This is a genomic window from Streptomyces sp. NPDC032822 (genome assembly GCF_055578825.1).
The window spans coordinates 1-202,345 of record NZ_JBVIOL010000016.1 but is presented as its reverse complement, the minus strand read 5'-3'; the positions used below and the strand labels follow the sequence as shown (position 1 = coordinate 202,345).

Genomic DNA, 202,345 nt, shown 5'->3' with positions numbered 1-202,345 from the left:
GTGCGGGCCTGGCCCTCCTCGTCGATGGTCAGGGCGATCAGTGCGGCGCCGTGCTCACGGGCCAGCCCGGTGACCTGCGCGAAACGCGACTGAGGGCCGTCGCCGTCCTCGTAGTTGACGGAGTTGATGACCGCGCGTCCGCCGAGTTTTTCCAGGCCGGCCCGCAGGACATCGACCTCGGTGGAGTCCAGGACCACCGGCAGGGTCGAGGCGGTCGCGAAACGCCCGGCGAGTTCGGCCATGTCGGCCACACCGTCACGGCCCACATAGTCGACACAGAGATCGAGCATGTGGGCGCCCTCACGGATCTGGTCACGGGCCATCTCCACACAGTCGTCCCAGCGGGCCTCCAGCATCGCCTCCCGGAACTTCCTCGACCCGTTCGCGTTCGTCCGCTCACCGATCGCCATATACGCCGTGTCCTGACGGAACGACACCGTCTGATACAACGACGCCGCACCCGGCTCAGGGTGGGCCGTGCGCTCGGGAGGCGTGACGCCCCGGACCCGCTCGACGACCTGACGCAGATGCTCCGGAGTGGAGCCGCAGCAGCCGCCGACCAGGGACAGGCCGTAATCACGGACGAACGTCTCCTGCGCGTCGGCCATCTCCGGCGCCGTCAGCGGGAAGTACGCGCCGTCCTTGGTCAGCACGGGCAGACCCGCGTTCGGCATACACATCAGCGGAATGCGGGAGTGGCGGGCCAGATAGCGCAGGTGCTCGCTCATCTCGGCCGGGCCCGTCGAGCAGTTGAGGCCGATCATGTCGATGCCCAGCGGCTCCAGCGCGGTCAGCGCCGCACCGATCTCCGAGCCCAGCAGCATGACGCCCGTGGTCTCGAAGGCCAGGGAACAGATCAACGGCACGTCCAGGCCCACGGCTTCCATCGCCCGGCGCGCCCCGATCAGGCTCGCCTTGGTCTGGAGCAGGTCCTGGGTCGTCTCCACGATCAGCGCGTCCGCACCGCCGGCCAGCAGCCCCTCGGCGTTCTGCTGGTAACCGTCGCGCAGGACGTCGTAGGCGATGTGACCGAGGGAGGGCAGCTTGGTGCCCGGGCCGATCGAGCCCAGCACCCAGCGCTGGCGGCCGTCCCCGGCACCGAACTCGTCGGCGACCTCACGGGCGATCCGGGCGCCCGACTCGGACAGTTCGAAGATCCGGTCGGCGATGTCGTACTCGGTCGCCGCCGAGTGGTTGGACCCGAAGGTGTTGGTCTCGACGCAGTCCACACCGACCTCGAAATAGGCCTCGTGGACGGAACGGACGATGTCCGGACGCGTCAGGTTCAGGATCTCGTTGCAGCCCTCAAGATTCTCGAAGTCCTCCAACGTCGGGTCCTGAGCCTGCAGCATGGTCCCCATCGCTCCGTCGGCCACCACCACACGAGTGGCGAGCGCGTCCCGGAGCGCGGACACACGGGTCCCGCTGTCGGCGGAAGGGGTCAGCGGCACAGAGGCCATGAAAAAGCTCCCTCGGATGCGACGGCTGTCGGCTTAGCGCCGTCCGTGGAACTCTCCCCCGGAGGCGCCGCCGCCAGGGTAACCGGGGCGGGGGTCCGCGGGTCGGGGCGTCCACGGGACGGACGAGGATGGCGGCGGGGTCACCTACGGGATACGAGTGACCCAACAGATGCGGACCGACCATTAGCGAGAGGTCGGCATGGACCGGTAGTGTTCGACATTGCCGAACGGCGGCAGCGGGCGTCGGCGGATCGGCGGTCGAAGGGGACGGAGGCAGAACGGCGATGGCACGGAACATCCAGTCGCTCGAACGCGCGGCCGCGATGCTGCGGCTCCTCGCGGGCGGCGAGCGGCGGCTCGGCCTGTCGGACATCGCCTCGTCTCTGGGCCTCGCCAAGGGCACCGCGCACGGCATCCTGCGCACCCTCCAGCACGAGGGTTTCGTGGAGCAGGACGACGCCTCCGGCCGCTATCAACTGGGCGCCGAACTGCTGCGCCTGGGCACCACCTACCTGGACGTGCACGAACTGCGGGCCCGCGCCCTGGTTTGGACGGACGACCTGGCACGCTCCAGCGGGGAGAGCGTCCATCTGGGCGTGCTGCACCAGCAGGGCGTGCTGATCGTGCACCACGTCTTCCGGCCGGACGACAGCCGGCAGGTGCTGGAGATCGGGGCCATGCAGCCCCTGCACTGCACCGCCCTGGGCAAGGTCCTGTCGGCCTTCGACCCGGTCGCGCACAGCGAGGCGCTGGAGTCGGACCGCAAGGCGTTCACCGAGCGGACCGTCTGCGACCTGGGTGAGTTCGAGGAGATCCTCGACATCACGCGCGCGCGTGGCTACGCGGCCGACGTCGAGGAGACCTGGGAGGGCGTCGCCTCCGTCGCCGCGCCCATCCACGACCGTCGGCGCATGCCGGTGGGCGCGGTCGGCATCACCGGCGCGGTGGAGCGGCTGGGCCGGGACGGCGAGCTGCGCCCCGAGCTGATCGCCGCGGTACGGGACTGCGCCCGCGCGGTGTCGCGGGACCTGGGCGCCGGGCGGTTCTGAGCGCCGTACGCCTGCGCGAGACCGAGGGCCGGAACGCCATTGACGTTCCGGCCCTCGGCCGTACTCTGACATAACGCCAAAAAGCGGCTGATCGGCACAGACCGTGCCCGCTTCGCAGCCGTGCGTACCGAAGTCAAGATCGACAGCTCACAGCAATCAATAACGATCGTGCTTTCGATAACAGAGCCCTTGACGTGCACGTAACGCCGGAGCGAGACTCCCGTCCATCGGTCGGCATTGTCGAACACCTACCGGCAATACGCGCTAGAGTGTGACAACGCCAAGGGCCGGCATCGCTCTCACCCCCGAGGGCAGCTCGAACTCCCGGAGGGACCCGGGGTTCGGTCCCCTGGACGAAGGACAAAGGAGTCGCGGGTGTCCAGCTCCGACATCTTCATCGGCGAGACCATCGGTACCGCCATACTCATCCTGCTCGGCGCCGGCGTCTGCGCCGCCGTCACGCTGAAGGCCTCCAAGGCGCGCAACGCCGGCTGGCTCGCCATCACCTTCGGGTGGGGTTTCGCCGTTCTGACGGCCGTGTACACCTCGGCTCCGCTCTCCGGCGCGCACCTCAACCCGGCCGTGACCCTCGCGCTCGCGATCAAGAAGGACGGCATCCCCTGGAGCGACGTCCCGATCTACTGGGGCGGGCAGCTGCTCGGCGCCATGATCGGCGCGGCTCTGGTCTGGGTCGCCTACTACGGCCAGTTCCACGCGCACCTCACCGACCGCGAGATCGTCGGCGGTCCGGGCGCGCAGGACACCAAGGCCAAGGCCGTCGAGGCGCAGGAGCAGGGTGCGGGCCCGGTGCTCGGCATCTTCTCCACCGGTCCCGAGATCCGCGTCGCGTGGCAGAACATCGCCACGGAGGTCATCGGCACCATCGTGCTGGTGCTCGCGGTCCTCACCCAGGGCCTCAACGGCGACGGCAAGGGTCTCGGCACCCTCGGCGCCCTGATCACCGCCCTCGTGGTGGTCTCCATCGGTCTGTCCCTCGGTGGCCCGACCGGCTACGCGATCAACCCGGCCCGTGACCTCGGTCCGCGCATCGTGCACGCGCTCCTGCCCCTGCCCAACAAGGGCGGCTCCGACTGGAGCTACGCCTGGATCCCGGTCGCCGGTCCGCTGATCGGCGGCGCGATCGCTGCAGGCATCTACAACATCGCGTTCGCTTAGAACCAGCAGTCGTAGACCGTCCCTTACTCACGGAACCCAGGAGCACACAGTGACCGACGCCCACACCGCCGGGCCCTTCATCGCCGCGATCGACCAGGGCACCACCTCCAGCCGCTGCATCGTCTTCGACCGGGACGGCCGGATCGTCTCCGTCGACCAGAAGGAGCACGAGCAGATCTTCCCGAAGCCGGGCTGGGTCGAGCACAACGCCACCGAGATCTGGACGAACGTCGAGGAGGTCGTCGCCTCCGCCATCGCGAAGGCCGGCATCACCCGCGACGACATCAAGGCCATCGGCATCACCAACCAGCGCGAGACCACTCTCCTCTGGGACAAGAACACCGGTGAGCCCGTCCACAACGCCATCGTCTGGCAGGACACCCGCACCGACGCCCTCTGTCGCGAGCTCGGCCGCAACGTCGGCCAGGACCGCTTCCGCCGCGAGACCGGCCTGCCGCTGGCGAGCTACTTCGCCGGACCCAAGGCCCGCTGGCTGCTCGACAACGTCGAGGGCCTGCGCGAGCGCGCCGAGGCGGGGGACATCCTCTTCGGCACCATGGACAGCTGGGTCATCTGGAACCTGACGGGCGGTGTCAACGGCGGCAAGCACTACACCGACGTCACCAACGCCTCCCGCACCATGCTGATGAACCTGCACACCCTGGCGTGGGACGAGAAGATCGCCGAGTCCATCGGCGTCCCGCTGTCGATGCTCCCCGAGATCCGCTCCTCCGCCGAGGTCTACGGCGAGGTCACCGGCGGCAAGCTGGGCGACCTGCTCGGCGGTATCCCGGTCGCCTCCGCGCTCGGCGACCAGCAGGCGGCCCTGTTCGGCCAGACCTGTTTCGCCGAGGGCGAGGCCAAGTCCACCTACGGCACCGGCACGTTCATGCTGATGAACACCGGCGAGAAGATCATCAACTCCTACTCGGGCCTGCTGACCACGGTCGGCTACCGGATCGGCGACGAGGCTCCGGTCTACGCCCTGGAGGGCTCGATCGCCGTCACCGGTTCGCTGGTGCAGTGGATGCGCGACCAGATGGGTCTGATCTCCACCGCCGCCGAGATCGAGACGCTCGCGCTCACGGTCGAGGACAACGGCGGCGCCTACTTCGTGCCGGCCTTCTCCGGTCTGTTCGCCCCGTACTGGCGCTCCGACGCCCGCGGTGTGATCGCCGGCCTCACCCGGTACGTCACCAAGGCGCACCTCGCGCGCGCCGTCCTGGAGGCCACGGCCTGGCAGACCCGTGAGATCACCGACGCCATGACGAAGGACTCCGGCGTCGAGCTCGCGGCCCTCAAGGTCGACGGCGGCATGACCTCCAACAACCTGCTGATGCAGACGCTCTCGGACTTCGTCGACGCCCCCGTGGTGCGCCCGATGGTCGCCGAGACCACCTGCCTCGGTGCCGCCTACGCCGCCGGCCTCGCCGTCGGCTTCTGGACCAGCACCGACGACCTGCGCGCCAACTGGCGCCGGGCCGCCGAGTGGACCCCCAACATGGACGCGGAGAAGCGCGACCGTGAGTACAAGAGCTGGCTCAAGGCCGTGGAGCGGACCATGGGCTGGCTCGACGACGAGGAGTAAGAACCCCACATGACCAGTCAGTCCACCCTGCAGTCCGTGCCTGCCCTCGGTACGCGCCCGGCCTCCGGCTCGAACCCGAGCCGCGCCGAGACCCGGGAGCAGCTCTCCAAGGCGTCGTACGACCTTCTCGTGATCGGCGGCGGCATCCTGGGCATCTCCACCGCCTGGCACGCCGCGCAGTCCGGGCTCAGGGTGGCCCTGGTCGACGCCGGCGACTTCGCCGGCGCCACCTCCTCCGCCTCCTCCAAGCTGCTCCACGGCGGTCTGCGCTACCTGCAGACCGGCGCGGTGAAGCTGGTGGCGGAGAACCACTTCGAGCGCCGTGCGGTGTCCCGCCAGGTGGCCCCCCACCTGGCGAACCCGCTCACGTTCTACCTCCCCGTGTACAAGGGCGGGCCGCACGGCGCGGCGAAGCTCGGAGCGGGCGTCTTCGCCTACTCCGCGCTGTCGGCCTTCGGTGACGGCGTGGGGCACCTGCTCTCGCCGTCGAAGGCCGCGCAGGACGTGCCCGAGCTGCGTACGGCGGGCCTCAAGGCCGTGGCCGTGTACGGCGACGACCAGATGAACGACGCGCGCATGGCGCTGATGACGGTCCGCGGTGCCGTCGAGGCGGGTGCCGTGGTGCTGAACCACGCCGAGGTGACGGGCCTGCGCTTCACCAAGGGCCGGGTCACGGGCGCCGATCTGCGCGACCGGCAGTCCGGTGACGAGTTCGGCGTGAACGCCCGGCTCGTGCTGAACGCGACCGGCCCGTGGGTCGACCACCTGCGCAAGATGGAGGACCCGAACGCGGCGCCGTCCATCCGCCTGTCGAAGGGCGCGCACCTGGTCCTGAAGCGCACCGCCCCCTGGAAGGCGGCGCTCGCCACCCCGATCGACAAGTACCGCATCACCTTCGCCCTCCCCTGGGAGGACATGCTGCTGCTCGGTACCACCGACGAGGAGTTCGAGGGCGACCCGGCGGACGTCTCGGTCACCGAGAAGGACACCGCCCAGATACTCGACGAGGCCGCGTTCTCCATCCGCGACCAGCAGCTCGACCGTGATCTGATCACGTACTCCTTCGCAGGTCTGCGGGTGCTGCCCGGCGGGCCCGGCAGCACCGCGAAGGCCAAGCGCGAGACGGTCGTGACCGAGGGCAGGGGCGGGATGCTGTCCGTGGCGGGCGGCAAGTGGACGACTTTCCGGCACATCGGCCGTACGGTCATGCGGCAGCTGGAGACGCTGCCCGGCGCTCCGCTGGGCGACGGCTTCGAGCCCATTTCGTCGCTGCCGAAGAAGCTGCCGCTGCCGGGGGTCGCGAACCCGCGTGCGGTCGCGCACCGGCTGCTGGTCGACAACCCGGCCCCCGGGCCGCGGATGGCCGCCGACACGGCGAAGCACCTTGCCACGCACTACGGTTCGCTCGCGTTCGACATCGCCCGGCTGGCGAACGAGAACCCGGAGCTGAGCGAGCGGGTGCACCCGGACGCGCCCGAGATCTGGGCGCAGGTCGTGTACGCCCGGGACAACGAGTGGGCCGAGACCCAGGACGACGTGCTGCGGCGGCGTACGACGCTGACGATCCGGGGGCTGGCCACGGACGAGGTCCGGGGCAAGGTGCAGGACCTGCTCGACAAGAAGTAGGCGGTACGACCTGAAAGGGGCGGCTCCTCTCTGTGGGAGCCGCCCCTTTCACGTGCCGTGTGGGCTGTTTGTCGTCCGCGGGGCGGTGGCGGCCGGTCGCGCCCACGCGGCGGAGCCGCATATCGGCACGGCCCCGCTCCCCTAGAGGGTCCGCGCCAGCGCCCTTACCTCGTTCGGGTTCTTCAGCTCGTCGCGGCGGACGATCAGTTCGCGCCCCAGCAGCAGCGCCCTGCGCGACGCCGGGACCGGGTTCTCCAGCGTGGTCAGGTCCGTCAGGTGGGCGAAGCCGATGATTCTGCGGATGATCTCCGTGCCGGCGAAGCCGAGAGACTCGGTCCAGACGCGGTGGAGGAAGCGGTCGAGGTAGGCCTCGTCGAAGAAGGTGTCGACGCGGGTCGGCCACAGGCGGCGGAACTCGGTCTCGAACGCCTCCCAGGACAGGCGGAGTTGGTCGGCGTGGTCGGACAGGGTGCCGAGGGCGCGGGCCCGTTCCTCCGAGACCAGCGCGTTGGCCCAGTACAGGCCGAGGTCGAAGCCGATCGGGCCGACGAAGGAGAACTCGGGGTCGAAGACCCGGGCGACCGGGGCGCCTTCGCGGGTGCCGACCATGATGCTGCCGGTGTGGAGGTCGCCGTGGAGCAGGGCCTGGGCGCTGGTCATGAAGGTGTGGCGGAGGTCGGCGACCTCGGTGCGGAGCCTCGCGTCCGCGCGGAACCCGGCCGCCAGGTCGTCCAACCCCGGGTGCCAGTGGTTGTGTTCGTGCTCGATGTACGGCTCGGACAGGACCATATCCTCGGTGATCTTGCAGAGCTCGGGGCTGACCGAGGCCGCGACCAGTGCCTTGCGTTCGGCGGACGGCATACCGAAGTCGCTCGTGGCGAAGGAGAGTTGGGCGACCAGTTCGCCGATCCTCGCCGAGGTGTCCGGCCCGTAGGCCGCGCCCTCGTTGAGGAGCGTGCGCAGGACCTCCAGGTCGGACATGTCCTCCATGACGAGGGCGTAGTTCTCGGGGTCGTAGCCGTGGACCACCGGGATGGTGTCGGGAGCGACCTTGGCGAGCTGCTCGTAGGCGCGGGCCTCGGCGTCGGCGCGGTCGGGGTTCATCGGCCAGGACGGGCCGGCCACCCGGACCCAGGGCAGGGCCTGCTTGACGGCGAGGCTGCGGGTGCCGTCGGCCGAGGAGGCGAGGAAGACCCGGTTCATGTTGCCGTCGGAGACCTCGCGGACCTCGATGTCCGCCGGGTCCGGCCAGTGGCCCCGTTCACGCAGGTAGCCGGGGATGTCGTCGGTCTCCAGGATGCGGTAGCCCATGGTCGGTGAACTCCCTTATGCGGTGCGGCGCTTGGACAGGGTGAAGCTGAAGACCAGGGCGAGGATGAGGACCGCGCCCTCGACGACGTCCTGGGTGTAGTACGGCAGTCCCTTGATGGTCAGGCCGGTGGTGATGATGCCGATGAGGACGGCGCCGAGGGCGGTGCCCCAGACGTTCGGGCGCCCGCGGCCCAGGACCGACGTGCCGACCAGGGCCACGGCGACGGCCTCCAGGAGCTGGGAGGTTCCGGCCGAGACGTCGCCCTGCCCGATGCGTGAGGCGAGGATCAGGCCGCCGACGGAGGCGAGGACGCCGGAGAGGACGTAGGCCAGGGCCCGGTAGGCGCCGACGCGGATGCCGGCCAGCCGGGCGGCCTCGGGGTTGGCGCCGATCGCGTACAGGACGCGGCCCCAGCGGGTGCGGGCGAGGAAGACCCAGGCGACGACCGTGAGACCGCCGAAGATCAGCACCGAGACGGGGATGCCGAGGACCGTGCCGCGGTCGATGCGCAGGAAGCCCGCGGTGAACCTGCCGGGGGCGGTCGATCCGTCGGACATGGTCATGCCCGGGGTGATCGACTGGCCGTCGACGAGGATCAGTTTGCTGCCCTGGATGACGAACATGGTGCCGAGGGTGGCGAGCATGTCGGGGATCTTGAGGACGACGATGAGGAGGGCGTTGAGCAGGCCCGCGAGGGCGCCCGCCGCCAGCACCGCGAGGATGGCGACCGTGCCGACCTGGTTGAAGACGACCATCGTCTGGGCGGCGACCGAGACGCCGAGGCCGGCCACCGCGCCCACCGACATGTCCATGCCGCCCACCGCCATGGTGAGGGTGACGCCGAGGCCGAGGATCGCGGCGACGGAGACATAGCGCAGGGTGTCGAGGAGGGTCGCCGACTCGCGGAAGGAGCCCTCGCTCAGCGCGAAGTACGCGAAGAGCGCGACCGTGACGAAGATGAAGCCGTACTTGATGACGGCGTTCTGGACACGCACGGCGGTGGAGGTCGCGGGCGGGAGCGCCGCCTTGGTGGGGACCTCGGTGCTCTGGGTGGTGGTCATGGGGTGCTGCTTCCTTCGGCGGCCGGCGTCAGAGGCACTGGGACAGAACGTTCGGACGGAGTCGGAGGGAACGTCGGAGGGGCCTCAGACGGACACGGCGATGGTCTGGATCACGCGGTCACGTTCCGCGTCCTGTCCGTAGGCGTCGAGGTGGATCTCCCCGGCGGCCAGGACGACGACCCGGTCGGCGACCTCCAGGACCTCGTCGACGTCCGCGGACAGGACGAGCACGGCGGCGCCCTCGGCGGCCAGGGCACGGGCGCGGCGGCCGATGTCCCGGCGGGCCCCGATGTCCACGCCTCGGAACGGTTCGTCCAGGATGAGGACGCGTGGGGTCTCGGCGAGCCAGCGTCCGACGACGACCTTCTGCTGGTTGCCGCCGGACAGCTCCTCCACGGTGCTGTGCTCGTCCCGGGTGACGACCCCGAGGGCGTCGATGGCCTCGCGGCCGAGGGCGTCCTCGCGGGAACGGCTCACGAGTCCGCCCCGGGACAGGGACCTGAGGAACGGGAGCGAGATGTTCTGGGCCACCGACCAGCCGGGGACCAGGGCGTCCGCGTGCCGGTCCTCGGGGACCAGGTGGACCCCGCCGCGGATGGCGTCGGAGGGGCGGCGGGGCGCGTAGGGCCTGCCGTCGAGTTCCACCGTGCCCGCCGGGAACGGCTCGGCGCCGAACAGGCCGCGGGCCAGTTCGGTCTTGCCTGCGCCCAGCAGACCGACCACGCCGGTCACCTCGCCGGCCCGGACGTCCAGGTCGAGCGGGGTCCGGCCCTCGAAGAGCCGGACGCCGCGCAGCGCGAGGACGACCTCGCCCTGGTCGCCGGCCCGGACCGGGCGGGCGGTCGTCGTCTCCTGGGCCTGGGCAAGCATCGCGCGCAGGGCGGAGTCCCAGTCGAAGGGCTTGACCTGGTCCTCGGTGAGACGGCCGTCCCGCAGGACGACCAGCCGGTCGGCCAGGGCGTCGATCTCGCCGAGGCGGTGGGAGACGTAGAGGACCGCGATGCCGTCGTCGCGCATCCGCTCCACCAGGGCGAACAGCCGCTCCGCCTCGGCCGCGGACAGGGCCGAGGTCGGCTCGTCGAGGATCAGCAGCCGGGGGCGGGTGGCCAGCGCGCGGGCGAGGATCAGCAACTGGCGGTCGGAGACGCCGAGTTCGGTGACGTCCTTGCGGAGCAGCGAGTCGCTCCAGTCGAGGCCGAGGGACGCCTGGATCTCCCGGGCGCGGGCGAGCAGCCGGCCACCGTTGAGGAAGGGGTTGCCCCGGCGCTGTGCCAGTTCCTCGAAGACCAGGTTCTCGGCGACCGTGAGGCCGGGCACGATGCCCTCGCCGATGCGCTGGTGCACGGTCTGGATGCCCAACTGCCGGGCGGCCAGCGGTGAGCGGAGAGCCGCGGGCTCCCCGGCGACCCGCACCTGACCGCCGTGGTCCGTGTGCACGCCGGACAGGATCTTGATCAGGGTGGACTTGCCGGCGCCGTTCGCGCCGAGCAGCGCGACCACGCTGCCCGGGGCGATGTCGAGCGAGACGGAGGCGAGCACCGTCTTGCCGGCGAAGGCCATGCTGACGTCCCGCAGGCTCACCGCGGGAGCCACGTCAGTGGGCGACATTCGCGATCCAGTCCGCGGTCGAGACCTGGGACAGGTTCAGCGCGGGCAGCGCCTCCCGGAGCTGGTCCATGTTCTCGATCTTGTTCTTCTTCAGGAAGTCCTGGGTGATGGCGACGGCCGGGAAGGAGACCGTCGTCTTCCCGAGCTCTCCGGCCAGCTCCAGCGCCGTCGTCCGGACGACGGCGGCGCCGACGGCGGACGGGTCGGTGCCGGCGGTGGCGACCCACGGGCTGTCCGCGGCGGTCATGTTCTGGATGTCGGCGTTGGAGACGTCGGCGCCGAAGACCTTCACCTTGTCCTGGAGCTTCTTGTTCTGCACGGCGAGCACGGTGCCCTTGGCCAGCTCGTCGTAGGGGGCGAAGACGCCGGTCACATCGGAGTGCTGGGTCAGCGCGGCGGAGACCAGGGGAACGTTGTCGGTGGCCGTGGAGTCGGTGACCTTGCCGACCTTGAACTGCTGCTTCCAGGCGTGGGAGTCGACCGCCGTCTTCCAGACCGAGTCCCGCTTGTCGAGTGCGGCGTAGCCGGCGACGTTGACGTAGCCGACCTTCGCGTTCTCGCCGAGGTCCTTGGCCATCACGTCGAGCACGGCCTTGGCCATGCTGGCGTCGTCCTGCTCGGTGCTGACCACGCCCTTGGTGGAGGTCTCCACGTCGTAGACGACGACCTTGATGCCCTTCTTGACGGCCTTGTCGATCTCCGGCTGGATGGTCGCCGGGAAGCCGTGGTCGATGATGATCGCCTTGGCGCCGGAGTTGATGGCCGAGGACAGGTCGGTGGCCTGCTTGGCGTTGTCGGCCTGGGCGTCGTACACCGTCAGGTCGATGCCGAGGGCCTTGGCCTGGGCCTTGGCGCCGTTGCCCCACTGCTCGAAGTAGTCGCCCGCGCCGCTCTGCCGGACGAGGGCCACCTTGACCGCGCCCTCGCTGAAGGGAGCCGGCTTCTTGCCGGTGGCGGCCGAGGCCGAGGCGGAGCTGTCACCGCCGGCCTTGGAGGCGTCCGTGGACTGCGCGCAGCCCGCGAGCAGCAGGGCGGAGGCGGAGGCCAGCGAGAGTGCAGCGAGGGGGACGCGGGTGCGGGACATGAGGGGCTCCAGGTGCGGGGTGGTGCGGAGGGGACGAAGACGGGGGCGTGCGTGACCCGGAGCGAGGGAAAGGAACGCGCCACCGGCACAGGGGTGGCGGGCCCGCGGCGTCAGGCCGCGCGGAGGCTCCGGGGGAGGTCAGCGACAGCGGGCTGTGGTCGACCGGAGCAAGTCCACGTACAGCCGCCGCACGAGCAGCAGCGTCTTCATACGCAGATCATGAGAATGATTTCAGCCACCCGTCAAAGGAATGGAAGCGGTTTCTCAGGGAGTGAGACAACGACTTCGTCACACTGGGTTGCCGTCACGGCGGGAGTTACCATCACAGGACCGGCACCCGACCCGGCACAGTGAGGCCCCGATGACGACTCCACGCGCGACAGCCCAGCTCATGCCCTGCATGCGGTGCTGTACCGGCGCGAAGTGTCGCGGCTGACCCGCTGTCCGCCGCCGCCCTCCTCCGCTCTCCCCCCTCCCGGATACTCGTCTCGGTATCCGGACTTTCCCTCCCGCCTTCTGGAGTTGTCCCATGACCCTGTTGACCACCTGGTCCGAGTCCGGCCCCGAGACCCTGGTCCGCCGCACCTCGTCCCCCGCCGAGATCGCCGAGGCGCTCAAGCCGCTGGGCGTGCGCTACGAGCAGTGGCCGATCCGTGAGGACGTGCCGTTCGACGCCGACAGCGCGACGGTGTTCGCCGCGTACGGGCCGGAGATCGACAAGCTGAACGCCGAGGAGGGCTTCACCACCGTCGACGTGCTGGGTCTGCACCCCAGTGACGACCCGGAGTTCCCGGCGAAGGCGAAGGCCGCCCGGGCGAAGTTCCTCCAGGAGCACACGCACGACGACGATGACGAGGTCCGCTTCTTCGTCTCCGGCTCCGGCATCTTCTATCTGCACGCGAACGGCGAGGTGCACGCGGTCTTCTGTGAGAAGGGCGATCTGCTGGGCGTGCCGCGCGGCACCACCCACTGGTTCGACATGGGCACGAAGCCGTCCTTCACCGCGATCCGCTTCTTCCACGAGGAGGACGGCTGGATCGGCAGCTTCACCGGCTCGACCATCGCCTCCCGTTTCCCGGACTACGACACGATCGCGGCCGGTTACGAGGCCGACCGGGCCGTCGCGTGAGCGTGCGCGACCCCGGGGGCCTCCGTTTCGGCGTGAACGGCGTGACCGGTGTGCACACCGTGGACGCCGTGGTGCTCGACATCGAGGGCACCACGAGCGCCACGGGGTTCGTCGTGGACGTCCTGTACCCGTACTCCCGGGCCCGTTTCGCCGACCTGCTCACCGAGCGGGCCGACGAGCCGGCGGTGGCACGGGCCCTCGCGCAGGTGCGGGAGCTGACGGGCGAGGCGGACGCCGACGCGGCCTCGATCGAGAAGACGCTGAACACCTGGCTCGACGAGGACCGCAAGGCGACCCCGCTCAAGACCCTCCAGGGCATCGTCTGGTCGGAGGGCTTCACCCGCGGCGACCTCGTCTCGCACTTCTACGACGACGTCGTCCCGGCGCTGCGCGCCTGGCACGCGGCGGGCCTCGCGCTGTACGTCTACTCGTCCGGGTCGGTGTCGGCGCAGCGGGCCTGGTTCACCAACAGCCCGGAGGGCGACCTCACCTCGCTCGTCTCCGGCCTGTACGACACCGAGAACGCGGGCGCCAAGCAGGAGCCGGAGTCGTACCGCCGGATCGCGGAGGCGACCGGCGTCGAGGCCTCCCGTCTCCTCTTCCTCTCCGACCGGCCCGGCGAGCTGGACGCGGCCCGTGCGGCCGGCTGGCTCACCGTCGGGATCCGGCGGCCCGGGGAGCCGTACTACGAGCAAGGCGTCGGCGACCACCCACAGGCGGGGACGTTCGACGAGATCGGCATCACCACTTCCGGGAGCACCGCATGACCGCCGAGATCACCGCACTCGACCTGGAGGAGGCCGGCGCCGTCCTCGCCGCCGAGTCCGCCCGCTTCGCCGGCTTCGGCTGGATGCGGGGCACCTCCGGGAACCTGTCCGTGGTCCTCTCCCGCGACCCACTGCGGCTCGCGGTGACCGCCAGCGGCCACGACAAGGGTGAACTGACCCCCGCGGACGTGGTGTTGGTCGACGGCCAGGGTGCCGCCGTCCGGGGCGGCAAGCCGTCCGCGGAGGCCGAGCTGCACGCGCGGGTGGCCGCGCTGACCGGAGCCGGTGCCGTGGTGCACGTGCACACGGTGGCGTCGGTGGCGATGGGCCGCCGTGAGCCGGGCGGGATCGTCTTCAGGGACGTCGAGATGCTGAAGGGCGTCGGCCAGCCCGCGCACGACGTCGAGGTGACGCTGCCGGTCATCGCCAACAGCCAGGACATGAAGGTTCTCGGGGACCGCCTGGAGGCGGCCCGTGAGCCGCGGATGCCGGCCGTGGTGGTCGCGGGGCACGGGCTGTACGTGTGGGGGAACGACCCGCGGCAGGCCCGGCACCACACCGAAGTCGTGGAGTGGCTGCTGGAGTTGGAGCTGTCGCAGCGCTGAGGAAGAGAAAGGGAAGGGGACCCCCGCACCCGGGGGTCCCCTTCCCTATGTCCTCTTCTCTGTGTCCTCTTCTCTGTGTCCTCTACTTCAGGTGCTCGCCGGGCAGTTGACCGGAAGCCACTTCCAGCACGCCCCGCTCCGTCACCAACCCCGTGACCAACCGCCCCGGCGTCACATCGAAAGCGGGATTGTGCCCCCGGGACTCCACGGGAGCGGTCCGTACGCCGCCCCACTCCAACACCTCGGCCTCCCCGCGGAGTTCGATGTGGATGTCGTCGCCGGTCTTGGTGGCGAGGTCGACCGTGGTGGTGGGGGCCGCGACCAGGAAGGGGATCCCCGCGTCCGCGCACGCCAGCGCCACGCCCACCGTGCCGACCTTGTTGGCGGTGTCGCCGTTGGCGGCGATCCGGTCGGCGCCGACGATCGCCGCGTCGACCTCGCCGCGCAGGATGGTGCCGGCGGCGGCCCCGTCGGCCTGGACGTAGTGCGGGATGCCCTCCTGGACCAGCTCCCAGGCGGTCAGCCGGGAGCCCTGGAGCAGGGGGCGGGTCTCGTCGGCGTAGACGACCTCCAGCAGTCCGCGCGCGTGGAGTTCGCGGATGACGCCGAGCGCGGTGCCCCAGCCCGCGGTCGCCAGCGCCCCGGTGTTGCAGTGGGTCAGGATGCGCAACGGGCGGTCCGCGCCGACCCGTTGGAGCAGCCAGTCGGCGCCGTGCGCGCCCATCGCGCGGTTGGCCTCGACGTCCTCGCGCTGGACGGCGGCGGCCTCTTCGAGGACGGCGGTGAGGCCCTCGTCGAAGCGGGTCATGACCCGGTCCACGCACACCATGAGGTTGACGGCGGTGGGCCGGGCCTCGCGGACGCGGGCGACCGCCGCACGGGTCTCGTCGGCCGTCCAGCCCTCCCGCTCGCCCTGCACCATCGCGAGTGCCACCCCGTACGCCCCGGCCGCCCCGATCGCGGGCGCGCCCCGCACCACGAGGCGCTGGATCGCGTCGACCAGAGTGTCCACATCCTGGACATCCACCGTCTCGGCGCGATGCGGAAGGAGGGTCTGGTCGATCAGCGCGAGACCGGTTCCGGTCCACTCGACAGCGCGCAGTTCCTGGGGCATATCGGGACACTCCTGATGTTCCGGTGGGTGACCGCCACGCTACATGACCTGGGGGAACCACAGTTCGAGACAATCGGGCAAGTGTCCGGAAACCGGTGTTAGAGTCCAGCCCCCAGTCCACTGACCGAGACGAACGGAAGTCGCATGCTGCTGACCAAGCGCCGCTTCCTGGACTTCGGCCGGTGCTGCGGCGACGGCTGTCGACGCTGAACCTTCCCCCACCGCCCGTCGATCCCCTCCCCGCACCCGCTCACCGTCGAGCGGGTCTCGCCGTACCCCGGAAGGTCCTTCCCATGCAGCGCAGATCCCGCCGTTCCCTGCAAGCCGCCGTCGCCACCACGCTTCTGGTCACCGCCGCCACCGCGTGCAACGCGGCCGCGAAGAGCGACGCCTCCGACAGCGCGAGCGGTGGCAGCGGGAAGTCCTTCACGCTCGTCACGCCGGACGCGGTCGGTCAGAACGAGTTCCTGAAGCTGGCCGTCACCGGGATCAAGGAAGCGGCGAACCAGTACGACGGGACACAGAAGGTCTACGAGTCCACCGACACCGCGTCCCAGCAGCAGAACGTGCAGGCCGCGGTGGACGCGAAGCCGGACGTCATCGTGCTGGTCGGCTTCGAGTTCGCCGACCTGGTCGCCCAGCAGGCCCAGAAGAACCCCGAGCAGCAGTTCCTGATCATCGACGCCTGCACCACCAAGACCTTCAAGAACGTCGGCTGCGCGGTCTTCCGTGAGCACGAGGGCGTCTACCTCGCGGGCGCCGAGGCCGGTCTGCTGAGCAGGAGCGGCAAGGTCGGAGCGGTGGACGTGCTCGACACGCCCCAGTTCCGCCGCTACAGCGACCCGTTCGCGGCCGGCGCCAAGGCGGTCGCGCCGAAGACCTCCACGAGCACCCGCTTCGTCGGCGGCCAGTCCCCCTTCGACGACTCGGCGCGCGCCAAGGAGCAGGCGGACACCCTGCTCTCCAAGGGCTACGACCAGATCATGGCGGCGGCCGCGGCCGGCAACTACGGCGTCTTCGAGGCCGCGAAGGCCAAGGGCGCGTACGCGTACGGCGTCGACGTCAACCAGTGCGTCTCCGCGCCCGGCACGGTCGTCGACAACGTGATCAAGCGCACCGACGTGGCCGTGCACCAGGGCATCGAGGCGGTCCTCGGCGGCAAGGCGGGCACGACGGTGTCGTACGGCCTGAAGGAGGGCGGCATCAGCCTCACCGGCCTGGAGGCCGGCGTCGACTCGTCGAAGTGCGTGATCGCCGACCACAAGGACGTCCTGAAGAAGGTCGAGGCGCTGCGCGACCGGATCGTCTCCGGAAAGCTCAAGGTCGATGACCCCGCCGCCGGCTGACGCGGACGTCGCGGTCGAGCTCCGGGGCATCACCAAGCGGTTTCCCGGCACGCTCGCCAACGACGCCGTCGACCTGACCGTCCGGCACGGCGAGATCCACGCCCTCATGGGCGAGAACGGCGCCGGGAAGTCCACCCTCATGTCGGTCCTCTACGGCATGGAGCGCGCCGACGCCGGCTCGGTCCTGATCGGCGGGCGGGAGGCGCGCTTCGCCAGCCCGTCCGACGCGATGGCCGCCGGGCTCGGGATGGTCCACCAGAGCTTCAAGCTGTTCGACTCGCTGACGGTCGCCGAGAACGTCGTCTACGCCGCCGAGCCGCGCCGCTTCGGCCTGGTGGACCGCGCCGCGGCCCGCCGCCGGGTGCGCGAGCTGGCCGAGGAGCACGGCCTCGCGGTGGACCCGGACGCCCGGGTCGGCGCGCTGCCGGTCGGGCTGCGGCAGCGCGTGGAGATCCTGAAGCTGCTGCACCGGGGCGCCCGTACCCTCATCCTCGACGAGCCGACGGCGGTGCTCACACCCGCCGAGGCGGACGCCCTGTTCGCGGTGCTCAAGTCGCTGGCCGCCGAGGGCCGCACGGTGATCCTGGTCACCCACAAACTCCGCGAGGTGCTGGAGGGCAGCGACCGGGTGACGGTCCTGCGGGACGGCAGGGTGGTGGCCCGCCTGGTCACCTCCGAGACGTCCGCCGACGAGATCGCCGCCGCGATGACCGGCCGCGCGGTCGAACTGGACCGTGTGCACGCGCCGGGGACACCGACGGACGTCGTCCTGGACGTGTCCGGTCTCACCACCGACTCCGTGCACGACGTCGGCCTCACCGTCCGCGCCGGGGAGATCGTCGGCATCGCGGGCGTCGCCGGCAACGGCCAGAGCGAGCTGGTGGAGGCGCTGGCCGGGCTGCGGCACACCACCGCGGGCCGGGTCGCGCTCCAGGGCGAGGACATCACCCACGCCTCGGCCGCCGAGCGCCGCGCCAAGGGCCTGGCGTACGTCCCCGAGGACCGGCACGCGGTCGGTACGGCGACGGCGGCGTCCGTCGCGGACAACCTGGCGATGGGCCACCACCGCACGAGCCTGTCCTTTCGCGGTCTGCTGCCGCCCGCCGCCGTACGCGACCACGCGCGGCGCCTGGTCGAGCGGTTCGACATCAAGGCGTCCACCCCCGAGGTGGCCGCCTCCGCACTGTCCGGCGGCAATCTGCAGAAGCTGCTCATCGGTCGTGAACTCGCCCACGAGGCCCCCCTGTTGCTGGTCGAACAGCCGACCCGCGGGGTCGACATCGGCGCGATCCAGAACATTCACGACCAGCTGATCGCCTACCGCGACGCCGGTCACGCCGTCCTGCTGGTCTCGGCCGAACTGAGCGAGATCCGCGGCCTGGCCGACCGGGTGCTGGTGATGTACGAGGGCCGGATCACGGCGACCTACCCGAAGGACGAGGCGGACGAGCGGACGCTGGGGCTCGCGATGGCGGGCGCGGGCGTGCGCGTGGAGGCCGTCGACTGACATGAAGAACCGGATATCGGGCGCCCTGCGCTCCCCCATCACCTTCTCCGTCCTCGCGGGCGTCCTGATCGGCGCGCTCTTCCTCGTCGGCACCGGCGCCAACCCGGTGGCGGCCTACGAGGCGGTCCTCACGGGCTCACTCGGCGCGGACGGCATCGGCTCCACGCTGACGACCGGCACCAGCGTGCTCGGCCTGGCGCTCGCGCTGGCCATCCCGCTGCGGGCCGGGCTCATCAACCTCGGCGGCGACGGACAGCTGGTCCTCGGCGGCATCACCGCGGCCGTGACCGGCCTGTACTCACCGCTGCCCGCCCTGCTCACCGTCGTCCTGGCCCTCTTCGCGGGGATGGCGGCCGGTGCCGCGTACGCCGCCCTGGCCGCCCTCTGCGAGAACCAGCTCGGCGTCCCGCTGCTGGTCAGCAGCCTGTTGCTGAGCTACCCGGCGGTCTCGCTGGCCTCCTACCTGGCCCGCTATCCGTTGAAGGAGCCCGGCTCCAGCCTCCCGCAGACCCGCACCCTGCCGGACGGCGTGGCACTGCCCTCCTTCGGCGACTCGACCGTGACGGTCGGTCTGGTGCTGGTGGCCCTCGCCGCGGCCGCGTACTGGTTCACCGACCGGCGCACCGCCGTCGGCTACGAGATCCGCATGACCGGCCTCAACCCGCGCTTCGCCGCCTACGCGGGCGTCGAACGCCGGGGCCTGACCCTCAGGTTGATGTCGGTCTCGGGCGCCCTGGCCGGACTGGTGGGCGCCATCGGGGTGTTGAGCTTCCCGTACCGCTTCGTGGACGGCTCACTGACCGCCCCCGGCTACACCTGGACGGGCCTCACCGCCGCGCTGTTGGCGACCGCCGCCCCGCTCGGTACGGTCCTCGCGTCCTTCTTCTTCGCGGTCCTCCAGGTGGGCGGACTGGCGATGGAGCGGACGACCGAGGTGCCGCGCGAGCTGACGCAGGTGCTCCAGGCCGTCGTCATCGTGTTCCTCGCGGCCCGGCTCCACTTCCCGAGCCGGTGGTTCAACCGTCGCAAGGAGGCGGTGTGATGTTCTTCGACTCCGATCTGCTGACGTCGGCGCTGCGCGCGCTGACCCCCATCCTGCTCGCCGCGCTCGGCGGCGCCCTGTGCGAGCGCGCGGGCGTCTTCAACATCGGCCTCGAAGGCATGATGCTGATGGGCTGCTTCACCGCCGTGGCCACCAGCTGGTTCACCGGCAGCCCCTGGCTGGGCGTGCTGGCGGCGGCCCTCGCGGCGGCCGGGTACTCGCTGATCCTGGCGGTGGGGACGGTAACCCTGCGCGGGGACGCGGTCGTGCTGGGGGTCGCGATGAACCTGCTGGCCGTCGGCCTCACCAGCTTCCTGTTGCGGACGGTCTTCGGTGTGCAGGGCACCTTCGACGACCCGGCTCTGGCCGGCCTGCCGTTGGTCGGCGGCTTCACCCCGCTCGCGTACCTGTCGTGGGTGGCGGTCGGCCTGGCCGCGCTGCTGCTCTCCCGGCATGTGTGGGGGCTCAGGCTGCGCGGGGTCGGCGAGGCACCGGAAGCGGCGGCGACGCTCGGGGTGAGCCCGGCGAAGTACAAGTACGCGGCCATCCTCGTCTCGGGGGTGCTGTGCGGGCTCGCGGGCGCCCAACTCGCCCTGGGCAACGTCACCTTGTTCTCCGAGAACATGACGGCGGGCCGAGGCTGGATCGCGGTCGTCGCGGTCATGCTCGGCCGGGCCGCGCCGATCGGCGTCCTGCTCGCCGCGCTGCTGTTCGGCCTCGCCGAGGCGGCCGGCTTCCGCCTCCAGGGCCTCGGCCTGCCGCAACAGGCCACCGACGCCGCGCCGTACGTCGTCACCCTCGGCGCCCTCTTCCTCACGACGGCCCGCCGCCGTCGCCGTACCACCCGTACCAGTCCTTCCGGAGCCGCGTCATGACCCACCAGGACCTGCCCGACCTGCTGCCCGTCACCCGCATCCCCCGCACCGGCCTCCCGGCGCACGCCGTCGTCGTCGGCGACCCGGCGCGCGCGGCGGCCGTCGCCGCGCTGCTCGACGGCGCCGAGGAGGTGTCGTACCACCGCGAATACCGTGTGTTCAGCGGCAGTTGGAAGGGCCTCCCGGTCGTCGTCGCCTCGCACGGGGTGGGCGCCCCGGGTGCGATCCTCCTGTTCCAGGAGCTGGCGGACGCGGGCGTCCGCACCTTCATCCGGTTCGGTACGGCGGGTGCGATGAGGCCCGGGATCGGCGACGGCGACCTGGTCGTCGCCGAGGCGGCCGTCCGGGACGACGGTGTCACCCAGCAGTTGCTGCCGCCGGAGTACCCGGCCGTGTCGGCGCCGGAGGCGGTGCTCGCGCTCCAGCGCGCGGCCCGCGCGGCGGGCGCCCCGCACCACCGCGGCATCGTCTGGACCCGGGCGGCCTTCCAGCCGGGCCTCATTCCGTTGTTCTCCTACGACGGTGCCGGGCTCGCGGCGATCGAGATGGAGCTGTCGGCGCTGCTGGTGACCGCCTCGCTGCGCGGACTGGTCGCGGGCGGTGTCCTCGTCGTCGACGGGGCGAACGCCGACGAACTCGTCGACGAGGAGAGCACCGGCGGCTACAACCCGCACCGGGACGTCGTCGCGGCGGGCGTGGAGAAGGGCGCGGTGGTCGCGCTGGAGGCGCTGCGGCTGCTGGCGGAGACCGCCGCGGAGAGCACCGCCGAGGGCACCGCGTGACCATCGACCTGCTGGTGCACGGCGGTGACGTCCTGACGGTCGACGAGGCCGGGACCGTCGTACGGGACGGGGCGGTCGCCGTCCACGAGGGCGAGATCCTCGCCGTCGGACCGGCCGCGGAGCTGAGAACCCGGTTCACAGCCGCGGAGTCCCTCGACGCCGCGGGCTGCCTGATCCTGCCGGGGCTCGTCAACACGCACACCCATCTGGCGATGACCCTGCTGCGGGGCCGCGCCGACGACGTCACCCTCCAGGGTTTCCTGGAGCGGGTGCTGAGGTGGGAGGCCGAACTGCTGGCGCCGGAGAACGTGGCGGCGGCGGTACGGCTCGCGGTCGCCGAGAGCCTCCGCGCCGGGGTGACCTCGGCGCTCGACATGTACTGGTTCCACGAGGCGGCCCGGCGGGCGGCCCGCGAGACCGGCTGGCGGCTGCACACCGGCCCCACCTTCATGGACGTGCCCGACCCGGCCGACGGCATCGCCTACCCGGACCGGCTGGAGTGGGCCCGCCGCGACCTCCTGGCCCGCGGCACCGCCCGCCCCGGCACCCGCCCGGTCCTCTTCGCCCACTCCACCTACACCCTCTCCCCCGAGCAGCTCACCGACATCGCCGCCCTGGCACGGGAGTTCGGTGCCCTGTTGCACCTGCACGCGGCCGAGAACGCCACCGAGGTGGCCACCGTCGAGGTGCGGTACGGCAAGCGGCCCGTCGAGCTGCTCGACTCGCTCGGGCTTCTGGGACCCGACGTGTTGCTCGCGCATGCCGTGGACCTCACCGGGCCCGAGATCGCGGCGCTGGCCCGCACCGGCACCGCGGTCGCGCACTGTCCGGTCTCCAACCTGAAACTGGGCTGCGGGATCGCGCCCGTGCCGCGGCTGCTGAGCGCCGGCGTGACCGTCGGGCTGGGCACCGACGGGGCCGTCAGCTCCAACACGCTGGACGTGCTGGGAGCCGTACGGCAGGCCGCGCTGGTGCACAAGGCGGCCGGTGACCCGACCGCGGTCGGCGCCGAACAGGCCGTACGGATGGCGACGATCGAGGGCGCGCGGGCGCTGGGGCTCGGGGAGCACCTGGGGTCGCTGGAGGCGGGCAAGCGGGCCGACCTGGTCGTACTCGGCCTAGACGCGCCGCATCTGCGGCCGCTGCACGACCCGTGGTCCACGCTCGCCTACGCCGCCCACGCGGCCGACGTCCGGGACACGGTGGTCGACGGGCGGGTGCTGATGCGGAACCGGGCGCTGACCACGCTCGACGAGGCGGCGGTGATCGCCGACCTGGAGGCGCTCGTCTGAACAGGCCGCATACTGTGCTGAGACATCCGATGTCTGAACGACAGGGAGACCGGCCATGGCAGTCACCGACGAGGCGATCGAGAAGATCAAGGGCATGATCGTCACCGGCGCGCTGCGCCCCGGGGACCGTCTCCCCAAGGAGAGCGAACTCGCCGCCGAGCTGGGCCTGTCCCGCAACTCCCTGCGGGAGGCGGTGCGCGCCCTGTCGCTGATCCGGATCCTGGACGTACGGCAGGGCGACGGCACCTATGTCACCAGCCTCGACCCGCAACTCCTCCTGGAGGCGCTCAGCTTCGTCGTCGACTTCCACCGCGACGACACCGTGCTGGAGTTCCTGGCCGTGCGCCGCATCCTGGAACCGGCCGCCACCGCGATGGCCGCGCTACGGGTGAGCGAACAGCAACTGGACGCCCTCTCGGCTCAGTTGGACAAGCTCGGCGACAATCCGTCGGTGGAGGAACTGGTCGCCTGCGACCTGGACTTCCACCGCGGCATCGTGCAGAGCTCCGGGAACTCCGTGCTGTGCTCACTGCTGGACGGCCTGTCCGGGCCCACCACCCGGGCCCGGATCTGGCGCGGGCTGACCCAGGAGGATGCCGTCAGCCGCACCCTGCACGAGCACCGGGCGATCCTGGCGGCGCTGCGCGACCGGGACGCGGAGGCGGCGCGTTCCTGGGCGACCGTGCACATCGCGAGCGTCGAGCAGTGGCTCAGGTCCAGCCTGTGAGGAGCGCGCCCCGAGGGGTGTCCCGGGGGGACGATCGGGGCAGTGATCCGTTCACTCCCCCGTGCAAGGGGGCTGCGGGCGCCCCCGCCGCACGCCGTAAGGTTGGGTCGTTAAGCGAGGGCACGTCGGAAGGAGGCGCTGGGTGATCGAGCTGGAGGGAGTTCCCGAGCTGATCGACCCAGTCATGGTGGCCGCGTTCGAGGGCTGGAACGACGCCGGTGACGCCGCCTCCACCGCGGTCGCGCACCTGGACCGGGAGTGGAAGGGCGAGGTCTTCGCGGCGCTCGACGCCGAGGACTACTACGACTTCCAGGTGAACCGCCCCACGGTGTGGCTGGACGGCGGGGTACGCAAGGTCACCTGGCCCACGACCCGGCTCTCGGTGGTCCGGGTCGGCGGTGAGAAGCCGCGCGACCTGGTGCTCGTCCGGGGGATCGAACCGTCGATGCGATGGCGGTCGTTCTGCAACGAGATCCTCGGCTTCGCCCATGAACTGGGAGTGGAGCTGGTGGTCGTGCTGGGCGCCCTGCTCGGTGACACCCCGCACACCCGTCCGGTTCCGGTCAGCGGGGTCACGTCCGACCCGGACCTGGCGCAGCGGATGGATCTGGAGGAGACCAAGTACGAGGGGCCCACCGGCATCGTCGGCATCCTCCAGGAGGCGTGCACCCACGCGGGCGTTCCGGCGGTGTCGCTGTGGGCGGCCGTCCCGCACTACGTGTCGCAGCCGCCCAACCCGAAGGCGACGCTGGCCCTCCTGAACCGCCTGGAGGACCTGATCGACGTACGCATCCCGCTGGGCGAGCTGCCCGAGGACGCGCGCGCCTGGCAGGTGGGCGTGGACCAACTGGCCGCCGAGGACAGCGAGGTCGCGGAGTACGTGCAGTCGCTTGAGGAGGCCCGGGACACCGCCGAGCTGCCGGAGGCGTCGGGCGACGCCATCGCCCGCGAGTTCGAACGCTATCTGCGCCGCCGGGACGGGTCGGGACCGGGCGGTGCCGGCGGACACGCCACGGCCGACGGCGGCGACGGCCCGCCGACGGCCCCGTATCTGCGGGACAACCCCGGCGGCCGTACGAAACCGCCGAAGCCGCCCAAGCCGGGTGCGGACGACGAGGACTCGTCATCGGAGGACTGAACCGCTGAGGGCGGTGCGCCGGTCGGCGCACCGCCCTCACCGTGTTCGCCGTCGGCTCCCTACAACGCCACGCCCAGCAGCGCGTCCACGGCCCGTGAGACCACGCCGGGGGCGCCCTCGTCCGTTCCGTCCCGCTCGTCCTGCAGCGCCGCCCAGCGGTCCACGGCGGCCAGCGCGGCCGGTGCGTCCAGGTCGGCGGCGAGGGCCGTACGGATCTCCTCGACGAGCGCCTCTGCGGGCGTGCCGTCGGGCCGGGAAACGGCGGCACGCCAGCGGCCGAGCCGGTCCACGGCGTCCTGGAGGACCTGGTCGGTCCACTCCCAGTCGGCCCGGTAGTGGTGGGCGAGGAGCGCGAGCCGGATCGCGGCGGGGTCGACGCCGTCGCGCCGCAGCCGCGAGACGAAGACCAGGTTGCCCTTGGACTTGGACATCTTCGCGCCGTTCAGGGCGACCATGCCGGCGTGGACGTACGCCTTGGCCATGGGGAACTCGCCGGTCAGCACCTGGGCGTGCGAGGCGCCCATCTCGTGGTGCGGGAAGGCGAGGTCGGAGCCGCCGCCCTGGACGTCGAAGCCCATGCCGAGGTGGTCGAGGGCGATGGCGACACACTCGATGTGCCAGCCGGGCCGGCCCTGCCCGAGCGAACCGCCGTCCCAGCTGGGCTCGCCCTCCCGGGCGGCCATCCACAGCATCGGGTCGAGCGGGTTCTTCTTGCCCGGCCGGTCCGGGTCGCCGCCGCGCTCGGCGGACAGCAGTCGCATCGCGGCCACGTCGAGGTTCGACACCTTGCCGAAGTCGGGGTCGGACTCGACGGAGAAGTAGACGTCGCCTTCGAGTTCGTAGGCGGCGCCGAGGTCCCTGAGACGCTCGACGAGCGGCACGATGCCGGGTATCGCCTCGACCGCGCCGATGTACTGCCGCGGGGGCAGCATCCGCAGGGCGGTCATGTCCTCGCGGAACAGGGCCGTTTCCTTCTCGGCGAGGGCGGCCCAGTCGATGTCGTCCCGCGCGGCCCGCTCCAGCAGCGGGTCGTCGATGTCCGTCACGTTCTGGACGTAGTGAACCTGCCGCTTGGTGTCGAGCCACACGCGCTGCACGAGGTCGAACGCGTTGTAGGTCGCCGCGTGCCCCATGTGGGTCGCGTCGTACGGCGTGATGCCGCACACGTAGATACGGGCGACGGGACCGGGGTCGAGGGTGACGAGGCCACCGGTCGCGGTGTCGTGGATCCTCAGGTCGCGGCCCTGACCAGGCAGGGCGGGGACCTCGGAAGCGGGCCAGGCATGCATGTCATGAGCCTAACCGGACGGATGTTCCGTATACGAACCGGACCGGTCCGGATGGCCGGTAAGGCGTTCTTGCGCACGGTCGCGCGGTGTGCGGTGAACCCTCGCCGGTGCGGCTACACCGGCGGCCACGGGATGGCCGGCCACTCCCCGCTCGGCTCCGGATGCCTCCCGGTGGTCAGCAGGGCGTCCACCCGCGCGCGCGTGGCGTCGAGTTCGGCCGCGGTGATCAGTGCGGCCAGCCGGGCGGTCAGCGGCCCTGCCGGGCCGAGCGCCTCCCTGAGGCCCTTCAGCACGTCGACCGCCTCTCCCGTCAGCGGCTCCCCCGCCCAGCCCCACAGCAGCGTCCGCAGCTTGTTCTCGGCGTTGAAGGTGACCCCGTGGTCGATGCCGTACAGCAGGCCGTCCGGGGCGGGCAGGAGGTGGCCGCCCTTGCGGTCGGCGTTGTTGATCACCGCGTCGAGCACCGCGAGGCGGCGCAGCCGCTCGTCGTCGGCGTGCACGAGCAGCGCGGTCCGGCCCTCCCCGACCTCGGCGAAGCCGACGGCCTTCCAGCCGGGCTCCGGCTCCTCCGCGTCGACGAGCGCGAGCAGCTCGCTCCCCGGCGTCGCCTCGATCCACAGCTGGCACATGCCCTCGCCGTACGGCCCGTCGCGCAGCACCGTGTGCGGTACGAGCCCCCAGCCGGTCGCCTCGGAGACCTCGTAGGCGGCGACCTCGCGCCGGGCGAGGTTCCCGTCGGGGAAGTCCCACAGGGGCCGCTCGCCGGCGACGGGCTTGTAGATGCAGTGCGCCTCACGGCCCTCGTGGGTCACCGCGCAGTACAGGGCCGCGTTGGACGCCTCCCGGATGCCGCCCCGCACGGTCAGCTCGCCCCGGGCGAGCAGCTCGGTGGTCCTCACGCTCCCCGGCGGTATCCGTTCTGGCGCGGACATACGTGTCCTTCCGGGTCGAGCGGGAGGCTGCACAGCGGACACGGCGGCCGCCCCGCGTTGACGACGTCCAGGGCACGCTTGGCGAAGGCCCTGGCCTGCGCGCCGGTGAGCCGGACCCGCAGCATCGGGGGGCCGTTCTCCTCGTCCTGGAGGAGGCGCTCCTCGGCCTCGGCGAGATCCTCGTCGGTGTCGGCGTCGAGTTCCACCAGGGCCTGCGCCTCGACGATCATGCGCTGCTCGTCGCCGTCCCAGGCCAGGGCCATGGTGCCGACCCGGAACTCCTCCTCGACGGGGCTGTCCAGGGGCCGGGTGTCGGCGACTTCGGTGGGCGCGACGGCGGGAACGGAGGCACTGCCTCCGGTACGGCGTACGACCTCGTCCAGCAGCTCGTCCATGCGCTCGGCGAGCGCGGCGACCTGGGTCTTCTCCAGAGCCACGCTGGTCACCCGGGGGCCGGCCGTGGCCTGGAGGAAGAACGTACGGCGTCCGGGGAGTCCGACCGTACCGGCCACGAAGCGGTCCGGGGGATCGTAGAGGAACACCTGACGGGACACGTCCTGTCTCCATGGGAATCGTGAGTACGTGATCGTGTGTGCGGAACGTCCATGCGTGAACGCGTGCGTGTGAACCGCTTCACCCTACTGCGCCCGACGATCACGGTGCGCCCGCACCACCCCCCACCGGGGCGTCACCGGCCGCGGGCTCCTCGCGCGGCGCGAGGGACGTGAAATCGCCGGTGTCGCCGAGGCGGACGAGAAACGGCCGCAGACGGGTGTAACGGATCGCGGTGATGGAACACGGTTCTACGGAGATCCGCTGGAAGAGGTCGAGATGAAGTCCGAGCGCGTCCGCCACCAGAGACTTGATGATGTCGCCGTGGGAGCACATGAGGTACACGGCGTCGGGGCCGTGGTCGCGCTCCACGCGCGCGTTCCACTCGCGCACCGCCTCGGCGGCGCGGGTCTGCATCGCCCGCATCGACTCGCCGCCGGGGAACGCCGCCGCCGAGGGGTGCGCCTGCACGACCTCCATCAGCGGCTCGCCCGTCAGTTCGGCGAGTTTGCGGCCGGACCAGTCGCCGTAGTGGCACTCCCCGATCCGCTCCTCGGAGTGGGCGGTGAGACCGGGCCGGGCCTCCAGCAGCGGCCGGAGCGTCTCCTGGCAGCGCTGCAGCGGGCTGCTGACGACCTCGGAGATCGGCAGCTCGGCGAGCCGGCCGGGCAGCGCGGCGGCCTGCGCGGCGCCGCGCTCGTCCAGGGCGACTCCGGGCGTCCACCCGGCGAGCAGTCCCTCGGTGTTGGCGGTGGAACGTCCGTGCCGGACAAGGATCAACGTGGGCATGCGGCCCAGCGTAGGCGCCCTCCGGAGTGCGGGGGCGAGAGGGCGGAAGGAGAATACGCTCCGTGATCGTCGACTGCGCCGTCTACCGTGACGGACACCGGTCGGAGGGTCCCGAGGACCTGTCCGACGCCCTCGCCGCGGCCCGGGCGGCACACGGGTTCGTCTGGATCGGGCTGCACGAGCCGTCGGAGAAGGAGTTCGACCTCGTCGCCCGGGAGTTCGGGCTGCACCCGCTGGCGGTCGAGGACGCCCTCAAAGCCCACCAGCGGCCCAAGCTGGAGGTCTACGACGACTCGCTGTTCCTGGTCCTCAAGCCGGTCGTGTACGAGCCGGAGAGCGACGCCGTGTCCACCGGCGAGGTCATGCTCTTCCTCGGCGACTCGTTCGTGGTGACCGTCCGGCACGGCGAGGGCTCCCCGCTGAGCGCCGTGCGGGCCCGTCTGGAGGAGGAGCCGGAGCTGCTCGGCAAGGGCCCCACCGCCGTGCTGTACGCGGTCGCCGACGCGAGCGTGGACCACTACCTGGACGTGGCGACCGAACTCCAGACGGACCTGGAGGAGCTGGAGGCGGAGGTGTTCTCGCCGGACGGCGGCGGATCACGCCACACCGCGTCCCGGATCTACACCTTCAAGCGGCAGATCCTGGAGTTCCGCCGGGCGACCGGCCCGCTCGCGCTGCCGATGACCCGGCTGGCGGGCGCGGAGGAGTTCGGCGCGGTGGTGCCCTTCGTGAACGACCGGGCGCGGCCCTTCTTCCGTGACGTCAACGACCACCTCATCCGGGTGAACGAGTCCGTGGAGGGCCTGGACCGGCTGGTCTCGGACGTCCTGTCCGCGCATCTGGCGCAGATGAGCGTCCGGCAGAACGACGACATGCGGAAGATCTCCGCGTGGGCGGCCATGGCCGCGATCCCCACGATGATCGCGGGGATCTACGGCATGAACTTCGACCACATGCCGGAGCTGCACTGGGTGTGGGGCTATCCGGCGGTGGTCGCGGTCATGGCCGCCCTGGAGGTGCTGCTGTACCGGACGTTCAAGAGGCGGGGGTGGCTGTAGGGGCCTCGCCCGGCGTCAGGCGAACTCGGGGGCGGAGGCGGCCGGGCCGCCCAGGGCGTCGCGCCGCTCCGGCATCCTCAGGGACACCATGCGCCGCCAGCCGGCGAGGCGTTCGTACGCGTACACCGCGTGGATGCCGGCCACGAGCACCGCCGACCTGGCCCTCGACCAGCCCAGCAGGCGGCCCATGTGGGCCATGACGGCGAGGCTGACGTCCCGGTAGACCCGGATCTCCGCGAGCGCGCACTCCCGCAGGGTCCGCCGGATGGCGTGGCCGTGCCCGGCGTGTGCGAAGCGCAGCAGTTCCTCGTGGCAGTAGGCGAGGTGGTTGTCCTCGTCGTTGGAGATCATCCTGACCGCGCGGCCGAGGTCGGGGTGGTCGGCGAAGTTCCTGCGCAGCAGGTCCATCTGCTCGGAGGCCCGCTGTTCGGTGACCCGGCTGTGGGCGAGGTAGGTGACGATGTCCGGCACGGTCAGCGGCTCGTCGCTCTTCAGCTTCTCGTGGGCCAGCCCGATGCCGTGCTTCTCCAGGAGCATCGTGTAGTCGGTCTCGGGCGGGACGGGGACCGGCTCCAGACCACGCTTCTTCATCAGGGCGTTGAAGATCCGCCCGTGCTTGTCCTCGTCCGCGCCGTGCCGAACGATCTTGGGGGCCAGTTGGCGTTCGCCCGGGGGCACGAGCGCGGCGATGCGGGCGTTCTCCCAGCCGCCCTGCGACTCCCCGCTGGCCGCGATGGAGCAGAACAGCCGGAAGGACTCGTCGTTGTCGAGGATCTCCTGGAACAGACTCTTGGCCGAAAGCATCGTGAGCACCTCTCTGCAGGATTCTCCGCAGGATCCGCAAAGAACGAGTCAAATGCGGCGAGAGGGGTGCTGCAACAGCTGTGTCGGACAACTCCGCCAAAAGGAGGACCTCACGCGTCGCTCCGAGGGCGTAACCACACAGGGCCCGGGCGCGTTGTTCCCCGTGACGGCCGTGGCGGGGTAGACCCCCGAGCCCCCACCACGGCCGCTGAAAACCTCTGGTTCCCCCGGTTGTGGAACCCTCCTGTCACGCCAGGCCCGCGCGCTCCAGTGCCTCGGTGCCGGCGCGCAGCGAGGCGATCCGCTCGTCGAGCGTGAAGCCCGCGGGGGCGAGGGTCAGCGTGGTGACACCGGCCGCGGCGTACGCCTTCATCCGGTCCGCGATCCGGTCGACCGAGCCCAGCAGGGTCGTCTGGTCGATCAGGTCGTGCGGAACGGCTGCCGCGGCGCCCTGCTTGTCGCCGGACAGGTACTTGTCCTGGATCTCGGTGGCCTCCTGCTCGTACCCCATGCGCCGGGCGAGCTGGTTGTAGAAGTTCTGCTTGCGGCTGCCCATGCCTCCGACGTAGAGCGCGGTGTACGGGCGGAAGGTGTCGGCGAGGGTCGCCACGTCCTTGTCCTCGCCGACGGCCAGCGGCAGGGTCGGGCAGACGTCGAAGCCGTCGAGGGTCTTGCCGGCCTTCTCGCGTCCCGCGCGCAGGTACTTGACGGCCGTGTCCTCCAGGTGGTCGGCGGAGGGGAAGATCAGCAGGGCACCGTCCGCGATCTCACCGGTCTGTTCGAGGTTCTTCGGGCCGATGGCGGCGATGTACAGCGGGATGTGCTCGCGCTCCGGGTGCACGGTCAGCTTGATCGGCTTGCCCGGGCCGCCGGGCAGCGGCAGCGTCCAGTGCTCGCCCTCGAAGGAGAGCCGCTCGCGGGTCATCGCCTTGCGGACGATCTCGACGTACTCGCGGGTGCGGGAGAGCGGCTTGTCGAACTTGACGCCGTACCAGCCCTCGGAGACCTGGGGGCCCGAGACACCGAGGCCGAGGCGGAAGCGGCCACCGGAGAGCGAGTCGAGGGTGGCCGCGGTCATCGCGGTCATGGCCGGCTGGCGGGCCGGGATCTGGAAGATGGCCGAGCCGACGTCGATGCGCTCGGTCTGCGCGGCCACCCAGGTGAGCACGGTGGCCGCGTCGGAGCCGTAGGCCTCGGCCGCCCAGCAGACGGCGTATCCGAGCCGGTCGGCCTCCTGGGCGACGGCCAGATTGTCCCCGTCCATGCCGGCACCCCAGTAGCCGAGGTTGATACCGAGCTGCATGCCGAATCCCCTTACCGATCAGTAACGTCCCTTGTCCGCAGACCTTAGCGCGGGGGTCGGGGTTCGGGTATGGCGGCCGACACCCGCCCCCGGGGCCAACGCCCCGGTCACTGGCGGAAACTGGTTATCCACAGGCCCCCACGCGACAGGTTCTGGCCAGTAATCTCGGCGTTCATGGAGCAGAGGCATCTCGGCCGCACCGGCCTGCGTGTGTCCCGTATCGGACTCGGCACCCTCACCTGGGGGCGGGACACCGACGAGCACGACGCCGCGGACCTCTTGAAGACGTTCTGGGAAGCCGGCGGGAGCCTCGTCGACACCGCGGACGTGTACGGCGACGGGGAGGCCGAATACCTGCTCGGACGTCTCATAGAGGGCCTGGTGCCGCGCCGGGACCTGGTGATCTCCACGAAGGCCGGCAGCGTCCCGGACCCCGACCGCCGGTTCGACGGCTCCCGCGGGCATCTGCTCGCCGCGCTGGACGCCTCCCTGGCCCGGCTCGGCACGGACTATGTCGACGTGTGGCACATCCACGCCTACGACCCCGACACCCCGCTGGAGGAGACCCTCCAGGCCCTGGACCTGGCGGTCGGCAGCGGGCGGGCCCGCTATGCCGGGATCTCCAACTTCTGCGGCTGGCAGCTCGCCAAGGCCGCGACCTGGCAGCTCGCCGCGCCGGGCACCCGGACCCGGCTGGCCGGCACCCAGCTGGAGTACTCGCTGCTCCAGCGCGGCGTCGAGCGCGAGGTGCTGCCGGCCGCCCTGGACCTGGGCATCGGCCTGCTCCCCTCCTCGCCGCTCGGCCGCGGCGTGCTCACCGGCAAGTACCGCCACGCGACGCCGGCCGACTCACGGGGCGCCTCGGAGCACATGGCGCCGTTCGTCGCGCCCTACCTCGACGAGACGGCGACGCGCATCGTGGACGCCGTGACGACGGCGGCGGACGGGCTCGCGGTGACCCCGCTCCAGGTGGCCCTGGCGTGGGTGCGCGACCGACCGGGCGTGGCCGCGCCGATCGTCGGCGCGCGCAACGCGCAGCAGCTCACGGCCGCATTGTCAGTGGAGGCCCTTAGTCTTCCTGACGAGATCTGCCGGGCGCTCGACGACGTGTCGGCGCCCGTGCACCGCTATCCCGATCACGACTGGAGCACGCTGTGAGCACGGAGCCGGAGCCCGCTGAGGCCGCGGAGGACACCGCCCCCGAGGAGGGTGTCCCGGAGGACGGCGACACCTCCGAGGACACCACGTCCGAGGACGTGACCGCCGGGGACGCCGCGACCGGCGAGGGCGACACCGAGGCCGAGGCGGCGGCGAAGGTGTCCGAGGCCGCGGCCGAGCTGGCCGCACAGCGGCTGGAGCGGGAGCGGATCGCACGGCGCAAGGCCGAGAAGAAGGCACCCATCGCCGCCGGGGCCAAGCTCAGCGGGAAGGCCGCCGACCTGCTCGCGGCCGTACGGGCGGTGGAGAGCGGCGACCAGCCGGTGGGCGCCGTCTTCAGCGAGCCGGAGCCCGCGCGCCGGCCCGCCCCGGAAGCGCGGCCCCGGCCGGTCCCGGCGCCCCCGGTGGGCGCGCCGGCGGCTCCCGCTGCGGAGACCGTGGAGTCCGTGCGGGAGGTGCTGGCCGAGGGCGGTGCGCCGGACACACTCGCGCCGCAGGTCTCCGCCGCACTCGGTGAGGGTGCCGGCGAGCGGCTGCGGACGGATCCCTGGCAGTTGCTGGCGGTCCCCGGCGTGCGGCCGGAGCAGGCCGACGGATTCGCCCGGGCGCTGCTCGGCGCGGAGTGCGCCCCGGATGACGAGCGGCGCGGCCGGGCGGTCACCGGCTGGCTGCTGGAGCAGGCCGCCCTCGCCGGGCACACCGCCCTGGAGATGCCGGCGCTGACCGCCGCGCTGGCCCAGCGGGGCGTACCGGATCCGGACACGGCCGTCCAGGACACGATCGCCGAGGGCGAGGCCCTGGCCTTCCAGGACGCCCTGGACGAGCCCGGAGTGCCGGCCCAGCGCAGCGACGAGGCGGAAGGCGACGACGAGAGCGAGGAGCGGCCGGTCCGGGTCCTCGTCGGTCTGGAGCGGTACGCCCTCGCGGAGGAGAGCCTCGCCGACGGCCTGGCCCGCCTGATCAACTCCGTGCCGAAGGCGGACGGTTCGGGCACGGACTGGGAACAGGCCGCCACCTCGGCCGGGGGCTCCGCCGCCGAGCTGATCCGGGCGGTCGCGGGCCACGGCCTGGTGCTCCACACCGGCGGCGAGGCCGCTCTGGCCGAACCGGCCGCACTGGTGAGCGCGGCCCGCGGGCTGGGACTGCGCGCCTGGGCCGCCGCGCACGGCCCGATCGGCCGCGACCGCTTCGGCGCGCGGATCACGGGCGGCGAGGGGCCGGAGACCGCAGAGGCCGGTGTCGTCGCCACCGTCGCCGGGCTCCTGTCCGGTGCCGAGGGGCCCGGCCGGGACGCCGAAGGGGCACTGGACCTCGACCTGCTCGTGGTGCTCGACGCGCCGCAGCTGGACGTCGAGACGGCGGCGCTGCTCACCGAGTCGCTGCCGGACGGCGCCCGGCTGGTGCTGACCGGGGATCCGGCGGTGCTGTGGTCCGTGGGCCCCGGTCGGGTGTTCGCGGATCTGCTGGCCGCGCGGATCTGCCCGCAGGTGGCCTCCCGGCGCCCGGATCCGGGCCCGCTGGGCGAGCTGGTCTCCGGTATCGGCATCGGGGAGCTCAACCAGGTCGAGGCCCCCGGCAAGGAGGTCGTGATCGTGCCGGTGCGGGACGCGGGCGAGGCCGTGCACCGGACGGTGCAGCTCGTCGCGGACTCGGTGCCGCGGGCGATCGGGGTTCCCACCGAGGACACCCAGGTGATCACTCCGGGACACGGCGGCGCGGCCGGCACGCGCGCGCTGAACGCGGCCCTCAAGGAGCGGCTCAACCCCGGCCCCGGCCGTTTCGGCGGCTTCGACCCCGGCGACCGGATCGCCTACTCCCCCGCGCCGGGACGTTCGCTGCCGGGCCGCGTGGTCAAGGCCGACGCCGACGGGCTGCATCTGTCGTGTGCGGGCGAGGCCGTCGTCGTACCGAAGGAGCGGGTCGAGCAGTCCGTGCGGCTCGGGTGGGCGCTGACCGCGCACCAGGCGGCGGGCGCCCGGTGGCCCGCGGTGGTCGTGGTGCTGCCCGGCGACGCCGCGCAGGCGCTCAGCCGGCCCTGGGTCTACACGGCGTTCGGCCGGGCCGACCGCCATCTGTCCGTGGTCCACGGCGCGGACGAGGCGCTGCCCCGTGCCGTGGCCGAGATCGCGGCGAAGCCGCGCACGACCCGGCTGCCCGCGCTGCTCGCTCCGCAGGTCCCGACGACGACCGGCTGACCGCACCGCCCGGTCCCGTCCCGACGCGGAACGGCACAGCACAACACAGGCAACGGCGGCGGTCCCGGAGGCCGATTTCGGTCTCCAGGACCGCCGCCGCGGTCACCGCCGTCGTCGTGGCGCGGGTCCGCTCAGCGATCCGCCTCCAGCCGCTCCGGTTCCTCGTCCTCGGCGTCGCCCGGATCCACGTCCAGGTCGCCTTCGAGTTCCTCGGCGTCGTCGCCTTCGGCGTCGTCCTCGTCATCGAGGTCGTCGAGGTCGTCGGTGTCCTCGTCGAAGACCGCGCTGACGTCGAAGCGGCACACCACCCGCTGCGGGTCGATCTGCTCGAAGGGCGCTTCCAGCCACTCGCCGGGCTCGGCCGTCTCGTCCGCCGCCGTCACCCAGAGCGTGGAGTCGCCCTCCTCCAGGCCGAACTCCTTGTGCCGGGAGGCGATCTCGTCCGCCTCGAACTCGCCGAACAGGATGCCGAGCGCCCCGTGCACCGTGCCGGACGCCTCCGTGCCACCGTCGTAGTCCGCCGCCTCGACGCGCTGAGCCTGCGCCAGCAGCCGCTGGGGTTCCACCACGGCGTAGTCGCGGCGGATCAGCACACTGAGGGCGTTCGGCTCCTCGGGGCCGGTGTACGGCGGCAGCGAGTCGTCCGCGCCGGGGATCTCGAAGGGCGTGACCTCGTCGTATCGGTCGTACAGCAGCTCGTCGTAGACCTCCGCGGCCGCGGCCAGCTCGTTGAACGCCTCGTAGACGGCCGGGTCGTCCTCCCCGGACCGGCGTTCGACCGCCGCCAGGTGGCGGTCGAGCGCGGTCTTGACCGCCTCGGCGGCGGCGCGTACCTCGGCAGCGGTGGGCTGCGCAGCATCAGACATAGTGCAGACGCTATCCGTACCGAGCCCCAGCCCGCACAATAGATGCGATGCCGGAATACGAATTTGTCGACGTGTACGTACCGCGCGGGGTCACCCGCAAAGACGCCACACGCCTGCTGACGGACCATGCCGAGTACGGACACTGGGAGTTGGACCGCCTGAGCCTGATGCGCGACGGCAGCCGGAGGGTACGGCTGCGCCGGCGGATCATCCGCCAGGTTCGCGCCACATGGTGAGCTGAGCAGTGAGCTGAGGCGACGGAAACGGAGCGGGCCCGCCGAGGCAGGGCCCGCTCCGTTGTGCGCACGGCGAAGGAAGTTCGCGGCGCTTTCGTCCCGCACATCCCGGTTTCAGACGGACGTGCGTGCCTTGCGGTAGAGCAGCGCGCCCGCGAGCAGGGCCCCCGCGCCCACCGGGAGCGTCAGGCCCAACGGCAGGTCACTGCCGGTGTGCGCGAGCTGCGCGACGGCACCGGGCTGGCTGACGGACTGGGCACCGGGCCGGTTGGGGTGCGAACCGTCCGGCGTCCCGGCGCCCGGTCCGTGGGGCGTGTTCGGGGCACCGGGGCGACCGCGCTCCACCGGGTTGCCGGGGTCTCCGGGGTTGCCCGGCTGTCCGGGGCCGCCGGGCGGCGTCTGCGGACCGCCCCCGGGAGGCACGGCCCGGTCGGAACCGCCCCCGGCCCCGTCTCCGCAGCCGTTGCCCGTGGTGGAGTTGCCGATCCCGATGATGTCGACGCTGTTGCCGCAGACGTTCACCGGCGCGTCGATAGGTACCTCGACGTGGTTGCCCGAGCCGACGCCCGGCGAGCCGCCGGTGTGCCCACCCGCGCCCGAGCCCTCTGCATCGCCGTAGCCGCCGTGCCCACCGTGACCGCCATGACCACCGTGCCCGCCGGAGTGGCCGTGACCGCCGGACGAGCCGCCACCGCCGCCCTTGTGGACGCCGGTGTTGACGCACTTGTTGCCCATAGCCGGGTTGAGGATCCCGACGACGTTGACCGTGTTGCCGCAGACGTTCACCGGCGCGTGCACCGGCGCCTGCACCGAGTTGCCCGACAGTACGCCGGGTGAGTTCGTGCTCGATCCGTTCGCGCCGGAGTCGGCGTGCGCCGCTCCGCCGGTGGCGGCGATCACGCCGGTGGCGGCGGCCACGGTCATCAGGCCTTTGCGGGTGACCTGTCGCATTGCTGAATCCCTGCCTTCGACCTTGTCCCGAATTCCCGAGGTTCGCATTCTCGACGGTCGAGTTCCCGATGATCAAGTTCTCGAAGTCCGGTTCCGGCATTCGAGTTGCGACGTCCGGGATCCCGACGGTCGGAAGAATCGTTGAGAAAAGGCCCGTCGGCCCCGGAGCGCATGGCGTGCGCTCCGGGGCCGACGGGCTCAGCCCTTCACGGGGCGAGGCACAACGTCACTTGTTGATGCACGTGTTGCCGAAGGCGGGGTTCAGCAGCCCGATCACGGAGACCGTGTTGCCGCAGACGTTCACGGGGACGTGAACGGGAACCTGGACCACGTTGCCGGACAGGACACCCGGGGAGTGCACAGCGGCACCCTGGGCACCCGAGTCGGCCACGGCCATGCCCGCACCCGCGAGAACCAGACCGCCAGTGGCAGCCGCAGCGGCGACGACCTTCTTGATCATTATTCCTCCTTGTTGGCAAATGCGATCCCCATCAGCGGATCACGTCACCAGTAACGAGGAGGGAGTAATGGAGCTACGAGCTTATCGTCGCATTCACTCTTCCCAGTCACTTCCGTACGTTCGAGCGAATACTGAAGTGTCGTTTCAGTGAGGCAATTCAGGACGCGTCGATGAACCGGTCGAGCACCTGTACCCCGAACCGCAGCCCGTCCACCGGCACCCGCTCGTCGACCCCGTGGAACATCCCGGCGAAGTCCAGCTCCGGCGGCAGCTTCAGCGGCGCGAAACCGAAGCCCCGGATGCCCAGGTCGTCGAAGGACTTGGCGTCGGTGCCGCCGGAGAGCATGTAGGGGATGGCCTTCGCGGCCGGGTCCTCGGCGACCAGGGCGGACTGCATCGCCGCCACCAGCGCCCCGTCGAAGGTGGTCTCGACGGCCTTGTCGGCGTGCACGTCCTCGCGCCGCACCTTCGGGCCGAGGATCCGGTCGAGGTCGGCGAGGAACTCCTCCTCGTGGCCCGGCAGGAACCGCCCGTCGACGTGCGCGGTGGCCTCCCCGGGGATGACGTTGACCTTGTAGCCGGCGCCCAGCTGGGTGGGGTTGGCCGTGTTGCTCAGGGTCGCGCCGATGAGCTTGGCGATGCCGCCGAGCCGGGCGAGGGTCGGCTCCATGTCGTCCGCGTCGAGCTCGACGCCGAGCGCGTCGCCGAGTTCGTCGAGGAAGGCCCGGGTCGTCTTGGTCACCCGGACCGGGAACCTGTGCCGGCCGAGCCGCGCGACGGCCTCGGACAGCTCGGTGATGGCGTTGTCCCGGTGGATCATCGATCCGTGGCCCGCCGTGCCGGCCACGGTCAGCTTCATCCAGTGCATGCCCTTCTCGGCCGTCTGGATCAGATAGAGCCGCCGCTCCTCGCTCACCGTGAACGAGAAGCCGCCCACCTCGCTGATGGCCTCGGTGACCCCCTCGAAGAGGTCGGGGTGGTTCTTGACCAGGTGCTTGGCGCCGTACGTGCCGCCCGCCTCCTCGTCCGCGAGGAAGGCGAGGACGATGTCCCGGGGCGGCTTGCGCCCGCTGCGCAGCCGGTCACGGACGACCGCGAGGGTCATCGCGTCCATGTCCTTCATGTCGACCGCGCCGCGGCCCCACACGCACCCGTCCGCGATCTCGCCGGAGAAGGGGTGGTGGGTCCAGTCGTCCGCGTTGGCCGGTACGACGTCGGTGTGGCCGTGGATGAGCAGCGCGGGCCGGGACGGGTCCTCGCCCTCGATGCGGGCCACGGTGGACGCGCGGCCCGGGTGCGACTCGAAGATCCGTGGTTCGAGCCCCACCTCGGCGAGCTTCTCGGCGACGTACTCGGCGGCCTTGCGCTCACCGGGGCCCGAGTGGTCGCCGTAGTTGCTGGTGTCGATCCGGATCAGCTCTCGGCAGAGGTCCACGACCTCGTCCTCGCCGGTGACTCCCCTGGCCCTGTCCGACTCGCTCACGTGCTTCCTCCCGCGCCGTCGCTGCTGGTGGTCCCCCTCATCCTCCCTCTCCGGGGGCCTCCACCCCAAGACCGGTCCCGGCCCGTCACACGTCGTTCACGCCCGACCCGGGGCGGGGCCGGTGATGCGACGGGGGTGACCCGGGGGGCGATCAGGGGCACGCGAAAGCCTGGTAATGTTTCCTTCGTCGCCGCGGGGGGAACTCCGCACGACCAACACCTTGTCCGGGTGGCGGAATGGCAGACGCGCTAGCTTGAGGTGCTAGTGCCCTTTATCGGGCGTGGGGGTTCAAGTCCCCCCTCGGACACACGAGATGAGCGAGGGTCGTGACCACCTGGTCACGGCCCTCGCTCGTTGTGTGGGGCATCTCTCCCCGGTTCGAAGATCACCAGGTCAGCACCCCTCTTCACCTGCCGCGCAGGCCTCAGAAAGCCCGTCCCGAGTGGCCGACGCAGGGGGTGGAGCCTAGCGTCGTACTAAAATTTCCGGCTTGTTACGGAACGGAGCTGGAACCGGACAACCCCAGGCAGACCTGCGGGCCCCGCCAGCGCCCCGGAGGGCTTCCGGGATCGAGACGCGAGGACCCGATGGCAGCCATACACGAGAGCAGCGCTCTCGGTGTGCTCGACGAAGAGATCCGCGAGCGGTTCGGCGACACGGCACGTTTCTCCGGGGGGCCGGCGGCCTCCTCTCGCACGCTCGTCGACGTCTTCGACGCGTCCGTGCGGTCGTATCCCGACGAGCTCGCCCTGGACGACGGGACGGCGCGGCTCACCTACCGGCAGCTGGCCGTGGAGGTCGAGGTGCTGCGGCGGACGCTGGCCCGCGCCGGGGTCGGGCTCGGGGACCGGGTGGGGGTCCGGGTGCCGTCCGGCAGCAACGACCTGTACGTCGCCATCCTCGCCGTACTGGCCGCCGGGGCCGCCTATGTGCCGGTGGACGCCGAGGACCCCGACGAGCGGGCCGAGCTGGTGTTCGGGGAGGCGGAGGTGCGGGCCGTCGTCGGGGGCGGGCACGAGGTCGCCGTCGTCTCCCGGAGCGAGCTGCCCGCCGCGCGGCCGGGCCCGGAGCACGACGCCTGGATCATCTTCACCTCCGGCTCCACCGGGAAGCCCAAGGGTGTCGCCGTCAGCCACCGCAGCGCCGCCGCGTTCGTGGACGCCGAGGCCGCGCTCTTCCTCACGGAGGATCCGATCGGTCCCGGGGACCGGGTCATGGCGGGGCTGTCGGTCGCGTTCGACGCGTCCTGCGAGGAGATGTGGCTGGCCTGGCGGTACGGGGCCACGCTGGTGCCGGTGCCGCGTTCCCAGGTCAGGAGTGGTGCCGATCTCGGTCCCTGGCTGGTCGAGCAGGAGATCACCGTGGTGTCGACGGTGCCCACGCTGGCCGCTCTGTGGGAGCCCGAGACCCTGAACGACGTACGGCTGCTGATCTTCGGCGGTGAGGCGTGCCCGCCCGAGCTGGTGCAGCGGCTGGTGACCGAGGGGCGCGAGGTCTGGAACACGTACGGGCCCACCGAGGCGACCGTCGTGGCGTGCGCGTCCCTGATGAGCGGCGCGGAGCCGATCCGGATCGGGCTGCCGCTGGACGGCTGGGAGCTGGCCGTCGTGGACGAGGCCGGGGAGCTGGTGCCGATGGGCGGCACCGGCCAGTTGGTGATCGGCGGGGTCGGGCTCGCCCGGTATCTGGACGCCGAGAAGGACGCGGAGAAGTACGCGCCGCTGGAGTCCCTGGGCTGGGACCGGGCGTACCGCAGTGGGGACCTCGTGAAGGCGGAGCCCGAGGGGCTGGTCTTCCTCGGGCGGGCCGACGAGCAGATCAAGCTCGGCGGGCGGCGCATCGAACTCGGCGAGGTGGACACCGCCCTCCAGGCGCTGCCCGGGGTGGCGGGGGCCGCGGCCGCCGTTCGGACCGCCCGCAGCGGCAACCAGCTCCTGGTCGGCTATGTCGTCACCCAGGACGGCTGGGACCACGCGAGTGCCGTCGGGAAGCTGCGGGCCGAACTGCCCGCCGCGCTCGTGCCGTTGCTCGCGCCGGTCGCGGAACTGCCGACCCGGACCAGCGGCAAGGTCGACCGGGCGGCCCTGCCCTGGCCGTTGAAGGAGCTGGACACCGGTGGCCCGGCCGAGCAGCTCTACGGCACCGAGGCCTGGCTGGCCGAGCAGTGGAGCGAGGTGCTCGGCATCCCCGTGTCGAGTGCGCGGGACGACTTCTTCGCGATCGGCGGCGGCAGCCTGGCCGCCGCCCAGTTGACCACGCGGCTGCGCACCCGCTACCCGAGCGCGGCCGTCCTCGACATCTACCAGCAGCCCGTGCTGCGGAAGTTGGCCCGGCATCTGGAGGAGTCGGCGCAGGACGACAGCGCCGCGCGGGTGATCCCGCCGGTTCCGGTCCGTGCCCAGGTGGTCCAACTCCTGGTGCTGCTGCCCCTGTTCACCCTGCTGGGGCTGCGCTGGAGCGTGGCCCTGGCGGCGCTCGGGAACCTGCTGCCCGCGTACTCCTGGCTGCCGACGGCTCCCTGGTGGGCCGTCGCGGCCGGTGCGGTGCTCTTCTTCAGCCCTCCCGGACGGCTCGCGATCGCCGCGGGCGGCGCGCGGCTGCTGCTGCGCGGGGTGCGGCCGGGGCGGTATCCGCGCGGCGGCCGTGTGCATCTGCGGCTGTGGACCGCGGAGCGGCTGGCCGAGTTCAGCGGGGCGACCTCGCTGACCGGATCATGGCTGGAACGGTACGCGCGGGCGCTCGGCGCCAAGATCGGTCCCGAGGTGGACCTGCACTCGCTGCCGCCGGTGACCGGCATGCTGCGGCTGGGCCGGGGCGCGGCCGTGGAGTCCGAGGTGGATCTGTCGGGCTGGTGGCTGGACGGCGACCGGCTGGAGATCGGGACGGTCAGGGTCGGCGGGCACGCCGTCGTCGGCACCCGCAGCATGCTGTTCCCGGGCTCCCGGGTCGGCAAGCGGGCCGAGGTGGCGCCGGGTTCGGCCGTCACCGGTCAGATCCCGACCGGGCAGCGCTGGGCGGGCGCACCCGCGGCCAAGCTCGGCAAGGCCAAGCGGAACTGGCCCAAGGAACGGCCGGCGCGGGGCACGTACTGGCGGGTGATGTACGGCGTGGCCGGCTTCGCGCTGACGCTGCTGCCGGTGCTGGCGGGTGCGGCGGCGCTGCTGGTGGCGCGGGTCTTCGTGGCCCCCGGTGCCGGGCTCGGCGAGGCGCTCAGGGGTGCCGCGCTCGCCCTGGTCCCGGCGACGCTGGCGTTCGGGCTGGCGTACGCGCTGCTGCTCCTGGTCGCCGTACGTCTGCTGAGCCTGGGGCTGCGGGAGGGTACGCATCCCACGCACAGCAGGATCGGGTGGCAGGCCTGGACGGTCACGCAGCTGATGGACCGCTCGCGGGAGACGCTGTTCCCGCTGTACGCCGGGCTGGTCACGCCGGTGTGGCTGCGGCTGCTCGGGATGCGGATCGGGCGGGGCGCCGAGGTGTCGACCGTGCTCGCGCTGCCGAGTCTGACGACGGTCGGCGAGGGCGCGTTCCTCGCCGACGACACGCTGACCGCGCCGTACGAGCTCGGTGGTGGCTGGATCCGGATCGGGCGGGCCGAGATCGGGCGGCGGGCCTTCCTCGGGAACTCCGGGATGACCGCGCCGGGTCGCTCGGTGCCGGACGGCGGGCTGGTGGGTGTGCTGTCGGCGACGCCGAAGAAGGCGAAGAAGGGCAGCTCGTATCTGGGGCTGCCGCCGATGAAGCTGCCGCGGGCCGCGTCCGACGGCGACCAGAGCCGGACCTACGATCCGCCGGCGCGGCTGCTGTGGGCGCGGGGGCTGGTGGAGCTGTGCCGGATCGTGCCGGTGTTCTGTTCGGCGGGGCTGGCCGTGCTGACGGTGGCCGCGCTGTGCGCGCTGGGTTCCCTCGGTGTCTGGGCGCCGCTGCTGTCGGGGCTGGTGCTGATCGGTGCGGGCATCGCGGCCGGCGTGCTGTCCGTCGTCGCGAAGTGGGTGCTCGTGGGGCGCCACCGCGCTGGGGAGCACCCGCTGTGGAGCGGTTTCGTGTGGCGCAACGAGCTGGCGGACACCTTCGTCGAGGTGGTGGCCGTGCCGTGGCTGGCCGGTTCGGTGCCGGGTACGCCGGTGATGACGGCGTGGCTGCGCGCGCTCGGGGCGCGGATCGGCCGGGGGGTGTGGGTGGAGAGCTATTGGCTACCCGAGACGGATCTGGTGACTCTGGAGGACGCGGCGACCGTGAACCGGGGCTGTGTGCTCCAGACGCACCTCTTCCACGACCGGATCTTGCGGACGGATACTGTGGTCCTCCGTGAGGGCGCGACGCTGGGTCCTGGCGGAATCGTCCTGCCCGGCAGCACGGTCGGGGCCCGTACCACTCTGGGTCCCGCGTCTCTGGTCATGGCGGCGGAGTCCGTTCCCGACGACACCCGCTGGCTGGGCAATCCGATCGAGTCATGGCGTTCCTGAGCACCGCTCGATCGGGGTTGGGGGACGTCCCCGCACGACGTTCGAGCACAGCGCAGGGAGCAGACGCAGCAGTGACCGTTCAGCAGGCAGTGGGCCCGGACCCGTATTTCCCGGCCAACGGTGACCCGCGCTACCGGGTGCACCGTTACGAACTCGCGCTGGACTACCGCCCGGGTCCCAACCGGCTGTCCGGGACGGCCCGGATCAACGCCATAGCGGGACGGTCCCCGCTCGCCGAATTCCAGCTCAACCTGGCCGACTTCAAGATCGGCCGGGTCCGGGTGGACGGCCGTCAGCCGCACTACACGCACCGGGGCGGCCGGCTGCGGGTCCGCCCCGCGAAGCCGCTGCGGGCCGGGGCCGCGTTCACCGTGGAGGTGCACTGGTCGGGCAACCCCAAGCCGGTCGGCAGCCCCTGGGGCGGGCTCGGCTGGGAGGAGCTGGAGGACGGGGCGCTGGTGGCGAGCCAGCCGGTCGGGGCGCCGTCCTGGTATCCGTGCAACGACCGGCCCGCCGACAAGGCGTCGTACCAGATCTCGATCACCACGCCCTCGGCGTACGCCGTGGTGGCGGGTGGGCGGCTGCTGACGCGCACCACGAAGGCGTCGACGACGACCTGGGTGTACGAGCAGTCCGCGCCCACCTCCAGCTATCTCGTCGGGCTGTCGATCGGCAAGTACCAGACGGTGCTGCTGGGCGACCCGGGTCTGGGCGGCGTGCCGCAGCACGGGCACATTCCGGCGGATCTGCTCCCGGAGTTCTCCCGGGACTTCGCGCGCCAGCCCCGGATGATGGAGCTGTTCCAGGAGCTGTTCGGGCCCTACCCCTTCGACGAGTACGCGGTCGTGGTGACCGAGGAGGAACTCGATGTCCCCGTCGAGGCCCAGGGGTTGTCGCTGTTCGGCGCCAACCACGTGGACGGGGCGCGGGGTTCGGAGCGGCTGGTCGCGCACGAGCTGGCCCACCAGTGGTTCGGCAACAGTGTGTCCATCGCCGACTGGCGGCACATCTGGCTGAACGAGGGGTTCGCCAAGTACGCGGAGTGGCTGTGGTCGGAGCGGTCCGGGGGGCGCACCGCCCATCAACTCGCCGCCACTGCCCACCGGTTGCTCTCCTCGCTGCCGCAGGACCTGAAGCTCGCCGACCCCGGCCGCAAGCTGATGTTCGACGACCGGCTCTACCAGCGCGGCGGACTCACCCTGCACGCGGTGCGCTGCGCGATGGGCGACGAGGACTTCTTCCGCATGGTGCGCGGGTGGGCGGCGCTGCACCGGGGCGGTGCCGTGACGACGTCGACCTTCGTCACCCATGCGGCCAGGTTCGCGTCGGAGCCCCTGGACGACCTGTTCCAGGCGTGGCTGTCCGGTACGGAGCTGCCCCCGCTGCCGAACCCGGTGGCATCGCTGCCGGCCAGGCCGCCGTACCCGCCCGGCGCGGGCGCGACCGCATGAGCGGGTCGAGCAGGTCGTCGGCACGCCCCGGAGGGCCCGCGGCCCTGTGTCCGTGCGGGCTGTCCCAGCCGTACGAGGGGTGCTGCGGGCGGTTCCACGCCGGGCCCGCCGCCGCGCCCACCGCCGAGGCGCTGATGCGGTCCCGCTACTGCGCCTTCGTGCGCCGCGACGAGGACTATCTGCTGCGGACCTGGCATCCGCGGACGCGGCCGGCGCGGGTCGACTTCGATCCCGGGATGCGGTGGACCGGGCTGGAGATCCTCGGCACGGGGGACGGTTCCGCGTTCCACTCCACGGGGACCGTGACCTTCCGCGCCTCGTTCCGGGGCGGATCGCTGCACGAGCGGAGCCGGTTCGAGCGGGTGGCCGGGGCCTGGGTGTACGTGGACGGGGAGTTCCTCACCCCGTAGCCCCACACCGGCCGGCGGGCGGGGCTACGGCGCCAGGATGTCCAGTTCCTGGAGCGCGCCCACGGTGATCTCCCGGGTCAGGGCCTCCGCGCGCGTGGCGTCACCGGCGCGGACCGCTTCGGCGACCTGGACGTGGAGGGTGACGGCGGCCGGGGCGGGGTCCTCGAACATGACCTCGTGATGGGTCCGGCCGGCGAGGACCTCGGCGACGACGTCTCCGAGGCGGGCGAACATCTCGTTGCCGGAGGCGTTCAGGATGACGCGGTGGAAGGCGATGTCGTGGTGGAGATATCCCTTGAGCTGGTGGCCGCGTGAGTGGGCGACCATGCCGAGGGCGCATTCGGTGAGTTCGGCGCACTGTTCGGCCGTGGCGTACTTGGCGGCGAGGCCCGCGGCGACCGGTTCGACCGCCGAGCGCAGCACCGTGAGGGAGCGCAGCTGGCGGGGGCGGTCGGCGCCGGCCAGACGCCAGCGGATGACCTGGGGGTCGTAGACGTTCCACTCGTTCGAGGGAAGGACCGTCACGCCCACCCGGCGGCGGGACTCGACGAGGTGCATGGACTCCAGGACCCGGACCGCCTCGCGCATCACGGAGCGTGAGACGTCGAAGCTCTGGGCCAGTTCGTCGGTGCGCAGAACGCTGCCCGGCGGGTACTCGCCCGCGGTGATCGCGGGTCCGAGGGTCTCCAGTACGTGGCCGTGCAGCCCTCGGCCCGATGTGCTCATGCACTCAGCGTACGGGGCGCGTCACAGGATCAAAAAGTCAGACTTATTTGTCACAGGCTCTTGAATTTGTCGTACCTAATGGGTTTCAGTCAGGTGTCAGATGTCGAGGAAGACAGCGAGGCAGAGATGAGTACCCCTCATGTCGTCGTGGTGATGGGCGTCGCCGGCACGGGCAAGACCACGATCGGTCCCCTGCTCGCCGCCCGGTTGGGCGCCCCGTACGCCGAGGGCGACGACTTCCACCCACCGGCCAACATCCGCAAGATGTCCGCCGGCACCCCCCTGGAGGACGCCGACAGGTGGCCGTGGCTCGACGCCATCGGCGCCTGGGCGCACGAACGGGCCGGGCTCGGCGGCGTGGTCAGCTGTTCGGCGCTGAAGCGGTCCTACCGCGACCGGCTCAGGGCCGCGGCGCCCGATGTCGTGTTCGTGCACCTCGCGGGCGACCGGGCGCTGATCGAGGACCGTATGACGCATCGGCAGGGCCACTTCATGCCCACCGCGCTGCTGGACTCCCAGTTCGCCACGCTCCAGCCGCTCCAGGCGGACGAGGCGGGAGTGGCGGTGAACGTCTCGGGCAGCCCGGAGGAGATCACCGAGCGGGCCGCCAAGGCGCTGAACGGCCTTCCCGACGTTCCGCAGTAGTCCACGGCAACACCCCTCCCCCATCCCCGTACCTGCAAGGGACCCCTTCCCGTGACCAGACTCAGTGTCGAGATGCTGGCAGCGGACGCACCCGAGCCGATCACCTCGGCCGGCCATGCGCAGCTGGGCATCGCCGTACTGGCGGGCATCGCCGTCATCGTCCTGCTCATCACCCAGTTCAAGCTTCACGCCTTCCTGTCGCTGACCATCGGGTCGCTGGCGCTCGGCGCGTTCGCCGGAGCACCGCTCGACAAGGCCATCACCAGCTTCACCACCGGGCTCGGATCGACGGTCGCCGGTGTCGGCGTCCTGATCGCGCTCGGCGCGATCCTCGGCAAGATGCTCGCCGACTCCGGGGGCGCCGACCAGATCGTCGACACGATCCTGGCGAAGGCGAGCCCGCGTTCGATGCCGTGGGCGATGGTGCTGATCGCCTCGGTGATCGGGCTGCCGCTGTTCTTCGAGGTCGGCGTCGTCCTGATGATCCCGGTCGTCCTGATGGTCGCCAAGCGGGGCAACTACTCGCTGATGCGGATCGGCATCCCGGCGCTGGCCGGTCTGTCCGTCATGCACGGCCTGGTCCCGCCGCACCCCGGCCCGCTGGTCGCGATCGACGCGGTCAAGGCCAACCTGGGCGTCACGCTGGCGCTGGGCGTCCTCGTCGCCATCCCGACCGTGATCATCGCCGGTCCGCTGTTCTCGAAGTTCGCCGCCCGCTGGGTGGACGTCCCGGCCCCCGACCGCATGGTCCCGCAGCGCGCCTCCGAGGAGCTGGAGCACCGCCCCGGCTTCGGCGCGACCCTGGGCACGATCCTGCTGCCGGTCGTCCTGATGCTCTCCAAGGCGCTGGTCGACATCATCGTGGACGACCCGACGCACACCGTGCAGCGTGTCTTCGACGTCCTCGGCTCCCCGCTGATCGCCCTGCTGGCCGCCGTTCTGGTCGGCATCTTCACCCTGCTGCGGCCCGCCGGCTTCGCCAAGGACCGCGTCTCGCAGCTCGTCGAGAAGGGGCTCGCGCCCATCGCGGGCATCCTGCTGATCGTCGGCGCGGGCGGCGGCTTCAAGCAGACGCTGATCGACTCCGGCGTCGGCCAGATGATCCTGGACATCTCCAAGGACTGGTCGATCCCGGCGCTGCTGCTGGCCTGGCTGATCGCGGTGGCGATCCGGCTCGCGACCGGTTCGGCGACCGTGGCGACGATCTCGGCGGCCGGACTGGTCGCCCCGCTCGCCGCCGACATGTCGACGACCCACACGGCCCTGCTCGTCCTGGCCATCGGCGCCGGCTCGCTGTTCTTCAGTCATGTGAACGACGCCGGGTTCTGGCTGGTCAAGGAGTACTTCGGTCTCGACGTCGGCCAGACCATCAAGACCTGGTCCGTCATGGAGACGATCATCTCGGTGGTCGCGGGCGGCTTCGTCCTGCTGCTCTCGCTGATCATCTAGGCGTACGGCGACGGGGCGTCAGGTCCCGTCGCCGGCACGGCCGTTGCGGTGCGCACCCCGGCTGAGTCCGAGCGGGGTGCGCACCGCACGCGTGGTGGGGCGCCTCGGAACCTCCGCCGGGACCCCTTGAGCACCCATTGGCCACTGCCCTCGCAGCCTGCCCCGAACCGCTTCCGGGGTGCGGCGAACGGTCCCATGATGAGAGGGACTTGAGCAGGCGGGGGCTTTCATGGCGGTCTCACTCGGAGTGCGCGTATCGGGGTTGTTCCTCGCCGGGGCACTGGCTGTCGCGACGGCGGCGGCATGCGGGGGCGGTGGCGACGGGGACGACACGTCGGGCAGCGGCGGAGGCGGTACGAGCGTCTCCGCCGGGGCCGCCGACGGCGGGACTGGGGACGGCGGTTCCGGGGGCGGGACCGACGGGGGTACGCCTACCTGGGTGCCGCCGGACGAGAACGGCGACGGGGCGACCGGGGGATCCGGTGGGACCGGTGCCGGGTCCAACGGGTCCAGTGGGTCCGGGAGTTCGAGTGGGTCAGGGAGTTCGAGTGGGTCCGGCCCATCGGGTTCCGGAGGAAAGAGCTCCGGAGGATCCGGCGGTGGCGGCATCGAAGGTCCCGCCTGGCTTCCGTGGGGGCCGCACTCCCCCAACACCGAGAACTCCCCCGACCCGGCGAGTGTCTACGACAGGCTCAGCGAGCGGCCGTCCACCTGCGCGGAAGTCGCCGGGGACGTCAAGGAGGAGACCGCGCCCGAGTGGCGGGTGCTCCACGGACTGGCCGAGGCCTGCGCGGCCGTTCAGGGCGGGGGCGGCAGTTGGGAGAAGGCGACCGCCGACTACACCGGTACGCAGGGGCAGTTGGCCTCCTGCAAGGGCAGGGCCGCGTACGACGTGCTGGGCGGCCTGCTGGACTTCCACCGCCTGCACCCCGGCGAGACCGTGCGGTTGAAGGGGGCGTCCGGTGGTGGCGGGGACGCCTGCGCCTTCCGGATCATGTCGGTGGACGTCGGCGGCGACCACGAGGCCCGGCCGAAGGAGCCGATCAGGATCAGGCTCACGGGCGTCTACTTCGACAAGGCGGAGGTGGGGCAGCTCGACATCACCGTCGCGGGGCTGCCTGCCCTGCTCTCCGACGAACAGCCCGCGCCGGAACCGGGTGACAGCCTGTCCGTCGGGGTGGACGTCCCGGAACCGGGGGCCGGCTTCTCCTCGAAGGCCGTCGACGTGACCGTCACGTACGACACGTCGGACACCCTGGCCAAGGCCTTCACCCTCGTGACCGCCGATGTGGCCGTCTCCCCGTCGCCGGTCACGTCCCCGGCCGCTCCGGTCACCTCGGTCGCTCCGTGAGCGACCGCACTGGCCTGCACCGGATGCGCACGGCCCTCGCCCGCGCCCGCGCCCGCGCCGGACGCGGCCGTACGACACACCCGCCCGAACCCGAACCCGAACCGGAACCCGAGCCCGAGCCCCGACCGGAGCCGACACCGCCACCGCCACTGCCCCCGCCACCGGATCCAGCGCCCCCCGCGCCCCCGGTCCCACCCGCACCCGGCCCCCCGAAATGGCTGGAGCTCATCGGCACGGTCGGCTCGCTCGTCTCCCTCTTCACCGCCGTTCTCTTCTACTTCGGCTGGGCGAGCACGGACGCCGAGACCCGTGCCCTCGGCCTGCGGGACACGCTCTTCCGGTTCTCCACCGCCGACTATCTGCTGCGCAGCGTGGACGCGCTCTATCTGCCCGTCCTCACGGCGGCCGGCGCGGCCATGGCGGCCGCGGCGTTGCACCACAGGGTGCTGCTGGACCCGGTGCGGGCCGCACGCGTGCTGCGGGTGCTGCGGCACGCGTGGGTGGCGGCGCCGGTGCTGCTGCCGCTGTACTACGCCGCGCGGGGCGTGCTGGAGCTCGTCCTCCCATTGGTGGCCATGGTCGGTGTGCTGCTCAGCGCGTACGCGCGGACCCGCCCGGAGCCCGGTGACCCGGTGCGGCGGCGGTCCACGCGGATCTGGGGGCCGGCCCTGCTCGTCGCCCTGGTCGCCCTGTTCTGGGCCGTCTACGCGTACGCCGGGATCGTGGGGCGGGGCCGGGCCGCCACGACGGCCGGGACGGTGGCCGACTCGTTCCCGGCCGTCGTCGTGTTCAGCGAGCGGGACCTGCTGATCCGCGGCGGGGGCAGTTGCTTCGCCGTGGTCGACGAGAAGGGCAGCCCGTACCACTACCGGTACGCCGGACTGCGGCTGTTCCACGTCTCCGGCGACCGCTTGTTCCTCGTGCCGCGGAACTGGGCGCCCTGGGACGGCACGTTGTACGTGCTGCGGGAGGAGGAGGCCGACGTACGGGTGGAGTACGTCAGCGGGCGCGGGTACCGGGAGAGGGAGTGTCCGTAGTCGAGTCGGCCGAGTCGGCGGTGGGTGCCGGGTCCGGTTCGGCGGGGCGCCACAGGGGGTGTTGCCGTCGCGCCCACTCCCGGCTCACCGTGCCCGTCCGCATCCCCCGCCGTGCCTCCGGGTCCCCCAGGGCCATTCCCACATGGCCGGCGAGGACGATGCCGATGGTCAGGGCGAGCCAGTCGTGGACGAAGGTCGCGCTGGTGCGCCACATGATGGGGGTGAGGTGGGTGAACCACATGATCAGGCCGGTGCCGAGCATCACCAGGGTCGCGCCGGCGATCCACCCGGCGTAGACCTTCTGTCCGGCGTTGAACTTGCCGGCCGGGCGGGCGGACGGGCGCCGGTCGCGGCGCAGGGCGGCGTGCAGCCAGAGTCGGTCGTGCGGGCCGAAGCGGTTGAGGAAGCGCAGGTCGGTGCGGAACGCGCGGGAGGCGAGGCCCGCCAGGACGGGCACCGGCAGGGCGAGGCCGGCCCACTCGTGGACGCGGACGACGAGTGCGCGGCGGCCGACGAGTTCGGCGAGCTGGGGGACGTAGAGACAGGCCGCCGTGATCACGCACACGCTCATCAGGACGGCCGTGGTGCGGTGGACCCAGCGTTCGGCGTGGCTGAACCGGCGCAGCCGGGTGGTCGGCGGGGCGTCAGCTCGTGGGGTCATCGTCACGTCCGTTCGAACGGCCGACCCAGGCGTCGACGTCGTAGCCCCGGTCCTCCCAGTAGCCCGGCTCGACGTCCTCGGTGACGGTGATGCCGGAGAGCCACTTGGCGGACTTGTAGAAGTACATGGGGGCCACGTAGAGGCGGACCGGGCCGCCGTGGGAGTGGCCGAGGTCCTTGTCCTGCATGCGCAGGGCGACCAGGACGTCCGCGCGGCGGGCCTGGTCGAGGGTGAGGCTCTCGGTGTAGGTGCCGTCGAAGCAGGTGAAGCGCACCGCCCCGGCTGAAGGGCGCACTCCTGCGGCGTCCAGGAGCCGGGACAGGCGCACCCCCTCGAAGGGGGTGTCGGGGACCCGCCAGCCGGTGACGCACTGGACGTCCTTGATCATGCGGGTCTGCGGGAGCGCGCGCAGGTCGGCCAGCGTGTAGGTGTGCGGGCGGTCGACCAGTCCGTCGACGGTGAGGCGGTAGTTCGTGGCGCTCTTGCGGGGCACCGAGGAGGTGACGGAGTAGTAGCGGAAGCCGCCGCCGTTCGGCAGCAGACCGGTCAGGCCGGTGGGGTCCTTGTCGGCGGCGCTGCCGAGGAAGGCCTCCAGGCCGCGTTGCAGACCGGGCGCGGCGACCACGCCGAGGGCGCCCAGACCGAGGGTGCCGAGGAGGACCCGGCGGCCGACGGGTGCGCCGCGTTCCTCCGGCTGTTCCGGCCCCTGCCGGTCGGACTGTTCGGATGTCACACCCCCATTCGAGCACCCGCGACCGTGGGCGGGCCAGGGTTCGCGGGTGCTCGTCAGGGTTCCGTAATGACTTCTTACGTGATTCTCAGAGGGGGCGAGCGCGATCGGCGGCGCGGACGCGTGCCGCGGCCACGACCGCTACGGGGTCTTCTCCGCGGCCCTCTCCAGCTGGAACGCCTCGTTGCCGAGCCCGATGCGGGCGTACGCCTCGGGTGCCCTGGAGCGCAGGAACAGGCCCTGGGCCAGGCCGATGACCAGGGCGAGGCCGATGATGCCGGGCAGGACCCAGCTCAGCGCGGAGCCGGGGCCGGCGCCGACCAGGACGTCGAAGTCCCTGACCGTGTAGCCGGCGATCACCAGGAGGGCGACGCCCGCGAGGGCGGAGGTGACCAGGCGCCAGGCCTGGGCGCCGGCGGCGCCGCGGCGGGCGAAGAACACCACGACGGAGACGGAGGCGGCGGCCATCAGGACGATCACGCCGAGTGCGCCGATGTTGCCGCACCAGGTGAACAGGCGCAGGACGGGGGCGGTGGGGTCGCCGGCCGGCTTGTCGTCGGCGACCGCGAAGGCGGCCACGACCAGCACGGACACGGCGGTCTGGAGCAGGGAGCCGGTGCCGGGGGCGCCGCTGGTGCCGGTGGTGCGGCCGAAGGCGGCGGGGAGCAGTCCCTCGCGGCCCATGGCGAAGGCGTAGCGGGCGACGACGTTGTGGAAGCTGAGCAGGGCGGCGAACATGCCGGTCACGAAGAGGATGTGCAGGACGTCCGTGAAGGTGGTGCCGAGGCGGGACTCGGTGAGGGCGAAGAGCAGTCCGGCGCTCTGCTTCTGCGACTCGCCGACGATCGCCGAGGGGCCGGTGGCGACGGTGAGGGCCCAGCTGCTGAGCGCGAAGAAGACGGCGACCCCGCCGACCGCGAGGAACATGACGCGCGGCACCAGGATGTGCGGGCGGCTGGTCTCCTCGGCGTAGACGGGCGCCTGCTCGAAGCCGAGGAAGGCCGCGATGCAGAAGCACAGCGCGGTGCCGAGGCCGGCGCCGGTGAGCGTGTCCGGGTTGAAGGCGTGCAGCGAGAGGCCCTGCGGGCCGGGGTCGGCCACGACCGCGATGTCGAAGATGACGACCAGGGCCACCTCGATGACCAGCAGGACGCCGAGCACGCGCGCGTTGACGTCGATCTTCAGCCGGGCCAGTGCGCCGACGACCAGTGCGGCCACCAGCGCCGGTATCCACCAGGCGACGTCCAGGTCGGCGTAGGTGGCGAACAGGCCGGAGACCTCGAAGCCGAAGATGCCGTAGATGCCGACCTGGAGGGCGCTGTAGGCGACGAGGGCGACCAGGGCGGCGCTCGCGCCGGCGGCGCCGCCGAGGCCGCGGGAGATGTAGGCGTAGAAGGCGCCCGCGTTGTGGACGTGGCGGCTCATCTCGGCGTAGCCGATACCGAAGAGGACGAGGACGACGCCGAGGACGACGAAGAGGAGTGGTTGTCCGACGATGCCCATCACCGCGAATGTGGTGGGCATGACACCTGCGACGACCATGAGGGGCGCGGTCGCGGCGAGGACGGAGAGCAGCAGCCCGCCGGTGCCGAGGCGGTCGGAGCGCAGGGCCCGCTCCTGACCCTTGAAGGTGCTGATGCCGTCGCCGGCGGGTCTGCTCGTGCGTGGGCTGTCCGTCGTCATGGGAGACCGTCCTTGGTGGGAGTCACGGGAGAGGGCATGGCGTGTGGGGCGTGTGGGGCGCGGCGTGGGGGATGTGGGGCGAGGGGGCCGGTGGGGCGAGGGGCGTCAAGTCGTGCCGAGTGCTCCGTCGCGGGCGCTCCGGAAGGCCTTGTACGGGTCGCGGGCGGGGTACGACCACGGCGCCGGGGTCGCGTGCTCGCCGATGCGGTGGAACAGGGCGGCCGCCTCCGCGCCCCGGCCCTCGCAGACCTTGGCGTGGGCGAGGAAGTTGAGGTCGACCAGGCGGCGCGGGTGGCCCTCCTGCTCCCACTCCAGCCACCAGTCGAAGGCGGCCTTCATCACCTGCCGCGCCCGGCGGTCGTTCCAGTGCCCGGAGGCGGCCGGATCGGCGGGCTCGTGCCCGGCTGCGGCCAGCACGCGGTAGCGCTCGGCGTGCGCGACGACCGGGAGGATCGCGAGCGGGGAGTCGGCGGGTGCCTGTTCGGCGGCCCAGTGCGCGAAGTCGTACACCTTGTGCAGGGGGTCGGGACCGGCCTCGGAGCGGCTCTCGGCGAGGCGGGCGACCATCAGGTGGTGGGCGTGGTGGTGGTCGGCGTACCGTGCCCGGATCTCGTCGAAGAGCCGCAGGATCTCGTCGTCGGCGCCGGCGTCCCGCTCCAGCATGAGCAGGCCGAGCCAGGGCGTCGGGTCGGTGGGCGCGAGGGCGGCGGCGGTCCGGCAGGTCTCGCGGGCCCGGTCCGGCTTCTCCTTGCCGCGCAAAGCGCGCCGGACCTGGGCGAGGGCGAGCAGGACGGCCGCGTCGGCGGAGTCGGGCTCGGCGAGCAGCCACTCCCCCGCCCAGGCGGCGCTGTAGGGCTCCAGCGCGAGCACCGTCACCCGGTGCCCCCGGCGGTCCCAGTCGTCGCCGGTCCGGGAGAGCAGCGCCCGGACCGCCTGCCACCGCCCCTGGGACAACGCGGACCGCACGGCGACGAGCTCGTCGTCGTCGAGGGCGGCGTCGAGGGCCTGAGCGGCGCGCCTGCGACTGCGCCCAAGGGGTGGCGGGGGTGGGGACACCGCGGGGACTTCCTCACGCGACGCGACTCGCGTCGGTATGCGGCCGACGAGGCCGCCGGCCTGCTGGTCTGAACGTTTCGTCTGGCCATCAGCTGATCACGCACAGCAAATCCCCAGCCAACGCTTTACGTCAAGGGGGATGTAGGCGTTACACGCGTCAACTTCCGGGACCTATGGGGTACTTGTGAGCCGGCCAGGAGCGGCGGGCACGAATCGCCCGTCCTGTCTGTGGCCCACGCCATGGCGCCGACCCCGCGACGGCCCGCACGATGGCGGGACGGTCACGCACCCGTCCCGGCCGCCCGGGGCGGCGGGACCGAGTCAGTCGCCCGTTCCCGGGTACTCGCAGGGTCCCGCACGGTCCGGGGACGCTACAGTCGGCGCCTACGCACCCCGTGGCCCGGCCGGATGATCGAGGTACACAGCGTGTCGGTTCTGGTTCTTGTTCTCGCCGTGAGCGCGGCCTGCTGTCTGGGCTTCGGCTTCGTGCTCCAGCAGAACGCCGCCCGCCGGGCCCCGCTGAGCGACTTCCTCTCCCCCCGGCTGCTCCTGGACCTGATGAGGGTGCCGCGCTGGCTCGGCGGCATCGGACTGATGGTGGCCGGCATGGTCCTCGGCGCCATCGCGCTCGGCCGGGGCGAGATCTCCGTCGTCGAACCGCTCCTCGCCACCAACCTGCTCTTCGCCCTGGCCCTGTCCCGCAAGCAGAGCAAGCAGCCGCTGGGCCGCCAGGGCTGGGCGGGCCTGGCCCTGCTCGCGGGCGGGGTCACCACGTTCCTCGTGGCGGGCGAGCCGCGCGGCGGCACCGACGTCACCGACCCCCTGCGCCACTGGCTGATCATCGGCGTGATGGTCGGCCTCGCCCTGCTGCTCACCACCTACGCCAAGCGTGCGCGGCTGAGCTCCGGCCCGGTACTGCTCGCGCTGGCCGCCGGTCTGCTGTACGGCGTGCAGGACGCGCTCACCCGGGTGAGCGGCCAGCGTTTCTCCGAGGGCGGCCTCGTGGAGGTGCTGACCGGCTGGCAGCCGTACGCCGTGCTGGCGCTCGGCCTCACCGGCCTGATCCTGGTGCAGAGCGCCTTCGAGACCGCTCCGCTGCGGATGTCGCTGCCCGCCCTGACCGCCGCGCAGCCGCTGGCCGGGATCATCTGCGGCGTCGGTTTCCTCGGCGACCGGCTGCGGACCGACACCGGCGCGCTGGCCTGGGAGGCGACGGGGCTGGCGGCGATCGTCGTGGGCATCGTGCTGCTCGGGATGCACCCGGCGCTGCCGTGCGCACAGACCGAGCGCGCGCGGAACCTGCAGCCCGGCTGAGCGGAGCCCGCGGCCCGGTCGACGGGGCCCGTGCGGCCCGCGGGTCCGGTCCGTGCCCTGCTTGGATGGGGGCATGAGCGCTGCTGACGAGATCCTCGACATCGTCGACGAGAACGACCGGGTCGTCGGCCGGTCACCGCGCGGCGAGGCGTATGCGAAGGGCCTGCGCCACCGCTGCGTCTTCGTCCTGGCCCGGGACGCCGAGGACCGCCTCTTCGTGCACCGCCGCACACCCACCAAGCTGGTGTTCCCCTCCCTGTACGACCTGTTCGTCGGCGGGGTGGTCGGCGCGGGCGAGTCCTACGACGACGCGGCCCTGCGCGAGGCGGAGGAGGAACTCGGTGTGAGCGGCCTCCCCCGCCCGGACCCTCTCTTCACGTTCCTCTACGACGACGGCGCCGGCCGGACCTGGTGGTCCTCGGTGTACGAGGTCCGCTGTGATCTGCCGGTCAGCCCGCAGGTCGAGGAGGTGGCCTGGTACGGCTTCCTGCCGGAGGAGGAGGTGCGGCGGCGGCTGACGGAGTGGGAGTGGGTGCCCGACGGGCTGGAAGCGTACGAGCGGCTGCGGGCCTTTCGGTCTGCGGACTGAGAACTGCCGGCGGACGGAACTGTCGGCGGGCTGGGAACTGTCGGTCGGCGGACGGGTCGGTCGGCGGGCTGAGGCCGGCCGGTCGACCGGCCGGGTCGGTGTCCCGGCCCGGGCTCAGTCGCCGAGCAGGATCCGGCGGACCGGGCCGGGTGTGTGGGTGCTCCCGCTGAGGGGGTTGGAGCCCGGGGCGGCCCAGTACGGGCTCTCCCGGGAAGGGTGGTCGAGGAGTCGCTCGGCCGCCTCGGGAGCCGTCTCCGCCGCCATGCCCGCGGCCACCAGTGCGCCGCCTATGCGCTCCAGCGCCTCCTCCACCGGAGTGTCCGCGTCACCGAACGCCGGAAGCAGCAGGAGCAGCCGCAGGTCCGGATCGCATATGCCCGCGGCGTCCGCCGGGGCCGCGTCGCAGACGGCGACCAGGTCCGGCCAGGACAGCCGCGGCCCGGCGACCCGGCCCTCGACGGACGCCAGCGGGGTCTGTCGGGGCTGCTCGGGGTGGGTGAGCAGGTAGTCCGTGCCCGAGTCGGCGGGGAGGTTCCGGTGCACGATCCACAGCAGGTGCCCGCCCGGCAGCGGCAGGCGGTACGCGGGCCACACCTCCATCGCGTCGTACAACGCCTCCCCCGCCGCGTCGACGTCCGCCGCGTCCGCGCCGAACGCCTCGGGCTCGCCCGCGAACGCGTCCCAGGTGAGGCCGAGGTACGCAGGCCAGAAACCGGGCAGGTCGAGCAGGTGCTCGGCGGGGGCGATGGCGTGCCCGGGCTCCGCGCACCCGGCCGGTGACGTGGGAACATCCATGCCCCGAACGCTAGCGGGCAGCACTGACAACGCCCCTGACGGTGCCCCGGTAGGGTCCCTTGCGTGATCGGTTTCGCACGGAACGTCCGGCTGTGGTTCGCCCCCCAGGAGATCAGGCAGGAGGGCGGCACCCCCGACTACCGCTTCTCGCTCGCGAACGAGCGCACCTTCCTGGCCTGGCTGCGCACCGCGCTCGCGCTGATCGGCGGCGGCTTCGCGGTGGACCAGTTCCTGCCGGATCTGCGCTGGGGCTGGCGGGTCGGACTGGCGCTCGCGCTGCTCGCGGCGGGCGTGCTGTGCTCCCTGCGGGCGGTCAACCACTGGATCCGCTGCGAGCGGGCGATGCGCCGGGGCGAGGACCTGCCGGTGTCCCGGTTCCCGGTCCTGCTGAGCCTCGCGGTGACGGTGGTGGCCGTCGCGATGGTCGTCGTGGTGCTCTTCGGGTGGGAGGGGTGAGCGGGGCGGTCGTCCCGGAGGTCCCGGACCGGGACCCCGGGCTGCAGCCCGAGCGGACCCGGCTCGCCTGGCGGCGTACGACGCTGTCCAGCACCGCCGCCGCGCTGCTCGCCCTGAAGTCCACGCTGCACGGCGGGCCCTCGGCGGCCGGGATCACCGTCAGCGCGCTGTGCTGCACGCTCTGGCTGGCCTTCCTGCTGGTCGCCCACCGCCGCATCCGTGCCCTGTCCGCGACGAACAGCCCGTCCGCGCTCACCCCCCGGCACGCGACGGCGGGGGCCCTGCTCACGGTGGCGCTCGCGGTGTGCGCGGCGGTGCTGGTCCTCTAGACCGCCTTCCGGGGCCGGTGCCGCTCCTCCAGGGCCGTCCGGTCTCCAGGGGCAGGTCCGGACGGGCGAGCGGCCCGCTGCCGTCCTACCGTCAGTAGGTGACGGTTTTCCCGGGCCCGCCCCACGCAGGGCCCCGGACGCCACGCAGGACGGAATCACCCGATACGCGGCGTTCGCGTGGCAGCCTGTCCGACGTCATCCGACATCAGCACCCGCACGCTCGAAGGCGAGAGCACCATGACCACCCTCCACCAGGAACACGCCTCCCACACGCACACGCACAGCCCGGACTGCGGCCACGCCGAGGTCCCGCACGGCGACCATGTCGACTACGCGCACGACGGGCACCTGCACCGCGAGCACAGCGGCCACTGGGACGAGTGCGAAGCCGCCGGGCACGTCTCCCACGAGGGGCACGACCACCGGCACGGCCAGGACTGCGGGCACGAGAGCGTCCTGCACGGCGACCACGTGGACTACCTCCACGACGGCCACCGGCACGCCCAGCACGACGGCCACTGGGACGACCACTGACCCCAGGCAGGCCCTGCCCCGGCGCCGGGAAGGCACCGAGAAGACACCCACGACAGCTCCCCGCGGTCCCGCGCGGGGAGCTGTCGGCCTATCGTGGCTCCGACCGTGGCCCCGATCACGTTGGGCCCACCCACTGGACGACATACCGACCGGTCGGCATCATTGGTCGCGTCGTGTTCACCCGTCCGTAGGAGCATTGATGAGCCCCGACCACCCGCCCGGACTCGATCTCGACCGGCTCCGCGGCCTGCTCGACCGTGAGCGCCCCGGCCTGGTGCACGGCCCGCTGACCGGCCGGCTGATCGAGGGCGGACGGTCGAACCTCACCTACGCGGTGTCCGACGGCACCTCCCAGTGGGTCGTCAGACGGCCCCCGCTCGGCCATGTCCTCGCCACCGCGCACGACATGAAGCGCGAGCACCGGGTGATCAGCGCACTGCACCCGACGAACGTGCCGGTGCCGCGCCCGGTGCTGCTGTGCGAGTCCGAGGAAGACAGAGAGGTCCTCGGGTCGCCCTTCTACGTCATGGAGTTCGTGGCGGGAACGCCGTTCCGTACGGCGGACCAGCTCGCCCCGCTCGGTCCGGAGCGCACCCGGGGGGCCGTCCTGGCCCTGGTGGACACGCTCGTGGAGCTGCACGCGGTGGACCCTGCCGAGGTGGGCCTCGGCGACTTCGGCCGCCCGGAGGGCTTCCTGGACCGCCAGCTGCGGCGCTGGGGCAAGCAGCTGGACGCCTCCCGCAACCGCGAACTGGCCGGCATCGACGAACTGCACGCGGCCCTCGGCCGACGACTGCCCGTCTCCCCCGCCCCGGCCGTCGTACACGGCGACTACCGGCTCGACAACGTCCTGATCGGCGACGACGACAAGATCAACGCGATCCTCGACTGGGAGATGTCGACGCTCGGCGACCCGCTCACCGACCTCGGACTGCTGGTGATGTACAGCCTGCCGCTCGGCATGCCCGACTCCCCCGTGTCCACCACCGCCGAGGCCCCCGGGCACCCGAGCCCGGCCGAGCTGATCGAGCGGTACGCGCGGCGCTCGGGACGCGATGTGTCCGCGGTCTCCTGGTACACGGCGTTCGCCTGGTTCAAGCTCGCCGTGATCCTGGAGGGCATCCACTACCGCTACACCCTGGGCCAGACGGTCGGCCAGGGCTTCGACCGCATCGGTGACCTGGTCCCCGTCTTCATCGGGCACGGCCTGACCACTCTTCAGGAAGGCTGACAGAACATGGACTTCGCGTTCGACGCACGCACCGAGGAACTGCGCGCCAAGCTGCTCGCCTTCATGGACGAGTACGTCTACCCGGCCGAGGCCGTCGCCGAGGAGCAGCGCGCCGCCCTGGCCTCGCCGTGGGACACCCCGGCCGTCGTCGGGGAGTTGAAGGCCGAAGCCCGCAGGCAGGGCCTGTGGAACCTCTTCCTCCCCGACTCGGAGTACGGCGCCGGACTGACCAACCTCCAGTACGCCCCGCTCGCCGAGATCACCGGCCGCTCCCCGCAGTTGGCGCCCACCGCGCTGAACTGCGCGGCGCCGGACACCGGCAACATGGAGGTGCTGAGCCAGTTCGGCGACGAGCGGCAGCGGAAGCAGTGGCTGGAGCCGCTGCTCGCCGGGGAGATCCGCTCGGCGTTCGCGATGACCGAGCCGGAGGTGGCCTCCTCCGACGCGACGAACATCACCACGCACATCGAGCGCGACGGTGACGACTACGTCATCACGGGCCGCAAGTGGTACATCTCCGGGGCGATGAACCCGGACTGCGCGATCTTCATCGTGATGGGCAAGACGGACCCCGACGGCGACGACATCCGCCGTCAGCAGTCCATGGTGCTCGTCCCCCGCGACACCCCGGGGGTCACGGTCAGGCGCGCCATGCGGGTGTTCGGCTACGAGGACCACTCCCACGGCGGCCACGCCGAGGTGGTCTTCGACCACGCGCGCGTGCCGGTGTCGCACCTGATCGGCGAGGAGGGCGGCGGCTTCGCCATCGCGCAGGCCCGGCTCGGTCCCGGCCGGATCCACCACTGCATGCGGCTGATCGGCATGGCCGAGCGGGCGATCGAGCTGATGTGCCGACGCGCGGTGTCCCGTACGGCCTTCGGCAAGGAGCTGGCCCAGCAGGGCGTGGTCCACAACTGGATCGCCGACGCGCGGGTCACCGTGGAGCAGCTGCGGCTGCTGGTGCTGAAGACTGCCTGGCTGATGGACACGGTCGGCAACCGGGGCGCCCACGCGGAGATCCAGGCCATCAAGATCGCCACTCCGCGCGCGGTCGTCGACATCATCGACCGGGCCATCCAGTTGCACGGCGCGGGCGGGGTCAGCCAGGACTTCCCGCTCGCCGAGCTCTACGCCGGCGCCCGGACCCTGATGATCGCCGACGGGCCGGACGAGGTGCACCAGCGGTCGCTGGCCCGCCGGGAGCTGAAGAAGTACCTGTGAGGGTGACGACGTACCGGTGAGGGGACGGGTAAGGGGCGGTCGCCATGGCGACCGCCCCTTACCCGTGCGCGCCCTACGGCCGCAGCGCCCGCAGCAGCATGTCCGCGAGGTGGTCGGCGACCTCCTGGGGGCTCATCGAGCCGTCGGGGCGGTACCAGGTGGACAGGTGGTGGACCGACCCGAAGTGGTAGTCCACGACCAGGTCGGCCGGGGTCGCCTTCGAGAAGACCCCCGCCTCCTGGCCCTCCTCGACGAGGGCCCGGAAGCGTTCGTGGTACCGCCGGCGCTCGGCCCGCACCTGCTTGTTCTTCTCGGGGCTCAGGTGGTGCATCGAGCGGAAGAAGATCGACGCGTCGTCGAGGTTGTCGATGGTCGTGACGACGACGTCGGCCGCCGCCCCCCTGAGGCGCTTGTCGATGGGTTCGTCGGCGTTCGCGAACGCGTCGAGTCTCTCCTGCTGGACGCGCAGCACGCGCGCGTACACCTCGTGCAGGAGGTCGTCCTTGGAGCCGAAGTAGTGGTACAGCGCTCCCTTGGTGACACCGGCCGCCTCGACGATCTCCTGCACCGAGGTGCGGTCGTAGCCCTGCTCGGCGAAGAGCCGGGTGGCGGCGGCAAGGAGCCGTTGCGGTACGGGAGGCCCGTCACCGTCCGTCGTCCTGGGCACTTCCGCCACCTGCCTTTCCGATTGCTACTTCGAATCGTGCGCGCGGGTGCGCAGTTCCCGCCGGAGGATCTTCCCACTCGCCGTCTTCGGCAAGTCGGGCAGGATCTCCACCTGCCGCGGGTATTTGTAGGCGGCCAGTCTCTCCTTGCAGTACGCGGCGAGCGCATCGGGGTCCGTGTCGGAGCCCGGACGGAGGCTGATGTACGCCTTGACGGTCTCCCCCCGGTATCCGTCGGGCACCCCGACGACGGCCGCCTCGCGTACCGCCGGGTGGGTGTAGAGCACGTCCTCGACCTCGCGCGGCCACACCTTGAAGCCGGAGGCGTTGATCATGTCCTTCTTGCGGTCGACGACGTAGAGCCAGCCCTGGGGGTCCATGAAACCGATGTCCCCGGTGCGCAGCTCGCCGTCCGGGAAGGTCTCGGCGGTGGCGTCGGGGCGCCGCCAGTAACCGGGGACGACCTGCGGACCTCGTACGAGGATCTCGCCCTGTTCCCCGAAGGGCACCTCGGCGCCCTGCTCGTCGACGATCCGGACGATCGTGTCGGGGCCGGGCGCGCCCACCGCGAGTGTCCCGGAGACCGGGTCGACAGGGGCCTCCAGGGAGGGCGGTACGGACGCGCAGGGGGCGGTGCACTCGGTGAGGCCGTAGCCGTTGCGGATGTACGGCCCGAAGCCCGCCCGGAACTTCTCCACCAGGGCGGGCGGCAGCGGGGCGCCGCCCGAGGAGATGTTCACGAAGGACGCGAAGTGGCCCGGGGTGACGTCCGGGTGGGCGGCCAGCGCCATGAAGGCGGTGGAGGGACCGACCGTGTACTGCGGGCGGTGCTCGGCGAAGGCGTCCAGGACGACGCCCGCCTCGAAGCGGTACGCCAGGACGAGCGTGCCCGCGCTGTTCAGGCAGGCGCCCAGCTGGCAGACCATGCCGGTGATGTGGAACAGCGGCGCCATCGCGAAGTAGACGGGTGCCTCGGGCAGGCCGAGGCCGGTCCGCTGCCGCTCGGCGTTGTACATGATGTTGCCGTGCGTGTTGGTGGCGCCCTTGGGGGCGCCGCTGGTGCCGGAGGTGTAGCTGATGAGGGCGATGTCGGCGGGGGCCGGATCGCGGTCCTCGGGTGCCTTGTGACCGGCGCGGGCGACGGCCGTGAGGTCGTCGGCGTCCGGGGCCTTCGGGAGCCGTTCGAAGGTGAGCACGCGGGCGTCCCCGCGGTCCTGGAAGTCCAGTTCGCAGCCGGTGAGCACGATCCGTACGGGCGAGTCGGCGGCAGTCTCGCGCAGATACGACTCCCAGGCGCGGTCCGAGCAGACCAGTGCGGCCACCTCGCCGTCCCGCAGGACGTGCCCGACCTCCCCCGACTTGTACATGGGGTTGACGGGCACCACGATCGCGCCCGCCTTCCAGGCGCCGAGCAGGGCGAGCACGAAGTGCGGGGAGTTCTGCAGCAGGACCGCCACCCGGTCGCCGCGCTCCAGGCCGCGGGCGGCGAGGTGCCCGGCGACGGAGTCGCTCAGCTCGTCGACCTCGCGGTAGGTGAGACGGCCGTCGAAGTAGGCGAGGAAGGGGCGGTCCGGGCTCTCGTCGACGGCCCGGCGCAGGGCGTGGACCAGGGAGCCGGCCGGTTCCATGGGCGCGCGCTGGGCGTCGTCGAGCAGGGCCAGCCAGGGCCGGGCCGCGTAGCGGGAATCGGAGTCGGAGCCGGTCACCGGGTCGCCTCCCACTTCTGCTGGAGGTGGTTCATGTTCGTCAGCCAGCCGTCGGGCTCGGCGGCCCTGGCCGTGTAGTACCCGGCGACCTCGGGGTGCGGCAGGATCAGGAAACGGTCCTCCTCGATGCCCTTGAAGAGGGCGTCCGCCACCGCTTCCGGGGCGATGGCGGTCGGCTGGAGCACCAGGTCGCCGGCGCTGCCGGTGGCGGCCAGCATGTCGGTGCGCACGCCCTGCGGACAGATCGCGTGGACCTTCAGACCGCGGTGCCGGTACGTCAGCGAGAGCCATTCGGCGAAGGCGTACGCGCCGTGCTTGGTGACGCTGTAGGGCGCGGCGCCGATCATGGTGAGCAGTCCGGCGGCCGAGACCGTGGAGACGAAACGGCCGCTGCCGCGCTCCAGCCAGTCCGGGAGCAGTTCGTGGGCGGCGCGGACGTGTGCCATGACGTTGACGTCCCAGGCCCGCGCCCAGACCTGCTCGTCGGCCGCTTCCGAGCCGCCCGAGGCGAGTCCCGCGTTGGCGCAGTACACGTCGACCGTGCCGCCGAGTGCCTCCCGCGCCTCGCCGACGATCGCGGAGGCGTCGCCCGGGACGGCGATGCCGCCGATCTCCTCGGCGACGGTCTTCGCCCGGTCGGCATCCAGGTCGTTGACGACGACCCGGGCCCCCTCGGCGGCGAAGCGGCGGGCCAGCGCGGCTCCGATGCCGCCCCCCGCTCCGGTGACGACGACTCCGGCATCCTGCACGGCTTCCACCATCGGTCTCCTTCGACACGACGCGATTCGGCTCTGCCCCCGTTCCCGTCAGACTAACCGGTCGGTATGTAGCGGTGGAAGGGGTGTCGGGCGCCGGCCCGGTCCGGTTCGTTCCGTACGGCCCGGGTGCGCGCTAGCGTGCGTGGCCGTGCCACCCGTCGCGATCCCGGAGGTCACCGCATGAAGCTGTCCAGACGAGGCCTGCTGTATGCCACCGCCGCAGCCGTGACGACGGGCTCCGCGCCCCCCGCGGCGGCGGCCGGTGCGGGCGGGACGGACGGTGCGGCCGGGACGGCCGGGCGTCGCCTGCGGACCGGTTTCGAGCGGCTGGCCGCCGACGGCTACGCCCCGCTCGCCGGGCAGCGCGTCGGCGTCGTCACCAACCCGACCGGCGTCACCCGGGACGTGCGCCACGTCGTGGATGTCATGCACGCCGACGACCGGGTGGACCTGGTGGCCGTCTTCGGCCCCGAGCACGGCTTCCGGGGCACCGCGCAGGCGGGCGGCTCCGAGGGCCGCTACGACGACCCGGCGACCGGCCTGCCGGTCTACGACACGTATCTGAAGAGCGGCCGTCCGCTCGCCGACGTCTTCACCGCGTCCGGCGTCGACACCGTCGTCTTCGACATCCAGGACGTCGGCGCGCGCTTCTACACGTACATCTGGACGCTGTACGACTGCATGGAGGCCGCGCAGCTGGCCGGGAAGCGGTTCGTGGTCCTGGACCGGCCCAATCCGGTGACCGGCCGGGCGGCCCTCGGGCCGGTCCTGCACAAGGAGTTCGCGACCTTCGTCGGGCGGCAGCCGATCGCGCAGGCGCACGGGATGACGGTCGTGGAGCTGGCCCGGCTGTTCAACGGGGAGTTCCTGGCCACACCGGTGGAACTGGACGCCGTACTGATGAGCGGGTGGAAGCGGTCCGCCTGGTTCGAGAGCTCGGGGCTGCCCTGGGTGCCGCCGAGCCCGAACATGCCGACCCCGGAGACCGCGCTGGCGTACTCGGGGACGTGTCTCTTCGAGGGGACGAACCTGTCGGAGGGGCGCGGGACGACCCGCCCCTTCGAACTGCTCGGCGCCGAGGGCCTCGACGGGCGGTGGGCCGGGGCGGCCAACGAACTCGGGCTGCCCGGCGTGCACTTCAGAGAGGCGTACTTCGCGCCCACCTTCTCCAAGTTCCAGGGGAAGACCATCGGCGGCGTGCAGGTCCATGTGCACGACCGGGACGCCTACGACCCCGTACACACCGGGATCGCGCTCCTGGTGACCGCCAGGAGGACGTGGAGCGGCTTCGCCTGGCGCCCGGACAACTGGATCGACAAGCTCACCGGTTCCACGCTGGTGCGTACGGCGATCGACGCGGGGGCGGGCGCCGACGAGGTGATGGCGGGCTGGCGGGAGGAGCTGACGGCGTTCCGGAGGGTGCGGCGCGGGTACCTCGCGTACCGGTGAGGGCGCTCAGGTGGGCGACGACTCACCCGAATGAGTCACGGCGTATGGCCAACTCCCGTCGATAGCAGGACGATACGCGCACATCGCACTGCTTCGGGGGACAAGGGGGCCTGCCATGGCGCATCCGGCAATGAGTGTGACTCCGTACTGGGAGCTCACCTTCGACGCCGACGGGGACACGGACGGCGGGAGGCGGGACCGGCTGTTCGCCGGGGTCGCGGAGTACGGCGTGCGTGACCTCGTCGTCTTCGCACACGGCTGGAACAGCGACCGCTCGGGGGCGACCGCGCTCTACAGCCGTTTCTTCGAGCCGATCCCGGCGCTCGCCCCGGCGGCGAAGCTCGGGTACGTCGGTGTGGTCTGGCCGTCGATGCGGTTCTCGGACGAGCCGATCCCCGACTTCCCGCGGGCCGTGGCCGCCGAGCCGCCCCCGCGTCCGGTGCTCGACAAGGACACCCGGCACGCCCTGCTGGAGACGTTCCCCGGGCGGGCGACCGTCATCGACCAGATCGCCCGGATGCTGGACCAGCAGCCGCCCGAGGAGAGCGAGTTGGAGGAGTTCGGGCGGCTGGTGCGACTGCTGGTGGACGTGGTGCCGCCGGGGCCGCAGGCCCTGTTCGCGGCCGACACCCTCGCCGAGGGCGTGCCGCAGGACGAGCCGGTGATGTTCGCGGGGTCCACGGCGCTGGTCTGCGAGGAGTTCGCCCGCGCGCTGGCCGAGCTGGAATCCCCGGGCGAGACGGCGGGGTTCTCGCTGCCCAACCCGTGGGAGGGCGCGCACGAACTGCTGCGGCAGGCGACGTACTACGCCATGAAGCGGCGCGCGGGAACCGTCGGCGAGCGCGGACTGGGCCGGGTGATCGGCCAGTTGTCCGCGAAGGCACCGAAGGTGCGGGTACACTTGGTGGGCCACAGCTTCGGCGCCCGACTGGTGTCGTTCGCGCTGCGCGGGCTGCCGGAGGGCGTGCGCACGGTGAAGTCGGTGACGCTGCTCCAAGGGGCCTTCTCGCACTACGCGTTCGCGGCCCGACTGCCGCACGACCCGCGCGCGGGAGGCGTGCTCCAGGGACAGCAGCTCCGGATCGACGGCCCCTTGGTGTGCTGTCACTCGCACCACGACTCGGCTCTCGGATCCATCTACCCGCTGGCCTCGCGGATGGCTGGCAGCGACCGGGACGCCACCGCGGGCGACGAGCGGGACGCCGCGGGCATCGACGTCGGGCGGTCCCTGCGGTCCAGGTGGGGTGCGATGGGGTACGGCGGCCTCCAGGCGGTGCCGGACACCCGGACGTTCGCGCTCGCCGCCGCGTTGCGCGCGGAGCTGCCCCTGACGGGGTGCGTGAACGTGGACGCGGCCGAGGTGGTCCGGCGCGGCAAGGCGCCCTCCGGCGCGCACTGCGACATCACGCACCGGGAGTTGGCGCAGCTGGTGGTGGCGGCGGGGCGGATCCGCTGAGCCGCCTCGGCGCGTGACGGCGGCGGACCGGATGTCCGGCCCGCCGCCGCGGCTGGCGCCCTCCCGGGCTCTACCGGTGCGAGGAGAACTCCACGACCTGCTGGAAGGTCGGCCGGTTCTGCCAGCTGACGTTGTGGTGCTTGATGCCGCCCAGCGTGCGCTGGACGATCGAGTCGGCACACCACTGGTCGCCCGCCGAGCACAGGTCGTCACCGGGGTAGACCTGGGCCGCGGTCCTGCCGGCCGCCTCCTTCAGTGTGCTGATGAGAGTGGCCCTGCAGGCCGTGAGGCTGCCGCCGCCGCAGTACTCCTGGGCGAGCGGCCCCTGGACCGACTCTCCCAGCACGGACCTGATGTCCTTGTCGACATAGCTCCACCAGCCGTACTGGAAGGAGCTTCCCGCATGGGCGCCGGTGGGGCCGTGGGCGGCCGACGGGGCCTCGTCGACGGGCAGGTTGGCGGTGATGGCCGTGTACAGGTCGGTGCCGAGGCCCGGTTCGAACTCGGCCTTCACCAGCCGGGGCCACCACGCGTCCAGGATGCGGATCGCGTCCGCGTTGGCGTACGCCTTCGAACCGGCCGACGTCTCGGTGCGCTTGGCGCCCGCCGTGATCCACGCCTGGAGCTTGCTCACCGCCGCGGCGGCCGTCGAGTCGGTCACCGCGGAGCTGGTGACCACCTTCAGGAGGTCCGGCAGCACGTCCTCGGCCCTGAGGTCGGCGAGTCCGGCGTCGGCCATGGCCTTCACCAGCGCGGCCCGGGTGACCCCGCCCGCGGCGACCAGTTTCTTCACCCGGTCGTCGAGGAGGTTGCCGCGGTGCACCGAGCCGTCCCCCCAGGACGCGGTCGTGTAGTCCCTGGCCTGCTTGTTGTTCCAGGAGACGTAGTAGTCCTGGTCGATCGAGTGGGGGTGGGCCGAGGCCGGCGTGTAGTCGGCCGTGTTCGTCGTCGGGTCCCAGCCCCGCCACTCGTACGCCGGCCGCGCCCACACCGGGAACTCGGCGTCGACGCCACTCGCGCGCACCGGGTTGTCCCCGCTGTTGTAGTACGCGGTGTGCTCGGAGTCGGCGTAGAACCAGTTGAAGGTGTAGTTGATGTGCTGCACCGCGCTCTGGAAGGTCTCGGGGCTCTTCACGTAGTCGGGGTCGTTCAGCATCTGGAAGCCGATGATCGAGTCGGCCTCGTGCATGTAGGAGGAGCGCAGGGAGGTGTAGGCGACCTTCTTGCCGCCGACCGTCGCCCGGTACTCCACGGGGCCGTACTCCGTGCGCCACACGCGCATCGTGTACGAGCCGGCCGCGGTGCCGTCGGCCGTGGTCGGGGTCCAGGCGTTCTTCTGCTCGATCTTCTCCATCGCGGTGCAGGTGCCGCGGTAGAGGTAGTGGTAGTCGTCCTGGCACAGCTCGACGGCATAGGAGTCGATGATGTCCTGGCCGGAGGTGGTGGCGCTCCACGCGTAGTCCTGGCCGCGGCCGAGTTCGACGTACATGCTCAGGCCCGCGAAGGAGGCGCCCCGGGCGCTGAGGCCGGGGCCCTGGATCTCCTGGAGCATAAGCAGCTGCGGGGCGAAGTAACCGGTCTGCGGGCCGAACACGGCGATCGGGTTGCCGCTCGCGGTGTGCTCGCCGCTGACCACGAGGGCGTTGGACATGCCCCGTTTCGCGGAACTGGCGGCCGAGGCGGCGACCGTGCCCGACGTCGTGGCGGCAGTGGCCGTGGCCGCGCTGCCGGTGCGGTCGTGGACGAGTGGTTCCTCGGCGACCGAGCCGGCGTCGGGCAGCGCCTCGCCCTGGGGGTCGGCGGGCTTGGTGGCGTACGGGAAGCTGCCGTCGTGGACGGTGAGGACCGCCTCGGGGTCGTTGCGTTCGCGGAAGGACTCCCAGACCTCGGTGCCCTCCGTCACCCCGTACTTCTGCTGCGCGGCGAGCAGCGACAGCGCGTTGTTGACCTCGCCGCCGCCCCCGGACCCGAAGAGCGCGCCGATCACGGAGGCCAGCGCGACCAGGTCGGTGGACTTGAAGTGGTCGATCGTGCCGGCGTTGGTGACCGAGTCCTTGTGGCCGGTCAGGACGTACTCGCCGGGGAAGTAGCGACCGCTGTCGGAGGCGTCGATGTAGGCGTTGATGCCGGCGACGTAGGCGTTGACGTCGGCGAGGGCCTGGGTGCCGCGGGTGCCGGCCGACGCGACCGCGTTGTCGATCTGGGCCTGGAGGTCGGCCTCGGTGTACGGGGCGGTGCGCCAGAACTGCTGTTCCAGGCCCTGGTTGGAGGGGTCGCCGCCGGCGAAGGGGGTCAGCTGACCCCGTCCGACGTGGCGGAAGACGTCCATGAGCCACAGCCGGTCCTGGGCTGCCGCATAGCCGGCACCGAACTCCGTGCCGTATCTGGTGGTACCGGTGATGTGCGGTACGCCCGTCTTCTTGTCACGGACGATCGTCACGTCGCTGCGACCGGCGGGCTTGACCGTGGAGGCGACTTGATCGGCTGCGACCCCGAACGACGCGTCGTTGAAGAAGTTGTTGATGGTGGCGTTGGTGAGCGCGGGATAGCCCTTGGCCAGGTTGGCGTAGGGGCCGAGCTGGTCCTCGGCGTGCTCGGGCTGGCTGCCGAAGGCCTGGTTGAGCAGGATCTGCGCGAGGGTGGCGTTGCCGTTCTGGCCGGGCGGCAGGATGTCGGAACACCGGCCGCCGCAGTAGTCGTTCGCCGCGACCGCCTCGACCGCCGCGGTGTCCGCCACCGCGACCGCCTGGGTGAGCGGGGAGAGAAGACCTGCGATCAGTACGCATACGGAAGCGGTCTTCAGGAACCCGGGGTATCTGTCGGGAGTTCTCAGTCTGTCGAGTGCGGTGCGTGAGGTGCGCCGTGGCATGGCAGCTCCTGCCGAGGGGGGTTGGCCGGACGTTACCGCCGGTATCCCCGAGATGGAAGGTGAGCATGCGTCACTTTTACGAGTCGGTACCACCGGTGATGAGGGTCATCGGAAATCGGATGGAGCCGAATCGCTTGTCGATACGTCTATTCGACGACGTCCCTACGACGACGCCGAAGTGACCGAAGTACAGGTGCAGGTGTGACGGAGGTGCAGGGCGATGGCCGGTTTTCGGAGTCTGGCGAGACAGGTGCGCGACCCGCGGTGCGATCTGGCACTTCGGCGGTACTCACTGCGCAAGTGCCTTGAACGGTTCGCCCCTTACGGGCACAGGGCCACCTGGGACCACCTGTGCTCCCGGGCCGGATTCGGTCCCGAGGACCGGTCCCCCGACCCAGCGCGGCTCGTGGCCGCACTGGAGGAACTGGAAGAGGCGCGTTCGGTCTGGCTGGCCTACGAGGTCGACTTCGCCGAGCGGCGCAAGAAGGAGAAGCACGACGGGCTGCGCAGGCCCGGCACCGTGGACGACTGGCACCGCCTGACCTGGGGCGGCTTCGGAGTCGCCTGGTGCGACGACCCACGGGTCCACCCGCACGAGTCACTGGCGGAGGTGCTGCGCCGGCTGATCTCCGCGCTGGAGCGGGAGCCGGGGGCGGAGTGCCCGGCGTGCGGCGGGGAACGCCTCGTCTGGACGTACGAACTGAACCACGAACCCTCGACAGGTCCGGTCTGCACGGACTGCGGAATCCTTGTCCCGCGGCCCGTCCTCACAGCCGAGGCCCTGGCGGACGCCAGGCGCGGACGGTTGCTCGTGTCGGCCTGACCGAACGGGCCGGAGCGAGCCTAGGAAGTGTGCCTGCGGGGGTGCGCCGGGGATGCCGCACCCCTGTTTTGTCCGGTCTTTCCCCCATCCATCTTTCTCTTGGGCCGCCCTTTTCCTACGGCCGCCGGGCCGTTGTCAGTGGTGACTGGCACCATCGGGGCATGGTGCAGGTGTGTCTGAACGGGCCCCGTGGGGCCGCCGACGGCGCGATGGTGCCGCTCACGCCGCGGGCGTTGGCCGACTCCGCGGCCGAGGCCGTCGCGGCCGGTGCCACCGATGTCCATGTCCACCCCAAGACGCCCTGCGGTCAGGACACCCTCTCTCCGCGTGTGGTCGCGGCCACCGTCGAGGCGATCCGTGCCCGGGTGCCGGTGCCGGTCGGTGTGACCACGGGCGCCTGGGCCGAGCCGGATCCCGCGGCCCGCCTGGAGCGCGTCCGCGGCTGGACCGTGCTGCCCGACCACGCCTCGGTCAACTGGCACGAGCCGGGCGCCGAGGAGCTGGCCGCCGCGCTGATCGCCCGCGGAGTGGGGGTGGAGGCCGGCATCTGGTCGGGCACGGACGCGGCGGCCGGGTTCGCCGTGTCGCCGCTCGGCCCGAAGGTGCTGCGGGTGCTCGCGGAGGTGACGGACCCGGTCGCCGGGACGGCCGAGGACACCGCGCGTGCGCTGCTGGCGGACCTGGGTTCCGCGCACGGCCGCCCGGTGCTGCTGCACGGCGAGGACGGCGGCGCGTGGCCGGTGCTGCGGCTGGCCGGACGCCTCGGGCTCGCGACCCGCATCGGCCTGGAGGACACCCTGTTCCTGCCGGACGGGCAACGGGCCGTGTCCAACGCCCAGTTGGTCGCGGTCGCGACGGAAAGCGGTGAGGTCGGCAGCGGTTGATCCGTTCACTCCACCTTCCCGCCGCGGACAGGGGGAGGCGACGCGCCCTGTCCGCGGATCCCGAGAAGCCCCGATGCCGGTGCTCCGCCTCACCGCCGAAGCACCGACCGTCCACGGGCATCCCGACGCCGACCCGCTCGAACCGGCCCGGTCTCTGCGCGGCCCGGTCTCTGCGCGGCCCGGTCTCTACGCGGGCCGGTCCTTGCGCTGTTCCGCCAGCAGCCTCGACCCCGTGAGGCGGTCGCCGAACACGTCGTCCGGGTTGGACAGGACACAGGTGTCCAGCGACAGGCAGCCGCAGCCGATGCAGTCCGTGAGGTGGTCGCGCAGGCGGTTGAGCTGCTTGATGCGTTCGTCGAGTTCGGAGCGCCAGGCCTCGGAGAGGTGGGCCCAGTCCTCACGGGTGGGGGTGCGCTCCTCGGGCAGTTCGGCGAGGGCGTCACGGATCGTGGCGAGCGGGATCCCGACGCGCTGGGCGGCCCGTACGAAGGCGACCCGGCGCAGGGCGTCACGGGAGTAGCGGCGTTGGTTGCCCGTGGTGCGGCGGCTGCTGATCAGGCCCTTGGACTCGTAGAAGTGCAGGGCGGAGACGGCGGCGCCGCTGCGGGCGGCGAGCTGGCCGACCGTGAGTTCGTGGATCTTCTCGGGAATCTGGGGCACCCCTCGCACCCTACCCACCCGGCCCGCGCCCCGGTCCGTTGACATGACGTGCCGGGCCGACCATGCTAAGCAGTCGCTTAGAAATGACTGGGCAGACTTCGTGACGCGAGAGGCCGGGACCATGGCAGAGCCGAGGATCTTCACGTCCGCCGACGACCTGAAGGCGGCGGTGGGCGAGCAGCTGGGGCACACCGACTGGCTGGAGGTCGACCAGAAGCGGATCGACCTGTTCGCGGAGGCGACCGGCGACCACCAGTGGATCCACGTGGATCCGGAGAAGGCCGCCGCGGGCCCGTTCGGCACGACCATCGCGCACGGCTATCTCACCCTGTCGCTGCTGCCGCTCTTCGGCCCGCAGCTGATCAAGGTCGAGGACGTGAGGATGGGCGTCAACTACGGGACGAACAAGGTCCGTTTCCCCGCCCCGGTGCCGGTCGGCTCCCGGCTGCGCGCCACCGCCACGATCACCGGCGCCGACGACGTGCCGGGCGGCGTACAGGTCAGCGTCGCGTTCACCGTGGAGCGCGAGGGCGGCGACAAGCCGGTGTGCGTGGCCGAGTCAGTGTCCCGCTACTACTTCTGAGCCCCGGGGGCCGTCGGCAGTCCCCGCGGGGACTGCTTCGCCCCGACCATCCGCAGCACGAGGTCGGCGTACAGCGCGCCGACCTCGTCGGGTGTGCGGGGGCCCGTCACGTTGAACCAGCGGGCCACGTCGATGCACAGGGAGAGCACCGCGAGGGTGCTCCCCTGGACGTCCAGGACGTCGAACTCGCCGTTCTCCACGCCGTCCTCGATGATCCCGCGCACCTCGGCGTCGCACTGCCGGCGGAGCGCGAGGATCTCGGCGCGGGCGTCCGGGCCGAGCGAGTCGAGTTCGTACTGCACGACCCGCGCGGTGGTACGGCCGCCCGCGTGCCAGCGGACGAAGGAGCCGACCGCGTCGGCGAGCCGCTCGGCGGCGCTGCCCTCGCCCCGGGCCGCCACGCGCAGGATGTCCACGGCCTTCTCGTGGCCGATCCTGCTGATGCGGTGGAGGAGTTCTTCCTTGGTCTTGTAGTGGATGTAGAGCGCGGCCGGGCTCATACCCGCGCGGCCCGCGATGTCACGGGTCGTCGTGGCGTGGTACCCCCGCTCGGCGAAGGCCTCCACCGCGGCGACGAGCAGCCGCCGGGCCGCGTCGGGCGTCACCTCGCCCCACGCCGACGTCTCGCCGCCGGTCGTCTCCTCCGCCGTACTCATCACAGGCCCCTCTCCACCGACACGACCCACACCATACCGCCGAAACTGAGCGGGCGCTTAGTGCGCCCGGTCAGAGCTTCTGGAAGGGGTCGTACGCGCGTGCCGCCGAGTCCTGGCGATCCCGGATCACCTTGGCGAGGGTGAACGAGGACGTGACGAGGTACAGGACGGCGATCGCGAGGAAGGCCCGAACCCAGGCGTCGGCGTCGAGGCGGAAGATCCCGATGGCCGTGGCGGCCATGGCGACGGAGAAGGATGCGACGGCCTGGCCGTAGAAGGCCGCCGTGTTCTGCTGCTTGCCCGGTGTCTCACTCATGGGACAAGAATCGGCGGACGCGACCGCCGCCACATCCGCCGAAGTACTCAGCGACGTACTCAGAAGCCCAGGGGCTCAGAACGCCGAAACCCCTGTCAGCGCCCGCCCGATGACCAGTTTCTGGATCTGGCTGGTGCCCTCGTAGAGGGTCATCACCCGGGCGTCGCGCAGCAGTTTGCCCGCCGGGTACTCGTCGATGTAGCCGTAGCCGCCGAAGACCTGGAGGGCGTTGTTCGCGGCGCGGACGGCCGCCTCCGAGGCGAAGAGCTTGGCCTTGGAGGACTCGGTGGCGAAGGGCAGGCCACGGTCGATCAGGTCGGCGACCCGCCAGGTCAGCAGCCGGGCCGCGTCCACGTCGACGGCGATGTCGCTGAGCAGCTCCTGGACGAGCTGGTGGTGGGCGATGGTCTTCCCGAACTGCTCGCGCTCGCCCGCGTAGCGCACGGCCACGTCCAGCGCGGCCTGGGCGATCCCGACGCAGCCCGCCGCCACCGACATCCGCCCCTTGGCCAGGGCCGACATGGCGACCGAGAAGCCCTTCCCCTCCTCGCCCAGCAGCGCGGAGGCCGGGATCCGTACATCCTCCAGCACCAGTTCGGCGGTCGCCTGGCCGCGCAGACCGAGCTTGCCGTGGATGGTGCGGCGGGTCAGACCGGGGGTGTCGGCCGGGACGAGGAAGGCGGAGACGCCTCTGTGGCCCGGGGCGTCGGTGGAGCGGGCGAACAGGAGGACCACGTCGGCCCAGGTGCCGTTGGTGATGAACGTCTTGGTGCCGTTGACGACGTAGGTGTCGCCCTCGCGCACGGCCCGGGTGGTGAGGTGGCCGGCGTCCGATCCGGTGCCCGGCTCGGTGAGGCCGAAGCAGCCGACGTACCCCCCGGAGGTCAGGCCCGGCAGCCACTGCCGCTTCTGCTCCTCGCTCCCCCAGGCGGCGACGGTCTTGGCGACCAGCCCCAGCGAGACGGAGACGATCCCGCGCACGGACGAGTCGCCGCGGCCCAGTTCCTCCGTGACCAGGCAGTACGCGAGGTGGTCGCCGCCCGAGCCGCCGTACTCCTCGTCGACGGTCAGCCCCAGGAAGCCGACCTCGCCGAGTTTCTTCACGATCGACCGGTCGACCTCCTCGGCGCGGTCCCAGGCGATGACGTGCGGGGCGATCTCGCGGTCCACGAAGTCCTTGGCGAGCTGCCGGACGGCGGTCTGCTCCTCGCTGAGCTCCAGGTTCATTCCGGGTCACCCCACAGGTAGCGGTCCGTGAAAGCCGTACCGTTAAATTAGCACTGCTAGTTTCCGGGCGGCAGCCCTACTATGTGCGCCATGGCCCGACCGCGCAAGCCCCTCCTCAGCACCGACCGGATCGTCGGGACGGCCCGGACGCTCGTGGACGCGGAGGGCCTGGCGGCCGTCTCCACGCGCCGGCTCGCGGCCGAACTGGGGGTCAGCGGGCCCTCGCTCTACAACCACTTCCGCACCAAGGACGAGATCCTCGAAGCGGTCGCCGACTCGGTGAGCGCGCAGGTCGACCTGTCGATGTTCGAGGACGGCCGGGACTGGCGGACCGCGCTGCACGACTGGGCCCTCTCCTACCGGGCCGCGCTGCGCGACCACCCGAACATCGTCCCGGTACTGGCCCGCGGCCCCGGCCGCCGCCCGGCCGGGCTCCGCCTCGCCGACGCCGTCTACGGCGCCATGGTCGCGGCGGGCTGGCCGCCGGCCCAGGCCACCTCGATCGGCGCGCTGATGCGGTACTTCGTGATGGGCTCCGCACTCGGCTCGTTCGCCGGGGGCTTCGTGGACGACGCGAGCGCGTACGACCCCGCCGACTACCCGCACCTCGGACAGGCCCACCTTCTCGCCGACCGGCAGGAGAAGATCGACGAGCGGGCCTTCGAGACGGGGCTGACCGCGCTGCTGGACGGGCTGACTCAGCAGTACGAGCGGGTCGAGCGGGCTTCCTAGCGCCCCGGCACGGACACTTCGGTGGGCGCCGAACCGTCCGTGTCCCATCCTGGAACGCATGACCACGAAGGACCCACGGGCCCACCGGCTGGCCCGGCTCGCCGCGCTCGCCGCCGACGAGACCCGGGCCTCCTGTCTGCTCGCGCTGCTCGAAGGGCGGGCCTGGACCGCCGGCGAGCTGGCCCGGCACGCCGGTGTCGCCGCGTCGACCCTGAGCGAACACCTGGGCAAGCTGGTCGCGGGCGGGCTGCTCGCCGAGGAACGCCAGGGGCGGCACCGGTACGTGCGGCTGGCCGACGCCCGGGTCGCCCAACTGGTCGAGGACCTCGCCGCACATCTCGCGCCGGACGCGGACGCCGTACGGCCGCGGAATCTGCGCGAGGCCGGTGCCGGGTCCGCGATGGCGCGCGGGCGCACCTGCTACGACCATCTCGCCGGCCGGCTCGGCATCGCGGTCACCGACGCGCTGACCTCGCGTGAACTGCTGTGCCAGGACACCGGGTTCGCGCTGACCGACGCGGGGGTGGAGTGGTTCGAGGCGGCCGGTATGCGGTTGGACCGGACGAGTCGGCGTCCGCTGGCTCGTGGCTGTCTGGACTGGACGGAGCGGCGGCCGCATCTTGCCGGGGTGGCCGGGGCGGCCTTGTGCCGGCATGCGCTGGAGCTGGGGTGGTGTGTGCGGATCGGGTCCGAGCGGGCGGTGAAGGTGACTCCGTCGGGGGAGCGGGTGCTGTGGGAGCTGTTGGGGATCGGGGTGGGGGCGTTGCGGTGAGGTGGGCGGCCCTGGGGGGGTGGGGGTGCTGTGGTGTGCCGGGTGCGGGTGCGTGGTGGCTGGTCGCGCAGTTCCCCGCGCCCCTTCGGGGCACGGCCGGCCCTCCGTCCGAAAACCGCGAGCTTCCCCACCTTTCTCTCCCTAGCCTCTGGAGCATGATGAATCCTCTCCGCCGTCCTGACTTCCTCGCCGCCGGTGCCGCCACCGTCACCGTCGTGTTGTGGGCCTCCGCGTTCGTGTCGATCCGCAGTGCGGGGTCCGCGTACGCGCCGGGTGCGCTGGCCCTCGGACGGTTGCTGGCCGGGGCGCTGACACTGGGGGTGATCTGCCTGGTCCGGCGGGAGGGGTGGCCGCCGCGGGCCGCGTGGCGGGGGATCGCGATCTCCGGGGTGCTGTGGTTCGGCGTCTACATGGTGGTCCTGAACTGGGGCGAGCAGCAGGTGGACGCCGGAACGGCCGCCCTGGTCGTGAACATCGGTCCGATCCTGATCGCGCTGCTCGGCGCGCGGCTGCTGGGGGACGTCATGCCGCCGCGGCTGCTCGCGGGGATGGCGGTGTCGTTCGCGGGCGCGGTCACGGTCGGGCTGTCGATGTCGGGCGAGGGCGGGTCGTCGGTGCTCGGCGTGGTGCTCTGTCTGCTCGCCGCGGTCGGCTACGCGGGCGGTGTGGTCGCGCAGAAGCCCGCCCTCGGCGCGGCGAGCGCCTTGCAGGTGACGACGTTCGGATGCCTGATCGGGGCCGTGGTGTGTCTGCCGTTCGCCGGTCAGCTCGTCCACGACGCCGCCGACGCGCCGCTCTCCGCGACGCTCAACATGGTCTACCTGGGCGTGTTCCCGACCGCACTGGCGTTCACGACCTGGGCCTACGCCCTGGCCCGTACGACCGCGAGCCGGATGGGCGCGACCACGTACGCCGTGCCCGCCCTGGTCGTCCTGATGTCGTGGCTGGCGCTGGGCGAGGTGCCGGGGCTGCTCACCCTGGCGGGCGGCCTGCTCTGCCTGGCCGGGGTCGCGGTGTCGCGTTCGCGTGCCCCGAAGGCCGTGGCTCCGGAGGCGGTTGCGGAGCCACGGACCGAGAAGGCCTCCGGGTCAGCGTGAACGCGCCCGGTCGGCAAGGACCTTGATGGAGAACAGGGCGATCACCGCGAGCCCGATGATGTAGGCGGAGACCGCCATCGAGGTGCCGGTGGTCTCCAGGAGCAGCACCATCATGAAGGGCGCGAGCCCGCCGCCGAACACGGCCGCGATCTGGTAGCCGAGGGAGGCGCCGGTGTAGCGCATCTCGGGGGTGAACAGTTCGGCGAACAGGGCGGCCTGGGGCCCGTACATGATGCTGAGGAAACAGCTGGCGACGAAGGTGCTCACCGTGAGCCACAACAGGGATCCGGTGTCGATCAGCAGGAACATCGGTACCGCCCACAGGGCGATGCCGGCCGCGCCGAACGCGTAGATCCGGATACGGCCGACGCGGTCGGAGAGCGCCGCGGAGGCGGGGATCAGCACGAGCTGGGTGAGGCTGACGCAGAGCGAGACGGTGAGCACCGCGCCGCGTTTCATGTCGAGTTCGCGGGTCGTGTAGTCGAGGACACCGGTGATGAGGATGTAGAAGGTCGCGGTGTTGACCGCGAAGGAGCCGCCGGCCAGGAGCACCGTGCCGAGGTGGTCGCGCAGGACGGTGCGCAGCGGGGAGCTCTGCTCGGAATTCTCCTTCCGCGTCAACGCCTGTTCGGCCTGCCGGAATTCGGGGGTCTCCTCGACCTTGGTGTGGATGTACCAGGCGAGGACGAGCACGAACAGGCCGATGAGGAACGGCACCCGCCAGGCCCACGCGGCGAACTCGCTGTCCGTGGTGAACGCGCCGGCCAGCAGGAAGACCGAGTTGGCCGTCACCACGCCGATGGGGACGCCGAGTTGGACGACGCTGCCGTAGACGCCGCGCTTGCCCTCGGGGGCGTACTCGGTGGCCAGCAGCATGGCGCCGCCCCACTGGGCGCCGACCGCGACGCCCTGCACGACGCGCAGGGCGACCAGCAGGATCGGGGCGGCGACACCGATGGTGTCGTACGTCGGGAGCAGGCCGATACCGGTGGTGGCCAGGCCCATCAGGGTGAGCGCGAGGACCAGCATGGGCTTGCGGCCGCGCCGGTCGCCGAGGTGGCCGGCGACGATGCCGCCGAGCGGGCGGGCCAGGAAGCCGACGGCGAAGGTGGCGAAGGAGGCCAGGACGCCGGCGGTGGAGCTGCCCGACGGGAAGTACAGGTCGCCGAGGACCAGGGCGGCGGCTATGCCGAAGACAAAGTAGTCGTACCACTCGACGGCGGAGGCGAGGGCGGCGGCGGTTGGCCGTGGGGAGGGCCGTGGTGGGGAGGGGCTGAGCGGGCGGGGCGGTGTCCATGCGTGCACACTCCGGTGGGTGCGGGGGGACGTTCCCGGGAACATACTGACCGGACGGTATGGGGTCAACGGTTGTGCGGGAAGGTTGCCCGGAGCACCCAGGGGCTCCGGGCCACCCGCAGGGTCGACTCCCGGGAACCCAGGGGCTAGAACACCACCAGTGCCCTGCCGCCCTTGCCCGCCAGCATGTTCTCGAACGCGGCCGGAATGCCCTCCAGGCCGATCCGCTCGGTCACCAGCGCGCCCAGGTCCAGGCGGCCCGCCCGGACGTGTTCGGCGATCACCGGCAGGTCCCGGGCCGGATCGGAGTTGCCGTAGACGCAGCCCGCCAGGGCCCGGCCCCAGTGGAAGAGTTCCAGCGCGTTGAAGGTGACCTGCTGGTCCTTGCCGCCGATGCCGACGACCGTGGTACGGCCGCCGCGACGGGTGGACTCCCAGGCGGTGCGGATCGTGGCCGCGCGGCCCACGCACTCGACGGCCACGTCGACGCCCTGCCCGCCGGTGAGGGCGCGGATCCCGCGGGCGGTGGTGTCGGAGGCGACGAGGTAGTCGGTGGCGCCCGCGTTCCGCGCCAGCTCCTCCTTCTCCGGGGAGACGTCGACCGCGACGATCCTGGACGCACCCGCGATCCGGGCGGCCTGGAGGGCGGCCAGGCCCACTCCCCCGACGCCGTACACGGCGACCGTCTCGCCCTCGCGGACCCGCGCCGAGTGGTGGACGGCGCCGTAGCCGGTGAGGACGGCGCAGCCGAGGAGGGCCGCGTCGGTGAGCGGGATGCCTTCGGGGAGCGGGAGCAGACAGTTCGCCGGCACGACCGTCTCCTCGGCGAACGCGGCGACGTTCAGGCCGGGGTGGAGTTCGGTGCCGTCCGCCAGCCGGGCGTGCACGTCGGCGGCGCCGTTCAGCGCGTTGGCGCACAGCCAGATCTCGCCGAGCGAGCAGGCGTGGCAACCACCGCAGGAGGGAGCCCAGTTGAGGACGACCTCGGCACCGGGCCGGACATCCGTGACGCCTTCGCCGACGGCGACGACCGTGCCGGCGCCCTCGTGGCCGAGGACAGCCGGGACGGGGACACGCATGGTGCCGTTGGACAAGGACAGGTCGGAGTGGCAGACCCCGGCGGCGGCGAGCCGGACGCGGACCCGGCCGGGTCCGGGGTCCGGGAGGTCGATCTCGGCGATCTCCAGCGGAGCGCCCACGGCGGGAAGTACGGCGGCACGGACCACGGGAGACTCCTCAGAACTGCAGGGACTTGGTCTGGAGGTACTCGGCGAGACCGTGCGCACCGAGTTCGCGGCCGACCCCCGACTGCTTGTAACCGCCGAACGGGGCAAGGGGGTTGAAGCGTCCCCCGTTGATGTCGACCTGCCCGGTCTCCAGACGGCGGGCGAAGGCGACCGCCTCCGGCTCGTCGCCGGCCCAGACGGCGCCCGCGAGTCCGTAGACCGTGCCGTTGGCGATGCGCAGGGCGTCCTCCTCGTCCTCGTAGCGGAGGATCGACAGGACGGGGCCGAAGATCTCCTCCTGCGCGATCGTCATGTCGGGCGTGACATCGGCGAAGACCGTGGGACTGACGAAGTAGCCCTGTTTGTGCGGGGATTGAGGGCCGCCCGCGACCAGCCGGGCCCCTTCGGCCACGCCCTTCTCGATGTAACCCCGCACCCGTGCCCGCTGGTCGGCGCTCACGACCGGTCCGATGCGGTCGCCGTACTTCGCGGCGGCCGTGGCGGCCAGCTCCACGGCCTCGTCGTACCGTTCCCGGTGCACCAGCATCCGGGTCCAGGCGCTGCAGGTCTGGCCGGAGTTGGACATCACGTTGGCGACGCCGACGTTGACCGCCTTGGCCAGGTCGGCGCTCGGCAGGATGACGTTGGCGGACTTGCCGCCCAGCTCCAGGGCGACCTTCTTGACCGCGGCGCCCGCCGTCGCGCCGATCCGCCGGCCGACGGCCGTCGAGCCGGTGAAGGAGACCAGGTCGACGTCCGGGTGCTCGGCGAGGGCCTGGCCGGCGACCGGGCCGAGCCCGGTGACCAGGTTGAACACGCCCGCCGGGACACCGGCCTCGTGGACCGCCTCGGCGAAGAGCTGGGCGACCAGCGGGGTGTCCTCGGCGGGCTTCAGCACCACCGTGCAGCCCGCCGCCAGCGCGGGGGCGACCTTGGCGACGATCTGGTGCAGGGGGTAGTTCCAGGGCGTGATCGCGCCGACCACACCGACGGGCTCCTGGAGGACGGTCGAGTTGCCGACCTTCTCCTCGAAGGCGTACGTGGCCGCGAGCTCGGCGTAGGAGCCGGCGACGGCGATCGGGACGGCCGCGTGCACGGCCTGGGAGAACTTCAGCGGCGCGCCGAGTTCGGCGGTGACCGTCTCGGCGATCTCGTCCTTGCGGGCCGCGAGGAGGTCCCGGAGGGCGGCCAGGCGCGCGGCCCGCTCGGCGGGGGCGGTCCCGGCCCAGCCCGGCAGGGCGGCACGGGCGGCCCGTACGGCGGCGTCGACGTCCTCGGCGGTTCCGGCCGGAACCCTGCCGACGACCTGTTCGTCGACCGGGTTCACGACCTCGATCACGTCCGGACCGGTGGCGGGGCGCCACTCGCCGTCGATGTACATGCCGTCGTGTGCCTTCATCGTGCGTCCTCCCGGGCGGGGCGTCTCGTCGTCCACCACCTAAACTAGCGGTGTTAGTTTTCGGGCACCAGCCGTCCCGGGAGATCGGGCACCTCAGGAGATCAGTCGCTGCGGGAACTCGCACGCCTCGGGGCGGCAGACGTCCGAGGGCGGCACACGCCGCGCCGGATCAGAAGTCGACCCGCGCCCGGTCGTCCACCCGCGCCACCGCCTCCTGGCCGAAGGCCCTCTCGTACGCGCGGCGGATCTCCTCGATCCTCCGGTCGCTGGCCGCCGCCCGCTCCACCGGGTACAGCAGGATCAGCTCGTAGGACCGCTCCTTCTCGATGGTGCCGCCCGCGTCCCGCCACTGCCCGCGCCCGCTCTGCACGGTGAGCCCTTCGGGGAAGTCCGGGGTGACCTCCCGGTCGACGAAGCGGGTGAACTGCGCGTCGGTGACGGCCGGACCGCCGTCGGGCCGCGCGGTCCCGAAGAAGAGCTGGGTCTCGACGTACGGCTCGCCGCGCCGCGGCGCCCGGCCGGAGCCGTCGTCGAGGGTGGCGTAGGCGGTCGGCGCGCCGACGGCGAGCAGGACGGCGACGGTGGCGAGGACGGCCCGGCTCCGGGTGAGGTGCACGTTCATGCCCTCATCCCTAGTGGGGTCACTCGTCCAGGTCGGGCAGCCGCGCCGGGGCCGGGGAGATCCGTTCGCCGTGCTGGTCGAAGACGAACAGGTGGGCGATGTCGACGAGCAGCGGGACGTGCATGCCGCGGCGGAGGTCGATGTCGGGGGTGGTGCGGACGACGAGGTCGCCGGGGAGGCGGCCCTCGGGCGGCGCGGGTTCGGAGCCGGGGGCCAAGTCCGTGGGGTCGTCCAGGAGCCCCACCGGGCCGCCCCGCAGAGCGCCAGCACGCTCTCGGAAACGCTCCAGGACCGTGCCCTCACGGCGCCGGCGCCTGGCCGGACGGTGGGCGGGGCGCGGGGCCTCCAACTCGGGTACGAGGGCGGGCCGGGAGCCGGTGTTGAAGTGGACGAGGATCTCGTGCCCCTGGAACTCCACGTGCTCCACCAGTCCGCTGATCGCCACCTCGCCGGGGCGTGCGGCGGCCGGCTTGGCGATCCGCACGGCCTCCGAGCGGAGACCGACGATGACCTCGCGCCCCTGCTGGACGCGGAGCAACTGGTGGTCCAGGGAGAGGGGTTCGGGCAGCCGGAGGTACTGCTTGCCGAGGCTGATGGTCATCGCCCCGTCCAGTGGGGCCCGGACCATACCGCGCAGCAGGTTGATGCGCGGGGTGCCGATGAAGGCGGCGACGAACACGTTGCGCGGCAGCGCGTAGACCGAACGCGGGGTGCCCAGTTGCTGGAGCACGCCGCCGCGCAGGACGGCGACCCGGTCGCCGAGCGACATCGCCTCGGTCTGGTCGTGGGTGACGTACACCGTGGTGACGCCCAACTGCCGGGTGAGGGCGGTGATCTCGGCGCGCAGGTGGTTGCGGAGCTTGGCGTCGAGGTTGGACAGCGGCTCGTCCATCAGGAACGCGGACGGGTGGCGGGCGATGGCCCGGCCCATGGCGACGCGTTGGCGCTCACCGCCGGAGAGCTGGGCCGGCAGCCGGTCGAGGAGGTCCTCGATGCCCAGCATGCGGGCGGTGGCGTCCACCCGCGGGGCCGGGTCCTCGCCGGGTGCCTCGATGCGCAGCGGGAAGCCGATGTTGCGGCGGCTCGTCATGTTCGGGTAGAGGGCGAAGTTCTGGAACACCATCGCCATGTCCCGCTCGGAGGGGACCAGGTCGTTGGCGTACTCGCCGTCGAGCAGCAGCTCTCCCTCGGTGATCTCCTCCAGACCGGCGATCATCCTGAGCACGGTGGACTTGCCGCAGCCGGAGGGTCCGAGCAGCACCAGGAACTCGCCGGGCGCGATGTCCAGCGACAGCCGGTCCACCACGCGGACGCCTCGCGTGTAGGTCTTGCTCACGTCGTGCAGAGAGATGGCGCGTGTCATGGCAGGTGCCCCCGAGGGCTCACTGAGCGAACGCTGGTGCTCCGCGGTCGGACGCCACGTGCGGTTCGTACGGGGCGTGTGGGTCACGGAAGTTAACGGATTGTGTGCGCCCGGGGAAGCCGCTTTGCGGTATCGGGACATTCGGTCCGGCTGGTGAGAAAGCGGAGGGAGGGGCTCAGTGCGCGGGGGCGGGCGGGTGCGGCTCGCGGACCGCGGTGAGGTGGGCGAAGACGACGGCGTTGCCCGAGTAGCCGGTCCTGCGGTCGTAGGTGCCGCCGCAGGTGATCAGCCGGAGTTCGGGACGGCCGCGCGGGCCGTAGACCTCCCGGTTGGGGAAGTGCGCCTTCTCGTACGTCCGGATGGCGTCGACGGTGTAGACGGCGGTCCGTCCGTCGGCCCGCCGCACCTCGACGAGTCGGCCCGGTCCCAGTTCGGTGAGGCCCGCGAAGACCGCCGGGCCGGTGTCGGTGTCCAGGTGGCCCACGGCGACCGCGGTTCCCTGTTCTCCGGGGGACGGCCCGTTCTCGTACCAGCCCGCCAGGTTCGGTTGGTCGTCCGGCGGTGCGGGCAGGCGCCGCCGGCGGTCGAGCCGCAACGCCATGAGCGGGGCGTCGAGCCCCAGGTAGGGGATGGTGAGCCTGGTCGCCCGGGAGCGCGGCAGGGTGCTGGGCGGCGACGGGGCCGGGGAGCGGCCGGTGGCGCGGGCCGGCGTCCGGCGGGGCCGGGCGGGGACCGTGCCGGAGCCGGGACCGTGGCCGGGGTCTGCCGCCGGGCGCTTCGGCGTCGGCCCGGCCGTGCCGGTGCCCGGCTTCGGCGGGGCCTCCCGGACCGTGCCCGGGCCGGTCGGGAACCCGGTGGGCGCGGGGCCGTGCAGTCCGGTGCCGGTCGTGAGCCCCTGGGGCGTCGGCTGGTGCGCGGGGGCGCGGGGGCCGCCGGTACCCGGCGAGGCGGTGCTGACCGCCTCGCCGGGCTCCTCGCCGTTCGACCACCAACTGACGCCCGCCACCAGGGAGATGGCCAGGACGACCGTCCTCGTCAGGCGGTAGGCGCGCTTCCGGTACCAGGGACCGCGAGTCCGCCTGCGGGTACGCCTACGCGGCGCCATGCGCGCGGCGCCGGAGCCGGAACCAGGCCATCCCGCCGACGGCGGCCAGGCCCACGGCGGCGGCACCGGCGACCGGGGTGAACGCGTCGGCGCGGGCGAGACCGCCGCCACCGGCGGGGGGACCGCCGTTGGGGCCGCCGCCGGGACCGCCCGAGACACCGGGACCGTTCGGTCGGTCCGGGCAGTCGACCTTGAAGACCTTGTGCTTGCCCGCGCCCTGGCCGCCGGCGATCTTCCACGTCAGCTTGTAGTGGCCGGAGGGCAGGGTCAGGTTCCCGGTGGCGCCGGACCCGCCCGAGAGGGTGGCGACACCGGACAGGGTGGCGGTGGTGCCCGCCTGCGCGGACTGCGGCTCGATGGTCCAGGTGATGCTCTGGGCCACGTCGAAGTTGAAGGCGTCGAGGTAGAACAGGCAGACCTTGGGCTGGTTGAGGTGCGCGGCGGCGGCCGTCCCCACCGAGTGCACCTTGACGTCTCCGTTGTCACCGGGAGCGGCGACCGCGGGCGCGCCGAGGAGCGCGACCGAGCCGACGGCGAGCGCTGTCAGTGCCGCGGCTCTGCGCGGGTGGGACGAGGTCGACATACGAGACCCTCCGAATCAGGTGATTTTCCTACGAATTTCTCTTCACCTGACTCCATGTCATGTCGGACCCGCGCGGTGCGGGAGCAGCGCCGGACGCGCCGTCAGATATCGCTCTTCCGGCTCAAGGGCCGGCGCAGCCGACGGCCCGCCGAAGTCGACGCACCGGGCCCCCGTGCGGGCTTCCCCGGGGAACGCAGGGCGACTCCGGAGGACACCAGCAGCAGCGCGCCGAGCATCACGAAGGGCGCGGCCATGCCGGCGACCCCCGCGATCAGGCCGGCCGCGGCGGGGGCGGCGACCTGGCCGAGCCGGTTGCCGGTGAGGCGCAGGGCCAGGGCGGTGGAGCGGGCGTCGTCGGGGGCGGCCTGGACGACCGTCGTCATGGACAGCGGCTGTCCGACGCCGAGGCAGAACCCGAGGGCGGCGAGGATCAGGGCGAGCCCCCACACCGGCACCGGCAGCGCGATGCCGGCGCACAGCACGGCCGCCAGCAGACAGGTGACGGTGAGCAGCAGGGACCGGCCCAGCAGCCGCAGCAGCGGCGTCAGTACCAGGCGGCAGGCGATCGTCGCGGCGGCACGCAGGCTGAGCAGCAGGCCGATCACGGACGGGGCGATGCCCCGGTGTTCGCCGACCACCGGAAGGTAGGCGGTGAGGATGTCGGTCGCGGAGAGCACGGCGAGGCTGATGAAGATGCCCGCGGGCACGCCCCGGGCGCGCAGGATACGCCGGACGGGGACACGGTCGCCGGAAGCCGGACCGGACTCGGACGTCGCACGGTCCTCGATGCGCCACAGCGAGGTGAACGCGACGGCGGCTCCCGCCCCGGCCACGACCAGGGCGAGCGCGCTGGTGCCCGCCATGTCCCGGCCGCCGATCAGGGCGCCCGCCGCGACCGGGCCGATCAACTGGCCGAGGGAGGCGCCGATGGTGAAGTGGCCGAAGTTGCGGTCCTGTTCGTGCGGGGCGGACTGGCGGGCCACCAGCGACTGGGCGCCGATCACGAAGCAGAGGTGGCCAAGGCCCATCACCCCGCTCCAGATCGCCATCGCCGACAGGGAGTTCGCGAGGCCGCTGAGCGCACAGCCGCCGGATATCAGGACCACGCCGACGGGCAGCAGCGGTGCACAGCGGCCGTGGTCGGTGCGGCGGCCCAGCGGCACGGCGGCGAACAGCGGAAGCAGCGCGTACACGCCGGCTATGACACCGATCGCCCGCTCGTCGGCGCCCAGCGCGAGGGCCCGGTAGGACACGGCGGGCCGGGCCATCGACACCGCCGCCTGCGCGAAGCTGAAGGCGATGACGAGGCGGAGCAGCCAGCCTCGGTGTCCACCGGGCCTCACGGTCGTTTCCTCCAGGGCGAGTCGGCCGACGGGACGGGTGCGGGTGCGGGGTACGTCAGATGGTTCCGAACAGCATTCCCGCCCCGAGGATGATCAGGCAGGTGAGCGCGGCCCACTTGACGACGAACTTCGTGTGGTCGCCGAACTCGACCTTGGCCATGCCGACCAGGACGTACACGGCCGGGACGAGCGGGCTCGACATGTGCAGCGGCTGGCCGACCAGCGAGGCGCGGGCCATCTCCAGCGGCGTGACGCCGTGCGCCGCGCCGGCCTCGGCGAGGACCGGGAGGACGCCGAAGTAGAAGCCGTCGTTCGACATGAAGTAGGTGAGCGGGAGGCTCAGGACGCCGGTGACGAGGGCCATGTGCGGGCCCATGCTCGTGGGGATGACGTCGACCATCCACCGGGCCATGTGGTCGACCATGCCGGTGCCCTGGAGGACGCCGGTGAAGACGGCGGCGGCGAAGACCATGCCGGAGACGTTGAGGACGTTGTCCGCGTGGGCGGCGAGACGGGCCTTCTGGTCGGGGATGTGCGGGAAGTTGACGGTGAGCGCGAGCGCGGCGCCGAGCAGGAACAGCACCGGGATCGGCAGCCACTCCATGATCATGGAGGTGAGCAGGGTGAGCGTGAGCAGCGCGTTGAACCAGTAGAGCTTGGGCCGCAGGGTGGCCCGGTTCGGGTCGAGGACCTGGAAGCGCTTCGCGTCGCCCTCGGCGTCGTCGTCGGCGTCGGCGGAACCGCCGGTGGTCGCGGCGCTCTTGCCCGTGCCGGACGCGCCCGAGGTGCCGGCGGCACCGGAGCCGGCGCCGACCAGAACCGTCTCGGCCTCCTTCTCCTCGACCTTCTCCTCCACCACCAGGACGTCGTCCAGGGTGAGCACGCCCAGCCGCTTGCGCTCACGCTTGCCGAGCACGTACGAGAGGACGAAGACGCCCAGCAGGCCGACGGCGAGGGCCGGGATCATCGGGACGAAGATGTCGCTGGCGTCCAGCTTGAGGGCGGTGGCGGCGCGGGCGGTGGGGCCGCCCCACGGCAGGGTGTTCATCACACCGTTGGCCATGGCGGCGACACCGGTCATCACGACCAGGCTCATCTTCAGACGCTTGTACAGCGGGTACATCGCCGAGACCGTGATCATGAAGGTGGTCGAGCCGTCGCCGTCCAGCGAGACGATCGCGGCGAGGACCGCGGTGCCGACCACGATCCGCATCGGGTCGGCCTTGCAGAACTTCAGGATCCCTCGAACGATCGGGTCGAAGAGACCGACGTCGATCATCACACCGAAGTAGACGATCGCGAACATGAGCATCGCCGCGGTCGGGGCGAGGCTGGTGACGCCGTCGATGACGTAGTCACCGAGCTTGGCGCCCTTCCCCACGAACACACAGAACAGTGCCGGGATCAGTACGAGCGCCGCGATCGGCGACATCTTCTTCAGCATGATCAGGACCAGGAAGGTCGCGATCATGGCGAAGCCGAGGATGGTCAACATGAGTGGATACCTAACGTTCGCCCTTGAACATCCCACCTGGGTGTCGGCGGTTCGTCGACGTTAGGACCGTTCAAACGGTGTTAACAAGACGTTGACGTGCGAGCAATAAGCGCAAAACTCCAGGTCACAGCTTTGCTCAGGTCAGAGGTCAGGTCAGCGCGGGGAACTTTTCGCTCACGGCGACCACCTCGACCGGCACACCGTTGAGAACCGCGTTGCCCGAGAGCGGGTCGAGGAGGCTGCCGTCGAGGATCTGGTTGACGTTGACCCCGGGGTCGGCGGCGGCATGGCTGAGCCGGGTGCCGGGCCGGTCGTGACCCCAGCCGTGCGGCAGGCTCACCACCCCCCGGCGTACGACGTCGGTGACCTCGGCGGGGGCGGTCACCTCTCCCCCGGCGCCCTTGATCCGCACGGGCGCCCCGTCCCGTACGCCGAGCCGTTCGGCGTCCTCGGGGTGGATGTGCAGGGTGCAGCGGTTGGTGCCGCCGGTGAGGGCGGGGACGTTGTGCATCCAGCTGTTGTTGGACCGCAGATGCCGGCGGCCGACGAGGACGAGCCCGGCCGGACGCTCAGCCATCGCCCGACGCAGCCGCGGCAGATCGCCGGCGATCGGCTGCGGCAGCAGTTCCACCTTGCCGCTCCTGGTCTTCAGGGGCTGCGGCAGCCGGGACCGGAGCGGGCCGAGGTCGATGCCGTGCGGGTGGGCGAGGAGTTTCTCCAGGTTCAGCCCGTCCGGCCGGACGCCGAACCCGTCGCCGTACGGGCCGAGGCGCAGCATCATGTCGAGCCGCCGCTCGGGGCCGGTCCCGCCGGACAGGAGCGCGGCGAGTTCCTTCGGGTCCCGGCCGTGCGCGGGCGAGTGGGGCTCCTCGACGGCCTTGGCGAGCCTCTGGTCGATGGCCAGGGCGTCGACGGCGGCCGGGTCGGCGCCGTGCATGCCGGTCGCGGCCAGGACCAGCCGGGCCAGGATCTCCGCCTCCGCCATCCGGCCGGGCTCCAGGGGCACGGCGGGGCGGGTGTAGCGGACCTGGTTGCGGACGGCGAGGGTGTTGAGGGCGAAGTCGTGGTGCGGGCTCTGGGAGGGCGGGGGCGGCGGCAGCACCACGTGGGCGTGGCGCGAGGTCTCGTTCAGGTACGGGTCGACGCTGACCATGAAGTCGAGCGAGTCGAGGGCCTTGTCGAGGCGGTTCCCGTCGGGGGCGGACAGGACCGGGTTGGCGGCGACGGCGACGAGCGCCCGGACCGGTTCGCCCTCCTCGGTCGCCGTGTCGATCTCCTCGGCGAGCGCGGAGAGCGGCAGCTCGCCCTTCGCCTCCGGGTGCCCGCTCACCCGGGAGCGCCAGCGCCCGAGCCCGAAGCCGTGGCCGGGACCGGCGGGGCGGGGTGTGCGGTCGGTCGCGGCCTGCGGGAAGAGGGCACCGCCGGGGCGGTCGAGGTTGCCGGTGAGGATGTTGAGGATGTCGACGAGCCAGCTGGCGAGGGTGCCGTGCGGCACCGTGCAACTGCCGATGCGGCCGTACACGGCGGCGGTGGGGGCGGCGGCGAGTTCGCGGGCCAGGGTGCGGATGGTGGCCGCGTCCACGTCACAGGCCTCCGCCACGGCCTCCGGGGTGAAGTCCTCGACGGCCGCGCGCAGTTCGTCGATTCCCTGGAGGTGCGCGGCCGACTCGCCCGGCTCCACGAGGCCTTCCTCGAAGAGGACGTGTGCCATCGCCGCGAGCAGCAGGGCGTCGGTACCGGGCCGGATCGCGAGATGCCGGTCGGCGAGTTTCGCGGTGCGGGTGCGGCGGGGGTCGACGACGGTGAGGGTGCCGCCGCGGGCCTTGAGCGCCTTGAGCTTGCCGGGGAAGTCGGCGGCGGTGCACAGACTCCCGTTGGACTCCAGGGGGTTGGCGCCGAGCAGCAGCAGGTGGTCGGTGTGGTCGAGGTCGGGTACGGGGATGGCGTTGGCGTCGCCGTACAGCAGCCCGCTGGAGACGTGCTTGGGCATCTGGTCGACCGTCGACGCGGTGAAGACGCTGCGGGTGCCGAGGCCGGCGAGCAGCAGCGGCGGGTAGAGCGCGCCGGCCACGGTGTGGACGTTGGGGTTGCCGAGGACGATGCCGACCGCGTTCGGGCCGTACCGCTCGACGACGGGCCGGATCCCGGCCGCGACCGCGTCGAACGCCTCCTCCCAGGTGGCCTCGCGCAGCTCCCCGTCCTTGCGGACGAGCGGGGTGCGCAGCCGGTCGGGGTCCCCGTCGACGGCCCCGAAGGAGGCCCCCTTGGGGCAGATGAACCCCTGACTGAACACGTCGTCACGGTCACCGCGGGCACCGGTCACCCGGGTCCCCTCGATGGTGAGGGTCAGACCGCAGGTGGCCTCGCAGAGGGGGCAGATGCGCAGGGCGGTACGGGAGTCGATGGTGGACACGGGTCCTCCGGAGAGTGGCGGCGACGGTGACGCACGGACTCCGGCCGAGCATACCGACCGGTATGAACGGAGGGGAGGGTTCGCCGGAGGTGGGGTCGGATATCCGCGAGCCGCCGGCCGGGCCCTCGGTCGGTCCACGGGCCGGGGCGGTCGGGCCAAGGACCGGGGCGGTCGGGCAGTCGGGACGCGCGGGGCGGGGCGGGCCGACCGGTCGGGACGGTCAGTCCAGGACCCGTGCCAGATACGCCCGCAGCAGCTCCCGCGCCTCCTCGATGACCTTCTCGTCGCCGTTCGGCGCCATGCGGAAGGCCAGGTGGACGAGGGTGTCGGCGGTCTCCACGGCGATCAGGAAGGTGCGGCGCAGGGACTCGTCCGGGGTGCGGTCGAGGTAGCCGGAGAGGAGGTCGGTGAGGCGGTCGGCGACCCGGTGGTTGGGTTCGGCGTCACGCGATCCGACGGGGATCTGGTTGCCGAAGTCGACCAGGGAGAAGCCGGGGGCGGTGCGCTTCATGGCGAGGTACTCGTCGAGCACGGCGTCCATGGCCGCGCGCCAGCCGCCCTCGCCGGTGTGCTTGAGGCGCTCGGTGACGCGGTCGGTGTAGCGCTCCAGGTTGCGCCGGGCGAGGGCGTCGGCCATCGCGCGCTTGTTGCCGAAGAAGCGGTAGACGGAGCCGATGGGGACGCCGGCGCGGAGGGCGACGGCGCGGGTGCTCAGGGCGTCGTAGCCGACCTCGTCGAGGAGGTCGGCGGTCGCGTCGAGGATCCTGGCCAATCGTTCGGCACTGCGCCGCTGCACGGGCGCACGACGGAGCGATGTCGCTTGGGGCACGGGCTTCATGATGCCTTTCCGCCGTGGTCCGGGGAACCTCGCCCCTCGGTTCCGGCCCCGGGACCCGGCACGCCCGGCGCCCCGGAACCGGTTCCGGTCCCGGAGGGGTCCGGCGCCGACGACCCCGACGCCGTGATGTCGGCCGTGCTCTCGATCGGCTCGCCGTCCACCGCCCAGACCGTGCCGTCGTCGGCGTAGAGGCGGGCGGTGACGTGATGGGTGCCGTGCGGGACGTAGCGGGCGGAGAGGCGGTACTCGGGGGTGCGCAGGCGGGCGACGGAGCGACCGTCCACGAAGAGGCGGACGACGCCGTGGCCGGCCTCGGCCTTCGTCGTCCCGGCGGGCGAGAGGCGGAAGTCCTGGAGGGTCAGCCGGACGTTCCAGCCGTCGTCGTCGGCGGGCTGCACCTCGATGCCCACGTCGGGTGCCGCCTCGCCGTCCACCTCCCGGTAGTGCCGCCCTTCACCGTCCGTGTCCCCCAGGACCTTGCCCACCGGCGAGGGCGAGTCGCCGCCCCGCCGGTCCTCCCCGCTGGTGCCACAACCCGCGGATCCGGTCAGGAGCAGGACACAGATCGCGAGCGTGGCAGGAAGTGCTCGCGTCCACGCCATGCCGGGGAGCGTAGAACACCGGTACGACACCTCGTATCCCCCTGGAGTCTGGTTCCGGACGGCTCCACTCGTCCTCCAAGAGGAGGCCGCCAGGACCGGAGGAGGGGCCTCCGGGGCGACGAGCTGCCCGTGCGGCCCTCTTGCGCCGGGGAAACCGCAATCCTACGGTGATACATAGGAATCAGACCGCAAGGGAGCGATCATGAGCGATGGGGGCACCTCCCGCGCGAGCGCGTTCGAGCGTGGGGGAGCACGGAAGACCGCCGAGGCACTCACCTACCTCTCCGGTTTCGGCAACGAGCACAGCTCGGAGGCCGTCCCGGGCGCACTCCCGGACGGCCGCAACTCTCCCCAGCGCGCCCCGCTCGGGCTCTACGCGGAGCAGCTCAGCGGTACGGCGTTCACCGAACCCCGGGCGCACAACCGCCGCTCGTGGCTCTACCGCATCCGTCCCTCCGCCGCGCACCCGGCGTTCACGCACACACACAATGGCCGGATCCGTACGGCGCCCTTCACGGAGTCCGTGCCGGACCCGAACCGGCTGCGCTGGGACCCACTGCCCGCCCCCACCGAGGGCACCGACTTCCTGGCCGGCCTGTGGACGCTCGGCGGCAACGGCGACGTGACCCAGCGCACCGGCATGGCCGTGCACCTGTACCACGCCGACTCCTCGATGGACCGCGTCTTCAGCGACGCGGACGGGGAGCTGCTGATCGTCCCGGAACACGGCGGGCTGCTGCTGCACACGGAGTTCGGGCGGCTTCATGTGGAGCCCGCACAGGTGGCACTGATCCCTCGTGGGGTCCGCTTCCGTGTGGAGCTGCTGGACACCTCGGCCCGCGGCTATGTGTGCGAGAACTATGGGGCCGCCCTCCGCCTCCCCGACCTCGGCCCCATCGGCGCCAACGGCCTCGCCAACCCCCGCGACTTCCGGGCCCCGACCGCCGCCTACGAGGATGTCGAGGGCCCGGTCGAGGTGGTGAACAAGTTCTGCGGCAACCTCTGGACGGCCACCTACGACCACTCCCCGCTCGATGTCGTCGCCTGGCACGGCAACCATGTGCCGTACACCTACGACCTGCGCCGTTTCAATGTGCTCGGGACCATCTCGTACGACCACCCCGACCCGTCGATCTTCACGGTGCTGACCTCGCCCTCGGACACCCCCGGCCTGGCCGGTGTCGACTTCGTGGTCTTCGCGCCGCGCTGGCTGGTGGGCGAGGACACCTTCCGGCCGCCGTACTTCCACAGGAACGTGATGAGCGAGTACATGGGGCTCATCGAGGGCGCCTACGACGCGAAGACCTCCGGTCCGGGCGGCTTCGTGGCGGGCGGCGGCTCGCTGCACAACATGATGTCGGCGCACGGCCCGGACCGGGACACCTTCGACCGGGCGAGCGCCGCGGCGCTCGGACCGCAGAAGGTCGACGACGGGCTGGCGTTCATGTTCGAGACCCGCTGGCCGGTGACCCTGACCTCGCAGGCGGCCCGGGCGGACCATCTGCAAGAGGGCTACGACGACGTGTGGCGAGGCATGGAACGGCACTTCCGCCCGCGGTGACGGCCGTTCGGTTGCACCGAGGATCCCCTACCGGTACGGATGGCCAGTGACCTCCTTCGCTCCGGACTCGATCGTCCTGAACCGCAAGCTGCCGCTCTGGTACCAGGTGTCGCAGTCGCTGCGCGCCTCGATACTGGGCCGCTCACCGCGGGACCCGCTGCGGCTGCCCACCGAGGAGCAGTTGGCGGGCCACTACGGGGTGAGCGTGCTGACCATGCGGCAGGCGCTGAAGGAGCTGGAGGACGAGGGCCTGATCTCGCGCCACCGCAGGCGCGGCACGTTCATCGAGCCGAACGCCCGCCGGGGCGCCCCGGTGCGGCTGCTCGGCTCGGTGGACGCGATCGTGGCCCAGCAGTCCGGCATGTCGACCGAACTGCTCGACCAGGGCAAGGCGTCCGTGCCGTCCGAACTCGCCGAGTACTTCCCGGACATCGACGAGGTGGCGACGTACCACCGCCTGCGCGGCGACGAGAAGAGCGGCGAGCCGACCAACCACGCCCGCAACTACGTCCGTCCCGAACTCGCCGCGCTCATCGACCCGGACGACCTGGTCCGCTGGCCGATGACCAAGGTGCTCAGGGATGTCGTCGGGGCGGACATCAGCCGTATCACCGACACCGTGGAAGCGCGCCTGGCGGACCCGGAGACGGCCCGCCTCCTCCAAGTCCCGCTGCTCAGCCCGATCCTGCACTACACCGGCGTCACCTACGACACGGCGGGACGGGTCCTGGACGCGGCGGTCATCCACTACCGGGGCGACCGCTTCTCCTTCACGGTGACGCTGGACGCCACGTAGCGCCTGGCCGGCGGTGCCGAGCGGAGGAGGACACGCCGGTTCCCCACCGCAGCCGACGGGCGCGGGCGGATGTCGGCACCCGACACGAGAGCCGACACCCACACCACCACGGCCCGGCCCACCCGGCCCCACGCCTCCGACACGATCCACCGAACCAGCCCGAACAACCGCCCCCGGACACGGCCGGAGAAGCACGGCGACCCGTCCCATCCACACGCAGCGGGGCGGCAGGGTACCCCCACGCAACAGCACCCAAGCCGAGGAACTCGCCGAAGCCCCCGCCCCGGGCGTGATCCGCAGGACGGGCCCGACGACCGCCCCCGGACACGGCCGGAGAAGCACGGCGACGCGTCTCGTCAACACAGGGCGGGGCTGCCGGGGGCACCCCGCACAACGGCGCCCGCGCCCGGTGAACTTGCCTAGGCCCGTGTCCTGGGCGTGATCCGCCGGACCGGCCCTGGTCCCCGTGTCGGAGACAAGTCGTACGATGCCAGGCGTGACGCACGACGACGCTCCGCCGCTGGCGGACCTGATGCCGTGGTCCGTCGCACCGCCGCGGCTGGGCCGGGGGTGGCCGACGGGCCCCGATCCGGCGTCCCTCAGGGCCCGCTGGGACGCCCTGGTGAAGGCCGAGGGTCCGGACCGGGAGATCCTGTTCGAGCCGAGCCGCTCGCGGACGCTGCGGTCGGCGGTCGGCCAGTTGCCGGGGCAGTCCGGCAGCACGGAGAGACTGGTTCGTGCGTCGGGGCCCTGCCCGGAGCCGGTGCGGGTCCTGCAGGCGCCCTTCGACGAGCAGTGGCTGATCCCCGACCACCGGCTGATCGACGCGGCCCGGCCCGAGTTGTGGCGGGTGGCGGACGAGCAGCAGGTCTTCGTGACGGAGACGCCGGACGCCCCCGGCCCGTTCCTCCTCGCGTCCTCCCGGCTGCCGCTCCTGCGCCCCGGCCGTGTCCGCCCCCTCTACCGCCGTCCGGGCGGGACGGAACCCAACCTGACACCGGGCCTGCTCGACCACCTGGCCACCCGCCTCGGCCTCTCCCCCACCCCGGCGGACCTGCTGGCCTGGACCGTGACGGCGGTACGCCCCGGCCTCGCCGGCCCGCTCACCGTCCCCCTCACCGAGGATCCCGAACTCTGGCTGCGCGGAGTCGAGTTGGGCCACCGCCTGCTCTGGCTGATGCGCCGCCACGGTGACCGCCCGAAGCTGCCGGGCGGTCGTCGCCCCTACGTCCGCTCACCCCTGCCCGCCCGCCCTGCCTCCGTGCACTACGACCGCGACGAGGAGAGCCTGCATCTCGACGAGGGCCGGATCTCCCCGGTGCCGCCGGAGTCCTGGGACTTCGAGGTGGGCGGGACACGCGTCCTGGAACAGTGGTTCGCGTCCCGTACCGCCGAGCCCGAGCCGGGCACCCTGGCGGCGATCCGCCCCTCGACCTGGCCGCAGGCCTGGACGTCGGAGCTGCTGGAGCTGATCACGGTCCTGGCGCTGATGGCGGAACTACGGCCGCAGCAGGCGGAGTTGGCGGCGACGGCAGCGGTCACCGCCCCGATCACGGCGGCGGAGCTGCGCGCCGCGGGCGTCCTGCCGGTGCCGGAGGCCGCACGCGGGCCCGCGTCGGTGCTGGACCACCACGAGGAGGGTCCGGAGGGCCAGTTCGCCCTGCTCTAGAGGCCCCTCCCACCCTTCCTGGCACCCCACGGACACCAGCGGTCTCACGCCCGCGGCGCGAAGCCGTCCAGCACCCGGACCAGCATCCGCTCGAACACCGCCTCCAGATCGATGGGCCCCGCGTCCTCAGTGAAGGCCGCGGCCAGCCGCGGATACGCGCCGGAGGCCACCTGGCTCCCCAGGTACGCCATCCGCATCGCGTTCTCCCGCTCCTGCGACCACGGCAGGGACCGCGCCCGCTCGGCCGTGGCCAGCTCGTTCGAGACGTACGCCGTCACGCACCCGTTGAGCATCCCGACCAGTTCCATCTTGGTGCCGTAGGGCGCGTCGAGCGGGTCCAGACAGGTCATGCAGTGCTCCAGGTAGCGCATGGCGTGGGGGCTGAAGCCGTAGACCGGTGACATCAGCCGGGGCAGCCAGGGGTGCCGGTACATCAGTTCCCGCGTCTGACGCGCCACCCGGAGCATGTCGGCCCGCCAGTCGCCGCTCGGCTCCCACGGTTCGTGCTCGCCGCTGACCGCGTCCACCATCAGTTCGTGCAGGTCCTCCTTGCGGGGGACGTAGTTGTAGAGCGACATGGTGCCGCAGCCCACTTCGGCCGCGACCTGCCGCATGGAGACACCGTCCAGGCCCTGCGTGTCGGCGAGGCGCACCGCCGCCGCCGCGATGTCCGCGCGCGTGAACGCGGGCTTCGGCCCTCGGCCCGTCCGCTCGGGACGGGCCCAGATCACTTCGGGTACGGCCGCTCGGCCCGCCATCGATCATCACCTCGGCCTCCATGCTAGTTACGTACAGCGTACGTAGTGCGCTATGGTCGAGCCATGACTTCTACGTACGCTGTACTTAGTGAAGGTCTGGAGAAGCGTTTCGGAACCGTCCATGCCCTGCGCGGCCTCGACCTCGCGGTGGCGACCGGCACGGTCTGCGGCATCCTCGGGCCGAACGGGGCGGGCAAGACCACGGCCGTACGCCTGCTGACCACGCTGCTGCGACCGGACGCGGGCTCCGCGCGGATCGCCGGGCACGACCTCGTACGGGAGGCGGCCGCCGTACGGAGCAGGATCAGCGTGACCGGTCAGGACGCGTCGGTCGACGGGGATCTGACCGGGCGCGAGAACCTGCGCCTGTTCGCCCGGCTGCACCGGGTGCGCGGGCCCGCCGAACGGGCCGGCGAGCTCCTGGACCGCTTCGGCCTGGCCGAGGCAGCCGACCGCCCCGCGTCCACCTACTCCGGCGGCATGCGACGCCGGCTGGACCTGGCGGCGAGTCTGATCCGCCGCCCCGAGGTGCTGTTCCTGGACGAGCCGACCACCGGACTCGACCCGGCCAGCCGCAACCTGATCTGGGCCGCGGTGCGCGAGCTCACGACGGACGGCACGACCGTCCTGCTGACCACCCAGTACCTGGAGGAGGCCGACCAACTCGCCCACGACATAGCCCTGGTGGACCGGGGGCGGGTCGCGCACACGGGTTCGCCGACCGAGCTCAAGTCGCTCATCGGGACCCAGGTCGAGGTGGTCGTCGCGCACCCGGACGCCCTGTCGAAGGCGGCGACCGTACTGGACCGACTCACCGGCACACAGCCGTCGTTCGACCACGAGCGGAACGCGGTCGGCGCGATGAGCCGGGACTCGACGCTCACCCTCCCCCGCCTGGTGCGCGAACTGGACGCGGCGGGCGTGCCGTTGCTGGACGCCAGTCTGCGTCCACCGACCCTCGACGACGTGTTCCTCCGACTGACCGAAGACTCCGACCAGCACAGGGAGCGTGTGGCATGACCACGTTGGCGTACGACGGAACCGCGATGCTGGGCCGTCAGCTGCGGCGGATGCGGAACAACCCGGGGCTGCTGATCCTGACCCAGACGATGCCGATCAGCATGCTGCTGTTCTTCGGCTATGTCTTCGGGAGCGCGCTGGCGATGCCGGGCGAGGAGTACCGCGCCTTCCTGGTGCCGGGGCTGCTGGTGGCGACGGCCGCGAACGGGATCATGACCGGGATGTTCCAGGCCGCCGGGGACACCCACCGGGGCGTGACGGACCGTTTCCGCACCCTTCCGATCAGCCGGGCCGCCGCGCCGCTGGGGCAGGCGGTGGCGGACCTGGTCGTCACGGCGGCCGGGACGCTGCCGCTGCTGCTGGTCGGCCTCGCGGTGGGCTGGCGGATCGAGGGGAGCGCCCTGGCGGCGGTGGGCGCCTTCGGCCTGCTGCTGCTGTTCCGGTTCGCGACCACCTGGATCGGGATCTTCCTGGGCCTGCTCACCCGCAGCGAGGAGGCGGCGGGCCAGCTCGGCGGGGCGACCTTCCTGCTGCCGCTGCTGTCCAACGCCTACATCCCGGCCGACGGACTGCCGGGCTGGCTGCGCACGGTCGCGGAGTGGAATCCGATCAGCGCGCTGGCGACGGCGCTGCGGGATCTGTTCGGCAACGCCCCCGTGCCTGAGGGGGCGGCCTGGCCGGTGGCGCACCCTGTCGCCGGTTCGCTGGCCTGGTGCGCGCTGCTGCTCGCGGTGTTCCTACCGCTCGCGGTGCGCAGGTACGCGCACGGCGAGCGCTGAGACGCCGGGCGGTCGAGCGGGGGTAGTTCGGTCCGGGGGGATTCGATCCGGGGAAGCGGGTCCGAGGGAACTTCGGTCCCGGGAACGTCGATACCGGGGGCTGGTTCGGTCCGGGGGAAGGGGAAACCACCCGCGCTCGGCGGGCACACCTGGCGGCTGCTGCGTGCCGTGGGGATGACGGTCGAGGGGATCGCAGCACTGCGCCGGAAGGGTGTGGCCGCCTGAGCGCGGGTCAGGAACGTCCGAACGCGTGGGCTCAGCGCCCGCCGAACAGCGAACGGCGCAGTCGGCGCAGTGGCGCGAAGAGCGAGACCCTGCTCACTCGCGCACCCCTGGGGCTGCGCTCGCGTGCGTCACGTGCGGTCAGCTCACGCATCAACGAGGTCGCCTCGGCCGTCTCCCGCTGCGGTACGGCAGGACCGCCCAGTACCGAGAGATGGCGGTCGAGGCGCGAACTGGTCGCGCTGCTCCCGCAGGTGATCGCAGGGACCCTCGCCCTGCTGCGCACTGTTATCTGTTCCATGTCACTCCCCACCCGTACGAGTCCACCCGGCCCGGGCAGGTTAACCCTATCGCTCCCTCGGGGCACTCGTGTATCGCGGTCACAGGATTCACCTTCCCCGTAAGGACGTTGACGACCCCTCTTTGATCACTCTCCGAATCCAACCGATTTCAGGGCGAGTTGGACAACCGGCTGGCTGGTGGGCTGCAGCGAGCCCCCGTCGGGCTCGACGGTCACAGCGAGTGACGTCGCCGAGGTCTCCAGACCGGATGCGACCAAGGGCGTGTCGTTGTCGAAGAGCCCCAGGGAGCGCGGTTGCGCGCCCGGGCGCATGAGCCACAGTTGGTGCACGCGGTCGCTCGCGAGGCCGCCGTACCCGCTCAGGGTGACAACCGCGCGCCCCTCCGATGCGGAGGCGATCACTCCGATACTGCGGCCCTGGGTGTCCTGTCCCGTCGTCGCCCGCGCGTCGGGAGCCGCCAGAACGTGGGCGATCTCACGCGACTGGGCCTGCTGGGCATCCAGTTGGTCCTGCGTCTGCCCGGCCTGGACGGCGAACAGGGCCGCGACCACGAGCGACGCGGCGGCGGTGGCCGTCGCGAACGGCACGAACAGCGGGATCCGGCGCCTCTCACGGGCGCGCGGCGGCGGCTGCACGCCCCACACGTGCGGCGGCAACTGGGACGTACGCGCGCGTGGCGCCTCCTTCGGGGCGCCCTCCTGCGGAGTCGCGCGGACGGCGGCCAGTACCCGTTCGCGCATCGCGGGCGGCGGCGGGGCGGCCGTGGACCAGGCGAGCCGGACGGCGTCCTCGGACAGGGCGCGCACCTCGGCGGTACAGCTGCCGCACTTCCTCAGATGCTTCTCGAAGCGGCGGCGCTCGTCGGGTTCCAGCGCGTCCAGGGCGTAGGGGGCGGCCAGGGAGTGGAGGTCCTCTCTGCGGAACAGGCTCATGCCACACCTCCCAGGCACTCCCGCAGACGGGTCAGTCCGTCACGCATCCGCGTCTTCACCGTGCCGAGCGGCAACGAGAGCCGCTCGGCCACTTCACGGTACGTATAGCCGTCGTAATAAGCGAGGGTGACCGACTGGCGCTGCAGGGCCGTGAGGCGGTCCAGGCAGCGGCGCACCCACTCGCGTTCGAGGCCGGCCTCCACCTCCTCGGTGACCTGGTCGAAGGCGGGGTGGTGGGACCGCCGGGCCTCCCGCTGCTCGCGCTCGCCGGCCGCTCGGGCGCTGCGCACCCGGTCGACGGCCCGGCGGTGGGCGAGGGTGAGGATCCAGGAGAGGGCGCTGCCCCGCCCCGGATCGAACCGCCCCGCGGACCGCCACAGTTCGAGCAGCACCTCCTGCGACACCTCCTCCGACTGCGCGGGATCCCGTACGACCCGGCGCACGAGCCCGAACACGGGCCCGGACACCAGTCCGTACAGCTCCTCGAACGCCCTCTGGTCACCGCCCGCCACGAGCATCAGAAGCTCGTCCGCCTCCACCCCGGCTTCCCCTCTCCGCACACCGCACCCGGCTCGCCCCGTCCCACGAGGTACTCGCAACGCACACACCTCCATATGGGGTTACGGATCAGCGGGCCGAAAACGCGGGTCGAGCAGGCAGAAAAAGAGTTTTGAGATTCGACCAATCCGGCCCGCCCCCCGCTCCGAATCCCCCGGCGTCAGGCAAGTTGGACTGAGGACGGACGGCATGACACCTATCTCCAGGAGCGGTACGGGACGCAAGTACCTCGCGACCGTCGTATGTGGCGCGCTGGCAGCCGGAGGGCTCGCGGCCGCCGGCGTCGCCGCACTGGTACCGGGGGCGGCCTCCGCCTCCAGCCACCGGGAGGCCCCGCTCATCTCGGGGACCCCGCAGTACGACAACACGGACGTGTACGCGTTCGTCAGCCCGGACAAGCCGGACACGACGACGATCGTCGCGAACTGGATCCCGTTCGAGGAGCCGGCGGGCGGCCCGAACTTCTTCACGTTCGCCGAGGACGCGCAGTACGACCTCCACATCGACAACAACGGTGACGCGCAGGGCGATCTGCTCTACCGCTTCACCTTCAAGACGCACGTCAAGAACGAGAAGACGTTCCTGTACAACACGGGGGCCGTCGAGAGCCTGGACGACCCGGATCTCAACATCACCCAGACCTACGACATCGAGCTGGTCAAGCTGAAGGACCAGCACATGGTGTCGAAGACGAAGGTCGCCGACGACGTCCCGGTGGCGCCGTCCAACGTGGGCAAGGCGTCCATGCCGGACTACGCCAAGCTGCGCGACCAGGCGGTGCACGAACTCCCCGGCGGCTCCACGACGTTCGCCGGCCAGGCCGACGACCCGTTCTTCCTGGACCTGCGGGTCTTCGACCTGCTGTACGGCGGGAACCTCACCGAGGTCGGCAACGACACGCTCAAGGGCTACAACGTCAACTCCATAGCCCTCCAGGTCCCGACCCACATGCTCACCGAGTCGGCCGAGCAGCCGATCGTCGGCATCTGGTCGACCACCCAGCGCAAGAACGCGCAGGGTTACTACTCGCAGGTCTCGCGCCTCGGCATGCCGCTGGTCAACGAAGTCGTCAACCCGATCAAGGACAAGGACAAGTTCAACGCGTCCGAGCCCAAGGACGACGCCCAGTTCCTGAAGAACGTGACCAACCCGGAGCTGCCGAAGCTCATCGAGGCGATCTACAAGATCGACGCACCCGACGAGCCGCGCAACGACCTCGTCGACGTCTTCCTCAAGGGCGTCGAGGGCCTCAACCAGCCCCCGCACGTGCAGCCGGCGGAGGAACTGCGTCTCAACACCTCGATCGAGCCCACCGCCGAGCCCAAGCGCCTCGGTGTCCTCGACGGCGACAACGCGGGCTTCCCGAACGGACGCCGGCTCACCGACGACGTGATCGACGCCTCGCTCCAGGTCGTCGAGGGTGAACTCCTCGGCGCCAAGAACGACCTGGGTGACGCGGTCGACAAGAACGACCAGGACTTCGAGAAGGCCTTCCCCTACGTGGCCCTGCCGACCGAGGGTTCGCGCGGTCCGCTCGCCAAGGGCACGACCGAGGGCAACGACGTCCGCAGCCAGATCGGCGACGCCCTCCAGCCGGCCGGCGTCGGCGGCACCGAGAACACCACGCTGATCGCCGCCTCCGCGGGCGCCGGCGCGGCCGGGATCCTCCTCATCGGAGGCGGCCTCATGTGGTGGCGCCGGATGAGGGGCCGGGCGTACTGATACGTACTCCCCATCGACTGGCGCGGCCCGCACGTACCCATCCCCCACGGCGCGGGCCGCGTCATGACTCCCCACCCAGCGATCCGACCGAGGAGAGGGCATGGCCCGGCGTACGAACGACAGCGCACCGGAGACCGGACCCGGCCGCACCGAGCCGACGGCACCACCGGAGCCGGCCCGCGAGGGCGGTACGAGGTCGGCCGCCGGGCCGAAGAGCGAGGACAGGACGGCCACGGGGCCGACGGACGGGAGCGGCGACACCGGTACGGCCGCCGCCCCGCGGCCCCCGGACGACACGACTACCACCGCCGGACCGGCCACCGGGGCACAGTCCCCCACCGGAGCAGAGCCGTCGACGGACGACCCTGAGACGGCCGGGCCGAAGACAGCCGGGCCGGAGACGACCGGGTCGCGAGCGGCAGCCGGGCCGGAGCCGTCGGCCGTATCGGCGAGCAGCGCCGCCATGGTCGACGTGGCTCGGGACGGCGACGCGGCGGGTGTGGAGCCCGCGGGCGGAGTCGAGGGCCCGGAAGCCGGTCCCGGGGATCGGCGGGTCGCCGCCGTGCGGCGGGTCTCGGATGCCGGGCGGCGTTGGCGGGCGGCTCAACTCGCGGGGTGTGCGGCGCTGCTGGCGGTCGCGTTCACCGCCGGGTCCATCGCGGTCGGGGCCGTGCGGGACGGACGCGACGCGGTGGGCGTGTCCGCGCCCGCCGCCGTGTCGCCGGCCCTGCTGACCGGCGGGGACCTGGACGCGAGCATCACCGCGCTGCAGGCTCATCTGCGGTCCCAGCCACGGGACTTCGGCGGCTGGGCCACGCTCGGGCTCGCCTATGTCGAGCAGGCCAGGACCAAGGGCGACCCGTCCCGCTATCCGCAGGCCGAGCGGGCCCTGAAGCGCTCCCTCGACCTGGCGCCGGACAATGTGCAGGCCCTCACCGGCCGTGCCGCCCTCGCCGCGGCCCGGCACCGCTTCGAGGACGCCCTGGACTACGCCGACCAGGTGCTGAAGCAGAACCCCTACAGCGAGCGCGCCCTGTGCTCCCGTATCGACGCACTCGTCGAACTCGGCCGCTACGAGGACGCGTTGAAGGCCGCCGACCTCGCGGACGAGCGCCGGCCGGGCATCCCCGTCTTCACGCGGTACGCGTACGTGTACGAACTGCGCGGCGACGTGACCACCGCACGGCGGGTGCTGAAGCAGGCGCTCGCCTCGGCCGGCACCCCGGCCGACGTGGCGTACGTGGCCACCGCTCTCGGCCAACTCGCCTGGAACCAGGGCGAGTACGACACGGCCCTGGAGCAGTACGCGCGCGCCCTGGCCGCCGACGACACCTATCTGCCCGCCCTGGAGGGCCGTGCCCGCACCCAGGCCGCGAGCGGTGATCGTGCCGCCGCGATCAAGGGCATGGAGGCCGTCGTCGCCCGCTACCCGCTGCCCGGCCCGCTCGTCGAACTCGGTGAGCTGTACGAGGCCCGGGGCGCCGAGGGCGACCGCGCGAAGGCCGGCGACCAGTACGCCCTCGTCGACGCCTGGACGGCGCTGGCCCGCGCGGGCGGCGTCAACGTCGACCTGGACACCGCGCTCGCCGCCGCCGACCACGGCGACAGGGCCGAGGCCCTGCGCGCGGCCCGCGCCGAGTGGGCCCGCCGCCACACCGTGCACACCGCGGACGCCCTCGCCTGGGCGCTCCACGTCAACGGCCGCGACGCGGAGGCCCTGCCGTACGCCCGCCGGGCCACCGCCACCGGCTACCGCAACGCCTCCTTCCGGTACCACCGCGGGGTGATCGAGCACGCGACGGGCCACGAGAAGGAGGCCCGCACCCAGCTGAAGGCGGCTCTGGACCTCAACCCCGGCTTCTCACCGCTGGGCTCCGACACGGCCCGCGAGACGCTGGAGGCGGTCAAGTGACCAGTCCCCGCCGCCTGTTCGCCTCCGCCGCGGCCGTCCTCACGGCGGCCTGCGCGCTCACACTCGTGCCCGCGGGCACCGCCGGCGCCCACCCGCTCGGCAACTTCACCGTCAACCACTACGACGGCCTCGTCGCCGCCCCCGGCGAACTGCGCGTCGACCACGTCGAGGACCTCGCCGAGATCCCGGCGAAGCAGGCCGAGCCGGACATCGAGCGGCTGGGCAGGGCCGAGTGGGCCCGGCAGCGGTGCGCGGATGCCGCCGAGGGCAGCCGGGTCACCGTCGACGGCCGCACGGCCGCCCTCACCGCGCAGAGCAGCCGCGCGCTGGTCCGCCCCGGCCAGGCCGGTCTGGACACGCTCCGCCTGGAGTGCCGCCTCACCGCACCGCTCCCCGAGGGCGACACGGTCTCCCTCGGTTTCCGCAGCGCGGCCACGGACGCCGGCCCCGGCTGGCGGGAGGTCACCGCGCGCGGCGACCGCGTGACCCTCACGAAGTCGGACGTACCGACGAAGTCGCTGTCCGGTGAACTGACCACGTACCCGGCGGAGTTGCTCTCCTCGCCCGCCGACACCACGACCGCCGCCCTGCGCGTGCGCCCCGGCGGTCCGGCCCTCGTCGAGGAGCAGGCCGACGCGCCCGCCTCCTCCGTACTGCCGCGCGGCGCCGACCGCTGGACCCGCGCCCTGGACTCCCTGGTCGCCCGCCACGACCTCACCGTCGGCTTCGCCGCCCTCGCCCTGCTGATCGCCGTCGCCCTCGGCGCGATGCACGCCCTCGCGCCGGGTCACGGCAAGACCCTGATGGCGGCCGTGGCCGCGGCCCGGGGCGGCAAGGCCCGGATGAAGGACGTCCTGCCCCTGGCCGCCTCGGTCACCGTCACCCACACCCTCGGCGTGGTCGCCCTCGGCCTTCTGGTCACGGCCGGCTCGGCGGCGGCCCCCTCGGTGATCGCCTGGCTGGGCATCGCCAGCGGCGCCCTGGTGACGGTGGCGGGCGCGACCCTCGTACGCCGGGCCTGGCGAAACCACCGTCACGCGCAGGCGCACGCACGCGCCCACGCGCAGGCACACACCCACAGCGACGGACACGGCCACAGCCACGATCACCCGCACCCCCGTCCACACCAGGACGAGCCCCTCCACGACCGCACTCCGGTCCTGGTCGGCGCCCACAGCCACGCGGCCCCCTCCCCCACCGCGACCCCCACGACGACCGCTCACCCCCACACCCACGCGGCCCCCCACGCCCACCCCCACGACGAGCACGAGCACGGCCACGATCACGACCACAGCCACCACCACGACGGCGGCCACTCCCACACCCTCGAACACACCCACGGCGGCTTCACCCACACCCATGCCGTCGCCCCCACCCTCCGCGGCACGATCCTCCTCGGCTTCGCCGGTGGTCTCGTGCCCAGTCCGTCCGCCGTGGTCGTGCTCGTCGGCGCGGCGGCGCTCGGGCAGGCCTGGTTCGGGCTGCTGCTCGTCGTCGCGTACGGCGTCGGGCTCGCGCTCACTCTCACCGCGGCCGGCTTCGCCGTCGTCAAGCTGGGTACCGGAGTGACCCGGGTGCTGGACAGGCGGCCGGGCTGGGCGAGCAGTCCGCTGACTGCCCTGGTGCGCCGTACCGCGCCCCTGGCCTCCGCGCTCGTCGTGGTGGCCCTGGGAGCGGGACTCGTGCTCAAGGGGGCGGCATCCGCACTCGGCTGAGCTACTTTTGTGGGGAAATCCCGCGGATGCGAAGAGGGGAACCACGTGTCCGAAGATCCGGGCAGTGAACGTCTGATCGCGGGCCGCTACCGTCTCCTGGCCCCGCTCGGCGAGGGTGGCATGGGCACGGTGTGGCGGGCCCGCGACGAGTTGCTCAACCGTGAGGTCGCCGTCAAGGAGGTGCGCGCCCCCTCCGGGCTGGCCGGCGCCGACATCGAGCGGATGTACGCGCGGCTGGAGCGGGAGGCGTGGGCGGCGGCCCGGATCTCGAACCACAACGTGGTGACGGTGTACGACGTGGCCACCCAGGACAGCCGGCCCTGGATCGTCATGGAGCTGGTCCGCGGGATCTCGCTGGCCGAACTGCTGGAGGCCGAGGGTCCGCTCGACCCGCAGCGCGCCGCGCACATCGGCGCGGAGGTGCTGTCCGCGTTGCGGGCCGCGCACGAGGCCGGGGTGGTGCACCGGGACGTGAAGCCGGCGAACGTCCTGCTGTCGAACGACGGACGCGTGGTCCTCACCGACTTCGGCATCGCCATGGTCGAGGGCAGTTCCGCGCTCACGATGACCGGCGAGGTGATCGGCTCGCCGGAGTTCCTGGCGCCGGAACGGGCGCTCGGCCGGACGCCCGGCCCCGAGTCCGACCTGTGGTCGCTCGGTGTGCTGCTGTACGCGGCGGTCGAGGGCAGTTCCCCCTTCCGGCAGAACACGCCGCTCAGCACGCTGCGCGCGATCGTCGACGAGGAGATGCCGCCGCCGCACCGGGCCGGTCCGCTCACCCCCGTGATCGAGGGGTTGTTGCGCAAGGACCCGGCGGAGCGGCTGTCCGCCGACCGGGCCGAGCAGGATCTGCGGGTGATCGGCGCGGGCGGCACGCCCCGCTCGGACGCCGTGGGGGCCGCCCCCTATCCCCCGACGGCCGCCACTCTCCGGCAGCCGCCGCAATACCAGTCCCCGCATCAGCCGACGTCCGAGCGGTCGACACCGCCGCCGGCCTCGGCCTCCTGGGACCGGCCCGGGGGCACCACCGCCACGGCCGACGGGCCCCGCCGCAACCGCCGTGCCCTGCTCGCCCTGGTCGCGGGTGTCGTCGTCCTCGCGCTGGCGATCGCCGGACTGACGTACGCGCTGCTGAACCGCGACGACAACAAGGAGGCGGACGGAGGGCCCAAGAGCGAGACGTCCGGGCTGAGTTCGCCGTCGGTGAGCGATCCCGGCCAGGAGGAGACAAAGGAGCCGAGCGACTCCCCCACGCCCAGCCGCAGTTCCACCACCTCGGCCCCGGCCGCGACCGTGAAGGTCACGCTGGCCGGCGCGCGCACCGAGTACAGCGGTACCTGTCCGCCGCCGCAGGGCAAGGCGCCCGCGTTCACGGCGACGATCACGGTGAGCCGTCTGCCGTCGGAGGTCAGCTATCGCTGGGTGTCCAGGGACGGCGAGATCATGGATCCGGGGTGGAAGACGCTCTCGTTCCCGGCCGGCGGTGGCCGGACCAAGCAGGACACGGCGTTCGTGACGACGAAGAACGAGAGCGGGAGCTTCGAGAACGAGATCAGTGTCGAGGTCCGCGATCCCGTGAAGACGACGTCCAACTCGGTGCCGTTCTCGGTGACCTGCCTGACGGAGACCCCGTCGGACGAGGCCTCCGCTTCGGTGTCGTCCTCGCCGTGACGGTCAGGCCAGGCCGTTGAACACGGGCAGGTAGCCGCCCGACTGGCCGGACCCGGTCGGGTGGTAGGACTCCCCGATGTTCAGCAGGTTGAGGCTGTGCAGCCAGGCGCTGCCGGAGCAGAGCTCGTGACCGGTGAAGGTGGTGCGGACGTCGCCGAAGACGTAGCCGTGCTGCGCGGCACGCTTGGCGATGGCGGTGTCGAGGTAGTCGGCCGCGCCGTTGATCGCCTTCCGCTTGGTCTCGGAGAGACCGACACAGGTGGTGCCGGTCTTGTAGAAGCGGGGGTATCCGAGCACGACCACACGGGCGCTCGGGGCCTTGGAGCGGACGGCCGAGTAGACGCTGTCGAGCTTGCCGGGCAGCGTCGAGTCGACGTACGCCTTGGCGGTGTTGATCCGGGACAGGCACGCGCTGTCGGACTGGAGGACACAGGTCGTCATGACGTCGGCGAAGCCGGCGTCGTTGCCGCCGACACTGATCGAGACGAGGGCGGTGGTGGCGCCGAGCGGGGTGAGCTGGTTCGCCAGAACATCACCCGTTCGAGCGCCCGAGCAAGCGGTGAAGTGGAACGACGAGGGTGAATGCGCGGCGGCCCAGAGGTAGGGGTACGCCTTGCTGCTGCGCTTGCAGTCACCACTCCCGGAGAGGTAGCTGCCCGAGCCGACCCCTGAGGAGTAGGAGTCGCCGAGCGCCACATAGCCGCCTGCGGCGGCGAGTTGGGATGCCTGGGCGGTCGCGGCCCCGGTGAGGGCGGTACCGGCGGCGAGGAGGAGCGAGCCGACGTATGCGGCAAATCGGGAACGTCTCATGGAACCTCCCTTAGCAGGATCTCTGCCACAACCGTCGTACCAACTACGCGTGTTGACGGGAAGTGTCCATGCCAAGACTTTCCGGGCGGGTTCGGGCGGGTTCACGGCGCGTTCAGTTACGCGTCCATGACAAACACATGACAGGGCCCCAAGTCCCTTGTTCTACACCCGTAGACCACAGATTCTTTACTTGGCCATGGGGCGGAACGCAACGCTCCACGGCTGTGTGCGCGACGACGCGCGCACCCCCCACAGACGTGCGCCCACCCAGGCGCCCGTCGCCAATGAGGAGGACTCCCTCGCATGGCACAACTGCGTAGCGACAAGGTGCGGCTCGCCGCGATAACCGGCCTGGCGACCGCCGCCCTCGTGGGCGGGCTCACCACCCTCCCCGCCCAGGCCGCCCCGGCCGAGGGCAAGGTCCTCGCCGCCGGCTCCCCCACGGCGGTCAAGGACAGCTACATCATCACCCTCAAGAAGAACGCCGGCTTCAAGGCGTCCTCCGGCGAGGGCAAGAGTCTGATCAAGGAGTACGGCGGCTCGGTCAAGAAGACCTTCGGCGCCGCGCTGAACGGCTACACCGCCACCCTCTCGGCCGCCGAGGCCAGGAGACTCGCCGCCGACCCGTCGGTGGCCGTCGTCGAGCAGAACCAGCGCGTCCAGCTCGCCGACACCACGCAGTCCAGCGCTCCCTGGGGCCTGGACCGCATCGACCAGACCTCGCTGCCGCTGTCCACGACGTACACCTACCCGGACACCGCGGGCAGCGGTGTGACGGCGTACGTCATCGACACCGGCGTGCGCATCACCCACTCCCAGATCAGCGGCCGTGCGTCCTACGGCTACGACGCGGTCGACGGCGACACCACCGCCTCCGACGGCAACGGCCACGGCACCCATGTGGCCACCACCATCGCGGGCTCGACCTACGGCGTCGCCAAGGCGGCGAAGATCGTCGCGGTCCGGGTGCTCGACAACGCCGGCTCCGGCACCACCGCGGGCGTCATCGCGGGCGTCAACTGGGTGACCAACAACCACTCCGGTCCCTCGGTCGCCAACCTCTCGCTCGGCGGCGGCGCCTCCACCACCCTGGACACGGCGGTCTCCAACTCCATCGCGAGCGGCGTGACCTACGCGGTCGCGGCCGGCAACAGCAGCGCCAACGCCTCCTCGTACTCCCCGGCCCGTGTCGCCGCGGCGATCACGGTCGGCGCCACCACCAGCACCGACGCCAAGGCCAGCTACTCGAACTTCGGCTCGGTCCTGGACATCTTCGCCCCCGGCTCCTCCATCACGGCGGGCTGGTACACCAGCGACACCGCGACCAACACCATCTCCGGTACGTCGATGGCGACCCCGCACGTCGCGGGCGCCGCCGCCGTCTACCTGGCGAACCACACCTCGTCCACCCCGGCCCAGGTCGCCACGGCCCTCGTCAACGGCTCCACGACCGGCAAGGTCACCAGCGCGGGCACCGGCTCCCCGAACCGGCTGCTGAAGCTCGTGCCGTGAGCACCACCACGACAACCCGCTTGACCTGAACGACCGTTCCCCGGAGGCGCGGGCCGCCTCCGGGGAACGTATGTACCAAGTCGGCAACTCGCCGGCGCGGCCGACTTCCGCATCTTGACGGCCCCCGCGCCACTGAGCGACATTGAAGCCCGGCATCCGGCGCTTCGGGGGGCAAGTCGCCCATGCAGACCATACGTGGCAAGACATCATCAACAGTGCCGGCGGACGGCACCGAGCGGGCGCGACCAGGACCGGGGAGGGACCTGGCACCGCTGCTCGCGGGCGCCGCGAGCGCCGCCGGGGCGTTCGGCGCGGTCCTCGCACTCGCCGGATCGGACTCACCCCTGCGCGCTCCGCTCACCCTGTTCTTCCTGCTCGCGGCACCCGCCGTGGTCATCGCCCGCGCACTGCGCGACCTCGAACCGTTCGGCCGGGTCATCGCCGCGCTCGCGGGCTCGGTGGTCGTCAACATGCTGGTGGCCCAGGGCATGCTGGCCCTGCACATCTGGTCGGTACGCGGCGGGATCGTGGCCGTGACCGCGCTCAGCGGCGTTCTCCTCCTGCCGGTTCTGCTACGACGGCCGCGCGGCCGTACGACGACGAGGCGGGGCATCTGACGTGGACATCAGCGTGTACCGCCCCGGCGAGCTGAGCGCGGCCGACCGGACGGCGTGGACCGCGATGCAGTCCAAGGCCCATCTCCTCGGGACGCCGGACCTCGCGAACCCCTTCCTGGCCCCCGAGTTCACCCTCGCCGTGGGCCGCTACCGCAGGGGCGTACGGATCGCGGTGGTCCGGGAGGACGGCGAACCGGCCGCGTTCTTCCCCTACCAGCGGACCGCCACCGGCGTCGGCCGGGCGATCGGCCTCGGCGTCTCGGACGCCCAGGGCGTGGTGCACCGGCCCGGATTCGCCTGGGACGCGCGGGAGTTGCTGCGGGCCTGCGGGCTCGCCCTGTGGGAGTTCGACCATCTGGTGGAGGGCCAGGGCGCGTTCGAGACCGGGGCCTCCGGCAGCTTCCCGTCCCCGGTGATGGACGTGGACCAGGGCTATGAGGCGTATCTGACCCAACTGCGCGCCCGGGCACCGAAGTTCACCCGCACCACGCTGGCCAAGGAGCGCCGGCTGGGCCGGGACGCGGGAGAGGTGACGTATGTGCACGACGAGCGCGACCCGGCCGCCCTGCGCACCCTGATGGACTGGAAGTCCGCGCAGTACCGCAGGACCGGGCGCAGCGACCGCTTCGCGCACGACTGGATCACCCGTCTCGTGGAGCATCTCTTCCACACCCGTTCCGAGTCGTTCGCGGGGATCCTGTCCGTGCTGTACGCGGACGGCAAGCCGATCGCCGCGCACTTCGGGCTGCGGACCGAGCGGGTGCTCGCGTGCTGGTTCCCGGCGTACGACCCGGCGTACGCGAAGTACTCCCCCGGCCTGGTGCTGCATCTGCGGATGGCCGAGGCGGCCGCCGCCGACGGCATCGCCCATCTCGACCTCGGCCGGGGCCAGAAGGAATACAAGGACTCCCTCAAGACCCGCGAGCTGCGGGTGTCCGAGGGGTGGGTGACCCGGCGTCACCCGGTGGCGGTCGGACATCGTGTCCGCCGTGCCCCGGTTCGGGCCCTGCGCAACGCGGTGGTGTCCCGTCCGGAGTGGTTCGAACCGGCCGACAAACTGCTCAAGCGGGCAGGAAAGATCCGCTCGTCCGGTCGGTAGCGGCCGGTAACGGTCAAACCAACAAAAACGTGAGGCTCGTTCCAGGTCTTGCCATAGGGGTTCAATCGTCAATACCGTCGTACATCTCACCCGCATCGATCCATCACCAAGCGGCACCAGGGGAGGGCTCAGGACCGCGATGGACCGGCGCGGGGCGCGGTAGGGGGGTGCCGTGCTCGGTGACCGTACTGGTGACCGAGTCGTGCCGCGCGGTCGGCAGTCGTTCTCGGCGGCCGTCCAGTTTTGCCAGCTCACCCGGCAGGTACGGAGATCGATTCCGTGGTGCCGTGCGTGAGAAACCCCCCTTTCGAACCGGACACAGTGCGGGCCGCCCAGGGGCGGGCGGTCCACCGGACGAGAGGGACCAGACTCATGAGTTTCGATCTGCGCCCGGCCGCCACAGGCCAGGACGCCTTCACCGCCGGCAAGTACCGGCCGATCTCCTCTCACCTGGCCATCGCGCCACCGGTGAGTGTCGTGATTCCCGCCATGAACGAGGCGGAGAATCTCCCGTACGTCTTCAAGACCCTTCCGGACTGGATCCACGAAGTGGTCCTGGTGGACGGCAACTCCACCGACAACACCGTAGAAGTGGCACGGGAGTTGTGGCCCGGCGTCAAGGTCGTCGAGCAGCGCGGCAAGGGCAAGGGTGACGCCCTGATCACGGGGTTCAACGCCTGCAGCGGCGACATCATCGTGATGGTGGACGCCGACGGCTCGGCCGACGGCAACGAGATCGTGTCGTACGTCTCCGCCCTGGTCTCGGGCGCGGACTTCGCCAAGGGGTCCCGCTTCGCCAACGGCGGCGGCACCGACGACATGACCTTCATCCGCAAGCTCGGCAACTGGGCGCTGTGCACGACCGTGAACCGCAAGTTCGGCGCCCGCTACACGGATCTCTGCTACGGCTACAACGCCTTCTGGCGGCACTGCCTCGACAAGATCGACCTCGACTGCACCGGCTTCGAGATCGAGACCCTGATCAACATCCGGGTGGTCAAGGCGGGGCTCAAGGTGCAGGAGATACCGAGCCACGAGTACCTCCGGATCCACGGCACCAGCAATCTGCGGGCCGTGCGGGACGGGCTCAGGGTGCTCAGAGTGATCCTGCGGGAGCGCTCCAACCGGCGTGCGCTGCGCAGCCGTACCCCGCACTCCCCGATGCTCGACTCGGTCCGGGGAGAGGTGTCTTGAGCGGTCCCGACATCTCCGTCGTGATCTGCGTCTACACCGAGGACCGCTGGGAGGACATCCTCGCGGCGGTCTCCTCGGTGCGGGAGCAGTCCCGGCCGGCCCGGGAGACGCTGCTGGTCGTCGACCACAACGCGGCGCTCCTGGACCGGCTCACGAAGGAGTACAAGGAATACGGGGACCTCGGTGAGCCCGGAGCCGAAGAGTCCGGGGAGCACACGGCGCCCGCGGCGGGCGCGGTGGTGCGGGTACTCGCCAACGCGGGTCCCCGCGGCCTGTCCGCCGGCCGCAACACCGGTATCGCCGCCTCGCGCGGCGAGGTAGTCGCCTTCCTGGACGACGACGCCGTCGCCGAGCGGGACTGGCTCGGGCACTTCGCCGAGGCGTACGCCGATCCACGGGTGATGGCCGTCGGCGGCCGTACGGAGCCCATCTGGGCATCGGGACGCCGGCCGGACTGGTTTCCCGAGGAGTTCGACTGGGTGGTGGGCTGCACCTACAGGGGGCTGCCGCCCGGCCTGGTGCGGGTGCGCAACGTGCTCGGCGGCAACGCGTCCTTCCGGCGCAGCGCCTTCGACGCGGCGGGCGGCTTCGCCACGGGTATCGGACGCGACGGCGACAAACGGCCGCTGGGCTGCGAGGAGACGGAGCTGTGCATCCGTCTCACCCGGGCCCGGCCGGACGCGGTCCTGCTGATCGACGACCGGGCGGTGATCCACCACCGGGTGCCCGAGGCACGCGAGCACTTCGGGTACTTCCGCACGCGCGCCTACGCCGAGGGCCTGTCCAAGGCGTTGGTGGCCCGAAGTGTCGGCGCCGACAAGGGACTTGAGTCGGAGCGCCGGTACGCCACCCGGGTGCTGCCCGCCGGGGTGGTCCGCGGACTGCGGGACGCGCTGCTGGTGCGGCCGGGCGGCGCGGGCCGCGCGGGTGCGATCGTCGCGGGGGTGCTCACCGCGGCGGGCGGGTACGTCGTGGGAAGTGTGCGGGCACGCCGGGGCGGGGCAACCTTCTCGGTGGCTCCGCTGTCGGACAGCGAGGGGGGAAGACATGACTGAGGCACCCGTGCCGATCCTCATGTACCACGCGATCGCCACCGACCCGAACGAGGCGACCCGCGAACTGTCGGTCACACCCGACGACTTCGCCGCGCAGCTGGCACTGATCGGCGGCCTGGGCCTCAGCCCGGTCGGCACCGCCGATCTCGCCGCCCACTGGCGCACCGGCCGTCCGCTGCCCGCGCGGCCCGTGCTGATCACCTTCGACGACGGCTACGAGGGCGTGCACCGGCACGCCCTGCCCGTCCTGGCCAAGCACGGCTTCGCGGCCACCGTCTTCGTCTCCACGGGCTGGCTCCGCGGCCCGCACGACACCGGCGGCGGCCTCGACACCATGCTCGACTGGGACCAGGTCCGTGAACTCGCCGCGGCGGGCGTCGAGATCGGCGGCCACAGCCACACCCACCCGCAACTGGACCAGCTCGACGACGCCGCGCTGCGCCACGAACTGATCCACTGCAGGGAGATCGTCACCGACGAACTCGGCGCCGCCCCGGCCTCCTTCGCCTATCCCTACGGCTACTCCAGCCGCCGGGTGCGGCAGGCGGTGCGGGAGACGGGGTACGGTCAGGCGCTCGCCGTCGGCAACGGCCTCGCGCGCCGCCGCCAGGGGCCGTACGCCCTGCGACGGGTCACCGTGCGTCGCGGCACGGGCATCGAGGAGTTCGAACGGCTCGTCCAGGGCCGTGCGATCGCCCGGAACTTCGCCGGGGACCGTGCCCTCACCAAGGGGTACGCCCTGGTCCGCAGAGCACGCCAGGTCCGCCGGAAGGCCATCCGTTCCCGTGTCTGACACGACCACGTCCACGACCCAGGACACCCCGCCCGCGACCGGGGCACCGGAGCGGCCGGGGCGCCGGCTCCGGCTGCCGGGGCTCGGCCGGTCGCCGGGAGGCAGCCAGCTGTTCCGCAACGCCTACGCGCTGATGCTGAACACCGGTATCTCCGCGGTGCTCGGCCTCGGGTTCTGGCTGGCCGCGGCGCGCTACTACTCGGAGTCGGCCGTCGGCCAGAGTTCCGCCGCCATCGCCGCGATGAAGCTCCTCGCGGGCCTGACCGCTGTGACGCTGACAGGGGCGCTGGCCCGTTTCATACCGGTCGCGGGCCGGGCCACCGGACGGCTGATCCTCCGTACGTACGTGGGCAGTTCGGTGATCGTGGCACTGGCCGCGGGGGTCTTCCTGCTCACCCTGGACAGGTGGGGGCCCTCGTACGGCTTCCTCGACAGTCCACTCGCCGGTCTCGGTTTCGTGGTCGCCGTGGTCGCGTGGAACGTGCTCACGCTCCAGGACGGGGTGCTGACCGGGCTGCGCAGCGCGCTGTGGGTGCCGGTCGGCAACACCGTGTTCTCCGCGGTGAAGCTGGGACTGCTGGTCGCGTTCGCGGTGGCCGTCCCCGCGACCGGGGTGTTCGTGTCGTGGGTCGCGGCCATCGCCTTCTCCGTACTGCCGCTGGGCTGGCTGGTGTTCCGGCGGCTGGTGCCCCGGCAGATGAAGGCGACCGCCGCGCACGCGCATCCGCCGACCTGGCGGGAGATCGGACGGTTCCTGGCCGGCGACTACACCGGCTCGCTGTTCTCGCTCGCCGTGGTCTACCTGATCCCCGTGATCATCGCCTCGCAGGTCAGCCCCGAGGACAACGCGTACTTCTACATCACCGCCACCATCGGCGGCACGGTCAACCTGCTCGCCATCAACATGGGCGCCTCGCTGACCGTCGAGGGCTCGCACGACCCACGCCGGCTGGCCGCCAACACCCGCGCCGCGCTCAAGCGGATGGCGCGGATCATGCTGCCGGTGGCCACGGTGCTGTTCTTCGGGGCGCCGTGGATCCTCGGCGTGTTCGGCGCGGGCTACGCGGACGCGGCCACCCCGCTGCTGCGCTGGTTCGCGGTCGGCGGGCTTCTGCGGGTCGTCATGGAGACGTACTTCGCGGTACTGCGCGCACAGAGCCGCACCTCCGGACTCGCCTGGCTGCAGGGCCTGTTGTGCGTCCTGGTGCTCGGCCTGACGCTGCTGCTGCTTCCCCGCATGGGCCTGACCGGCGCGGGTGTCGCGGAGATCTCCGCCCTCGCGCTGATCGTCACGATCGCCGCGCCCCGGCTGTACCGGATCGTCCACGGTGCCGGGGGCGCCGACGTCCCCGAGGGCGCGGCACCCGACGGGGACCTCGCCGACCTGGGGGCGCGCGAGTCCGCCGTCCCGGCGGCGCACCGGCGCGGGCCCGCCTGGGCACTCGACCAGGACACCCTCGCCCTGGGCGTGCACGTCGACTTCGACCACCTGGAACGCCGGCCCGACGTCCGCCCGGGCCCCGGCACCCCGCCCACCGGAACGCCCGCGGTACAGCCGGCGAGCCCCGAGGACCACCGGCCCACCTGGGCGCTCAAGCGGGAGCCCGGACTGCCGGTGGAGGAGCGCGCACCGGGCGCCGAGGCATCGCTCGGGCCGTCCGCGGCACCGCTCGAACCTGCGGAGCCCGAGGTGGACGCGCCGTTCGAGGACCAGGGAGAACAGCGGGACCAGGAGGAACAGGGGGAGGACGTACGGGCTGTTCGGGCCGTACGGGCTGGTCGGGAAGAGGCACCGGAGTCCGAGGAGACGCCGGAGCCGGAGAACCCGCCGGCGCTCTCCTGGCGTGAGCGCCTGCTGCCCACCCGGCCCGGGGCGGTCCTCGGCTGTCTGCTGACCGCCGCGCTGCTGCTGTACTGGGTGCCCGCGCTCCGGCTCGGCGAGGCCGATCTGGACGAGATGGGCGGGCTCGGCCTGATCTCCGTGCTGCCGACGCCCACGCTGATCGGCGCCGGACTGCTGGTCGTGGTCTTCGCCTCACTGCTGTGGCTCGGCCGTGAGCACCGGGCGCTGCTGCTGGTCACGCTGCTCGCGACGCTGGTCTCACTGCACGCGCTGCCCGCGGTGATCGAGACCGAGCCGAGGTTCGCGACGGCCTGGCAGCATCTCGGCTTCCTGGACTACATCGACCGGACCGGCTCCGCGGTGCCCGACCTGGACGCGCGCTGGAGCTGGCCGGGCTTCTTCGCGGCCGCCGCGTTCGTCCTGAAGGCCTGCGGGGTCAGCGACTTCACCGAGGTCATCCGGTGGTGGCCGCTCGGGATCCAACTCCTCTACCTGGCACCGATGTTCCTCCTCGTGCGCTCGATGCGGGCGAGCTGGCGGGCCAAGTGGACCGGCATCTGGATCTTCGTGCTCAGCGGCTGGGTGGGCCAGGACTACTTCTCCCCGCAGGGCTTCACCTATCTCCTCTATCTGGTCTTCGTGGCGATCCTGCTCGTCTGGTTCCGGGCGCCCGGCGTCATCTGGGCGAAGCGGCGCCCCGGCGAGATCGAGGTCGAGCCGACGAACCGCCGGCAGCGGGCGGTACTGCTGCTGCTGGTGATCGGACTGTTCGCGGCGAGCGTCCCGGCCCACCAGCTCACGCCGTTCGTGATGCTGGGCGTGCTGGCGGTGCTGGTCCTGGTCGGCCGCAGCGAACTGCGCGGGCTCCCCGTGCTGTTCGGCGTCCTGGTGACCGCCTGGATCGGCTTCATGGCCGAGCCGTACTGGTCGGGGCACTTCAACGACATGTTCGGCGGGATCGGCGGCGTCGGCAGCAACGTGTCCTCGTCCGTGTCCGGCCGTATCGAGGGCGGCAGTTCGACCCACAAGCTGGTCCTCTACGTGCGCGTGCTGCTGGCCGGCGGCGTGATGGCCTTCGCCTGCTACGGCTGGTACCGGCGGCGCGAGCACAAGTACCGCGAGCGGTCGCTGCTGGTCCTCACCTTCGTGCCGTTCCTCGGCTTCGGCATGCAGTCGTACGGCGGCGAGATGGCCCTGCGCGTCTTCATGTTCGCCCTGCCGGGTGCCGCCCTGCTCGCGGGCCTCGCCCTGTTCCCGCGCACCGGCGTCACCGCCGAGGAGCGCGACAAGGACCGGGTGAGTCTCGCCCCGGTGGCCGCGTTGCTGGCGGGTCTGCTGCTCATCGGCGGCTTCCTGGTGGCCCGTTGGGGCAACGAGCCCTTCGAGCGGACCCGGACCGGCGAGATCGCCGCCATGGAGTACGTGTACGCGCACGACGATCCGACGGCACGGCTGCTGTGGCTGAGCGACGACCCGGTGAACGTGGTGACGCCGTCGCTGCCGTGGGGTGCGAAGGACATGGAGAAGGTCGCGTACCTGCCCACGTTGGCGCCAGCCGACCCGGTGCTGGTGTCCGGCCTGGTCAAGGCTCTCAAGGACGCGGGCCCGAACTCGTATCTGATGGTCAACCGCAGCCAGGTCGTCTATCTCCAGCTGGACGTGGGCTATTCGGCCAACTGGGAACCGCGGCTGATCCAGAACCTGGACGCGCGGAAGGAACTGCGGAAGGTCTTCGTCAACGACGACGTGACGATGTACGCGCTGGCCAAGCAGCCCGCGGGCAAGGTCCCGGCCGCGGACCCGGGTCCGATCGGGCCGCAGGTGACGTGGACGCCGTGGTCGGTCGTCGGGGCGCTGGCCGCCCTCGCGCTGATCGTGCTGCTCTCGGTACGGGAGGTCGTCCGGGTCGCGGTGCGGCCCAGTGTGCGGCACCTGCGGTGGATGCAGAGCAGCTTCTGGTTCTCGCTGCCGTTGCTGGCGGTGCTGCTGGCGGCGTTGGTGCAGCGGTTCCTGACGATGAAGTGACGGCCGGGGCCCGGTAGGCGACGGTCGAGTGGCTCAGCGCTTGAGCCACTTGACCTCGTAGGCCTGGAGTTCGGTCGTCTTCCCGTCGATCTTCGTGCTGATCGACCGGTCGAGGGTGTTGACGACCAGGATCACCCGATCGGTCGCCAGGACCCGCAGGTCGGGCGCGGTGGCCCGGGCCACGGAGACCTCTTGGAAGGAGGTGCCCGGCGGGAACTCCCTGCCGAAGCGGGAGACCAGGTCGTACATGGGCAGCGGCTCGCCACCGCCGCGGCTGTGGGTCGGGGTCCACAGACAGCCGGGGCAGTCGGTGCCCTTCTCGTTCTCCGGGTTCCAGTAGAAGCCGGAGGAGGCGCCGCCCTCGACCATGGCGATCAGGCCGGCGGCCTGGACGGCGACGCGGCGGGTCTCGGACCAGCCCTCGCGTTCGTCGTCGCCGTCGGCGGGCTCGACGTAGTACTCGGCCCACCACAGCGGCAGACCGTCGGTCCGCGCCCGTACCCAGTCGCCGACCGCGGTGAACTTGTCGGTGGCCGCGAACTCGTCGGGCAGCAGCTCGTCGTCCTGGGTGTAGCTGGAGCCGTCCACGACCACGAACTCGGCGCCGGCCTTGTGCTTGTTCCAGTAGTCGAAGGCGTCCAGGACCCGCTGGTCCATGGCGCCCCAGGGGCCCTTGAAGGTCGCGGAGGCGTCCGCCGACCTCGGGTCGACACTGTCCATGACCAGATAGGGCCCGCCGACCATGATGTCCTTGTTCACCTTCTTCAGGGCCTTGTAGACGAGGTTGTAGAACTCGGTGTACCCCTCGTGGTCCCAGCGGGCCTCCGTGTTGTTCCAGAAGCCCTTGAACTCGTTCCAGACGATGAAGTGGCGTACGTCCGGGTAGCGTTTGGCGACGGTCGCGGCCAGGTCGGCGAAGTCCTGGTAGTGCGCGCGCTCCGGGGCGGTCTCCAGGGCGCCCTGGCTCCAGTCGGTGTTGTCGACGCCGGCCTCGCCGCCCTTCATCCAGTCGGGGGCGCAGCACAGCGTGATCACGGGCGTACCGCCGGAGGCGCGCATGAAGTCGACACGGCGGTCCATCGCCCCGAAGTCGTAACGCCCCTTCACCGGTTCGGGGTTGGCGGCGCCCCAGCCCATCAGGTGCTGGATCTGCGGCACCCCGCCGTCCTTGGAGAGCCGCTCCTCGACGCGCTCGACGGCGGCGGCACTGCCCTCGTCGGCGCTGAACTGGGTGTGGGTGAAGCCCCAGCCCACGTCGGGCCGGGTCGCGTCGGGCGTGGCGGTGGGCGTGCCGTGCACCTTGTCGCCGTCGCGCGAGGTGCCCTCGGTGCCCGAGCCACCCCCGGGAAGCGTGTTGAGCAGGGTCACCACCAGGGCCAGCGCGGCCACACCGACGCCCAGCAGCGCGGTGAGCCGCCACCGTCCCACCCCCGAATTCCACCCATGACGTCCCATCGAGGACAACCGTAGCCGGGAGGGCGCCCTATGGGGCAGAGGTCGTGGGCGTACAGCCTTGTAACAGGGCAGTGGGGATACGCCGGGAGGGCGCGGGAGGCCCGCGGCACGATCCCCGCGCTGCGGAAAGCGGGTGCACACGGCGCCCGTGTGCCGGATCATGGCGGGCATGTCTGCAAACCCACACGACGCGCTGCCGATCCGGCTCAACGTCGACGACAGCGACTCACCGTCCGACGTCGTCGACGCGCTGTTCCTCGGCCGCTTCGCGACGGGCGAGCAGCCGTACTCGCACGCGGCCAACATCGACCGTGTGCGGTCCGGGGCGACCCTGCTGCCGGCCGGCGCCCGCGTGCTGCGCGTCGCCCGCGACGACGACCGCAGCGCGACGCTGGCGGAGGGCGACGGCTGGACCCTGCTGATCTCCCGCTGGAACCGCGGCGCCGACGTCACGGTGACGGCGACCACCCCCGAGCTGGCCGAGAAGGTCCTCGACCAGGCCACCGACGGCGCGGCGGACGAGCCCGAACCGCAGCCGGAGAACGTGACCATGGGCTTCTGGTACGTCTCCCCCCGGCGCGGCCCGCACCGCACCACCCGGCAGATCTCCGCGGGCACCTGGGACGAGGTGCGGGACAACTACACCGCGCCGGTGGCGGACGCGATGGACCGCCTGATGAAGACGACCCCCGAGGACATCGCGGGCCGGCTGCTCCTCCTGCACGGCCCGCCGGGCACCGGCAAGACGTCGGCGCTGCGGACGCTGGCCCGTTCCTGGCGCGACTGGTGCCAGGTGGACTGCGTCCTGGACCCGGAGCGGCTCTTCTCCGACGTGGGCTATCTGATGGACATCGCGATCGGCGAGGAGGACGGCACGGGGAAGGGGCGTTGGCGGCTGCTCCTCCTGGAGGACTGTGACGAGCTGATCCGCGGGGAGGCGAAGCACACCGCGGGCCAGGCCCTGTCGCGGCTGCTCAACCTGACCGACGGCCTGCTCGGCCAGGGCCGCAACGTCCTGGTCGGCGTCACCACCAACGAGGACCTGGAGCGCCTCCACCCGGCCGTGGTCCGCCCCGGCCGCTGTCTGGCCCGCATCGAGGTGGGCGCGCTGACCCGCCGGGAGGCGGTGAGCTGGCTGGGCACCGAGGAGGGCGTCGGCCGCGAGGGCGCGACGCTGGCGGAGCTGTACGCACTACGGCGGGGCACCTCACCGACCTCGGTCCCGGAGCAGCGCGAAGGAGCGGACGCCGGCCTGTACCTGTAGATACAGCGGGACTGTACATACCGGGACGCGAGGCTTTACCTACAGGTACGGCGGGCCTGTATCTGCCAGTAGGGCGGGCCTGTACGTACGAGTACGGCGGGCCTGTACCTACCAGTACGGCAAGCCTGTACCTACAGGTATGTACGGGCGCGCGGGGCTCACCCCGCCCCGTAGGCCGCCCGCAGGGCATCGCGTACGGCGGCCGTCGCGTCCGCCTCCGTCAGCCCGAGCCGTCGGGCCCGCTCCGCGTAGGCCTGGGCGGCCGAGGCCACCTCGCGTTCGGCCGCCGAGCCCGCCGCCGCGACATACGTGCCGTTGCGGCCCCGGGTCTCGATCACCCCGTCGGCCTCCAGCGCCCGGTACGCCTTGGCGACGGTGTTCGCGGCGAGGCCGAGCGACTCGGCCAGCCCGCGTACCGTCGGCAGCCGGTACCCGACCGGCAGCCCGCCCGCGCGCGCCTGTTCGGAGATCTGCGACCGCACCTGCTCGTACGGCGGGGCGCTCTCATCGATGTGGATCTTCAAGGTCACGGGGTGATTGTCCCGCACCCACCCGAAAATGAGAGGCACCGCGGTGCATCTCCCCCGTAGCGTCCGAGCACATGACTGTGACCGTGCGCGACCTCGCCTCCGAGGTCCGAACCGACATCGAGGGATTCGCCCGGGTCCGCCACCTCGCGCTCCCCTTCTTCCTCGTCACCCCGGCCTCCCTCACCTACGACCTCGCGCACATCCGGCCCGAGGCCCACTACCGCCCCCTGGTCGCCGAGGAGGACGGCGAGGTGATCGGCACGGCGCAGGTCGGGCTCGTCCACGACAGCCCGGAGCCCGGCATGGGCTACCTGAACGTCTACGTGGCTCCTGAGCGCACCGGCCGCGGCGCCGGCGCGCTGCTGGTCCGTGCCGCCGAGGAGCACCTCGCCGCCCGGGGCGCGACCAGGCTCTTCTCCTGGGTCCTGGACGAGCCGGGCAACCGCGCCTTCGCCGAGCGGCACGGCTACCGCGGCAGTCGCTCCGCGCACTTCCTCCGCCTGGACCTGGCCGGCGGCGCCCTGCCGCCCCTCGCGCCGCTCCCGCCGGGCGTCGAACTGCGTACAGCCGCCGACTTCGCGGCGGATCCGCGACCGCTGTTCGCGCTGGACTCGGAGACCACGTCGGACGAACCGAGCGACATCGACTACGAGTTCACCGACTACGAGTCCTGGCTGGCGGAGACCTGGCACCACCCCCTGCTCAGCCACGAGCTGACCTCGGTCGCCGTGGTGGACGGCCGCCCCGCCGCCTTCAGTGCCGCCCGCACGGACGGCGGCACGCGCTACGGCACCGTCATGACCGGCACCGCCCGCGCCTTCCGCGGCCGGGGTCTGGCCAAACTGGCCAAGAACGACTCCCTGCACCGCGCCCGCGCCGCCGGACTCACGGAGGCGTTCACGGGCAATGACACCGGCAACGGCCCGATGATCGCGATCAACAAGTGGTTCGGGTACGAGATCTGCGCGACGGAGGTGCGGTATGTCCGCGAACTCGGCTGAGCCTTCCCCCTTCCCGAACGGCGTCCCTGATGTCGTCCCTGACGTCGTTCCGGATCCCACCCTGGACGTCGTCCTCGTCAAGGCGGGCCGTACGAAGATCCGTTACGGGGCCGAACTCCTCGTCGACGACGGCACGCGGCTCGCGGTACGCGCCCCCTGGGCCGGCGAGGGCGTCCGCGACTTCGGCTTCGTCCGCTTCGAGCCGGGCGACGTCTTCACCGAGTACTACTGGCGGGACCGCTGGTACGCGGTGAAGGAGGTCCGTGACGCGGCAGGGGCACTGAAGGGCTGGTACTGCGACGTCACACGCCCCGCGAGGCTCGTCGGCACCGAGCTGGTCGTCGAGGATCTCGACCTGGACCTGTGGGTGTCGGCGGACGGCACGGACGTACTGCGGCTGGACGAGGACGAGTTCGCGGAGAGCGGCCTCGCGGAGCGGGATCCGCGGGCGGCGGCAGCGGCTGTCGCGGCGCTGGACGAGCTGGAGGCGTCGGCGACCACGGGGGACGGTCTGAAGGCGCTGCTGGCATAAGGGGTCACTGCGAACCTGAGGGCGGGCTGAGGCGCTGGACCGAGGCGCTGGCTTGAGGTGCTGGATCGAGGGGGCGGTGGCCGACACCTCACACCATCGCCACCACCGCGTACCGCTCGTCCTCCACCTCCTTCCCCCACAACAGCGCCTCCCCCGACAACCGGTCCACGCGCACCTGCCCGGCGAGCGGGGCAAGGAGGGCGGCGAGTCGGTCGGCGGGTATGCCCACCGGGCTCGCCGATCCCCACACCCCCTCGACCAGCACCAGCCGGCCGCCGGGCCGCAGCAGTTCCCGCCAGTGCCGCAGGGCGCGGCCGGGGTCGGGCAGCGCCCACAGCACATGCCGGACGAGCACGACGTCGAAGCGCTGCTCTCCCACCGGCGGCGCCGTCGCGTCACCGAGGAGGAACACCGCGTCACGGCCGGCCAGTTTCGCGCGGGCCAGGTCGACCATGGCCGGGGATCCGTCCACTCCGGTGACGTGGTGTCCCTGCTCGGCCGCGAGGAGCGACAGGCTTCCGGTGCCGCAGCCGAGGTCGAGGACGTCGGACGGGCGCCCGGGAAGCCAGCCGCGCAGCCGCTCCGCCCAGGCGAGGCGCACCTCGGGGTCACGCAGGCCGTGGTCCGGCTCGTCGTCGAAGGCGGCGGCCTGCGTGTCCCAGTCGACACCCGCCGCAGTCGTGTCGTCACTCTCGTTCGTCATGCGCCCAAGAGTGACACCCGCCACTGACACTCGAATGGTGACAGCCGCCACTGACAGAACGGCAATCGATGAGGAACTCTCCCTCAACGGGTCTATCTCCGTGAGAACGCGGAACTCGATAGACCCTGAAGGAGGCAGCCATGCGCCGTATGACCGTGCAGAAGCCCCTGAAGAAGAGCGACTCCCGCAGGGTCCGCGAAGAGGCCGACCAGCGCCCCGCGGAGCGCCCCGAGGTCCGCAAGGACATCGCCCGCACGTGGTGGCCGGACGGGTGAGGCATGGTCGAGGGACGGGTTTCCCGCCCGAAGCCCCTCAGTCCAGCCGCTTGCGGTAGTGCACGCGGTCGTACGGTCCCTCCACGCGCCGCTCCACGACCTCGTACCCGTACTTCGGGTAGATCCGCTGGTTCTCCCACATCAGGGCGTTCGTGTGGAGCCTGACCTCGGGCAGCCGCAGCGCACGCGCGCGTGCCTCCACGAAACGCAGCAGCCGTCCCCCGACGCCCGTGCCGTGCGCGTCCGGGTGGACGGCGACGCTGTCCAGATACAGGTGGTCCGCGTACGCCTCGACCACCACCAGCCCGACCACGGGCTCCCCCACCACGAACACCTTTCCCCCGGCCACGTCCGCCGTGTGGTCCGCCTCCATGGGCCGCGGCACCACACCTATGCGCGCGATGTAGGGGTGATAGGCGGCGTCGGTGACGGCCCGCACGGCAGGCACGTCGGCCGCCGTGGCAGGCCGGATCTCCTCGTTGCTCATGGCGCGCACGCTACCTACCTGATCTCCGCCTCAGCACTCCCTTAAGGCGGCCATAAAGATCGTCACGAGCGGCCCTCAGCAGGGGTTTTCAGGGTTTCTTTGATCCGGCACCCATCAGTTCCGGTTCCGAGGAGATCCCCCATGCCCGCACGCCGCAAGGCCGCCACCGTCGCCGCTCTGGGCCTGGCCCCGCTGGCCCTGAGCGCGCTGTCCGCCGCCCCCGCGGCCGCGCACGGTTCGATGGGCGATCCGGTCAGCCGGGTCTCGCAGTGCTACGCGGAGGGCCCGGAGAGCCCACGGTCGGACGCCTGCAAGGCGGCGGTCGCGGCCGGTGGCACGCAGGCGCTCTACGACTGGAACGGCATCCGCATCGGCAACGCGGACGGGCAGCACCGGGCGCTGATCCCGGACGGCAGGCTGTGCAGCGCGGACAACGACGAGTTCAAGGGACTCGACCTGGCCCGCGCCGACTGGCCCGCGACCGGCGTGAACAGCGGGCCGTACACCTTCAAGTACCGCGTGACCGCCCCGCACAAGGGCACCTTCAAGGTGTATCTCACCAAGGCCGGCTACGACCCGGCCCAGCCCCTCGCCTGGGACGACCTGGACCTGGCCGACCCGGTGGCCACGGCCACGGATCCGGTCGCGTCCAGCGGCTTCTACACCTTCTCCGGCACGCTCCCCCAGCGCTCCGGCAAGCAGGTGCTGTACGCGATCTGGCAGCGCTCGGACAGCCCGGAGGCGTTCTACTCCTGCTCGGACGTCTCGTTCGGCGGAAGCGGTGACAGCGACGGCGACGGCAGCGAAAGCAACGAAGGCAACGAAGGCAACGACAGCGGTACGACAACCGGCTCGTCCCCTGCCTCGACCGTCCCCGCCCCGGCCGCCTCCGCCCCTTCCGAGGAGCAGATCGAGGACGGCAGCGACAAGTCGACGATCGAGCACGACGGCCATGGCGACCAGCACGCCGACACCTCGGCGGAGCCGGTGGCGGACCGGGAGAGCCCCGTGTCCAACGAGCCCGAGGCGGCCGGTGCCACCGGGAACCTCGCCGAGACGGGCGGCGACGGCAGCACGCCGTATCTCGCCATCGGTGGGGCCGCCGCGCTGGCGCTCGGCTCGGCCGCGCTGTTCGGGTCGGTCCGCCGGCGTGCGGTGGGTGGCGGCCGACGCGGGCGCTGATCCGGAACTCCGGGGCCTGACCGGCGGCTCAGGCCGGACAGGCCCCGGCGGCACTCAGCCGAACGCCGAGGCGCAGGTGGTCGGGGTGGCGTGGGCCGGGTCGAGGGCGTTGGCCACTTCGTGGAAGGCGATCCGGTCGAACAGGCCGATCGCCACGTGCTCGGAGAGATCGAGCGGGCACAGGTCCTGGAGCAGGACGTTGTGGACGTTCGTTCCGCTGAGGTACTGGCTCCGGTACGGCGTGACCACCTCGTCGTACCGGGTGGCGAGGACCGTGTACTGAACGCCGGGGACGGTGTCACCGCCCGCGTTGAGCTTGGCGAGGAAGGCGGAGCCGGCGACCTGGTCGGCGAGGGCGGGGGTGTGGGTGGTGAGCAGGTCCTCGACGCCGGGGAAGTACGGCAGGAGGCCGGTGAGGCCGGAGAGCGTGGTGCCGTGGTTGGTGGGCGCGATGCCGACTAGGGCGTTCACCTTGGCTGCTCCGCCGAGGAACCTCAGGTAGTAGCGGGGCATCATGCCGCCCTGCGAGTGCCCGACGAGGTCGGTCTCGGTGGCGCCGGTCGCGGCGAGCACCTTCTCGACGTAGGTCTTGAGCTGTTCGGCCGATGCGCCGACCGGGCCGAGGCCGTGGAAGAGCGGGACGCCGGGGAGTCGGCCGTAGTCGAGCGAGAAGACGCAGTAGCCGCGGTTCTCCAGGTAGGGCGCGAGGCCCAGCCAGTTGTCGACGGAGTTGCCGAAGGTGCCGTGGACGAGGACGACGGGGCGGGGGTGGGCGGCGGAGGGCTTGCAGGAGTAGTCGTTCCAGCCGCTCCGCGAGGTGGCGGCGGCTTCGGCGGCCTGGGCGGTGGTGGTGGCGGGGATGACGGCGACCGCGGCTGTCAGCAGCAGCGCGGTCAGGGGTCTGAGCACTCGTTTCCAGGGCAGCATCGTGTGATCTCCTTGCGGCTCAAGGGAGTTGCGACGGCTCTACGCCCTGTGATCCGGATCACAAGAATGCTGTTCACTCGTCAAGTTACGAGCGAGTAGTGCGCTTGTGAAGTTACGCGTCAGTAAAAACTTCCAGTGGTAACCATCGACGGAAGTCGACGGAAGTCACTACTGATAAACCGTCACCAGGCGGGCCTGATGGGACCATAGGGAGCAATGCGTCCCAATCGGTCACGCAACGCCAGCACTTCACCCTCGCCCAGCAGTTCGGCCCATTCCCCGACCACCTCCGCCGCCGACTCCTCCGCCGCACGGGCGCAGTCCCACCCCCGCCCGGTCAGCACGACCAACCGCGCCCGCGCGTCCCCGGGGTGCGGCCGCCGCTCGGCATACCCCTTGCGCACGATCTCGTCGACGAGCTGACTCGCCGCCTGCTTGGTCACCCCGAGATGCGCCGCGAGGTCGGTGACCGTGGCCCCGTCCGGGGCGAGCCGGGCGAACGCGAACCCGTGCGCGGGCCTGACCCCCTCGAAGCCGCGGGCGACGACACCTTCATTGATGCGCTGCGTGAGCTCACCGGCGACGGCGAGCAGCGCGGCGGACAGGGCCATGGCCTCGGAGTTCTGCACGGATGCATTGAAACACCCTTGACGAACTGGTCAAGCAGCTTGACCATAGAGCCAAGTAGTCAAGCTACTTGACCACTTCAGCCGCCCCTATCACCCGCACATCCGGATCTTCCCGACCTTCCAAATCTCCTACTGCCTTTCACCACCTTTCTGCGACCTTCCACGACCGGAGGCCCCATGCCCGTCATCCGCCCGTCCGACGCCGTCACCCACGAGATCCACGGCGTCCGCTTCGTCTCGTACGCCACTCCCCTCACCGGCAGCAGGGAGCTGTGCGCCTGGCGCGGCGAGATCCCGCCGGGAACCCGAGCCCCCGCCCACACGGTCAACCGGGAGGAGATCCTCCACCTCCTCGGCGGCGAACTCCTGATCACCCTCGACGGCCACACCGACCGGGTCACCGCGGGCGACACGGTGATCATCAACCCGGGATCGACCCTGAGCATCGAGAACCCGACGTCCGAGACCGCCTTCTCCTGGGTCACCACCTCCATCGGCCTGGAGGCGGAACTCGCGGACGGCACCCGCATCACACCCCCGTGGGCCAACTAGGAGCTGGGACCTGGTCGACCGGCACCCGTTCCACCAGGACCTGTCGAGCCGGCCTCCGTTCAGCCGGTCCCCGTTCGGCGCTACGCCGCCAGCGTCCCCGGCATCACCGCGCGCGGCCCGAACTTGGCTCGTGCGCGGTCCGCGACCTCCTCGACGCGGCGGACCTTCTCGTCCACGGGGTCGAAGGCGAGCTGGTAGGAGGCCTGTTCGGCGGGGCCGAGGCTTTCGGCGCGCAGGGCGACCGAGCGGACCCGGGCGCGCTGGAGGCCGAGTGCCTCGTACATGCCGTAGGCCGCCTTCGTCAGCGCGGCCGAGTGGGCGGTCGGTTCCCCGAGGGTGCGGGTGCGGGTCGTCGAGGAACGGTCGGCGTAGCGCACGGTGAGGGTCAGGGTGCCGCAGACCTTGTCGAGGGCGCGCAGCCGGGCGCCCAGTTCCCCGGCGGCCGAGAGCAGGGCCCGACGGTGCCGGTCGGCGTCCAGCTCATCACGGTCGAAGGGGCGTTCGGCGGCCAGTGAGCGGGAGACGCCGTTCGGTACGACCCGGCCGCGGTCGATACCGTTCGCCTTCTCGCGCAGTTCGCGGCCGGCCTTCGCGCCGATCAGCCGCTGCAGCGTGGACAGGGGCGCGGCGGCGACCAGGCCGAGGGTGTCGAGACCGTACTCGCGCAGGGTGCGGGCGGTCGCGGCGCCGACGCCGGGCAGCGCGGCGACGGGCTGGCCGGCGAGGAACCCCACGACGGCGTCCTCGGAGACCGCGCGGGTCACCCCCGGCTCGGCGGCGCGCAGCGCGACGCGGGCCAGCATCGGGCCGGGTCCGGCGCCGATCACACAGTCGACGCCGTGCAGGGCGAGCGCCCGTACCCGGATGACCGACGCCAGTTCCACCGCGCCGCGCCCGAAGTACCGTTCGGCGCCCCGCAGATCGGCGAGCGCGCCGTCCGGCGGCAATGCTTCGACGACGGGGGTGAACTCCTCCAGCAACCCGAGCAGCCCCGGCAGGGCCGCCTCCCGCGCCGACGGCAGCTGGAAACGTATACAGAGGATGGTCATCCCGCACTCCCCGGACTCTGGTGCCACAACTTCCTTGCTTTCGCGGGCTCTTCCCCCGCCGGGCGCAGGTCCGCCCATGGATGCAGTTCGTATCCGGTGGGCATCTGGATTCGCCGGCCCCCGCTCGGATCGCCGGTCCTTTCCGGCACCGGCTCGGCCAGCCGCGCCGCCACCACGTCGAGCCCGCCCTCGGCGCGCAGCTCGACGAGTTCGGCGAGGTTCCAGGCGGCGGCACCCACCACGCTGAGGCTGCGTGGACCGCGCCGCTGCACCACCCCGCGTACCAGCAGCAGCCAGGAGTGGAAGACGGTGTGCGCGCAGGCGTCGTGGGAGTCGTCGAAGAAGGCGAGGTCGACCAGGCCGGTGCCGTCGTCCAGAGTGGAGAAGATGACGCGTTTGCCGGACCGGATCGGCGGCGTCTGGGTGGCCGCCTTGGCCCCCGCGACCAGCACGGTCTCCCCGTGCCGGGCCTCGCGCAGCCGGCGCGCCGACCGCACGCCCAGCTCGTCGAGGAAGGTCCGGTGGTCGTCCATCAGATGGCGCGAGGCGTCCATGGACAGCACCCCCAGTTCGGCGCTCAGCCGCTCCGTCGAGGAGAGGTCGGGCAGCCCGGCCGGCGCCGTCTGCCGCCCACCGGACAGCGGGAGTTGACCCGCACCGCCCGCAGACCCTCCGCCGCCCCCGCCGCCCTTGCCCCGCGCACCCCGGTGCAGCTCGGTCAAGTGCAGTTGCAGATCACGCCGGTTGGCACCGAAGGCGTCCAACGCGCCCACCTGGGCGAGCCGTCCGGCGAGCGGCCTGCTCGGCCGCGCCCGCTCCCAGAAGTCGAGCAGCGAGGCGTACCGCTGCCCGTCCGCGACCCGCGCCGCCTCGGCCTCGCCGATGCCGTGCACATCGGAGAGGGCGAGACGCAGCCCCCACACCGCAGGAGATTCAGACACCAGTTCGATACGGTGGGCGACCGCCGACCTGTTCACATCCAACGGCAGGATCGGCACCCCGCGCCGCCGCGCGTCCGCCAGCAGCAGCCGCTTCGGATACATCCCGGGGTCATGGGTGAGCAACCCGGCGTAGAAGGCGGCCGGATGGTGCGCCTTCAGCCACGCCGACTGGTACGTCGGCACGGCGAAGGCGACCGCGTGCGCCTTGCAGAAGCCGTAGGACCCGAAGGCCTCGATGATCTCCCAGGTCCGCTGAATCGTTTCTGCGTCGTAGCCGCCGGCCGCCGCGTGCCGCGCGAACCAGATCCTGATCCGCCCCTGCGACTCCGGGTCGGACAGCCCGCGCCGCACCCGGTCCGCCTCGCCGCGCCCGCAGCCGGTCATGATGGCCACGATGTCGATGATCTGCTCGTGGAAGACGACGACTCCGTACGTCTCCTTCAGCGGTCCCTCCAGGTCCGGGTGCGGGTAACGGATCGGCGCCCGCCCGTGCCGCGCCTCGATGAACGGCCGCACCATGTCGGCGGCGACCGGTCCCGGCCGGAACAGCGAGATGTCGACGACGAGGTCGTGGAAGCCGGCCGGCTGAAGGCGCCCCACCAGATCCCGCTGGCCCGGCGACTCGATCTGGAAGCAGCCCAACGTCTCGGCGGAGCGGACGAGCCGGTACGTCGCCGGGTCGCCGTCCGGCACCGCGTCCAGGTCGATCCGGTCCCCCGTCGCCCGCTCCACCTCCGCGACCGCGTGCGCCATCGCCGACTGCATCCGCACCCCGAGGACGTCGAGCTTGAGCAGCCCGAGTTCCTCGACGTCCTCCTTGTCGAACTGGGACATGGGGAAGCCCTCGCCGCTGGTCGGCATCACCGGCGTACGGGAGAGCAGGGAGGCGTCGGAGAGCAGGACCCCGCAGGGGTGCATGGCGACCGAGCGCGGGAGGGCGTCGAGGGACTCGACCAGTTCCCAGAGCCTGCCATGCCGCTCCCCCGCCCGCCGGAACTCCTCGGCGAGCGCCTTCAGTTCGGGCAACTCCTCCAGCGCCGCGCGGGCGTCGCGGGCCCGGATGTGCGGGAAGGACTTGGCGATGCGGTCGATGTCGGCCGGATCCATGGAGAGGGCGGCGCCGACGTCACGGATCGCGTGCCGCACCCGGTAGGTCTCCGGCATGGCGACCGTGGCGACCCGCTCGGCACCGAACCGGCCGATGATCGCCCGGTAGACCTCCAGGCGGCGCGCGGACTCCACGTCGATGTCGATGTCCGGCAGGACGACCCGTTCCTTGGACAGGAAACGTTCCATCAGCAGCCCGTGTTCGACCGGGTCGGCGTGCGCGATACCGAGAAGGTGGTTGACGAGGGAGCCGGCACCGGAGCCGCGGGCCGCGACCCGGATGCCCATGTCCCTTACGTCGTCCACCACTTGAGCGACCGTCAGGAAGTAGGAGGCGAAGCCGTGGTGGGCGATGATGTCCAGTTCCCGGTGCATCCGCTCCCAGTAGGCGCGCTTCCCGGCGTGACCCCCGCGCACCATGCCCGCCGTCGCCCGCGAGGCCAGCGCCCGCTGCGCGGTGCGGCGGCCCGCGCCGACCAGGTGCGGCTCGGGGAAGTGGACGGTGCCGATGCCGAGGTCGTCCTCGGGGTCGACCAGGCACTCCGCGGCCGTCGCCCGGGTCTGTTCCAGCAGCCGGTGGGCGGTGTCGCGCCGGTAGCCCGCGGCCTCGACGATCCGCTCGGCGGCCTGGAACATGGCGCCCGCGTCCTTGAGCCAAGCCTCCCCGGAGTCCAGTTCCCTGGTGCCGTCGACGGGGACCAGGCGGCGGGCGGCGTCCAGGACGTCGGCGACCGGGCCGAGGCCGGGATCGGCGTACCGGACGGCGTTGCTGAGCACGGGCCGGATCCGCTGCTCGGCGGCGAAGCCGACGGTACGGGCGGCCAGGCGCAGGGAGCCGGGACCCGTGCCCTCGCGGCCGTGCCAGACGGCTTCGAGGCGCAGGGCGTCGCCGTAGCTCTCCCGCCAGGGGACGAGGAGCCTCGCGGCCCGGTCGGGACGCCCGGCGGCGAGGGCGCGGCCGACGTCGGAGGCGGGGCCCAGCAGGACGGTCAGGCCGTCGGCGTGGCTGTCGGGCCGGCGCAGCAGGGGGGTGCCCTCGGCGGTGTGCGCGGCGGTGACCAGCCGGCACAGGTCGGCCCAGCCGCGGGCGCCGTCCCGGGCGAGAAAGGTGACGCGGGGTGTCGACTCGTCGATGAAGGCACCGCCGCGCACGGGGGTGCGGCGCCTGTCACGCCGTACGGACGCGTCACCCCGCGGCGCCTCGGGCCGCTCCACCGCCAGTTCGACGCCGAACAGGGGGCGCACGCCCGCCGTCGCACAGGCCTTGGCGAAGCGGATTGCGCCGGAGAGGGTGTCGCGGTCGGTGAGGGCGAGGGCGTCCATGCCCCGCTCCGAGGCGCGCTCGGCGAGGCGCTCCGGGTGCGAGGCCCCGTACCGCAGGGAGAACCCGGAGACGGTGTGCAGATGCGTGAAATCCGGCATCCGCACCTCCCATATCGAACATCAGTTCCCAGCTACCTCACCCCCACCATAGACCAAATTCCGAACATGTGTACGACGGCCGTTCGGCCGCCTCCCACCTGCGGAAACATCTGCCCCCTCGGGCCGTGGGGACATGACACGGACCGGCTTCCTCTCCGAGGTGCGGGACGCCGCCACCCCGCGGGCGACGCTGCTCGTACTCGGCGTGGTCGCGCTCCAGCTGCTCTTCACCGCCCCGGGCGGCGTCCGCCTGAGCGCGTTCCCCACGGCACGAAAGTCCCGTACGGCACGGAAGTCCCGCCCCTCGCGCGAGGGGCGGGACTTCACGGGAACCGGGGTGGCCTCAGGCGGCCTGGGTGTCAGCCGATCTGTGTACCGGTCGCCGACAGCGCCTCGGTGACCGGCTGGAAGAAGGTCTCGCCGCCCGAGGTGCAGTCGCCGCTGCCGCCGGAGGTGAGGCCGATCGCGTTGCTGCCCGAGAAGAGCGAGCCGCCACTGTCGCCGGGCTCGGCGCAGACGTCGGTCTGGATCAGGCCGTTGACGATGTCGCCGCTGCCGTAGTTCACGGTGGCGTCCAGGCCGGTGACCGTGCCGTCGTGCACCTGGGTGGTCGAGCCGCTGCGGGTCACCTTCATACCTACGGTGGCCTCGGCGGCGCCGGTGATCTGCTGGGCGGAGCCGTTGTAGAGGTTCACCTCGCTCGGGTGGTCCACGTCGGCGGTGTACTTGACCAGGCCGTAGTCGTCGTCCGGGAAGCTGGAGACCTCGTTGGTGCCGATCTCGGCGCCGCTGGAGTCCGACCAGGTGGAGATGGACTCGGTGCAGTGGCCGGCGGTGAGGAAGAACGGCTCGCCGCCCTTGACCACGTTGAAGCCGAGCGAGCAGCGCCCGCCGCCTCCGGTGATGGCGTCGCCACCCGCGAGGAAGGGCTTGAACTCCCCCTTGGTGCGCTGGAGTTCGGCGGTGGCGCCGAGCCCCTTGACGACCTTGGTCAGCTTCGCCCACTCGGCGTCGGAGACCGTGCGGTCGGCGGTGACGACGATCTGGTTGGTCGTCGGGTCGGTCGCCCAGGCGGTGCCCGGGATGGTGGCGTCCTCGGTGAGGGTGCCGCGGGCGCTCTTCAGCTCGGCGAGGGAGTTCTCGACGATTCTGGCCTGGGCGCCGGCCGCCTCGACGGTCTCGGCCGCGGCCTCGTCGAGCACGTTGACCACGAGGCTCTTGGTCTTCGCGTCGTAGAACGTGCCCGCCGCGTCGGCGCCGAGGTCCTGGCCGAGCGTCGAGGCGAGCTTTCCGGCCGCCAGAGCCGAAAGGACCTGGGGCTCAGGGGCCTTGGGGGACTCGCTGGCGTTCGCAGTCTGGAAGGTGACTCCCGCGGCGACCAGCGCGGTGATACCCGCGCCTGCCACGACGATCCGCCGCCTGGGTATGCGTCGGTGCTTCAACTCGCGTCCTCCTGTGGGGGGTCGGTCCAAGAGATGGTGGGGACCTCGTGGACCGGAAGGCTGGTTGACAGGCACTTACTCTTCCGAACCCCACAGGGGGCGCACAAGGTCGACTTCAGGACGCGCGTAGAACACGGTTGCACGCCCCCATGATTTTTGACCGTCCACGGTCACCCCAGGCCATTCGCAGTGCAAATACTACGTGCGAGTAACCTGTATCAGCCTGTGAGGTCTACTCCTGTCTTGAAATCGACCCCTGCTCATCGGGATTCGGACGGGGTTCGCCGGACGTCGGTTGCTCCTGCACCGATTGCTGCACCTCGGAGGGTGCCGATTGCTGCACCTCGGAGGGCGCCGGCTGCCGCTCCACGGGAGGTGCCGGTTGCTGCACCACGGGAGGAGGTGCCGGCGGAGCCGGCTGCGCCCGCTCCAGGAACCGCAGCAGTTCCACCGGGAACGGCAGTACGAGCGTCGAGTTCTTCTCGGCGGCGACCGCCACCACCGTCTGCAGCAGCCGCAGTTGCAGCGCGGCGGGCTGCTCGGACATCTCCTTGGCCGCCTCGGCCAGCTTCTTCGACGCCTGGAGCTCGGCGTCGGCGTTGATGACCCGCGCCCGGCGCTCCCGGTCGGCCTCCGCCTGGCGGGCCATGGACCGCTTCATGGTCTCGGGCAGCGAGACGTCCTTGATCTCGACCCGGTCGATGGTGACGCCCCACTCCACCGCCGGGCTGTCGATCATCAACTCCAGCCCCTGATTGAGCTTTTCGCGGTTGGAGAGCAGATCGTCCAGCTCGCTCTTGCCGATGATGGACCGAAGTGAGGTCTGGGCCATCTGCGCCACCGCGAACCGGTAGTCCTCGACCCTGACGATCGCCTCGGCCGCCGCGGTCACCTTGAAGTAGACGACAGCGTCGACGCGCACCGTGACGTTGTCCCGGGTGATGCCCTCCTGCCCCGGCACCGGCATCGTCACGATCTGCATGTTGACCTTCCGGAGCTTGTCGATGCCCGGGACGATCAGGGTGAACCCGGGCTGACGCACCTCCGACCGGAGCTTGCCGAGGCGGAAGACCACGCCCCGTTCGTACTGTTTGACGACCCGCGCCGCCGCCATCACGTACACCGCTCCGGCGGACGCGAGCGTCGCTCCCGCCACCACCAGTTCCTCGACCATCACGGCCCCCAGGGTCCGACGTGGACGTGTGCCAGAGGGCTGCCGCCTGCGCTTCGCTCACAGGGGATGACCGCCTGTACGTCGACGGTATCCCCGGTACACGGACAAGGGCGAGCCCCCGCACGAGAGTTGCGTGCGGGGGCTCGCCTGCCGCTGGCCGCAGGCCAGGTCGTACGGGTGCCGACGTCGGGCCGGGGCCTCAGTAGATGCTGACGCCGTAGGCGCTGAGGGCCTCCGTGACGGGCTGGAAGAAGGTCGTGCCGCCGGAGGTGCAGTTGCCGCTGCCGCCGGAGGTAAGACCGTACGCGGTGCCGTTGCTGCCGTAGAGCGAACCACCGGAGTCGCCGGGCTCGGCGCAGACGTTGGTCTGGATCAGACCGGAGACGATGTCGCCGCCGCCGTAGTTGACCGTCGCGTTGAGGGCGGTGACACGGCCGCTGTGCGTACCGGTGGTGGAGCCGTCACGGATGACGGTGGTGCCCACGGCGGGTATGGCCGCACGGGTGATGTCCACGCCGTTCGCGGTGCCGGGCCTGGTGACGGACCCGGAGTACCGCACGATGCCGTAGTCGTTGCCCGGGAAGCTGGAGCCCGTGGTGGAGCCGATGACCGTGGTGCGGCCCGAGTTGGAGTACCAGGTGCCCGCGCCGTCGGTGCAGTGGCCGGCGGTCAGGAAGTACTGGACGCCGCTGCTGTTCTGGACGTTGAAGCCGAGGGAGCAGCGCCAGCTACTCGCATAGATGGCGTCGCCACCCTGGATCAGCTTGTTGAACGTGCCGGGGGTCCGCTTGATCGTGAGCGCGTCGGCGTTGCTGCCCGCCTGCTCCTTGATCTCCGCGATCTCGGCCTGGGAGACCGTGCTGTCGACGGTGACGACGACACGGTTGGTCTTGCTGTCGACGGCCCAGGCGGTGCCCGGGACGTCGGCCTTGAGCACCGAACCGCCGGCGCTCTTGAGCGCGGTGGCGCTGAAAGTGGTGGGGGCGTCGGACGCGTTCGCGCTGGGGATCGCGATGGCGGCGGCGGCCGCGAGTCCGGAGGTGACGGCGATCAGCCGGGTCCGTCTCGAGATACCGCTGCGGGGGGTGGTGCGCTTGATCCTCACTTTTCGTTCCTCCACATGGGAAGTCGGGGGCCCTCGTGGGGTTCGGGCCCGTGAGGCGCAGCCAGGGACTCCGGTCGCCCGGATTCCGAACACGCCGTGCCCCTGACAAGCGCTGTGGGGGAGTATTCGGCCGAACGACCGGTAGACGCAAGGGCGCCTTTCGGCCGTCAAGCTTTGAACGATCTTTACGGTCTACGCGAGATGACCGAAGGCGCGTACGGCGTGACCCCCGCCGACCACCAGCCGGATGGCGGCGACGGGCGACCACGCTCCCGTCGCCACGCCCCGTCCCGGGGATGTCCGGAAGTCACCCGTCCGTATCACCCTCCTCCGCCGGGTCGGAGAGCCCCAGATGTGAGCGCAGAGTGGTGCCCTCATAGGCCGTGCGGAACGCGCCGCGCTCCTGGAGCAGCGGCACCACCCGGTCCACGAACTCGTCGAGGCCGCCCGGGGTGAGGTGCGGGACGAGGACGAAGCCGTCGGCCGCCTCCTGCCGTACGTGGGTCTCCAGTTCGGCCGCGACCGCCTCCGGGGTGCCGACGAAGGACTGCCGGCCGCCCGCCTCGATCACGGTCTGCCGGATGGACAGCCCCTTCTCCTTCGACAGCGCCCGCCACTTCTCGGCCCTCGCCACGGTGTCGCCGCGCCCGGTCCGCCCCCGCGTGAGCGCCGGCTCGGGCACCGGGTCGATCTCGGGCAGCGGCCCGTCCGGGTCGTACGACGACAGGTCGACGCCCCAGAGCTGCTCCAGCGTGCGGAGCGCGCTCTGCGGGGACACCTGTCGGCGCCGGATCTCGGCCGCCCGCTCCCGGGCCTCGGCCGCGCTGTCACCGAGGACGACACCGACGCCGGGCATGATCTTCAGGTCGTCGACACCCCGGCCGTACTTCTCCAGACGCCGCTTCACGTCGGCGTAGAAGGCACGCCCCTCCTCCGGCGTCCCCCGCCGGGTGAAGACCACGTCGGCCGTGGCGGCGGCGAACTCCCGCCCCTCCTCGGAGTCGCCCGCCTGGATGACGACCGGGTGCCCCTGCGGCGGGCGCGGGACGCCGAACTCGCCCGCGATGTCGAAGTGCCGGCCCCGGTGCGCGAACGGCCGCGCGCCCGCGTCCGGGGTCCAGGAGTCCCACAACTCCCGTGCGGTGGCGACGAACTCGGCGGCGCGTGAGTAGCGCTCGGCCCGGTCCAGATATCCCCCGCGCCGGAAGTTCTCGCCGGTGAGGGCGTCCGAGGAGGTCACCACGTTCCAGGCGGCCCGGCCGCCGCTGAGATGGTCCAGCGTGGCCAGTCTGCGGGCGAGTTCGTACGGCTCGTTGAAGGTGGCGTCGACGGTCGCGGCGAGCCCGAGCCGTTCGGTCACGGCGGCGAGCGCGCCCAGCACGGTGAGCGACTCGGGGCGCCCGACCACGTCCAGGTCGTGGATACGGCCCTTGTGCCCGCGCGGCCGCAGCCCTTCGGCGAGGAAGAAGAAGTCGAACAGACCGCGTTCGGCCGTGCGGGCGAGACGCTCGAAGGAGGAGAACTCGATCCGGGAACGGGAGTCGGGGGCCGTCCAGACGGTGGTGTTGTCGACGCCGGGGAAGTGCGCGGCCAGATGGATCCGTCTCCGCGCGGGCTTCGAGAACTTCCGTACGGTCATGACGCTTCCCTCGTCACGGCGTACCGGTTGGCCGGCCGGCCCAGGCCCAGGTGCTCCCTGAGCGTGCTGCCCGGGTAGAACGTGCGGAACAGGCCCCGGTGTTGCAGCAGTGCCACCGTGCCGTTGACGAGCCGCTCCAGGTCACGGCGTGGCTCGGCGGGCGTGAGATGGAAGCCGTCGGTGACGCCGTCGGTGTACCAGGAGGCGATCAGCTCGGCGAGGTCGACGGGGCCGCCCCGGTACAGCGGGCCCTGGGCGGTCTGCCGGGGGCCGCCTCCGCCGTGACCGGGCTCGGCCGCGAACTCGCCGCCCCCGAGGTCGACGACCAGGGCGGCGAGGACCCGCAGGTCGTCGGGGTTCCGGCCGAACGTCGCCGCGGATTGGCGCAGTTGGGCTCGCGCGGCCCCGAGCTGTGTGGCGCTCACCGCACGGACCAGCGCCACGTCGGCATACCGGGCCGCGGTCTGCCGGACGTGCCCCTCGGTGGCGTCGACCACGCGCACCGGGTGGCCCTGCGGGGGTCTGGGCACGATCGAGGGGCCCTTGACCGAGAAGGCGGATCCGGTGAAGTCGACGTGGTGCAGCTTGTCCCGGTCGATGGAACGGCCGGTCGCCGCGTCCCGTATCTCGGCGTCGTCCTCCCAGCTGTCCCACAACCGGGCGGCCACGTCGGCGACTTCACCGGCCTCCCGCCACAGCGCGCCGGCCGGGGCCGCGTTGCGCCGGCCGAAGAGGCGGGCCTCGCCCTCGCCGGTGGACACGTCGATCCGCCAGCCGGCCCGGCCGCGGCTGACCCAGTCGAGGGTCGCGACGGCCGCCTGGACGTGGAAGGGCTCGGTGTGTGTGGTGGTGACGGTGGGCACCAGACCGACCCGGCGGGTGGCGGGCGCGACCCGGGACAGGACGGCGAGCGCGTCGGGTCCGGGCCGGGCGAAGGTGTCGTCCAGGGTCACGAAGTCGAGTCCGCCGCGTTCGGCGAGGCGCGCCAGACCGACGTAGGAGTCGGCGTCGTACACCGCTTGCTGGTCGACCGCCGCGGCCAGGTGCAGCAGGCGCCGGCCGTGCGATGAGGTCATGTGGGGAACCTTTCCTGCCCCGAACCCGCGGGTTCAGAGCACCTTGGAGAGAAAGGCGCGGGTGCGCTCGTGCCGGGGCCGGTCCAGTACGTCGCCGGGTGTGCCCCGCTCGACGATCCGTCCGTCGTCCATGAAGACCACCGTGTCGGCGACCTCGCGGGCGAACCCGATCTCGTGGGTGACGACGATCATCGTGATGCCCTGGTGGGCCAGGTCCCTGATGACGTCGAGGACTTCGCCGACCAGCTCGGGGTCGAGCGCGGAGGTCGGTTCGTCGAAGAGCAGCAGCCTGGGTTCCAGGGCGAGCGCCCGGGCGATGGCCACGCGTTGCTGTTGTCCGCCGGAGAGGTGCCTCGGGTAGGCGTCGGCCTTCTCGGCGAGCCCGACCCGGTCCAACAGCCGGCGCGCGGAGTCGACGGCGTCCTTGCGGGGCCGTTTCAGCGCGGACACCGGCGCCTCGATGATGTTGTCCAGGACGGTGAGGTGCGGGAACAGGTGGAAGTTCTGGAAGACGAAGCCGATCCGCGTGCGCTGCCTGAGCACCTCGCGCTCCGGCAGCTCGTACAGCCTGTCGCCGGAGCGCCGGTAGCCGACCAGTACCCCGTCGACGCTGATCGCGCCCCGGTCCACCTTCTCCAGGTGGTTGACGGTGCGCAGCAGCGTCGACTTGCCGGAGCCGGACGGGCCGAGGATCACGGTGACCTCGCCGGTGCGCACGGCGAGGTCGACGCCCTTGAGCACCTCCAGCGAGCCGAAGCTCTTGTGGACGGACCTGATGTCGACCATGACGCTCATGGCGGGAAATCCTTCGGGTCGAGGGGGTGTCATGCGGCGGCACGTCCGGCGAGCGCGGCGAGGAACTCCAGCGCGGCCCGGGCCGTCGCGTCGTTCTGCCGGAAGGCGGGCCCGCCGGTACGGGGCCGGGTGAACGCGCCGGGGGTGCGGCCGTCGGTGTACGGCCCGAGGGCGAAGCGCCGGGGATGCGGCCGGCCGGCCCGGTCGAGGATCCGCCCGTCGACGGGGTCCACCCGCAGCAGCCCGTCCGGTGTCTCGGCCACCCCGTCGATGTGCAGTGCGCGCAGCAGCGGGTCGAGGGCCCGGCCGACGGTCGGCTCGGGCAGCCGCGCCTCGACGAGCGCCCGGGCCTCGACCACGGAGCCCGGCACGCTGTCGCCCGACGCCCGGAACACCCCGCCCTCGGCGTCGACGGTCATCCCGGCGCCGAGGAACCGCACCACGCCCGCGCGGGACAGGGCGAGCAGTTGCCGCAGCCGGGGACCGGGCGGCCCGGACGCCAGATAGCTGAAGAACCCGTGCCACCAGGACCCGGTGTTCCCGAGCCGGACCAGCTGTCCGTAGACGGAGAGCAGTCCGAGGAAGACCGCCAGGTCCGGGCTGTACGACGGATCATGACGGCGGCTCAGATCACTCTCCACATATCCCCGCAGCCCCTCCTGGAGCTCCTCGTGCGACCCGTACCGCACCCCCTCCAGCGGTCGGTCGAGCGCGGCGAGGTCGAGCCGGTCGGCGGGATCGGGCACGGCGGCCTCGACCAGCGCCGCCCGGCCGGCCGGATCGTCGACGGCCGCGTACTTCTCCTCGAACACCTGCCACTCCACGGCGGTCCGCCCGGGGTGGACCGTGAACAGCCGGTGGTAGTGCGCGAAGCCCAGCTCCTTCTCCACCAGCGGCCACACGTCCCGCCGGAAGTCGAAGCCCTCCGGCCGCGCCAGCAGTCCCGCCACCTCGGGCGGCCCGAAGAAGCGGGGCAGCGGCGGCCGTTCGCCGGTCCAGTCGTAGCCGATCTTCGAGTGGTACGGCACTCCGCGCCGCGAACCGACGTACAGCACCGGCTCCTTCCCGGAGGGCAGATAGGTGTCTCCGGCGTACCGCCCGCCGCGCCCCTCGGTGAGCAGCACCATCAGGTCGACGAAGGCGAGCCCGAAGCCGCGGACCAGGACGGGTTCGCCGGGTGCGAGCGGGGACAGGTCGCTGTCGGCGGTGAAGTCCGGCGGCAGGTGGACGAGGCCGTGTTCGCGGGCGTACGCCGTCAACGCGCGCTGTTCGGCGTCCGGTTCGGCGTCCAGGTGGCCGAGGGCGAGGACGACGAGGTCGGCGAGGAGCGGACGCGCCCGGCCCTCCAGCCACACCTGCTGGCGCCCCCGGTCCGGTCCGCTCACCCGCAGTGCCCGGCGCGGATGGTGGTGGACGAGGACGCCCGGCGGCAGCGCGGCCACCGCCCGCTCGTGCACCCAGCCCAGATACGCGCCCTGCAGCCGCCGGTCCGCGAAGGTGCGGCCGTCGATGCCGGCCCACTCGTGCAGGGTGGGGCCCTCCCGGACGGGCCCGGCCATGTCGACCGTCTCGTCGGTGAACATGGTGACGTCCTCGGCGTGCGAGTTCATCCACAGCAGCGGCGACTGGGCGGGACGCCAGACACGTCCGGCGCCCGGCGGATGCGGGTCGACGAGATGGATGTCGAGGCCCGAACCGGCGTACAGCTCGGGCGCGTTGGCGGCGATCCGCTCGATGAAACCGGTCCCCCGCGGACCGGCCCCGACGATCACGAGTGCGGGCCGTCGCGCGCTCATCGGGTGCGCTCCGAGCCGCGTGCGTAGTGCTTCTCGACGTAGTACTGGCCAAGGCCCAGCACCGAGGTGACGACCGTGTACCAGAGGGTGGCCACCATCAGCAGCGGGATGACCTGGTAAGTGCGGTGGTAGACGAGCTGCACCGAGTAGAGCAGGTCCTGCACGGCGATGACGCTGACGATGGAGGTGCCCTTGAGGGTGCCGATCAGCATGTTCCCGGCGGGCGGCACGATGGAGCGCATCGCCTGCGGGAGCACGATCCGCCGCCAGCGGCGCCACCGGCTCAGGCCGAGCGCCTGCGCGGCCTCGATCTGCCCGCGGTCCACGGAGAGGATGCCGCCGCGGACGACCTCGGCGGCGTAGGCGGCCTCGTGCAGGGTCAGGCCGATGATCGCGACGGTGACCGGGCCGAGCAGGTCGACCGTCCGGACCCCGAGGATCTGCGGGTACAGCGCCCCGATGTTGAACCAGAGGAGCAGCTGCACCAGGATCGGGATCGACCGGAACAGCCAGACGTATCCCCAACTGACGCTTCTGAGCACGGGGTTGGCGGACAGCCGGAACGCGGCGAGCAGGGTGCCGAGCGCGAAGCCGAGCACCATCACGACCGCGGTCAGCCACAGGGTGAGCCACAGACCGCGCAGCACCGCGTCCGTGGTGAAGTAGTCGGCGACGACGTCCCACCGGAACGCCCGGTTGCGCAGCACGGAGTTGGCGGCGAGGCCGAGCAGCACGAGGACGACGACAGCGGCCGTCCACTGACCGAGACGGCGTTGCGGGACGATCCGCAGGGAATCCGCGCGTTCCGGCAGGTCCGGTGCGGCGGGGGCTTTGGCGAGGGTTTCGGAGGACATGCGAGGGCTCCGTGGCAGCGAGTCGGTCGAACTCGGGCGGGTGCCTTCACACGGTTGCGGCCGAGCCCCTCAGCAGGACCGCTCTCCGAGACTACGGGGACGTTTCCCCTCACTGTCAAGGCTGTCCATACTGTGAGCCGTACGTCTCAAGTCGGTTGACGCCCCACCGGATGCCTGTTCCACTTGGCCCATGCATCCACAGCAGTGGCTGGTCAAGCGCTCCCACATCGACCTCGGTCGCGTGTGGTCCTCCTCCTGTTGAGCTGACCCCCTGCGCGCCCCGGTCCGTTGATCCGGCGGGCGCCTTCCGCGTTCCCCCCGCTTCTCCCTTTCGCTCTGCCTTCGTTCTGCCTGCGTTCTGCCTTCACACGCGCTCCCCTCCCCTCACCCAGCGCTTCTCGCCTCCAGGAGACCGCCACACCATGCGTACGCCCCCGCATGCCCGAAACAGGCTCATCGCACCCTTCGCCCTGATCACCGCGGCGACCCTGCTCCTGACCGCCTGCGGTTCCGGCGCGGGCGACTCCACCGGTGGCACCGCGAACGCCGCCGCCGAGGCGGACGGGATCCCCACCACGGACGTCGTCTCCGCCGTCGGGAAGGACACGGCCGCCGCCGCACTGCTGCCCTCGGGCACCCGGAGCCTCACCCTCGCCGTCAGCGTCGGAGGCCAGCCGCCCGGCACCTCGATCCTGGACGACGGGAAGACCCTGGCCGGCCAGGACGTCGACTTCGCACACGCCGTCGCCCAGGCCCTCGGCATCAGGCTGAAGACCGAGCAGGCGAGCTTCGAGGCGATCCTGCCGGCCCTCGACAGCGGCAAGTACGACCTCGGCGTCGGCAACTTCGGCGTGACCGACGAGCGCCGCAGGACCATCGACTTCGTCACCTACATCAACGACGGCCAGGGCTTCGCCACCCGCGACGACAGCGAGCTCACCAAGGTCACCGACCTCAGGCAGCTGTGCGGCCTGAACGTCGCGACCGGCGCGGGCACCACCTTCGAGGCCACGCTGGAGGACAGCAAGCACCTGTGCACCGACGCGGGCGAGAAGGCGTACAAGGTGCAGACCTACAGCGAGCAGGGCGCCATCTGGTCCTCGCTCCAGCAGGGCCGCAGCGACATCGTGATGTCCACGATCAACGGCCTGCGCTACGCGGTCGCCCATCAGGAGGGCGTCCGGTTCCTCAACGAGTTCCACCGCCTGGACGTCGGCTTCGCCTTCAAGAAGGGCACCGACCTGGCCCCCGCCTTCCGGGCGGCGGTGAACGGCCTCATCGCCGACGGGACGTACGCCAGGATCCTGAAGAAGTGGGGTACGACGGGCTCGGCGCTCACGAAGTCGGAGATCTCCCCGCCGGAGCACAAGGACTGACCCGGGGCCCGGCCGGCCCGAGGACCTGCCCCACGGCCGGCCCGAGGGCTCGCCCGGACCCGGGCCCCGATCAGCAACTGCAGCCGCAGTCGCACCCGTCGCAGCCGTCGCAGGCACAGCCGTCGCCACAGCAGTTGCCGCAGCACTCACAGCAGTTGCAGCAGTCCCCGCAGCCGCCGCAGTCGCCGTTGGCGCACAGCCCTTCCCGGCGCTGCCTGCTCCACGGATCCTCGAACTCCCCGCAGCACATCTGGCAGGTGCAGGCGAGCCCCACCCACACCGCGCACCCGGTGAGCAGCCCACGCCCGTCACGGCGCGGCGGCTCCGGGGGCAGCGGGGCGCCCGGTCCGCCGGGCGGGGCGTACGGTCCGGACGGCATGGAGCCGGCCGGCGCGGGCCCGTGTCCGCAGGAGACGGTGCCGAAGGCCCGGTCCACGGAGGTCCGCAGCTCGTGCACGAGCAGCCGGTGCGCGAGCTTGCGGTCCGTGAACTCGGCCTCCCGCAGCGCGAGCCGGATCCCGTGCAGCGCGTCGTCGGCGAGCCGCCGGGCCTCCGCGAGGGACGCCCCCGTCGCGGTGAGCGGGTTCCAGGCCCCCGACGCGGCGTCGGTCTCCCGGTCCTCCACGGCGTCCAGGAGATGCGCGAGCCGCCCGAACAGGCGCCCGGCCTCGGCGAGCGGTCCGGCGTTCTCCGGCCGACCGGCCAGCAGCGCGGTGTGCGCGAAGGCGGCGGCGGTCGCCGTCTCGGTCGGTTCGGTGACCGTCAGCAATGGCGTCCCCGGGCCGGCCAGCGCCTCGATCCCCACCTGCCGGTCCACGGCGTCGACGAGCAGGGCGGTGTCGAACCCGAGGTCCGAGCCGGTCCGCTCCCCGGCCCGGCCCCAGCTCGTGGCCACCCGGCGCGCCGCGAGCGCCACCGGCCTGCGGGCCAGCAGGCCGTCCCCGTCTACGACATGGTCACGCACCTTGGCCGAGGCGAGCACCAGCGAGACGGCGGCCGCGAGGCGCGCGCCCTCGCCGTGCGCGACGGACGCGGTACGCATTCCGCGCAGTGGACACGGCCCCGCCGTACGCCGCCCTCCCCCACCAAGTTTTTCCTGAGCCTCCGTCAGAACCGATATCAGCAAGCCGTCATAGTTCGTGACGACCCGCGCGAACTGTCCGTGGTCATTACGCAGCGCGAGACACAGCCCGCACAAATGCGCCATCCACTGGGTTTTGAGACTCTCTCCGAGCCTGTGACGGCATGGCCTGACGATTCCGAACACGGCGATCCCCCGTGGTGCGTACGGCGTTGAACTGCGGTGAGCTGCGGCATCGTACCCATCGCGCGTTCACCCGTACGCACCCCCCGTCACCCGTACGCCGTGAAGAATCATATTTCACTCACAGTCAGCAGCCGTTTGCGGAACGACCCTTGGGACACTTGGACTCTCGACGGATTCGCTGTGCACCAGTACCGTCACAAACCCCCCGCGCGGCGTCTATCCACATGGCGCACCGTCCGCATCATGGATGACCATAGGGATGCGGAAAGCAAGAAAGACCGCTGTGAGAGGAGGCGTCCATGGGATCGGTACGCAAGGCGAGTGCGTGGCTCGGCCTCGTCGACGACAACGACGACGAGCGTTACTACGACGACGACTACTCCGAGGGACCCGAGCAGCCCGGCGATGCCTGGGTCACGGACCCGCGGGTCAAGGTGGCGTCCGACGTCGCCGAGGAGAAGGGCCGCCGGATCGGCACGGTCACCCCGGACAGCTTCCGGGACGCCCGCGCCATCGGCGAGCTGTTCCGCGAGGGCGTCCCGGTCATCATGAACCTCACGGCCATGGAGGCCGCCGACGCCAAGCGCGTCGTCGACTTCGCGGCCGGGCTGATCTTCGGCCTGCGCGGTTCGATCGAGCGCGTGTCCACCCGGGTGTTCCTGCTGACCCCCGCCAACACGGAGATCGTGAACGGCGACCCGGCCGCGCACCGCACGGACGGCTTCTTCAACCAGAGCTGAGGCAGGGCCGCTCACCGGCCCTGCCCCCGCGCAGGGTTCACCGGATCTACCGGAACGCGTCGAGTCCGGTGAGCGCCTTGCCCAGCACGAGCTGGTGCATCTCGACGGTGCCCTCGTAGGTGAGCACCGATTCGAGGTTGGTGGCGTGCCGCATCACGGGGTATTCGAGCGAGATCCCGTTGGCACCGAGGACGGTGCGGGCGGTACGGCAGATCTCGATCGCCTCCCGCACGTTGTTGAGCTTGCCGAAGCTGACCTGCTCGGGACGCAGCCGGCCGGCGTCCATGCGCCGCCCCAGGTGATGGGCGAGCAGAATCCCCTTGTGCAGCTCGACCGCCATGTCGGCGAGCTTGGCCTGGGTGAGCTGGAAGCCGCCGATCGGCCGCCCGAACTGCTCGCGGGTCTTCGCGTAGTCGACGGCGGTCTCGAAGCAGGACCGCGCCGCCCCCATGGCCCCCCACACGATGCCGTAGCGGGCGTGGGAGAGACAGCTGAGCGGGCCCTTGAGCCCCACGACCTCCGGCAGTACGGCATCGGCGGGCAGCCGTACGTCGTCGAGGACGAGCTCACTGGTGACGGAGGCGCGCAGCGACCACTTGTGCCTGATCTCCGGCGCGGAGAACCCGGGACGGTCGGTCGGCACGACGAACCCCCGGATCCCGTCCTCGGTCTGCGCCCACACCACCGCCACGCCGGCGACGGACCCGTTGGTGATCCACATCTTGCGGCCGTTCAGGACCCAGTCGCCGCCGTCGCGCTTGGCGTACGTCCGCATGGAGGCGGGGTCGGAGCCGTGGTCGGGCTCGGTGAGGCCGAAGCACCCGATGACCTCACCGGCGGCCATGCGCGGCAGCCAGGTCTGCTTCTGCTCCTCGGAGCCGAAGCGGTGGACGGCGTACATGGCGAGGGAGCCCTGCACCGACACGAGGGAGCGGATACCGGAGTCGGCGGCCTCCAACTCCATGCAGGCCAGCCCGTACTGCACGGCGCTCGCCCCGGCGCAGCCGTAGCCGCTCAGTGACATCCCGAGCGCGCCGATGCCGCCGAGTTCGCGGGCCAGTTCCCTGATTCCGGGCAGCTCCCCGCTCTCGTACCACTCCGCGACGTACGGCAGTACGCGGTCCGCGGCCCAGTCCCGCACCGTGGCCCTGATCGCCAGGTCCTCCGGGTCCAGCAGGTCGTCGATGCCGAGGAAGTCGGTGGGGTCGAACGGGGCCATGAGCGCATCCTCCAGAAAACTAGCACCGCTAGTTACACGTTCGCTGCCGACGGTACGGCGCAGTCTTCCGCACGTCCAGACATCTCCCACCCGCGCACCGCCCATGACGGTTCCTTGGAAGGTGGACGTCGCCAGTGGGGGTGATCCGCCGTCGGCGACTTGAGGGGAGTGGGGGGTGTGGTGAGTGGTGAGTGGTGAGTGGTGAGTGGTGAGTGGTGAGGAGATGGTGCGTGGAGGCGTGCGGCGCGTGGGAGTGGAGCGTGAGGCATGCGCACGGCGCGTGGGCGTGGGGCCCGAGGCGCGGTTCGCGACGCGTGGGGTTCGTAGGGGCGGGCCCGTGGGCGCGGCGGTGGTCGCCTCCGCGGGAGAGGTTCGCCTTCCGGGTGGGCGAGGGTTTCAGGCCGAGACTCGGGACTCCGCTACTTCCCGCGGTGCGGGTACCTCCACCGAGGCCGCGTCACACTGCATGACCCGCGGCAACCGCAACGCCATCACCGCCCCCAGCAGCAACAACCCCGCACTCACCAGCAACGTCACATGCAGCCCGTGCACGAAACACTCCCGAGCCGTCCGCCGCAGGGCCACCCCGGCAGGCCCTCCGAGCCGCTCGGCAACCTCGTACGCCTCGCCCAGCGAATGCCCCGCCGACGCCGACGCCGACGCCGGAACACCCGGCACGGACGACAAGCCGGGCGCGTACGCCGCGTTCATCACGCTGCCGAGCAGCGCGATCCCGATGCCCGCGCCCAACTGGTACGACGTCTCGCCGATCGCCGCCGCCCCGCCCGCCTGCTCCGGCGGAGCCTCGCTCAGCATCGACTCGTACGCCCCGAACAGTGTCGTCTCCAGCCCGAAGCCGAGCAGGACGAACCCGAACACCAGCAGGCCGGCGTTGTCCTCGCCGCCCATCGCCGTCAGCAGCACCACGGCCACCGCCGTCAGACAGAAACCGCAGCTCACCATCCGACGCGGCCCGAACCGCCGGAGCATCCGCGCCCCCGCGAGACCGGCCGCCATCGCGGCGATCGTCAGCGGCAGCAGCCGTAGCCCGGTCTCCAGCGGGGACAGCCCCAGCACCAGTTGGAGATACTGCGCCGCGATCAGCTCCAGGCCCACCAGCGCGAGCATCGCCAGCACGATGCAGCCCACCGACGTACTGAACGCCGGTCGCGCGAACATCCGCAGGTCCACCAGCGGATACTCCCGGCGCCGCTGACGCCGTACGAAGAGCGCGATCAGCCCGGCGCCCACGGCCAGCGGCACCGCCGTGAACGCGTCCAGCTCCCCGCTGCCGAGCCGCTTCACGCCGAGCACCAGGCCGAACAGTCCGGCCGCCGCCATCAGCGCGCCGACCACGTCCCAGGGCCCGCGCCCGTCGCCCTTCGACTCGGGCAGCAGCAGCCGCCCGACCGGCAGGCTGACCAGCATCAGCGGGATGTTGACGAGGAACACCGAGCCCCACCAGAAGTGCTCCAGCAGGAAGCCGCCGAGCAGCGGACCGACCGCCGCGCCGACCGCCGCCACCGCGCTCCAGATGCCGATCGCGAGCGCCCGCTCGCGCCGGTCGGGAAAGACCTGGCGGAGGATCGACAGCGTCGCGGGCATGATCATCGCGCCGCCGACGCCGAGCAGCGCCCGCGCCACGATCAGCACCTGGGCGGTGTCGGCGAGGGCGGCCAGTGCGGAGGCGACACCGAAGAGGGCGTAGCCGAGGAGCAGGACGCGTCTGCGGCCGACGCGGTCGCCCAGCGTGCCGAAGAGGATCAGCAGCGAGGCGCAGACGAGCGGGTAGACGTCGACGATCCAGAGCAGCTCTATCGCGCCGGGCCTGAGGTCCTCGGTGACGGCGGGCACCGCCACGTGCAGCACGGTCGCGTCGAGGGCGACCAGGAGCAGGCTGGTGCAGAGGACGACGAGGACGACCCAGCGGTTGGCACCGGCCCCGGCCGCCCGACGGCGCAGTGCAGCGGCAGCCGTGGTCGTCCCGGACATGTACGTACCTCCCAGATGTTCCTCGCGTTCGGCGGGTTCACGGGTGGGGACTCCCGTGACTCGGCCGGAGAGGAGCGGTGGTCTCCGGCCCGCGCAGCGAACGGCGAGTGACACGTCAGCGTACGCGAGTCCGTACCGGAGCCGGGTGGCGGACCTCTCAGAGGTCACGCGGTACGCGTGTGGCGTACACCACTCCCCTTCTGCGAGGTCACGCCCCGGCGAGGTACCCGGTTCCGCCGCCGGTCGATAATCGGGCCCGTGACCGATCTTGAGACGCGCCCGGCCCCGCCCGGCGCCCCGGGGCTGCGCCGGGCGGCCCCGGCCCTCCTCGGGTACGCGGCCGTGCGCGGCCTGGGGCTGCTGACGCTGGCCCTGTGGAGCGCCGCGCGCGACCAGAGCGCGTACACGCTGCTGACGGCCCGCTGGGACGCCCTCTGGTACACGAGGGTCGCGGAGTTGGGGTACGGCTACGAGGTGCGTCTGCCGGGCGGCGACGTGCACTCGAACCTCGCCTTCTTCCCGCTGCTGCCGTGGCTGGAGCGGTCGCTGGCCGCCGTGACGCCGCTGTCGTACGCCGACGCGGGCTTCGTCGTCGCCCTGCTTGCCTCGCTCGCGGCGGCCTGGGGGATCTTCGCGGTCGCCGATCACGTGTACGGCCGTAGGGCGGGCGTCTGCGCGGTCCTGCTGTGGGCCGTGCTCCCCGTCGGGATCGTGCAGTCGATGGCGTACAGCGAGTCGCTGTTCACGGCCCTGGCCGCCTGGTCGCTGTACGCGCTGCTGACCGGCCGCTGGGTGACGGCGGGCGCGCTGGCCCTGCTGGCGGGGCTGACCCGCCCGGTGGGCCTCGCGGTCGTCGCGGCGGTGTGGGCGGCGGCCGTCGCCTCCTTCGCGCGGGACCGCGGCTCACCGCGAGCGAACGCCCGCCGCGCCCTCGGCATGTTCCTCGCGCCCCTGGGCGCCGCCGCCTACGTCCTGTGGGTGGGCCACCGCACCGGCGGGGGCCCGCTCGGCTACCTCGACGTCCAGGCCGGCTGGCGCAACGGCTTCGACGGCGGCTACGCCTTCGCCCGCTTCGTCGCCGACAAGTTCACGTCGTTTCCGTCGGCCCTGGCGGGCGTCGGGCTGATCGTCGGGGTCGGGCTGATCGTCTGGCTGTACGTCGTCTGTGTACGGCAACGCCAGCCGCTCCCGCTGCTGGTGTACGCGGGGGTCGTCACCGCCCTCGCCCTGTGCGCGTCGAGCTACTTCGGCTCGAAGCCGCGCCTGCTGATGCCCGCGTTCCCCCTCTTGCTGCCGCTCGCCCTGGCTCTGGCCCGCCTGCGTACCCGCAGGTCAGTCCTGGTGCTCGCGGTGGTGGCCGGGGCGTCGGCCCTGTACGGGGCGTTCTGGCTGAACGGCTCCGGTCCGCCGTAAGCGACTTCGGGGCGACTCCGGAGCGCGATGAGCGCCCGGCTAATTCCACCCCATCATTCGGTGAACGAATTCATAAGCGGGATAAAACCGCAACCCAGAATGATCAAAGGAATTGAAGGACACCGGCGGCCGGCATTACGGATTCCTTGGATATAAACCTCTCCCTGAGAGGAATCCCACATCACATCGTCATCACAAAGCCGTGGATTCGCCCGGGAACTGAGCTCACTCGCTGTAACGTCGATTGGGTGCGTACCGAACGAAACCTCACCCGTCTGGACCGGGTGTTCGCGAGGCTGGACCGTGAGCGGGAACGGCCGGCTCACCTCGACGTGCCGAGGATGAGCCGGCACCGCGTCGCGCTGTTCGCCGGGACCCTGGCCTTCTACCTGGCGATCGTGTGGCTCGTGGTGATCACCTCCTGGCTGGTCCGTCTCGACTGGCAGGTGATGTTCTTCCGCCCGTACCAGCAGTGGGCCGGCATCCACTGGTTCGTCGACTACTACGTGGTACTCGGCCAGCGCGGCCCCACCGCGGTGATGGTCGCGGCCTGGCTGGGCTGGCGTTCCTGGCGGCAGCACACGCTGCGGCCGCTGCTGACCCTGGGCGCGTCGCTGCTGCTGCTGAACATCACGGTCGGCGCCGCCAAGATCGGCATGGGGCGGCTCGGACCGCACTACGCGACCACGATCGGCGCGAACGAGATGGGTCTGGGCGGCGATATATTTCCCAGCGGTCACACCGCCAATGCCGTGGTGACCTGGGGAATTCTGGCCTATCTGGCCTCCGCCCCGTGGGCCCGCCGCTGGCTGTCCGCGGTGTCCGCGGTGACCTCGCTCGGCGTCGGCATGGCCACGGTCTACCTCGGAACGCACTGGCTGAGCGACGTGCTCCTCGGCTGGGTCGCCGGTCTGCTGATCCTCCTGGCCCTGCCCTGGTTCGAACCGCTGATCGCGCGTGCCGAGACAGAGATCTTCGACCTGCGCGACCGCTGGCGCGCCCGCGGCACGGCACCCGCGCCGCTGTCGCCCGTCGAGACCCCCGTACGCCTCAGGCCGCGCCCGGCCTCCGAGAACGAGACCGCGGCCCGCACCACCCCCCGGGCCCCCGCCTACCTGGCCCCCGGCCCGCACACGACCCGTTCGGAACGCACCCCCGTCACCCCGGTCGGCAGCCGTCGCCCGCCCCAGACGGACCGTGTCGTGCGCGGTACGACCTCGCCGACCCGCCCCCTGACCGGCGGCTGAGCCGAGGCGGCGGGACCGGTACGCACCCGTCTCCCCGCCGCACGGCGAAGGCCCCGGCTCCTCTCCAGGAGCCGGGGCCTTCGCCGTTGCCGGTGGTTCAGCCCTTCCAGGACCGGGCCACCCGCCCGTCCTTCACCTCGAAGTTCAGCCGCCCCACGCGGTACTCCATGGTGATGATCGCCCCCGGCGGCAGCGAGCGCACCGACGACCACCCCCGCTCGCGCGCGAGCCGTTCGGCCCGGTCGGCGTCGAGGCCGACATAGGTGTCCGGACTGTCCTGTGGTTCGGCGGGAGGAGTCGGAATCGGTGACATACGGCCACGCTAGGCCCTGCCCCGCGAGCGGGGAAGTCCCGCCCCATGCCCATGGTGAACGCGTCCCTCCCCGGTCACGCTTCTGTCACAGAATCACGGCACCCGTATCCGGTGTACTTCGTCACACATATGAGCGGTTCCGCCGCCCTTCGCAGGTAATCGAACGTAATTCCCACGTGTCGCGACGGCTCCCGGAAAAGGCCGGTGGAAAGGTTCCGCGAGTACCGTTCCCGCCTCCCTTTTTCCCGCCGATTCCGCACGGTCCCGGGGATGTTGACGCCGCATAGGAAATGCACGGTTCCGGCACAGAACTCCCGTACGCCCCCTGTCGGAGCACGCGACGGCGCGAGCATCATGGCGTGAGCTCGCGGGTACGCGTGGCGCGGGCTTCGGCGGGCCCGGGGGCAGGCGAGCGAAGGGGCGGGCGAGCGATGGGGACGCAGACCGCGCAGACGGCGGCACGGCCCGTGCGGACCAGGCGGCACGGCGCCCTGGTCGTCGACTGGCTGACCACCACCGACCACAAGAAGATCGGCCATCTCTACCTGATCACGTCGTTCGGGTTCTTCCTGGTCGCCGGGGCGATGGCGCTGCTGATGCGCGCCGAACTCGCCCGGCCCGGGCTGCAACTCGTGGACAACCAGCAGTTCAACCAGCTGTTCACGATGCACGGCACGATCATGCTGCTGCTGTTCGCGACGCCCAGCTTCGCGGGCTTCGCCAACGAGTTGATGCCGTTGCAGATCGGCGCGCCCGACGTCGCCTTCCCGCGGCTGAACATGCTGTCGTACTGGCTGTTCCTCTTCGGCGGGCTGATCGTGCTCGGTTCGCTGCTGGTGCCGTCCGGACCCGCCGCCTTCGGCTGGTTCGCCTACGCGCCGCTCAACGACTCCGTGCACTCCCCCGGCATCGGCGCCGACCTGTGGATCATGGGCCTCGCGCTGTCCGGGTTCGGCACGATCCTCGGCGCGGTCAACTTCATCACCACGATCATCGGGATGCGCGCGCCCGGCATGACGATGTTCCGGATGCCGATCTTCGTCTGGAACACCCTGTTCACGTCGATCCTGATCCTGCTGGCGTTCCCGGTGCTCGCCGCCGCACTGCTGGTCCTGGAGGCGGACCGGCGGTTCGGCTCACAGGTCTTCGACGCGGCGAACGGCGGGGCGCTGCTGTGGCAGCACCTGTTCTGGTTCTTCGGGCATCCCGAGGTGTACATCATCGCGCTGCCGTTCTTCGGCATCATCACGGAGATCATCCCGGTCTTCAGCCGCAAGCCGATCTTCGGCTATCTGACCCTGGTCGGCGCGACGATGTCGATCACCGGTCTGTCGGTGGTGGTGTGGGCGCACCACATGTTCGCGACGGGCGCGGTGCTGCTGCCGTTCTTCTCGTTCATGAGCTTCCTGATCGCGGTGCCGACCGGCGTGAAGTTCTTCAACTGGACCGGCACCATGCTCAAGGGCTCGCTGTCCTTCGAGACACCGATGCTGTGGGCGGTCGGCTTCCTGGTGTCGTTCCTGTTCGGCGGGCTGACGGGGGTGATCCTGGCCTCGCCGCCGCTCGACTTCCACGTCACCGACACGTACTTCGTGGTCGCGCACTTCCACTACGTCGTCTTCGGCACGGTCGTCTTCGCGACCTTCGCCGGCTTCTACTTCTGGTGGCCGAAGTTCACCGGGAAGATGCTCGACGAGCGGCTCGGCAAGATCCAGTTCTGGACGCTGTTCGTCGGCTTCCACACCACGTTCCTGGTGCAGCACTGGCTGGGCGCCGAGGGCATGCCCCGCCGGTACGCCGACTACCTCGCCGCCGACGGCTTCACCGCGCTCAACACCCTCTCGACGATCGGCGCGTTCCTGCTCGGCATCTCGACGCTGCCGTTCCTCTACAACGTCTGGAAGACCGCCCGGTACGGCGAGAAGGTGGACGTCGACGACCCCTGGGGCTTCGGCCGCTCCCTGGAGTGGGCGACCTCCTGTCCGCCGCCCCGGCACAACTTCAACGCGCTGCCACGGATCCGCTCGGAGTCCCCGGCGTTCGACCTGCACCATCCGCAGTACGCGGCCCTGACTCCCCAGCCCGAGCCAGCGAGCGAGCAAGCCGGTCGCGAGCCGTCCTGATCGCCTCGGTCAGCTCGGCCGGCTCCAGCACCTCGAACTCGAAGCCCGGCATCATCACATGGATCACCATCACGTCGAGGCTCGCGGCTCCGGTGCGCAGGACACAGGCGTCCGGCCCGTCGGCCTCCAGCGTCCCGACGGAGGGCGAGATCCGCTCGGCCGCCTCCGCCAGGGGCACCAGCAGCCGGACGACGGCGTGCGTGGCGTACGCGCGCGTGGAGACGCCTTTGGAGACATACGCGGCGAGATCCTCGGCCGGCGGCCTGCGCGCCTCGAAGCGCGGGCCGTGCGGCGGCCTGGGCGTGATGCGGTCGACGCGGAACGTCCGCCAGTCGTCGCGATCGAGGTCCCAGGCGACCAGGTACCAGCGGCGCTCGCTGCACACCAGGCGGTGCGGTTCGACGCTGCGGCGGGTCGGGGAGCCACCGTGGTCGCGGTACTCGAAGCGCAGCCGCTCGGCGTCCCGGCAGAGGTTGGCCAGCTCGGTGAGGACGGCCGGGTCGACGGCGGAGGACAGCGGGCCGCGCAGCATGGGCACGGTGAAGGCGTTCAGGGCCCCCACCCGGCGGCGCAGCCGGGCCGGCAGGACCTGCTCCAGCTTGGCGAGGGCCCGTACCGAGGTCTCCCCGATGCCGTCGATGCCCTGTCCGGCGGCCGTACGCAGCCCCACGGCGACGGCGACGGCCTCGTCGTCGTCCAGGAGCAGCGGCGGCAGTTCGGCGCCCGCACCGAGCTGGTAGCCGCCGCCCGTGCCGGGGCTGGCGTTGACGGGGTAGCCCAGTTCGCGGAGCCGGTCCACGTCCCGGCGGACGGTGCGCGCGGTGACGCCGAGGCGGTCGGCCAGGGCGGCTCCGGACCATTCGCGGTGGGCCTGGAGGAGCGAGAGCAGGCGCAGCAGTCGTGCCGAGGTCTCCAACATGGGGCCGAGTCTGCCAGCGGTCGCGGACAGCCACGGTCCGCAAGGGCGTCAGCCGTGTGAGCTGCTCCGGGTCACCGACACCGACAGGTCGTTGTCCCGCGTGTAGTACGGCCCCGCCTCCATCGGACCGTGCGGGGTCTGCACCCGCGCGCGTGGATAGGTGAGCACGGGCTTCTTGTCGGCGATGTCGTCGAGCAGCCGCGCGATCCGCACCCGCGGCCCGGCCTCCCCGCCGGGTCTGAGCCACAGGTCCCAGACGCCGGGCTCCAACCGGGCGTACGCCACCGAGAGACCGAAATCGGCCTGGTCGACGACGACTTCGGTACGGCGGCCGGGGTCCGGGCCGCACCGGCCGCGCAGTTCGGCGTACGCGTCCGGGGCGAGTGCGGTGCCGTAGACCCGCCCCCGCACGGTCAGCCCGGTGCCGTCGACGCGCAGTTCGCCCACCTCGGCGTGCGGGGCGCGCAGCCAGCTGCGCACGGTGAGGTTGCCCTGCCGGGTGGCGTACGGGATACGCACGGCGACGTGGCCGCGGGCGCCGCTCGGGGTGCGGGCGGCCAGTGAGCACAGGTCGGTGGTGCCCGGGGTGAGGCGCTGCGGCTCGCGCCCGGCCACGCACGCGTAGGCGTCCCAGCGGCCCTCCGGAAGGGGGACCGTGCTGGGCAGGGCGGCCCGCAGCCGGCCGTCCGCGGCCGGGGTCAGCGGCAGACTGACCTCCTCGTGGCCCTCGCTCCGGCGCAGCACCAGGTGCGCCACGCCGCTCGTCCCCCGCGCGGCGACGTCGAACGTCAGTCCGCCCGCGGAGTCGGCGACGCAGTCGGCGCGCAGCGGTGCGACCCGCGGAGCGGGCATCGTCATGCGACGGCGATCCTCCCTTTGACCGGTGCTGCCCGGTCAGACTGTCTTTCGGGCCTTTTGGTTGCCTGTCACGGCCGATACGACAGCTGCGGAACGTCGAAGCACGTGCTGTCCATGTCTCCCTGGGAGACCCAACCGCGCCCGTCCCGCCACCGCGCGACGGACAGACAGGTCCGGCGGGTCCTCGGCGGTTCGGCCAGCCGCTCGAAGACGACGGGGACGAGCAGACCGCCCGCGGTGTAGCCCTGGCTGTGGTTCATCCGGTCGTCGACGCACGCGCGCGTGACCCCTCTCTTCGCGCAGGCCTCGGCGGCGTCCGTGAACCACCTGGCGGCGGCCCAGCCCTCCAGCTGCCACTGCGTGTGCGTCTTCAGCCCCTTGGTGGCCTCCCGGAACTCCCGTACCGCCGGGTGGCCGGTGTCCTCATAGCTCCGGCTGGACGCGGTCGCCCACAGGGCGTTGCGGCAGCGCGGGGCGTCCTTGTAGTCCTCGGGGACGGCGGACGTCCAGCTCTGGACGGTCGTGACCTTGGCGGTGACCTCGACGCCGGCGTCGTCCATCGCCTCGCACAGCCGGGCGTTGCCGTGGCCGTCGATGGCGTCGAACACGAGGTCGGCGCCCTGTTCCTTCAGGTCGGCCGCCACGGCACGGAAGTTGGGCAGCGCGAAGTCGACCTGCTCGGTGACCACCCGGTATCCCTCGGCCCTGAGTCCTCGCTCGACGAGTGAGGCGTAGGCGGCGGACGCGGCCTGGTTGTAGGAGACGACGGCGGCCGTGCGGGCCCCGTGCTCCCGCGCGAAGTAGCGGTACACCTCCGTGCCGCCGTACTGCTCGCCGTCCCAGCCGGTGGTGCCGTTCCGGGGCGCGAGGCTGCCGTAGACGCCGTACAGGTGCGGCCAGGTGTCGTAGGCGGCGCCGATGGGCTGGCCGCCGATGTCGGGCACCCGCGCGCGGGAGACCCGGGAGGCGCCCGCGTAGTCGAGGGCCGTGGTGGCGACCAGGGCGACCACCCCGTCCTCCTCGATCAGCCGGTGCACACAGGTGTTGTTGCCGACGCCGCTGCCCCCGTCGTCGCACTCGCGCACCTCGACCGGGCGGCCGTCGATGCCCCCGCGCGCGTCGAGGCCCTCGAAGTAGGCCTTGGCGCCGTCGCGGGGGCCGGTGAAGGCGTCGCCGCCGACCGGGCTGGTGGCGCTGGTGATGATGCCGACGCGGATCGGACCGGCCCGGGAGGGCGCGGACGCGGTCCTGTCCCCGGGCCCGAAGTCGCTCTCCGGGAGACGGCTGCCGCAGGCCGTGCCCAGGGCGAGCAGCAGCACGGCCGCGACGGCCTCAGCAGCCCGCGGCCGGCGACGAGGACGCATTGCCGCTCAACTGGACCAGCGCGCAGAGGGTGTTCACCGACACCTTCCAGGTGCCGTCCTCCTCGACGGCCGTTCCGGAGGCGTCCGGCAGCGCGGTGGCCCCGTTCAGCAGCAGTGTGTACGTCACGGTCGCCTCGGTGGCTCCGGTGAACGCCACCTTGGTGACCTCGGCCCGCACCTGTCCGCCGCGTTCGTCCCCGTTGAAGGCCTTGAGGACGGGGCCCATGTCGTCGCCGTTCTCCAGGACGGCCTGTTTGTCCTTGGTGGAGGTCTTCGGGTCGAAGAACTTCTGCCAGTTCTCCTCGACCTCCTTCTCGGCCGCGGCGGGGTCGGCGGGCGCGGTCGCCGCCGGCGCGCTCGTCCGGTCCCTCTGATCGGTCTGCTCGACCGAGGGCGTGGGGGGTGTGCTGTCGTCCCCGCCGCCGCTGTCGTCGCTGCACGCCGTGAGAACCGTGGCGAGGACGAACACCAGGGCCACAAGCCCCCGGCCGCCGTTCCCCCGCCTGAGGTCGCTCCCGAGAACCATCTGGCTCACCACCGGGTGTCGGTCCGGGCCGTGGTCGCCCGGCGCTTTCAGGGTCAGCTTCCAGAAGGCATAGTGCAGGTCCATCGGCGGACTTGGAAGGCAGACGGACACTCGGGAGCAAGAGATGCGGACAGCTCGACTGCGGACCGTACATCCCGTCCTGTGGGCCGGCTGGGCCGTACTCGCCGCGGGCGCGGTGCTGTGCGTGATCGGCTGGTACGGCGTCTCGGGCGAGCGTTTCGCCGAACGCCAGCTCCCCTACCTGGCGTCCTGCACGGTCCCGGGTGCCGCGCTGATCGTCGCCGGGGCGATCCTGCTCACCCACGGGCGGAACGCGCTCGCCACCGCCCGCGTGGAGGAGCTGTACGGCCTCCTGGTGGCCGCCGGGCCCGCCGACGCCGAGGAACCCGGCCCGACCGTGTCGGTGCCCCTGGCGGTCAGCGGGGACCTTCTGATGGTGCCGGGGGGCACCCTCTGGCACCGGGCCGACTGCCCGCTGGTCGCCGGCAAGGGGGAGGCCGTGCCGGTGGACTCCAAGCTGGTGGCGAGCGGCGGACTGGGCCCCTGCCCCATCTGCGAGCCCACCGAGGAAACCGACTGATGTCGTCCCTGACGTGGGATCTCACGCTCGCCGGTCTCTCCGTCGGCAGCGCCGCCGCGCTCACCGGGATCGGCCTGGTCGTGACGTACCGCGCGACCGGGGTGCTCAACTTCGCGCACGGTGCGATCGCGATGGTGTGCGCGTACGCGCTGCGGCAGTGCGTGGTCGAGTGGGACTGGCCGCTGTGGGCGGGGGCGGCCCTCACGCTGCTGGTGCTGGCACCGGGCCTCGGGATGGCGCTGGAACGGTTCGTCTTCCGACCGCTGTCGGTGCTCGGCGGCGATCCGGCGCAGACACTGGTCGCGTCCATCGGGGTGTTCGTGCTCCTGGTGGGCGGGGCCGCGCTGGTGTGGGGGCAGGGCGCCCGCGACGACGCCCCGGAACTCGTGTCGGCGGACCCGTGGGGGCAGCTGACGGTGGTGCTCGTGCTGGCCGTGGCCGTCGCTGCGGTGATCCGCCGGACCCGCCTGGGCCGGGAGCTGCGGGCCGTGGTCGACGACCGGCGACTGGCCGTGCTCGGCGGGATCGACGCGGACCGGGTGGCCGCCGCGGGCTGGGCGTTCGGCTCGTTCACGGCGGGCCTGACGGGCGTGCTGCTGGCCCCGTACGTACGCCTGGACCCGTACGGTCTGCCGCTGCTGGTCATGGAGGTGGTGGCGGTCGCGGTGGCCGCGCGGATGCGCAGCCTGCCGGTGGCCGTGGTGGCGGCGCTGGGCATCGGGGTGGCGCAGAGCCAGCTGACGCGGCTGCATCCCGCCGGCCGGGGCGAGGCACTGCTCCAGGCGGTCGGCGCGAACCTGTTCGTGGTGGCGCTGCTGGTCGCGGCGCTGGCACTCCCCCGCATCGGCACGCGTGACGTCCTGCCGCGCACGGCCACCGCGCGCGTGCCGACCCCGCCGGGCGTCTGGATCGTGGCCGCCGTGCTGTTCCTGCTGCCGCTCGGCTTCGCGGGCTCGGACCTGCACACGGCGGTCCAGGTGCCGGCGCTGGGCGTGGTGCTGCTGTCCCTGGTGGTGGTCACCGGCCGCGGCGGCCAGATCTCCCTCGGCCAGGCGGCGTACGCGGGTCTGGGCGCGCTGTTCACCGCGCTGCTGGCGGCCGGGCGCCTCCCGGGACTGCCCCGCCTCCCCGAACTGGCCGCGCTGGCCGTGGCGGTGGTCCTGGTGGCCCCGCTGGGCCTGTTGACGGGCTGGCCGGCGATCGGCCGCCGGGGCCTGGCCCTCGCGCTCGCGACCTTCGCGGTGGGCGTCGGCGTGAGCCGCTTCGTCTTCGCCCAGCCGTACGCCGTCTCCGGACTGTCGTTGGGCCGGCCCGCGGGCTTCGACGGGGACCGCGCGTACTACGTCCTGGAGCTGGTCCTGCTGGCTGCCGCCCTGCTCGCGACCCACGCCCTGCGCCGGGGCCGCACTGGCCGGGCCCTCGCCGCCCTGCGCGACCACGAGGCGGGCGCGTCGGCGGCGGGCGTCCGGGTGCCGTCCCTCAAGCTCCTCGCCTTCGTCGCGGGCGCCGCCCTGGCCGCCCTCGGCGGCGGCATGCTGGGCATGGGCCTGCGCGCCTTCGACCCCGGCGCCTACGACCCCGTCCGCGGCCTCCTCTGGTTCGCCGCGGTCGTCGTCCTGGGCGCCGACAGCGCCCTGGGCGCCCTGGCCGCTGCGGCCCTCCTGGTCGGCCTGGACGCGGGCACCCGCGGCGGGGTCGCGGCGGCCCTGATCGGCGTACTGGCGGTCCTGGTCGGCCGCTTCCCCGGCGGACCCTCCGAGGCGTTGCGCACGGCCACGGACGGCCTGCGCCTGCGCCGGCGGGCGGCACTGACCCCGCTGGGAGCCAGGGTGCGGGCGAGACTAGGGGTGCCGGACCAGCGGAGCGCACCCCACCCGGCATCGACGACACGGCCGGCGGCCACCCACCCCCCTGCCCCACCGGCCGACGCCACCGACCTCCCGCGACGCCACACCACCCCCACCGACAACACGAACCCCCCACACGGACGCCCCCCACCCGACCACGGCACGGAACACCCGCAGGAACCACCCGCAGCCGCCGACGGCGAGGTTCCCCCACAGGGGCCACCCGCACCCGACCACGAAACCCGCACGGGCGGTTCGGGTGGGAATCCCGACCCGGCCGAAGGCCGGGTGCCCCCGACCCGCCCCGCACCCCCCGCACCCCCCGCACCCCTCGCCCCCACCCTCACGGCCCGCCGCCTCCACGCCCGCTACGACGGTTTCACCGCCGTCGACGACGTCGACCTCGACGTGCCCCCCGGGCACATCACCGCGATCGTCGGCCCCAACGGCGCCGGAAAGAGCACCCTGTTCCACTGCCTCGCCGGAACACACCGCCCCTCCCACGGCCGGGTCCTGCTGGACGGCCGGGACGTGACACGACTGACGTCCCACGCCCGCACCCGGCTGGGTATCGCCCGCACCTTCCAACAACTGGCCGTGTTCCCCTCCTTGACCGTGGCGGAGAACGTTCAGGTGGGCGCGGAACAGGGACACACCGGCGATCCGGGCGCCGTGCGGCGGGCGTTGCGCCTGCTCGGCCTCGACGGCCCGGTCCGCGCGCACCCCGCCGCCGACCTCCCCACCGGCACCCTGCGCCGCGTCGAACTGGCCCGCGCCCTGGCGGGCGGCCCGCGCGTGCTGCTGCTCGACGAGCCCGCCGCCGGACTGGACACCGCCGAGGTCACCGCGCTGACCAAGGTCCTCAAGGCTCTCGCCGCCGACGGCACCGCCCTGCTCGTCGTGGAGCACGACCTGGACCTGGTCGCCGACCTCGCCGACGTGGTCCACGTGATGGCGGCGGGCCGTATCGTCGCCTCCGGCCCGCCCGCCCGTGTCCTCGACAGACTCGACACCCTCGACGTACTCGGCACCGCCGGTGCCCGGGAGGCCCCCGCATGACCGTGGCCCTGGAACTGCGTCACGCGCGCGTGCGCTACGGCCCGCTGGAGGCCCTGCACGGCGTCACCCTCGCCACTCCGGGCCCCGGCCTCACCGTCCTGCTGGGCCGTAACGGCTCCGGCCGGACGACCGTCCTGCGCGCGCTGGCCGGAGCCGTGTCGCTGTCCGGCGGCGCGGTGCTCTGGAACGGCAGCGACGTGACCCGCGTGCCGGCGTTCGAGCGGGCCCGCCGGGGACTGTGTCTGGTCCCCGAACGGCAGGCGGTGTTCGCCTCCCTCACCGTGCGCGAGAACCTCGAACTGACGGCGACGGCCCTCGATTCCGCCCTGGACGCCTATCCGCAGCTCGCTCCCCTGCTCGGGCGTCGCGCCGGCACCCTGTCCGGCGGCGAGCAGCGCATGCTCGCCCTCTCCCGGGCCCTGACGGCACGCGCGCGCGTGGTGCTCGTCGACGAGCCCGCGCAGGGCATGTCCCCCACGGTCGCGGCCCGCACGTACACACTGCTGGCCGCGCTCGACGCCTGTGTGGTCGTCGCCGAGCAGCGGTTGCCGCCCGTACTGCAGGGCGGGCCGACGGTCGTGGTGCACGAACTGCGCCGCGGGGCGGTGGTGTTCAGCGGAGAGGCGGGCGAGTTCCGGATCCGGGAAGCGGCGGGCCGAACAGGGCCGGAGCGGGGGCCGTGGCACGGGTCGAGGCGCGGGCCGAGCCCTTCGGGATGACCAGCAGGGTGCCCGGGTTCAGCCGGTCCGGATAGCGGCCGACCATGTCCCGGTTGGCCTTGTAGAGCGCCTGCCAGCCGCCCTTGACGCCGTGGGCGCGGGCGACGGACGAGAGCGTGTCGCCGGGTTTCACCGTGTGCATACGGCCCTTGAGGCCGTACCTCCTGGAGCAGACCGGCCAGGCCTCCCAGCCCTGCACGGCCAGGACCTCCTGGGCGACGGCGATCTGCTCCTCGCGGGTGGCGAGATCCGCGCGCGGGGCGTACGTCAGTCCGCCGAACTCCTTCCAGGTGGGCTGCCAGAACTGCAGCCCTCCGTAGAAGCCGTTTCCGGTGTCGGCGTTCCACCGCCCGCTGCTCTCGCACTCGGCGACACAGCTCCAGGGCCACTGGTCCGCGGCACACGCATAGGACACGCCCTTCGCCGACGGACCGGGAACCGGGGGCGGCGGTACCGCCCGCACGACACCGGAAGCGAAGACCGAGGCAGCTGCGGAAGTGGCGGAGGCCGAGCTGGAGGTGGCGGCAGAGGAGGAGGCGGGAGAGAGGACGCAGAGCAGGGCCGCGGCCAGGGCGAGCGTGAGCGACTTCGGGTGCATCGGCCCACGCTAGGCAGCCCGTGTCGTCCGCCCGTCGCGGCGCGTCCGGTGCGGCCGGAGTCCCACCCGGTCGGCTTCGATACCACAGAAGACCGCGTGCCGGGGATGGTTCGATTCCGTTCGCCGTGGGGCGTGACTCCCTCCACGGATAGCCCGTTGTCTTCTTCATGAGCCCGGCACCCGCCCGGTTCACCGGCCGGTAGCCACCCGGCCCCGCCACGCACCACACCCGAGGGAGCCACCGTGCCGCGCATGCTCGACGTCAGCGACGAGGTACGCGCCGAGATCGGCGACGAAGAGGCCGACCGGCTGCTCGCCGGAGAGAACGCCCCAGGCAGTTACGACTGCACGTCCTGCCGTACCCAGGGCGACTCCGAACAGGAGCGCACCAGCACCGTCCTGTTCATCGGCGACGAGACCGCCGTCCTCGCCTTCGCCCACGCCACCTGTCTGCCCTCCCAGATCGTCCAGGTCACCGAGGAACAGCTCCGGGGCGCGGTGAAGTCCATCACCGGCGACAGCGTCGACCTGGAACCGGACCGGACCGCCCCCGAGCAGGCCGTGCTCGGCGTGACCAGCGGACTCGTCCTGATCGCCGGGGAGTTGCACCCGGCGCTGGTGGTCGAGCCGACCGCGCCGATCGTACGGCCGGGGTCGACGGGGGCCGGTGACGACTTCCTGCCGCTGCTGATCGAGCAGGGGTTCATGCCGTTGACGGCGATCCAGTCCGCGCCGTCCGTGCTGCACGGCTGGTCGGTGCTGCTGGCCGCGGGGCAGTTGCACGCGGTGCTGCAGCCCTCGCCGAACGGCGGGCAGTCGGTGGCATGGTGGCAGGCGCACCAGCCGCTCCAGGTCACCGAGAGCTGGCGGGCCGCGGCGAACAAGCACCAGCAGGTGCTGATGTTCGCGGCGCCGGTGGGCTCCATCGGCCGGCAGCCCCGGGAGGACCTGCTGCGGGACGCGCTGGACAAGGCGGCCGCCAACGGCAAGTTGGTCGCGGTCGCGATGCCGCTCGCGGGGACGTGAGGACGCGCCCGGTCGCAGTGCGTACGGTCGCGACGGGCCGCGGTGGATCCGCGGCCCGTCGCACAGTTCCGCGCGCCCCCAAAGGGCGTTTCCCGGGCCGCATCTCTTCATGTGCGGGGTCGTTTGGACATACGTGCACACCTACGACGTTCCCCGCCGCCAGTCCTACCAGTCGGTCCCGCCCGCGCGGTCGACTCAGGACCTCCTGGGCGGCCCATCGGCCACGCCGATCTACGACGCGCTCTACTCCGAGTACGTCAAGTCCTTCCGCTCGCTGCCCGGTGACCGCAGCGGCGAAGAGGAACTGGGCTTCACGGCCTTCGGGAACGTGCCGCACGGTACGGGCTCGTTCAGCAACTCGTACAGCGCCTACAGCGCGGGGGCGTACAGCGCACGGCACGGCACGGTGCAGCAGTCGCAGTGGCAGCGGGTGGGCCAGATCGGGCAGCAGCACCACAGCACCGGGATGCACCACGTGCCGGCGGCGCTGCCGCCCGGACCGCGCAGGGGCATCTGAGACGTGAGTGAGGGCGGGCCCCGGCCGGGGCCCGCCCTCACTCATGTCCGCGTCACTTCGTCGTCACTTCTTCTTGTTGCCGCGCTTCTCGCGCACCCGCACCGAGATGTGGATCGGCGTCCCCTCGAAGCCGAACTCCTCGCGCAGCCGGCGCTCGATGAAGCGCCGGTAGCCCGCCTCGATGAAGCCGGAGGCGAAGAGCACGAACCGCGGCGGCTTGGTGCCGGCCTGGGTGCCGAAGAGGATGCGCGGCTGCTTGCCGCCCCGGATCGGGTGCGGGTGGGCGGCGACCAGCTCGCCGAGGAAGGCGTTCAGTCGGCCCGTGGGGACCCGGGTCTCCCAGCCGGCCAGGGCCGTCTCGATCGCCGGGACCAGCTTCTCCATGTGACGTCCGGTGCGGGCCGAGACGTTCACCCGGGGCGCCCAGGCGACCTGCGCGAACTCGGTCTCGATCTCCCGCTCCAGGTAGTAGCGGCGCTCCTCGTCGAGGGTGTCCCACTTGTTGTAGGCGATGACCAGCGCGCGGCCCGCGTCGACGGCCATGGTGACGATCCGCTGGTCCTGGACCGAGATGGACTCGGAGGCGTCGATCAGGATGACCGCCACCTCGGCCTTCTCGACGGCGGCCGCGGTGCGCAGCGAGGCGTAGTAGTCGGCGCCCTGCTGGAGGTGGACGCGCTTGCGGATGCCCGCCGTGTCGACGAACTTCCAGGTGACGCCGCCGAGTTCGATCAGCTCGTCGACCGGGTCGCGGGTGGTGCCGGCGACCTCGTTGACGACGACCCGGTCCTCGTTCGCCACCTTGTTGAGCAGCGAGGACTTGCCGACGTTCGGGCGGCCGATCAGCGCGATGCGGCGCGGGCCGCCGACCGCGGTGCCGAAGCTCTGCTCGGGGGCGTCCGGCAGTGCCTCCAGGACGGCGTCCAGCATGTCGCCGGTGCCGCGGCCGTGCAGCGCGGAGATGGGGTGCGGCTCGCCGAGGCCCAGGGCCCACAGATAGGACGCGTCGGCCTCGCCGCTCTGGCCGTCGACCTTGTTGGCGGCCAGCACGACGGGCTTGCCGGCCTTGCGGAGCAGCCGTACGACCGCCTCGTCGGTGTCGGTGGCGCCCACCTTGGCGTCCACGACGAAGACGACGGCGTCGGCCGCCTCGATCGCGTACTCGGCCTGTGCGGCCACGGAGGCGTCGATACCGAGGACGTCCTGCTCCCAGCCGCCGGTGTCGACGAGCTTGAAGCGGCGGCCCGCCCACTCGGCCTCGTACGTGACGCGGTCGCGGGTGACACCGGGCTTGTCCTCGACGACGGCCTCGCGGCGGCCGATGATGCGGTTCACCAGAGTCGACTTGCCGACGTTCGGCCGGCCGACGACGGCGAGCACCGGAAGCGGGCCGTGACCGGCCTCCTCGATGGCGCCCTCGACGATGTCGGCGTCGAAGCCCTCTTCCGCGGCGAGCTCCATGAACGCTGCATACTCGGTGGCATCGACCTCGCCGAGCGCTCCGTGGTCGTGCTCCTCGCCCGAACCGTCGGAGGGGATGTGGTCGTTCATGAAGTCGGTACCTCGTTCATCGTGGTGATCGGTGGACCGCCCGGCCCGTTTGCCGGTGTGGTCCACTACTCAGTGTCGCCTAGCGGCCGGTCAGCCGCCTGGCGTTCTCCAGGTGCGCGGTGAGCTGCTTCTGGATGCGTTCGGTCGCCTCGTCGAGGGCCTTGCGCGTACGTCGTCCGCTGCCGTCGCCCGCTTCGAACGGGTCGCCGAAGACGACGTCGACCCGGCTGCGCAGCGGGGGCAGCCCCTTTATCAACCGTCCGGGCCGGTCGGAACTTCCCAGCACGGCGACCGGGACGATCGGGGCACCGCCGCGTACGGCGAAGTACGCGAGCCCGGCGCGCAGTGCGGCGAAGTCGCCCTCGCCCCGGGTGCCCTCCGGGAAGATCCCCAGGGCGCCGCCGTTGTCCAGCACGGCCAGCGCCTGGGTGATCGCCGTACGGTCGGTGGTGTGCCGGTCCACCTTGACCTGCCCGATGCGGAGCAGGAAGGGGTCGAGCGGGCCGACGAAGGCTTCCTTCTTGATCAGGAAGTGGGTGGGCCGGGGCGCCACGCCCATCACCATCGGGCCGTCGACCATGTGGGAGTGGTTGACCGCGAAGATCACCGGGCCGGTCGCGGGGACCTTCCAGGCGCCCAGGACGCGCGGCTTCCACAGGCCGTACATCAGGCCGACGCCGATGCGCCGCCCGACCTCGGCGCCCTTCTCGGAGGGAGCAGTCACTTACCGGCCCGCTTCTCCTCGACGAGGGTGACGACGCACTCGATGACCTGGGCCAGCGTGAGCGCGGTGGTGTCCACCTCGACCGCGTCGTCGGCCTTGGCGAGCGGCGAGGCCTTGCGGCTGGAGTCGGCCGCGTCCCGCTTGATCAGTGCCTCGCGGGTGGCGTTGACGTCGGCGCCCTTGAGTTCACCGCTGCGGCGGGCGGCACGCGCCTCCGCCGAGGCGGTCAGGAAGATCTTCAGGTCGGCGTCGGGCAGCACCGTCGTACCGATGTCGCGGCCTTCGACGACGATGCCGTTCTCGGCGCCGGCGGCGATGGAGCGCTGCAGCTCGGTGATCCGGGACCGGACCTCGGCCACCGCGCTGACCGCGCTGACCTTGGAGGTGACCTCCTGGGTGCGGATCGGCGCGGCCACGTCGGTGCCGTCGACCGTGATCGTGGGGTTCGCCGGGTCGGTGCCGGAGACGAGGTCGGGCTTGCCGGCCGCCGCCGCGATCGCCGACGGGTCGTCGACGTCGATCCCGTTGGTCACCATCCACCAGGTGATCGCCCGGTACTGGGCGCCGGTGTCGAGGTAGCTCAGGCCGAGCTGTGCGGCGACGGCCTTCGACGTGCTCGACTTGCCCGTGCCGGAGGGGCCGTCAATGGCGACAATCACGGGCTGGGCGGCGCCGTTTTCCACGGGGGGACACCTTCCTGGTGCGTGGTGGGAGTGTGCGGGGACGCAAAAGCGCCCCGCACAAGGTTACTGGCTCGCCGGAGGCCTCCTTACGGGCGGCTCCCGCAGGCCCTGCCCAGGCCGTCCGCCGGCGGGGCCGTCCCCCGGTCCGTGGGGCCTCCCCGGTGCCGCGGGCCGTCCTGCCGGCTACTGGCGGATGGCCCAGCCCCGCTCCCGCAGCGCCGCCGTCAGGACCGGCGCCGCCTTGGGCTCCACCATCACCTGCACCAGACCCGCCTGCTGCCCGGTGGCGTGCTCGATGCGTACGTCCTCGACGTTGACGCCGGCGATCCCCGCGTCCGCGAAGATGCGGGCCAGCTGGCCGGGCTGGTCGTCGATGAGGACGGCCACGACCTCGTAGGCCCGCGGCGCGGACCCGTGCTTGCCGGGCACCCGGACCTGGCCCGCGTTGCCGCGGCGCAGGACGGCCTCGATGCCCGCGCTGCCCTCGTGCCGTTTGTCGTCGTCGGAGGACTGCAGGGCCCGCAGCGCCCGGACCGTCTCGTCGAGGTCGGCGGAGACGTCCGCGAGGAGGTCGGCGACCGGCCCCGGGTTCGCGGACAGGATGTCGATCCACATCCCGGGGTCGGAGGCGGCGATCCGGGTCACGTCGCGGATGCCCTGCCCGCACAGCCGTACGGCGGACTCCTCGGCGTGCTCCAGGCGCGCGGCGACCATGCTGGAGACCAGGTGGGGCATGTGGGAGACGAGGGCGACGGCACGGTCGTGGGCGTCGGCGTCCATGACGACCGGCACGGCACGGCAGTGCGAGACCAGTTCCAGGGCGAGGTTGAGGACCTCGGTGTCGGTGTCCCGGGTCGGGGTGAGCACCCAGGGGCGGCCCTCGAAGAGGTCGCCGGTGGCGGCCAGCGGGCCGGACTTCTCACGCCCCGACATCGGGTGGGTGCCGATGTACGACGACAGGTCGAGGCCGAGCGCCTCCAGCTCGCGGCGCGGGCCGCCCTTGACGCTGGCCACGTCGAGGTAGCCGCGGGCCACGCCCCGGCGCATCGCGTCGGCCAGGACACCGGCGACGTGGGCGGGCGGAGCGGCGACGACCGCGAGGTCGACGGGCCCCTCGGGTGCCTCGTCGGTGCCGGCGCCGAGCGCGGCCGCGGTGCGGGCCTGCTCGGGGTCGTGGTCGGCGAGATGGACGGTGACGCCCCGCTGGGAGAGCGCGAGGGCGGCGGACGTACCGATCAGGCCGGTGCCGATGACCAGGGCGGTTCTCACTGGGCGATGTCCTTGCGCAGGGCCGCGGCGGAACCGAGGTAGACATGCGCGATGTCGGCGCGGGACCGGTCCGACTCGATGTGCGCGAGGATCCGGACGACCCGGGGCATGGCGCCCGCGATGTCCAGTTCCTGGGCGCAGATCAGCGGGACGTCCACGATGCCGAGCTTGCGCGCCGCGGCGGCCGGGAAGTCGCTGTGCAGGTCGGGCGTCGCCGTGAACCAGATGCTGATCAGGTTGTCCGGGGTGAGTTCGTTCCGCTCCAGGACGGCCGAGAGCAGGGCCCCGACCTGCTCGTCCATGTGACCGGCCTCGTCCCGTTCGAGTTGGACGGCGCCCCGCACCGCTCGTACCGCCACGACGACGCTCCTCGCTGATGTACCTGTCGGCTCTTGGTCCATCCAGACTAGTCAGCCCGCCCGGGACCGGTGCGCCCGCCCGCCCGCTGAGACGCCGGACACCGCACCCGCCTCCCGACGACCGGCTCGACCAGCCCGACCGGCTCCACCGACTCACCCCACGGCACGGACACCCACCATCGAACCCCGCCAATGTCACCCGTTTCGCCCAAATTCGCTACTTGGTACGAGAACGCCCCCGTGCGCCTCTGGACGCCGGGCCCCCGGTCCGCTCTCATGGCAGGAAGCTCGCCCCGGGGGAGGCCTCTCATGAAGCGTTCCGGACCGCTGTTCACACTGCTCGCAGGACTGGTGCTCGGCCTGGTCATGCTGTCGCTCAACGCGACGACGGGCACGAAGAGCGCGTCCTCCTCCTCGGTGGAGGAGTCACCGGCGACCAAAGCCTCGCCGACACCCACCCGGACGACCGCGTCCCCTTCGCCGTCCCGCACCCCGATTCCCGACGCCGACTACGCGGGCCGCACCACCGACGACTCCGCCGCCGTCGCCGTCACCCTGAAGGACGGGAAAGCCATCGCGTACTACTGCGACGGCCGCACCAAGGAGTCCTGGCTGAAGGGCGACGTCGAGGACGACGGCACGATGAAGCTCACGGGCGAGCACGGCGCCGAACTGAACGGCACCCTCAAGGAGGGCAAGCGGATCAGCGGCACCGTCGCCGTCGATGGCGGGAAGTACACCTTCACCGCCGACAAGGCGAAGAAGCCGTCCGGGCTGTACCGGGCCACGGCGACGGTACGGGGAGCGAAGGTCGTCGGCGGCTGGATCCTCCTGCCGGACGGCCGGCAGGTCGGCGTCGTCACCAGCGACGGCGAGCCCGCCCCGGCACCGCGGATCGACCCGGAGACCGGTGCGGTGACGGTCGACGGACAGCAGCTCACGGCACGCCCCGTCACCCCCTGACCCTCCCCGGAGTCGTTGATGACCGTCGACCCGAACGCCGCCACCCAGAACTTCCCCTCCTCCGAGCCCGCCCGCGGCGGCCCGCACCCGGCCCGTTATCTGCTCCCGGCGCTCGTCGCCGGCGCGGTGGCGGTGGGTCTGGGCGCGTACGGAAAGATCCACGACCCGGCGGGGACCGCCTTCAACCTGGCCGGCTTCAGCAGCACCGGGGCGGTGAAGTCCTGGCTGGCCACGGTCGCCGTGTTCTTCGCACTCGTCCAGGTGGTCTCGGCGGCGATGGTCTACGGCAAGCTGCCGGGCCCCGGCTGGTCGGGGGTGCTGCACCGGTGGTCGGGCCGGGTGGCGTTCCTCGTGTCCGTCCCGGTCGCGGTGCACTGTCTGTACGCTTTCGGCTATCAGACCTATGAATCGCGCGTTTTGTGGCACTCTCTGCTGGGCTGCTTCTTCTTCGGCGCCTTCAGCGCCAAGATGCTGCTGCTCCGCTGGGAGCGGCTTCCCGGCTGGCTGCTGCCCCTCGTGGGTGGCCTGGTCTTCACCGCGCTCACGCTCATCTGGCTGACCTCAGCCCTCTGGTTCTTCCGCACCTTCGGAGTGACGACATGACTCAAGGCCCGACGCGGCGCACGATCCTCTTCGCGACGGGCGCGGCCGCGCTCACCGTCGGCTGCAGCGAGTACGGCGACGGCGACGACTCCGGTTCGTCCTCGTCGGTCGACGCCTCCGCCGGGCAGGAACTGGCGAAGACGGGCGACATCCCGGTCGGCGGCGGCAAGATCTTCGCGGACGAGAAGATCGTCGTCACCCAGCCGAAGAAGGGCGAGTTCAAGGCCTTCTCCAACATCTGCACCCATCAGCAGTGTCCGGTGGCCAACGTCTCCGACGGCACCATCAACTGCACCTGCCACGGCAGCAAGTTCAGCATCGCGGACGGCTCGGTGGCGAACCCCCCGGCGACCAAGCCGCTGCCGGAGCAGCAGATCACGGTGTCGGGGGACTCGATCACCCTGGCCTGACCCGCCCGCGCCGCCGCGGACCGTCCCGTCAGGCGTCCCAGAGCGCCCCGAGGGTCACCAGTTCGCTCTGGTACTCGATCCGGTCCGCCCACTCGCCCGGCCAGACGTCGGCGCCCAGGTGGGCGCCCGCGAAGGCACCCGCCAGACACGCGATCGAGTCCGAGTCGCCGGAGGTGCAGGCGGCCCGGCGCAGTGCGGTCACCGGCTCGTCGGGGAAGAGCAGGAAGCTCAACAGGCCGGTCGCCAGCGCCTCTTCGGCGATCCATCCCTGACCGGTGGCCAGGCACGGGTCGGTCTCGGGCGAGGGGGCGCGCAGGGCGTCCCGGAGGCGGTCCAGGATCGCCAGGCACTCGTCCCACCCGCGGGCCATGAAGTGCTCGGGGCCCGGGTCCTGACTCCGCGTCCACAGGTCGCCGAGCCAGCGCTCGTGGTACCGGCCGCGGTTCTCCTCGGCGTACGACCGCAGCAGCCCGACCAGTTCGGCCGGCGCCTCCCCCTGCGCGAGCAGCCGTACGGCGTGCGCGGTGAGGTCGGAGGCGGCGAGTGCCGTCGGATGTCCGTGCGTGAGGGCGGACTGCAACTGGGCGGCACCGGCGCGCTGTTCGTCGCTCAGACCGGGGACCAGCCCGACCGGCGCGACCCGCATGTTGGCACCGCAGCCCTTGGAGCCGATCTGGCTGGCGTCCTGCCAGGGCCGGTCCGTGCGCTCCAGGAGGGCGCAGGCCCGCAGGCAGGTGTTGCCCGGGGCCCGGTTGTTCTCCGGGGAACGGTTCCAGGCGATGAACTCCCGCCGCACGGGCTCGGTCATGTCGGGTCCGAGCACCCCTCGGTCCATGGCGGTCCGCAGCCCCCTGCCCAGCGCCAGCGTCATCTGCGTGTCGTCGGTGACGAGCGCGGGCTTGGGCAGCGCCATCCCACGCCACGGCCCGAACTTGGCGAGGATCGACGGCACATCGTTGAACTCGGTCGGAAAGCCGAGCGCGTCGCCGAGGGCGAGCCCGATGAGCGCGCCGGTCGCGGCGCGCTTGGTGGGGGTGGTGGTCATGCGGGGGCGGTGTCCTTCCCGGGGTGGTCCGATCAGGACAGAAACCCTAATCGTCATCTTGACCCTAAGGGGTGGGGCTGGACGCGCGCAAGCAGGCCGTACACACCTGGGGAAGGCTTGACGCGCACAAGAAGGCGGCCGGTCCGCGTCACCACGGGAACCGGCCGCCTGCGCCACGAAGGGCCGACCTACAGGTCGACCTCCTTCATCAGCATGCCGACCTCGGTGTTCGACAGCCGGCGCAGCCAGCCCGACTTCTGGTCGCCCAGGGTGATCGGGCCGAAGGAGACCCGGACCAGCTTGTCGACCGGGAAGCCCGCCTCGGCGAGCATGCGGCGGACGATGTGCTTGCGGCCCTCGTGGAGGGTGACCTCGACCAGGTAGTTCTTGCCGGTCTGCTCGACGACCCGGAAGTGGTCCGCCTTCGCGTACCCGTCCTCCAGCTGGATGCCGTTCTTGAGCTGCTTGCCCAGGTCACGCGGGATCGGGCCCACGATGTGCGCGAGGTAGACCTTCTTCACGCCGTACTTGGGGTGGGTCAGCCGGTGCGCCAGCTCGCCGTGGTTGGTGAGCAGGATGACACCCTCGGTCTCGGTGTCGAGCCGGCCCACGTGGAAGAGCCGCGTCTCACGGTTCGTGACGTAGTCACCGAGGCACTGCCGGCCTTCGTTGTCCTCCATCGTCGAGACGACACCGGCCGGCTTGTTCAGCGAGAAGAACTGGTACGACTGCGTCGCGACCGTCAGGCCGTCGACCTTGACCTCGTCGTGCTCCGGGTCGACCCGCTTGCCCTGCTCCAGGACGATCTCGCCGTTGACCTCGACCCGCGCCTGCTCGATCAGCTCCTCGCAGGCCCGCCGGGAGCCGTAGCCCGCGCGCGCGAGGATCTTCTGCAGCCGCTCGCCCTCCTGCTCGGCGCCCGGGAACGTCTTCGGCGGCTTGACGTCCTTCTTGTTCGCGTACCGCTCGCGGTTGCGCTCCTCGGCCCGCGCCTCGTACTCACGGGAGGTCGCCGGGACCGATCGGCCACGCCCGGTGCCCTGGCCCTGCTTGGGGCCGCCCTTGGCGCCACCGCGCGCGGAGGCGCCGCGCCCGGACTTCGGGCCCTCGTGGTTCCCGCCCGGCCCTACGTCGTAGCGGCGCTCCTCGGGACGGGGGTTGCCCGCGCGCTTGGGCCTGTCGTCGCGCCCGGCCCCGCCCTTGGGCTGGGAGCCGCTGCCACCGGACCCGCGGGGTTTGCCGCCCCCACCGCTTCCCCGGGGGTTGCCGCGCCCGTTGTTCCTGCCACTGCCGCTGCCACTGCTTCGCATCAAAGTTCCGTCGTCGTCGTGTCGTCTGCATCTGCGTCCGGTGCGTCCGGATCGAACGACGGGACCCCTTCCAGCGTCTCGGCCTCGATCGCCTCCGCCTCCGGGAGGAAGGGCGCGAGTTCCGGAAGCTCGTCCAGACCGCGCAGGCCCATCCGCTCCAGGAAGTAGTTCGTCGTCGTGTACAGGATCGCACCTGTTTCGGGTTCCGCGCCCGCCTCCTCGACCAGACCGCGCTGGAGGAGGGTGCGCATCACACCGTCACAGTTCACTCCGCGGACCGCCGAGACCCTGCTGCGGCTGACCGGCTGGCGGTAGGCGACCACGGCGAGGGTCTCCAGGGCCGCCTGGGTGAGCCGCGCCTGCTGGCCGTCCAGGACGAACCCCTCGACGGCCGGCGCGTACTCGGGACGGCTGTAGAAACGCCAGCCGCCGGCGATGAGCCGCAGCTCGAAGCCCCGCCCCTGCACGGTGTACTCGTCGGCCAGCTCCCGCAGCGCGTCCCCGACCTGCCGCCGGGGCCGCTGGAGGATCTTGGCGAGATGCTCCTCCGTCGCGGGTTCGTCCACGACCATGAGGACGGCCTCCAGCGCCGGTCCGAGGTCGAGGTCGGCGACGGCACGCGGACCGGCCGGAACGTCGGCGGTGTCCTGACTCACGGCTTCTTCTCCTCCTTGGGCGCCTCGGGCGGCCGGTCGAACTCGTCGGTGACCACGGGCTGGGCCTCCCCCTGCCCACCGGTCCAGCGCACCAGCAACTCCCCGAGGGCGGTCTCCTGGTCGAGGGCCACGGCCTTCTCCCGGTACAGCTCCAGCAGGGCCAGGAAGCGCGCCACGACGGTCAGGGTGTCGTCGGTGTCCTCCACCAGTACCCGGAAACTCGCCTCACCCAGCTCCCTGAGCCGCGCGACGACGATCTGGGCCTGCTCCTGGACGCTCACCAGCGGGGCGTGGATGTGGTCGACGTACACCTGCGGCCTGGGCCTGGGCTGCATCGCCTTGACGGCGAGCCTGGCGAACCCCTCCGGGCCGATGCTGATGACCACCTCGGGCAGCAGCTCGGCGTGGTGCGGTTCGAGTCCGACGGTACGGGGGTAGCGCCGGGCCTCCTTCTCCAGCCGGTGGTGGAAGATGTCGGCGATCTGCTTGTAGGCGCGGTACTGGAGCAGGCGCGCGAACAGCAGGTCACGGGCTTCGAGGAGCGCGAGGTCGGCCTCGTCCTCGACCTCCGCGGCGGGCAGCAGCCGGGCCGCCTTCAGATCCAGCAGCGTGGCCGCGACGACCAGGAACTCGGTCGTCTGGTCCAGGTCCCAGTCCGGGCCCATCGCCCTGATGTGTGCCATGAACTCGTCGGTCACCCGGGACAGGGCGACCTCGGTGACGTCCAGCTTGTGCTTGGAGATCAGCTGGAGGAGCAGATCGAAGGGCCCCTCGAAGTTGGCGAGCCGGACCTTGAAGACACCGTCACCGGGTTCCTCGGGCTCCACGGCCGGCTCGACCGGGGCGGGAGCCTCGGCCGGGACCGGCGGCTCCGCCGGCTCCGGAGGCAGCAGTGCCGGCGCTACCGGTACCACCGGCGCGGGCGGGGCTTCCGCGGGCGCCGGGACCGACCCCGGACCTCTCCCGAGCACACGCCGACGACCGGCTGATGCGCCGGCGTCGGGGGGTACGTCGTTCGAGGTCATGGCCCCCGCAGGCTACCGCTACCGCCCGCGAAGCCGGCGTACGAGAATGCTCGCGTCGCCTCGGGATTCCAGGTCGGCCAGCACCACGGCGACGGCCTCGCGGACGATCCGCCCGCGGTCGACCGCCAGCCCGTGTTCACCCCGGAGCACCAGACGGGCGTGCTCCAGGTCCATGAGTTCCTCGGCGGAGACGTACACGGTGATCTTCTCGTCGTGCCGTTCCCGCCCGCTGGGGCGGCGCGAGGGCGCCCGTCCGCGCTTGCCGCGCGGTGCGGCGCCCGAGGCAGAACCTTCCTGCGCGTCCTGGCGCCGGCCGGACCGGTCCGCGCCCTGGTTGCGGGACTCGCCCGCCTCGGCCGGTTCCGCGCCGGTCGCCACATGCTCGGCGCCGTCGCCGTCACCGCCCTGCGCGGGTACCGAGTGCGGTGCGTCCTCCGGCGACGCCGTCCCGGCCCCGTCGGGATCCCCCGCCGGAGCCGGCACCCTGGCCTCGCCGTTGGCCCCCCGCCGGGGAGTGGACGACTGAAGCGCCATTCCCCCTGTCGTACGGAACAGTTCGTCGGCCCCCGGCAGACTCACTCGGCGTGACACCGGGCGAGCACCTCCCTGGCGAGCTGGCGATAGGCGGCGGCACCGACGGAGTTGGACGCGTACGTGGTGATCGGCTCGCCGGCGACCGTGGTCTCCGGGAAGCGGACCGTGCGCCCGATGACCGTGTGGTAGACGTGGTCGTCGAAGGCCTCGACGACCCGTGCGAGCACCTCACGGCTGTGCACCGTGCGCGAGTCGTACATCGTGGCCAGGATCCCGTCGAGCTCCAGCTCCGGGTTGAGCCGCTCCTGGACCTTCTCGATGGTCTCCGTCAGCAGCGCGACACCACGGAGGGCGAAGAACTCGCACTCCAGTGGCACTATCACCTTGTGCGCGGCCGTCAGGGCGTTCACCGTGAGCAGGCCGAGCGAGGGCTGACAGTCGATCACGATGTAGTCGTAGTCGGCCATGAGCGGCTTCAGGGCTCGTTGCAGCGTCGACTCGCGTGCCACCTCGGAGACCAACTGGACCTCGGCGGCGGACAGGTCGATGTTGCTGGGCAGCAGGTCCATGTTGGGGACCGCCGTCTTCAGGAGCACCTCGTCGGCCGCCATGCCCCGCTCCATGAGCAGGTTGTAGACGGTGAGGTCGAGCTCCATCGGGTTGACACCGAGACCCACCGACAGCGCGCCCTGCGGGTCGAAGTCCACGAGCAGCACCCGACGGCCGTACTCCGCGAGCGCGGCACCCAGGTTGATGGTCGACGTGGTCTTGCCGACGCCGCCCTTCTGGTTGCACATCGCGATGATCGTCGCGGGTCCGTGACTGGTCAGCGGACCCGGGATCGGGAAGTACGGCAGCGGCCGGCCTGTCGGGCCGATGCGCTCACGGCGCTGACGGGCAGCGTCGGGCGCGAGTGTGGCCGCGTACTCGGGATCGGGCTCGTACTCGGCGTCGGGATCGTAGAAGTGCCCGTCGGGCAGTTCGTCGTAGTCGGCGAAGTGGTTGTGGGGCGCGCCACTTCCGTCGCCGGCCATGGCGTTCACGTGATGGCCATCCATGCTCTGGTGTGCTGGCTGAGTCACGCCTGACTTGTAGTGACTCTGGTGGGCTGCGAAGGTGCGCACCGCGACGGAGCCGACAGCCTCGAACCCCGAAGGGCCCTCGGCCCGTGCAGGCGTTCCTGGTTGACCACCCCCGGGAGAAAATGTCGACTCATTCACAAGTCGTCTTACCTCCTTGGTGACCAGGAAACTTCTAGACAGGTCAGCGTGGCACCATGCCGACGGTTGGCGACTCTATGGCGTGTCGGGCGTCCGCAGCAACACAATCCGCCGGACCCGGCAGGATGTGTCGGCAATGAAACATCCCTCTGTCAAGGGCGTACGGCCGTCGCACGGCAGGTTTCACCGGTGTACGAATCGGCTCAAGGGTTACGTTCGAGGCGAGTTGACCGAGAGTCGCAAAGTGACCATACACACATCCGGCCGGACCTTCTCGGGCAAGGTCCGGCCGGGTGCGGTGTGTTGACGACCTGTGTTGACGTATCGCCTTTTACCGAATGGTGACTTAGCGACGGCGCCGTTGCGCCGCGTACGACCGGCGCTCAGCCGAGCAGTGCCGCGAGCCCCACGTGCTCCAGGCCGTGCGCCTCGGCGACCTCCCGGTAAACCACCTTGCCGTCATGGGTGTTGAGTCCCATGGCGAGCGCGGGATCCCGGCGCAGCGCCGCCGCCCAGCCGTGGTCGGCGAGCTCGACGATGTACGGCAGGGTCGCGTTGGTGAGCGCGTAGGTCGAGGTGTTGGGCACCGCGCCGGGCATGTTGGCGACGCAGTAGAAGACCGAGTTGTGGACCGGGAAGGTCGGCTCGGCGTGGGTCGTCGGGCGGGAGTCCTCGAAGCAACCGCCCTGGTCGATCGCGATGTCGACAAGAACACTTCCCGGCTTCATGCGCGACACGAGTTCGTTGGTGACCAGCTTCGGGGCCTTGGCGCCCGGGACGAGGACGGCACCGATGACGAGGTCCGCCTCCAGGCACGCCTTCTCCAGCTCGAAGGTGTTGGAGACGACCGTCTGGATCTTCGTGCCGAAGATCTTGTCGGCCTCCTTGAGCTTGTTGATGTCCCGGTCGAGCAGGGTCACGTGGAAGCCCATGCCGATGGCGATCTGCGCGGCGTTCCAGCCGGAGACTCCGCCGCCGATGACGACGGCCCGGCCGGCCGGCACACCCGGGACTCCGCCGGGCAGCACACCGCGGCCGCCGTTGGCCCGCATCAGGTGGTAGGCGCCGACCTGCGGGGCGAGGCGGCCCGCGACCTCGGACATCGGGGCGAGCAGCGGGAGCGCGCGGCTGGGCAGCTCGACGGTCTCGTAGGCGATCGCGGTGGTGCCGGACTCGATGAGCGCGTCGGTGCACTCCTTGGAGGCGGCCAGGTGCAGGTACGTGAAGAGCGTCTGGTCCTTGCGGAGGCGGTGGTACTCCTCGGCGATGGGCTCCTTGACCTTGAGCAGCAGGTCGGCGGTGGCCCAGACCTCGTCGGCGGTCGCCAGGATCCGGGCTCCGGCGGCGAGGTACTCGTCGTCCGGGATCGACGAGCCGACACCGGCGCCCTGCTCGATGACGACCTGGTGGCCGTGGCGCACCAGCTCGTGCACACCGGCGGGGGTGATGGCCACCCGGAACTCGTTGTTCTTGACCTCGCGGGGGATGCCGACCTTCACGTCGATCACGGTCCTTGGCTCAGTGAGTGTGGGGCATGGCAAGACATGTCCAGGCATGCCGGGGCACACCGGGAGACACCGCAGGAGAAGGTGCGGCAGAGCCAGTCTAATGAAGGTGTTCCCGCTGTCTAGCCTTTCATTGCATCAATCTTCAGCGGATGTACTACGGATTTCGCAGGCGTTAGCGTCGTGTTCCGGGTGATCGGGCTGTTCCGGCTCCGGTTCGGCCTGGGTTTCCGGCTCCTGGGACTCCTCGCCGAGCAGCCGCTCCGCGGTGCCCCGGTGCAGGGCCGCCGCCGCGGGGTCGCCGAGGTGCCCCAGCGTGTCGGCGAGCCGCAGATGCAGCGCCGCCTGCAGACGGCCGTCCTCGGCCCGCCGCGCCCACTCCACGGCCTCCTGACAGGTGTCCAGCGACTCCTCGGGCCGTCCGGCGTACTCCTGGACCCGTGCGAGCTCGCTCAACGCCCGCGCCTGGGCGGCCACATCACCCTCCTTGCGGTGCCCGGCGATCGCGGCCCGCCAGGACCGCTGCGCCTCGCCGTAGCGGCCCGCGTAGGTGTGGGCGGCGGCGATCCGGCCGTACAGCCGCGCGGCGTCCGCCCGCTCGTCCCTGGCCAGCCGCTGGGCCAGGGCCCGGCCGTACCAGTCGGCGGCCCGGTCGTAGTCCCCGAGCTCCAGATGGGCCCCGCCCACGGATTCCATCGCGCGACCGGTCGCATACGGGTCGTTCGCCTCCCGTCCGGCGTCCAGGGCGGCCCGGTAGCGCGCCAGGGCCTCCTGGGTGCGGCCGGTCCGGGCGTCGAGGTCGGCGAGGTTCAGCAGCGCGGCGGCCTGTTCCCGGGGCAGGTTCCGGCGTTCGGCCACGTCCAGGACCAGGCGGTGGATGCCGTACAGGTCGGGCGCGGCCGCCTGGGTACCGCGGTGGGCGACCATCGCCCGTACGAGCTGGGACATCAGGCGCCGGGCGAGGGTGTCCAGCTCGCCGTCCGCGACCGCGTGACGGGCCGCGGCGAGCAGGGCGGGCCTGCGCAGGGTCAGCCACTCGGCGGCCGCCCTGGGGCTCGGGAAGCGCAGCGAGCGCGACATGCCCTGGAGCTTCTCGCGCGCCTCGGGGTTGTCGGTCTCGGTGATCGCACGGCAGGACTGCAGCAGCCGTACGGTCCGCTCCAGCATCCGGGCGCGGGCCAGCTGGAGTTCGGCGGGGCGGTCCTGGGACTCGGCGAGCGCCCTCAGCAGCGGCTGGAGGCAGCCGGGGACCTCGTACTGCGGCAGCGGCGATGTCACGGGGTGCAGCAGGCCGAGGGCGACGAGGTCGTCCAGGGTGGTGCGGGCGGCGCCCACCGAGCAGCCGGCCAGCGCGGAGGCGGTCTGGGGGTCGACCAGGCCGGCCGGGGCGAGGGAGAGCAGGCGCAGTATCCGGGCGGCCGGGGACGGCAGGGACGTGTAGGCGAGCCGGAAGACACGGTTCAGCGGGGTGGTGACCGTGTCCTCGGCGTCCTCGGCGCCCTCCGCGTGCAGATGCTTGGCGAGGTCGGCGACGGCCGCCTTGGGGCGGGCGGCGAGCCAGCCGCCCGCCAGGGTGAGCGCGGCGGGCTGGGCCTGGCACTCCTCGACCAGCCCCTCGGCGGAGCGGGGGTCGACGGTGATGCGGACCGAGCCGGTGTGCTTGGACAGCAGTTCGATGGCGGACTTGGTGTCGAGGCCGCCCAGGGTGCACGGGCGGACGTCCGCGATCCCGGTCAGCGGGCCCCCGGAGACGGCCACGACCAGACATTCCGGCGTCTCCGGCAGCAGGGCGTCCACCTGTTCGGCGGTGGCCGCGTCGTCGAGCAGGAGCAGCACCCGGCGGTCGGCGAGGGCCTCGCGCAGCGCCGCCGTGAGGTCGTCCTCGTCGGCTCCCGCGGGCGTCGGCAGCTCCAGGGCGGTCAGTAGTTCGCGGGCCGCGTACTCGGTCGGCACGGGCGTCCCGTCGGGCTCGCTGAGCCGGACCCGGAGCACCCCGTCCCGGTAACGGTGCGCGACCTGGCGGACGAGTTCCTCGGCGAGCGCCGTGCGGCCCGAGCCGGGCTTGCCCGCGATGAGGAGCACCCGCGCGCGGGGGGCTTTGCGGCCCGCGATGGTGTCCAGTCCCGCGCGCTCGATGTCGGCTCGGAGTTCTTTCAACTCCCTTGTGCGGCCCAGGAATCCAGTCTCCGCAGCAGCCTCTGGGGACAGCCGCACACCGCCTGTGTCCACCGCCTGATCCGTCACGGGCCACACTCCCGTCCCACCGCACGCGCAAGCCCGCCGGGACTCCGGTTCGGGCGTTTCCAGAGCCTAGTTCACGCTCTGCTACGTTCCGGGCGGAGCGCGGCGGACACGTCCCCCGATCGGATCAGCCGATGGTCACATCGGCGGAGGGGGTGTGGGTTCAGGACTCGAACGGACGCGCGGGCCAGGGCGCCTCCGCGGGGCGCAGGGCGTCGAGCCCGTCCCCGCCGCGCGCGGCGGCCAGGGACAGCACGCCCACGACGAGGCAGTTGTTGTGCAGCTCCCCCGCGAGCACGCCCCGGACGAGCTCGTCGACCGGCACGCGCGCGTGCTCCATGTCGGCCTCCTCGTCCTCCACCACGAAGCGCTCCCCGTCGGCCGCGGAGAGATCACGGGCGAGGAAGATCCGTACGGCCTCGTCGCAGCCGCCGGCCGTGGTGTACACGTCGGTGAGGACCCGCCAGTCCTCGGCCTTGACGTGAGCCTCCTCGTACAGCTCGCGCTGGGCGGCGTGCAGCGGGTTCTCGCCGGGCACGTCGAGCAGACCGGCCGGGATCTCCCACAGCTTCTGCCGCACCGGGTGGCGGTACTGCTTGATGAGCAGCACCCGGTCCTCGCCGTCGAGGGCGAGGACCGCCACCGAGCCGGGGTGGACCTGGTAGTCGCGGCGGACCACCGAACCGTCGGGCATGACCACCTCGTCCGTGCGGACCGAGGTCTTGTTGCCCACGAAGGGGGTCTGGGTCGCCCGGATCTCCCACGCCTCGGCGGTGTCCTTGATCGTCATGCCCTGTCCTTCCACCTGCGCGAAGAGGCCGGGGCGCCCACCTTTTGAATGGACGCGCCCCGGCCACCGTACAACTGTCGTGTTACTCCGAAGCCTTCCGCTCCTCGACCGACCGCTCGACCGCCGCCTTCACGAGACCGGCGAACAGCGGGTGCGGACGCGTGGGACGCGAACGCAGTTCCGGGTGCGCCTGGGTGGCGACCAGATACGGGTGGACCTCGCGCGGGTACTCGACGTACTCGACGAGCTTGCCGTCCGGCGAGGTGCCGGAGAACAGGATGCCCGCCTTCTTCTCCAGCTCCGCGCGGTAGGCGTTGTTCACCTCGTAGCGGTGCCGGTGGCGCTCCTCGACGTACTCCTTGCCGTCGTACACCTCGCGCACGATCGAGCCCTCGGCCAGCTTGGCCGGGTACATGCCCAGCCGCATCGTGCCGCCCATGTCGCCGTCGCCGGCGACGATGTCGAGCTGCTCGGCCATGGTGGAGATCACCGGGTGGCCGGTGGCCGAGTCGAACTCGGTGGAGTTGGCGTCGGCGATGTCGGCCAGGTTGCGCGCGGCCTCGATCACGATGCACTGCAGGCCGAGGCAGAGGCCGAGCAGCGGGATCCGGTTCTCGCGGGCGTAGCGGATCGCGCCGACCTTGCCGAGCACCCCGCGGTCGCCGAAGCCGCCCGGGATGCACACGCCGTCGACGTCACCGAGTTGCTGGGCGGCGCCGGCCGGGGTCTTGCAGTCGTCCGAGGTGACCCACTTGATCTTCACGCGGGCCTTGTTGGCGAAACCGCCCGCGCGCAGCGCCTCGGTGACCGACAGATAGGCGTCGGGCAGGTCGATGTACTTGCCGACCAGGGCGAGGGTGATCTCGTGGTCCGGGTTGTGGACGCGGTCGAGCAGGTCGTCCCAGGTCCGCCAGTCCACATCACGGAACGGCAGGTCCAGCTTGCGGACGACGTAGGCGTCCAGGCCCTCGCCGTGCACGGTCTTGGGGATGTCGTAGATGGACCGCGCGTCGGGGCAGGCCACGACCGCGGCCTCGTCCACGTCGCACATCAGCGAGATCTTGCGCTTGATCGCGGCCGGCACCTCGCGGTCGGAGCGCAGCACGATCGCGTCCGGCTGGATACCGATGTTCCTGAGGGCCGCAACCGAGTGCTGGGTCGGCTTCGTCTTCAGCTCACCCGAGGGGCCGATGTACGGGAGGAGCGAGATGTGGACGACGAAGACGTTGTCACGGCCGACCTCGTGACGGACCTGGCGGACCGTCTCCAGGAACGGCAGCGACTCGATGTCGCCGACCGTGCCGCCGACCTCGGTGATCACGACGTCGACCTCGTCCGTCGCCATGCGGCGGATCCGGTGCTTGATCTCGTTGGTGATGTGCGGGATGACCTGGACGGTGTCGCCGAGGTACTCGCCACGCCGTTCCTTGGCGATCACCGTGTTGTAGACCTGGCCGGTGGTGACGTTGGCCGAGCCGTCCAGGTCGCGGTCGAGGAAACGCTCGTAGTGGCCGATGTCCAGGTCGGTCTCGGCGCCGTCGTTGGTGACGAACACCTCACCGTGCTGGAAGGGATTCATCGTGCCGGGGTCGACGTTCAGATACGGATCGAGCTTCTGCATCACGACGCGCAGGCCCCGCGCCTTGAGCAGCATGCCGAGGCTGGAGGCCGTCAGGCCCTTGCCGAGCGAGGAGGCGACACCCCCGGTGACGAAGATGTGCTTGGTCGTCGTGGCTGTGCTGTTTCGAAAAGCAGCGGTCGGCATGGCCAAGAGGGGGCTCCCGTGGTCGCGGTCTGGGTGTGCGGTGCGGCTCGTCCGGCCCGGGAATCCCGGGTTTTTCTGGAGGTGCCGTCGCTGCGGTTCGGGGGTTTCGTGCCCACCGGTCCACGGGCTACCAGGGTATCAGCGCCCGGAGGAGATGGCTTCCGGCCACGCTCTGCACACGCGCCGACACAGACCCGTACGACCTCACGGGTTTCTCACCGGCTGCTCACCCGTTCGGCCCATCCGCGTTGCCCGGAGCGGCACCCAGATCATCTACGTGCGTCGTATCCTGCTCGGACACTCGCTGACCGAGCCTGGCCGGCAACACGGCACCACCCCCGCCCGTAAGCACCGGAACAACGAGAGCTCGTCAGTTCGTTGAGCATCAGTTGTCGTTTTGCCTCACAGCGGCTCGAACTGTTTTGCTTCACCGCTCAACGACGCATCACAACGACGACGCATTACACCGACCCCCTTGACCGCACCAAGCGACAGCCCCCTGTTTTCCTGGGGGGTGACGTGGCCGTTCGACTGGAGTTGCACGTGGCCGGGCGCATCGAAGACTACGCACTCATCGGAGACATGCAGACCGCTGCCCTGGTCTGCCGGGACGGCACGGTGGACTGGCTGTGCCTGCCCCGCTTCGACTCGCATGCCATCTTCGCCGGTCTGCTCGGCACCGAGGAACACGGTTTCTGGCGGCTCGGCCCGGCCCACGCGGCCGACGCCGCACCGCCCACCGCGGCCCGGCGCAGCTACCGCGGCGACTCCCTGATCCTGGAGTCCGAGTGGGACACCCCGCGCGGCACGGTCCGGGTGACCGACTTCATGCCGCCGCGTGACGGCGCCCCGCAGCTGATCCGCATCGTGGAGGGCATCTCGGGCCGCGTCCCGATGCGCTCCGCGCTCCGCATGCGCTTCTCCTACGGCCGGGTCGTCCCGTGGGTGCACAAGCACGAGGGCCGCACGGTCGCCGTCGCGGGCCCGGACTCGGTGTGGTTCGACACGGAGGCGGAGACGTACGGCAAGTCGCTGACGACGTACGCCGACTTCACGGTCGCCCCGGGTGAGCGGATCGCGTTCACCATCTCCTGGGAGCCCTCGCACAAGCAGCCGCCGCCGCTGCCGGAGCCGGAGCAGTCGCTGGAGGCGACCGCCGACTTCTGGCGGGACTGGGTCGAGCACTGCACGTACCACGGCCCGTACCGCGAGGCGGTGGTCCGCTCCCTGATCACGCTGAAGGCCCTGACGTACGCCCCGACGGGTGGCATCGTCGCCGCCCCCACCACCTCCCTGCCGGAGGAGATCGGCGGCGTCCGCAACTGGGACTACCGCTACACCTGGCTGCGGGACGCGGCGATCACCCTCTCCTCGCTGCTGCGCACCGGCTACCGCGAGGAGGCCCGCGCCTGGCGCGAGTGGCTCCTGCGCGCGGTCGCCGGCGACCCGGAGAACCTGCAGATCATGTACGGCATCGCGGGCGAACGGGAGCTGGGCGAGGCCGAGCTGGACTGGCTGCCCGGCTACGAGAACTCGGGCCCGGTCCGGGTCGGCAACGGCGCCGCGCACCAGCTCCAGCTGGACGTGTACGGCGAGGTCACCGAGGCCCTGCACCTGGCCCACATGACGGGCCTGGCCCGCAACGACTACGCGTCCCTGCTCCAGTTGAAGCTGATCCGCTACCTGGAGGACCACTGGGACGAGCCGGACGAGGGCATCTGGGAGGTGCGCGGCCCGCGCCGCCACTTCGTGCACTCCAAGGTGATGGCCTGGGTCGCGGTGGACCGCACCATCAAGCTGATCGAGTCCGGTGACGCGGACGGCCCGCTGGAGAAGTGGCGCGAGCTGCGCGACGACATCCACCGGGACGTGTGCGAGAAGGGCTACGACAAGGAGCGCAACACCTTCACCCAGTCGTACGGCTCGAAGGAGCTGGACGCCTCGCTGCTCCTCATCCCGCAGATGGGCTTCCTGCCTCCCGACGACAAGCGGGTGATCGGCACCATCGAGGCGATCCAGCGGGAGCTGTCCACGTCGGACGGCTTCATCCTGCGCTACCCGACCGACGGGGAGGCGGAGGGCGTCGACGGCCTCCCCGGCGACGAGGGTGCCTTCCTCGCCTGCTCGTTCTGGATGGCGGACGACCTCGCGATGATCGGCCGCGTGGACGAGGCCCGCAAGCTGTTCGAGAAGCTGCTCGGGCTGCGCAACGACCTCGGTCTGCTGGCGGAGGAGTGGGACCCCCGCCTGCAACGCCAGGTCGGCAACTTCCCCCAGGCCTTCAGCCACGTCCCCCTGATCGACACGGCCCTGCGTCTGACGGCTTCGGGCGCGTACGGCGGCTGAACAAGCCACCCTGGCCGCGCCCGCCCGGGCTGGAAGCCGACCATTGCCCCCTTCCGGAAGGGAGGGGCGGCCATGGCTTCCGGGCCGTGTACTCCTTCGGGCTCCGGGAGGATCCCGCGGACGACGAGCGCTGCGTCCGGTGGGTCCGTGACGTCCGCGCCGATGCCCAGCCGTGGAGCACCGGCGCGGTCCACCTCGGCTTCATCGGCGACGAGGGCGGCGACCGGGTCGGTACGACCCCGGCAACGTCGTCCGCTTCCGCCACGGCATCAGGCCGGCCTGAGCGCCCTCAGTGTCCGCTCCCCCGCCGGATCGCCCGCCGTGGCCGGCACCAGCGCGATCTCGTCGAGCCCGGCCTCGGCGTAGGCGTCGATCCGGGCCCGTACGGTGTCGAGGTCCCCGACCAGACCGACCACGCCCGCGGCCGTCGGCGGCAGCGCCCGGACGAGGGTGTCCCGGTCGGCGCCGGCCGCGGCCGACTCCACCGCCTCGCCGAGGCCGGCCGCCGTGAACATGTCGCGGTACCCCGGCACGGTCAGATACCCGGCGATGCTCCCCAGCAGCTGGGCGAGGGACTCCGGCTCCGGATCGACGGCCGCGGGCAGCCAGGCGGCCAGTGTGGGCGGTGTACGGCCCGCCCGGCCGGCCGCGGCGAGCAGTTCGGCCCGCAGCGCGCGGACCTGCTCCGGCGAGACGAGGTCCAGCAGCATGCGGTCGGCGTGCGCGGCGGCCGTGGCGATGGCCCGGTCCCCGAACGCCGCCACGGTGAGCGGGCCGCCGGGCGGCGGGAGCCGACGCCGGAAGGGGCTGTCCGGGACGACCGGCTCCCCCGGCGCCCCGTGCAGCAGTCGCCGGACGGCCGCCGCGCTCTCCTCCAGCGCGGCGGCGGGCCGGACCCGGGGCCGGCCGTGCACGCCCTCGACGACCCGCTTGCTGGAGGTGCCCAGGGCCACCCCGGCCGGGCGGCCGGTGAGCGCCGCCACGCCCGCCGTGCCCCGGGCGATCGTGTACGGGTCGCGGACGGACACCGGCACCGGACCGGCGGTCAGCGCGACCCGTTCGGTGGCCCGCCCGATCGCCGCGGCCAGCACGAACGCGTCCCAGGTCGGGCCCTCACCCGCCCACACCTCGCGATACCCGAGCCGGTCGGCGAGTACCGCCACCCGCACCGGCTCGTCGACCGGGCTGTCGTCCTCCCGCCCCACGGCGACCACGCTGATGTCCATGCCCCGCCGCTACCCCGGGGCGACCGCCCCAATCCGGCACCGTGCCGGGCGCGGGCCCTCGTCGACGGTCTCCGCCGATCGGCTCCGGGCCGGCTCGGAGATGTTGCCGGACCGTGAGCGCAGGTAGCGTCCGCCCCATGGACAGCGCGAGGGACAGCGGATTCGACACCCAGGGCGCCGGGATCACCGTGCGACGCGCTCTGGAGCTGCCCGGCCTGCGCAGCGGGCTGCCCGAGATCCTGGCGGGCGCGGACCGGCTGGGGCGGACCGTGCGCTGGGTGCACGCGGGCGAGGTGCCCCACATCGCCTCCCTGCTCAAGGGCGGCGAACTGCTGCTGACCACGGGGTACGGCCTGGGCACCCGGCCCGCCGAGCAGCGCGCCTTCGTCCGCACCCTCGCCGAGCGCGGTATCGCGGCCCTGGTCGTCGAGCTCGGCCCGCGTTTCACCCGGCTGCCCGCCGCCCTCGTCGACACGGCACGCGCGGCCGGTCTGCCGCTGGTCCAACTGCACCGCGAGGTGCCCTTCGTGGCGGTCACCGAGGAGATCCACACCGAGATCGTCAACGGCCACTACGCGCTGCTCCAGCGGGCGGAGGAGGTGCACCGGCGTTGCACGGAGGCCCTGTTGGGCGGCGGCGGGATCCCCCAGGTGCTCGGCATCCTGGCCGACTTCGGCGGCAACCCCGTCTTCCTGGAGACGACGGACGGACGCCTCCTGTACGCCGCCGGGTCCGGCCCCGAGGGCGCCGACCCGCTCCAGGTGTGGGAGGGCCTGCGCGGCCAGCACCAGGACACCCCGCCGGCGGGCTCGGTCCTGGTGGACGTGCCGGGCGGCGGCCCCGGGACGGGCTCGGTCCGCGCCCGTCTCGTGCTGCTGCCGGTGCGGGCTCCCCTGGCCCCCGTGCACCGGATGGCCGCCGAGCGCGCGGCGGGCATCCTCGCCGTGGTCCTGATGCAGGCCCGGCAGGAGGAGGAGTTGGCGGCGCGCGGACGCGGCGACTTCCTCACCGACCTCGCCGAGGGACGTATCGCCGCCGAGGACGCGCCCGCGCAGGCACGCGTGCTGGGCTTCAAGCCGGGAGAGAGCCCGCTGCTGCCGGTGGTGATGCGTCTCGGGGACGCCCTCTCCGCGGGCGGCGGCTGGGCGGTCCTGGCCCGCGCGGTGGCGGAGGAACTGGCCTCGGTGGGGGTGCCGGTCCTGTTGGGCGTACGCCCTGTCGAAGGCCGTGTCCCCCTGCTGGTGGGCCTGCGTGCGGAAGCGGAGCGGTCGGCGGTCGCGGACCGGGTCGCGGCGGCGCTCAGGACGGGCGTGGAGCGGGCCGGGATGCGGCGGCCGGGTGCGCAACCGCCGGTGGTGGTCGTCGGCGTCGCGGGCGGCTGGGCGGCGGCCTCGGCGGGCCTGAGACACGCGGCGGAGACGGCGACGGCGGCCCAGGGGCTCTCGGACCGGCCCTGGCACGATGCCCGCCGCCTGGACATCGAGCTGCTGCTGTGGCGGCTGCGCGACCATCCGGACCTGGCGGCCTTCGTGGACCGCGCGATCGGCCCGGTCCGCGACCACGACCTCCGTTCCAGGCCGCCGCTGCTGCCCACCCTGGAGACCTACTTGGCGCACGCGGGCCGCAAGGCGGAGACGGCCCGCGAACTCCACCTCAACCGGCAGACGCTCTACAACCGCCTCGCCCGCATCGCAGAGTTGCTGGGCACCGACCTCGACGACCCGCAGACGGTACTGGCGTTGAGCCTGGCGCTACGGGCCCGCAGACTCGTCCCCTAGATCCCGCGGAGGCCCTGGAGCAGCGGAACCCCTAGATGAGGGGCCGTGGCTGGGTCAACTCGTCGTAGACGCTGAGGACCTGGGCGACGGTCTCGTCCTCGGTCGGCCAGGTGGCCGCCTGTCGTACGCCCTTGTCCCGCAGCGCGTCCTGCCGCCCGGCATCGCCGAGCAGCCGTACGACGGTGTCGGCGAAGGCCTTCGCGTCGCCGGCCGGGACGAGTTCGGCCGCGTCACCGACGAGTTCGGGGATGCCGCCCCCGTGGGCGGCGACGAGCGGCACGCGCGCGTGCAGGGCCTCCTGGGCCAGGACGTCCCGTGACTCCCCGCCGCTCGGCAGCAGCGCGAGGTCGGCGGCGGCGAGCAGGTCGCCGATGTCGTCCCGCCGGCCGAGCAGCCGGACCGGCAGTCCCTCGTCCTCGATCCGCCGCTGCAACTCGGCCCGCATCGGCCCCTCCCCGGCGATCACCACCAGCGGCACGGGGTCGAGGCGGCACCAGCCGCGCGCGGCGTCCAGCAGCAGGTCGTAACCCCGGCGCCGGTCGAGGGAGCCGACGGCCATCAGCAACGGGCGTCCGGTGGCCCCGAGTTCGGCGCGCACCTTGGGCCGCAGCCGGTCGGGGTCCTCCTGCTCGACGGCCTTGCCGGGGCCGGGCAGCGCGACGGCGGCGAGCCGGGCGTCCCGCGCTCCCGTCCGGCGGGCCCGGTCCACCAGGGCCGAGGTGGTGCCCAGCACCACGGCGGCGGTCTTCACCACCCGCCGCTCCAACAGGCGCAGGAAATGGGCGCGCGCGCCCTCGACATACGCCCGGTCGTGCCAGGTGACGATGAGCGGGGTGCGCCGCCCGCTGAGGGCGAGGACCGCGCGGAAGGAGGCGTGCAGCCCGTGCGCGTGCACCAGGTCGGCGTTGGTGCACGCCATCCGCAGCGCGGCCACCGAGCCGGGATCGCTGCTGCGCGGCACGTGCACGTGTTCGGCGCCGGCCCCGGTGAAGTCGTAGGCGCGATCGGCCTCGGCGGGGGCGCACACCGTGACCCGCACGCCCCGTGCCACCAGCCCCGAGGTCAGGGAGCGCACATGCGCGCTGCTGCCGGCGTTGCCTCCGCCCAGCACCTGTACGGTGCGCAGCGGCGACTGGCCGTGGGGTGAGTGGCTGCTCACGGGGGTCACGTGGCCGGGGCTCCTGGTTCGGCGTCGGGCGGTCACGAGGAAACGTACAGAAGGTGTCGGGCGGAGGGGTGTACCGCGCGCTTCCTACGCGTTGCCGCGTTCTCCTCCAAGGATGCCAGTACGTACGGGTGTTCCGGGAACGCCGGCCGCCGGCCGGCCTGGCGGCACGGCGGATCGGGTCACCCACACGAGTGAAGGAATCGGCAGTTCCGCACGAACGTGCCCATCCTGGCCGCCCGTCACGACCCGTCCGCCGAACGCGCCCACGCGCTCACCCTGTCCCCGTACCCGGCCGCCGCGACGACCGCGACGGCGTGCGCGAGCAGCCCGGCCCGCCCGTTGCCCGCGACCACCGCGGTGCCCAGGGCCGCGCCCAGCGCGTGCGCGCCCGTGTCGCCGATCATCGCGCGCTCACCGAGGTCGTCGGGCAGCACGGCCGCCGCGGCCCCCATGACAGCCGCGGCCTGTGCCGCTCCGGGCCCCTTCCTCAGCAGCCCCGGCGCGCCGAGTGCGAGGACCGCAGTGGCGGCCCGCCCCGGGCGTACGTCCACCAGGTTCACGACGTGCGCGGCCCCCGCGATCACCACACCGGCCAGGACCCTGTCGACCGCCCGCTCCTTCAGCAGGGCTCCCGCGACGAGCCCGGCCGCGGAGATCCCGAACAGCTTCACGGCCCCGCTGGTGACCTCTCCGTCCCGCAGAGCGCCGAGATGCGCGCGGAACCCGCGCCGGGCCCCGGCGGCCAGCACGGCGAACCCGGCGGCGGGCCGCACCCGGCCGACCCCCACGGCCGCGGCGAGCGCGGACGCGGGGCCGGCGTACAACGTGACGGTCCGCCCGGCGTGGTTCCTCCGCTCCCAGCGGTCGGGGCCGCCGGGGGCCCTGGTACGCAGGGCGGCGGTGGCGGCCCGGGTGAGGGCGGCGGCGAGTACGAACGCGGTGGTCCTGGGGGCGCGGGTCATCGCGCCCCCCGACACAGGCACCCTGGACCCCTAGCCGTCCGCCCGGGCCGTCGCCAGCAGTTCTTCCGCATGGGCCCGGGCCGTCTCCGAGTCCTCCTGGCCGGCCAGCATCCGGGACAGTTCCCGGACCCGGTCCTCGCCCTCCAGCACCTTCACCCCGGACCGGGTCACGGACCCGTCGTTGGTCTTCTCCACCAGCAACTGCCGGTCGGCGAAGGCGGCCACCTGAGGCAGGTGGGTCACGACGACGACCTGCGCGGTCTTCGCCAGCCGGGCCAGCCGCCGCCCGATCTCCACCGCGGCCTTGCCGCCGACCCCCGCGTCGACCTCGTCGAAGAGATAGGTGGGCACGGGGTCGGTCCCCGCGAACACGACCTCCACCGCCAGCATCACGCGCGACAGCTCACCACCGGACGCGCCCTTGGCGATGGGCCGGGCCGGCGCGCCGGGATGCGGCGCCAGCAGCAGTTCCACCTCGTCGGCACCGGCCGGCCCGTACGCGACGGTACGTCCGCCGACCTCGACGCCCTCGGGGTCCTCGGTCTGCCGGATGTCGAAGGACACGCGCGCGTGCGGCATGGCCAGCGAGGCCAGTTCGGCGGTCACGGCCGCCGCGAACCGGTCGGCGGCCTCCGTCCGCGCGTCCGTCAGCGCCTGTGCCAGCCCGCCCAGTTCGGTCCGCAGCGCGTCCCGCTCGGCGGTCAGCTCCCCGATCCGCTCGTCGTCGCCGTCCAGTTCGGTGAGCCGCGCGGCGCTCTGCTCGGACCACGCGAGGACGGCGCCGACGTTCTCACCGTACTTCCGCGTCAGCGTGGTCAGCGCGGCCCGCCGCTCCTCGACGGCCGCCAGCCGCAGCGGGTCGGCGTCGAGATCGTCGGCGTACCCGGCGAGTTCGCCCGCCACGTCACCGAGCAGGATCCCCAGCTCCGAGATCCGGTCGGCGAGCCCGGCCAGCGCGGGGTCGTAGGACCGCACGGCGTCCAGGGCCCGCTGCGCGCCCGCCACCAGCGTGGCCGCGTCGATGCCCTCGGGGTCCTCCGGATTGCCGGCGACAGCCGCGTGGGCGGCCGTGGCGGCGGACGACAGGGCCTCCGCGTGCCCGAGCCGCTCCGCTTCCTCCGCCAGCTCCACGTCCTCGCCCGCGCGCGGTTCGACACCGGCGATCTCGTCGAGGCCGTAGCGCAGCATGTCGGCCTCCTGGGCCCGTTCACGCGCGCGGGTGGTGATCTCGTCGAGCTCCACGGCGACGGCCCGCAGCCGCCGATAGGCCCCGGTGTACTTGGTCAGCGCCCCGGTGACGGCCGCACCCGCGTACCGGTCGAGCGCCTGCCGCTGCCGGGACAGCTTCAGCAGCCCCTGCTGGTCGGTCTGCCCGTGCACGGCCACCAGGTCGTCGGCGAGCTCGGCCAGCAGCCCGACCGGCACACTCCGCCCGCCCAGGTGCGCCCGGGAGCGCCCTTCGGCGGAAACGGTACGGCTGATGAGCAGCGCGCCGTTGTCCAGCTCCGCCCCGGCCTCCTCGGCCCGCAGAACGGCCGAGTCGCCCGGGGACACACTGATCCGCCCCTCCACGACCGCGTTCTTGGCCCCGATCCGCACGAGCGCCGCGTCGGCACGACCGCCGAGCAGCAGCCCCAGGCTGGTGACCACCATGGTCTTGCCGGCGCCCGTCTCACCCGTGACCGCGGTGAAGCCGGGCGACAGTTCGACAACCGCGTCGTCGATGACTCCGAGCGACCGTATCCGCATCTCCTCCAACACGGACACGACCTTACGAGGTCGGGGAGGGGAAGTGCGACGGACCCCGGCCTTGTGGTGTGAAGGTGCAGGTAACGAATGCGCACACCCGGCACTTGTCACCCACCCGAGTGGAGACGCCCAAGGGGAGCGGGGCCGTGTCGAGGTGCGGCTCCGCCGCGTGGGCGCGACCAGCGGCAGGCGCGCGCACGCGGCGGAGCCACCCCCTGGAGAGCGCTATTGCGGCGCGCCCCGCCATCCCGACACCGGCAGCGCGAACTTGGCCACCAGCCGATCGGTGAACGAGGCATGGTGCAACCGGGCCAACCGCACCGGCACAGCGCCCCGCCGCACCTCGACACGCGCCCCCGGCGGCAACTCCATGGTCCGGCGCCCGTCACACCACAGCACACCCGGCGGGATGTGCGGCAGCACCTCCACCGCCAGCACCGAGTCCGGTGACGTCACCAACGGCTTCGCGAACAGCGCGTGCGCGCTGATCGGCACCATCAGCAACGCCTCGACCTCGGGCCACACCACGGGCCCGCCCGCCGAGAACGCGTACGCCGTCGACCCGGTCGGCGTGGACAGCACGATCCCGTCGCACCCGAACCCCGTGACCGGCCGCCCGTCGATCTCCAGGACGACTTCGAGCAGCTTCTCGGCGGAGACCTTCTGCACGGCCGCCTCGTTCAGCGCCCAGTCGGTGTGCACGATGTTCCCGTTCTGGTGAACGACGACATCGACGGTCATCCGCTCCTCGACCTCGTAGGCCCTCGTCACCACCCGGTCGACGACCTTGTCGAGATCGTCCCGCTCGGCCTCCGCGAGGAAGCCGACGCTGCCCAGGTTGACGCCGAGCATCGGCACCCCGGACGCCCGCGCGAACTCGGCGCCGCGCAGCAGCGTCCCGTCGCCGCCGAGCACGATGAGCAGCTCGCAGCCCTCCAGGCACTGCGGGGTGGCCTCCTTGACGAGTTCCACCTCGTCCGTGAGGGGCAGGTCGCGGGCCTCGTACTCAAGGACCCGGACACCGATGCCCTCGCGCAACAGCCCCTTGACCACGAGTTCGGCACTGCGGATCGCCGCGGGCCGCCCCGTGTGGGTGAGCAGGAAAACAGTACGAGCTCGGTTCTGGCTCAACGCGGCCCCTCCGCCACTGCACGGTCGACATCGGCCGGGTCCAGTGCGGGTGCACCCGACCGCAGCCACAGAAAGTACTCGACATTCCCGGACGGACCGGGCAGCGGGCTGGCGGTGACCCCGTTCACGCCGAGCCCCAGTTCCCCCGCCCGCCGGGCCACCGCGCACACCGCATCGGCGCGCAGCTGCGGACTCCGTACCACTCCCCCACTGCCCAGCCGCTCCTTCCCCACCTCGAACTGCGGCTTGACCATCATCACCAGATCGGCGTCCGGCTTCACGCACCGCACCAGGGCGGGCAGCACCAGTCCGAGCGGGATGAAGGACAGATCCCCCACGACAAGATCCACAGGCTCCCCATCGATCGCTTCGAGCGTCAACTCGCGTACGTTCGTACGGTCCTTGACGGTGACGCGTTCATCGCTCCGGAGAGACCACGCGAGTTGTCCGTACCCGACGTCGACGGCGACGACGTGTGCGGCTCCCGAGCGCAGCAGCACGTCCGTGAACCCGCCGGTGGACGCGCCGGCGTCGAGCGCCCGGCGCCCCTCGACGACCAGCCCCCGCGGGACGAATGCCGTGAGCGCGCCGGCGAGCTTGTGGCCGCCCCGGGAGACGTAGTCGGGGTCGCCGTCGTCGGTCGCCACCAGGATGGGCGCCGCGGTCTCCACCTGGGTGGCGGGCTTGGTCGCGACGGTCTTGCCGACGGAGACCCGTCCGGCGGCGATCAGCTGACTGGCGTGCTCGCGCGAGCGCGCCAGCTTCCGGCGGACCAGCTCCGCGTCGAGACGACGGCGTGCGACTCCTGCCACGTTCGGTTCAGCTCCTGCTCTGGTACGGCGTGGGGGGCGCCGGAGGTCCCGGGCGGGCGTCGAGCGCGGTGAGCGCGTCGCGCAGCCCCCGGTGTACATCCTCGTACACCTCCATGTGTCCGTCCGTGGCGAGGTGGTCGGTGTCCGCGAGCCGCTCCAACCGGGCGTCGACCTCGACGTTGCCGGTGGGGGTGCGGGGGACGTGCAGCGGGGCGGGGGCGGCGGGGTCGTACTCGGGTTCGACCGCGGGGCCGGCCTCCGTCGCTTCCGCCGGCGGACCGGCCTCGGGCGCAGAGTCGCTCATGCCCAGACGCTACCTCGAAGCGCTGGGGTAACGTCGAGCGCGATGGCCACGATCGAGGAGTGCCGCGCCGCACTCGAAAAGCTCTCGGACAACCTGCGGACCGCCGACGGCGACGTCCGTGCCGCGGCGGCTCTGGACCGCTCGGTGAGCTGCCGGATCACCGACCTCGACGTCACCTTCGTGGGCCGTCTGACCGACGGCCGCATCAAGGTGACCGAGACACTCCAGGGTCCGCCGCCGAAGAAGGCCGAGATCAGACTGACCATGGCCGGCGACGACCTGGTGGCGCTGGTCGCCGGCGAGCTGAACTTCGCGAAGGCCTGGGGGTCGGGCCGGGTGAAGCTGGAGGCGGGCCTGCGGGACCTGCTCCGCCTCAGGAAGCTTCTGTAGCGGCCACCTTCTCCGCCTCCACCCGCGGGGCCGCGTCGGCCCGCGCCGCAGCCTTCGTCGCCGTACGTGCCTTGCGCGCCGCCGGCACCACCAGGGGCGTCCCCGTCTCCGGGTCGTCGATGACCTGGCAGCGCAGCCCGAAGACCTCCTCGACCAACTCGGCGTCGACGATGTCGCTCGGGGCGCCCTCGGCGATGATCCGGCCCTCCTTGAGGGCGATCAGGTGTGTGGCGTACCGGGCTGCGTGGTTGAGGTCGTGCAGCACGGCGACGAGCGTGCGGCCCTGCTCCTCGTGCAGTTCGGCACAGAGGTCCAGGACGTCGATCTGGTGCTGGATGTCGAGGTAGGTCGTCGGCTCGTCGAGCAGCAGCAGCGGGGTCTGCTGGGCGAGCGCCATCGCGATCCACACGCGCTGGCGCTGACCGCCGGAGAGTTCGTCGACGTACCGGTCGGCGAGTTCGGCGACCCCGGTCCGGGTCATGGACTCCTGGACGACCCGCTCGTCCTCGGTCGACCACTGGCGCAGGATGCCCTGGTGGGGGTACCGGCCGCGGCCGACGAGGTCGGCGACGGTGATGCCGTCGGGCGCGATCGACGACTGCGGGAGCAGGCCGAGGGTGCGCGCGACCTTCTTCGCCGGCATCGACTGGATGACGTTCCCGTCGAGGAGCACCCGGCCCTGGTTCGGCTTCAGCATCCGCGACAGCGCCCGCAGCAGTGTGGACTTGCCGCACGCGTTCGGGCCGACGATCACGGTGAAGGAGTGGTCGGGTATCTCGACCGACAGTTCCTCGGCGATGACCCGCTGGTCGTAGGCGAGGGTCACCTTCTCGGCGGAGAGGCGGTTCACAGTGCTCCTTCGGGTGTTCTCGTTCGCCGTGCCGCGCTTCTCGGGCCGGGATTCCTGGTGCGGGTTGGTGTCCGGGCCGGTGTCCGGGTTCGTGTCCTGGCTCATATCCGGCCCGCCTTGCGCTCGCTGACCAGCAGCCACAGCAGGTAGACACCGCCGAGGACGCCGGTGACCACCCCGACGGGCATCTGGTCGGCACCGAAGGCGCGCTGCGAGATCCAGTCGGCCGTGACCAGGAGGGCGGCCCCCATGCACAGGGACGGCAGCAGGTTCGGGCCGGGCGAGCGGGTCAGCCGGCGGGCCAGTTGCGGCGCGGTGAGCGCCACGAAACTGACGGGGCCGGCGGCCGCGGTGGCGGCCGCGGTGAGCAGCACGGCCGCCACCAGCAGCAACAGCCGTACGCGCTCGACGCGCACTCCGAGGGCGTACGACACGTCGTCGCCCATCTCCATCATCCGTAGCCCGCGCGCGTTGGCGAGGACCAGCGGCACGAGCACCGCGCACAGGGCGAGCAGCGGCCAGACCTGGTCCCAGTCCCGCCCGGTGAGCGAGCCGGTCATCCAGACGAGCGCGCGGGCGGCGTCGACGATGTCGGAGACGGTGAGCAGATAGCCGTTGATCGCGGTGACGATCGCGGAGACGCCGATACCGACCAGGACCAGCCGGTAGCCGTGCACCCCCTGTTTCCAGGCGAGCAGATAGATGGCGAGACCGGTCACCAGGCCGCCCACCAGCGCGCCGAGGGTGACCTGGGTGGCGCTGCCGGAGAACACCACGATCATCACGAGCGCGCCGGCGGTCGCTCCCTGCCCGAGTCCCAGGACGTCCGGACTGCCCAGCGGATTGCGGGAGACAGCCTGGAAGAGCGCACCTCCGAGGCCCAGCGAGGCGCCGACCAGGAGCCCGACGAGGACCCGTGGCAGCCGCAGCTCGTTGACGATGAACTCCTGTCCCGCGTTGCCCTCGCCGAAGAGCGTCTTCAGCACGCCCGCGGCCGGGATCGGGAAGTCGCCGGTGCCGATCAGCACCACGCTCGCGGCGAGCGCGGCGAGCAGCAGCAGGGCGACGACGGTGACGGCGCGGACGTCCAGCCGCAGCGAGAGCCCGCCCGGCGTCCTGATGGCACGGTTGGTCCTCACAGCTGCGCCGTCCTCCGCCGTCGTACGAGATAGATGAAGACCGGGCCGCCGATGATCGCGGTGACGATGCCGACCTGGAGTTCCGAGGGCCGGGCCACGATCCGGCCGATGACGTCGGCGCCGAGCAGCAGCACCGGCGACAGGATGGTCGCGTAGGGCAGGATCCACCGCAGGTCGGGCCCGGTGAAGGACCGTACGACGTGCGGGACCATCAGCCCGACGAACACGATCGGCCCGCACGCGGCGGTCGCCGCCCCGCACAGCACCACGGCAGAGAGCATGGCCAGCGCCCGGGTGCGGTTGAGGTTGGCGCCGAGGGCCTTGGCGGTGTCGTCACCCATCTCCATGGCGTTCAACGGCCGGGCCAGCGCGAGCGCGAGGAGCGTGCCCCCCGCGATGAACGGCAGCACCTGGAGGATGGCCGAGTTGCTCGCCGAGGTCAGTGAGCCGACGGTCCAGAAGCGCATCCTGGAGAGCGCCGCGGTGTCCGTGATCATCACGGCCTGGAGATAGCCGTAGAGCGCGGCACTGATCGCGGTGCCGGCGAGCGCCAGCCGCACCGGCGTCGCGCCCCTGCTGCCGCCGAGGAACCAGACCAGCGCCCCGACGGCGGCGGCGCCGGCGAACGCGAACCAGACATAGCCGCTCAGCGAGGTGACACCGAAGAAGGTGATGGCGGTGACGACCGCGGCGGACGCGCCGGCGTTGATGCCGAGCAGTCCGGGGTCGGCCAGCGGGTTGCGTGTGAGCGCCTGGAGCACCGCCCCGGACAGGCCGAGCGCCGCACCCGCGAGCAGCCCGAGCAGGGTCCGCGCCAGCCGGTCGGCGACCACGACGTCGCCGTACGTTCCCGAATCCTGGAACAGGCCGTGCCAGACCTGTCCCATGGACAACGCCTTGGCGCCGATCGCGATGCTCGCCAACGCGACGAGCAGCAGGATCACCACGGACACGAGCAGCCCAAACGCTCGTACCGCCCGGCGGGTTGGAGGCGCGGGGGCGGTCTCCGCGCGCTGTTCGGGAGGACTCTCTACCAACACGCAGTTAGGTTAGCCTACCCTCGCATTCAGCCAAATCCCGTGGTCAGGACGTACCCGCGCTCACAGGAACGAGCCTCGCACGGGCCGGCGGTACGAGCACCGGACGGGCAGGCATCCCGCCACCCGAGGGGTACCGCTACGGCTCACAGACCCAGCCGTGCCAGCGACTTCCCTCCGTCCAGCTCGCACACACCCTCTCCGGCCGCCGTCCAGGCCGCCGCGCACAGCGCGCGCAGTCCGTCCAGGGCCTCGCCGTCACCGTCGAGTTCCAGCCGCTCGCCAGCGGCCCGGGCGATCCAGCCGCCGCACCGGAATCCGTCGCCCTCCTCGGTGACCTCCGGCTGCCCGGTGAGCATGCCCCGCAGATCGGCGTCGACATAGGTCGGCCGGTGCTGCGGCGGGGCGGCCAGCAACTGCGCGCCGTCCGTCACCCCGGTGAGGACCAGCAGCGAGTCCACCTCGCCGTTGAACGCGCCCTCGATGTCCGTGTCCAGCCGGTCGCCCACCACCAACGGCCGCGTGGCCCCGGTCCGCAAGATGGTCTCCCGGTGCATCGGCGGCAACGGCTTGCCCGCCACCTTCGGGTCGGCGCCGGTCGCGATCCGCACGACCTCCACCGCCGCCCCGTTGCCCGGGGCGATCCCGCGGGCGCCGGGAATCGTCAGATCGGTGTTGGACGCGAACCACGGCACCCCGCGCGCGATGGCGTAACACGCTTCCGCGAAACGCCCCCAGGGCAGGTCCGGCCCGCCGTACCCCTGCACGACCGCCACCGGCTCGTCCTCCGCCGACTCCACCGGCTCAAGGCCCCGCTCCCGCAGCGCCACCCGCAGCCCCTCGCCGCCGATCACCAGCACGCGCGCCCCCGCGGGCACCTGCTCGGCGATCAGCCGGGCCACCGCCTGCGCGGAGGTGATGACATCCGACGCCTCCGTCGGTATGCCCAGCTCGGTGAGGTGCTCGGCCACGGCGTCAGGCGTCCGCAGCGCGTTGTTGGTGACATACGCGAGGCGCATTCCGCCCTCGTGCGCGGTGGCCAGCGACTCGACGGCGTTCGCGATCGCGTTGCCCCCCGCGTACACCACCCCGTCCAGGTCGAGCAGCGCCGTGTCGTACGCCTCGCTCAGGGCCTGCCCACTGCCCTCGGGCTTCGTCCTGACGCCCTGGCTCATTCCGCATCGCTCCTCGTTCGCTCGCTTTCCCCCGATCATCGCGCATGCCACTGACACACGTACGATGCCGGGATGAACCCAGCAGGTCACTCGGAAGCAACGGCGCGCCGAGGCCTGGAACTCACCCCGTTCCGAGGCCTGCGCTACGACCCCGACCGGGTCGGCAGCCTGGCCGCCGTGACCTCACCGCCCTACGACGTCGTCGTCCGCCCCGACGGTCTGCACCACCTCCAGTCCGCCGACCCGTACAACATCGTCCGACTGATCCTCCCGCAGGCCGGTACCCCCGAGGCGCGTAACGAACAGGCCGCGGACACCCTGCGCCGCTGGCTGGCGGAGGGGGTCCTCACCACCGACCCCGAACCGGGCCTGTACGTCTACGAACAGCGCGACGGCGACGGCCTGCTCCAGCGTGGCGTCATCGGCACCCTGCGCCTGTCGGAACCCTCGGAGGGTGTGGTCCTCCCCCACGAGGACGTCATGCCACATGTGGTCGCCGACCGTGCGGCGCTGATGCGCGCCACTTCCGCGAACATGGAGCCCCTGCTCCTGACGTATCGCGGGGACGGCACGTCCTCCGCCACCGCCGAGGTCGTCGAGCGCGTCGCCGGGCAGCCCCCGCTGCTCGCCACCACCACGGAGGACGGCTGCCGCCACCGCCTGTGGTCGGTCACCGACCCCGCCGACCTGGCCCGTGTCACCTCCGACCTGGCCCGGCACCAGGCCCTGATCGCCGACGGCCACCACCGCTGGGCCACCTACCGGCGTCTACGCGCGGAGCATCCCTCTCCCAGCCCCTGGGACCACGGTCTGGTCCTCCTCGTCGACACCGCCCGCTACCCCCTGCGCGTCCGTGCCATCCACCGCCTCCTGCACGATCTGCCGGTCGCGGCGGCACTGGCCCCCCTGGAGGGCCTCTTCCGGGTCCGCCGCCTGGAGGTACCGCTCGCGGAGGCCCTGGACACCCTGGCCGACGCGGCCTGTGCCGGCAACGCGTTCCTGCTGGCGGGCGACGGCGCCTTCCACCTCGTCGACCGCCCCGACCCGGCCCTGCTGGCCCGCACGATCCCCACGGACCGTCCGGCGGCCTGGCGCACCCTGGACGCGACGGTCCTGCACGCCACCCTCCTCGACCACGTCTGGCACATCCCCGAGGACTCCCCGGCCCACATCGCCTACATCCACGACACCGCCGCCACGGTGGAGAAGGCGGAACACGACGGCGGTACGGCGGTCCTGATGCACCCGGTCCGCGAGGAGGTCGTCCGCGACCTGGCCCGCCAGGGCGTCACGATGCCCCGCAAGTCGACGTCGTTCGGCCCCAAGCCGGCCTCGGGTCTGGTGCTGCGCGCCCTGACCGCCTGAAGGCCCGCACTCCTGACATGTGAAAGGGCGGGACCCCCTGTCGGGGGTCCCGCCCTTTCACTCACTCACCGACGTCAGTCCTTGTGGTCGGACGCGCCATCCTGCTCGTCCGCCTCGACCGTGCGGTCCTCGACAACATCGACATCGACATCGACGTCACCATCGGCGCCGTCGTCCTCGTCGTCGTCCACATCGTCTTCGTCCTGGACTTCCTCGACGACAACGGCTTGCGCGGGCGCGTCATCGGACTCGACATCGCCCTCACTCTCGCCCTCGCCCTCGCTCTCGTCGAAGGCGTCGACGAACTCCACACCGTCAAGCTCCGCGAGCCGGTCCGACGCGTTCGTGCTGCCGTCCTTGTCGGCCTCGATGGCCTTCGCGAACCACTCCCGGGCCTCGTCCTCCCGACCGGCCGCGACCAGCGCGTCGGCGTACGCGTACCGCAGGCGCGCGGTCCACGGCTGAACGGAGTTGGAGGCGAGCTCGGGGCTCTGCAGCGTCACGATGGCCGCGTCCAGCTGCCCCATGTCACGCCGGGCACCGGCCGCGACGAGCCGCATCTCGACCTGACCGGCCTTGTCCAGCTTGTGCACCTCGGGCGTCCCGGCCATGTCCAGCGCCTTCTCCGGCCGCCCGAGCCCACGCTCGCAGTCGGCCATGACGGGCCACAGGTCGACACTGCCGGTCATCCGCCGCGCGGCACGGAACTCCGCGAGCGCCTCGCTGTACTTCTGGTTCGCGTACGCCGCGAACCCACCGGCCTCGCGTACGGCGGCGACGCGCGACGCCAGTCGCAGGGCCACCTTCGAGTAGGCGTACGCCGCCTCGGGGTCCTCGTCGATGAGCCGCGCCACCATCACCAGGTTCTTGGCGACGTCTTCGGCGAGCCCCTTCGGCAGGCTCTGCAGCTCCTGCCGTACGTCCTTGTCGATCTCGTCGCCCGTGACGTCCTCGGGGATCGGCAGCCGCCTGATCGGCTCCCGGTCCCGGTCACGCTCGTCACGGAAGTGCCCGCCACCACGCCGGTCGTCGCCACCACGCCGATCGTCACGGTCGCGGAAGCCACCGGGACGCCCAGCTCGGTCGTCTCGCCGGGGCCCGCGGGGAGCACCACGGTCGTCCCGGCCACGGAACCCACCGCGCTCGCCACCCCGGTCACCCCGGTTGTCGTCACGTCGGTCATCCCGACGGTCATCACGCCGGAAGCCACCGCGATCCCCGCGGTCGTCAACCCGGCGGTCGTCGCGCCGGTCATCACGACGGTCGTCGCGGCGGAACTCGGGACGATCGCCGCGGTCGTCCCGACGGAAACCTCGGTCCCGGTCATCGCTACGGAAGCCACGGTCCCGGTCGTCACGGCGGAAACCGCCACGGTCACCACTGTCACGCCGGTCATCGCGACGGTCGTCACGGCGGGGCCCAGAAGGACGGTCGTCGCGCCGGTCATCCCGACGGTCATCACGGCGAACGAAGCCGCCACGGTCGTCGCCCCGACGGTCGTCACGCCGGCCGGCGTAACCACCGCGGTTGTCATCGCGACGGAAGGGAGGACGGTCCCCATCTCGACGCTCTACGCGGTCTCCACGATCACCGCGGTCGTCACGACGGAACGGGGGGCGGTCGTCATTGCCCCGGAAAGAGGGACGGTCACCGTCACGCCGGAACCCACGGTCCCGGTCATCACGGCGGGGTCCGGCAGGGCGGTCGTCACGACGCGCGCCAGCGGGACGGTCGTCTCGACGCGGCCCAGAAGGACGGTCGTCACGGCGGGGCCCGGCAGAACGGTCGACACGACGCGGCCCAGCAGGGCGATCGTCACGGCGGAAGGCCGGACGAGACCCTCGGTCACCATCGCGCCGGTCATCACGCCGATCGTCTCGCCGCCCGCCGACCGCGCCACGATTGTCGTCGCGCCGGAACCCACCGCGGTCCCCGCGGTCGTCACGGCGAGGCCCAGAAGGGCGGTCGTCACGGCGAGGCCCGGCAGGACGGTCGTCACGACGCGCACCGGCAGGACGATCGTCACGACGCGGCCCAGAAGGGCGGTCGTCACGGCGGGGTCCGGAAGGACGGTCGTCACGGCGCCCGAAACTGCCGCGATTGTCATCACGACGGAACCCGCCACGGTCGGCGCCGCCGGCCCGGTCATCGCGTCGGTCGTCACGACGGACATAGCCACCGCGGTCGTTCCCACCGCGGTCGCTGCTGCCACCACGGTTGTTGCCGCCACGGTCGCTACCGGTACGCGGGGTGTCTCGACGGTCGTTGTCCCGGCGGAAGCCGTCACGGTCTCCGCGGAATCCGCCCCGGTCACCCCGGTCACCACTGTCCCGTCGCCGCTGGTCGCGCTCCGGTCGGTCGTCGGGAGAGTTGGTGGACATCGGTGACTCCTGTCTTCGGTACTGCAAGTCATTCTCGCGCAGCCGACTAATCGGCGCGCTCCGGAAAAACAAAAAAGGACCCCTGGCCCCAGCTGAACGCTGGGGACCAGGGGTCCTTCCAAAAATTGTTCGGCGGCGTCCTACTCTCCCACAGGGTCCCCCCTGCAGTACCATCGGCGCTGTAAGGCTTAGCTTCCGGGTTCGGAATGTAACCGGGCGT

179 protein-coding genes, 1 tRNA gene, 1 rRNA gene and 4 pseudogenes are annotated in these 202,345 nt (G+C 71.9%); 83 read left to right on the top strand and 102 right to left on the bottom strand.

The annotated features are described in order from the left end of the window. A partial coding sequence (locus tag ACZ5VD_RS34655) for a homocysteine S-methyltransferase family protein (protein ID WP_468684517.1) occupies positions 1 to 1,460 on the bottom strand: 1,460 nt, incomplete at its 3' end. 284 nt (positions 1,461 to 1,744) lie between these two features. Between ACZ5VD_RS34655 and ACZ5VD_RS34650 the strand changes: the two genes are divergently transcribed. From ACZ5VD_RS34650 to ACZ5VD_RS34635, 4 genes are all read left to right on the top strand, one after another. Next, positions 1,745 to 2,509, top strand: a complete 765-nt coding sequence (locus tag ACZ5VD_RS34650; protein ID WP_468552018.1) for an IclR family transcriptional regulator — start codon at positions 1,745 to 1,747, stop codon at positions 2,507 to 2,509. A 375-nt stretch (positions 2,510 to 2,884) separates the two neighbouring features. Then, positions 2,885 to 3,685 (top strand): MIP/aquaporin family protein, encoded by an 801-nt coding sequence (locus ACZ5VD_RS34645; protein ID WP_468552019.1) that lies wholly within the window; start codon positions 2,885 to 2,887, stop codon positions 3,683 to 3,685. Positions 3,686 to 3,734: 49 nt separating this feature from the next. Beyond that, complete coding sequence (gene glpK / locus ACZ5VD_RS34640; protein ID WP_468552020.1) at positions 3,735 to 5,273, top strand: glycerol kinase GlpK; 1,539 nt, start codon at positions 3,735 to 3,737, stop codon at positions 5,271 to 5,273. Between the two features lie 9 nt (positions 5,274 to 5,282). After that, on the top strand, positions 5,283 to 6,899 hold the full coding sequence (locus ACZ5VD_RS34635; RefSeq protein WP_468552021.1) for a glycerol-3-phosphate dehydrogenase/oxidase: 1,617 nt from the start codon (positions 5,283 to 5,285) through the stop codon (positions 6,897 to 6,899). 141 nt (positions 6,900 to 7,040) lie between these two features. Here the strand turns inward: ACZ5VD_RS34635 and mtnK are convergent, their stop codons facing one another. The 4 genes from mtnK to ACZ5VD_RS34615 all read right to left on the bottom strand — a co-directional run bounded on the left by mtnK (position 7,041) and on the right by ACZ5VD_RS34615 (position 11,964). Next, entirely contained in the window at positions 7,041 to 8,210 is a 1,170-nt protein-coding gene (mtnK, locus tag ACZ5VD_RS34630) for an S-methyl-5-thioribose kinase (protein WP_468684516.1), read from the bottom strand. Positions 8,211 to 8,225: 15 nt separating this feature from the next. Further along, positions 8,226 to 9,272 carry an ABC transporter permease gene (locus tag ACZ5VD_RS34625; protein ID WP_468684514.1) on the bottom strand — a complete coding sequence of 349 codons (1,047 nt, stop codon included), beginning with the start codon at positions 9,270 to 9,272 and terminating at the stop codon, positions 8,226 to 8,228. Positions 9,273 to 9,356: 84 nt separating this feature from the next. Beyond that, positions 9,357 to 10,880 (bottom strand): sugar ABC transporter ATP-binding protein, encoded by a 1,524-nt coding sequence (locus tag ACZ5VD_RS34620; RefSeq protein WP_468552024.1) that lies wholly within the window; start codon positions 10,878 to 10,880, stop codon positions 9,357 to 9,359. Further along, on the bottom strand, positions 10,867 to 11,964 hold the full coding sequence (locus ACZ5VD_RS34615) for a substrate-binding domain-containing protein (RefSeq protein WP_468684513.1): 1,098 nt from the start codon (positions 11,962 to 11,964) through the stop codon (positions 10,867 to 10,869). The genes ACZ5VD_RS34620 and ACZ5VD_RS34615 overlap by 14 nt, the downstream gene beginning before the upstream one ends. Positions 11,965 to 12,493: 529 nt before the next feature. On the opposite strand from ACZ5VD_RS34615, the gene ACZ5VD_RS34610 reads away from it, so the two are divergent. Genes ACZ5VD_RS34610 through mtnB form a run of 3 tightly spaced genes read left to right on the top strand, consistent with a single transcriptional unit; the run spans position 12,494 to position 14,465 of the window. Beyond that, positions 12,494 to 13,093 carry a 1,2-dihydroxy-3-keto-5-methylthiopentene dioxygenase gene (locus ACZ5VD_RS34610; protein ID WP_468552026.1) on the top strand — a complete coding sequence of 200 codons (600 nt, stop codon included), beginning with the start codon at positions 12,494 to 12,496 and terminating at the stop codon, positions 13,091 to 13,093. A 32-nt stretch (positions 13,094 to 13,125) separates the two neighbouring features. After that, positions 13,126 to 13,860 (top strand): acireductone synthase, encoded by a 735-nt coding sequence (mtnC, locus tag ACZ5VD_RS34605; protein WP_468684512.1) that lies wholly within the window; start codon positions 13,126 to 13,128, stop codon positions 13,858 to 13,860. Next, entirely contained in the window at positions 13,857 to 14,465 is a 609-nt protein-coding gene (gene mtnB / locus ACZ5VD_RS34600; RefSeq protein WP_468552028.1) for a methylthioribulose 1-phosphate dehydratase, read from the top strand. The genes mtnC and mtnB overlap by 4 nt, the downstream gene beginning before the upstream one ends. A gap of 82 nt (positions 14,466 to 14,547) precedes the next feature. On the opposite strand, the gene mtnA is transcribed toward mtnB, so the two are convergent. Further along, on the bottom strand, positions 14,548 to 15,579 hold the full coding sequence (gene mtnA / locus ACZ5VD_RS34595; RefSeq protein WP_468684510.1) for an S-methyl-5-thioribose-1-phosphate isomerase: 1,032 nt from the start codon (positions 15,577 to 15,579) through the stop codon (positions 14,548 to 14,550). 293 nt (positions 15,580 to 15,872) lie between these two features. Between mtnA and ACZ5VD_RS34590 the strand changes: the two genes are divergently transcribed. From ACZ5VD_RS34590 to ACZ5VD_RS34555, 8 genes are all read left to right on the top strand, one after another. Continuing rightward, on the top strand, positions 15,873 to 16,925 hold the full coding sequence (locus tag ACZ5VD_RS34590) for a BMP family ABC transporter substrate-binding protein (protein WP_468552030.1): 1,053 nt from the start codon (positions 15,873 to 15,875) through the stop codon (positions 16,923 to 16,925). Beyond that, a complete protein-coding gene (locus tag ACZ5VD_RS34585) occupies positions 16,906 to 18,432 on the top strand; it encodes an ABC transporter ATP-binding protein (protein ID WP_468684509.1) in 1,527 nt (508 codons plus the stop codon). The genes ACZ5VD_RS34590 and ACZ5VD_RS34585 overlap by 20 nt, the downstream gene beginning before the upstream one ends. A gap of 1 nt (position 18,433) precedes the next feature. Then, positions 18,434 to 19,474, top strand: coding sequence for an ABC transporter permease (locus tag ACZ5VD_RS34580; protein WP_468684508.1), 1,041 nt, complete (start codon positions 18,434 to 18,436; stop codon positions 19,472 to 19,474). Then, a complete protein-coding gene (locus tag ACZ5VD_RS34575) occupies positions 19,474 to 20,349 on the top strand; it encodes an ABC transporter permease (protein WP_468684506.1) in 876 nt (291 codons plus the stop codon). The genes ACZ5VD_RS34580 and ACZ5VD_RS34575 overlap by 1 nt, the downstream gene beginning before the upstream one ends. Further along, on the top strand, positions 20,346 to 21,131 hold the full coding sequence (locus ACZ5VD_RS34570) for a phosphorylase family protein (RefSeq protein WP_468552034.1): 786 nt from the start codon (positions 20,346 to 20,348) through the stop codon (positions 21,129 to 21,131). Before ACZ5VD_RS34575 ends, ACZ5VD_RS34570 begins: the two co-directional genes overlap by 4 nt. Further along, positions 21,128 to 22,423: an amidohydrolase gene (locus ACZ5VD_RS34565; RefSeq protein ID WP_468552035.1), complete on the top strand. Its 1,296-nt coding sequence runs from the start codon at positions 21,128 to 21,130 to the stop codon at positions 22,421 to 22,423. Before ACZ5VD_RS34570 ends, ACZ5VD_RS34565 begins: the two co-directional genes overlap by 4 nt. Before the next feature lie 55 nt (positions 22,424 to 22,478). Then, on the top strand, positions 22,479 to 23,150 hold the full coding sequence (locus ACZ5VD_RS34560; RefSeq protein WP_468552036.1) for a FadR/GntR family transcriptional regulator: 672 nt from the start codon (positions 22,479 to 22,481) through the stop codon (positions 23,148 to 23,150). Positions 23,151 to 23,292: 142 nt separating this feature from the next. Beyond that, positions 23,293 to 24,288: a PAC2 family protein gene (locus ACZ5VD_RS34555; RefSeq protein ID WP_468552037.1), complete on the top strand. Its 996-nt coding sequence runs from the start codon at positions 23,293 to 23,295 to the stop codon at positions 24,286 to 24,288. Positions 24,289 to 24,347: 59 nt separating this feature from the next. Here the strand turns inward: ACZ5VD_RS34555 and mshC are convergent, their stop codons facing one another. The 4 genes from mshC to ACZ5VD_RS34535 form a co-directional block, all read right to left on the bottom strand. Beyond that, the gene (mshC, locus tag ACZ5VD_RS34550) at positions 24,348 to 25,577 is read right to left on the bottom strand and encodes a cysteine--1-D-myo-inosityl 2-amino-2-deoxy-alpha-D-glucopyranoside ligase (RefSeq protein ID WP_468684504.1); all 1,230 of its coding nucleotides are present in this window, start codon (positions 25,575 to 25,577) and stop codon (positions 24,348 to 24,350) included. Positions 25,578 to 25,690: 113 nt separating this feature from the next. Beyond that, entirely contained in the window at positions 25,691 to 26,509 is an 819-nt protein-coding gene (locus ACZ5VD_RS34545) for an SCO1664 family protein (protein ID WP_468552039.1), read from the bottom strand. After that, entirely contained in the window at positions 26,473 to 27,063 is a 591-nt protein-coding gene (locus ACZ5VD_RS34540; RefSeq protein WP_468552040.1) for a DUF3090 domain-containing protein, read from the bottom strand. Before ACZ5VD_RS34540 ends, ACZ5VD_RS34545 begins: the two co-directional genes overlap by 37 nt. Before the next feature lie 100 nt (positions 27,064 to 27,163). Continuing rightward, entirely contained in the window at positions 27,164 to 27,850 is a 687-nt protein-coding gene (locus ACZ5VD_RS34535; protein ID WP_468552041.1) for a histidine phosphatase family protein, read from the bottom strand. Between the two features lie 62 nt (positions 27,851 to 27,912). Here ACZ5VD_RS34535 and corA point away from each other — a divergent pair, with 62 nt between their 5' ends. Further along, positions 27,913 to 28,908 carry a magnesium/cobalt transporter CorA gene (gene corA, locus ACZ5VD_RS34530; RefSeq protein WP_468552042.1) on the top strand — a complete coding sequence of 332 codons (996 nt, stop codon included), beginning with the start codon at positions 27,913 to 27,915 and terminating at the stop codon, positions 28,906 to 28,908. A 15-nt stretch (positions 28,909 to 28,923) separates the two neighbouring features. On the opposite strand, the gene ACZ5VD_RS34525 is transcribed toward corA, so the two are convergent. Both ACZ5VD_RS34525 and ACZ5VD_RS34520 read right to left on the bottom strand, forming a co-directional pair. Further along, entirely contained in the window at positions 28,924 to 29,712 is a 789-nt protein-coding gene (locus ACZ5VD_RS34525; RefSeq protein WP_468552043.1) for a ferritin-like domain-containing protein, read from the bottom strand. A 247-nt stretch (positions 29,713 to 29,959) separates the two neighbouring features. Beyond that, positions 29,960 to 31,015, bottom strand: coding sequence for an LLM class F420-dependent oxidoreductase (locus tag ACZ5VD_RS34520; protein ID WP_468552044.1), 1,056 nt, complete (start codon positions 31,013 to 31,015; stop codon positions 29,960 to 29,962). A gap of 174 nt (positions 31,016 to 31,189) precedes the next feature. Between ACZ5VD_RS34520 and ACZ5VD_RS34515 the strand changes: the two genes are divergently transcribed. Both ACZ5VD_RS34515 and ACZ5VD_RS34510 read left to right on the top strand, forming a co-directional pair. Continuing rightward, positions 31,190 to 32,173, top strand: a complete 984-nt coding sequence (locus ACZ5VD_RS34515) for an aldo/keto reductase (RefSeq protein ID WP_468552045.1) — start codon at positions 31,190 to 31,192, stop codon at positions 32,171 to 32,173. Continuing rightward, positions 32,170 to 34,368, top strand: a complete 2,199-nt coding sequence (locus ACZ5VD_RS34510; protein WP_468684503.1) for a helix-hairpin-helix domain-containing protein — start codon at positions 32,170 to 32,172, stop codon at positions 34,366 to 34,368. The genes ACZ5VD_RS34515 and ACZ5VD_RS34510 overlap by 4 nt, the downstream gene beginning before the upstream one ends. A 131-nt stretch (positions 34,369 to 34,499) precedes the next feature. Here ACZ5VD_RS34510 and ACZ5VD_RS34505 read toward each other — a convergent pair whose 3' ends face one another. Continuing rightward, complete coding sequence (locus tag ACZ5VD_RS34505) at positions 34,500 to 35,234, bottom strand: hypothetical protein (protein WP_468552047.1); 735 nt, start codon at positions 35,232 to 35,234, stop codon at positions 34,500 to 34,502. A gap of 47 nt (positions 35,235 to 35,281) precedes the next feature. On the opposite strand from ACZ5VD_RS34505, the gene ACZ5VD_RS34500 reads away from it, so the two are divergent. After that, positions 35,282 to 35,470: a DUF5703 family protein gene (locus ACZ5VD_RS34500; RefSeq protein ID WP_451160514.1), complete on the top strand. Its 189-nt coding sequence runs from the start codon at positions 35,282 to 35,284 to the stop codon at positions 35,468 to 35,470. 114 nt (positions 35,471 to 35,584) lie between these two features. On the opposite strand, the gene ACZ5VD_RS34495 is transcribed toward ACZ5VD_RS34500, so the two are convergent. The 3 genes from ACZ5VD_RS34495 to ACZ5VD_RS34485 form a co-directional block, all read right to left on the bottom strand. Next, on the bottom strand, positions 35,585 to 36,421 hold the full coding sequence (locus ACZ5VD_RS34495) for a chaplin (protein ID WP_468552048.1): 837 nt from the start codon (positions 36,419 to 36,421) through the stop codon (positions 35,585 to 35,587). A gap of 226 nt (positions 36,422 to 36,647) precedes the next feature. Next, positions 36,648 to 36,881, bottom strand: coding sequence for a chaplin ChpH (gene chpH, locus ACZ5VD_RS34490; RefSeq protein ID WP_306502586.1), 234 nt, complete (start codon positions 36,879 to 36,881; stop codon positions 36,648 to 36,650). 157 nt (positions 36,882 to 37,038) lie between these two features. Continuing rightward, complete coding sequence (locus tag ACZ5VD_RS34485) at positions 37,039 to 38,364, bottom strand: M20/M25/M40 family metallo-hydrolase (RefSeq protein ID WP_468684502.1); 1,326 nt, start codon at positions 38,362 to 38,364, stop codon at positions 37,039 to 37,041. Between the two features lie 222 nt (positions 38,365 to 38,586). On the opposite strand from ACZ5VD_RS34485, the gene ACZ5VD_RS34480 reads away from it, so the two are divergent. The 4 genes from ACZ5VD_RS34480 (at position 38,587) to ACZ5VD_RS34465 (ending at position 44,688) form a co-directional block, all read left to right on the top strand. Beyond that, positions 38,587 to 38,671 (top strand) — tRNA-Leu (locus ACZ5VD_RS34480). Positions 38,672 to 38,951: 280 nt separating this feature from the next. Beyond that, positions 38,952 to 42,827, top strand: coding sequence for a Pls/PosA family non-ribosomal peptide synthetase (locus ACZ5VD_RS34475; protein WP_468684500.1), 3,876 nt, complete (start codon positions 38,952 to 38,954; stop codon positions 42,825 to 42,827). A 71-nt stretch (positions 42,828 to 42,898) separates the two neighbouring features. Continuing rightward, the gene (locus ACZ5VD_RS34470; protein ID WP_468552051.1) at positions 42,899 to 44,278 is read left to right on the top strand and encodes a M1 family metallopeptidase; all 1,380 of its coding nucleotides are present in this window, start codon (positions 42,899 to 42,901) and stop codon (positions 44,276 to 44,278) included. After that, the gene (locus ACZ5VD_RS34465) at positions 44,275 to 44,688 is read left to right on the top strand and encodes a YchJ family protein (RefSeq protein WP_468684499.1); all 414 of its coding nucleotides are present in this window, start codon (positions 44,275 to 44,277) and stop codon (positions 44,686 to 44,688) included. Before ACZ5VD_RS34470 ends, ACZ5VD_RS34465 begins: the two co-directional genes overlap by 4 nt. Positions 44,689 to 44,712: 24 nt before the next feature. Here the strand turns inward: ACZ5VD_RS34465 and ACZ5VD_RS34460 are convergent, their stop codons facing one another. After that, positions 44,713 to 45,414, bottom strand: coding sequence for a FadR/GntR family transcriptional regulator (locus tag ACZ5VD_RS34460; RefSeq protein ID WP_468552053.1), 702 nt, complete (start codon positions 45,412 to 45,414; stop codon positions 44,713 to 44,715). Positions 45,415 to 45,540: 126 nt separating this feature from the next. On the opposite strand from ACZ5VD_RS34460, the gene ACZ5VD_RS34455 reads away from it, so the two are divergent. From ACZ5VD_RS34455 to ACZ5VD_RS34440, 4 genes are all read left to right on the top strand, one after another. After that, a complete protein-coding gene (locus tag ACZ5VD_RS34455; protein WP_468552054.1) occupies positions 45,541 to 46,059 on the top strand; it encodes a gluconokinase in 519 nt (172 codons plus the stop codon). A 51-nt stretch (positions 46,060 to 46,110) separates the two neighbouring features. Beyond that, positions 46,111 to 47,508 (top strand): GntP family permease, encoded by a 1,398-nt coding sequence (locus ACZ5VD_RS34450; protein WP_468684498.1) that lies wholly within the window; start codon positions 46,111 to 46,113, stop codon positions 47,506 to 47,508. Between the two features lie 763 nt (positions 47,509 to 48,271). Next, positions 48,272 to 48,859 (top strand): hypothetical protein, encoded by a 588-nt coding sequence (locus ACZ5VD_RS34445; protein WP_468684497.1) that lies wholly within the window; start codon positions 48,272 to 48,274, stop codon positions 48,857 to 48,859. Further along, positions 48,856 to 49,896 carry a hypothetical protein gene (locus ACZ5VD_RS34440; RefSeq protein ID WP_468684496.1) on the top strand — a complete coding sequence of 347 codons (1,041 nt, stop codon included), beginning with the start codon at positions 48,856 to 48,858 and terminating at the stop codon, positions 49,894 to 49,896. Before ACZ5VD_RS34445 ends, ACZ5VD_RS34440 begins: the two co-directional genes overlap by 4 nt. Here the strand turns inward: ACZ5VD_RS34440 and ACZ5VD_RS34435 are convergent. The 4 genes from ACZ5VD_RS34435 to ACZ5VD_RS34420 form a co-directional block, all read right to left on the bottom strand. Further along, on the bottom strand, positions 49,859 to 50,557 hold the full coding sequence (locus ACZ5VD_RS34435; RefSeq protein ID WP_468552058.1) for a cytochrome b/b6 domain-containing protein: 699 nt from the start codon (positions 50,555 to 50,557) through the stop codon (positions 49,859 to 49,861). The genes ACZ5VD_RS34440 and ACZ5VD_RS34435 overlap by 38 nt on opposite strands. After that, positions 50,541 to 51,290, bottom strand: a complete 750-nt coding sequence (locus ACZ5VD_RS34430; RefSeq protein WP_468552059.1) for a molybdopterin-dependent oxidoreductase — start codon at positions 51,288 to 51,290, stop codon at positions 50,541 to 50,543. Before ACZ5VD_RS34430 ends, ACZ5VD_RS34435 begins: the two co-directional genes overlap by 17 nt. Positions 51,291 to 51,428: 138 nt before the next feature. Then, positions 51,429 to 52,970 (bottom strand): APC family permease, encoded by a 1,542-nt coding sequence (locus ACZ5VD_RS34425; RefSeq protein WP_468684495.1) that lies wholly within the window; start codon positions 52,968 to 52,970, stop codon positions 51,429 to 51,431. A 105-nt stretch (positions 52,971 to 53,075) separates the two neighbouring features. After that, positions 53,076 to 54,026 carry a hypothetical protein gene (locus tag ACZ5VD_RS34420; RefSeq protein ID WP_468552061.1) on the bottom strand — a complete coding sequence of 317 codons (951 nt, stop codon included), beginning with the start codon at positions 54,024 to 54,026 and terminating at the stop codon, positions 53,076 to 53,078. A 426-nt stretch (positions 54,027 to 54,452) separates the two neighbouring features. Here ACZ5VD_RS34420 and ACZ5VD_RS34415 point away from each other — a divergent pair, with 426 nt between their 5' ends. Together ACZ5VD_RS34415 and ACZ5VD_RS34410 are read left to right on the top strand one after the other, a co-directional pair. Further along, positions 54,453 to 55,340, top strand: a complete 888-nt coding sequence (locus ACZ5VD_RS34415) for a DMT family transporter (RefSeq protein WP_468684494.1) — start codon at positions 54,453 to 54,455, stop codon at positions 55,338 to 55,340. Positions 55,341 to 55,413: 73 nt separating this feature from the next. Then, positions 55,414 to 55,929 carry an NUDIX hydrolase gene (locus tag ACZ5VD_RS34410; protein WP_468552063.1) on the top strand — a complete coding sequence of 172 codons (516 nt, stop codon included), beginning with the start codon at positions 55,414 to 55,416 and terminating at the stop codon, positions 55,927 to 55,929. A 114-nt stretch (positions 55,930 to 56,043) separates the two neighbouring features. Here ACZ5VD_RS34410 and ACZ5VD_RS34405 read toward each other — a convergent pair whose 3' ends face one another. Continuing rightward, positions 56,044 to 56,724: a hypothetical protein gene (locus ACZ5VD_RS34405; protein ID WP_468684493.1), complete on the bottom strand. Its 681-nt coding sequence runs from the start codon at positions 56,722 to 56,724 to the stop codon at positions 56,044 to 56,046. Between the two features lie 63 nt (positions 56,725 to 56,787). Here ACZ5VD_RS34405 and ACZ5VD_RS34400 point away from each other — a divergent pair, with 63 nt between their 5' ends. From ACZ5VD_RS34400 to ACZ5VD_RS34380, 5 genes are all read left to right on the top strand, one after another. Then, a complete protein-coding gene (locus ACZ5VD_RS34400; protein ID WP_468552065.1) occupies positions 56,788 to 57,180 on the top strand; it encodes a YidH family protein in 393 nt (130 codons plus the stop codon). Beyond that, on the top strand, positions 57,177 to 57,509 hold the full coding sequence (locus tag ACZ5VD_RS34395) for a DUF202 domain-containing protein (RefSeq protein ID WP_468552066.1): 333 nt from the start codon (positions 57,177 to 57,179) through the stop codon (positions 57,507 to 57,509). The genes ACZ5VD_RS34400 and ACZ5VD_RS34395 overlap by 4 nt, the downstream gene beginning before the upstream one ends. Before the next feature lie 237 nt (positions 57,510 to 57,746). Next, complete coding sequence (locus ACZ5VD_RS34390) at positions 57,747 to 58,043, top strand: hypothetical protein (protein ID WP_468552067.1); 297 nt, start codon at positions 57,747 to 57,749, stop codon at positions 58,041 to 58,043. 199 nt (positions 58,044 to 58,242) lie between these two features. Next, positions 58,243 to 59,274 carry a phosphotransferase family protein gene (locus tag ACZ5VD_RS34385; protein ID WP_468684491.1) on the top strand — a complete coding sequence of 344 codons (1,032 nt, stop codon included), beginning with the start codon at positions 58,243 to 58,245 and terminating at the stop codon, positions 59,272 to 59,274. Positions 59,275 to 59,280: 6 nt separating this feature from the next. Next, positions 59,281 to 60,495, top strand: coding sequence for an acyl-CoA dehydrogenase family protein (locus ACZ5VD_RS34380; protein WP_468552069.1), 1,215 nt, complete (start codon positions 59,281 to 59,283; stop codon positions 60,493 to 60,495). A gap of 73 nt (positions 60,496 to 60,568) precedes the next feature. Here ACZ5VD_RS34380 and ACZ5VD_RS34375 read toward each other — a convergent pair whose 3' ends face one another. From ACZ5VD_RS34375 to ACZ5VD_RS34365, 3 genes are read right to left on the bottom strand one after another with little or no spacing between them, the layout of a single operon-like run. Next, positions 60,569 to 61,162 (bottom strand): TetR/AcrR family transcriptional regulator, encoded by a 594-nt coding sequence (locus ACZ5VD_RS34375; RefSeq protein WP_468552070.1) that lies wholly within the window; start codon positions 61,160 to 61,162, stop codon positions 60,569 to 60,571. Positions 61,163 to 61,186: 24 nt separating this feature from the next. Continuing rightward, entirely contained in the window at positions 61,187 to 62,866 is a 1,680-nt protein-coding gene (locus tag ACZ5VD_RS34370; protein WP_468684490.1) for a class I adenylate-forming enzyme family protein, read from the bottom strand. Then, on the bottom strand, positions 62,863 to 63,627 hold the full coding sequence (locus ACZ5VD_RS34365; protein ID WP_468684486.1) for an SDR family oxidoreductase: 765 nt from the start codon (positions 63,625 to 63,627) through the stop codon (positions 62,863 to 62,865). The genes ACZ5VD_RS34370 and ACZ5VD_RS34365 overlap by 4 nt, the downstream gene beginning before the upstream one ends. Before the next feature lie 177 nt (positions 63,628 to 63,804). On the opposite strand from ACZ5VD_RS34365, the gene ACZ5VD_RS34360 reads away from it, so the two are divergent. Together ACZ5VD_RS34360 and ACZ5VD_RS34355 are read left to right on the top strand one after the other, a co-directional pair. Beyond that, on the top strand, positions 63,805 to 65,073 hold the full coding sequence (locus ACZ5VD_RS34360) for an exo-beta-N-acetylmuramidase NamZ family protein (protein ID WP_468684485.1): 1,269 nt from the start codon (positions 63,805 to 63,807) through the stop codon (positions 65,071 to 65,073). A 115-nt stretch (positions 65,074 to 65,188) separates the two neighbouring features. Beyond that, positions 65,189 to 66,529: a serine-threonine protein kinase gene (locus ACZ5VD_RS34355; RefSeq protein ID WP_468684483.1), complete on the top strand. Its 1,341-nt coding sequence runs from the start codon at positions 65,189 to 65,191 to the stop codon at positions 66,527 to 66,529. 70 nt (positions 66,530 to 66,599) lie between these two features. Here the strand turns inward: ACZ5VD_RS34355 and ACZ5VD_RS34350 are convergent, their stop codons facing one another. Continuing rightward, positions 66,600 to 69,398 carry a penicillin acylase family protein gene (locus ACZ5VD_RS34350; RefSeq protein ID WP_468552075.1) on the bottom strand — a complete coding sequence of 933 codons (2,799 nt, stop codon included), beginning with the start codon at positions 69,396 to 69,398 and terminating at the stop codon, positions 66,600 to 66,602. A gap of 220 nt (positions 69,399 to 69,618) precedes the next feature. Between ACZ5VD_RS34350 and ACZ5VD_RS34345 the strand changes: the two genes are divergently transcribed. Then, positions 69,619 to 70,221 (top strand): hypothetical protein, encoded by a 603-nt coding sequence (locus tag ACZ5VD_RS34345; protein WP_468552076.1) that lies wholly within the window; start codon positions 69,619 to 69,621, stop codon positions 70,219 to 70,221. A 161-nt stretch (positions 70,222 to 70,382) separates the two neighbouring features. Continuing rightward, positions 70,383 to 71,105, top strand: a complete 723-nt coding sequence (locus tag ACZ5VD_RS34340; protein WP_468684481.1) for a 3-keto-5-aminohexanoate cleavage protein — start codon at positions 70,383 to 70,385, stop codon at positions 71,103 to 71,105. 186 nt (positions 71,106 to 71,291) lie between these two features. Here the strand turns inward: ACZ5VD_RS34340 and soxR are convergent, their stop codons facing one another. Continuing rightward, positions 71,292 to 71,765 (bottom strand): redox-sensitive transcriptional activator SoxR, encoded by a 474-nt coding sequence (gene soxR / locus ACZ5VD_RS34335; protein WP_468684480.1) that lies wholly within the window; start codon positions 71,763 to 71,765, stop codon positions 71,292 to 71,294. 121 nt (positions 71,766 to 71,886) lie between these two features. Between soxR and ACZ5VD_RS34330 the strand changes: the two genes are divergently transcribed. Then, on the top strand, positions 71,887 to 72,348 hold the full coding sequence (locus tag ACZ5VD_RS34330) for a MaoC family dehydratase (RefSeq protein WP_468552079.1): 462 nt from the start codon (positions 71,887 to 71,889) through the stop codon (positions 72,346 to 72,348). Here the strand turns inward: ACZ5VD_RS34330 and ACZ5VD_RS34325 are convergent. From ACZ5VD_RS34325 to ACZ5VD_RS34315, 3 genes are all read right to left on the bottom strand, one after another. Continuing rightward, positions 72,339 to 73,004: a TetR/AcrR family transcriptional regulator gene (locus tag ACZ5VD_RS34325; RefSeq protein WP_468552080.1), complete on the bottom strand. Its 666-nt coding sequence runs from the start codon at positions 73,002 to 73,004 to the stop codon at positions 72,339 to 72,341. The genes ACZ5VD_RS34330 and ACZ5VD_RS34325 overlap by 10 nt on opposite strands. A 70-nt stretch (positions 73,005 to 73,074) precedes the next feature. Then, positions 73,075 to 73,320: a YiaA/YiaB family inner membrane protein gene (locus ACZ5VD_RS34320; protein ID WP_468684478.1), complete on the bottom strand. Its 246-nt coding sequence runs from the start codon at positions 73,318 to 73,320 to the stop codon at positions 73,075 to 73,077. A gap of 75 nt (positions 73,321 to 73,395) precedes the next feature. Next, on the bottom strand, positions 73,396 to 74,547 hold the full coding sequence (locus ACZ5VD_RS34315; protein WP_468684476.1) for an acyl-CoA dehydrogenase family protein: 1,152 nt from the start codon (positions 74,545 to 74,547) through the stop codon (positions 73,396 to 73,398). 90 nt (positions 74,548 to 74,637) lie between these two features. Here ACZ5VD_RS34315 and ACZ5VD_RS34310 point away from each other — a divergent pair, with 90 nt between their 5' ends. From ACZ5VD_RS34310 to ACZ5VD_RS34300, 3 genes are all read left to right on the top strand, one after another. After that, the gene (locus ACZ5VD_RS34310) at positions 74,638 to 75,279 is read left to right on the top strand and encodes a TetR/AcrR family transcriptional regulator (protein WP_468684475.1); all 642 of its coding nucleotides are present in this window, start codon (positions 74,638 to 74,640) and stop codon (positions 75,277 to 75,279) included. A gap of 58 nt (positions 75,280 to 75,337) precedes the next feature. Continuing rightward, positions 75,338 to 76,051 (top strand): ArsR/SmtB family transcription factor, encoded by a 714-nt coding sequence (locus ACZ5VD_RS34305; protein ID WP_468684474.1) that lies wholly within the window; start codon positions 75,338 to 75,340, stop codon positions 76,049 to 76,051. 155 nt (positions 76,052 to 76,206) lie between these two features. Continuing rightward, positions 76,207 to 77,148: a DMT family transporter gene (locus ACZ5VD_RS34300; protein ID WP_468552084.1), complete on the top strand. Its 942-nt coding sequence runs from the start codon at positions 76,207 to 76,209 to the stop codon at positions 77,146 to 77,148. Here ACZ5VD_RS34300 and ACZ5VD_RS34295 read toward each other — a convergent pair. From ACZ5VD_RS34295 to ACZ5VD_RS34240, 12 genes and pseudogenes are all read right to left on the bottom strand, one after another. After that, positions 77,140 to 78,445, bottom strand: a pseudogene (locus ACZ5VD_RS34295) (MFS transporter). The gene ACZ5VD_RS34300 and the pseudogene ACZ5VD_RS34295 sit on opposite strands and share 9 nt — an antisense overlap. A 145-nt stretch (positions 78,446 to 78,590) precedes the next feature. Then, the gene (locus tag ACZ5VD_RS34290) at positions 78,591 to 79,670 is read right to left on the bottom strand and encodes a Zn-dependent alcohol dehydrogenase (protein WP_468684473.1); all 1,080 of its coding nucleotides are present in this window, start codon (positions 79,668 to 79,670) and stop codon (positions 78,591 to 78,593) included. Positions 79,671 to 79,680: 10 nt separating this feature from the next. After that, a complete protein-coding gene (locus tag ACZ5VD_RS34285; RefSeq protein WP_468552087.1) occupies positions 79,681 to 81,069 on the bottom strand; it encodes an aldehyde dehydrogenase family protein in 1,389 nt (462 codons plus the stop codon). Positions 81,070 to 81,238: 169 nt separating this feature from the next. Next, positions 81,239 to 81,691 (bottom strand): DUF3574 domain-containing protein, encoded by a 453-nt coding sequence (locus ACZ5VD_RS34280; protein ID WP_468684471.1) that lies wholly within the window; start codon positions 81,689 to 81,691, stop codon positions 81,239 to 81,241. 19 nt (positions 81,692 to 81,710) lie between these two features. Then, entirely contained in the window at positions 81,711 to 83,054 is a 1,344-nt protein-coding gene (locus ACZ5VD_RS34275) for an ABC transporter ATP-binding protein (protein WP_468684470.1), read from the bottom strand. Positions 83,055 to 83,229: 175 nt separating this feature from the next. Further along, positions 83,230 to 84,159 carry a class F sortase gene (locus tag ACZ5VD_RS34270; protein ID WP_468684469.1) on the bottom strand — a complete coding sequence of 310 codons (930 nt, stop codon included), beginning with the start codon at positions 84,157 to 84,159 and terminating at the stop codon, positions 83,230 to 83,232. Continuing rightward, complete coding sequence (locus ACZ5VD_RS34265; protein WP_468552091.1) at positions 84,146 to 84,742, bottom strand: hypothetical protein; 597 nt, start codon at positions 84,740 to 84,742, stop codon at positions 84,146 to 84,148. The genes ACZ5VD_RS34270 and ACZ5VD_RS34265 overlap by 14 nt, the downstream gene beginning before the upstream one ends. 101 nt (positions 84,743 to 84,843) lie before the next feature. After that, positions 84,844 to 86,085 carry an MFS transporter gene (locus tag ACZ5VD_RS34260; RefSeq protein ID WP_468684467.1) on the bottom strand — a complete coding sequence of 414 codons (1,242 nt, stop codon included), beginning with the start codon at positions 86,083 to 86,085 and terminating at the stop codon, positions 84,844 to 84,846. Between the two features lie 55 nt (positions 86,086 to 86,140). After that, entirely contained in the window at positions 86,141 to 87,580 is a 1,440-nt protein-coding gene (locus ACZ5VD_RS34255; RefSeq protein ID WP_468684465.1) for a CitMHS family transporter, read from the bottom strand. A gap of 148 nt (positions 87,581 to 87,728) precedes the next feature. Continuing rightward, positions 87,729 to 89,993 carry a molybdopterin oxidoreductase family protein gene (locus tag ACZ5VD_RS34250; protein WP_468684463.1) on the bottom strand — a complete coding sequence of 755 codons (2,265 nt, stop codon included), beginning with the start codon at positions 89,991 to 89,993 and terminating at the stop codon, positions 87,729 to 87,731. Positions 89,994 to 90,213: 220 nt separating this feature from the next. After that, a complete protein-coding gene (locus ACZ5VD_RS34245; protein ID WP_468552095.1) occupies positions 90,214 to 90,831 on the bottom strand; it encodes a TetR/AcrR family transcriptional regulator in 618 nt (205 codons plus the stop codon). Beyond that, complete coding sequence (locus ACZ5VD_RS34240; protein ID WP_468684461.1) at positions 90,828 to 91,433, bottom strand: hypothetical protein; 606 nt, start codon at positions 91,431 to 91,433, stop codon at positions 90,828 to 90,830. Before ACZ5VD_RS34240 ends, ACZ5VD_RS34245 begins: the two co-directional genes overlap by 4 nt. A gap of 202 nt (positions 91,434 to 91,635) precedes the next feature. Between ACZ5VD_RS34240 and hmgA the strand changes: the two genes are divergently transcribed. The 3 genes from hmgA (at position 91,636) to ACZ5VD_RS34225 (ending at position 95,459) form a co-directional block, all read left to right on the top strand. Then, on the top strand, positions 91,636 to 92,994 hold the full coding sequence (hmgA, locus tag ACZ5VD_RS34235) for a homogentisate 1,2-dioxygenase (RefSeq protein ID WP_468684460.1): 1,359 nt from the start codon (positions 91,636 to 91,638) through the stop codon (positions 92,992 to 92,994). A gap of 46 nt (positions 92,995 to 93,040) precedes the next feature. After that, positions 93,041 to 93,790: a GntR family transcriptional regulator gene (locus ACZ5VD_RS34230; protein ID WP_468552098.1), complete on the top strand. Its 750-nt coding sequence runs from the start codon at positions 93,041 to 93,043 to the stop codon at positions 93,788 to 93,790. A 487-nt stretch (positions 93,791 to 94,277) separates the two neighbouring features. After that, positions 94,278 to 95,459 (top strand): type ISP restriction/modification enzyme, encoded by a 1,182-nt coding sequence (locus ACZ5VD_RS34225; protein ID WP_468684459.1) that lies wholly within the window; start codon positions 94,278 to 94,280, stop codon positions 95,457 to 95,459. A gap of 44 nt (positions 95,460 to 95,503) precedes the next feature. Here the strand turns inward: ACZ5VD_RS34225 and ACZ5VD_RS34220 are convergent, their stop codons facing one another. Continuing rightward, complete coding sequence (locus ACZ5VD_RS34220; protein ID WP_468552100.1) at positions 95,504 to 96,217, bottom strand: TetR/AcrR family transcriptional regulator; 714 nt, start codon at positions 96,215 to 96,217, stop codon at positions 95,504 to 95,506. Between the two features lie 63 nt (positions 96,218 to 96,280). Between ACZ5VD_RS34220 and ACZ5VD_RS34215 the strand changes: the two genes are divergently transcribed. Together ACZ5VD_RS34215 and ACZ5VD_RS34210 are read left to right on the top strand one after the other, a co-directional pair. Next, positions 96,281 to 97,237, top strand: a complete 957-nt coding sequence (locus ACZ5VD_RS34215; protein WP_468552101.1) for an ATP-binding cassette domain-containing protein — start codon at positions 96,281 to 96,283, stop codon at positions 97,235 to 97,237. After that, positions 97,234 to 98,016 carry an ABC transporter permease gene (locus tag ACZ5VD_RS34210; protein ID WP_468684457.1) on the top strand — a complete coding sequence of 261 codons (783 nt, stop codon included), beginning with the start codon at positions 97,234 to 97,236 and terminating at the stop codon, positions 98,014 to 98,016. Before ACZ5VD_RS34215 ends, ACZ5VD_RS34210 begins: the two co-directional genes overlap by 4 nt. A 256-nt stretch (positions 98,017 to 98,272) precedes the next feature. Here the strand turns inward: ACZ5VD_RS34210 and ACZ5VD_RS34205 are convergent, their stop codons facing one another. The 3 genes from ACZ5VD_RS34205 to ACZ5VD_RS34195 form a co-directional block, all read right to left on the bottom strand. Continuing rightward, positions 98,273 to 98,539, bottom strand: a complete 267-nt coding sequence (locus ACZ5VD_RS34205; RefSeq protein WP_468552103.1) for a hypothetical protein — start codon at positions 98,537 to 98,539, stop codon at positions 98,273 to 98,275. A gap of 126 nt (positions 98,540 to 98,665) precedes the next feature. Then, a complete protein-coding gene (locus ACZ5VD_RS34200) occupies positions 98,666 to 99,472 on the bottom strand; it encodes an anti-sigma factor (protein ID WP_468552104.1) in 807 nt (268 codons plus the stop codon). Beyond that, complete coding sequence (locus tag ACZ5VD_RS34195; RefSeq protein WP_468552105.1) at positions 99,469 to 100,011, bottom strand: sigma-70 family RNA polymerase sigma factor; 543 nt, start codon at positions 100,009 to 100,011, stop codon at positions 99,469 to 99,471. Before ACZ5VD_RS34195 ends, ACZ5VD_RS34200 begins: the two co-directional genes overlap by 4 nt. Before the next feature lie 208 nt (positions 100,012 to 100,219). Between ACZ5VD_RS34195 and ACZ5VD_RS34190 the strand changes: the two genes are divergently transcribed. The 4 genes from ACZ5VD_RS34190 to ACZ5VD_RS34175 all read left to right on the top strand — a co-directional run bounded on the left by ACZ5VD_RS34190 (position 100,220) and on the right by ACZ5VD_RS34175 (position 107,050). Then, complete coding sequence (locus tag ACZ5VD_RS34190; protein WP_468552106.1) at positions 100,220 to 101,752, top strand: DUF4331 domain-containing protein; 1,533 nt, start codon at positions 100,220 to 100,222, stop codon at positions 101,750 to 101,752. 100 nt (positions 101,753 to 101,852) lie between these two features. Further along, positions 101,853 to 103,664 (top strand): tetratricopeptide repeat protein, encoded by a 1,812-nt coding sequence (locus ACZ5VD_RS34185; RefSeq protein ID WP_468684454.1) that lies wholly within the window; start codon positions 101,853 to 101,855, stop codon positions 103,662 to 103,664. Continuing rightward, a complete protein-coding gene (locus tag ACZ5VD_RS34180; RefSeq protein ID WP_468684453.1) occupies positions 103,661 to 105,379 on the top strand; it encodes an urease accessory protein UreH domain-containing protein in 1,719 nt (572 codons plus the stop codon). The genes ACZ5VD_RS34185 and ACZ5VD_RS34180 overlap by 4 nt, the downstream gene beginning before the upstream one ends. Positions 105,380 to 105,424: 45 nt before the next feature. Beyond that, positions 105,425 to 107,050, top strand: coding sequence for a serine/threonine-protein kinase (locus ACZ5VD_RS34175; protein ID WP_468684451.1), 1,626 nt, complete (start codon positions 105,425 to 105,427; stop codon positions 107,048 to 107,050). Positions 107,051 to 107,053: 3 nt separating this feature from the next. Here the strand turns inward: ACZ5VD_RS34175 and ACZ5VD_RS34170 are convergent, their stop codons facing one another. Then, positions 107,054 to 107,860, bottom strand: a complete 807-nt coding sequence (locus ACZ5VD_RS34170; protein ID WP_468552110.1) for an SGNH/GDSL hydrolase family protein — start codon at positions 107,858 to 107,860, stop codon at positions 107,054 to 107,056. 303 nt (positions 107,861 to 108,163) lie between these two features. On the opposite strand from ACZ5VD_RS34170, the gene ACZ5VD_RS34165 reads away from it, so the two are divergent. The 7 genes from ACZ5VD_RS34165 to ACZ5VD_RS34135 all read left to right on the top strand — a co-directional run bounded on the left by ACZ5VD_RS34165 (position 108,164) and on the right by ACZ5VD_RS34135 (position 117,998). Further along, positions 108,164 to 109,372, top strand: coding sequence for a S8 family peptidase (locus ACZ5VD_RS34165; RefSeq protein ID WP_468552111.1), 1,209 nt, complete (start codon positions 108,164 to 108,166; stop codon positions 109,370 to 109,372). Positions 109,373 to 109,554: 182 nt separating this feature from the next. Next, complete coding sequence (locus ACZ5VD_RS34160; RefSeq protein WP_468552112.1) at positions 109,555 to 109,989, top strand: hypothetical protein; 435 nt, start codon at positions 109,555 to 109,557, stop codon at positions 109,987 to 109,989. Between the two features lies 1 nt (position 109,990). Continuing rightward, positions 109,991 to 111,088, top strand: coding sequence for a GNAT family N-acetyltransferase (locus ACZ5VD_RS34155; RefSeq protein ID WP_468552113.1), 1,098 nt, complete (start codon positions 109,991 to 109,993; stop codon positions 111,086 to 111,088). A 372-nt stretch (positions 111,089 to 111,460) separates the two neighbouring features. Beyond that, a complete protein-coding gene (locus ACZ5VD_RS34150; protein WP_468552114.1) occupies positions 111,461 to 112,282 on the top strand; it encodes a glycosyltransferase family 2 protein in 822 nt (273 codons plus the stop codon). Further along, positions 112,279 to 113,337 carry a glycosyltransferase family 2 protein gene (locus ACZ5VD_RS34145; protein WP_468552115.1) on the top strand — a complete coding sequence of 353 codons (1,059 nt, stop codon included), beginning with the start codon at positions 112,279 to 112,281 and terminating at the stop codon, positions 113,335 to 113,337. Before ACZ5VD_RS34150 ends, ACZ5VD_RS34145 begins: the two co-directional genes overlap by 4 nt. Further along, a complete protein-coding gene (locus ACZ5VD_RS34140) occupies positions 113,330 to 114,130 on the top strand; it encodes a polysaccharide deacetylase family protein (RefSeq protein WP_468552116.1) in 801 nt (266 codons plus the stop codon). The genes ACZ5VD_RS34145 and ACZ5VD_RS34140 overlap by 8 nt, the downstream gene beginning before the upstream one ends. Then, positions 114,123 to 117,998: a lipopolysaccharide biosynthesis protein gene (locus ACZ5VD_RS34135; protein WP_468684449.1), complete on the top strand. Its 3,876-nt coding sequence runs from the start codon at positions 114,123 to 114,125 to the stop codon at positions 117,996 to 117,998. The genes ACZ5VD_RS34140 and ACZ5VD_RS34135 overlap by 8 nt, the downstream gene beginning before the upstream one ends. A gap of 33 nt (positions 117,999 to 118,031) precedes the next feature. Here the strand turns inward: ACZ5VD_RS34135 and ACZ5VD_RS34130 are convergent, their stop codons facing one another. Further along, the gene (locus ACZ5VD_RS34130; RefSeq protein ID WP_468552118.1) at positions 118,032 to 119,453 is read right to left on the bottom strand and encodes a GH39 family glycosyl hydrolase; all 1,422 of its coding nucleotides are present in this window, start codon (positions 119,451 to 119,453) and stop codon (positions 118,032 to 118,034) included. 169 nt (positions 119,454 to 119,622) lie between these two features. On the opposite strand from ACZ5VD_RS34130, the gene ACZ5VD_RS34125 reads away from it, so the two are divergent. Beyond that, the gene (locus tag ACZ5VD_RS34125; protein ID WP_468552119.1) at positions 119,623 to 120,717 is read left to right on the top strand and encodes a DUF5925 domain-containing protein; all 1,095 of its coding nucleotides are present in this window, start codon (positions 119,623 to 119,625) and stop codon (positions 120,715 to 120,717) included. Positions 120,718 to 120,875: 158 nt separating this feature from the next. On the opposite strand, the gene ACZ5VD_RS34120 is transcribed toward ACZ5VD_RS34125, so the two are convergent. Continuing rightward, a complete protein-coding gene (locus tag ACZ5VD_RS34120; RefSeq protein ID WP_468552120.1) occupies positions 120,876 to 121,247 on the bottom strand; it encodes a GntR family transcriptional regulator in 372 nt (123 codons plus the stop codon). Between the two features lie 71 nt (positions 121,248 to 121,318). Between ACZ5VD_RS34120 and ACZ5VD_RS34115 the strand changes: the two genes are divergently transcribed. Beyond that, on the top strand, positions 121,319 to 122,248 hold the full coding sequence (locus tag ACZ5VD_RS34115; RefSeq protein ID WP_468552121.1) for a GNAT family N-acetyltransferase: 930 nt from the start codon (positions 121,319 to 121,321) through the stop codon (positions 122,246 to 122,248). Next, positions 122,229 to 122,780, top strand: a complete 552-nt coding sequence (locus ACZ5VD_RS34110) for a ribonuclease FAU-1 family protein (RefSeq protein ID WP_468552122.1) — start codon at positions 122,229 to 122,231, stop codon at positions 122,778 to 122,780. The genes ACZ5VD_RS34115 and ACZ5VD_RS34110 overlap by 20 nt, the downstream gene beginning before the upstream one ends. Before the next feature lie 88 nt (positions 122,781 to 122,868). Here ACZ5VD_RS34110 and ACZ5VD_RS34105 read toward each other — a convergent pair whose 3' ends face one another. After that, positions 122,869 to 123,483, bottom strand: a complete 615-nt coding sequence (locus tag ACZ5VD_RS34105; RefSeq protein ID WP_468684448.1) for a class I SAM-dependent methyltransferase — start codon at positions 123,481 to 123,483, stop codon at positions 122,869 to 122,871. Between the two features lie 140 nt (positions 123,484 to 123,623). Here ACZ5VD_RS34105 and ACZ5VD_RS34100 point away from each other — a divergent pair, with 140 nt between their 5' ends. Next, a complete protein-coding gene (locus tag ACZ5VD_RS34100) occupies positions 123,624 to 123,758 on the top strand; it encodes a hypothetical protein (protein WP_468552124.1) in 135 nt (44 codons plus the stop codon). Between the two features lie 37 nt (positions 123,759 to 123,795). On the opposite strand, the gene ACZ5VD_RS34095 is transcribed toward ACZ5VD_RS34100, so the two are convergent. Continuing rightward, entirely contained in the window at positions 123,796 to 124,245 is a 450-nt protein-coding gene (locus tag ACZ5VD_RS34095) for a GNAT family N-acetyltransferase (RefSeq protein WP_468552125.1), read from the bottom strand. A 141-nt stretch (positions 124,246 to 124,386) separates the two neighbouring features. On the opposite strand from ACZ5VD_RS34095, the gene ACZ5VD_RS34090 reads away from it, so the two are divergent. Continuing rightward, positions 124,387 to 125,427 (top strand): lytic polysaccharide monooxygenase auxiliary activity family 9 protein, encoded by a 1,041-nt coding sequence (locus ACZ5VD_RS34090; RefSeq protein WP_468684447.1) that lies wholly within the window; start codon positions 124,387 to 124,389, stop codon positions 125,425 to 125,427. Between the two features lie 54 nt (positions 125,428 to 125,481). Here ACZ5VD_RS34090 and ACZ5VD_RS34085 read toward each other — a convergent pair whose 3' ends face one another. Together ACZ5VD_RS34085 and ACZ5VD_RS34080 are read right to left on the bottom strand one after the other, a co-directional pair. Beyond that, positions 125,482 to 126,354 carry an esterase/lipase family protein gene (locus tag ACZ5VD_RS34085; protein ID WP_468552127.1) on the bottom strand — a complete coding sequence of 291 codons (873 nt, stop codon included), beginning with the start codon at positions 126,352 to 126,354 and terminating at the stop codon, positions 125,482 to 125,484. Between the two features lie 182 nt (positions 126,355 to 126,536). Further along, the gene (locus tag ACZ5VD_RS34080; protein WP_468684446.1) at positions 126,537 to 126,983 is read right to left on the bottom strand and encodes a MarR family winged helix-turn-helix transcriptional regulator; all 447 of its coding nucleotides are present in this window, start codon (positions 126,981 to 126,983) and stop codon (positions 126,537 to 126,539) included. A 177-nt stretch (positions 126,984 to 127,160) separates the two neighbouring features. Between ACZ5VD_RS34080 and ACZ5VD_RS34075 the strand changes: the two genes are divergently transcribed. Beyond that, positions 127,161 to 127,535 (top strand): cupin domain-containing protein, encoded by a 375-nt coding sequence (locus tag ACZ5VD_RS34075; RefSeq protein WP_468684445.1) that lies wholly within the window; start codon positions 127,161 to 127,163, stop codon positions 127,533 to 127,535. An 80-nt stretch (positions 127,536 to 127,615) separates the two neighbouring features. Here the strand turns inward: ACZ5VD_RS34075 and ACZ5VD_RS34070 are convergent, their stop codons facing one another. Then, positions 127,616 to 128,584: a DNA polymerase Y family protein gene (locus ACZ5VD_RS34070; RefSeq protein WP_468684444.1), complete on the bottom strand. Its 969-nt coding sequence runs from the start codon at positions 128,582 to 128,584 to the stop codon at positions 127,616 to 127,618. Then, a complete protein-coding gene (locus ACZ5VD_RS34065) occupies positions 128,581 to 132,054 on the bottom strand; it encodes a DNA polymerase III subunit alpha (protein ID WP_468684443.1) in 3,474 nt (1,157 codons plus the stop codon). Before ACZ5VD_RS34065 ends, ACZ5VD_RS34070 begins: the two co-directional genes overlap by 4 nt. Positions 132,055 to 132,187: 133 nt before the next feature. On the opposite strand from ACZ5VD_RS34065, the gene ACZ5VD_RS34060 reads away from it, so the two are divergent. Continuing rightward, positions 132,188 to 132,454 carry a hypothetical protein gene (locus tag ACZ5VD_RS34060; RefSeq protein WP_468684441.1) on the top strand — a complete coding sequence of 89 codons (267 nt, stop codon included), beginning with the start codon at positions 132,188 to 132,190 and terminating at the stop codon, positions 132,452 to 132,454. Here ACZ5VD_RS34060 and ACZ5VD_RS34055 read toward each other — a convergent pair. From ACZ5VD_RS34055 to ACZ5VD_RS34020, 8 genes are all read right to left on the bottom strand, one after another. Beyond that, positions 132,414 to 133,496: a S1 family peptidase gene (locus ACZ5VD_RS34055; RefSeq protein WP_468684440.1), complete on the bottom strand. Its 1,083-nt coding sequence runs from the start codon at positions 133,494 to 133,496 to the stop codon at positions 132,414 to 132,416. The genes ACZ5VD_RS34060 and ACZ5VD_RS34055 overlap by 41 nt on opposite strands. 232 nt (positions 133,497 to 133,728) lie before the next feature. Then, positions 133,729 to 134,670, bottom strand: a complete 942-nt coding sequence (locus tag ACZ5VD_RS34050; RefSeq protein ID WP_468684520.1) for a slipin family protein — start codon at positions 134,668 to 134,670, stop codon at positions 133,729 to 133,731. A 199-nt stretch (positions 134,671 to 134,869) separates the two neighbouring features. Continuing rightward, positions 134,870 to 135,775 carry a S1 family peptidase gene (locus tag ACZ5VD_RS34045; RefSeq protein ID WP_468552133.1) on the bottom strand — a complete coding sequence of 302 codons (906 nt, stop codon included), beginning with the start codon at positions 135,773 to 135,775 and terminating at the stop codon, positions 134,870 to 134,872. A 307-nt stretch (positions 135,776 to 136,082) separates the two neighbouring features. Next, positions 136,083 to 137,414: an NtaA/DmoA family FMN-dependent monooxygenase gene (locus ACZ5VD_RS34040; RefSeq protein WP_468552134.1), complete on the bottom strand. Its 1,332-nt coding sequence runs from the start codon at positions 137,412 to 137,414 to the stop codon at positions 136,083 to 136,085. Continuing rightward, entirely contained in the window at positions 137,411 to 138,490 is a 1,080-nt protein-coding gene (locus ACZ5VD_RS34035; protein WP_468684439.1) for an LLM class flavin-dependent oxidoreductase, read from the bottom strand. The genes ACZ5VD_RS34040 and ACZ5VD_RS34035 overlap by 4 nt, the downstream gene beginning before the upstream one ends. 33 nt (positions 138,491 to 138,523) lie before the next feature. Beyond that, positions 138,524 to 139,285: an amino acid ABC transporter ATP-binding protein gene (locus ACZ5VD_RS34030; protein ID WP_468552136.1), complete on the bottom strand. Its 762-nt coding sequence runs from the start codon at positions 139,283 to 139,285 to the stop codon at positions 138,524 to 138,526. A gap of 29 nt (positions 139,286 to 139,314) precedes the next feature. Beyond that, positions 139,315 to 141,081 carry an FAD/NAD(P)-binding protein gene (locus tag ACZ5VD_RS34025; RefSeq protein WP_468684438.1) on the bottom strand — a complete coding sequence of 589 codons (1,767 nt, stop codon included), beginning with the start codon at positions 141,079 to 141,081 and terminating at the stop codon, positions 139,315 to 139,317. Then, positions 141,078 to 141,935 carry an amino acid ABC transporter permease gene (locus tag ACZ5VD_RS34020; protein WP_468552138.1) on the bottom strand — a complete coding sequence of 286 codons (858 nt, stop codon included), beginning with the start codon at positions 141,933 to 141,935 and terminating at the stop codon, positions 141,078 to 141,080. Before ACZ5VD_RS34020 ends, ACZ5VD_RS34025 begins: the two co-directional genes overlap by 4 nt. Before the next feature lie 422 nt (positions 141,936 to 142,357). Here ACZ5VD_RS34020 and ACZ5VD_RS34015 point away from each other — a divergent pair, with 422 nt between their 5' ends. Beyond that, the gene (locus ACZ5VD_RS34015; protein ID WP_468552139.1) at positions 142,358 to 143,311 is read left to right on the top strand and encodes an ABC transporter substrate-binding protein; all 954 of its coding nucleotides are present in this window, start codon (positions 142,358 to 142,360) and stop codon (positions 143,309 to 143,311) included. A 70-nt stretch (positions 143,312 to 143,381) separates the two neighbouring features. Here ACZ5VD_RS34015 and ACZ5VD_RS34010 read toward each other — a convergent pair whose 3' ends face one another. After that, positions 143,382 to 144,578, bottom strand: coding sequence for a DUF5685 family protein (locus tag ACZ5VD_RS34010; protein WP_468684436.1), 1,197 nt, complete (start codon positions 144,576 to 144,578; stop codon positions 143,382 to 143,384). A 299-nt stretch (positions 144,579 to 144,877) separates the two neighbouring features. Here ACZ5VD_RS34010 and ACZ5VD_RS34005 point away from each other — a divergent pair, with 299 nt between their 5' ends. After that, positions 144,878 to 145,318 (top strand): cell division protein SepF, encoded by a 441-nt coding sequence (locus tag ACZ5VD_RS34005; RefSeq protein WP_468552141.1) that lies wholly within the window; start codon positions 144,878 to 144,880, stop codon positions 145,316 to 145,318. A 46-nt stretch (positions 145,319 to 145,364) separates the two neighbouring features. On the opposite strand, the gene ACZ5VD_RS34000 is transcribed toward ACZ5VD_RS34005, so the two are convergent. Beyond that, a complete protein-coding gene (locus ACZ5VD_RS34000) occupies positions 145,365 to 146,537 on the bottom strand; it encodes an acyl-CoA dehydrogenase family protein (RefSeq protein ID WP_468552142.1) in 1,173 nt (390 codons plus the stop codon). Positions 146,538 to 146,933: 396 nt separating this feature from the next. Further along, a complete protein-coding gene (locus tag ACZ5VD_RS33995) occupies positions 146,934 to 148,529 on the bottom strand; it encodes an MFS transporter (protein WP_468552143.1) in 1,596 nt (531 codons plus the stop codon). Between the two features lie 258 nt (positions 148,530 to 148,787). Between ACZ5VD_RS33995 and ACZ5VD_RS33990 the strand changes: the two genes are divergently transcribed. Both ACZ5VD_RS33990 and ACZ5VD_RS33985 read left to right on the top strand, forming a co-directional pair. After that, a complete protein-coding gene (locus tag ACZ5VD_RS33990) occupies positions 148,788 to 149,942 on the top strand; it encodes a mannosyltransferase family protein (RefSeq protein ID WP_468684434.1) in 1,155 nt (384 codons plus the stop codon). 248 nt (positions 149,943 to 150,190) lie between these two features. Beyond that, entirely contained in the window at positions 150,191 to 151,189 is a 999-nt protein-coding gene (locus ACZ5VD_RS33985; RefSeq protein WP_468684433.1) for a phosphatase PAP2 family protein, read from the top strand. A gap of 97 nt (positions 151,190 to 151,286) precedes the next feature. On the opposite strand, the gene ACZ5VD_RS33980 is transcribed toward ACZ5VD_RS33985, so the two are convergent. Next, the gene (locus ACZ5VD_RS33980; protein ID WP_468552146.1) at positions 151,287 to 151,502 is read right to left on the bottom strand and encodes an I78 family peptidase inhibitor; all 216 of its coding nucleotides are present in this window, start codon (positions 151,500 to 151,502) and stop codon (positions 151,287 to 151,289) included. Positions 151,503 to 151,792: 290 nt separating this feature from the next. On the opposite strand from ACZ5VD_RS33980, the pseudogene ctaD reads away from it, so the two are divergent. Next, positions 151,793 to 153,505 (top strand): annotated as a pseudogene (ctaD, locus tag ACZ5VD_RS33975) (aa3-type cytochrome oxidase subunit I); the annotation flags it as partial. On the opposite strand, the gene ACZ5VD_RS33970 reads toward ctaD, so the two are convergent. The 4 genes from ACZ5VD_RS33970 to ACZ5VD_RS33955 all read right to left on the bottom strand — a co-directional run bounded on the left by ACZ5VD_RS33970 (position 153,504) and on the right by ACZ5VD_RS33955 (position 157,292). Beyond that, positions 153,504 to 154,544, bottom strand: coding sequence for a helix-turn-helix transcriptional regulator (locus ACZ5VD_RS33970; RefSeq protein WP_468552147.1), 1,041 nt, complete (start codon positions 154,542 to 154,544; stop codon positions 153,504 to 153,506). The pseudogene ctaD and the gene ACZ5VD_RS33970 sit on opposite strands and share 2 nt — an antisense overlap. A gap of 48 nt (positions 154,545 to 154,592) precedes the next feature. Then, entirely contained in the window at positions 154,593 to 155,402 is an 810-nt protein-coding gene (locus ACZ5VD_RS33965) for a hypothetical protein (protein ID WP_468552148.1), read from the bottom strand. Positions 155,403 to 155,470: 68 nt separating this feature from the next. After that, positions 155,471 to 156,766: an ABC transporter substrate-binding protein gene (locus ACZ5VD_RS33960; RefSeq protein ID WP_468684431.1), complete on the bottom strand. Its 1,296-nt coding sequence runs from the start codon at positions 156,764 to 156,766 to the stop codon at positions 155,471 to 155,473. Next, positions 156,735 to 157,292, bottom strand: coding sequence for an MTB12 C-terminal domain-containing protein (locus tag ACZ5VD_RS33955; protein ID WP_468552186.1), 558 nt, complete (start codon positions 157,290 to 157,292; stop codon positions 156,735 to 156,737). Before ACZ5VD_RS33955 ends, ACZ5VD_RS33960 begins: the two co-directional genes overlap by 32 nt. A gap of 124 nt (positions 157,293 to 157,416) precedes the next feature. Between ACZ5VD_RS33955 and ACZ5VD_RS33950 the strand changes: the two genes are divergently transcribed. The 3 genes from ACZ5VD_RS33950 to ACZ5VD_RS33940 are packed head-to-tail and all read left to right on the top strand — an operon-like array spanning position 157,417 to position 161,518. Further along, on the top strand, positions 157,417 to 157,893 hold the full coding sequence (locus ACZ5VD_RS33950; RefSeq protein WP_468552150.1) for a hypothetical protein: 477 nt from the start codon (positions 157,417 to 157,419) through the stop codon (positions 157,891 to 157,893). Next, positions 157,893 to 160,799 carry an ABC transporter permease subunit gene (locus ACZ5VD_RS33945; protein WP_468684430.1) on the top strand — a complete coding sequence of 969 codons (2,907 nt, stop codon included), beginning with the start codon at positions 157,893 to 157,895 and terminating at the stop codon, positions 160,797 to 160,799. The genes ACZ5VD_RS33950 and ACZ5VD_RS33945 overlap by 1 nt, the downstream gene beginning before the upstream one ends. Further along, positions 160,796 to 161,518, top strand: a complete 723-nt coding sequence (locus ACZ5VD_RS33940; protein WP_468684429.1) for an ATP-binding cassette domain-containing protein — start codon at positions 160,796 to 160,798, stop codon at positions 161,516 to 161,518. Before ACZ5VD_RS33945 ends, ACZ5VD_RS33940 begins: the two co-directional genes overlap by 4 nt. Here ACZ5VD_RS33940 and ACZ5VD_RS33935 read toward each other — a convergent pair. Further along, a complete protein-coding gene (locus ACZ5VD_RS33935) occupies positions 161,412 to 162,116 on the bottom strand; it encodes a LysM peptidoglycan-binding domain-containing protein (protein WP_468552153.1) in 705 nt (234 codons plus the stop codon). The two genes, ACZ5VD_RS33940 and ACZ5VD_RS33935, sit on opposite strands and share 107 nt — an antisense overlap. Before the next feature lie 243 nt (positions 162,117 to 162,359). Here ACZ5VD_RS33935 and ACZ5VD_RS33930 point away from each other — a divergent pair, with 243 nt between their 5' ends. Both ACZ5VD_RS33930 and ACZ5VD_RS33925 read left to right on the top strand, forming a co-directional pair. Then, positions 162,360 to 163,142: a hypothetical protein gene (locus ACZ5VD_RS33930; RefSeq protein ID WP_468552154.1), complete on the top strand. Its 783-nt coding sequence runs from the start codon at positions 162,360 to 162,362 to the stop codon at positions 163,140 to 163,142. A 133-nt stretch (positions 163,143 to 163,275) separates the two neighbouring features. Continuing rightward, the gene (locus tag ACZ5VD_RS33925) at positions 163,276 to 163,659 is read left to right on the top strand and encodes a hypothetical protein (RefSeq protein ID WP_468552187.1); all 384 of its coding nucleotides are present in this window, start codon (positions 163,276 to 163,278) and stop codon (positions 163,657 to 163,659) included. Positions 163,660 to 163,722: 63 nt separating this feature from the next. Here the strand turns inward: ACZ5VD_RS33925 and der are convergent, their stop codons facing one another. The 5 genes from der to aroH all read right to left on the bottom strand — a co-directional run bounded on the left by der (position 163,723) and on the right by aroH (position 168,245). Further along, complete coding sequence (der, locus tag ACZ5VD_RS33920; RefSeq protein ID WP_468552155.1) at positions 163,723 to 165,210, bottom strand: ribosome biogenesis GTPase Der; 1,488 nt, start codon at positions 165,208 to 165,210, stop codon at positions 163,723 to 163,725. A 79-nt stretch (positions 165,211 to 165,289) separates the two neighbouring features. After that, positions 165,290 to 165,877 carry a lysophospholipid acyltransferase family protein gene (locus ACZ5VD_RS33915; protein WP_468552188.1) on the bottom strand — a complete coding sequence of 196 codons (588 nt, stop codon included), beginning with the start codon at positions 165,875 to 165,877 and terminating at the stop codon, positions 165,290 to 165,292. Positions 165,878 to 165,930: 53 nt separating this feature from the next. After that, positions 165,931 to 166,617 (bottom strand): (d)CMP kinase, encoded by a 687-nt coding sequence (cmk, locus tag ACZ5VD_RS33910; RefSeq protein WP_468552156.1) that lies wholly within the window; start codon positions 166,615 to 166,617, stop codon positions 165,931 to 165,933. Positions 166,618 to 166,800: 183 nt separating this feature from the next. Next, positions 166,801 to 167,886 carry a prephenate dehydrogenase gene (locus tag ACZ5VD_RS33905; protein ID WP_468684427.1) on the bottom strand — a complete coding sequence of 362 codons (1,086 nt, stop codon included), beginning with the start codon at positions 167,884 to 167,886 and terminating at the stop codon, positions 166,801 to 166,803. Then, on the bottom strand, positions 167,883 to 168,245 hold the full coding sequence (gene aroH, locus ACZ5VD_RS33900) for a chorismate mutase (RefSeq protein ID WP_468552158.1): 363 nt from the start codon (positions 168,243 to 168,245) through the stop codon (positions 167,883 to 167,885). Before aroH ends, ACZ5VD_RS33905 begins: the two co-directional genes overlap by 4 nt. Before the next feature lie 309 nt (positions 168,246 to 168,554). Between aroH and ACZ5VD_RS33895 the strand changes: the two genes are divergently transcribed. The 3 genes from ACZ5VD_RS33895 to ACZ5VD_RS33885 are packed head-to-tail and all read left to right on the top strand — an operon-like array spanning position 168,555 to position 170,221. Further along, positions 168,555 to 169,208, top strand: a complete 654-nt coding sequence (locus ACZ5VD_RS33895; RefSeq protein WP_468684426.1) for a hypothetical protein — start codon at positions 168,555 to 168,557, stop codon at positions 169,206 to 169,208. A gap of 18 nt (positions 169,209 to 169,226) precedes the next feature. After that, positions 169,227 to 169,811 (top strand): DUF6529 family protein, encoded by a 585-nt coding sequence (locus ACZ5VD_RS33890; protein ID WP_468552160.1) that lies wholly within the window; start codon positions 169,227 to 169,229, stop codon positions 169,809 to 169,811. Beyond that, positions 169,808 to 170,221 (top strand): Rieske (2Fe-2S) protein, encoded by a 414-nt coding sequence (locus tag ACZ5VD_RS33885; protein WP_468552161.1) that lies wholly within the window; start codon positions 169,808 to 169,810, stop codon positions 170,219 to 170,221. Before ACZ5VD_RS33890 ends, ACZ5VD_RS33885 begins: the two co-directional genes overlap by 4 nt. A 28-nt stretch (positions 170,222 to 170,249) precedes the next feature. On the opposite strand, the gene ACZ5VD_RS33880 is transcribed toward ACZ5VD_RS33885, so the two are convergent. From ACZ5VD_RS33880 to ACZ5VD_RS33835, 10 genes are all read right to left on the bottom strand, one after another. Then, entirely contained in the window at positions 170,250 to 171,266 is a 1,017-nt protein-coding gene (locus ACZ5VD_RS33880) for an ADP-ribosylglycohydrolase family protein (protein ID WP_468684425.1), read from the bottom strand. 188 nt (positions 171,267 to 171,454) lie between these two features. Then, complete coding sequence (locus ACZ5VD_RS33875) at positions 171,455 to 172,576, bottom strand: pseudouridine synthase (protein WP_468552163.1); 1,122 nt, start codon at positions 172,574 to 172,576, stop codon at positions 171,455 to 171,457. Continuing rightward, entirely contained in the window at positions 172,576 to 173,232 is a 657-nt protein-coding gene (gene scpB / locus ACZ5VD_RS33870) for an SMC-Scp complex subunit ScpB (RefSeq protein WP_468552164.1), read from the bottom strand. The genes ACZ5VD_RS33875 and scpB overlap by 1 nt, the downstream gene beginning before the upstream one ends. After that, positions 173,229 to 174,257 carry a segregation and condensation protein A gene (locus tag ACZ5VD_RS33865; protein WP_468684423.1) on the bottom strand — a complete coding sequence of 343 codons (1,029 nt, stop codon included), beginning with the start codon at positions 174,255 to 174,257 and terminating at the stop codon, positions 173,229 to 173,231. Before ACZ5VD_RS33865 ends, scpB begins: the two co-directional genes overlap by 4 nt. An 18-nt stretch (positions 174,258 to 174,275) precedes the next feature. Then, positions 174,276 to 174,848: a hypothetical protein gene (locus tag ACZ5VD_RS33860; protein ID WP_468552166.1), complete on the bottom strand. Its 573-nt coding sequence runs from the start codon at positions 174,846 to 174,848 to the stop codon at positions 174,276 to 174,278. After that, positions 174,833 to 175,825 (bottom strand): ParA family protein, encoded by a 993-nt coding sequence (locus tag ACZ5VD_RS33855; RefSeq protein WP_468552189.1) that lies wholly within the window; start codon positions 175,823 to 175,825, stop codon positions 174,833 to 174,835. The genes ACZ5VD_RS33860 and ACZ5VD_RS33855 overlap by 16 nt, the downstream gene beginning before the upstream one ends. A gap of 569 nt (positions 175,826 to 176,394) precedes the next feature. After that, positions 176,395 to 177,519, bottom strand: a complete 1,125-nt coding sequence (ald, locus tag ACZ5VD_RS33850) for an alanine dehydrogenase (protein ID WP_468552167.1) — start codon at positions 177,517 to 177,519, stop codon at positions 176,395 to 176,397. Positions 177,520 to 177,654: 135 nt separating this feature from the next. Next, positions 177,655 to 179,760: a tetratricopeptide repeat protein gene (locus tag ACZ5VD_RS33845; RefSeq protein WP_468684422.1), complete on the bottom strand. Its 2,106-nt coding sequence runs from the start codon at positions 179,758 to 179,760 to the stop codon at positions 177,655 to 177,657. Between the two features lie 160 nt (positions 179,761 to 179,920). Beyond that, a complete protein-coding gene (locus ACZ5VD_RS33840) occupies positions 179,921 to 180,547 on the bottom strand; it encodes an NUDIX domain-containing protein (protein WP_468552169.1) in 627 nt (208 codons plus the stop codon). A gap of 82 nt (positions 180,548 to 180,629) precedes the next feature. Further along, positions 180,630 to 182,312 (bottom strand): CTP synthase, encoded by a 1,683-nt coding sequence (locus tag ACZ5VD_RS33835; RefSeq protein ID WP_468552170.1) that lies wholly within the window; start codon positions 182,310 to 182,312, stop codon positions 180,630 to 180,632. Positions 182,313 to 182,855: 543 nt separating this feature from the next. Between ACZ5VD_RS33835 and ACZ5VD_RS33830 the strand changes: the two genes are divergently transcribed. Both ACZ5VD_RS33830 and ACZ5VD_RS33825 read left to right on the top strand, forming a co-directional pair. Further along, positions 182,856 to 184,658 carry a glycoside hydrolase family 15 protein gene (locus ACZ5VD_RS33830; protein WP_468552190.1) on the top strand — a complete coding sequence of 601 codons (1,803 nt, stop codon included), beginning with the start codon at positions 182,856 to 182,858 and terminating at the stop codon, positions 184,656 to 184,658. An 86-nt stretch (positions 184,659 to 184,744) separates the two neighbouring features. Beyond that, positions 184,745 to 184,941, top strand: a pseudogene (locus ACZ5VD_RS33825) (FAD-binding protein); the annotation flags it as partial. On the opposite strand, the gene ACZ5VD_RS33820 reads toward ACZ5VD_RS33825, so the two are convergent. Beyond that, a complete protein-coding gene (locus ACZ5VD_RS33820) occupies positions 184,928 to 185,884 on the bottom strand; it encodes an LLM class F420-dependent oxidoreductase (protein WP_468684420.1) in 957 nt (318 codons plus the stop codon). The pseudogene ACZ5VD_RS33825 and the gene ACZ5VD_RS33820 overlap by 14 nt on opposite strands. Before the next feature lie 137 nt (positions 185,885 to 186,021). Between ACZ5VD_RS33820 and ACZ5VD_RS33815 the strand changes: the two genes are divergently transcribed. Continuing rightward, entirely contained in the window at positions 186,022 to 187,662 is a 1,641-nt protein-coding gene (locus ACZ5VD_RS33815; protein WP_468684419.1) for a PucR family transcriptional regulator, read from the top strand. Positions 187,663 to 187,693: 31 nt separating this feature from the next. Here the strand turns inward: ACZ5VD_RS33815 and ACZ5VD_RS33810 are convergent, their stop codons facing one another. The 6 genes from ACZ5VD_RS33810 to ACZ5VD_RS33785 form a co-directional block, all read right to left on the bottom strand. Beyond that, positions 187,694 to 188,830 (bottom strand): glycosyltransferase family 4 protein, encoded by a 1,137-nt coding sequence (locus ACZ5VD_RS33810; protein WP_468552173.1) that lies wholly within the window; start codon positions 188,828 to 188,830, stop codon positions 187,694 to 187,696. A 239-nt stretch (positions 188,831 to 189,069) separates the two neighbouring features. Further along, positions 189,070 to 189,792: a hypothetical protein gene (locus tag ACZ5VD_RS33805; protein ID WP_468684418.1), complete on the bottom strand. Its 723-nt coding sequence runs from the start codon at positions 189,790 to 189,792 to the stop codon at positions 189,070 to 189,072. Positions 189,793 to 189,822: 30 nt separating this feature from the next. Next, entirely contained in the window at positions 189,823 to 191,553 is a 1,731-nt protein-coding gene (recN, locus tag ACZ5VD_RS33800; protein WP_468552175.1) for a DNA repair protein RecN, read from the bottom strand. A gap of 213 nt (positions 191,554 to 191,766) precedes the next feature. Continuing rightward, a complete protein-coding gene (locus tag ACZ5VD_RS33795; protein ID WP_468552176.1) occupies positions 191,767 to 192,672 on the bottom strand; it encodes an NAD kinase in 906 nt (301 codons plus the stop codon). Next, positions 192,669 to 193,484 (bottom strand): TlyA family RNA methyltransferase, encoded by an 816-nt coding sequence (locus tag ACZ5VD_RS33790; RefSeq protein ID WP_468552177.1) that lies wholly within the window; start codon positions 193,482 to 193,484, stop codon positions 192,669 to 192,671. Before ACZ5VD_RS33790 ends, ACZ5VD_RS33795 begins: the two co-directional genes overlap by 4 nt. Positions 193,485 to 193,491: 7 nt before the next feature. Further along, entirely contained in the window at positions 193,492 to 193,788 is a 297-nt protein-coding gene (locus tag ACZ5VD_RS33785; RefSeq protein WP_468552178.1) for a hypothetical protein, read from the bottom strand. Positions 193,789 to 193,830: 42 nt separating this feature from the next. Between ACZ5VD_RS33785 and ACZ5VD_RS33780 the strand changes: the two genes are divergently transcribed. Then, positions 193,831 to 194,178, top strand: coding sequence for an SCP2 sterol-binding domain-containing protein (locus tag ACZ5VD_RS33780; RefSeq protein WP_468552179.1), 348 nt, complete (start codon positions 193,831 to 193,833; stop codon positions 194,176 to 194,178). On the opposite strand, the gene ACZ5VD_RS33775 is transcribed toward ACZ5VD_RS33780, so the two are convergent. From ACZ5VD_RS33775 to ACZ5VD_RS33760, 4 genes are all read right to left on the bottom strand, one after another. After that, positions 194,162 to 195,133 (bottom strand): ABC transporter ATP-binding protein, encoded by a 972-nt coding sequence (locus ACZ5VD_RS33775; RefSeq protein ID WP_468684416.1) that lies wholly within the window; start codon positions 195,131 to 195,133, stop codon positions 194,162 to 194,164. The genes ACZ5VD_RS33780 and ACZ5VD_RS33775 overlap by 17 nt on opposite strands. Then, positions 195,130 to 196,167 carry a FecCD family ABC transporter permease gene (locus ACZ5VD_RS33770; RefSeq protein WP_468684414.1) on the bottom strand — a complete coding sequence of 346 codons (1,038 nt, stop codon included), beginning with the start codon at positions 196,165 to 196,167 and terminating at the stop codon, positions 195,130 to 195,132. The genes ACZ5VD_RS33775 and ACZ5VD_RS33770 overlap by 4 nt, the downstream gene beginning before the upstream one ends. Next, positions 196,164 to 197,207 carry a FecCD family ABC transporter permease gene (locus ACZ5VD_RS33765; protein ID WP_468684412.1) on the bottom strand — a complete coding sequence of 348 codons (1,044 nt, stop codon included), beginning with the start codon at positions 197,205 to 197,207 and terminating at the stop codon, positions 196,164 to 196,166. The genes ACZ5VD_RS33770 and ACZ5VD_RS33765 overlap by 4 nt, the downstream gene beginning before the upstream one ends. 143 nt (positions 197,208 to 197,350) lie before the next feature. After that, entirely contained in the window at positions 197,351 to 198,379 is a 1,029-nt protein-coding gene (locus tag ACZ5VD_RS33760) for an HAD hydrolase-like protein (RefSeq protein WP_468684410.1), read from the bottom strand. A gap of 72 nt (positions 198,380 to 198,451) precedes the next feature. Here ACZ5VD_RS33760 and ACZ5VD_RS33755 point away from each other — a divergent pair, with 72 nt between their 5' ends. Then, positions 198,452 to 199,744: a DUF1015 domain-containing protein gene (locus ACZ5VD_RS33755; RefSeq protein ID WP_468684409.1), complete on the top strand. Its 1,293-nt coding sequence runs from the start codon at positions 198,452 to 198,454 to the stop codon at positions 199,742 to 199,744. Between the two features lie 74 nt (positions 199,745 to 199,818). On the opposite strand, the gene ACZ5VD_RS33750 is transcribed toward ACZ5VD_RS33755, so the two are convergent. The 4 genes and pseudogenes from ACZ5VD_RS33750 to rrf form a co-directional block, all read right to left on the bottom strand. Then, positions 199,819 to 200,709, bottom strand: a complete 891-nt coding sequence (locus ACZ5VD_RS33750; RefSeq protein ID WP_468684519.1) for a tetratricopeptide repeat protein — start codon at positions 200,707 to 200,709, stop codon at positions 199,819 to 199,821. Beyond that, the gene (locus tag ACZ5VD_RS33745) at positions 200,601 to 201,305 is read right to left on the bottom strand and encodes a hypothetical protein (RefSeq protein ID WP_468684521.1); all 705 of its coding nucleotides are present in this window, start codon (positions 201,303 to 201,305) and stop codon (positions 200,601 to 200,603) included. The genes ACZ5VD_RS33750 and ACZ5VD_RS33745 overlap by 109 nt, the downstream gene beginning before the upstream one ends. Then, positions 201,238 to 201,720: pseudogene (locus ACZ5VD_RS33740) on the bottom strand (DEAD/DEAH box helicase); the annotation flags it as partial. The gene ACZ5VD_RS33745 and the pseudogene ACZ5VD_RS33740, both read right to left, overlap by 68 nt. Positions 201,721 to 202,252: 532 nt before the next feature. Next, positions 202,253 to 202,345, bottom strand: a 5S ribosomal RNA gene (gene rrf, locus ACZ5VD_RS33735); the annotation flags it as partial.

What these genes read in the sequence shown, in the direction of transcription:
- ACZ5VD_RS33820 (WP_468684420.1), bottom strand. Translation starts at nt 185,884, where the DNA reads ATGGACATCAGCGTGGTCGCCGTGGGGCGGGAGGACGACAGCCCGGTC.
- ACZ5VD_RS34560 (WP_468552036.1), top strand. Translation starts at nt 22,479, where the DNA reads ATGGCAGTCACCGACGAGGCGATCGAGAAGATCAAGGGCATGATCGTC.
- ACZ5VD_RS34215 (WP_468552101.1), top strand. Translation starts at nt 96,281, where the DNA reads ATGACTTCTACGTACGCTGTACTTAGTGAAGGTCTGGAGAAGCGTTTC.
- ACZ5VD_RS34205 (WP_468552103.1), bottom strand. Translation starts at nt 98,539, where the DNA reads ATGGAACAGATAACAGTGCGCAGCAGGGCGAGGGTCCCTGCGATCACC.
- ACZ5VD_RS34475 (WP_468684500.1), top strand. Translation starts at nt 38,952, where the DNA reads ATGGCAGCCATACACGAGAGCAGCGCTCTCGGTGTGCTCGACGAAGAG.
- ACZ5VD_RS33955 (WP_468552186.1), bottom strand. Translation starts at nt 157,292, where the DNA reads ATGGTTCTCGGGAGCGACCTCAGGCGGGGGAACGGCGGCCGGGGGCTT.
- ACZ5VD_RS33950 (WP_468552150.1), top strand. Translation starts at nt 157,417, where the DNA reads ATGCGGACAGCTCGACTGCGGACCGTACATCCCGTCCTGTGGGCCGGC.
- ACZ5VD_RS34535 (WP_468552041.1), bottom strand. Translation starts at nt 27,850, where the DNA reads ATGCCCACGTTGATCCTTGTCCGGCACGGACGTTCCACCGCCAACACC.
- ACZ5VD_RS34580 (WP_468684508.1), top strand. Translation starts at nt 18,434, where the DNA reads ATGAAGAACCGGATATCGGGCGCCCTGCGCTCCCCCATCACCTTCTCC.
- ACZ5VD_RS34620 (WP_468552024.1), bottom strand. Translation starts at nt 10,880, where the DNA reads ATGTCGCCCACTGACGTGGCTCCCGCGGTGAGCCTGCGGGACGTCAGC.
- ACZ5VD_RS34300 (WP_468552084.1), top strand. Translation starts at nt 76,207, where the DNA reads ATGATGAATCCTCTCCGCCGTCCTGACTTCCTCGCCGCCGGTGCCGCC.
- ACZ5VD_RS34000 (WP_468552142.1), bottom strand. Translation starts at nt 146,537, where the DNA reads ATGGCCCCGTTCGACCCCACCGACTTCCTCGGCATCGACGACCTGCTG.
- ACZ5VD_RS34305 (WP_468684474.1), top strand. Translation starts at nt 75,338, where the DNA reads ATGACCACGAAGGACCCACGGGCCCACCGGCTGGCCCGGCTCGCCGCG.
- ACZ5VD_RS33760 (WP_468684410.1), bottom strand. Translation starts at nt 198,379, where the DNA reads ATGAGCCAGGGCGTCAGGACGAAGCCCGAGGGCAGTGGGCAGGCCCTG.
- ACZ5VD_RS34650 (WP_468552018.1), top strand. Translation starts at nt 1,745, where the DNA reads ATGGCACGGAACATCCAGTCGCTCGAACGCGCGGCCGCGATGCTGCGG.
- ACZ5VD_RS33880 (WP_468684425.1), bottom strand. Translation starts at nt 171,266, where the DNA reads ATGACCACCACCCCCACCAAGCGCGCCGCGACCGGCGCGCTCATCGGG.
- ACZ5VD_RS34285 (WP_468552087.1), bottom strand. Translation starts at nt 81,069, where the DNA reads ATGAAGGCACACGACGGCATGTACATCGACGGCGAGTGGCGCCCCGCC.
- ACZ5VD_RS33875 (WP_468552163.1), bottom strand. Translation starts at nt 172,576, where the DNA reads ATGCGAAGCAGTGGCAGCGGCAGTGGCAGGAACAACGGGCGCGGCAAC.
- ACZ5VD_RS34005 (WP_468552141.1), top strand. Translation starts at nt 144,878, where the DNA reads ATGGGATCGGTACGCAAGGCGAGTGCGTGGCTCGGCCTCGTCGACGAC.
- mtnB (WP_468552028.1), top strand. Translation starts at nt 13,857, where the DNA reads ATGACCGCCGAGATCACCGCACTCGACCTGGAGGAGGCCGGCGCCGTC.
- ACZ5VD_RS34590 (WP_468552030.1), top strand. Translation starts at nt 15,873, where the DNA reads ATGCAGCGCAGATCCCGCCGTTCCCTGCAAGCCGCCGTCGCCACCACG.
- ACZ5VD_RS33855 (WP_468552189.1), bottom strand. Translation starts at nt 175,825, where the DNA reads ATGGCCGGCGACGGAAGTGGCGCGCCCCACAACCACTTCGCCGACTAC.
- ACZ5VD_RS33945 (WP_468684430.1), top strand. Translation starts at nt 157,893, where the DNA reads ATGTCGTCCCTGACGTGGGATCTCACGCTCGCCGGTCTCTCCGTCGGC.
- ACZ5VD_RS34170 (WP_468552110.1), bottom strand. Translation starts at nt 107,860, where the DNA reads ATGAGACGTTCCCGATTTGCCGCATACGTCGGCTCGCTCCTCCTCGCC.
- ACZ5VD_RS34105 (WP_468684448.1), bottom strand. Translation starts at nt 123,483, where the DNA reads ATGACGAACGAGAGTGACGACACGACTGCGGCGGGTGTCGACTGGGAC.
- ACZ5VD_RS34390 (WP_468552067.1), top strand. Translation starts at nt 57,747, where the DNA reads ATGACCACCCTCCACCAGGAACACGCCTCCCACACGCACACGCACAGC.
- ACZ5VD_RS34495 (WP_468552048.1), bottom strand. Translation starts at nt 36,421, where the DNA reads ATGCGACAGGTCACCCGCAAAGGCCTGATGACCGTGGCCGCCGCCACC.
- ACZ5VD_RS34505 (WP_468552047.1), bottom strand. Translation starts at nt 35,234, where the DNA reads ATGTCTGATGCTGCGCAGCCCACCGCTGCCGAGGTACGCGCCGCCGCC.
- ACZ5VD_RS34065 (WP_468684443.1), bottom strand. Translation starts at nt 132,054, where the DNA reads ATGCCGGATTTCACGCATCTGCACACCGTCTCCGGGTTCTCCCTGCGG.
- ACZ5VD_RS34225 (WP_468684459.1), top strand. Translation starts at nt 94,278, where the DNA reads ATGCCAGGCGTGACGCACGACGACGCTCCGCCGCTGGCGGACCTGATG.
- ACZ5VD_RS34220 (WP_468552100.1), bottom strand. Translation starts at nt 96,217, where the DNA reads ATGGCGGGCCGAGCGGCCGTACCCGAAGTGATCTGGGCCCGTCCCGAG.
- ACZ5VD_RS34345 (WP_468552076.1), top strand. Translation starts at nt 69,619, where the DNA reads ATGGCCGGTTTTCGGAGTCTGGCGAGACAGGTGCGCGACCCGCGGTGC.
- hmgA (WP_468684460.1), top strand. Translation starts at nt 91,636, where the DNA reads ATGAGCGATGGGGGCACCTCCCGCGCGAGCGCGTTCGAGCGTGGGGGA.
- ACZ5VD_RS34520 (WP_468552044.1), bottom strand. Translation starts at nt 31,015, where the DNA reads ATGCAGCTCGGTATCAACCTCGGCTACTGGGGTGCCGGCATGGACGGG.
- ACZ5VD_RS34100 (WP_468552124.1), top strand. Translation starts at nt 123,624, where the DNA reads ATGCGCCGTATGACCGTGCAGAAGCCCCTGAAGAAGAGCGACTCCCGC.
- ACZ5VD_RS34465 (WP_468684499.1), top strand. Translation starts at nt 44,275, where the DNA reads ATGAGCGGGTCGAGCAGGTCGTCGGCACGCCCCGGAGGGCCCGCGGCC.
- ACZ5VD_RS33940 (WP_468684429.1), top strand. Translation starts at nt 160,796, where the DNA reads ATGACCGTGGCCCTGGAACTGCGTCACGCGCGCGTGCGCTACGGCCCG.
- ACZ5VD_RS33780 (WP_468552179.1), top strand. Translation starts at nt 193,831, where the DNA reads ATGGCCACGATCGAGGAGTGCCGCGCCGCACTCGAAAAGCTCTCGGAC.
- ACZ5VD_RS34310 (WP_468684475.1), top strand. Translation starts at nt 74,638, where the DNA reads ATGGCCCGACCGCGCAAGCCCCTCCTCAGCACCGACCGGATCGTCGGG.
- ACZ5VD_RS34140 (WP_468552116.1), top strand. Translation starts at nt 113,330, where the DNA reads ATGACTGAGGCACCCGTGCCGATCCTCATGTACCACGCGATCGCCACC.
- ACZ5VD_RS33965 (WP_468552148.1), bottom strand. Translation starts at nt 155,402, where the DNA reads ATGACGATGCCCGCTCCGCGGGTCGCACCGCTGCGCGCCGACTGCGTC.
- ACZ5VD_RS34020 (WP_468552138.1), bottom strand. Translation starts at nt 141,935, where the DNA reads ATGTCCTCCGAAACCCTCGCCAAAGCCCCCGCCGCACCGGACCTGCCG.
- mshC (WP_468684504.1), bottom strand. Translation starts at nt 25,577, where the DNA reads ATGCATGCCTGGCCCGCTTCCGAGGTCCCCGCCCTGCCTGGTCAGGGC.
- ACZ5VD_RS34125 (WP_468552119.1), top strand. Translation starts at nt 119,623, where the DNA reads ATGTCTGCAAACCCACACGACGCGCTGCCGATCCGGCTCAACGTCGAC.
- ACZ5VD_RS33970 (WP_468552147.1), bottom strand. Translation starts at nt 154,544, where the DNA reads ATGTTGGAGACCTCGGCACGACTGCTGCGCCTGCTCTCGCTCCTCCAG.
- ACZ5VD_RS34635 (WP_468552021.1), top strand. Translation starts at nt 5,283, where the DNA reads ATGACCAGTCAGTCCACCCTGCAGTCCGTGCCTGCCCTCGGTACGCGC.
- ACZ5VD_RS33885 (WP_468552161.1), top strand. Translation starts at nt 169,808, where the DNA reads ATGACTCAAGGCCCGACGCGGCGCACGATCCTCTTCGCGACGGGCGCG.
- ACZ5VD_RS34150 (WP_468552114.1), top strand. Translation starts at nt 111,461, where the DNA reads ATGAGTTTCGATCTGCGCCCGGCCGCCACAGGCCAGGACGCCTTCACC.
- ACZ5VD_RS34255 (WP_468684465.1), bottom strand. Translation starts at nt 87,580, where the DNA reads ATGTTGACCATCCTCGGCTTCGCCATGATCGCGACCTTCCTGGTCCTG.
- ACZ5VD_RS34075 (WP_468684445.1), top strand. Translation starts at nt 127,161, where the DNA reads ATGCCCGTCATCCGCCCGTCCGACGCCGTCACCCACGAGATCCACGGC.
- ACZ5VD_RS34545 (WP_468552039.1), bottom strand. Translation starts at nt 26,509, where the DNA reads ATGTCCGCGCCAGAACGGATACCGCCGGGGAGCGTGAGGACCACCGAG.
- ACZ5VD_RS33995 (WP_468552143.1), bottom strand. Translation starts at nt 148,529, where the DNA reads ATGTCCGGGACGACCACGGCTGCCGCTGCACTGCGCCGTCGGGCGGCC.
- ACZ5VD_RS34200 (WP_468552104.1), bottom strand. Translation starts at nt 99,472, where the DNA reads ATGAGCCTGTTCCGCAGAGAGGACCTCCACTCCCTGGCCGCCCCCTAC.
- ACZ5VD_RS34585 (WP_468684509.1), top strand. Translation starts at nt 16,906, where the DNA reads ATGACCCCGCCGCCGGCTGACGCGGACGTCGCGGTCGAGCTCCGGGGC.
- mtnK (WP_468684516.1), bottom strand. Translation starts at nt 8,210, where the DNA reads ATGGGCTACCGCATCCTGGAGACCGACGACATCCCCGGCTACCTGCGT.
- ACZ5VD_RS34130 (WP_468552118.1), bottom strand. Translation starts at nt 119,453, where the DNA reads ATGGGACGTCATGGGTGGAATTCGGGGGTGGGACGGTGGCGGCTCACC.
- ACZ5VD_RS33915 (WP_468552188.1), bottom strand. Translation starts at nt 165,877, where the DNA reads ATGTACGGCCTGTGGAAGCCGCGCGTCCTGGGCGCCTGGAAGGTCCCC.
- ACZ5VD_RS34165 (WP_468552111.1), top strand. Translation starts at nt 108,164, where the DNA reads ATGGCACAACTGCGTAGCGACAAGGTGCGGCTCGCCGCGATAACCGGC.
- ACZ5VD_RS34050 (WP_468684520.1), bottom strand. Translation starts at nt 134,670, where the DNA reads ATGGTCGAGGAACTGGTGGTGGCGGGAGCGACGCTCGCGTCCGCCGGA.
- ACZ5VD_RS34070 (WP_468684444.1), bottom strand. Translation starts at nt 128,584, where the DNA reads ATGACCATCCTCTGTATACGTTTCCAGCTGCCGTCGGCGCGGGAGGCG.
- ACZ5VD_RS34160 (WP_468552112.1), top strand. Translation starts at nt 109,555, where the DNA reads ATGCAGACCATACGTGGCAAGACATCATCAACAGTGCCGGCGGACGGC.
- ACZ5VD_RS34365 (WP_468684486.1), bottom strand. Translation starts at nt 63,627, where the DNA reads ATGGTGGAAGCCGTGCAGGATGCCGGAGTCGTCGTCACCGGAGCGGGG.
- ACZ5VD_RS34015 (WP_468552139.1), top strand. Translation starts at nt 142,358, where the DNA reads ATGCGTACGCCCCCGCATGCCCGAAACAGGCTCATCGCACCCTTCGCC.
- ACZ5VD_RS34025 (WP_468684438.1), bottom strand. Translation starts at nt 141,081, where the DNA reads ATGAGCGCGCGACGGCCCGCACTCGTGATCGTCGGGGCCGGTCCGCGG.
- ACZ5VD_RS33890 (WP_468552160.1), top strand. Translation starts at nt 169,227, where the DNA reads ATGACCGTCGACCCGAACGCCGCCACCCAGAACTTCCCCTCCTCCGAG.
- ACZ5VD_RS34110 (WP_468552122.1), top strand. Translation starts at nt 122,229, where the DNA reads ATGTCCGCGAACTCGGCTGAGCCTTCCCCCTTCCCGAACGGCGTCCCT.
- chpH (WP_306502586.1), bottom strand. Translation starts at nt 36,881, where the DNA reads ATGATCAAGAAGGTCGTCGCCGCTGCGGCTGCCACTGGCGGTCTGGTT.
- ACZ5VD_RS33805 (WP_468684418.1), bottom strand. Translation starts at nt 189,792, where the DNA reads ATGACCCGCGCCCCCAGGACCACCGCGTTCGTACTCGCCGCCGCCCTC.
- ACZ5VD_RS33935 (WP_468552153.1), bottom strand. Translation starts at nt 162,116, where the DNA reads ATGCACCCGAAGTCGCTCACGCTCGCCCTGGCCGCGGCCCTGCTCTGC.
- ACZ5VD_RS34570 (WP_468552034.1), top strand. Translation starts at nt 20,346, where the DNA reads ATGACCCACCAGGACCTGCCCGACCTGCTGCCCGTCACCCGCATCCCC.
- ACZ5VD_RS34275 (WP_468684470.1), bottom strand. Translation starts at nt 83,054, where the DNA reads ATGACACGCGCCATCTCTCTGCACGACGTGAGCAAGACCTACACGCGA.
- ACZ5VD_RS34185 (WP_468684454.1), top strand. Translation starts at nt 101,853, where the DNA reads ATGGCCCGGCGTACGAACGACAGCGCACCGGAGACCGGACCCGGCCGC.
- ACZ5VD_RS34380 (WP_468552069.1), top strand. Translation starts at nt 59,281, where the DNA reads ATGGACTTCGCGTTCGACGCACGCACCGAGGAACTGCGCGCCAAGCTG.
- ACZ5VD_RS34210 (WP_468684457.1), top strand. Translation starts at nt 97,234, where the DNA reads ATGACCACGTTGGCGTACGACGGAACCGCGATGCTGGGCCGTCAGCTG.
- ACZ5VD_RS33775 (WP_468684416.1), bottom strand. Translation starts at nt 195,133, where the DNA reads ATGAGCCAGGACACGAACCCGGACACCGGCCCGGACACCAACCCGCAC.
- ACZ5VD_RS34035 (WP_468684439.1), bottom strand. Translation starts at nt 138,490, where the DNA reads ATGACCTCATCGCACGGCCGGCGCCTGCTGCACCTGGCCGCGGCGGTC.
- ACZ5VD_RS34625 (WP_468684514.1), bottom strand. Translation starts at nt 9,272, where the DNA reads ATGACCACCACCCAGAGCACCGAGGTCCCCACCAAGGCGGCGCTCCCG.
- ACZ5VD_RS34040 (WP_468552134.1), bottom strand. Translation starts at nt 137,414, where the DNA reads ATGACCGTACGGAAGTTCTCGAAGCCCGCGCGGAGACGGATCCATCTG.
- ACZ5VD_RS34615 (WP_468684513.1), bottom strand. Translation starts at nt 11,964, where the DNA reads ATGTCCCGCACCCGCGTCCCCCTCGCTGCACTCTCGCTGGCCTCCGCC.
- ACZ5VD_RS33895 (WP_468684426.1), top strand. Translation starts at nt 168,555, where the DNA reads ATGAAGCGTTCCGGACCGCTGTTCACACTGCTCGCAGGACTGGTGCTC.
- ACZ5VD_RS34500 (WP_451160514.1), top strand. Translation starts at nt 35,282, where the DNA reads ATGCCGGAATACGAATTTGTCGACGTGTACGTACCGCGCGGGGTCACC.
- ACZ5VD_RS34280 (WP_468684471.1), bottom strand. Translation starts at nt 81,691, where the DNA reads ATGAACGTGCACCTCACCCGGAGCCGGGCCGTCCTCGCCACCGTCGCC.
- ACZ5VD_RS34405 (WP_468684493.1), bottom strand. Translation starts at nt 56,724, where the DNA reads ATGGATGTTCCCACGTCACCGGCCGGGTGCGCGGAGCCCGGGCACGCC.
- ACZ5VD_RS33865 (WP_468684423.1), bottom strand. Translation starts at nt 174,257, where the DNA reads ATGACCTCGAACGACGTACCCCCCGACGCCGGCGCATCAGCCGGTCGT.
- ACZ5VD_RS34360 (WP_468684485.1), top strand. Translation starts at nt 63,805, where the DNA reads ATGAAGCTGTCCAGACGAGGCCTGCTGTATGCCACCGCCGCAGCCGTG.
- ACZ5VD_RS33815 (WP_468684419.1), top strand. Translation starts at nt 186,022, where the DNA reads ATGGACAGCGCGAGGGACAGCGGATTCGACACCCAGGGCGCCGGGATC.
- ACZ5VD_RS33785 (WP_468552178.1), bottom strand. Translation starts at nt 193,788, where the DNA reads ATGAGCGACTCTGCGCCCGAGGCCGGTCCGCCGGCGGAAGCGACGGAG.
- ACZ5VD_RS34330 (WP_468552079.1), top strand. Translation starts at nt 71,887, where the DNA reads ATGGCAGAGCCGAGGATCTTCACGTCCGCCGACGACCTGAAGGCGGCG.
- ACZ5VD_RS33840 (WP_468552169.1), bottom strand. Translation starts at nt 180,547, where the DNA reads ATGACGATCAAGGACACCGCCGAGGCGTGGGAGATCCGGGCGACCCAG.
- ACZ5VD_RS34410 (WP_468552063.1), top strand. Translation starts at nt 55,414, where the DNA reads ATGAGCGCTGCTGACGAGATCCTCGACATCGTCGACGAGAACGACCGG.
- ACZ5VD_RS34115 (WP_468552121.1), top strand. Translation starts at nt 121,319, where the DNA reads ATGACTGTGACCGTGCGCGACCTCGCCTCCGAGGTCCGAACCGACATC.
- ACZ5VD_RS34240 (WP_468684461.1), bottom strand. Translation starts at nt 91,433, where the DNA reads ATGGCGTGGACGCGAGCACTTCCTGCCACGCTCGCGATCTGTGTCCTG.
- ACZ5VD_RS34515 (WP_468552045.1), top strand. Translation starts at nt 31,190, where the DNA reads ATGGAGCAGAGGCATCTCGGCCGCACCGGCCTGCGTGTGTCCCGTATC.
- ACZ5VD_RS34455 (WP_468552054.1), top strand. Translation starts at nt 45,541, where the DNA reads ATGAGTACCCCTCATGTCGTCGTGGTGATGGGCGTCGCCGGCACGGGC.
- ACZ5VD_RS33960 (WP_468684431.1), bottom strand. Translation starts at nt 156,766, where the DNA reads ATGCGTCCTCGTCGCCGGCCGCGGGCTGCTGAGGCCGTCGCGGCCGTG.
- ACZ5VD_RS33835 (WP_468552170.1), bottom strand. Translation starts at nt 182,312, where the DNA reads ATGCCGACCGCTGCTTTTCGAAACAGCACAGCCACGACGACCAAGCAC.
- ACZ5VD_RS34325 (WP_468552080.1), bottom strand. Translation starts at nt 73,004, where the DNA reads ATGAGTACGGCGGAGGAGACGACCGGCGGCGAGACGTCGGCGTGGGGC.
- ACZ5VD_RS34350 (WP_468552075.1), bottom strand. Translation starts at nt 69,398, where the DNA reads ATGCCACGGCGCACCTCACGCACCGCACTCGACAGACTGAGAACTCCC.
- ACZ5VD_RS34190 (WP_468552106.1), top strand. Translation starts at nt 100,220, where the DNA reads ATGACACCTATCTCCAGGAGCGGTACGGGACGCAAGTACCTCGCGACC.
- ACZ5VD_RS34030 (WP_468552136.1), bottom strand. Translation starts at nt 139,285, where the DNA reads ATGAGCGTCATGGTCGACATCAGGTCCGTCCACAAGAGCTTCGGCTCG.
- ACZ5VD_RS34320 (WP_468684478.1), bottom strand. Translation starts at nt 73,320, where the DNA reads ATGAGTGAGACACCGGGCAAGCAGCAGAACACGGCGGCCTTCTACGGC.
- ACZ5VD_RS34525 (WP_468552043.1), bottom strand. Translation starts at nt 29,712, where the DNA reads ATGCTTTCGGCCAAGAGTCTGTTCCAGGAGATCCTCGACAACGACGAG.
- ACZ5VD_RS34265 (WP_468552091.1), bottom strand. Translation starts at nt 84,742, where the DNA reads ATGTCGACCTCGTCCCACCCGCGCAGAGCCGCGGCACTGACAGCGCTC.
- ACZ5VD_RS34575 (WP_468684506.1), top strand. Translation starts at nt 19,474, where the DNA reads ATGTTCTTCGACTCCGATCTGCTGACGTCGGCGCTGCGCGCGCTGACC.
- ACZ5VD_RS34385 (WP_468684491.1), top strand. Translation starts at nt 58,243, where the DNA reads ATGAGCCCCGACCACCCGCCCGGACTCGATCTCGACCGGCTCCGCGGC.
- ACZ5VD_RS33980 (WP_468552146.1), bottom strand. Translation starts at nt 151,502, where the DNA reads ATGTCACCGATTCCGACTCCTCCCGCCGAACCACAGGACAGTCCGGAC.
- ACZ5VD_RS34610 (WP_468552026.1), top strand. Translation starts at nt 12,494, where the DNA reads ATGACCCTGTTGACCACCTGGTCCGAGTCCGGCCCCGAGACCCTGGTC.
- der (WP_468552155.1), bottom strand. Translation starts at nt 165,210, where the DNA reads ATGAACGACCACATCCCCTCCGACGGTTCGGGCGAGGAGCACGACCAC.
- ACZ5VD_RS34425 (WP_468684495.1), bottom strand. Translation starts at nt 52,970, where the DNA reads ATGACGACGGACAGCCCACGCACGAGCAGACCCGCCGGCGACGGCATC.
- ACZ5VD_RS34315 (WP_468684476.1), bottom strand. Translation starts at nt 74,547, where the DNA reads ATGAACCTGGAGCTCAGCGAGGAGCAGACCGCCGTCCGGCAGCTCGCC.
- ACZ5VD_RS34355 (WP_468684483.1), top strand. Translation starts at nt 65,189, where the DNA reads ATGGCGCATCCGGCAATGAGTGTGACTCCGTACTGGGAGCTCACCTTC.
- ACZ5VD_RS34095 (WP_468552125.1), bottom strand. Translation starts at nt 124,245, where the DNA reads ATGAGCAACGAGGAGATCCGGCCTGCCACGGCGGCCGACGTGCCTGCC.
- mtnA (WP_468684510.1), bottom strand. Translation starts at nt 15,579, where the DNA reads ATGCCCCAGGAACTGCGCGCTGTCGAGTGGACCGGAACCGGTCTCGCG.
- ACZ5VD_RS34085 (WP_468552127.1), bottom strand. Translation starts at nt 126,354, where the DNA reads ATGCTGCCCTGGAAACGAGTGCTCAGACCCCTGACCGCGCTGCTGCTG.
- ACZ5VD_RS34245 (WP_468552095.1), bottom strand. Translation starts at nt 90,831, where the DNA reads ATGAAGCCCGTGCCCCAAGCGACATCGCTCCGTCGTGCGCCCGTGCAG.
- ACZ5VD_RS34090 (WP_468684447.1), top strand. Translation starts at nt 124,387, where the DNA reads ATGCCCGCACGCCGCAAGGCCGCCACCGTCGCCGCTCTGGGCCTGGCC.
- ACZ5VD_RS34435 (WP_468552058.1), bottom strand. Translation starts at nt 50,557, where the DNA reads ATGACCCCACGAGCTGACGCCCCGCCGACCACCCGGCTGCGCCGGTTC.
- ACZ5VD_RS34060 (WP_468684441.1), top strand. Translation starts at nt 132,188, where the DNA reads ATGACACGGACCGGCTTCCTCTCCGAGGTGCGGGACGCCGCCACCCCG.
- ACZ5VD_RS33745 (WP_468684521.1), bottom strand. Translation starts at nt 201,305, where the DNA reads ATGGGGACCGTCCTCCCTTCCGTCGCGATGACAACCGCGGTGGTTACG.
- ACZ5VD_RS34270 (WP_468684469.1), bottom strand. Translation starts at nt 84,159, where the DNA reads ATGGCGCCGCGTAGGCGTACCCGCAGGCGGACTCGCGGTCCCTGGTAC.
- ACZ5VD_RS34340 (WP_468684481.1), top strand. Translation starts at nt 70,383, where the DNA reads ATGGTGCAGGTGTGTCTGAACGGGCCCCGTGGGGCCGCCGACGGCGCG.
- ACZ5VD_RS33755 (WP_468684409.1), top strand. Translation starts at nt 198,452, where the DNA reads ATGAACCCAGCAGGTCACTCGGAAGCAACGGCGCGCCGAGGCCTGGAA.
- ACZ5VD_RS34460 (WP_468552053.1), bottom strand. Translation starts at nt 45,414, where the DNA reads ATGAGCACATCGGGCCGAGGGCTGCACGGCCACGTACTGGAGACCCTC.